Source organism: Nocardia heshunensis (assembly GCF_054782115.1).
In genome coordinates, this window is record NZ_BAAGTC010000008.1 from 57,672 (window position 1) to 285,901 (window position 228,230).

Annotated in this window: 206 protein-coding genes and 4 tRNA genes (2 of these 210 cut by a window edge); 78 read left to right on the plus strand and 132 right to left on the minus strand. The window is 67.8% G+C overall.

The window, feature by feature from the left end; genetic code table 11:
• The 4 genes from ACYVN4_RS26480 to mftF all read right to left on the minus strand — a co-directional run.
• Window positions 1-9,308, minus strand: partial view of a non-ribosomal peptide synthase/polyketide synthase gene (locus ACYVN4_RS26480; protein ID WP_460724723.1) — the 5' portion only. The gene continues 9,592 nt to the left of window position 1, outside the view; only the first 9,308 of its 18,900 coding nucleotides appear in the window; it begins with the start codon at window positions 9,306-9,308; its stop codon lies beyond the left edge, outside the window.
• The gene (locus ACYVN4_RS26485) at window positions 9,308-27,094 is read right to left on the minus strand and encodes a non-ribosomal peptide synthase/polyketide synthase (RefSeq protein WP_460724724.1); all 17,787 of its coding nucleotides are present in this window, start codon (window positions 27,092-27,094) and stop codon (window positions 9,308-9,310) included. Before ACYVN4_RS26485 ends, ACYVN4_RS26480 begins: the two co-directional genes overlap by 1 nt.
• Before the next feature lie 359 nt (window positions 27,095-27,453).
• On the minus strand, window positions 27,454-28,806 hold the full coding sequence (locus tag ACYVN4_RS26490) for a GAF domain-containing protein (RefSeq protein WP_379360160.1): 1,353 nt from the start codon (window positions 28,804-28,806) through the stop codon (window positions 27,454-27,456).
• Between the two features lie 220 nt (window positions 28,807-29,026).
• Complete coding sequence (gene mftF / locus ACYVN4_RS26495) at window positions 29,027-30,427, minus strand: mycofactocin biosynthesis glycosyltransferase MftF (RefSeq protein WP_460724725.1); 1,401 nt, start codon at window positions 30,425-30,427, stop codon at window positions 29,027-29,029.
• Between the two features lie 206 nt (window positions 30,428-30,633).
• On the opposite strand from mftF, the gene mftR2 reads away from it, so the two are divergent.
• Entirely contained in the window at window positions 30,634-31,257 is a 624-nt protein-coding gene (gene mftR2 / locus ACYVN4_RS26500) for a mycofactocin system transcriptional regulator MftR2 (RefSeq protein WP_460724726.1), read from the plus strand.
• A gap of 41 nt (window positions 31,258-31,298) precedes the next feature.
• Window positions 31,299-32,354 (plus strand): 2Fe-2S iron-sulfur cluster-binding protein, encoded by a 1,056-nt coding sequence (locus ACYVN4_RS26505; protein WP_460724727.1) that lies wholly within the window; start codon window positions 31,299-31,301, stop codon window positions 32,352-32,354.
• A 76-nt stretch (window positions 32,355-32,430) separates the two neighbouring features.
• Here the strand turns inward: ACYVN4_RS26505 and ACYVN4_RS26510 are convergent, their stop codons facing one another.
• The 6 genes from ACYVN4_RS26510 to ACYVN4_RS26535 all read right to left on the minus strand — a co-directional run bounded on the left by ACYVN4_RS26510 (window position 32,431) and on the right by ACYVN4_RS26535 (window position 37,807).
• Entirely contained in the window at window positions 32,431-33,027 is a 597-nt protein-coding gene (locus ACYVN4_RS26510) for a transglycosylase SLT domain-containing protein (protein ID WP_460724728.1), read from the minus strand.
• 297 nt (window positions 33,028-33,324) lie between these two features.
• Window positions 33,325-34,083, minus strand: a complete 759-nt coding sequence (locus ACYVN4_RS26515) for a DNA alkylation repair protein (protein ID WP_460724729.1) — start codon at window positions 34,081-34,083, stop codon at window positions 33,325-33,327.
• A 77-nt stretch (window positions 34,084-34,160) separates the two neighbouring features.
• Window positions 34,161-35,234: a hypothetical protein gene (locus ACYVN4_RS26520; protein WP_460724730.1), complete on the minus strand. Its 1,074-nt coding sequence runs from the start codon at window positions 35,232-35,234 to the stop codon at window positions 34,161-34,163.
• Between the two features lie 113 nt (window positions 35,235-35,347).
• Complete coding sequence (locus ACYVN4_RS26525) at window positions 35,348-36,514, minus strand: lipase family protein (protein ID WP_460724731.1); 1,167 nt, start codon at window positions 36,512-36,514, stop codon at window positions 35,348-35,350.
• A 154-nt stretch (window positions 36,515-36,668) separates the two neighbouring features.
• Window positions 36,669-37,313 (minus strand): TetR/AcrR family transcriptional regulator, encoded by a 645-nt coding sequence (locus tag ACYVN4_RS26530; protein ID WP_460724732.1) that lies wholly within the window; start codon window positions 37,311-37,313, stop codon window positions 36,669-36,671.
• Between the two features lie 143 nt (window positions 37,314-37,456).
• Window positions 37,457-37,807: an SPW repeat domain-containing protein gene (locus ACYVN4_RS26535; RefSeq protein ID WP_460724733.1), complete on the minus strand. Its 351-nt coding sequence runs from the start codon at window positions 37,805-37,807 to the stop codon at window positions 37,457-37,459.
• 157 nt (window positions 37,808-37,964) lie between these two features.
• Here ACYVN4_RS26535 and ACYVN4_RS26540 point away from each other — a divergent pair, with 157 nt between their 5' ends.
• Window positions 37,965-39,161: an NAD(P)/FAD-dependent oxidoreductase gene (locus ACYVN4_RS26540; protein WP_460724734.1), complete on the plus strand. Its 1,197-nt coding sequence runs from the start codon at window positions 37,965-37,967 to the stop codon at window positions 39,159-39,161.
• 76 nt (window positions 39,162-39,237) lie between these two features.
• Window positions 39,238-40,023: a glutamate racemase gene (locus tag ACYVN4_RS26545; RefSeq protein WP_460724735.1), complete on the plus strand. Its 786-nt coding sequence runs from the start codon at window positions 39,238-39,240 to the stop codon at window positions 40,021-40,023.
• A gap of 138 nt (window positions 40,024-40,161) precedes the next feature.
• Here the strand turns inward: ACYVN4_RS26545 and tuf are convergent, their stop codons facing one another.
• The 7 genes from tuf to hppD form a co-directional block, all read right to left on the minus strand.
• Window positions 40,162-41,352: an elongation factor Tu gene (tuf, locus tag ACYVN4_RS26550; RefSeq protein WP_460724736.1), complete on the minus strand. Its 1,191-nt coding sequence runs from the start codon at window positions 41,350-41,352 to the stop codon at window positions 40,162-40,164.
• A gap of 118 nt (window positions 41,353-41,470) precedes the next feature.
• The gene (fusA, locus tag ACYVN4_RS26555) at window positions 41,471-43,576 is read right to left on the minus strand and encodes an elongation factor G (protein ID WP_460724737.1); all 2,106 of its coding nucleotides are present in this window, start codon (window positions 43,574-43,576) and stop codon (window positions 41,471-41,473) included.
• A gap of 179 nt (window positions 43,577-43,755) precedes the next feature.
• Complete coding sequence (gene rpsG, locus ACYVN4_RS26560; protein WP_067881759.1) at window positions 43,756-44,226, minus strand: 30S ribosomal protein S7; 471 nt, start codon at window positions 44,224-44,226, stop codon at window positions 43,756-43,758.
• The gene (gene rpsL / locus ACYVN4_RS26565) at window positions 44,226-44,600 is read right to left on the minus strand and encodes a 30S ribosomal protein S12 (RefSeq protein ID WP_014353064.1); all 375 of its coding nucleotides are present in this window, start codon (window positions 44,598-44,600) and stop codon (window positions 44,226-44,228) included. Before rpsL ends, rpsG begins: the two co-directional genes overlap by 1 nt.
• 279 nt (window positions 44,601-44,879) lie before the next feature.
• Complete coding sequence (locus tag ACYVN4_RS26570) at window positions 44,880-45,440, minus strand: DUF3558 domain-containing protein (RefSeq protein WP_460724738.1); 561 nt, start codon at window positions 45,438-45,440, stop codon at window positions 44,880-44,882.
• Window positions 45,441-45,451: 11 nt separating this feature from the next.
• The gene (locus ACYVN4_RS26575; RefSeq protein ID WP_460724739.1) at window positions 45,452-45,982 is read right to left on the minus strand and encodes a DUF3558 domain-containing protein; all 531 of its coding nucleotides are present in this window, start codon (window positions 45,980-45,982) and stop codon (window positions 45,452-45,454) included.
• A gap of 36 nt (window positions 45,983-46,018) precedes the next feature.
• Window positions 46,019-47,224, minus strand: coding sequence for a 4-hydroxyphenylpyruvate dioxygenase (hppD, locus tag ACYVN4_RS26580; protein ID WP_460724740.1), 1,206 nt, complete (start codon window positions 47,222-47,224; stop codon window positions 46,019-46,021).
• 161 nt (window positions 47,225-47,385) lie between these two features.
• Here hppD and ACYVN4_RS26585 point away from each other — a divergent pair, with 161 nt between their 5' ends.
• On the plus strand, window positions 47,386-47,907 hold the full coding sequence (locus ACYVN4_RS26585; protein WP_460724741.1) for an Lrp/AsnC family transcriptional regulator: 522 nt from the start codon (window positions 47,386-47,388) through the stop codon (window positions 47,905-47,907).
• A gap of 15 nt (window positions 47,908-47,922) precedes the next feature.
• Here the strand turns inward: ACYVN4_RS26585 and ACYVN4_RS26590 are convergent, their stop codons facing one another.
• From ACYVN4_RS26590 to ACYVN4_RS26630, 9 genes are all read right to left on the minus strand, one after another.
• Window positions 47,923-48,567 (minus strand): GntR family transcriptional regulator, encoded by a 645-nt coding sequence (locus ACYVN4_RS26590; protein ID WP_460724742.1) that lies wholly within the window; start codon window positions 48,565-48,567, stop codon window positions 47,923-47,925.
• A 28-nt stretch (window positions 48,568-48,595) separates the two neighbouring features.
• Window positions 48,596-49,582 carry an isopenicillin N synthase family dioxygenase gene (locus ACYVN4_RS26595; RefSeq protein ID WP_460724743.1) on the minus strand — a complete coding sequence of 329 codons (987 nt, stop codon included), beginning with the start codon at window positions 49,580-49,582 and terminating at the stop codon, window positions 48,596-48,598.
• Entirely contained in the window at window positions 49,579-50,736 is a 1,158-nt protein-coding gene (locus ACYVN4_RS26600) for a nitrate ABC transporter substrate-binding protein (protein WP_460724744.1), read from the minus strand. Before ACYVN4_RS26600 ends, ACYVN4_RS26595 begins: the two co-directional genes overlap by 4 nt.
• Window positions 50,737-50,789: 53 nt before the next feature.
• A complete protein-coding gene (locus tag ACYVN4_RS26605) occupies window positions 50,790-51,572 on the minus strand; it encodes an ABC transporter permease (RefSeq protein WP_460724745.1) in 783 nt (260 codons plus the stop codon).
• Window positions 51,572-52,342, minus strand: a complete 771-nt coding sequence (locus ACYVN4_RS26610; RefSeq protein ID WP_460724967.1) for an ABC transporter ATP-binding protein — start codon at window positions 52,340-52,342, stop codon at window positions 51,572-51,574. Before ACYVN4_RS26610 ends, ACYVN4_RS26605 begins: the two co-directional genes overlap by 1 nt.
• A gap of 143 nt (window positions 52,343-52,485) precedes the next feature.
• Window positions 52,486-53,820, minus strand: coding sequence for an amidohydrolase family protein (locus tag ACYVN4_RS26615; protein WP_460724746.1), 1,335 nt, complete (start codon window positions 53,818-53,820; stop codon window positions 52,486-52,488).
• A 118-nt stretch (window positions 53,821-53,938) separates the two neighbouring features.
• Entirely contained in the window at window positions 53,939-55,060 is a 1,122-nt protein-coding gene (locus ACYVN4_RS26620; protein ID WP_460724747.1) for a winged helix DNA-binding domain-containing protein, read from the minus strand.
• A gap of 39 nt (window positions 55,061-55,099) precedes the next feature.
• A complete protein-coding gene (locus tag ACYVN4_RS26625) occupies window positions 55,100-56,074 on the minus strand; it encodes an NADPH:quinone oxidoreductase family protein (protein WP_460724748.1) in 975 nt (324 codons plus the stop codon).
• Between the two features lie 110 nt (window positions 56,075-56,184).
• The gene (locus ACYVN4_RS26630; RefSeq protein ID WP_460724749.1) at window positions 56,185-57,984 is read right to left on the minus strand and encodes a serine/threonine-protein kinase; all 1,800 of its coding nucleotides are present in this window, start codon (window positions 57,982-57,984) and stop codon (window positions 56,185-56,187) included.
• Window positions 57,985-58,299: 315 nt separating this feature from the next.
• Here ACYVN4_RS26630 and ACYVN4_RS26635 point away from each other — a divergent pair, with 315 nt between their 5' ends.
• The gene (locus ACYVN4_RS26635; RefSeq protein ID WP_460724750.1) at window positions 58,300-59,073 is read left to right on the plus strand and encodes an acyl-[acyl-carrier-protein] thioesterase; all 774 of its coding nucleotides are present in this window, start codon (window positions 58,300-58,302) and stop codon (window positions 59,071-59,073) included.
• An 83-nt stretch (window positions 59,074-59,156) separates the two neighbouring features.
• Window positions 59,157-59,933 (plus strand): hypothetical protein, encoded by a 777-nt coding sequence (locus tag ACYVN4_RS26640; RefSeq protein WP_460724751.1) that lies wholly within the window; start codon window positions 59,157-59,159, stop codon window positions 59,931-59,933.
• Between the two features lie 63 nt (window positions 59,934-59,996).
• Here the strand turns inward: ACYVN4_RS26640 and ACYVN4_RS26645 are convergent, their stop codons facing one another.
• A complete protein-coding gene (locus ACYVN4_RS26645) occupies window positions 59,997-61,664 on the minus strand; it encodes an FAD-dependent oxidoreductase (protein WP_460724752.1) in 1,668 nt (555 codons plus the stop codon).
• A gap of 227 nt (window positions 61,665-61,891) precedes the next feature.
• Between ACYVN4_RS26645 and ACYVN4_RS26650 the strand changes: the two genes are divergently transcribed.
• Window positions 61,892-62,383 (plus strand): SixA phosphatase family protein, encoded by a 492-nt coding sequence (locus ACYVN4_RS26650; RefSeq protein WP_460724753.1) that lies wholly within the window; start codon window positions 61,892-61,894, stop codon window positions 62,381-62,383.
• Between the two features lie 27 nt (window positions 62,384-62,410).
• On the opposite strand, the gene ACYVN4_RS26655 is transcribed toward ACYVN4_RS26650, so the two are convergent.
• Window positions 62,411-62,614 carry a hypothetical protein gene (locus ACYVN4_RS26655; protein WP_460724754.1) on the minus strand — a complete coding sequence of 68 codons (204 nt, stop codon included), beginning with the start codon at window positions 62,612-62,614 and terminating at the stop codon, window positions 62,411-62,413.
• A gap of 128 nt (window positions 62,615-62,742) precedes the next feature.
• Between ACYVN4_RS26655 and ACYVN4_RS26660 the strand changes: the two genes are divergently transcribed.
• Both ACYVN4_RS26660 and ACYVN4_RS26665 read left to right on the plus strand, forming a co-directional pair.
• Window positions 62,743-63,195, plus strand: a complete 453-nt coding sequence (locus ACYVN4_RS26660) for a MerR family transcriptional regulator (protein WP_460724755.1) — start codon at window positions 62,743-62,745, stop codon at window positions 63,193-63,195.
• Between the two features lie 3 nt (window positions 63,196-63,198).
• Complete coding sequence (locus tag ACYVN4_RS26665; RefSeq protein ID WP_460724756.1) at window positions 63,199-64,200, plus strand: aldo/keto reductase; 1,002 nt, start codon at window positions 63,199-63,201, stop codon at window positions 64,198-64,200.
• A 19-nt stretch (window positions 64,201-64,219) separates the two neighbouring features.
• Here ACYVN4_RS26665 and ACYVN4_RS26670 read toward each other — a convergent pair whose 3' ends face one another.
• A complete protein-coding gene (locus ACYVN4_RS26670; protein ID WP_460724757.1) occupies window positions 64,220-64,846 on the minus strand; it encodes a GTP cyclohydrolase II in 627 nt (208 codons plus the stop codon).
• A 30-nt stretch (window positions 64,847-64,876) separates the two neighbouring features.
• Entirely contained in the window at window positions 64,877-65,308 is a 432-nt protein-coding gene (locus ACYVN4_RS26675) for a MerR family transcriptional regulator (RefSeq protein WP_460724758.1), read from the minus strand.
• Window positions 65,309-65,368: 60 nt separating this feature from the next.
• Here ACYVN4_RS26675 and ACYVN4_RS26680 point away from each other — a divergent pair, with 60 nt between their 5' ends.
• From ACYVN4_RS26680 to ACYVN4_RS26695, 4 genes are read left to right on the plus strand one after another with little or no spacing between them, the layout of a single operon-like run.
• A complete protein-coding gene (locus ACYVN4_RS26680; RefSeq protein WP_460724759.1) occupies window positions 65,369-66,124 on the plus strand; it encodes an alpha/beta fold hydrolase in 756 nt (251 codons plus the stop codon).
• A 59-nt stretch (window positions 66,125-66,183) separates the two neighbouring features.
• Window positions 66,184-66,663: a carboxymuconolactone decarboxylase family protein gene (locus tag ACYVN4_RS26685; RefSeq protein ID WP_460724760.1), complete on the plus strand. Its 480-nt coding sequence runs from the start codon at window positions 66,184-66,186 to the stop codon at window positions 66,661-66,663.
• A 3-nt stretch (window positions 66,664-66,666) separates the two neighbouring features.
• The gene (locus ACYVN4_RS26690) at window positions 66,667-66,981 is read left to right on the plus strand and encodes a GNAT family N-acetyltransferase (protein WP_157393575.1); all 315 of its coding nucleotides are present in this window, start codon (window positions 66,667-66,669) and stop codon (window positions 66,979-66,981) included.
• A 16-nt stretch (window positions 66,982-66,997) separates the two neighbouring features.
• The gene (locus ACYVN4_RS26695) at window positions 66,998-67,984 is read left to right on the plus strand and encodes a pirin family protein (protein ID WP_460724761.1); all 987 of its coding nucleotides are present in this window, start codon (window positions 66,998-67,000) and stop codon (window positions 67,982-67,984) included.
• Here ACYVN4_RS26695 and ACYVN4_RS26700 read toward each other — a convergent pair whose 3' ends face one another.
• Window positions 67,985-68,824, minus strand: a complete 840-nt coding sequence (locus ACYVN4_RS26700; RefSeq protein WP_460724762.1) for a helix-turn-helix transcriptional regulator — start codon at window positions 68,822-68,824, stop codon at window positions 67,985-67,987. It lies immediately after the preceding gene.
• A 166-nt stretch (window positions 68,825-68,990) separates the two neighbouring features.
• Here ACYVN4_RS26700 and ACYVN4_RS26705 point away from each other — a divergent pair, with 166 nt between their 5' ends.
• Window positions 68,991-69,998 carry an aldo/keto reductase gene (locus tag ACYVN4_RS26705; RefSeq protein WP_460724763.1) on the plus strand — a complete coding sequence of 336 codons (1,008 nt, stop codon included), beginning with the start codon at window positions 68,991-68,993 and terminating at the stop codon, window positions 69,996-69,998.
• A 3-nt stretch (window positions 69,999-70,001) separates the two neighbouring features.
• Here ACYVN4_RS26705 and ACYVN4_RS26710 read toward each other — a convergent pair whose 3' ends face one another.
• The 3 genes from ACYVN4_RS26710 to ACYVN4_RS26720 form a co-directional block, all read right to left on the minus strand.
• Complete coding sequence (locus tag ACYVN4_RS26710) at window positions 70,002-70,472, minus strand: PaaI family thioesterase (protein WP_460724764.1); 471 nt, start codon at window positions 70,470-70,472, stop codon at window positions 70,002-70,004.
• A gap of 106 nt (window positions 70,473-70,578) precedes the next feature.
• The gene (gene mqo, locus ACYVN4_RS26715) at window positions 70,579-72,270 is read right to left on the minus strand and encodes a malate dehydrogenase (quinone) (protein WP_460724765.1); all 1,692 of its coding nucleotides are present in this window, start codon (window positions 72,268-72,270) and stop codon (window positions 70,579-70,581) included.
• On the minus strand, window positions 72,230-72,766 hold the full coding sequence (locus tag ACYVN4_RS26720) for a CGNR zinc finger domain-containing protein (RefSeq protein ID WP_460724766.1): 537 nt from the start codon (window positions 72,764-72,766) through the stop codon (window positions 72,230-72,232). Before ACYVN4_RS26720 ends, mqo begins: the two co-directional genes overlap by 41 nt.
• Window positions 72,767-72,805: 39 nt before the next feature.
• Here ACYVN4_RS26720 and ACYVN4_RS26725 point away from each other — a divergent pair, with 39 nt between their 5' ends.
• A complete protein-coding gene (locus tag ACYVN4_RS26725; protein WP_460724767.1) occupies window positions 72,806-73,759 on the plus strand; it encodes an EamA family transporter in 954 nt (317 codons plus the stop codon).
• 77 nt (window positions 73,760-73,836) lie between these two features.
• Window positions 73,837-74,553 (plus strand): hypothetical protein, encoded by a 717-nt coding sequence (locus tag ACYVN4_RS26730; protein WP_460724768.1) that lies wholly within the window; start codon window positions 73,837-73,839, stop codon window positions 74,551-74,553.
• 17 nt (window positions 74,554-74,570) lie between these two features.
• Here ACYVN4_RS26730 and ACYVN4_RS26735 read toward each other — a convergent pair whose 3' ends face one another.
• The 19 genes from ACYVN4_RS26735 to ACYVN4_RS26825 form a co-directional block, all read right to left on the minus strand.
• Window positions 74,571-75,026 carry a hypothetical protein gene (locus ACYVN4_RS26735; RefSeq protein ID WP_460724769.1) on the minus strand — a complete coding sequence of 152 codons (456 nt, stop codon included), beginning with the start codon at window positions 75,024-75,026 and terminating at the stop codon, window positions 74,571-74,573.
• 137 nt (window positions 75,027-75,163) lie between these two features.
• Entirely contained in the window at window positions 75,164-79,117 is a 3,954-nt protein-coding gene (locus tag ACYVN4_RS26740) for a DNA-directed RNA polymerase subunit beta' (RefSeq protein ID WP_460724770.1), read from the minus strand.
• A 95-nt stretch (window positions 79,118-79,212) separates the two neighbouring features.
• Window positions 79,213-82,701 carry a DNA-directed RNA polymerase subunit beta gene (gene rpoB / locus ACYVN4_RS26745; protein WP_460724771.1) on the minus strand — a complete coding sequence of 1,163 codons (3,489 nt, stop codon included), beginning with the start codon at window positions 82,699-82,701 and terminating at the stop codon, window positions 79,213-79,215.
• Window positions 82,702-83,255: 554 nt separating this feature from the next.
• Window positions 83,256-84,002 carry a hypothetical protein gene (locus tag ACYVN4_RS26750; RefSeq protein ID WP_460724772.1) on the minus strand — a complete coding sequence of 249 codons (747 nt, stop codon included), beginning with the start codon at window positions 84,000-84,002 and terminating at the stop codon, window positions 83,256-83,258.
• 12 nt (window positions 84,003-84,014) lie between these two features.
• Entirely contained in the window at window positions 84,015-84,818 is an 804-nt protein-coding gene (locus ACYVN4_RS26755) for a hypothetical protein (RefSeq protein WP_460724773.1), read from the minus strand.
• 61 nt (window positions 84,819-84,879) lie between these two features.
• Complete coding sequence (locus ACYVN4_RS26760) at window positions 84,880-86,124, minus strand: MCE family protein (protein WP_460724774.1); 1,245 nt, start codon at window positions 86,122-86,124, stop codon at window positions 84,880-84,882.
• On the minus strand, window positions 86,121-87,362 hold the full coding sequence (locus ACYVN4_RS26765) for an MCE family protein (RefSeq protein WP_460724775.1): 1,242 nt from the start codon (window positions 87,360-87,362) through the stop codon (window positions 86,121-86,123). Before ACYVN4_RS26765 ends, ACYVN4_RS26760 begins: the two co-directional genes overlap by 4 nt.
• Entirely contained in the window at window positions 87,359-88,630 is a 1,272-nt protein-coding gene (locus tag ACYVN4_RS26770; RefSeq protein ID WP_460724776.1) for an MCE family protein, read from the minus strand. Before ACYVN4_RS26770 ends, ACYVN4_RS26765 begins: the two co-directional genes overlap by 4 nt.
• 3 nt (window positions 88,631-88,633) lie before the next feature.
• Window positions 88,634-89,641 carry an MCE family protein gene (locus tag ACYVN4_RS26775; RefSeq protein ID WP_460724777.1) on the minus strand — a complete coding sequence of 336 codons (1,008 nt, stop codon included), beginning with the start codon at window positions 89,639-89,641 and terminating at the stop codon, window positions 88,634-88,636.
• On the minus strand, window positions 89,641-90,717 hold the full coding sequence (locus ACYVN4_RS26780; RefSeq protein ID WP_460724968.1) for an MCE family protein: 1,077 nt from the start codon (window positions 90,715-90,717) through the stop codon (window positions 89,641-89,643). The genes ACYVN4_RS26775 and ACYVN4_RS26780 overlap by 1 nt, the downstream gene beginning before the upstream one ends.
• Before the next feature lie 8 nt (window positions 90,718-90,725).
• Window positions 90,726-92,078 carry an MCE family protein gene (locus tag ACYVN4_RS26785; protein ID WP_460724778.1) on the minus strand — a complete coding sequence of 451 codons (1,353 nt, stop codon included), beginning with the start codon at window positions 92,076-92,078 and terminating at the stop codon, window positions 90,726-90,728.
• The gene (locus ACYVN4_RS26790) at window positions 92,075-92,941 is read right to left on the minus strand and encodes an MlaE family ABC transporter permease (protein ID WP_460724779.1); all 867 of its coding nucleotides are present in this window, start codon (window positions 92,939-92,941) and stop codon (window positions 92,075-92,077) included. The genes ACYVN4_RS26785 and ACYVN4_RS26790 overlap by 4 nt, the downstream gene beginning before the upstream one ends.
• Window positions 92,942-92,944: 3 nt before the next feature.
• Window positions 92,945-93,739, minus strand: coding sequence for an MlaE family ABC transporter permease (locus ACYVN4_RS26795; protein ID WP_379360272.1), 795 nt, complete (start codon window positions 93,737-93,739; stop codon window positions 92,945-92,947).
• Between the two features lie 10 nt (window positions 93,740-93,749).
• Entirely contained in the window at window positions 93,750-94,811 is a 1,062-nt protein-coding gene (locus tag ACYVN4_RS26800) for an ABC transporter ATP-binding protein (protein WP_460724780.1), read from the minus strand.
• Between the two features lie 277 nt (window positions 94,812-95,088).
• Window positions 95,089-95,466 (minus strand): 50S ribosomal protein L7/L12, encoded by a 378-nt coding sequence (gene rplL / locus ACYVN4_RS26805; protein WP_460724781.1) that lies wholly within the window; start codon window positions 95,464-95,466, stop codon window positions 95,089-95,091.
• 63 nt (window positions 95,467-95,529) lie between these two features.
• Complete coding sequence (rplJ, locus tag ACYVN4_RS26810) at window positions 95,530-96,093, minus strand: 50S ribosomal protein L10 (protein ID WP_460724782.1); 564 nt, start codon at window positions 96,091-96,093, stop codon at window positions 95,530-95,532.
• Between the two features lie 302 nt (window positions 96,094-96,395).
• Complete coding sequence (locus ACYVN4_RS26815) at window positions 96,396-97,148, minus strand: chymotrypsin family serine protease (RefSeq protein WP_460724783.1); 753 nt, start codon at window positions 97,146-97,148, stop codon at window positions 96,396-96,398.
• A complete protein-coding gene (locus tag ACYVN4_RS26820) occupies window positions 97,145-101,095 on the minus strand; it encodes an nSTAND1 domain-containing NTPase (RefSeq protein WP_460724784.1) in 3,951 nt (1,316 codons plus the stop codon). The genes ACYVN4_RS26815 and ACYVN4_RS26820 overlap by 4 nt, the downstream gene beginning before the upstream one ends.
• A gap of 51 nt (window positions 101,096-101,146) precedes the next feature.
• A complete protein-coding gene (locus tag ACYVN4_RS26825; protein WP_460724785.1) occupies window positions 101,147-101,842 on the minus strand; it encodes a chymotrypsin family serine protease in 696 nt (231 codons plus the stop codon).
• 241 nt (window positions 101,843-102,083) lie between these two features.
• Here ACYVN4_RS26825 and ACYVN4_RS26830 point away from each other — a divergent pair, with 241 nt between their 5' ends.
• Window positions 102,084-102,344, plus strand: a complete 261-nt coding sequence (locus tag ACYVN4_RS26830) for a hypothetical protein (protein WP_460724786.1) — start codon at window positions 102,084-102,086, stop codon at window positions 102,342-102,344.
• A gap of 92 nt (window positions 102,345-102,436) precedes the next feature.
• Window positions 102,437-102,694 (plus strand): hypothetical protein, encoded by a 258-nt coding sequence (locus ACYVN4_RS26835; protein WP_460724787.1) that lies wholly within the window; start codon window positions 102,437-102,439, stop codon window positions 102,692-102,694.
• Window positions 102,695-102,919: 225 nt separating this feature from the next.
• Here ACYVN4_RS26835 and rplA read toward each other — a convergent pair whose 3' ends face one another.
• From rplA to ACYVN4_RS26885, 10 genes are all read right to left on the minus strand, one after another.
• On the minus strand, window positions 102,920-103,630 hold the full coding sequence (gene rplA / locus ACYVN4_RS26840; protein ID WP_460724788.1) for a 50S ribosomal protein L1: 711 nt from the start codon (window positions 103,628-103,630) through the stop codon (window positions 102,920-102,922).
• 95 nt (window positions 103,631-103,725) lie between these two features.
• A complete protein-coding gene (rplK, locus tag ACYVN4_RS26845) occupies window positions 103,726-104,160 on the minus strand; it encodes a 50S ribosomal protein L11 (RefSeq protein WP_213559194.1) in 435 nt (144 codons plus the stop codon).
• 165 nt (window positions 104,161-104,325) lie between these two features.
• Window positions 104,326-105,129: a transcription termination/antitermination protein NusG gene (gene nusG / locus ACYVN4_RS26850; protein ID WP_460724969.1), complete on the minus strand. Its 804-nt coding sequence runs from the start codon at window positions 105,127-105,129 to the stop codon at window positions 104,326-104,328.
• A gap of 136 nt (window positions 105,130-105,265) precedes the next feature.
• A complete protein-coding gene (gene secE, locus ACYVN4_RS26855) occupies window positions 105,266-105,649 on the minus strand; it encodes a preprotein translocase subunit SecE (protein ID WP_460724789.1) in 384 nt (127 codons plus the stop codon).
• A 30-nt stretch (window positions 105,650-105,679) separates the two neighbouring features.
• Window positions 105,680-105,752, minus strand: a tRNA-Trp gene (locus ACYVN4_RS26860).
• Window positions 105,753-105,934: 182 nt separating this feature from the next.
• Window positions 105,935-106,981, minus strand: coding sequence for a fused (3R)-hydroxyacyl-ACP dehydratase subunits HadA/HadB (locus ACYVN4_RS26865; RefSeq protein ID WP_460724970.1), 1,047 nt, complete (start codon window positions 106,979-106,981; stop codon window positions 105,935-105,937).
• Window positions 106,982-107,177: 196 nt separating this feature from the next.
• Complete coding sequence (rpmG, locus tag ACYVN4_RS26870; protein WP_029925945.1) at window positions 107,178-107,348, minus strand: 50S ribosomal protein L33; 171 nt, start codon at window positions 107,346-107,348, stop codon at window positions 107,178-107,180.
• A gap of 43 nt (window positions 107,349-107,391) precedes the next feature.
• Window positions 107,392-107,464, minus strand: a tRNA-Met gene (locus ACYVN4_RS26875).
• Between the two features lie 80 nt (window positions 107,465-107,544).
• Window positions 107,545-107,617: transfer RNA gene (locus ACYVN4_RS26880), tRNA-Thr, on the minus strand.
• Window positions 107,618-107,843: 226 nt separating this feature from the next.
• Window positions 107,844-107,926 (minus strand) — tRNA-Tyr (locus ACYVN4_RS26885).
• 140 nt (window positions 107,927-108,066) lie between these two features.
• Here ACYVN4_RS26885 and ACYVN4_RS26890 point away from each other — a divergent pair.
• Entirely contained in the window at window positions 108,067-108,558 is a 492-nt protein-coding gene (locus ACYVN4_RS26890; RefSeq protein ID WP_460724790.1) for a YajQ family cyclic di-GMP-binding protein, read from the plus strand.
• A gap of 41 nt (window positions 108,559-108,599) precedes the next feature.
• On the opposite strand, the gene htpX is transcribed toward ACYVN4_RS26890, so the two are convergent.
• Window positions 108,600-109,484 carry a zinc metalloprotease HtpX gene (gene htpX, locus ACYVN4_RS26895; RefSeq protein ID WP_460724791.1) on the minus strand — a complete coding sequence of 295 codons (885 nt, stop codon included), beginning with the start codon at window positions 109,482-109,484 and terminating at the stop codon, window positions 108,600-108,602.
• A gap of 128 nt (window positions 109,485-109,612) precedes the next feature.
• Window positions 109,613-110,635 carry a polyprenyl synthetase family protein gene (locus tag ACYVN4_RS26900; protein ID WP_460724792.1) on the minus strand — a complete coding sequence of 341 codons (1,023 nt, stop codon included), beginning with the start codon at window positions 110,633-110,635 and terminating at the stop codon, window positions 109,613-109,615.
• A gap of 189 nt (window positions 110,636-110,824) precedes the next feature.
• Between ACYVN4_RS26900 and ACYVN4_RS26905 the strand changes: the two genes are divergently transcribed.
• Both ACYVN4_RS26905 and ACYVN4_RS26910 read left to right on the plus strand, forming a co-directional pair.
• Complete coding sequence (locus ACYVN4_RS26905; protein WP_460724793.1) at window positions 110,825-112,099, plus strand: geranylgeranyl reductase family protein; 1,275 nt, start codon at window positions 110,825-110,827, stop codon at window positions 112,097-112,099.
• Complete coding sequence (locus ACYVN4_RS26910) at window positions 112,096-112,515, plus strand: helix-turn-helix transcriptional regulator (protein ID WP_460724794.1); 420 nt, start codon at window positions 112,096-112,098, stop codon at window positions 112,513-112,515. The genes ACYVN4_RS26905 and ACYVN4_RS26910 overlap by 4 nt, the downstream gene beginning before the upstream one ends.
• A gap of 3 nt (window positions 112,516-112,518) precedes the next feature.
• Here the strand turns inward: ACYVN4_RS26910 and ACYVN4_RS26915 are convergent, their stop codons facing one another.
• On the minus strand, window positions 112,519-114,168 hold the full coding sequence (locus ACYVN4_RS26915; protein ID WP_460724795.1) for a purine-cytosine permease family protein: 1,650 nt from the start codon (window positions 114,166-114,168) through the stop codon (window positions 112,519-112,521).
• A gap of 205 nt (window positions 114,169-114,373) precedes the next feature.
• Here ACYVN4_RS26915 and ACYVN4_RS26920 point away from each other — a divergent pair, with 205 nt between their 5' ends.
• Window positions 114,374-114,817, plus strand: a complete 444-nt coding sequence (locus ACYVN4_RS26920; RefSeq protein WP_460724971.1) for a VOC family protein — start codon at window positions 114,374-114,376, stop codon at window positions 114,815-114,817.
• Window positions 114,818-114,875: 58 nt separating this feature from the next.
• On the opposite strand, the gene ACYVN4_RS26925 is transcribed toward ACYVN4_RS26920, so the two are convergent.
• The gene (locus tag ACYVN4_RS26925; RefSeq protein ID WP_460724796.1) at window positions 114,876-115,379 is read right to left on the minus strand and encodes a DUF2505 domain-containing protein; all 504 of its coding nucleotides are present in this window, start codon (window positions 115,377-115,379) and stop codon (window positions 114,876-114,878) included.
• A gap of 90 nt (window positions 115,380-115,469) precedes the next feature.
• On the opposite strand from ACYVN4_RS26925, the gene ACYVN4_RS26930 reads away from it, so the two are divergent.
• From ACYVN4_RS26930 to ACYVN4_RS26945, 4 genes are all read left to right on the plus strand, one after another.
• Complete coding sequence (locus ACYVN4_RS26930) at window positions 115,470-115,937, plus strand: DUF3592 domain-containing protein (RefSeq protein WP_460724797.1); 468 nt, start codon at window positions 115,470-115,472, stop codon at window positions 115,935-115,937.
• A 9-nt stretch (window positions 115,938-115,946) separates the two neighbouring features.
• Window positions 115,947-116,660: a demethylmenaquinone methyltransferase gene (locus ACYVN4_RS26935; protein ID WP_460724798.1), complete on the plus strand. Its 714-nt coding sequence runs from the start codon at window positions 115,947-115,949 to the stop codon at window positions 116,658-116,660.
• A 143-nt stretch (window positions 116,661-116,803) separates the two neighbouring features.
• Complete coding sequence (locus tag ACYVN4_RS26940) at window positions 116,804-121,165, plus strand: molybdopterin-dependent oxidoreductase (protein ID WP_460724799.1); 4,362 nt, start codon at window positions 116,804-116,806, stop codon at window positions 121,163-121,165.
• Between the two features lie 40 nt (window positions 121,166-121,205).
• Window positions 121,206-122,294, plus strand: a complete 1,089-nt coding sequence (locus tag ACYVN4_RS26945; protein WP_460724800.1) for an alpha/beta hydrolase — start codon at window positions 121,206-121,208, stop codon at window positions 122,292-122,294.
• Window positions 122,295-122,298: 4 nt separating this feature from the next.
• On the opposite strand, the gene ACYVN4_RS26950 is transcribed toward ACYVN4_RS26945, so the two are convergent.
• Window positions 122,299-123,333 carry an aldo/keto reductase gene (locus ACYVN4_RS26950; RefSeq protein WP_460724801.1) on the minus strand — a complete coding sequence of 345 codons (1,035 nt, stop codon included), beginning with the start codon at window positions 123,331-123,333 and terminating at the stop codon, window positions 122,299-122,301.
• A gap of 82 nt (window positions 123,334-123,415) precedes the next feature.
• Here ACYVN4_RS26950 and ACYVN4_RS26955 point away from each other — a divergent pair, with 82 nt between their 5' ends.
• The gene (locus tag ACYVN4_RS26955) at window positions 123,416-124,060 is read left to right on the plus strand and encodes a TetR/AcrR family transcriptional regulator (RefSeq protein WP_460724802.1); all 645 of its coding nucleotides are present in this window, start codon (window positions 123,416-123,418) and stop codon (window positions 124,058-124,060) included.
• 156 nt (window positions 124,061-124,216) lie between these two features.
• Here the strand turns inward: ACYVN4_RS26955 and ACYVN4_RS26960 are convergent, their stop codons facing one another.
• Window positions 124,217-124,792 (minus strand): TIGR03086 family metal-binding protein, encoded by a 576-nt coding sequence (locus ACYVN4_RS26960; protein ID WP_460724803.1) that lies wholly within the window; start codon window positions 124,790-124,792, stop codon window positions 124,217-124,219.
• 200 nt (window positions 124,793-124,992) lie between these two features.
• Here ACYVN4_RS26960 and ACYVN4_RS26965 point away from each other — a divergent pair, with 200 nt between their 5' ends.
• Window positions 124,993-125,211 (plus strand): hypothetical protein, encoded by a 219-nt coding sequence (locus tag ACYVN4_RS26965; RefSeq protein WP_460724804.1) that lies wholly within the window; start codon window positions 124,993-124,995, stop codon window positions 125,209-125,211.
• A 98-nt stretch (window positions 125,212-125,309) separates the two neighbouring features.
• Window positions 125,310-125,513: a hypothetical protein gene (locus ACYVN4_RS26970; RefSeq protein WP_460724805.1), complete on the plus strand. Its 204-nt coding sequence runs from the start codon at window positions 125,310-125,312 to the stop codon at window positions 125,511-125,513.
• Here the strand turns inward: ACYVN4_RS26970 and menD are convergent.
• The gene (menD, locus tag ACYVN4_RS26975; RefSeq protein ID WP_460724806.1) at window positions 125,510-127,144 is read right to left on the minus strand and encodes a 2-succinyl-5-enolpyruvyl-6-hydroxy-3-cyclohexene-1-carboxylic-acid synthase; all 1,635 of its coding nucleotides are present in this window, start codon (window positions 127,142-127,144) and stop codon (window positions 125,510-125,512) included. The two genes, ACYVN4_RS26970 and menD, sit on opposite strands and share 4 nt — an antisense overlap.
• An 88-nt stretch (window positions 127,145-127,232) precedes the next feature.
• Here menD and ACYVN4_RS26980 point away from each other — a divergent pair, with 88 nt between their 5' ends.
• On the plus strand, window positions 127,233-128,060 hold the full coding sequence (locus ACYVN4_RS26980; RefSeq protein ID WP_460724807.1) for a siderophore-interacting protein: 828 nt from the start codon (window positions 127,233-127,235) through the stop codon (window positions 128,058-128,060).
• A gap of 144 nt (window positions 128,061-128,204) precedes the next feature.
• Here the strand turns inward: ACYVN4_RS26980 and ACYVN4_RS26985 are convergent, their stop codons facing one another.
• Window positions 128,205-128,651 carry a DUF6918 family protein gene (locus ACYVN4_RS26985; protein ID WP_460724808.1) on the minus strand — a complete coding sequence of 149 codons (447 nt, stop codon included), beginning with the start codon at window positions 128,649-128,651 and terminating at the stop codon, window positions 128,205-128,207.
• A gap of 352 nt (window positions 128,652-129,003) precedes the next feature.
• Between ACYVN4_RS26985 and ACYVN4_RS26990 the strand changes: the two genes are divergently transcribed.
• The 11 genes from ACYVN4_RS26990 to ACYVN4_RS27040 all read left to right on the plus strand — a co-directional run bounded on the left by ACYVN4_RS26990 (window position 129,004) and on the right by ACYVN4_RS27040 (window position 137,841).
• Window positions 129,004-129,897: a 1,4-dihydroxy-2-naphthoyl-CoA synthase gene (locus ACYVN4_RS26990; RefSeq protein ID WP_460724809.1), complete on the plus strand. Its 894-nt coding sequence runs from the start codon at window positions 129,004-129,006 to the stop codon at window positions 129,895-129,897.
• Window positions 129,898-130,005: 108 nt separating this feature from the next.
• On the plus strand, window positions 130,006-130,395 hold the full coding sequence (locus ACYVN4_RS26995) for a VOC family protein (RefSeq protein WP_460724810.1): 390 nt from the start codon (window positions 130,006-130,008) through the stop codon (window positions 130,393-130,395).
• Window positions 130,396-130,515: 120 nt separating this feature from the next.
• Window positions 130,516-131,709 carry an inorganic phosphate transporter gene (locus ACYVN4_RS27000; protein ID WP_460724811.1) on the plus strand — a complete coding sequence of 398 codons (1,194 nt, stop codon included), beginning with the start codon at window positions 130,516-130,518 and terminating at the stop codon, window positions 131,707-131,709.
• A gap of 9 nt (window positions 131,710-131,718) precedes the next feature.
• Entirely contained in the window at window positions 131,719-131,988 is a 270-nt protein-coding gene (locus ACYVN4_RS27005; protein WP_460724812.1) for a hypothetical protein, read from the plus strand.
• Window positions 131,989-132,013: 25 nt separating this feature from the next.
• Window positions 132,014-132,358 carry a DUF3349 domain-containing protein gene (locus ACYVN4_RS27010; RefSeq protein WP_460724813.1) on the plus strand — a complete coding sequence of 115 codons (345 nt, stop codon included), beginning with the start codon at window positions 132,014-132,016 and terminating at the stop codon, window positions 132,356-132,358.
• A gap of 109 nt (window positions 132,359-132,467) precedes the next feature.
• Complete coding sequence (menE, locus tag ACYVN4_RS27015) at window positions 132,468-133,604, plus strand: o-succinylbenzoate--CoA ligase (RefSeq protein ID WP_460724972.1); 1,137 nt, start codon at window positions 132,468-132,470, stop codon at window positions 133,602-133,604.
• Window positions 133,605-133,786: 182 nt separating this feature from the next.
• Entirely contained in the window at window positions 133,787-134,797 is a 1,011-nt protein-coding gene (locus tag ACYVN4_RS27020; RefSeq protein ID WP_460724814.1) for an ATP-binding cassette domain-containing protein, read from the plus strand.
• On the plus strand, window positions 134,794-135,633 hold the full coding sequence (locus ACYVN4_RS27025; RefSeq protein WP_460724815.1) for an ABC transporter permease: 840 nt from the start codon (window positions 134,794-134,796) through the stop codon (window positions 135,631-135,633). Before ACYVN4_RS27020 ends, ACYVN4_RS27025 begins: the two co-directional genes overlap by 4 nt.
• 161 nt (window positions 135,634-135,794) lie before the next feature.
• Complete coding sequence (locus ACYVN4_RS27030; RefSeq protein ID WP_460724816.1) at window positions 135,795-136,139, plus strand: hypothetical protein; 345 nt, start codon at window positions 135,795-135,797, stop codon at window positions 136,137-136,139.
• A 62-nt stretch (window positions 136,140-136,201) separates the two neighbouring features.
• Window positions 136,202-136,936, plus strand: a complete 735-nt coding sequence (locus tag ACYVN4_RS27035; RefSeq protein ID WP_460724817.1) for a DsbA family protein — start codon at window positions 136,202-136,204, stop codon at window positions 136,934-136,936.
• A complete protein-coding gene (locus ACYVN4_RS27040; RefSeq protein ID WP_460724818.1) occupies window positions 136,933-137,841 on the plus strand; it encodes a cytochrome c biogenesis CcdA family protein in 909 nt (302 codons plus the stop codon). Before ACYVN4_RS27035 ends, ACYVN4_RS27040 begins: the two co-directional genes overlap by 4 nt.
• Here the strand turns inward: ACYVN4_RS27040 and ACYVN4_RS27045 are convergent.
• Window positions 137,764-141,450, minus strand: coding sequence for an AfsR/SARP family transcriptional regulator (locus tag ACYVN4_RS27045; RefSeq protein ID WP_460724819.1), 3,687 nt, complete (start codon window positions 141,448-141,450; stop codon window positions 137,764-137,766). The two genes, ACYVN4_RS27040 and ACYVN4_RS27045, sit on opposite strands and share 78 nt — an antisense overlap.
• A gap of 192 nt (window positions 141,451-141,642) precedes the next feature.
• Here ACYVN4_RS27045 and ACYVN4_RS27050 point away from each other — a divergent pair, with 192 nt between their 5' ends.
• Together ACYVN4_RS27050 and ACYVN4_RS27055 are read left to right on the plus strand one after the other, a co-directional pair.
• Window positions 141,643-142,098: an SRPBCC family protein gene (locus ACYVN4_RS27050; protein ID WP_460724820.1), complete on the plus strand. Its 456-nt coding sequence runs from the start codon at window positions 141,643-141,645 to the stop codon at window positions 142,096-142,098.
• Between the two features lie 59 nt (window positions 142,099-142,157).
• The gene (locus ACYVN4_RS27055) at window positions 142,158-143,033 is read left to right on the plus strand and encodes a 1,4-dihydroxy-2-naphthoate polyprenyltransferase (RefSeq protein WP_460724821.1); all 876 of its coding nucleotides are present in this window, start codon (window positions 142,158-142,160) and stop codon (window positions 143,031-143,033) included.
• On the opposite strand, the gene ACYVN4_RS27060 is transcribed toward ACYVN4_RS27055, so the two are convergent.
• The 4 genes from ACYVN4_RS27060 to ACYVN4_RS27075 form a co-directional block, all read right to left on the minus strand.
• A complete protein-coding gene (locus ACYVN4_RS27060) occupies window positions 143,030-143,410 on the minus strand; it encodes a phage holin family protein (protein ID WP_460724822.1) in 381 nt (126 codons plus the stop codon). The genes ACYVN4_RS27055 and ACYVN4_RS27060 overlap by 4 nt on opposite strands.
• Before the next feature lie 46 nt (window positions 143,411-143,456).
• Entirely contained in the window at window positions 143,457-144,047 is a 591-nt protein-coding gene (locus tag ACYVN4_RS27065) for a Clp protease N-terminal domain-containing protein (protein ID WP_460724823.1), read from the minus strand.
• On the minus strand, window positions 144,047-144,268 hold the full coding sequence (locus tag ACYVN4_RS27070; protein ID WP_040813561.1) for a hypothetical protein: 222 nt from the start codon (window positions 144,266-144,268) through the stop codon (window positions 144,047-144,049). The genes ACYVN4_RS27065 and ACYVN4_RS27070 overlap by 1 nt, the downstream gene beginning before the upstream one ends.
• Window positions 144,269-144,332: 64 nt before the next feature.
• Window positions 144,333-144,617, minus strand: coding sequence for a hypothetical protein (locus tag ACYVN4_RS27075; RefSeq protein WP_460724824.1), 285 nt, complete (start codon window positions 144,615-144,617; stop codon window positions 144,333-144,335).
• Between the two features lie 141 nt (window positions 144,618-144,758).
• Between ACYVN4_RS27075 and ACYVN4_RS27080 the strand changes: the two genes are divergently transcribed.
• Window positions 144,759-145,643: a helix-turn-helix domain-containing protein gene (locus ACYVN4_RS27080; RefSeq protein ID WP_460724825.1), complete on the plus strand. Its 885-nt coding sequence runs from the start codon at window positions 144,759-144,761 to the stop codon at window positions 145,641-145,643.
• A gap of 37 nt (window positions 145,644-145,680) precedes the next feature.
• Here ACYVN4_RS27080 and cds1 read toward each other — a convergent pair whose 3' ends face one another.
• Entirely contained in the window at window positions 145,681-146,766 is a 1,086-nt protein-coding gene (gene cds1 / locus ACYVN4_RS27085) for an L-cysteine desulfhydrase Cds1 (RefSeq protein WP_460724826.1), read from the minus strand.
• Window positions 146,763-147,074, minus strand: coding sequence for a DUF4229 domain-containing protein (locus ACYVN4_RS27090; RefSeq protein ID WP_460724827.1), 312 nt, complete (start codon window positions 147,072-147,074; stop codon window positions 146,763-146,765). Before ACYVN4_RS27090 ends, cds1 begins: the two co-directional genes overlap by 4 nt.
• A 220-nt stretch (window positions 147,075-147,294) precedes the next feature.
• On the opposite strand from ACYVN4_RS27090, the gene ACYVN4_RS27095 reads away from it, so the two are divergent.
• Together ACYVN4_RS27095 and ACYVN4_RS27100 are read left to right on the plus strand one after the other, a co-directional pair.
• On the plus strand, window positions 147,295-147,525 hold the full coding sequence (locus ACYVN4_RS27095; protein WP_379360364.1) for a BldC family transcriptional regulator: 231 nt from the start codon (window positions 147,295-147,297) through the stop codon (window positions 147,523-147,525).
• Between the two features lie 82 nt (window positions 147,526-147,607).
• On the plus strand, window positions 147,608-147,796 hold the full coding sequence (locus tag ACYVN4_RS27100; RefSeq protein ID WP_460724828.1) for a hypothetical protein: 189 nt from the start codon (window positions 147,608-147,610) through the stop codon (window positions 147,794-147,796).
• A gap of 104 nt (window positions 147,797-147,900) precedes the next feature.
• Here the strand turns inward: ACYVN4_RS27100 and ACYVN4_RS27105 are convergent, their stop codons facing one another.
• Window positions 147,901-148,302: a Dabb family protein gene (locus ACYVN4_RS27105; protein WP_460724829.1), complete on the minus strand. Its 402-nt coding sequence runs from the start codon at window positions 148,300-148,302 to the stop codon at window positions 147,901-147,903.
• A gap of 111 nt (window positions 148,303-148,413) precedes the next feature.
• On the opposite strand from ACYVN4_RS27105, the gene ACYVN4_RS27110 reads away from it, so the two are divergent.
• Complete coding sequence (locus ACYVN4_RS27110; RefSeq protein ID WP_460724830.1) at window positions 148,414-149,040, plus strand: TetR/AcrR family transcriptional regulator; 627 nt, start codon at window positions 148,414-148,416, stop codon at window positions 149,038-149,040.
• A gap of 71 nt (window positions 149,041-149,111) precedes the next feature.
• Window positions 149,112-149,444 (plus strand): hypothetical protein, encoded by a 333-nt coding sequence (locus ACYVN4_RS27115; RefSeq protein ID WP_460724831.1) that lies wholly within the window; start codon window positions 149,112-149,114, stop codon window positions 149,442-149,444.
• On the opposite strand, the gene ACYVN4_RS27120 is transcribed toward ACYVN4_RS27115, so the two are convergent.
• Complete coding sequence (locus tag ACYVN4_RS27120) at window positions 149,441-150,004, minus strand: TetR/AcrR family transcriptional regulator (RefSeq protein ID WP_460724832.1); 564 nt, start codon at window positions 150,002-150,004, stop codon at window positions 149,441-149,443. The two genes, ACYVN4_RS27115 and ACYVN4_RS27120, sit on opposite strands and share 4 nt — an antisense overlap.
• Before the next feature lie 82 nt (window positions 150,005-150,086).
• Here ACYVN4_RS27120 and ACYVN4_RS27125 point away from each other — a divergent pair, with 82 nt between their 5' ends.
• Window positions 150,087-150,521: a hypothetical protein gene (locus ACYVN4_RS27125; protein ID WP_460724833.1), complete on the plus strand. Its 435-nt coding sequence runs from the start codon at window positions 150,087-150,089 to the stop codon at window positions 150,519-150,521.
• 66 nt (window positions 150,522-150,587) lie between these two features.
• On the opposite strand, the gene ACYVN4_RS27130 is transcribed toward ACYVN4_RS27125, so the two are convergent.
• Window positions 150,588-151,778, minus strand: a complete 1,191-nt coding sequence (locus tag ACYVN4_RS27130; RefSeq protein WP_460724834.1) for a Rieske 2Fe-2S domain-containing protein — start codon at window positions 151,776-151,778, stop codon at window positions 150,588-150,590.
• A 360-nt stretch (window positions 151,779-152,138) separates the two neighbouring features.
• On the opposite strand from ACYVN4_RS27130, the gene ACYVN4_RS27135 reads away from it, so the two are divergent.
• Window positions 152,139-152,621 carry a hypothetical protein gene (locus ACYVN4_RS27135; RefSeq protein WP_460724835.1) on the plus strand — a complete coding sequence of 161 codons (483 nt, stop codon included), beginning with the start codon at window positions 152,139-152,141 and terminating at the stop codon, window positions 152,619-152,621.
• Window positions 152,622-152,666: 45 nt separating this feature from the next.
• Here the strand turns inward: ACYVN4_RS27135 and ccsB are convergent, their stop codons facing one another.
• The 6 genes from ccsB to hemL form a co-directional block, all read right to left on the minus strand.
• Window positions 152,667-153,653, minus strand: coding sequence for a c-type cytochrome biogenesis protein CcsB (ccsB, locus tag ACYVN4_RS27140; protein WP_460724836.1), 987 nt, complete (start codon window positions 153,651-153,653; stop codon window positions 152,667-152,669).
• The gene (gene resB / locus ACYVN4_RS27145) at window positions 153,653-155,272 is read right to left on the minus strand and encodes a cytochrome c biogenesis protein ResB (protein WP_460724837.1); all 1,620 of its coding nucleotides are present in this window, start codon (window positions 155,270-155,272) and stop codon (window positions 153,653-153,655) included. The genes ccsB and resB overlap by 1 nt, the downstream gene beginning before the upstream one ends.
• Window positions 155,272-156,096, minus strand: a complete 825-nt coding sequence (locus ACYVN4_RS27150) for a cytochrome c biogenesis CcdA family protein (RefSeq protein ID WP_460724973.1) — start codon at window positions 156,094-156,096, stop codon at window positions 155,272-155,274. The genes resB and ACYVN4_RS27150 overlap by 1 nt, the downstream gene beginning before the upstream one ends.
• Window positions 156,097-156,101: 5 nt before the next feature.
• Window positions 156,102-156,740: a TlpA disulfide reductase family protein gene (locus ACYVN4_RS27155; RefSeq protein ID WP_460724838.1), complete on the minus strand. Its 639-nt coding sequence runs from the start codon at window positions 156,738-156,740 to the stop codon at window positions 156,102-156,104.
• Complete coding sequence (locus ACYVN4_RS27160) at window positions 156,737-157,336, minus strand: histidine phosphatase family protein (protein ID WP_460724974.1); 600 nt, start codon at window positions 157,334-157,336, stop codon at window positions 156,737-156,739. Before ACYVN4_RS27160 ends, ACYVN4_RS27155 begins: the two co-directional genes overlap by 4 nt.
• 800 nt (window positions 157,337-158,136) lie before the next feature.
• Window positions 158,137-159,474, minus strand: a complete 1,338-nt coding sequence (hemL, locus tag ACYVN4_RS27165; protein WP_460724839.1) for a glutamate-1-semialdehyde 2,1-aminomutase — start codon at window positions 159,472-159,474, stop codon at window positions 158,137-158,139.
• A gap of 249 nt (window positions 159,475-159,723) precedes the next feature.
• On the opposite strand from hemL, the gene ACYVN4_RS27170 reads away from it, so the two are divergent.
• The gene (locus ACYVN4_RS27170) at window positions 159,724-160,110 is read left to right on the plus strand and encodes a hypothetical protein (RefSeq protein WP_460724840.1); all 387 of its coding nucleotides are present in this window, start codon (window positions 159,724-159,726) and stop codon (window positions 160,108-160,110) included.
• 67 nt (window positions 160,111-160,177) lie between these two features.
• On the opposite strand, the gene ACYVN4_RS27175 is transcribed toward ACYVN4_RS27170, so the two are convergent.
• The 5 genes from ACYVN4_RS27175 to hemB form a co-directional block, all read right to left on the minus strand.
• Window positions 160,178-160,399, minus strand: coding sequence for a hypothetical protein (locus ACYVN4_RS27175; RefSeq protein WP_460724841.1), 222 nt, complete (start codon window positions 160,397-160,399; stop codon window positions 160,178-160,180).
• A gap of 124 nt (window positions 160,400-160,523) precedes the next feature.
• Window positions 160,524-160,760, minus strand: coding sequence for a hypothetical protein (locus ACYVN4_RS27180; protein WP_460724842.1), 237 nt, complete (start codon window positions 160,758-160,760; stop codon window positions 160,524-160,526).
• The gene (locus ACYVN4_RS27185) at window positions 160,760-161,275 is read right to left on the minus strand and encodes a hypothetical protein (protein WP_460724843.1); all 516 of its coding nucleotides are present in this window, start codon (window positions 161,273-161,275) and stop codon (window positions 160,760-160,762) included. The genes ACYVN4_RS27180 and ACYVN4_RS27185 overlap by 1 nt, the downstream gene beginning before the upstream one ends.
• A 278-nt stretch (window positions 161,276-161,553) precedes the next feature.
• Window positions 161,554-162,066, minus strand: coding sequence for a hypothetical protein (locus ACYVN4_RS27190; protein ID WP_460724844.1), 513 nt, complete (start codon window positions 162,064-162,066; stop codon window positions 161,554-161,556).
• 22 nt (window positions 162,067-162,088) lie between these two features.
• Window positions 162,089-163,066, minus strand: coding sequence for a porphobilinogen synthase (gene hemB / locus ACYVN4_RS27195; RefSeq protein WP_460724845.1), 978 nt, complete (start codon window positions 163,064-163,066; stop codon window positions 162,089-162,091).
• A gap of 122 nt (window positions 163,067-163,188) precedes the next feature.
• On the opposite strand from hemB, the gene ACYVN4_RS27200 reads away from it, so the two are divergent.
• Window positions 163,189-163,572: a hypothetical protein gene (locus tag ACYVN4_RS27200; RefSeq protein WP_460724846.1), complete on the plus strand. Its 384-nt coding sequence runs from the start codon at window positions 163,189-163,191 to the stop codon at window positions 163,570-163,572.
• A 232-nt stretch (window positions 163,573-163,804) separates the two neighbouring features.
• Here ACYVN4_RS27200 and ACYVN4_RS27205 read toward each other — a convergent pair whose 3' ends face one another.
• The 5 genes from ACYVN4_RS27205 to ACYVN4_RS27225 form a co-directional block, all read right to left on the minus strand.
• Entirely contained in the window at window positions 163,805-165,367 is a 1,563-nt protein-coding gene (locus ACYVN4_RS27205) for a bifunctional uroporphyrinogen-III C-methyltransferase/uroporphyrinogen-III synthase (protein WP_460724847.1), read from the minus strand.
• Window positions 165,364-166,392 (minus strand): hydroxymethylbilane synthase, encoded by a 1,029-nt coding sequence (hemC, locus tag ACYVN4_RS27210; RefSeq protein ID WP_460724975.1) that lies wholly within the window; start codon window positions 166,390-166,392, stop codon window positions 165,364-165,366. The genes ACYVN4_RS27205 and hemC overlap by 4 nt, the downstream gene beginning before the upstream one ends.
• A gap of 8 nt (window positions 166,393-166,400) precedes the next feature.
• Window positions 166,401-167,801, minus strand: a complete 1,401-nt coding sequence (locus tag ACYVN4_RS27215) for a glutamyl-tRNA reductase (RefSeq protein WP_460724848.1) — start codon at window positions 167,799-167,801, stop codon at window positions 166,401-166,403.
• Window positions 167,798-168,616 (minus strand): redox-sensing transcriptional repressor Rex, encoded by an 819-nt coding sequence (locus ACYVN4_RS27220; protein WP_460724849.1) that lies wholly within the window; start codon window positions 168,614-168,616, stop codon window positions 167,798-167,800. The genes ACYVN4_RS27215 and ACYVN4_RS27220 overlap by 4 nt, the downstream gene beginning before the upstream one ends.
• A 329-nt stretch (window positions 168,617-168,945) precedes the next feature.
• Window positions 168,946-169,206: a glutaredoxin family protein gene (locus ACYVN4_RS27225; protein ID WP_460724850.1), complete on the minus strand. Its 261-nt coding sequence runs from the start codon at window positions 169,204-169,206 to the stop codon at window positions 168,946-168,948.
• 101 nt (window positions 169,207-169,307) lie between these two features.
• Between ACYVN4_RS27225 and ACYVN4_RS27230 the strand changes: the two genes are divergently transcribed.
• Window positions 169,308-170,342, plus strand: coding sequence for an HAD family hydrolase (locus ACYVN4_RS27230; RefSeq protein WP_460724851.1), 1,035 nt, complete (start codon window positions 169,308-169,310; stop codon window positions 170,340-170,342).
• Between the two features lie 68 nt (window positions 170,343-170,410).
• Here the strand turns inward: ACYVN4_RS27230 and ACYVN4_RS27235 are convergent, their stop codons facing one another.
• The 9 genes from ACYVN4_RS27235 to ACYVN4_RS27275 all read right to left on the minus strand — a co-directional run bounded on the left by ACYVN4_RS27235 (window position 170,411) and on the right by ACYVN4_RS27275 (window position 179,192).
• Entirely contained in the window at window positions 170,411-171,433 is a 1,023-nt protein-coding gene (locus ACYVN4_RS27235) for a lysophospholipid acyltransferase family protein (protein WP_460724852.1), read from the minus strand.
• Complete coding sequence (locus tag ACYVN4_RS27240) at window positions 171,430-172,461, minus strand: NAD-dependent epimerase/dehydratase family protein (protein ID WP_460724853.1); 1,032 nt, start codon at window positions 172,459-172,461, stop codon at window positions 171,430-171,432. The genes ACYVN4_RS27235 and ACYVN4_RS27240 overlap by 4 nt, the downstream gene beginning before the upstream one ends.
• A 227-nt stretch (window positions 172,462-172,688) precedes the next feature.
• A complete protein-coding gene (locus ACYVN4_RS27245) occupies window positions 172,689-172,790 on the minus strand; it encodes a 30S ribosomal protein bS22 (RefSeq protein WP_003402602.1) in 102 nt (33 codons plus the stop codon).
• Between the two features lie 197 nt (window positions 172,791-172,987).
• Window positions 172,988-173,230 carry a helix-turn-helix domain-containing protein gene (locus ACYVN4_RS27250; RefSeq protein ID WP_040813644.1) on the minus strand — a complete coding sequence of 81 codons (243 nt, stop codon included), beginning with the start codon at window positions 173,228-173,230 and terminating at the stop codon, window positions 172,988-172,990.
• Between the two features lie 213 nt (window positions 173,231-173,443).
• Complete coding sequence (gene proC / locus ACYVN4_RS27255) at window positions 173,444-174,262, minus strand: pyrroline-5-carboxylate reductase (protein WP_460724854.1); 819 nt, start codon at window positions 174,260-174,262, stop codon at window positions 173,444-173,446.
• A gap of 172 nt (window positions 174,263-174,434) precedes the next feature.
• Window positions 174,435-175,331 (minus strand): thioesterase family protein, encoded by an 897-nt coding sequence (locus ACYVN4_RS27260; RefSeq protein WP_460724855.1) that lies wholly within the window; start codon window positions 175,329-175,331, stop codon window positions 174,435-174,437.
• 78 nt (window positions 175,332-175,409) lie between these two features.
• A complete protein-coding gene (locus tag ACYVN4_RS27265; protein WP_460724856.1) occupies window positions 175,410-176,339 on the minus strand; it encodes a sugar phosphate isomerase/epimerase family protein in 930 nt (309 codons plus the stop codon).
• 13 nt (window positions 176,340-176,352) lie between these two features.
• Window positions 176,353-178,203, minus strand: a complete 1,851-nt coding sequence (locus tag ACYVN4_RS27270; RefSeq protein ID WP_460724857.1) for a hypothetical protein — start codon at window positions 178,201-178,203, stop codon at window positions 176,353-176,355.
• The gene (locus ACYVN4_RS27275) at window positions 178,200-179,192 is read right to left on the minus strand and encodes a Ppx/GppA family phosphatase (RefSeq protein ID WP_452401072.1); all 993 of its coding nucleotides are present in this window, start codon (window positions 179,190-179,192) and stop codon (window positions 178,200-178,202) included. Before ACYVN4_RS27275 ends, ACYVN4_RS27270 begins: the two co-directional genes overlap by 4 nt.
• 65 nt (window positions 179,193-179,257) lie before the next feature.
• On the opposite strand from ACYVN4_RS27275, the gene ACYVN4_RS27280 reads away from it, so the two are divergent.
• From ACYVN4_RS27280 to ACYVN4_RS27300, 5 genes are all read left to right on the plus strand, one after another.
• Window positions 179,258-180,166, plus strand: a complete 909-nt coding sequence (locus tag ACYVN4_RS27280; protein ID WP_460724858.1) for a hypothetical protein — start codon at window positions 179,258-179,260, stop codon at window positions 180,164-180,166.
• A gap of 100 nt (window positions 180,167-180,266) precedes the next feature.
• Complete coding sequence (locus ACYVN4_RS27285; protein ID WP_460724859.1) at window positions 180,267-180,950, plus strand: hypothetical protein; 684 nt, start codon at window positions 180,267-180,269, stop codon at window positions 180,948-180,950.
• Window positions 180,951-181,007: 57 nt separating this feature from the next.
• Window positions 181,008-181,568, plus strand: coding sequence for a hypothetical protein (locus tag ACYVN4_RS27290; protein ID WP_460724860.1), 561 nt, complete (start codon window positions 181,008-181,010; stop codon window positions 181,566-181,568).
• A 26-nt stretch (window positions 181,569-181,594) separates the two neighbouring features.
• Complete coding sequence (locus tag ACYVN4_RS27295; protein ID WP_460724861.1) at window positions 181,595-182,050, plus strand: hypothetical protein; 456 nt, start codon at window positions 181,595-181,597, stop codon at window positions 182,048-182,050.
• Window positions 182,051-182,235: 185 nt separating this feature from the next.
• Window positions 182,236-182,592 (plus strand): hypothetical protein, encoded by a 357-nt coding sequence (locus tag ACYVN4_RS27300; RefSeq protein WP_460724862.1) that lies wholly within the window; start codon window positions 182,236-182,238, stop codon window positions 182,590-182,592.
• A gap of 130 nt (window positions 182,593-182,722) precedes the next feature.
• Here ACYVN4_RS27300 and ACYVN4_RS27305 read toward each other — a convergent pair whose 3' ends face one another.
• From ACYVN4_RS27305 to ACYVN4_RS27315, 3 genes are all read right to left on the minus strand, one after another.
• Window positions 182,723-183,412 carry a response regulator gene (locus ACYVN4_RS27305; protein ID WP_379360433.1) on the minus strand — a complete coding sequence of 230 codons (690 nt, stop codon included), beginning with the start codon at window positions 183,410-183,412 and terminating at the stop codon, window positions 182,723-182,725.
• Window positions 183,409-184,659 carry a sensor histidine kinase gene (locus ACYVN4_RS27310; RefSeq protein ID WP_460724863.1) on the minus strand — a complete coding sequence of 417 codons (1,251 nt, stop codon included), beginning with the start codon at window positions 184,657-184,659 and terminating at the stop codon, window positions 183,409-183,411. Before ACYVN4_RS27310 ends, ACYVN4_RS27305 begins: the two co-directional genes overlap by 4 nt.
• 164 nt (window positions 184,660-184,823) lie before the next feature.
• A complete protein-coding gene (locus tag ACYVN4_RS27315) occupies window positions 184,824-185,210 on the minus strand; it encodes a winged helix-turn-helix transcriptional regulator (RefSeq protein ID WP_460724864.1) in 387 nt (128 codons plus the stop codon).
• A gap of 88 nt (window positions 185,211-185,298) precedes the next feature.
• On the opposite strand from ACYVN4_RS27315, the gene ACYVN4_RS27320 reads away from it, so the two are divergent.
• From ACYVN4_RS27320 to ACYVN4_RS27330, 3 genes are all read left to right on the plus strand, one after another.
• Window positions 185,299-185,946: an NADPH-dependent F420 reductase gene (locus ACYVN4_RS27320; RefSeq protein ID WP_460724865.1), complete on the plus strand. Its 648-nt coding sequence runs from the start codon at window positions 185,299-185,301 to the stop codon at window positions 185,944-185,946.
• A 40-nt stretch (window positions 185,947-185,986) separates the two neighbouring features.
• Window positions 185,987-186,550, plus strand: a complete 564-nt coding sequence (locus ACYVN4_RS27325; RefSeq protein WP_460724866.1) for a TetR/AcrR family transcriptional regulator — start codon at window positions 185,987-185,989, stop codon at window positions 186,548-186,550.
• A gap of 81 nt (window positions 186,551-186,631) precedes the next feature.
• Complete coding sequence (locus tag ACYVN4_RS27330; protein WP_460724867.1) at window positions 186,632-187,669, plus strand: medium chain dehydrogenase/reductase family protein; 1,038 nt, start codon at window positions 186,632-186,634, stop codon at window positions 187,667-187,669.
• A 93-nt stretch (window positions 187,670-187,762) separates the two neighbouring features.
• Here the strand turns inward: ACYVN4_RS27330 and ACYVN4_RS27335 are convergent, their stop codons facing one another.
• The 6 genes from ACYVN4_RS27335 to ACYVN4_RS27360 all read right to left on the minus strand — a co-directional run bounded on the left by ACYVN4_RS27335 (window position 187,763) and on the right by ACYVN4_RS27360 (window position 194,659).
• The gene (locus tag ACYVN4_RS27335; protein WP_460724868.1) at window positions 187,763-189,811 is read right to left on the minus strand and encodes a CocE/NonD family hydrolase; all 2,049 of its coding nucleotides are present in this window, start codon (window positions 189,809-189,811) and stop codon (window positions 187,763-187,765) included.
• A 264-nt stretch (window positions 189,812-190,075) separates the two neighbouring features.
• Window positions 190,076-190,813, minus strand: coding sequence for a phosphoglyceromutase (locus tag ACYVN4_RS27340; RefSeq protein WP_460724869.1), 738 nt, complete (start codon window positions 190,811-190,813; stop codon window positions 190,076-190,078).
• A 77-nt stretch (window positions 190,814-190,890) separates the two neighbouring features.
• The gene (locus ACYVN4_RS27345; RefSeq protein WP_460724870.1) at window positions 190,891-191,778 is read right to left on the minus strand and encodes an ROK family protein; all 888 of its coding nucleotides are present in this window, start codon (window positions 191,776-191,778) and stop codon (window positions 190,891-190,893) included.
• A 21-nt stretch (window positions 191,779-191,799) separates the two neighbouring features.
• Window positions 191,800-192,369 (minus strand): type III secretion system chaperone family protein, encoded by a 570-nt coding sequence (locus ACYVN4_RS27350; RefSeq protein ID WP_460724871.1) that lies wholly within the window; start codon window positions 192,367-192,369, stop codon window positions 191,800-191,802.
• Window positions 192,366-193,748 (minus strand): D-inositol-3-phosphate glycosyltransferase, encoded by a 1,383-nt coding sequence (gene mshA, locus ACYVN4_RS27355; RefSeq protein WP_460724872.1) that lies wholly within the window; start codon window positions 193,746-193,748, stop codon window positions 192,366-192,368. Before mshA ends, ACYVN4_RS27350 begins: the two co-directional genes overlap by 4 nt.
• An 86-nt stretch (window positions 193,749-193,834) precedes the next feature.
• A complete protein-coding gene (locus tag ACYVN4_RS27360; RefSeq protein WP_460724873.1) occupies window positions 193,835-194,659 on the minus strand; it encodes an alpha/beta fold hydrolase in 825 nt (274 codons plus the stop codon).
• Between the two features lie 59 nt (window positions 194,660-194,718).
• Here ACYVN4_RS27360 and ACYVN4_RS27365 point away from each other — a divergent pair, with 59 nt between their 5' ends.
• The 5 genes from ACYVN4_RS27365 to ACYVN4_RS27385 all read left to right on the plus strand — a co-directional run bounded on the left by ACYVN4_RS27365 (window position 194,719) and on the right by ACYVN4_RS27385 (window position 199,871).
• Entirely contained in the window at window positions 194,719-195,453 is a 735-nt protein-coding gene (locus ACYVN4_RS27365) for an SDR family NAD(P)-dependent oxidoreductase (RefSeq protein WP_452396892.1), read from the plus strand.
• Between the two features lie 112 nt (window positions 195,454-195,565).
• Window positions 195,566-196,600, plus strand: coding sequence for a 3-oxoacyl-ACP synthase III family protein (locus ACYVN4_RS27370; protein WP_460724874.1), 1,035 nt, complete (start codon window positions 195,566-195,568; stop codon window positions 196,598-196,600).
• Window positions 196,601-196,605: 5 nt separating this feature from the next.
• A complete protein-coding gene (locus ACYVN4_RS27375; RefSeq protein WP_460724875.1) occupies window positions 196,606-197,514 on the plus strand; it encodes a hypothetical protein in 909 nt (302 codons plus the stop codon).
• A 30-nt stretch (window positions 197,515-197,544) separates the two neighbouring features.
• Complete coding sequence (locus ACYVN4_RS27380) at window positions 197,545-198,297, plus strand: glycosyltransferase family 2 protein (protein ID WP_460724876.1); 753 nt, start codon at window positions 197,545-197,547, stop codon at window positions 198,295-198,297.
• Entirely contained in the window at window positions 198,294-199,871 is a 1,578-nt protein-coding gene (locus tag ACYVN4_RS27385; RefSeq protein WP_460724877.1) for a class I adenylate-forming enzyme family protein, read from the plus strand. The genes ACYVN4_RS27380 and ACYVN4_RS27385 overlap by 4 nt, the downstream gene beginning before the upstream one ends.
• Here the strand turns inward: ACYVN4_RS27385 and ACYVN4_RS27390 are convergent.
• On the minus strand, window positions 199,845-201,188 hold the full coding sequence (locus ACYVN4_RS27390; RefSeq protein ID WP_460724878.1) for a phthiocerol/phthiodiolone dimycocerosyl transferase family protein: 1,344 nt from the start codon (window positions 201,186-201,188) through the stop codon (window positions 199,845-199,847). The genes ACYVN4_RS27385 and ACYVN4_RS27390 overlap by 27 nt on opposite strands.
• Before the next feature lie 209 nt (window positions 201,189-201,397).
• On the opposite strand from ACYVN4_RS27390, the gene thrS reads away from it, so the two are divergent.
• Window positions 201,398-202,615: a threonine--tRNA ligase gene (gene thrS, locus ACYVN4_RS27395; protein WP_460724879.1), complete on the plus strand. Its 1,218-nt coding sequence runs from the start codon at window positions 201,398-201,400 to the stop codon at window positions 202,613-202,615.
• A 3-nt stretch (window positions 202,616-202,618) separates the two neighbouring features.
• Here thrS and ACYVN4_RS27400 read toward each other — a convergent pair whose 3' ends face one another.
• The 4 genes from ACYVN4_RS27400 to ACYVN4_RS27415 form a co-directional block, all read right to left on the minus strand.
• Window positions 202,619-203,332: a DUF6882 domain-containing protein gene (locus ACYVN4_RS27400; protein WP_460724880.1), complete on the minus strand. Its 714-nt coding sequence runs from the start codon at window positions 203,330-203,332 to the stop codon at window positions 202,619-202,621.
• A gap of 14 nt (window positions 203,333-203,346) precedes the next feature.
• On the minus strand, window positions 203,347-204,945 hold the full coding sequence (locus tag ACYVN4_RS27405; protein WP_460724976.1) for a TROVE domain-containing protein: 1,599 nt from the start codon (window positions 204,943-204,945) through the stop codon (window positions 203,347-203,349).
• Window positions 204,946-205,343: 398 nt separating this feature from the next.
• Entirely contained in the window at window positions 205,344-206,588 is a 1,245-nt protein-coding gene (locus ACYVN4_RS27410) for a L,D-transpeptidase (RefSeq protein ID WP_460724881.1), read from the minus strand.
• A gap of 64 nt (window positions 206,589-206,652) precedes the next feature.
• Window positions 206,653-207,744 carry a UDP-N-acetylmuramate dehydrogenase gene (locus tag ACYVN4_RS27415; protein WP_460724977.1) on the minus strand — a complete coding sequence of 364 codons (1,092 nt, stop codon included), beginning with the start codon at window positions 207,742-207,744 and terminating at the stop codon, window positions 206,653-206,655.
• Between the two features lie 44 nt (window positions 207,745-207,788).
• Between ACYVN4_RS27415 and ACYVN4_RS27420 the strand changes: the two genes are divergently transcribed.
• Genes ACYVN4_RS27420 through ACYVN4_RS27430 form a run of 3 tightly spaced genes read left to right on the plus strand, consistent with a single transcriptional unit; the run spans window position 207,789 to window position 209,591 of the window.
• Window positions 207,789-208,274 (plus strand): DUF2505 domain-containing protein, encoded by a 486-nt coding sequence (locus ACYVN4_RS27420; protein ID WP_460724882.1) that lies wholly within the window; start codon window positions 207,789-207,791, stop codon window positions 208,272-208,274.
• A gap of 31 nt (window positions 208,275-208,305) precedes the next feature.
• The gene (locus tag ACYVN4_RS27425) at window positions 208,306-208,821 is read left to right on the plus strand and encodes a DUF2505 domain-containing protein (protein ID WP_460724883.1); all 516 of its coding nucleotides are present in this window, start codon (window positions 208,306-208,308) and stop codon (window positions 208,819-208,821) included.
• Window positions 208,791-209,591 carry a class I SAM-dependent methyltransferase gene (locus ACYVN4_RS27430; RefSeq protein ID WP_460724978.1) on the plus strand — a complete coding sequence of 267 codons (801 nt, stop codon included), beginning with the start codon at window positions 208,791-208,793 and terminating at the stop codon, window positions 209,589-209,591. The genes ACYVN4_RS27425 and ACYVN4_RS27430 overlap by 31 nt, the downstream gene beginning before the upstream one ends.
• A gap of 107 nt (window positions 209,592-209,698) precedes the next feature.
• Here the strand turns inward: ACYVN4_RS27430 and ACYVN4_RS27435 are convergent, their stop codons facing one another.
• The gene (locus tag ACYVN4_RS27435; protein WP_460724884.1) at window positions 209,699-211,189 is read right to left on the minus strand and encodes a hypothetical protein; all 1,491 of its coding nucleotides are present in this window, start codon (window positions 211,187-211,189) and stop codon (window positions 209,699-209,701) included.
• Window positions 211,190-211,285: 96 nt separating this feature from the next.
• On the minus strand, window positions 211,286-211,891 hold the full coding sequence (locus ACYVN4_RS27440) for a hypothetical protein (protein ID WP_460724885.1): 606 nt from the start codon (window positions 211,889-211,891) through the stop codon (window positions 211,286-211,288).
• 111 nt (window positions 211,892-212,002) lie between these two features.
• Between ACYVN4_RS27440 and ACYVN4_RS27445 the strand changes: the two genes are divergently transcribed.
• Window positions 212,003-213,202, plus strand: coding sequence for an LmeA family phospholipid-binding protein (locus ACYVN4_RS27445; protein ID WP_460724886.1), 1,200 nt, complete (start codon window positions 212,003-212,005; stop codon window positions 213,200-213,202).
• Here ACYVN4_RS27445 and deoC read toward each other — a convergent pair.
• Window positions 213,199-213,861, minus strand: a complete 663-nt coding sequence (gene deoC, locus ACYVN4_RS27450) for a deoxyribose-phosphate aldolase (RefSeq protein ID WP_460724887.1) — start codon at window positions 213,859-213,861, stop codon at window positions 213,199-213,201. The genes ACYVN4_RS27445 and deoC overlap by 4 nt on opposite strands.
• A gap of 72 nt (window positions 213,862-213,933) precedes the next feature.
• Between deoC and ACYVN4_RS27455 the strand changes: the two genes are divergently transcribed.
• Window positions 213,934-214,482 carry a GNAT family N-acetyltransferase gene (locus ACYVN4_RS27455; protein ID WP_460724888.1) on the plus strand — a complete coding sequence of 183 codons (549 nt, stop codon included), beginning with the start codon at window positions 213,934-213,936 and terminating at the stop codon, window positions 214,480-214,482.
• Window positions 214,483-214,539: 57 nt separating this feature from the next.
• Window positions 214,540-215,421 carry a formyltetrahydrofolate deformylase gene (purU, locus tag ACYVN4_RS27460; protein ID WP_379360489.1) on the plus strand — a complete coding sequence of 294 codons (882 nt, stop codon included), beginning with the start codon at window positions 214,540-214,542 and terminating at the stop codon, window positions 215,419-215,421.
• Window positions 215,422-215,484: 63 nt separating this feature from the next.
• Here the strand turns inward: purU and ACYVN4_RS27465 are convergent, their stop codons facing one another.
• The 6 genes from ACYVN4_RS27465 to ACYVN4_RS27490 form a co-directional block, all read right to left on the minus strand.
• Entirely contained in the window at window positions 215,485-216,489 is a 1,005-nt protein-coding gene (locus ACYVN4_RS27465; protein WP_460724889.1) for an alpha/beta fold hydrolase, read from the minus strand.
• A gap of 147 nt (window positions 216,490-216,636) precedes the next feature.
• Complete coding sequence (locus ACYVN4_RS27470) at window positions 216,637-217,659, minus strand: alpha/beta fold hydrolase (RefSeq protein ID WP_460724890.1); 1,023 nt, start codon at window positions 217,657-217,659, stop codon at window positions 216,637-216,639.
• A 135-nt stretch (window positions 217,660-217,794) separates the two neighbouring features.
• Window positions 217,795-218,079, minus strand: a complete 285-nt coding sequence (locus ACYVN4_RS27475) for a DUF2516 family protein (protein WP_460724891.1) — start codon at window positions 218,077-218,079, stop codon at window positions 217,795-217,797.
• Window positions 218,080-218,252: 173 nt separating this feature from the next.
• Entirely contained in the window at window positions 218,253-218,957 is a 705-nt protein-coding gene (locus tag ACYVN4_RS27480; protein WP_460724892.1) for a heparin-binding hemagglutinin, read from the minus strand.
• Window positions 218,954-219,502, minus strand: coding sequence for a helix-turn-helix domain-containing protein (locus ACYVN4_RS27485; protein ID WP_460724893.1), 549 nt, complete (start codon window positions 219,500-219,502; stop codon window positions 218,954-218,956). The genes ACYVN4_RS27480 and ACYVN4_RS27485 overlap by 4 nt, the downstream gene beginning before the upstream one ends.
• A 136-nt stretch (window positions 219,503-219,638) precedes the next feature.
• Entirely contained in the window at window positions 219,639-220,856 is a 1,218-nt protein-coding gene (locus ACYVN4_RS27490) for a DUF445 domain-containing protein (RefSeq protein WP_460724979.1), read from the minus strand.
• Window positions 220,857-221,147: 291 nt separating this feature from the next.
• Between ACYVN4_RS27490 and ACYVN4_RS27495 the strand changes: the two genes are divergently transcribed.
• From ACYVN4_RS27495 to ACYVN4_RS27505, 3 genes are all read left to right on the plus strand, one after another.
• Window positions 221,148-221,846, plus strand: coding sequence for a TetR/AcrR family transcriptional regulator (locus ACYVN4_RS27495; protein ID WP_460724980.1), 699 nt, complete (start codon window positions 221,148-221,150; stop codon window positions 221,844-221,846).
• Between the two features lie 159 nt (window positions 221,847-222,005).
• On the plus strand, window positions 222,006-223,439 hold the full coding sequence (locus ACYVN4_RS27500) for an ABC1 kinase family protein (RefSeq protein ID WP_460724894.1): 1,434 nt from the start codon (window positions 222,006-222,008) through the stop codon (window positions 223,437-223,439).
• A gap of 22 nt (window positions 223,440-223,461) precedes the next feature.
• Window positions 223,462-224,703 (plus strand): saccharopine dehydrogenase family protein, encoded by a 1,242-nt coding sequence (locus tag ACYVN4_RS27505; RefSeq protein WP_460724895.1) that lies wholly within the window; start codon window positions 223,462-223,464, stop codon window positions 224,701-224,703.
• A gap of 33 nt (window positions 224,704-224,736) precedes the next feature.
• Here ACYVN4_RS27505 and ACYVN4_RS27510 read toward each other — a convergent pair whose 3' ends face one another.
• Together ACYVN4_RS27510 and ACYVN4_RS27515 are read right to left on the minus strand one after the other, a co-directional pair.
• Complete coding sequence (locus ACYVN4_RS27510; RefSeq protein ID WP_460724896.1) at window positions 224,737-226,248, minus strand: NHL repeat-containing protein; 1,512 nt, start codon at window positions 226,246-226,248, stop codon at window positions 224,737-224,739.
• Between the two features lie 111 nt (window positions 226,249-226,359).
• Complete coding sequence (locus tag ACYVN4_RS27515) at window positions 226,360-227,316, minus strand: hypothetical protein (RefSeq protein ID WP_460724897.1); 957 nt, start codon at window positions 227,314-227,316, stop codon at window positions 226,360-226,362.
• Window positions 227,317-227,395: 79 nt separating this feature from the next.
• Here ACYVN4_RS27515 and ACYVN4_RS27520 point away from each other — a divergent pair, with 79 nt between their 5' ends.
• Entirely contained in the window at window positions 227,396-228,031 is a 636-nt protein-coding gene (locus ACYVN4_RS27520) for a TetR/AcrR family transcriptional regulator (protein WP_460724898.1), read from the plus strand.
• 1 nt (window position 228,032) lies between these two features.
• On the opposite strand, the gene ACYVN4_RS27525 is transcribed toward ACYVN4_RS27520, so the two are convergent.
• Window positions 228,033-228,230, minus strand: the 3' end of a protein-coding gene (locus ACYVN4_RS27525) for a TetR/AcrR family transcriptional regulator (RefSeq protein WP_460724899.1). 351 nt of this gene lie beyond the right edge of the window; 198 of the gene's 549 nt are visible here — the last part of the coding sequence; its start codon lies off the right edge, out of view; it ends in the stop codon at window positions 228,033-228,035.

Below are 228,230 nucleotides of genomic sequence, written 5' to 3' on the forward strand. Positions count from 1 at the left end.
TCGAGGATGGCCGCGTGCAATTCGGCGTCGAAGCGGCCGGTGAAGCCCGCACCGCGACCGGTGGCGACGGCGGGACGCGGGCGGTCCGACGGGAGCGCGAGGACGTCCGGGACGCCGTGCAGTCGGCGGGTCCAGTGCGCCAGTTGCCGGGCCAGCACCGAGTTCGCGTCGTCGGCGCTGCCGAGCGCATCACGCTGCCACAGCGCGTAGTCGGCGTACTGCACCGGCAGCGGTGCCAGGTTCGGCACCTCCCGGGCGCACCGGGCCACGTACGCGGTGGCGATATCGCGGGTCAGCGGTCCGAAGGACCAGCCGTCGGCGGCGATGTGGTGCACCACCATGACCAGCAGGTGCGTGCCCGGCTCGTCGGTGAGCTCGAGCAGCCGGATGCGGAAGGGCACCTCGGCGGTGACGTCGAAGGCGGTGCGCGCCACCGACTCCACCAGGCCGGGCAGCTGATCGGCGGTGACCGGCTCGGGCACCAGGTCGATGAGGCGGGTGCCCGCGGGCAGGATGAGCTGGCTGGCCTCGCCGTCGTGCTCGGGGTAGAGGGTGCGCAGGGTTTCGTGCCGGTCGACCACGTCGGCAACGGCCGCGCGCAGCGCATCCAGGTTCAGGGTCCCGGTCAGGCGCAGCGCGAACGGGATGGTGTAGCCGTCGCGAATATCGAAGCGGTTGAGGAACCACATGCGCTGCTGGGCGATGGAGAGCGGGATCCGGTCGCCGCGCTCGCGCACCGTGATCGGCGGCAGCTCGACGACGGATTCGGCGTCGGCGGCCGAGATGCGGGCGGCCAGCCCGGCGACGGTGGCGTCTTCGAAGATGGCGCGCAACGGGATCCGTACGCCCGCGGCCTTGCCCAGGCGGGCGACCAGCTGGGTGGCGATGAGCGAGTTGCCGCCGAGGGCGAAGAAATCGTCGTCGGCGCTGGCGCGTTCGACGCCGAGCAGGGACGCGAAGACCTCGGCGACGATGCGCTCTTCGGGGCCGGTCGGGGCGCGGAACGCGGTGACGGCCTGCGCGGGTGCGGGCAGGGCGGCGCGGTCGAGCTTGCCGGAGGCATTGAGCGGCAGGGCGTCCAGGGGGACGTAGACGGCGGGGACCATGTAGGACGGAAGCCGCTGGGCCAGAGATGTTTTCAGCACGCTGCCCGAAAACTCGGTCCCCGGCGCGGTCACGACATAGGCGACCAGAGCCGGGTCCGTGCCGCGCACCGTGACGACCGCCTGCGCGACCTCGGCGAGTTCGCTCAGAGCGGTTTCGATCTCGCCCAGCTCGATGCGCAGGCCGCGCAGCTTGACCTGGAAGTCGGTGCGGCCCAGGTACTCCAGCTCGCCGTCGCCGGTCCACTTGACCAGGTCACCGGTGCGGTACATGCGCTCGGCACGCCCGAAGGGGTTGGCCACGAAGCGATCCGCGGTGATGTCGGGGCGGGCCACGTAGCCGGTGGCGAGCTGGGTACCGGCCAGGTACAGCTCACCGGCGACGCCGACGGGCACCGGGCGCAGGCGCGAATCCAGCACGTAGACCTGGGTATTGAAGACGGGGCGGCCGATCGGCACGGTGTCGAGGTCGGTGTCGGTGACCTCGTGATAGGTGACATCCACGGCGGCCTCGGTGGGACCGTAGAGGTTGTGCAGTTCGGTACCGGCCAACTCACGTAGTCGGTGCGCTGGTCGTGGCGATAGCGCCTCGCCGGAGGCGAAGACCATGCGCAGGCTGGTGCAGCGTGCGGCGGCCTCCTCGGCAACGAACACCGACAGCATCGACGGCACGAAGTGGGTGACCGTGACGCCCTCGCGGGCAATGAGTTCCGCGAGCTGGGCCGGATCGCGGTGCGCGTCCGGCCGGGCGATCACCAGGCGAGCGCCGATCTGCAAGGGCCAGAAGAACTCCCACACCGACACGTCGAAGGTGGCGGGGGTCTTCTGGAGCACGACATCGGCCGCGGTCAGGCCGTATTCGGCCTGCATCCAGCGCAGGCGGTTGACGATGGCCGAGTGCGGCACCGCCACGCCCTTGGGGCGGCCGGTCGAACCGGAAGTGAAGATGACGTAGGCGTTGTTCGACTCTCGCAGCGGGACAGTGCGATCCGCGTCGGTCAGCGGCTCGTCCGAGTAGCCGACCAGGTCCAGCAGATCGATGCGCACCTGCGCGGTGTCCATCAGCAGGTCTTCACCGGAGGTCAGCACGGTGACCGGGTCGGCGGTCTCGAGGATGTACTCGATGCGGTCGGCCGGGTGATCGGGGTCCAGCGGCACGTAGGCGGCACCGGCGGTGGCGACGGCGTACATGCCGACGACCAGATCCACGGAACGCCGCATACCCAGGGCCACCAGGGAATCCGGGCCGACACCCTCGGCGATCAGCCAGCGGGCCAGGCGGCGCACGCGGGACGCGAGGTCGGCATAGGACAGAGCTGTCCCCTCGAAGCCGATTGCCGTCGCGTCGGGGGTCCGCGCCACCTGGGCGTCGAAGAGCGAGACCAGGGTGGCGTCGGCGTCGATCGGCGAGTAGCCGGTGCCGTTCCAGTCGTGCAGGATTCGGGTGCGCTCGGCGGGGGCGAGCAGGTCGATATCACCGACGCTGACGGTGGCGTCGGTGGCCACCGCGGTCAGGATCCGGCCGAGGCGCTCGGTTAGCGCGGTCGCGGTGGCGGCGTCGAAGAGTTCGGTGGCGTAGCGCAGATTGCCGGTCAATCCGGCCTCCCCCAGCTCGCCGACCACCAGATGCAGATCGAATTTGACCGTCGGGTCATCGATCTCGACCGCGGAGACGGTCAGCTCGGGCAGCGCGAAGGTGCCGGATTCGCTCATCCGGGCGGCGTCGGTGAAGGTCAGCATGACCTGGGCCAGCGGCGGTGCGCCGGTGGCGCGATCCACGGCCAGGGCGTCGACGATGCGCTCGAAGGGCAACTCGGCATTGGCGAAGGCGGCCAGGTCGGCGGTGCGCACGCGGGCGAGCAGGTCCGCGAAGGACAGGTCGTCCTCGACGCGGGTGCGCAGCACCAGGGTATTGACGAACATGCCGATGAGGGCGTCGAGTTCGCGTTCGCCGCGGCCGCCGATCGGGGAGGCGACGGCCACGTCGGTGGTGGCGGCGCTGCGGGCCAGCAGGGCGGCGAAGGCGGCGTGCACGACCATGAAGAGGGTGACGCCGTGGGCGCGGGCGAGCTCGCGCAGGCCGTCGGCGACGGCCGGGTCCACCGAGAACGGAATAGACGCACCGACATTGGTGGCGACGGCGGGGCGGGGGCGGTCGGCGGGCAGGGCGAGCTGCGGGGGCAGACCGGTCAGGGTCTCGCGCCAGAACTCGAGCTGCTGGTGGGCGACGGTGCCGGATTCGGCGGCGTCGCCGAGGAGTTCGTGCTGCCAGAGGCTGTAGTCGGCGTACTGCACGGCCAGGGGTTCCCAGCCGGGGTCGACGCCGGCGATGCGGGCGGTGTAGGCGCGCATGAGGTCGGTGATGAGCGGGGCCAGCGACAGGGCGTCGGCGGCGATGTGGTGCACGACCACGGCCAGCACGTACTCGGGCTCGTCGGCGTCCTCGGTCAGGAAAAGGCCGATGCGCGAAGGCAGTTCGCGGGTCACGTCGAAACCGGCGGCGGCGAAGGCGGCGATGGTGCCGGGCATATCGGCGGCGGCGACCGGGATCGGGGTCAGGCTCAGGCCGACCTCCGTGATGTCCAGGATCTCCTGGTACGGGCCGGAATCCGAGTCCGGGTACACGGTGCGCAGCGATTCGTGGCGGGCCAGCACATCCATGGCCGCCTGCTCCAGGTCGGCGATGCGCAGGTTGCCGGCCAGACGCAGCACGATCGGCAGGTTGTAGACGCTGTGCTCGCCGTCCTCGGATTCGATCCGGTTGAGGAACCACAGGCGCTGCTGGGCGGGCGAGAGCGGGATGCGTTCGGGGCGTGGGCGGGCAGCCAGCAGGGGCCGGGCGGCATCGGGATTCGCGACGACCAGGAGGGCGGCGAGACCCTCGACGGTGGAGGCTTCGAATAGCAGGCGCACGGGGACCCGCGCGCCGAGTTCGGCGCCGATGCGGGAGGTGACGCGGGCGGCGTCGAGCGAGCTGCCGCCGAGGGCGAAGAAGTCGTCGTCGAGCCCGACGCGCTCGGCACCGAGCACCTCGGCGAAGACCGCCGCGACCAGCCGCTGGGCGGGATCGACCGGCTCGCGGAAGCTCTTGGCGCGCAGTTCCGGAACGGGCAGCGCCTTGCGGTCGAGCTTGCCGCTGGAGTTGAGCGGCAGCTCGGTCAACGCCATCAGGGCGGTCGGGACCATGTAGGACGGCAGGACGCGGGTCAGGCCCTCGCGCAGGGATTCCGGATCGAGTTCGATACCCGGAGCCGGGACCACGTAGCCGGCCAGATAGTCGCCGGAGTCGCCGGTGACCAACCGGACCGCGGCCTGCGCGACCTCCGGGGTCAGCAACAGCGCGCTCTCGATCTCGGCCAATTCGATGCGCTGGCCGCGGAACTTGATCTGGAAGTCCAGGCGCTCCAGGTAGACCAGCTCGCCGTCCTCGGTCCACTTGACCAGGTCGCCGGTGCGGTACATGCGCTCGCCGGCACGCCCGAACGGGTTGGCCACGAAGCGATCCGAGGTGAGGTCGACGCGGCCGTGGTAGCCGCGGGCCAGCTGCACACCGGCCAGGTACAGCTCGCCGGGGACGCCGATGGCGACCGGCCGCAGCCGTGAATCCAGCACGAAGACTTGCGAATTCCACTCCGGCTCACCGATCGGCACGGCGAGCGTGTCGGAGCGGTGGGCCTCACGGAAGGTGATCGACACCGCCGCCTCGGTGGGGCCGTACAGGTTGTGCACCCCGGCGTCGCTGACCGCCCAGAAGGCGGCGACCGTCTCCGGCGGCAGCGCCTCGCCGATGACGAAAACCTCACGCAGCGAATCGAGTTCGCCCGACTCGGCGTGTGCGGCGAAGACCGCGAGCATGGACGGGACGAAGTCGGTGAGCGTAACCCCGTGCCGAGCAATGGTTTCGGCGATGTAGCGGGGATCGCGGTGCCCGTCGGGGGTGGCGACCACCAGGGTCGCGCCCGCGCGCAGCGGCAGGAAGTAGCCCCACAGCGAGACGTCGAAGGTGGTGGCGGTCTTCTGCAGGTAGATGTCCTGGTTGCGGACACCGTATTCGGCCTGCATCCAGGCCAGCTGGTTGGCGATGGCGCGGTGGGTGACCGCGACGCCCTTGGGCTTGCCGGTGGAGCCGGAGGTGAACAGCACGTAGGCGGGGTGGTCGGGGTGCAGCGGGGCGCGGCGCTCGCGCTCGGAGATCTTGCCGCCCGCGTACGGGGACAGCTCCAGCTCGTCGAGGTAATAGGTGGCGACGTCGATGGTCTCGGGCGTCGCGAAAGCGTCGCGGCGCGTGGTGAGCACGGCGTGCGGGGCGGCGGTGGCGAGAATGTGGCCGACGCGCTCGGCCGGGTGGGCCGGGTCGACCGGCACGTACGCGCCGCCCGCGCGCAGCACGGCGTACATGGCGACCACCAGCTCGACCGAGCGGGCCATGGCCAGCACGACCAGCGATTCCGGGCCGACGCCCGTGGTGATCAGGTAGCGGGCCAGCCGGTTGGCGCGCTCGGAGAATTCGGCGTAGGTGAGCTCGGTGTCGCCGAAGACCAGGGCGCGGGCATTCGGGGTGCGGGCCGCCTGGGCGTCGAAACCCTGGTGCAGGAACAGATCCGGGACGCGGGAGCCGGTGGCGTTCCAGCTCGACAGGACGTAGTCGCGTTCCCCGGCGTCCAGCAGTTCGATGTCGCCGACCGGGATCTCGACGTCGGCGACCGCGGCGGAGAGCAGGCGGGTGAACTTGGCCGCGAACTCACGCACGGTGTGGTCGTCGAAAAGGTCTGCGGCGTAGGTGTATTCGACCCGGTACAGGTCGCCGTCGCCGACGACGGTCAGCTGCAGGTCGAACTTGGCGATGCCCGGATCGAAATCCAACTGCTCGGCCGACAGTCCAGGCAGCGCGGCATTGATATCGCCCAGGTTCTGCATGAACAGCGCCACCTGGAACAGCGGGTGGCGGTTGCGGGCGCGGGCCGGGTTGAGCACCTCGACCAGGCGCTCGAAGGGGACGTCGCGGTGGGCGAAGGCGCGCAGATCACGGTCGCGCACATGGCCGATCAGCGCGCCGAAGGAATCCGCGCCCCGCACCTCGGTGCGCAGCACCAGGGTGTTGACGAACATGCCGACCAGATCGTCGAGCGCCTGGTCGCCGCGCCCGGCGACGGGGGTGCCGATGGCGATGTCGGTGGTGTTGGACAGCCGGGCCAGCACGGCGGCCAGCGCGGCGTGCAACACCATGAACGGGGTGGCGCGGTGGGCGGCGGCCACCTTGTCGACGGCGGCACGCAGGTCGGCGTCGAGGACGGTCTCGAAGGTCGCACCCCGGAAGCTGGAGGCGGCCGGGCGCGGACGATCGGCGGGCAGGTCCAGCTGGGCCGGCAGGTCCGCGAGTTCGTGTGCCCAGAAGGCGATCTGGCGGGCCGACACCGATTCCGGGTCGGCCTCGTCGCCCATCCAGGCGCGCTGCCACAGCGCGTAGTCGGCGTACTGGACCGCGAGCGGCTCGTACTGCGGGCGCTGGCCGGACTGCCGGGCCAGGTACGCCATCACCAGGTCGCGCACCAGCGGGCCGATGGACGCGCCGTCGGCGGCGATGTGGTGGGCGACCACGACCAGGGTGTGGTCGCCCGGGCCGGAGCGCAGCAGCCGGGCCCGCAGCGGGACCTCGGCGGTGACGTCGAATCCCTGTGCGGCCAAGGCGAGTACGGTCCCCGCGAGCTGGCTCTCCGGCACCTCGCGCGGGGTCAGATCGACCGCGGCGGCGGGCAGCACCACCTGGGCCGGGCCCGCCTCGGCGGCCGGGTAGTAGGTGCGCAGCGACTCGTGGCGCTCGATCACGTCGGCGAAGGCGGCGGCCAGCGCGTCGGTGTCGAGGTCGCCGCGCAGCCGCAGCGCGAAGGGCATGTTGTCCACGGCCGACGGGTCGAATTCGTCGGTGGCCGGGTCGTATTCGCTGCGCGCGTAGTGGTTGAGGAACCACATGCGCTGCTGGGCGGGCGAGAGCGGAATGTGGTCCGGCCGCGGCCCGGCGGTCAGCGGCGGCCGCACCATGCCGGTCGCGTTGTCGCCCAGCGCCGCCAGCGCGGCCACGGTGGGCCGCTCGAAGAAGTCGCGCACATCCACGGCGATGCCGAGCGTCTCGCGGATGCGGGCGATGGCGCGGGTGGCGATGAGCGAATTGCCGCCGATGCCGAAGAAGTCGTCGTCCGCGCCGACCACGCTCAGGTCGAGCAGCTCGGCGAAGATGGCGGCGACCGCCTCCTCGGCGGGCGTCTCGGGGGCGCGGTAGGCGGTGGCGGCGTCGGTGAACACCGGCTCGGGCAGGGCGCGGCGGTCCACCTTGCCGTTCACATTGAGCGGCAGCTCGCTCATCGGCACCAGCAGCGACGGCACCATGTACTCGGGGATGTGCGTGCGAGCGGTCGAAAGGATTGTGGTGCTGTCGATCTCGTGGCCGTCGGCGGCGACCACGTAGCCGACCAGCGCCTGCTCGCCATTGGGCCGGGTGTGCATGAGCACCGCCGCCTGCGCGACCGCGCGGTCACGCCGCAGCGCCGACTCCACCTCGCCGAGCTCGATGCGCAGGCCGCGCATCTTGACCTGGAAGTCGCTGCGGCCCACGTATTCCAGCTCGTCGGGTCCGCCGTCGGGGTTCGCGACCCAGCGCACCAGGTCGCCGGTGCGGTACATGCGGTCACCGGACGGGCCTTCGGGATTGGCCACGAAGCGTTCCGCGGTCAGTCCCGCGCGGCCGAAGTAGCCGCGGGCCAGCTGCGGGCCCGCGACGTACAGCTCGCCGACCACGCCGACCGGCACCGGGCGCAGATCCTCGTCCAGGACAAGGAGTTCGACATCGTCGCCGGGGCTGCCGATCGGAATGCTGTCGACATCCGCGGCGGTGACCTCGTGGGAGGTGGCCAGCACGGTGGACTCGGTGGGGCCGTACACGTCGAACAAGGTCGCGCCGCTGACGCTGCGGAAGTCAGCGGCGATTCCGACGGGGACGGTCTCGCCACCGGTGAGCAGGTAGCGCAGGGAGTCGGGCATGTCCTCGCCGGTGCGCAACAGCTCACCCACCAGGGCCGCCAGCATCGACGTCACGAAGAAGGCCGCGGTGACCTCGGAGTCGCGAATGGTCCGCACCAGATAGGCGGGATCCAGGTGGCCGTCCGGCGCGGTGATCACCAATCGGGCCCCGGTCTGCAAGGGCCAGAAGATCTCCCACACCGAGGCGTCGAAGGTGGTCGAGGTCTTGAACAGGACCGCGTCCTGCTCGTTGAGCCGGAACTGCCGCTGCTGCCAGCGCAGGAACGTGATGACCGCGCGGTGCGGGATCGCGACACCCTTGGGGCGGCCGGTGGAACCGGAGGTGAAGATGACGTAGGCGAGGTTGTCCGGACCGGGCTGCACCAGCTCCGGGTCCTCGGCCGGGGACAGCGGCTGCGGGTTGTCGAGACCGTATTCGCGTGCGGTGCGCTCGAATTCGTCGATGCGCAGCACCGGGACCTCGGTGTCGAGGGCCATCTGATCGGCGGTGGTGGTGAGCACCACGGCGGGCTGGGCCACCTCGAGCACATAGGCGATGCGCTCGGCCGGGTGATCCGGGTCGATCGGCACGTACGCGCCGCCGGCCTCGAGAATGGCGAACATGCCGACCAGCAGCTCGAAGGAGCGCCGCGCCGCCAGGCCCACCAGCACGTCGGGGCCGACGCCCAGCCCGCGCAGATGGCGAGCCAAAACCGTGACGCGCCCGGCGAATTCGGCGTAGGTGAGGGTCGCGCCCTCGAATTCCATGGCCACCGCGTCGGGCGTGCGCGCGACCTGGGCCCGGAACTGGGTGGCCAAGGTCTCGACCGGGGCCAGTTTCGGGTCGAGCACTTCGGAGGCCGCCAGCACCGCGTCGTCGACGAGCGCCTCCAAAGTGGCGGTGAGACCGCCTTCCTCGCCGTTCATCAGGCCGGGCAGCTGTCCGGAGACCACGACCTGCATGAGGGCTTCGGGCTCGAGCGCGCCACCCATGGCCTCGCCGAGCATGGCGGTCTCGGTCGCCAGCGCGCCGTAGGAGACGGTGTCTCCCGCGTAGCGCAGGGCGATGCGGTCGGGTTCCAAATCGGCCACAACGGCGATCAGGCAAGGTAGGTCGCCCACGCCGTAGGCGCGGCGCAATGCCGTGACCCGGCCGGTTCGGCTGGTGGCGATCGACTCTGCGTAGTGCATCAGAGGCTTCCTTCCGACGTGCTTTCCGAGCGAAGGATCAGGGCCTGCGCGTCCGCGCTGAGCGTGCTCAGGGCCTGTTTGAGTCCGGTCGCGCCGAGGGCGGCCAGAATGCCGGGCACCAGTCCGGCGAGGGCCACGTTCACGAGCGCTTCCGGCTTGGCGGCGGCGCCCATGGCACGGGCGGTGGCGGTGATCTTCTCGGCGAGATCCCGGTAGGTGACGGTGTGGACACCGTGGGTGAGGGCGAGGCCCTCGGGGGCGAGCGCCGCGGCGGCGGCGATCAGGGTGGGCAGATCCGATGCGGCGGCCGCGGGCTGCGCCGCTGCCGGTCGGCGGCCGCGCTCGGCCTCGGTGCGAATGTCGATGGCGCGCACCGTGGCCGACGGATCGGCGAGCACGGTGTCGAACACCAGCAGCAGGCGCTGGGCCAGCAGGCGCACCGACTCCGCACCGAAAATGTCGGTGGCGTAATCGAATCGCATGTCCAGGCCGATCACGCGGCCCGCGGGATCGTGGCGTTCGACGCCGGTGAGCTGCAGGTCGAACTTGGCCTCGGACAGCTCCGGCTCGAGCGCCTCGACCGTGAGACCCGGCAGCGCCACGGAGGTCTGGGCCAGGTTCTGGAAGGCGAAGGCCACCTGGAACAGCGGGTTGACCGCCGCCGAGCGCGCCCGGCCGGTGGCGGCCAGGACGGCTTCCACCACACGCTCGAAGGGAGCGTCGGCGTGGGCGAAGGCCGCCAGATCGCGGTCGCGGACCTGGCGCAGCAGTTCGGTGAAGGCGAGCTTGCCGTCCACCTCGGCGCGCAGCACCACGGTGTTGACGAACATGCCGATCAGATCGTCCAGGGCGCGTTCGCCACGGCCGGCGAGGGGGACGCCGATGGTGATGTCGCGCTGGCCGGACAGTTTGGCCAGCAGCACCGCGAAGGCGGCGTGCACGACACCGAAGAGGGTGGCATTGTGCTCGCGAGCCAGGGCCGAGAGGCGCTCGACGGTTTCGGCGGGCACCTCGAATTCGACCTTGGCACCGAGCATTTCGCGGCGGGCCGGGCGGGGACGGTCGGTGGGCAGGGCCAGCTGCTCGGGAGCGGAGGACAGTTCCTTCACCCAGAAGGCCAGTTGCCGCGACAGCAGGCTGTCGGGATCGGCATCCGAACCCAGCGCGGCCCGCTGCCAGGCGGCGTAGTCGCCGTACTGGATCTCGAGGGGCGTCCACGCGGGTGCGATGGCTGCCAGGCGAGAGGTGTAGGCCAGCACCAGGTCCCGGGTCATGGGCTGCATGGAGAAGCCGTCGGCGCTGATGTGGTGCAGGACGACCAGCAGCACGTGATCGGCGGGGGCGATTTCGAACAGGGCGACGCGGACCGGCGGGGCGAGCGTGACATCGAAACCGGCGGTGGCGGTTTCGAGCAGACGGGCCGGGAGCTCCTGCTCCGATACCGGGATCGCGGTGAGCTCGCCGTCGAGGTCGCCGAGGTCCAGCACGATCTGGACGGGTTCGCCGTCGATCTCCGGGTAGCGGGTACGCAGGATCTCGTGGCGGGCCAGCACATCTCGCAGTGCCGCGGTGAGCGCGGCCCTGTCCAGGTCGCCGGTGAGCCGGATGGCGGCGGGCACGTTGTAGGCGCCGGATTCCGGGTGCAGGCGGTTGAGCACCCACATGCGCTGCTGGGCCAGCGACAGCGGGGCCGGGCCCGCGCCGGTGCGCCGGGTCAGGGCGGGCAGCAGCTCGCCGCGGTCGGCGGTGGCGATCCAGGCCGCCAGGCCGCCCACGGTCGGGGTCTCGAACAGGGCCGAAACCGGCACTCGCACACCGAGATCCGAGCCCAGCCGGGCGGTCAGGCGGGTCGCCATGAGCGAATTGCCGCCCAGGGCGAAGAAATCGGTGTCCAAGCCGATGGCGGTGTCGGTGCCGATGACCTCGGCGAAACCGGCAGCGACGGAGCGTTCGAGGGCCGTCACCGGCTCGCGGTAGGCGGCCACCGTGAACTCCGGCTCGGGCAGCCGGGCCCGGTCCACCTTGCCATTGGCGTTGAGCGGCAGGGCCTCCAGCACCATGAGAGCGGCGGGCACCATGTACTTCGGCAGCTCCGCGACCAGCGCGGCCCGCAGCTCGGCCGAGACCTCGGCGCGGTCGTCCGCGGCAATGCCGGGGACGGCGACGTAGGCCACCAGGCGGGCACCCGCGTCGGGCGTGCTGTGCGCGACGGCCACCGCCGCCTGCACGCCGGGCCGGCGACGCAGGGCCGTCTCCACCTCGCCGAGCTCGATGCGGAAGCCGCCGATCTTGACCTGGAAGTCGGCGCGGTCGAGGTACTCGAGGGTGCCGTCGGCGCGCCAGCGCACGATATCGCCGGTGCGGTACATGCGGCCCCCGGCAATGGGATCCGCGACGAAACGGTCCGCGGTCAGGGCCGGGCGGCCGTGGTAGCCGCGGGCCAGCTGGGCACCGGACAGGTACAGCTCGCCGGGCACGCCGATCGGGACCGGGGAGAGGCGGGCGTCGAGCACGTAGACGCGGCTGTTCCAGACCGGCGCGCCGATCGGGACGCTCTGCCGGTGGCGTTCGCGGACCTCGTGGGCGGTGATGGAGACGGCCGCCTCGGTGGGGCCGTACAGGTTGAAAAGCCGTGCGCCATCGGTGTTCTGGTCCAGGAACTCCGTGGCCGTCGCGGCGGGCAGTGCCTCGCCGATGGCCAGCACCGCGCGCACCGAGGCGGGCAGCGGACCGGTGGCCAGCAGCATGCCCAGCAGCGAGGGCACCGGGTGCACGACGGTGACGGCGTGCGTGTCGATCAGGGCGCGCAGGCGGTCGGGATCGCGTTCGTCGCCGGGGGCCGAGACCACCAGGCTGCCGCCGGTGGTCAGCGCCGACCAGAACTCCCACACCGACAGGTCGAAGGTGGCGGGCGTCTTGAGCAGCGCACGGTCGGCGGCGGTGAGCTCGAAAGTGTCACGCAGCCAGCACAACTGGTTGACGATCGCCGCGTGCGGCACCGCCACGCCCTTGGGCAGGCCGGTGGAGCCGGAGGTGAAGATGACGTAGGCGGGGTGCTGCGGGTGCAGCGGGCGCACACGGTGGGCGTCGGCGATGGGGGCCGCGGACATGGTCTCGTCCAGGCCGTCCACCTCGAGCACCGGGACACCGGTGGCAAAGCCGATGCCGTCCGCTGACGTCGTGAGAACCACTGCCGGAGCGGCGGTCTCGACGATGTAGGCGATGCGGTCGGCCGGGTGGTCGGGGTCGATCGGCACGTACGCGCCGCCCGCCTTGACCACCGCGTACATGGCGATCACCAGGTCGATGCCGCGCCGCATGGCCAGCACCACGGCGGTCTCGGGTCCGACTCCGAGGCCGATGAGGGTGCGGGCCATGCGGTTCACCCGGGCGTCGAATTCCGCGTAGGTGAGCGTGGTTTCGCCGTCCAGCAGGGCGACGGCGTCCGGTGCGGCCGACACCTGGTCGTCCACCAGATCGGCGAGGGTGGCGGGCGCGACCGGATGCGCGGTGGCGTTCCAGTCGTGCAGCATGCGCTGACGCAGGCCCGCACCCAGCAGATCGATATCGCCGATCGGCAGTTCCGGTTGTGCGGCAACCGATTCCAGCAGCCGGGCCAGGGCGGCGACGAAGCGCTGCGCGGTGGCGTCGGTGAACAGGTCGGTGGCGTAGCCCAGGGTCAGGGCCAGCCCGGCGGGTGCGCCCGACTCGGCGTACTCGTCCACCGCGAACAGGTGCAGGTCGAATTGTGCGACGTGGGTGTCGAATTCGATCTCCGACACGGTCAGGCCGGGCAGCTCCAGGGTGGCGCGCTCCAGGTTCTGGAACGACAGGCCCACCTGCATGAGCGGGTGCCGGGCGGTGGAACGCTCCGGGTTGAGCACCTCCACCAGCCGCTCGAAGGGCACGTCGGCGTGTGAGAAGGCCGCGATGTCCTCGGTCCGGACCCGGGCCAGCAGGTCGGTGAAGGACTCGGCGGCGTCGGTGCGGGTGCGCAGCACCAGGGTGTTGACGAACATGCCGATCACGTCGTCGAGGGCGCGGTCGCCGCGCCCGGCGATCGGGGTGCCGACGGCGATGTCGTCGGCGCCCGACAACCGCGCCAGCAGGGCGGTGTAGGCGGCGTGCACGACCATGAACAGGGTCGCGCCGTGTGCGCGGCCCAGCTCGGTCAGGCGGGCGTGCAGACCGGCGTCCAGCGGCAGCCGGATGTAGTTGCCGTGCAGGCTCTGCCGGGCCGGACGCGGGTGGTCGGTGGGCAGGTCGAGCTGGTCGGGCAGCCCGGCCAGGGCGGCGCGCCAGTAGCCGAGCTGGGTGGCGGCCACCGAGTCGGCGTCATCCTCCGAGCCGAGCAGGGCGTGCTGCCACAGGGCGTAGTCGGCGTACTGCACCGCGAGCGGCTGCCACATCGGCGCGGTCTCGGCCAGGCGGGCGTGGTAGGCCAGCATGAGGTCGCGCACCAGCGGGACGATCGAGGAGCCGTCGGCCGAAATATGGTGCAGCACACCGGCGAGCACGTAGTCGGCCTCGGCCACCCGCAGCAGCTCCACCCGGATCGGCACCTCGGTGGTGACGTCGAAGGTGGTGGTGAGGATCTCGCGGACCCGGTCGGACAGCTCGGCCTCGGTGACGGCGGTGACCGGCAGACCCGAGAAGGCTTGCGCGGCAGGCAGAATCACCTGGGCCGCGCCCTCGGGGGTCTCCGGGTAGACGGTGCGCAGCGTCTCGTGGCGTTCCAGCACGTCCGCGAAGGCGGCGGCCAGGGCCTCGATATCCAGCTCGCCCGTCAGCCGCAGTGCGATCGGCACGTTGTAGGCGGTGGAGGCGCGGTCGAAGCGGTTGATGAACCACATGCGCTGCTGCGCCGGGGACAGCGGCAGCCGCTCCGGACGCTGCGCCGCGACCAGGGCGGGACGCTGGGATTCACCGGTGCCCTCGGTGATCCGGGCGGCCAGCGCCGCCACGGTCGGGGCCTCGAACAGCACGCGCACGCCGACGGTGGTCTCGAAGACCGCGCCCAGGCGGGCAACGGCCTTGGTGGCCACCAGGGAGCTGCCGCCCAGGGCGAAGAAATCGTCGTCCGCGCCGACCTTGTCGAGGCCGAGCAGTTCGGCGAAGACGCCCGCGACCAGTTCCTCGGCCACGGTGGCCGGGCGGCGGTAGGCGCTGCCCTCGAAGACCGGGGCGGGCAGGGCCTTGTAGTCCAGCTTGCCGTTCACGGTCATCGGCATGGCGTCGAGCACCGTGAAGGCGGCCGGGATCATGTAGGCGGCGAGGCGGCCGGTAATAGCGGCGCGCACCGAATCCACGTCCAGGGCTTCGGTTTCGGCGACCAGGTAGGCGACCAGCTGATCGGCGTGCACCACCGCGACGGCCTGGCGGACCGCCGGATGCTCGGCCAGCACGGCCTCGATCTCGCCGAGTTCGATGCGGTAGCCGCGCAGCTTGACCTGGGAGTCGTTGCGGCCCAGGTAATCCACATTGCCGTCGGTGGTCCAGCGCACCAGATCGCCGGTGCGGTACATGCGCTCGCCCGGAGCCCACGGGCAGGCCACGAAACGGGCGCAGGTGAGGTCGGCGCGGCCGCGGTAGCCGCGGGCCAGCTGCCCGCCCGCCACGTACAGCTCGCCGATCGCGCCCACCGGCACCGGCCGCAGCCGGTCGTCGAGCACCCATTCGCGCAGGCCGTCGAGGGGCTTGCCGATGGTGACCTGATCCGAAACCGACAGCGGCGCGGTGGCATTCACCACGACGGTCGCCTCGGTGGGGCCGTAGGCGTCGACCAGGATGCGACCGGCCTCCGCCCAGCGGCGCACCAGCTCGGCCGGGACGGCCTCGCCGCCGGTGGCGGCCGAGATCACGTCCGGCACGTCGACGGGGTCGATGGTGCCGAGCGCCGACGGGGTCATGACCAGATGCGTAACCCGGTGCGTCCGAATCAGTTCCGCGAGCTCGGGACCGACGGCGGACTCCGGCGGAGCCACCACCAGGGTGGCGGCGGTGTCGAGCGCCAGCACCAGTTCACCCACCGAGATGTCGAACGAGGGCGAGGAGACGTGCAGAACACGCGCGGTCTGCGCGCTGCGGTAGCGCTTGGTCTGCGCACCGGCCAGGCCCGGCAGGCCCAGGTGCGTGACCAGCACGCCCTTGGGGACACCGGTGGAGCCGGAGGTGTAGATGGCGTAGGCCAGGTGGGTGGCGTACAGCGGCCGGACCCGGTCGGCGTCGCCGATCGGCTGGTCGCTGAATTCGGCGGCGGCGCTGCGGAAGTCGAGGTCGTCGAGGTTCAGCCACTCGATCGAATCCGGCAGGCCGTCACGGGCGGAGGTGAGCGTCAGGCCCAGGGCGGCACCGGAATCGGTGACCATGTAGGCGATCCGATCGGCCGGATGCGCCGGGTCGACCGGCACCCACGCCGCGCCCGCCTTGGTGATCGACCAGACCGCCAGCACCGAGTTCAGCGAACGCGGCATGGCGACCGCGACCAGGTCCTCGGGACCGAGGCCACGCGCGATCAGCAAGCGCGCCAGGCGGTTCGACACCGCGTCGAGCTCGCGGTAGGTGAGCTCCCGGTCCCCGTCGACGAGGGCGACGTGATCCGGTTGCGCAGCAACAGCCGCCGCCATCATGTCCGGCAGGCTGCGACCGGTCTCGATCTCGCCGCCGGAACGGGTGGTCAGGTCCAGGTATTCGGCCGCCGACAGCAGCGGGACGGCCTGCACCTCGATGGCCGGGTCGGCCACCACGGCCGCCAGCACCCGGTCGAACCGCTCGGCCAGCACCGCGATGCTCGCGGCGTCGAAAAGGTCGGTGGCATAGGTGATGTCGACGGTCAGTCCGGCCGCCGCGCCGTCGGCGTCGAACGCCTCGGCAATGGTGAACTGCAGGTCGAACTTGGCGACCGCGATATCGAGGGGCTCCGGCGCGACCCGCAGGCCCGGCAGCTCCAGGGCGGGCAGCTCGTAGTTCTGGAACGACAGCGCCACCTGGTACATCGGGTGGCGGTTCTGGGCGCGGGCCGGGGCCAGCACCTCGACCAGCCGCTCGAAGGGGACGTCCGGATGCGAGAGGGCCTCGATGTCGTCCTCGCGCACCGTCTTCAGAACGGTGTCGAACCCGGCGCGGGGATCGACCTGGGTGCGCAGCACCAGGGTGTTGACGAACATGCCGACCAGGCCGTCGAGGGCCTGCTCGCCACGTCCGGCGACCGGGGAGCCGACGGCGATATCGGTGCTGCCCGACAGTCGCGACAGCAGGACGGCCAGGGCGGCGTGCACGGTGCTGAACAGGGTGGCGTCGTGGGCGCGGGCCAGTTCACGCAGTCCGGCGTGCACTTGCGCGTCCACCACGGCCCGGAATTCGGCTCCGCGCTGCGAGGAGACGGCCGGACGCGGGCGGTCGGCGGGGAGGTCGAGCTGCTCGGGCAGCCCGGCCAGGCGCTGCGTCCAGAACTCCAGCTGGCGGTGGCCGATCGAGTCCGGGTCGGTGTCGTCGCCGTGGCGCTGCGCCTGCCACAGGGTGTAGTCGGCGTACTGCACGGCCAGCGGCTGCCACGCAGGCTCGGTGCCGTTGCGACGGGCCTGGTAGGCGAGCATGAAATCGGTGGCCAGCGGGCCCAGCGAGACGCCGTCGGCGCTGATGTGGTGGACCACCAGGGCCATCACGTGCTCGGTGTCGGAAACGCTGAAAAGCGAGACCCGCAGCGGGGTTTCGACGGTCAGGTCGAAGCCGCGGGAGATCAGGTCGATGACCCGGCCGGGGATCTCGTCGGCGGCGACGCGGGCGAGGACCAGCTCGGTGTCGGCGGTCGGCAGGATCCGCTGCTCGGGGCCCTGCGGGCCGTCGGGGTAGACGGTGCGCAGGGTTTCGTGACGCTGGACCACATCTCGCAACGCGGCGGTCAGGGCCGCCGCGTCCAACTCCCCTGCCACGCGCAGCACCAGCGGGATATTGTCCGCCGCGCTGCCGGGGCCGTCGCCGTGGAAGCGATTGAGGAACCAGATGCGCTGCTGCGCGGCCGAGAGCGGGATGCGCTCGGGGCGCGGCCCGGCGGCCAGCGGGGCGACATCGCTACCGGTGCGGGTCTCCGCCAGGGCCGCCAGCGCGGCAACCGTGGGGGCATCGAACAATTCGCGCACCGACAGCTCGGCGTTCAGCGCGCCGCCGACGCGGGCCACGACCCGGGCGGCCAGCAGCGAGCTGCCGCCGAGCGAGAAGAAGTCGTCGTTCGCGCCGACCTGCTCGACGCCGAGCAGTTCCGCGAAGACCTCGGCCACGACCTGCTCGGCGGCGGTCTCCGGCGCGCGGTAGACGGCCGTCTCGAAGACCGGGGCGGGCAGGGCCGCGCGGTCGAGCTTGCCGGAGGCGTTGACCGGGAAGGCATCCAGCACCACGAAGGCGGCGGGGACCATGTAGCCCGGCAGGGCGCTGCCCAGCGCGACCTTGATCGCGTCCGTATCGATGACGGTGCCCGCCTCGCGCACCAGGTATCCGGCCAGCTGGTCGCCTGCGTGCGCGTCCGAGCGCACCACCACGACCGCCTGCTCGACGCCCGGCTGCGCCAGCAGCGCGGCCTCGATCTCGCCCAGCTCGATGCGCAGACCACGCAGCTTCACCTGGAAGTCGGTGCGGCCCAGGTAGTTCAGTTCGCCGTCGGCGGTCCAGGTGACCAGGTCGCCGGTGCGGTACATGCGCTCGCCCGCGGTGAACGGGTTGGCCACGAAGCGATCCGCGGACAGGTCCGGGCGGCCCAGGTAGCCGCGGGCCAGCTGATCGCCCGCCAGGTAGAGCTCACCCGCCACACCCGGCGCCACCGGGTGCAGACGGGCATCCAGCACATAGGTTTCGGTGTTCCAGACCGGGCGGCCCATGGGCACGAACGCGGTATCGGCGTCGGTGACCTCGTGATAGGTGACCTCGACGGCCGCCTCGGTGGGGCCGTACAGGTTGTGCAGCCGGGCCCCGGTCAGCTCGCGTAGCTTGCGCGCGGTGCCGACGGGCAGGCCCTCGCCGGAGGCGAAGACCTGGCGCAGGCCGGTGCAGTTCGCGGCGGCGGGCTCGGTCACGAAGACCGCCATCATGGATGGCACGAAGTGCGCGTGGGTGATGCCCGCGCGAATGATCAACTCGGCCAGGTACTTCGGGTCGCGGTGCCCGTCCGGGGCGGCCACCACCAGGCGCGCGCCGATCTGCAAGGGCCAGAACAGCTCCCACACCGACACGTCGAAGGTGAACGGGGTCTTCTGCAGCACCACGTCGGCGGGGGTCAGGCCGTAGCGGGCCTGACCCCACACCAGGCGGTTCACCACGGCACCGTGCGAGACCGCCACGCCTTTGGGGCGGCCGGTGGAGCCGGAGGTGAAGATCACATAGCAGGCGTTCGAAACCCGCAGCGGCGCACGACGATCCGCGTCCGACAGCGGTCCGGCGGCGTAGCCGTCCAGGTCGAGGGTGTCGATGTGCAGGACCGGGATGTCGCGGGCGGTGGTGAAACCGTCGCGGGCGGTGGTGAGGATGGCCACCGGGCCGGAGGCGTCGAGCACATAGTCGGCGCGCTGCGCGGGCTGATCCGGATCCACCGGCACATACGCGCCACCGGCGGCGAGGATCGCGTACATGCCCACCAGCAGGTCGGTGGAGCGCCGGATCGCCAGGGCCACACGGGATTCCGGGCCGACACCGGACTCGACCAGCTTGCGGGCCAGGCGGTGCACCCGGTCGGCGAACTCACCGTAGGACAGGGTGGTGCCCTCGAATTCGATCGCGGGCGCGTCGGGGCAGGTCAGCGCCTTCTCGTCGAACAGCGAGACCAGGGTGCCGGGCGCGACCGGGTGCCCGGTGGCGTTCCAGTCGGTCAGCACCCGGGCGCGTTCCGTGTCGGTCAACAGGTCGATATCGCCGACCGGGCGGTCCGGGGCAGCGATGACGGCATCCAGCACCCGGTCCAGCCGCTGCGCGAAGGCCGCGATGGTGGACTCGTCGAAAAGATCGGTGGCGTAGGTGAATACGGCATCGAGCGCGCCATGACCCTCGGTCAGCGACAGCTGCAGGTCGAACTTGGCGATGCCGGGATCCAGCTCGATCCGCGACGCGGTGAGGCCGTCCAGCTCGAGGCTGGCCTGGGTGGTGTTCTGCAGGTCCAGGGCCACCTGGAACAGCGGGTGGCGGGCCTGCGAGCGCAGCGGGCTGAGCACCTCGACCAGGCGCTCGAACGGTACGTCGGCGTGCGCGAAGGCGCGCAGATCGACCTCGCGAACCTGGGCCAGCAGCTCCCGGAAGGAGCGCTGCGGGGCGACCTCGGTGCGCAGCACCAGGGTGTTGACGAACATGCCGACCAGCTCGTCCAGGACCTGCTCACCGCGGCCCGCAACCACGGAACCGATCGAGATGTCGTCGGTGCCGGACAGTTTCGCGAGCAGGGTGGCGAAGGCCGCGTGCAGCGCCATGAACAGGGTGGCGCGATCGCCCTCGGCGAGCTCCCGCAGCGCCGCGTGGCGGTCCGCGGAGATCGCGAAGCGGTACTGCGCGCCCCGGCGGGTTGCGACGGCCGGACGCGGGCGGTCGGCGGGGAGCTCCACAGTCTCGGGCTGGCCGGACAGTTCGGCGCGCCAGAAGCGAATCTGGGTGGCCAGCAGCGATTCCGGGTCGTGCTCGGCACCGAGGAGTTCGCGCTGCCACAGGGCATAGTCCGCGTATTGCACGGGCAGCGGGGTCCAGGTCGGCAGCTCGCCGCCGCGCCGGGATACGTAGGCCAGCATCAGATCCCGGGTGAGCGGGGCGATGGACCAGCCGTCGGCGGCGATGTGGTGCACGGCCAGCACCAGCACGTGGGTTTCGGGTTCGACGCGCAGCAGGGTGAGCCGGGCGGGGACGGTCTCGTCCACCACGAACGGCAACACCGCGAGTTCGAAGATGCGGGTGGCCAGGTCGGCGGCGGCAACATCCTCGGAAACCAGTGCAACACCGGAGGATTCGGCATCCAGCACCAGCTGGCGGCCGACGCCGTCCACGGCCGGGTAGACCGTGCGCAGGGTCTCGTGGCGAGCCACCACATCGGTGACCGCGGCGGCCAGCGCCGCCGCGTCCAGCGGGCCGTCCAGGCGGATGGCGGCGACCAGGTTGTCGGCGATGGAAGTGCTGTCGAAGCGGTTGAGGAACCACATGCGCTGCTGGGCGTAGGACAGCGGCAGCACGTCGGGGCGCTGCCCGGCGACCAGCGGGATCCGGCTGCCGGATCCGGCCAGCTCACCCAGGCGCACCGCCAGTTCCGCGACACCGGCGGCCTCGAACAGCAGGCGCACGGGCACCTGGGTGTCCAGGGCCGCGCCCAGCCGGGCCACCACCTGGGTGGCGATCAGCGAGTTGCCGCCCAGTTCGAAGAAGTCGTCGTCCGCGCCGACCGGCGCGGCGTCGGTGGCCAGGCCCAGCACCTCGGCGAAGACCTCGGCCACCAGCAGTTCGATCGGCGTTGCGGGAGCGCGGAATTCGCGGGCGGCGAAGACCGGGGCGGGCAGCGCGCGGTAGTCGAGCTTGCCGTTGACGGTCATCGGCAGGGCGTCCAGCACCAGGAAGGCGGCCGGAATCATGTAGGCCGCCAGGCGTCCCGCGAGCGCGGTCTTCACCTCGGCCAGGTCGAGCTCACCCGCGGCGGGCACCAGGTAGGCGACCAACTGGTCACCGCGGGCCGCGTCGGAGTGCAGGGTCACCACGGCCCGGCGCACACCCGGCAGGACGGCCAGCGCGGCCTCGATCTCACCGAGTTCGATGCGGAAGCCGCGCAGCTTCACCTGGGTGTCATTGCGGCCCAGGTACTCCACGTCGCCGTCGGCGGTCCAGCGCACCAGGTCGCCGGTGCGGTACATGCGTTCACCGGGCGCCCACGGGCAGGCCACGAAACGGGCCGCGGTGAGGGCGGAGCGGTCGCGGTAGCCACGGGTGACCGGCCGGCCCGCCACGTACAGTTCGCCGACCGCGCCGACCGGCACGGGGCGTAGGCGGGCATCCAGGATCCACTCCCGCGCGCCCGGCACCAGACGGCCGATGGTGACCGGTCGGTCCGCATCCAGTGCGCCGGTGATGTTCACGACCACGGTGGCCTCGGTGGGCCCGTAGGCATTGACGAATTCGCGTCCGGCCTCGGACCAGCGGCGCACCAGTTCGGGCGAGAACGCCTCGCCGCCGACCGCGATGTGGGCCAGGCTCGGCACGTCCGCCGGATCGATGGTGCTGATGCCCGACGGCGTCATGAAGACGTGGGTAACCCGCTGGGTGCGAATGACTTCGGCGAGCTCCGCGCCGATGTGCGCACCGGTGGGCGCGACCACCAGGGTGGCGGCGCTGCGCAGGGCCAGCAGCAGCTCGCCCACCGAGACGTCGAAGGAGGAACTGGTGACGTGCAGGACGCGAGCGTCGGGGCTACCGGAGAAGCGCTCGTACTGCGCCTCCGACAGACCGGCCAGTCCGGTGTGGGTGACCACCACGCCCTTCGGCAGACCGGTCGAGCCGGAGGTGTAGATGGAGTACACGGCATTGCTCGCGCGCAGCGGGCGCACCCGGTCCGCGTCGGTGATCGGGCCGGACTCGAAATCCGCGTACTGCTCGGTGAATCCGGCCGCGTCGAACTCCAGCCAGGGCAGCGTGCCGGGCAGCGCGGCGCGGACGGCGGACACGGTCAGGCCGAGCACCGCGCCCGCGTCGCGCACGATGTAGGCGATCCGCTCGGCCGGGAAGGCCGGGTCCACCGGCACCCAGCCGGCGCCGGTCTTGGCGATGGCCCAGACGGCCACCAGGTACTCGATCGAGCGCGGCAGGCTGACGGCGACCAGATCCTCGGGGCCGAGGCCGCGCGCGATCAGCAAGCGCGCCAGTCGATTCGACGTGGCGTCCAGTTCGTTGTAGGTGTACGCGATCTCACCCTCGACCAGCGCGAGCCGGGCCGGGGCGGCCGCCACGGCCGCCGCCATCAACTCGGGCAGCAGGCGGACGGTGTCCACGGAGCCGCCGGAACGGGTTGTGAGATCGGTGTATTCGGCCTCGGACAGCAGCGGCAGCGCGTCCACGAGCACGGCCGGGTCGGTGGTGACAACCTCGAGCAGGCGCACGAAACGACGTGCGAAGACCTCGATGGTGGCGGAATCGAACAGATCCGACGCGAATTCGAACTCCGCGTGGATCCCCGCCGGTGCCGGACCTTCCCCGGGACCGGCACCGGCGAAGCTTTCGGTGACCGCGACCGAGAGGTCGAATTTGGTCACTCCGGTATCCAGCGTACCTGCCGTGGCAAGCAATCCGGGCAGTTCGAGGCTGATGTCCCCCGTGGCGGTGAACGACAGCAGCACCTGGAACAGCGGATGGCGGGCGGCCGAGCGGGGCGGATTGAGGACCTCGACGAGCTGCTCGAACGGCACGTCGGCGTGCGCGAACGCGGCCAGATCGGTCTCGCGGACCCGGCGGGCGAGCTCGCCGAAACGCAGCCCGCCGTCGATCTCGGTGCGCAGCGGCAGCGTATTGACGAACATGCCGATCAGCTCGTCGAGTTCGCGCGCGCCGCGGCCGCCGACGGGCGTGCCGATCACGATGTCGGACTGGCCCGACAGGCGCGAGAGCAGCACCGCCAGCGCGGTGTGGATGAGCATGAAGGTCGAAATACCCTCGGCCCGAGCAGTTTCCGAAATGCGCGTGTGCAACTCGGCGGGGAGTTGCACCGCCAGCTTCTCACCGCGGCCGGACGCGATGGCCGGGCGCGGGCGGTCGGCGGGCAGTTCCAGCAGATCCGGTGCGCCCGCCAGGGTCGTGCGCCAGAACTCCAGCTGCCGCGACAGCAGCGAGTCGGCGTCGTCGGCCGCGCCGAGGCGATCACGCTGCCACAGCGTGTAATCCGCGTACTGCACGGCCAGCGGCGGCCAGGCCGGGGCCTGGTCGGCGGTGCGGGCCAGGTAGGCGGCGATCAGGTCGCGCGCCAGGATCGGGAGCGAGAGCCCGTCGGCGGCGATGTGGTGCAGCACGATGGCGATGGCGTAGTCGGGGACATCCAGATCGGCCGCGTCCACGGTGACCGGACCGCCCAGTCCGCAATCGGTGGCGACGGCGCCGGTGACGGTGAACATCCGTGCACGGAACGGGATCTCGTGCTCCAGATCGAAACCGGTGGCCGCGAAGGCGCGCAACCGGGCGTCCAGTTCTTCGGCGTCGACCGTCTCCCGCGCCACCGGCACCTCGGCGACATCCGCCGCCAGCACCTGCTGGGAGGCGAAACCGGTTGCGGTGGACGGGAAGACGGTGCGCAGCACCTCGTGGCGCTCCAGCACGTCGGCCAGTGCGGCGGCCATGGCCGCCTCGTCGGCCTCGCCGCGCAGCCGCACCACGAACGGCATGTTGTAGCTCGCGCTCGCGGTGTCGAAGCGGTTGAGGAACCAGATGCGCTGCTGCGCCGGGGACAACGGCAGCGGCTCCGGACGCTCCCGGCGCACCAGCGCCGGGCCCGACTCCGCATCCTCGTCCAGGAACTGGGCGTCGATGACCGCGGCCAGCTCGGAGACACTGGTGGCGCCGAACATCTCGCGCACGGTCAAGCGGCAACCCAGCTCGGCGTTCAGCCGGGCGGCCACCTGGGTGGCGACCAGGCTGTTGCCGCCCAGGGCGAAGAAATCGTCGGCGCGGCCGACCTCGGTCGCGTCCAGCACCTCGGCGAACACCCGGGCCACCGACCGCTCGGTCACGGTCGCGGGGGCCTCGTAGCGGACCGTCACCCGCTCCGGCTCGGGCAGCGCGGCCCGGTCCAGCTTGCCGGAGGCATTGACCGGCAGGGCATCCAGCACCACGTACGCGCTCGGCAGCATGTAGGACGGCAGCGAGCGTCCGGCCGCGGCCTTGAGCCGGGTCACGTCCAGATCGGCGGGCGCGACCACATAGGCCACCAGCTGGTCCTCGCGCACGATGACCACCGCGCGGGTGACGCCGTCGACATCGGCCAGCACGGTCTCGATCTCGCCGAGTTCGATGCGCAGACCGCGCACCTTCACCTGGAAATCGGTGCGGCCCAGGTACTCCAGCTCGCCGTTGTCGGTCCACTGCACCAGATCGCCGGTGCGGTACATGAGTTCGCCACCGGCGGCGAAGGGGTCGGCCACGAAACGCTCGGCCGTGAGGCCCGGACGCGTCACGTAGCCCCGGGCGAGCTGAACCCCCGACAGATACAGCTCACCCGGGGTTCCCACGGGGACCGGCCGCAGACGCGCGTCGAGCACGTACAGCCGGGTGTTGAACACCGGTGCGCCGATCGGCACGGAAACGGTGTCCGCGGTCGTCACCTCGTGATAGGTGACCTCGACCGCAGCTTCGGTAGGACCGTAGAGATTGTGCAGCGCCACGCCGGTCAGCGCGCGCAGCCGCTGGGCGGCCGAACCCGGCAGCGCCTCGCCGGAGGTGAACACCAGCCGCAGGCGCGCCTCCGCGCCGAGCTCGGGCTCGCGCTCCAGCTCGGTGAGGTACGCCTCCAACATCGACGGCACGAAATGCGCTGTGGTGACGCCGTATTCGGCGATCACGGAGCGCAGGTAGGCGGGGTCGCGGTGGCCGTCGGGCTGCGCCAGCACCAGGGTCGCGCCGATCTGCAACGGGAAGAACAACTCCGGCACCGACACGTCGAAGGTGACCGGGGTCTTCTGCAGCAGCACGTCGGCCGCCGACAGATCGTAGGTCTCGCGCATCCACACCAGGCGGTTCACGACGGCGGCGTGCGACACCATCACGCCCTTGGGGCGGCCGGTGGAACCCGAGGTGAACAGGGCATACGCGGTGTTCGCGGGCCGCAGCGGCGCGATGCGCTCGGCATCGGCGACCGCGGTGGCGGCGTACCCGGACAGGAAGTCGCCCAGGGTGTCGAGATCCAGTGTGGGGACATCGGTTTCGGGCCGATCGCCCGAGGTGGCCAGCACCAGCGCGGGCGAGGCCGTCTTGAGGATGTGCGCGGTGCGCTCGGCCGGGTGGTCCGGATCCAGCGGCACATACGCGCCACCGGCGGCCTGCACGGCGTACACCGCGACCATCAACTCCGGGGACCGCCGCAGATGCAGCGCCACCAGCGACTCCGGGCCTACCCCGAGGGAAATCAGATGGCGGGCAAGGCGATTCACCCGCTCGGCGAAGGCCGCGTAGGTGAGATCACGCTCGGGCTCCCCGGCAAATCGGATGGCCGTCGCGCCCGGCGTGCGCGCCGCCTGCGCCTCGAACATCGACACCAGCGTGGCCGCCGGATCCACTGGGAACACGGTGTCGTTCCACAGCCGCAGCACCACATCGCGTTCCAGCTCGGTGCAGACGTCCACGTCCGCGAGCCGGTCGTCGCCGTCCAGGCCGACCAGGCGCTCCAGGAAGTTCACGAAACGCCGGTAGTGCCGGATGTTCTCGGTATTGCTGTACAGGTTCGGGTTGACCTCGAGCTCGAGGTGAATGCGCTCGTTCTCCCCGTAGAAGAGATTGAGGCTCATGTCCTCGATCGGGCTGGTGGACAACAGGTGCAGGCGCGCCTTGATGTCCCCGAACTCCAGCTGCGGGTGGAACAGCATGATGTTGACCATCGGGCCGAACAGCGCGCGCGAGGACGCGCCGCCCTGCAGTTCGGCATCGCGGTGGATGTCCTCGTGGCGGTAGCGCTGATGGCGCAGCGCGCCCGAGATCTCCAGCCGCGCCGAGGTCAGCAGCTCACCCCAGGTGGTGTTGTCGCGCACCGGAAGTCGCATCGGCACGATATTGGAGAGCATGCCCGTGGAGCGGCGCATGACCGCGGTGGTGCGGGCCGTCACCGGCAGGCTCAGCACCGCCTCGTCCTTGCCGGTGAGGCGGGCCATGTAGGCGGCGAACGCCGCCACGATCACTCCGGGCAGCCCCGAATCATGCTGCGCACCAACCGCTTCGATACGACGGCGCAGCTCGTCGGCGAGCGGCGCGCCGTAGCGCATATTGCCCGCGCGCGGCGGCGCGGAACGACCCTTCAGCGTGGTGGCGCCCTCGAGCCCGGCGGTGCGCTGGGCCCAGTGCGCACGATCGGCCGCGAAGCGGGTGCTCTCGCGGTAGGCGAACTCGGATTCCACCAGCTCCTTGAGCGTGCCGACCCGCACCGTCTCCGGTTCGAGGCCGCGCTGCAGGGCGGTGTAGCGCTTGGCCGACCACTGCATGGTGTTCATGGCGGCATAGCCGTCGCCGACGATGTGGTGGCCGATCACGAACCAGAACCAGCGCCGCTCGGCAACACGAATCAGGGTGGGGGCGAAGAGCAGATCGATGTCGGTGAGCACGTTCGCCGGGCGGATCACCTGCGCGTTCATCCAGTCATGCGCCGCCGCAACGGGATCCGGCTCGGAGCGCAGATCCATGAGCTTGGTGTTGTGCCCCGCGGTGGGGTCGATGTACTGGAAGGGCTGCCCGTCGATCTCGGTGAAGCGCAGCTGGGAGGAGCGCCACATCGGGACGCCGTCCTCGGAGACCTGCAATAGCAGATCGACATCGAAATCACCTTGGATGTCGACGTATTGGGCCATGGTGAGCGGGACGTCGGGAGTCAGCAGCTGCGCGTACCAGACGCCGAGCTGTGCGGGGCCGAGCGGGAACGGCGCTGAGATATCCGACGGCGGAACTTCACTCGGTCCGAGACCACTCGAGTCCGTACCCTGCACCAGAGCCTCCCTTGTCATGGCGAAATGCGGTGTCGACCAACGTTTTCGGGCATCACGAAATAGACCTGCATGCGCCCGGCTGACGAGGGCGCACAAGGCCGCGAAAGATCGCACCGCCCTGGGTGATTCGACGAATGCGCGGGGGTATCACTGGCATGACCCAGCCGCGCTGATCCAACTAGTGCTCGAAGCGGCCGGGCCTACTGGCTCACCGGCCGGGATGCGATTGCCTCCGGGTCATCGCATCCGGATTGTCCTGCTGCCGATCTCCTCCAACTGTCACCTGCATCACATGGGATGCCGTTCATGCATGCGAACACTAGGCGTTTACACAATAAAAAGGAACTTTTTCCCGAAAAAAAGTTGGACAAGCGTCTAGTTGACCGGCGGGCTCACGCTAACGGGGCCCTGAATGTGGGTACGACCACATGACAGACCGAAGGTGTGACTGAGCACACTTTCGGATGTGGAGACTATGAGTCGAAACGTTGCAACTGCGTTGCATCGGCGCCCAGGCGCCGATCCAGCACGCGAATCTTGGCCTCGATCTGCGCATACAGCGGAGACTCACGATCAACGGTGGCGCGGTAGGCAGCCCAGGCGGCCGCATCGTCACGGCCCTCGGCACCGGAAGTCCACCGACTCATGACCGAAGCGTCGCCGGAACGTAATACGGCGGTGCGCAGGCGCACTCGCAATTCATCGCGAATGTCTATAACTCCCGGCGCGTTCGAACGCGGCAGCACAGGGCCCGCGTAAAGGCGCACCGCGGTATCCACGTCCCCGGAATCCAGGGCAGCGCGCAGCGCCTCCACATCCGTGGCGATCGGGACCCGCAAACGATAGGGGCGCGAACCGAACACATTCGACCCGACCACCGAGCGCAGCCGCGACATGGCGGCACGAATCGTGGCGTTGTCCAGATCGGCGTCATCGAGCAGCAGGGCGAGGTGATCGGCCGAGAGGCCCTCGGTGTGCTCGGCCAGCAAGAGCAGGATCTCGGCATGGCGCTGCGAGAGCGGAACTCGCTCACCCGCCACCGTCAGCTGCGGCTGGCCCAGGCCCAGGACCTCGAGGCCGAGCCGCTCCGGCTGCGGCGCATCCGCGGCCGCGCGGCGATCGTTGCCCGAACGCACCGCGGCCAGAAGGAGATCCATCTCCGCGGCCGTCGCCGCCGCCTTGACCAGCGCGAGGATCTCCGGACGCGCGACCCGCACGCCGCCCGCGATCATCAGCACGCCCACCAGGCGGCCGTCCGGATCGTGCACCGGCGCAGCGGCTCCCGTGATCTGGTGCATGCGGTGCAGGAAATGCTCGGGACCGTGGATCCAGGCCGCGCGGCCGGTGCGCACCACCAGGCCCACCGCATTGGTGCCGACCCGGCGTTCGCTGAGGTCATTGCCCTCGCGCAGGCCCGCGTCCGCGGCGGCGTGCACGCGATCGGCATTGCCGTGCACCGACAGCACGCGGCCGAACTGGTCGGCCACGACCACGATCAGGCCGGTGCTGGTGGCATCGCGCAGTAATAGCTTGTCCACCAACGGCATGACAGCCGCGATCGGATGCGCGTCGCGATAACGCTCGAGGTCGGTGCCACGCAGGCCACGACCATCGCCGTCATCCATAGGATCCACACCGCCGCGCAGGCTGCGCAGCCAGGATTCCAGTACCATCGGCCGCAGCAAACCTGGCAGCTGCCCCAGCTGATCGCCGCCCACACTGAGGTATCCATGTGCCTGGGCGGCATACGTTTCGAGCGCCCCGAGCTGACTCCCCGGTTCGACGCCATGGTGGGACTGCCCTCCACCTGCGAGATTGCTGACCATTTGCCTTTCTTTCCGCCCCAAAGAGTACCGGCGTACCTGAGACCTCAAGGCGGAAGCCGGACGTTTGTCCGGCAGGTCACACACCGACAACGACCACCGGAAATGTGAGCTACGCAGCATTTTGTTAAATGGAACGTGTTCAGTTGCTGGTCGACGTGCGGTCGGTGCCCGTCGAATCCCTTGTGGCGACTACGATTTCACGTGAACGGCGTTCACCGAACTAGTTCGGCGGGAGCGTCGGCTTGAGCGCCGCCGCGCTGCGAATGCGCGCCGCGCCCCACCACAGGCCCGCGCCGTAGGCCACATCGTCGAGGCGTTTGCACAATACATAACGTGCCGGATCCAGACTGCCCGGCTCACGATGAGTGAACCAGTCGGCCAAACCCTCCGCCATCGCCAGGGTGATCGCAATGTGCCGGACCCGCCGCGAGCACAGCATGCCCAACAGGGTCACCGGCCAATAGTGCCGGCACATGGCCGAAGCCAGCCGCCAGACACCACCGGTGAAACCGCGCGTCATATAGATGGCGGCCACCCGGGTCGGATTGTCGAGCCCGGCGAAGACCCGGCGTAATCGGATCAGGGTGGCGGCCAAGGTCATCACGCCACCGAAGACGCCCCACCCCGACAGCGTGCTCAGCAGCAGGGCCGAGACGGCCGTCCAGATCGGCATCGACAGCGGCGAGGCCAGGCCCGGATGCCGCTGCGCCAGGGGCGCCACGCCGGTCCCATGGGTGACCTTGTGCACGAACCAATTTCGCAGCGACACCGGATTGCTGTGCGCGACCCGGGCGGCGGGCTCGTAGCGCAGCCGCCAGCCCGCCCGATCCAGCCGCCAGCACAGATCGACATCCCCGCCCGCGGCCATGGATTCGTCGAAACCACCCTCGGCCAGCAGGGCCAGGCGACGCACCAGCACCGCCGAACTCGGCACGTACGGCACCGGGCCGTGCGCATGCACGGCAGACTCCCGACGGCCGCGATGCACCGAACCACGGGTGTGCTCGTAGCGGGCCAGCAGCGTGGAATCCGGGTCCATGGCCAGGATGCGCGGGGCCACCAGCGCCACCTTCGGATCGCTGAAATGACCCAGCATGACCTCCAGCCAGCCGGTCCGGGGCACCACGTCGGGGTCCAGGAAGGCCACGAATTCGGTTGCCGCGGCCTTCAATCCGAAATTGCGGGCGGCGGCCGTGCCGTGCTGCCGATCGCGGCGCAGCACGGTGATGCGGCAGCGGTTGCCGCGTTGCTCCGGAATCCGCACCGGCCGATCCGACCCGTCGTCCACCACGATCACGGTGTGCCCGCGCAGCGCCGAGAGCAGCCGCGACAGCTCCGGCGTGTGATTGTGCACCGGCACGATCACGGTGACGTCCTCCAGCGACGGCAGCAACCGCGGGCGCGGATTGGCCACCCCGGAATCGAGCAGACGTCTGGCAACCCGAGCCGACGCAGGGTCGGTCACCTCGAGGTAGCCGTCACCGATCAAGGCCGCAGCTTCCGGCGCGAGCCGTAGCAACCTCGTCGGCGTGCCGCCGACCAGGAGCCGTCCACCGGAATAAGTGCGCACCTTGGGATCGATTCGCACCCCGAAACCATCGGGAAGGCGATCATGGCGCATTCCCGAATGCTAAGTCAGGCAACCGGTAGCAATGATGATTGCCACGCGGGGCAGATGATCGGATTCGATCTCGCGCACACATCGGGACCGTAGCTCGACTGGTCTTGTCGCGTGCGCTCTAGACTGCCGGGAGGAAAATCGGCAGTTGAACTGGTAGGGGACGGAAATCCGTGCCCGGTGGTCGAGGCGGTATGGGAGTCGGGCGCATGCAGACAGGCGGGGGCGGTAACACCCTCTCGGAATCCGAGATCGTCGAGGCCGCGCTGCGGGTGGTCCGGCAGGACGGTGTGGAGAAGCTGTCCATGCGACGTCTCTCCCGCGAACTCGGAGTTTCGCCGATGGCTCCCTATTACTACGTCGCCGACAAGCGCGAGCTACTCGATCTGGTCGCCACCGCGGCCCTGACCGGGGTGCGCAAGCCGCCTCCCGAATTCGGTACGTGGCAAATGCGATTGCGCGATCTGATCGACCAGATCGACGAGAAATTGCGCAAGCACCCCGGTCTGGGCGATGTTCTCATCGAGCAGATGCTGGGCAAACAGCTCGATCTCATCGCGGCCGTGATGGAAATCCTCTTCGACGCCGGATTCGACGAGCGCAATGTGCTCTCCTCCTACGCCACCATCCACACCTATCTGTTCGGGCGTTCCAAGGTGAACCCGCGCGATCGCAACGCGCTGTTGGATGAGCGGGTACTGCCCGAAGCCGTGGAGCGCGCCACCAAACACCTGGCGGATCTGCGCGGCCGGTACTCCTACGACTTCTCGATGGACGTGCTGATCGCGGGGCTGGAAGCTCAGCTTGTCCGGCAGCGAGACAGCCACGTATAGTGAAACTAGAACACGTTCTAGTTTCGGTTCGAGAGGACACTATGACCACCGTCGACGTTCCACAGAGCTCGCGATCGGCCGTGCTGCGGGTCTCCGCGGTCATCAACGAGACGGCCGACTCCTGCTCACTGGTCTTCGACGTGCCCGAGGACCAGCGTGAGCGCTTCGACTACCAGCCGGGCCAGTTCCTGACCCTGCGCATCCCCAGCGACCTCACCGGCTCCGTCGCCCGCTGCTACTCGCTGGCCAGCTCGCCGCACACCGACGACAAGCCGAAGGTGACCATCAAGCGCACCGTCGACGGCTACGCCTCGAACTGGGTGTGCGACAACGTGAAAGCCGGTGACAGCCTCGAGGTGCTGCCGCCCTCGGGCGTGTTCACGCCCAAGAACCTCGACGAGGACCTGCTGCTGTTCGCGGCCGGCAGCGGCATCACCCCCGTGATGTCCATCCTCAAGTCGGCGCTCGCACGCGGCAACGGACGCATTGTGGTGGTGTACGCCAACCGCGACCACGAGGCCGTCATCTTCGCCCGCGAACTGCGCGAACTCGCCGACAAGCACCCGCAGCGACTGGCCGTCATCCACTGGCTCGAACACCTGCAGGGGCTGCCCACCACCGAGGCGCTGGCCACGCTGGTCTCGCCCTACACCGCCTACGAGGCGTTCATGTGCGGCCCCAAGCCGTTCATGGACCGCGTCCACGACGCGCTGGGCCAACTCGGCATGCCGCGCAACCGGACTCACGCCGAGGTCTTCAACTCACTGTCGGGCGACCCGTTCGCCGAGGTCGCGCCCACCGAGATCACCGCGGAGGAAGCGGCCGACGCCGCCAGCGTCGAGGTCGAATTGGACGGCGAGACGCACGAATTGACCTGGCCGCGCAGCCAGACGCTGGTCGACATCATGCTCTCCAAGGGCATCGACGTGCCCTACTCCTGCCTCGAAGGCGAGTGCGGGTCGTGCGCCTGCACCGTGCTCGAGGGCGAGGTCGAGATGGAGAACGCCGAGATCCTCGATCCCGAGGACATCGCCAACGGGTACATCCTGGGCTGCCAGGCGCGGCCGGTGACGGATCGCCTGAAGATCCAGTTCTGAGCTGAAAAAGATTCGGCCGCCGCGTGATTCACGCGGCGGCCTTACTCTTTTCCGGCCCAATACGCCTCGAAAGACCTCAGTACGCCGAGAAGACGTTGTCGATCGAGCCGTAGCGGTGCGACGCGTAGTTGCAGGCCGCCGCGATGTTCGCGACCGGGTCGTAGATATCCCACGAGGTGCCGTCGACGTGGTACGCCTGGAAGGTCGGGTCGATGACCTGCAGCAGGCCCTTCGACGGGATGCCCGCGGCGGCGTTCGAGTCGTAGAGGTTGATGGCCTGCGGGTTACCGCCGGACTCGCGCTGGATATTGCGGAAGATGCCGTCGTAGCTGCCCGGGATGCCGTGCTGGTTCATCACGTACAGGGCGTTGTTGATCCAGCCGTTGAGGTCATTGGCGAAGACCGGGGGCAGCAGCTGGTTGAACGGCGCGGGCAGGCCCTCGACGAACGAACGGACCTGGTCCTGCTGGGGCGCGGGCAGACCGTCATTGGCCTGCACGGCCTGCTGCTGGAGCTGCTGGGCGGTGCCCTGGAACTCCGGCGGGACGCCGTTGATGACGTCGGCGGAGGCTGTGCCGGTACCGGCGACCAGGGCCGCGGCGGCCAGGGCGACGGCGGCGATGCCGGTGGCAGCCTTGGTGGGGACGAGCTTGGAGAACATATTTTCAGTCATGGCGTATCGCGGGGGCAGAGCTCACCACGGCGAGCATCCGGGAGGAAGCCGCCGACGCGCTGCGTGGATCGGGATGTGCATTGTGGGGGAACGGGATTCGGGAGACTTCCCAGTTATCACCGTTCGTTCACGCTCTCGCCGACTGCGGCGGTCTCCGCGTAAGGGGTGCCCTGCCCGTTTCGAGCAGGTATCGGCCGTCGCCGACTGATCACAGACTGGTCTCGCAAAGTGAACGTAAACTTAACGCCAGATGAACAATCAGGACAAACCTACAGAGCGGTCCGTCACAGCAATCCGTCAGCGCTGGGCGCGGTAGTGTGCGCGCCGGTCAGCGGTCAGATGTTCGGTCGCGTAACTCAACGCGGTGCGGCCCATATCCGCGGCGTGCGCATCCAGAAATCCGGTGAGAATCGCCGCGTCGACCCGTTTACCGATCTCGCGCAGCATCCAGCCAACCGCCTTCTGAATCAGATCGCGGCGATCGGCGAGCAGTAGCTCACACAGTTCCAGCGTCGTCGAGGTATCGCCCTGCTTGATGAAGGCGAAAGTGGTGAGCAGCGCCACCCGGCGCTCCCACAGCGAATCCGCCGCCGCGAATTCGAACAGCCGATCGCGCGGCCGATCCAGGAACCACGGACCGAACACGAACTCCGCCGACGCATCCACCAGATCCCAGTTGTTCACCCGCCCCCGCAACACCGCGGCCGAATACAACTCGACGATCTCGCGCTGCCGCGCTACATCACCCCCGCGCTTTCGCGTCGCCCGCGCCATCTCCCCATTCAGAATCACCAACCCGGCCAGCCGATGCTCGTGCACCGGCGAGTCGAGCAGCAGATCGATCTCCGAAAGCGGCATCCCGGCAAACCGTTTCACCGCCTTCCGGGTCTGCGGAACCCGGATGCCGATGAATTCGTCGCCCTCCCCGTACTCCCCCGGGCCGGTCTTGAAAAACCGTTGCAGATGCACCGCATCCGCCGGATCGGCGAGCGCCGCCAATTCCGCCCGCACCGCCGCTGCGGTCAGCTCATTCGCAGTCGCACCCGTGCCGCTCATCGCGCCTCCCGCATCGGTGGGCCCAGTCCGGATCGAATCCTAAAGCGGCAACCGGGCCACGCCCCCGAAGCCGTCCGCTAAAAGCGCGCGGAGGCGGGTCTGCTTTCAGCCGCGGCTTGTAACAGCACCTCGCCGAAATTTCGCATATGGTCCGCCCCTCCGTACCAGGCCGTCACTATCTCGACGGCGGCCGCCCGGGTGCGGTGAGCCGCGGCGGCCAAATCCGCGACGTTGTCCGCGCCGGACTCGGCGGCCTGGGCGGCCACCTCCAGATCGTGGCTGGCGGTCAGCAGACGCATGATGTGGTGCAGGTCGATACTGGCGTCGCCGGTGCGGAATTCGGCGGCCTTGGACGCGGCCAGGGCGGGCGCGGGCGACGCTGCTACCACCGGAATCGGCTCCACCGCAACCGGTTCCGGTTCCGGGGCCGCGCGGCGGCGGGACGGAATCGGCTGGCGTTCGGCCGGGCGCGGGGTTTCCTGCACGCTCTCGCGCAGCGAGGCGGCGACCGCCTCGAGGCTCTCCAGGCGGGCCGGGGCCTCCTGCGGAGCGGGCTCGGGGTCCGGGGCATGACGGCGGCCGGTGGTCGGGGCCTCCACCGCCGGGCTCGCGGCGTAGATATCCTCTTCGACTTCGATGCGGCCACCGAAGGGCGAACCGTTGACCGGGCGCACGGCCGGAATCTCGGTCTCCAGCGGTGTGGCGGCGTAGGAGTCGCTGTCGGTGAACGACCCGTTGTTGGGTCTGGTGCGGGCGTAGAGCGACGCGTTCGGGTCGGCGTACTCCGCGGCCGGCGCGGTGAACGAATCCCGGTCGGTGGTGATGCGGGCCGCGAACGGGTCACCGTCGGCGGAGAGCCGGGCCGCCACCGCCTCCGGATCCGCGCTGCGCTGCGGCAGATCGGGCGCCAGCCGCCGCGGCAGACCCTCCGGTTCCGGTGTGGCGCGCAGGGTTACGGGCGCGCTGGACCACTGGTTCGCCTGCGCCTCCTGGCCGTTGCGGCCCAGGCTGCCGTAGCCGCCGGTGTCGATGCCGGTGAGCACCGGGTTCGGCGAGGTGCCCGGCGACGGCGAGTCCGGGTGGGTGAGTCGGTACCCCGGCTGGCGCGCGGAGCGCGAATCTCCCGAACCGGCAGTGAAATCGGCATCCATGGCCGACATTCTTACCGGCCCGCGCGACCGGGTGCGAGTCGGGCCACATACCGGGTGCGTACCGCTGTGCACGAAACCGGCTCACGACCAACGGTATTGGGGTATTGACGGGATCAGCAATTGGAGGGCGCGGGTTCACCCCGCAACCGGGCATCGACCCAGGCGAGCGCGTCCGGTAGACCCAATACCGCCGCGGACAAATGCTCCGGCGACGGATTCATGTCCATATCCAGGCGCACCCCGGCCGCACAATACCGGCGATCGGTATTCACGATGGCGTCCACCGGAATCAGCGGATCGCTCGGCGAATGCCACTCGAAGACAGGGATGTTCGGCACCCCGTCGTAGAGCTCCAGACTGTTCTCGTCCAGCACCGACATCACCGCCGGATCATCGATCATCGAAGTGCTGGCGGCGAATTCGCTCGCACTGTGACCAGCGCCGATCGCCATGATCTCGTTGGTGCAGCCATTGGCCATGGCATCGCGCGCGGCCAAGCCCGCCGCGTTCATCTGCGTGCTGATCGGCAGCCGGTCCGGATACTCGCGCTCCAGGCCGATGGCCGCCGCCATGGCGAGCCCGAACGCCGGATGCGGTTGCAGGCCCAGCGCGTTCACCATCTTGCGCAGATTCATCGGCACCCCGCCGGTGGCCGCGCCCGCGATCGACAACTCCGGTGCATAGCGGGGCGCGAGCGCAGCAGCCCAGGCCGTCGCCATGCCGCCACCGGAGTAGCCCGCCATCGCCACCTGGCTGTTCCCCAAGCCCAATTCGGGCAGGCGCTTCACCGCGCGAATGCCGTCCAAAGTGATCTGACCACCCAATTTGGCTGCGCCATAGGCGAAATTGGGGCCCAGGTGATCCGGCAACGCCACCGACCAACCCCGCCGCAACGCCACATTCAACGCGACCGCCTCGCGCACTTGCAGATTCGGGTCGTTCGTATAGAGCACCCGCGACACCGCGCACTGCGCGCCGAGACCGTTGATGATGTGCTGGTAGGACAGCAGTGGACCGTCCGGCGCATGCTCACGCGGGGTCAGCACCGTGGTGACCGCGGCGATCGGTGCGCCCTCCGAGCTCGTGGAACGGAATTTCACCAGCGTGACCGCGGTGTCCGGGAACATCAGCAGCGGCGGCATGGGCCGGGTCGCGAGCACGTCACCGGGCGCGTGATCACCGAGATCGGCGGTCTGTGCGTAGAAGGGGTCCGGATCGGGCACCGGATAGATCGGATCCGCCCGGGCCACGGCGGTACCGCCGAGAGCCAGACCCGCCATGACAATTCCGAACGCACGTAGCAACCACTCGGCCTTCACCAGGTTCCTCCACGAACTTCGCAGTGAGAATCACACGCTTGCCCCACAACGAGTGTCGTTCGGAAGCTCGGAAGAAGAAACAGCGACACGCCAGCAAACAACTCGGCGGTGGCGCTCAGCCCATATGGCTCATGCCCGCCGCGACCACCTGCGCCACATTCATGATCTCGTCGGTCGTCGGCAGCGGCACCCCGTCCAGGGCGTGCAAGCGATCCGTACTCGCGATCGCCAGCATCGCCGACACCCAGGCCGCCGCACAGGCCCGCAGCGTCCCCGGCTGCACCGGGCCCGGCGCACTCGCGGCCAGAATCCGCGCCGTCACCTCGAGCAGCTGATCACGCATGCGGCGCAACTGCTTCCGCACATCCGGATGGGTATCGGCCTCACGCCACATGATCACGCGCAACACCGAGGAGTTGTTGTCGCGCAGATTCAGCGCCGCGTCCATATTGACCAGGCTCTTGGCCGGATCACCCGGCACCACCACCGAATCGATGTCGTCGATCGGCTCGGGCGGGACGCGCTCGGCCATCAGGGCCGACAGAATCGCGTCCTTGGTGGGGAAATAGTAGAAGACCAGGCCCTTGGGCACCCCGGCCGCATCGGCGATGGATGCGGTGGGAGTCGCATCGAATCCATTGGCCGCGAAAAGCCTTTCGGCGGCATCCAGGATGAGCTGGCGAGCGTCCCCGTCGACCTTCTTGCTGCGCCGACGCCCCACCCGGCGAGGTGCGGGTCCCGCATTTGCTGGTGTGGGCACTGCTCGCATTCCTCCTCACGCTTCGAAGCGGAGGCGACCGCCACCGATCGGGCGGACGTAGACGACAAGCATATCCCGCGAACGCGCCGACCTCGATTCATCACCCGAATACCGGGGGAATCGAGGCCGGCGGCTCGAAGCGGTCAGTGCGCCGCCGCACCGAAACGACCCGAAACCTCGGGCATTTCGGCCAATGCGACCACGACCGTCAGCGCACCCACGATCCAGGCAACCCACGAGGCGTTGCTGTAGGAGTGGAAGTTCATCACCCAGGGGGAGATGAACGTCAGGACGCCCAGCACGCCGAGCGCGTACCCGACCCAGCTCGGGGCCCGGTCCGCCATCTGCGACAGGCCCGCGAGTGCGATCAGCACGCCGAGCACCACGAGGGTCCAGAGTGCGTGCGTGCTGTGCGAGACCCAGATCGGGGACAGCGCGGCGACTGCGCCGAGCACGACGGTGACGGCCTGCTCCGCGCGACTCACGGTGAACATGGAATGCCTCCTTTGAAAGGCGAGGGAATATGTTCTGATTCCGTTGTATTCCTGATTGACCGCCCGATCAATCAATGCCCGGCTACGCTTCGGCCGCAGTTCGGGTGTGACCGGCGACACAGCGATCTGAGGGCGGGCGATTCGCTATGGTTGCCACATGTCATCGTCGGTAGAACATGTTCTAGTTGTTGGTGCGGGCCTCGCCGGCCTGCGCACCGCCGAAGAGCTGCGACGTGGGGGTTACACCGGCGAGCTCACCCTGCTCGGCGATGAGAACAAGGCACCCTACGACCGGCCGCCACTGTCCAAGCAGTACATGCGCGGCGAGACCGACGACACCGCGCTGCGGCCTGCGGAGTTCTACCCCGAACACGACATCCGGCTACGCCTCGGCGTCACCGCCACCGGCGTCGACACCGCCGCGCGGCGCGTACACCTCGCCGACGGCACCGACCTCGGCTACGACGCCCTAGTGATTGCCACCGGATTGCGGCCGCGGCGTATCCCGGGTCTGCCGGACGTCTCCGGCGTGCACGTGCTGCGCTCGCACGCCGACGCGGCGGGGCTGCGCGAGCACCTCGGCGGCGCGCGCAAGGCCGTCATCGTCGGCGCGGGGTTCATCGGCTGCGAACTCGCGGCCAGCTTCCGGTCCCGCGAGCTCGACGTGACCATCGTCGAACCGCAGCCCACTCCCCTGTTCGCCGCGCTCGGCGAGCAGGTCGGGGCGCTGGTCACCCGGCTGCACGAGGCCGAGGGCGTGCGGGTGCGCTGCGGCGTCGGCATGGAATCGCTTGTCACCGACGGCGACTCGGTCACCGGCGTGCGACTGTCCGACGGCACGGTGCTCGACGCCGACCTGGTCGTCATCGGCATCGGGTCGGTGCCCGCGGCCGCGTGGCTCGAAGACTCCGGCATTCCGCTCGCCGCACCGGGCGACGGCGGCGGCGTCCTCACCGACGAGACCGGGCAGACCTCGGTGCCGGGCGTCTGGGCGCTCGGCGACGTGGCCGCCTGGCCGCACGCCACCGGCCGCAACAAGCGCGTCGAACACTGGACCAATGCCGGGGAGCAGGCCCAGATCCTGGCCGCCGCGCTGCTGGGCAACGAGCCGGCCACCGAGGTCCAGGTGCCGTACGTGTGGAGCGACCAGTACGACATGAAGATCCAGGTGCTCGGCATACCCGCCCTCGCCGACGAGATCGTCGTCGTCGAGGACAAGGGCCGCAAGTTCCTCGTCCACTACCTGCGCGCGGGCCGACTGGTCGCGGTCGCGGGCGCGAGCATGGTCGGCAAGGTCATGAAGGCCCGCGCCGAACTCGCCGCCAACCTCCAACAGCACGCACCCATCGGCTGACGGTCGAACCCGCCCCCGCCTGCCTTTTCCACCCGCGGTTCGCGATCAGGCAGGGTTCTTCACTACCGTGCTTGGTGTGATCGTCGCGCTCATCGACTCCGGACTGGGGCTGCTGCCCACGGCCGCCTGGTTGCGGAAGCTGCGGCCCGATCTCGATCTGCTGCTGCTCAATGATCCCGACGGCGCGCCCTGGGGTCCGAAACCGGAGCAGTGGGTCGTCGACCGGGTACTGGACACCGCCCGTCTCGCGCTCCGCGAAGGCGCGGAAGTCATTGTGCTGCCCTGCAATACGGCCAGCGTCACCGCCCTCGAGCAGGTCCGGAACGCGGTCGGCGACGCGGTGCCGGTGATCGGCACGGTCCCCGCGATCAAACCCGCCGCGGCCGCTTGCCAGAAGGTTGCGGTCTGGGCCACCGCGGCGACCACCGCCAGCGCCTACCAGGCCGACCTGATCGCCCGCTTCGGCGGCGAAGCCGACATCACCGGCGTCGCCTGCCACGGCCTGGCCGACGCCATCGACCGCGGCGACCTCCCCGTCATCGCCGACGCCATCGCCGACGCCGCCGCCCGCACCCCCGCCGACACCGAAGGCATCGTGCTCGGCTGCACCCACTACCCCCTCGTCCTGGACGACATCCTCACCGCCCTCCCCGCCGGCGTCCGAGTCTTCGACAGCGCCGAAGCCGTCGCAGGCCAAACCCTCCGCCGCCTGGACGCCCTCGGCCGACCCACCGCGGGCACCGGCACGGTGCGAGTCATTGCCAGCGGTCGTCCCGGCGAATTGCCGCGCGCCGCAGCAGCTTTCGAATCCGGACGCCTCCTCGGCGCGATTCCCGCGACCACCACGTCTCAGCTCCGCTAGCGCGCTCCGCGCACAGATACGAAATATGGCCGCTCCCAACGGGAGCGGCCATATTCTTGCGAAAAGGCAAACGGCGCCGCCCCTTTCGGAGCGACGCCGTCTGACAGCGATTCAGCGAATCACCAGTGAGTCAGAGAATCACTTGATGATCTTGGTGACGCGACCGGCACCGACGGTGCGGCCACCCTCACGGATCGCGAAACGCAGGCCCTCGTCCATGGCGACCGGCTGGATGAGCTTGACGCTCATCTCGGTGTTGTCGCCGGGCATGACCATCTCGGTGCCCTCGGGGAGGGTCACGACGCCGGTCACGTCCGTGGTACGGAAGTAGAACTGCGGGCGGTAGTTGTTGAAGAACGGGGTGTGGCGGCCGCCCTCGTCCTTCGACAGGATGTACGCCTGGCCCTCGAACTCGGTGTGCGGGGTCGTGGTGCCCGGCTTGATGACAACCTGGCCACGCTCGACATCTTCGCGCTTGATGCCACGGACCAGCAGACCGACGTTGTCGCCCGCCTGGCCGTTGTCCAGCAGCTTGCGGAACATTTCGATGCCGGTGATGGTGGTCTTGGTGGTCTTCTCGCGGATGCCGACGATCTCGACTTCCTCGTTCACGTTGACGATGCCACGCTCGATACGACCGGTGACGACGGTGCCACGACCGGTGATCGTGAAGACGTCCTCGATCGGCATCAGGAACGGCTTGTCGGTCTCACGGACCGGGTCCGGGATCGACTCGTCGACGGCGTTCATCAGCTCGATGATCGACTCGGTCCACTTCGGGTCGCCCTCGAGCGCCTTCAGACCGGAGACCCGCACGACCGGCGCGTCCTCGTCGAACTCCTGCGAAGCCAGCAGCTCGCGGACCTCCATCTCGACGAGCTCGAGGATTTCCTCGTCGTCGACCATGTCGGACTTGTTCAGCGCGACAAGGATGTAGGGCACGCCGACCTGGCGGGCGAGCAGCACGTGCTCACGGGTCTGCGGCATCGGGCCGTCGGTGGCGGCCACGACCAGGATCGCGCCGTCCATCTGGGCGGCACCGGTGATCATGTTCTTGATGTAGTCCGCGTGGCCCGGGGCGTCGACGTGCGCGTAGTGGCGCTTCTCCGTCTGGTACTCGACGTGGGAGATGTTGATCGTGATACCACGAGCCTTCTCCTCCGGCGCCTTGTCGATCTGGTCGAACGCGAAGGCCGCGTTCAGGTTCGGGTACTTGTCAGCCAGCACCTTGGTGATCGCGGCAGTCAGCGTGGTCTTGCCGTGGTCAACGTGACCGATGGTGCCGATGTTGACGTGGGGCTTCGTCCGCTCGAACTTCGCCTTCGCCACTGTGGTCCTCCTGGACTAGTTTGTGCGTGCTTTTTTTGCAGCAGTGCGGTTTGTATTACAGGTGGGTCGTTCGACGACCATGCGGGACGGATTCTCGCAAACCCGTCCCGGCAGCGAATTACTCGCCGGTCGCCTTGGCGATGATCTCCTTCGACACGTTGGCCGGAACCTCCGCGTACGAATTGAACACCATCGAGAAGTTCGCTCGGCCCTGGGTCTTCGACCGCAGGTCACCGATGTAGCCGAACATCTCCGAGAGCGGAACCAGCGCCTTGACGACACGGGCACCACTGCGTTCCTCCATGGCCTGGATCTGGCCACGGCGGGAGTTCAGGTCGCCGATCACTTCGCCCATGTAATCCTCGGGCGTGGTGACCTCGACAGCCATGAGCGGCTCGAGGATCACCGGACCGGCCTTGCGAGCCGCTTCCTTGAGGGCCATCGCACCCGCGATCTTGAACGCCATTTCCGAGGAGTCGACCTCGTGGTAGGCGCCGTCGAGCAGGGCGGCGGACACGTTCACCAGCGGGAAGCCCGCCAGCACGCCGTACTGCATGGCGTCCTGGATACCGGCGTCGACCGAGGGGATGTACTCACGAGGAACGCGGCCACCGGTGACCTTGTTCTGGAACTCGTAGGTAGCGCCGTCCTCGGCATCGACCAGCGGAGCCAGCGCGATGATCACGCGGGCGAACTGGCCCGAGCCACCGGTCTGCTTCTTGTGGGTGTACTCGTGCTTCTCGACCGGCTTGGTGATGGTCTCACGGTAGGCCACCTGCGGCTTACCGATGTTGGCCTCGACCTTGAACTCGCGCTTCATGCGGTCGACGTAGATGTCGAGCTGGAGCTCGCCCATGCCGCCGATGACGGTCTGGCCGGTCTCCTGGTCCAGCTTCACGTTGAAGGTGGGGTCCTCTTCCGCGAACTTCTGGATCGCGGAGCCCAGCTTCTCCTGGTCGGCCTTCGTCTTCGGCTCGATGGCCACCTCGATGACCGGATCCGGGAAGGTCATGGACTCCAGCACGATCTGGTTCTGCGGATCGCACAGGGTGTCACCCGTGGTGGTGTCCTTCAGACCGATGACCGCGTAGATGTGGCCGGCCACGGCCTCGGGAACCGGGTTCTCCTTGTTGGAGTGCATCTGGAACAGCTTGCCCAGACGCTCCTTCTTGCCCTTGGTCGCGTTGATGACCTGGGCGCCGGAGTCGACCTTGCCGGAGTACACACGGACGTAGGTCAGCTTGCCGAAGAACGGGTGGGTCGCGATCTTGAACGCCAGCGCCGCGAAAGGCTCGTCCGCGGACGGCTTGCGGGTCAGGATCTCGTCTTCCTTGCCGGGCACGTGGCCCTGCACCGACTCCACGTTCAGCGGGGACGGCAGGTAGTCGACGACGGCGTCGAGCATGGGCTGAACGCCCTTGTTCTTGAACGCCGAACCGCACAGCACCGGGTAGAGCTCGGAGTTGACGGTCATCTTGCGGATGGCGCCCTTGATCTCCTCGACCGAGAGCTCCTCGCCACCGAAGAACTTCTCCAGCAGCGACTCGTCGGACTCGGCGACGGTCTCGAGCAGTTCCTGGCGGTACATCTCGGCCTGATCCTTGAGATCGGCCGGGATCTCGACGACCTCGTACTGCTCGCCGAGCTTGGTCTCGCCCTTCCAGACCTTGGCGTTCATCTCGACCAGGTCGACGATGCCCTCGAAGGTGTCCTCGGCGCCGATCGGCAGCTGGATGACCAGCGGCTTCGCGCCCAGACGGTCCTTGATGGTCTGAACGGTGAAGTAGAAGTCAGCGCCCAGCTTGTCCATCTTGTTGACGAAGCAGATACGCGGCACGTCGTACTTGTCGGCCTGACGCCACACCTGCTCGGACTGCGGCTCGACGCCTTCCTTACCGTCGAACACCGCGACGGCGCCATCGAGCACGCGCAGCGAACGCTCCACCTCGACGGTGAAGTCGACGTGGCCGGGGGTGTCGATGATGTTGATCTGGTTGTCGTTCCAGTAACAGGTCGTCGCGGCGGACGTGATGGTGATGCCGCGTTCCTGCTCCTGCGCCATCCAGTCCATGGTGGCGGCGCCATCGTGAACTTCACCGATCTTGTACGTGATACCGGTGTAGAACAGGATGCGTTCGGTGGTGGTGGTCTTGCCCGCATCGATGTGGGCCATGATGCCGATGTTGCGGACCTTGTTCAGGTCGGTGAGCACTTCCTGTGCCACGGAAACTTCCCCGCTCGTAGCTAGTTGGGATTCAACGGGATGGGCCTCGGGATTGTCCGAGAGCCCTCGGTGTCAACGTCGGGCGCGACGCGTAAGTGCCTCGCTTGCAGCAGCTCGGCGGTCGCGCCCGACATGTGACTCGTCTCCCGGCACTTCCGAACGGAGGGCCGGGCCACAGGTCACCAGCGGTAGTGCGCGAAGGCCCGGTTCGACTCGGCCATCTTGTGGGTGTCCTCGCGACGCTTCACCGAAGCGCCCAGGCCGTTGCTGGCGTCCAGCAGCTCGTTGGCCAGACGCTCGACCATGGTCTTCTCACGACGAGCGCGGGAGTAGTTGACCAGCCAGCGCAGCGCCAGGGTGTTGGCGCGGCCCGGACGAACCTCGACCGGAACCTGGTAGGTGGCGCCACCGACACGACGGGGCTTGACCTCGAGGGCGGGCTTGACGTTGTCCAGCGCGCGCTTCAGGGTGACGACCGGATCGGTGCCGGTCTTCTCACGAGCCTGCTCGAGGGCACCGTAGACGATGCGCTCGGCGGTGGACTTCTTGCCGTCCAGCAGGATCTTGTTGACCAGCTGCGTCACCACGGGGGAGCCGTAGACCGGGTCGTTGATCAGGGGACGCTTGGGAGCGGGACCCTTACGCGGCATTAGCTCTTCTCCTTCTTGGCGCCGTAGCGGCTGCGGGCCTGCTTGCGGTTCTTGACACCCTGGGTGTCGAGCGAGCCGCGGATGATCTTGTAGCGCACACCCGGGAGGTCCTTCACACGACCGCCGCGCACGAGCACCATCGAGTGCTCCTGCAGGTTGTGACCCTCACCGGGGATGTAAGCCGTGACCTCGACCGCGCTGGTCAGGCGAACACGCGCGACCTTACGCAGCGCGGAGTTCGGCTTCTTCGGGGTCGTGGTGTACACGCGAGTGCACACGCCACGACGCTGCGGGCTCCCCTTGAGGGCCGCAGTCTTGGTCTTGGCGACCTTGTCGCGGCGACCCTTGCGGACCAGCTGGTTGATGGTTGGCATAGACCGGCTTTCCTTATTAGTAACCAGATGTCTGGAACTTCATGTCTTTGTCATTCGAGCTTTCCGCCCAGTTCTCGCGGTATTTCTTCCCCACGAGGTCGGGCGTGTCGAGTGCAGGTCAGAGACCTTTTTCAAGGCATGCCTGAATCAGTCGGCCGCTCTCGCTGGCCTACGTACTGCACATCAACTTGCCCGCATGCTCCGGGCACAGCGGTCAACGATACCCGCGGGCTGCGGCGGGGGCAAAAGAGGGTCCCTCGAGCGCGGCTGGTAGAGGGCTTATCGAGCCAGATTCAACGTCAACTCGACCAGCTTGCGGGCCGCATCACAGGGGTCCGCATGCTGAGATCCGTTGCGGTAGTTGACCCACCAGCCCACGATGCCCGTGTCGGCGGCCGGTGCGCTCACGCCACACGAGTCCGGATCGTTCGGGCGACGGGTTTCCACCGAGCGGCGACCCTGCACGGTTATGTCGTTGCTCACATACTTCAGGCGGTCGTTGTTCGCCTTCTCGTTGTTGAGCGAACCGAGCTCGTACCAATTCAGGGTGACCATGCCGCTGCCCGCGGTGCCGCCGGTGAGATTCCACATGCAGACCGCGCCGTTGAAGGACGGCTCCACATACATGTTGTCGCCGACCGACTTCGCGATGTCGTCCTGGGCAACCACCGTGCACTCGCGGAGCAACTTGTCGAAGTTGGTGTTGATGCGCGAGGTGCCGGTGCCGCTGGTGCCGCCCGCGGGTAGCGCGGTACCGGGCACGGTCTTGCCGCAGCCGGCCAGTCCGGCGGTCAGCGCGACCGCCGCCAGGACGATCGAGGTCTTGGATCGACGCGTCATCCCGGTGCCCCTCATCCGATCCGCTGCACGGTCAGTTCGGCCATCTTGCGGGTGCGGTCGCAGGGGTTGCCGAGGTTGCCGCTGTTGAATACGCCGTAGGAGATGGACCATTCGAAGAAGTCGTCGTCGAGTTGGACCGCGAGGTCGCAGACGGCGTTGCTGGGGTCGAGGGCCTGGAAGCCCTTGTGGCCGCCCACGTCGATGGTGTCCGGGGTGCGGCCGACGCTGGCCACCCAGGCCTTCTCGCGATCGATGGGGCTGCCGCGGTAGGAGGCGAAGGTGACGCTCGAGGAGCTGATGCCGCCCGCCTGCCAGTTGCAGCCGACGGAGTTCTTGAAGACCGTGGTGAGGGTGCCGAGCCCACCCAGGTCGCGCACTTCGTCGTCGGTGAGGTGGCCGCATTCGCCGACGAACGGCCCCAGCGTCGCCACCTTCTGTGGCGGCCGGAAGGCCGGATCGTCGTTCGAAGACTTGCTCCCCCCACACGCTGACAGCAGCATCGCGAGACTCAACCCCGCCACGATCGCCGACGCCATTCGCATGGCGTGAACTCTACTGGTTTCGTGTTGCTTTGCTGTTCAGAGGTTTCCGCGTGCGTCCTGTTCGCGTTCGATGGCTTGGAAGAGGGCCTTGAAGTTGCCCTTGCCGAATCCCAATGAGCCGTGGCGTTCGATGAGTTCGAAGAAGACGGTGGGTCGGTCGGTGATCGGTTTGCAGAAGATCTGGAGCAGGTAGCCGTCCTCGTCGCGGTCGACGAGGATGCCGCGGCGCTGGAGTTCGGTGACGGGGACGCGGACGTGGCCGATGCGGGCGCGCAGTTCGGGGTCCTCGTAGTAACTGTCGGGGGTATCGAGGAATTCGATGCCCTCGCGGCGCAGTACATCGACGGCGGTAAGGATGTCGCCGGTGGCCAGGGCGATGTGCTGGACGCCGGGGCCTTGATAGAACTCGAGGTATTCGTCGATCTGGGAGCGCTTGCGGCTGGGGGCGGGTTCGTTGAGGGGGAACTTCACGCGGTGGTTGCCGTTGGCCACCACCTTGCTCATCAGCGCCGAGTATTCGGTGGCGATGTCGTCGCCGACGAATTCGGCCATGTTCCGGAATCCCATGACGCGCCGGTAGAACTCGACCCATTCGTCCATGCGGCCGAGTTCCACATTGCCGACCACGTGGTCGATGGCCTGGAAGATGCGCTTGGGTTGCCCGGGCCGCGGCGCGTAGGCGGAGCTGCGCTGGATGTACCCGGGGAGATAGGGCCCGTAGTAGCGGGAGCGGTCGACGAGGGTGTGGCGGGTCTCGCCGTAAGTGGCGATGGCGGCGGTGCGGACGGTGCCGTATTCGTCGGTGTCGTCGTGGGGTTCGACCAGGACGGTGGCGCCCTCGGCGCGGGCCCGCGCGATGCAGCGGTCCACGTCCGGGACCTCGAGCGCGATGTCCACTACCCCGTCCCCGTGCCGATCGTGGTGTGCGACAAGCGGACTGGCCGGATCCACCGCACCCTTGACGACGAATCGGGCGCCGCCGCTGCGCAGCACGAACGCCTTGTGGTCACGATTGCCGGTCTCGGGACCCGAGTAGGCCTCCAACCGCATGCCGAAGGCGGACTGCAGGAAGTGCGCGGTCTGGGTGGCGTTGCCGACCGCCCAGACCACCGCGTCCCAGCCCAGCACGGGGAACGGGTCGGCGGCGGCATCGTGGTCCACCAGGCCGACGAGGCGGCGTAACTCGTCCTCGCCGGGCAGGTCGCCGGATCGTGTGCTCTGGTGTCCCGCGTCGATGCTCATGTGCCCAGAGAATCTCAGCCGTCGAGACTAGGCAATATCGTCGAATTCCACTGGACACTCTGGTGAATTGCACCACCATCTGCGCCCGGGTGCTGGACAATTTGAATAGCAGCGAACGCACGAGCGGAGCTTCCGCTCGACTCACCAGCGGAGGTTCCGCGATGTCCCGCACGCCCGCCCGGCTGGATGAGCTGGATCTGGCCATCCTCACCGCCATGCACGAGTACCAGAAGGCGGGCATTCTCGAGCTCTCCCGCCGCACCCGGGTGGCCCGCGCCACCGTGCAATCGCGTATCGCGCGCATGGAGGAGGCGGGGGTGATCTCCTCCTATGATCCGCAGATCGATGTCACCGCAGCGGGTTTCGATGTGCAGGCGTTCGTGACGCTGGAGATCGCGCAGGGTGCGCTGGAGGCGGTGAGCGCGGATCTGGAGGCGATTCCCGGTGTGCTGGAGGCGTATGCGACCACCGGTTCCGGTGATGTGTTGTGCCGCATCGGCGCGGATTCGCATGCCGGGTTGCAGTCGGTGCTGCTGAGCATCGACAAGACGAGCTCGGTGGTGCGCTCGCACAGCGTGGTGGTCTTGTCGACGGTGGTCGCGCATCGCACGCTGCCGCTGCTACGCACGCTCACCCCGGCCGGGTCGAGCAAAGCTCCGGCGTATCGGGCGGCACAGTCCTGAGCTGCCCGGTCCTGATCAGCGGCGGTCCAGGCGGGTGATGAGCCCGCACACGTGCGCTTCGGCGGCCGCGCGGGAGTCGGCGGGATGCCCGGATTCGAGGGCGTCGAGGATGCGGCGGTGCTCGCGCAGCGCGGTGCTGCGGTTGCGTGGGTGGGTCCACAGGTCGCCGCGGTAGAGGTGGGCCTGGGCTTCCAGGCGCGCGAGTTCGCTTGCCAGGGTGGCGTTTCCGGCACGGTCGCGAATGAAGGTATGGAATTCCAGGTCGAGTTCGGTGTCGCGGGCCGGGTCGGTGTTGTCGCGGAGGAAGCGTTCCTGGGTGGCGAGGATGGCGGTGAGCTTGCCGAGATCGGATTCGGTGAGGCGGGTGGCGGCACAGGAGGCGGCGAGGCCGTCGAGGACCGCGCGCACGGCGAGCACCTCGCGGATGCGGTCGTCGTCGACGACGGCTACCCGGGCGCCCGCGTGCGGGACGGTCACCGCGAGACCCTCGGAGATGAGCTGCTGCACGGCTTCTCGCACCGGGCTGCGGCTCACCCCCAGGCGCGCGGAGAGCGCGAGCACGCTCAGCGGCGCGCCCGGCTCGAGTTCCCCGGACAGGACGAGCTGCCGCAGCTGCCGGTGCACGGTCGGGCCGAGTAGCTCACCGTCCGGTTCGGTCATCGCGTTCCTTTCCTTCTAGCAGTGGAACTTACCGTTGCGGCCGGTAGTTGGCTTGCACGCGCTGGGTGAGGAAGTCGGCGGCGGTGACGGGCGGGTAGACGCCGCGCGGGCCCTGAATGATCGCATCGCGGTCGGCCTGGGCGAAGTAGGCGATGCTGTAGCGGTCGCCCTGGTATTCGTCGGGGCCGGGGCCGCGCACGCGGTGGAAGTTGGACGGCAGGTCGTCGTCGCTCCAGCGGGTGAGCATGTCGCCGATATTGCAGGTGATCAGCGCCGAGGACGGGGTGATGGAGGTCCATTGCTGGTCTTCCATCTCCTTGCCGGGGCAGACCTGCAGGCCGCCCTGGCCGTCGCGTTGGAAAAGCAGGGTGAGGCAGTCGAAGTCGGTGTGCGCGCCGGCGCGCCAGCGGCCGGGGACATCGCGCAGTTCCTCGGGGACGGCGAAATAGTGCAGTAGCCGCAGAGTCGACTGGTAGTACGCGGAGGCCGGGTCGTGAGCGGCGGTGAAGTGGTCGCGGGGGAAGCCGAGGCGGTCGGCGAAGCAGGAGAGGACCTGCATGGCCACGGTCCAGCAGCGGTGTTCGAAATCCAGGATGGCGGAGGAGAATTCGGGGAGTTCGGTGTCGCTGGGCCACAGGCCGGACATGTGCGGCCGGGTGATCTGGTAGGACTCCTTCTGATCGGGGACGCCGATCGAGGGGCGCACCTGACTGAGGCTCTCCCAGCCCGCATTATTGGCCTTGACCAGCGGATACTGTCCCTTCACCGGTTCGGGCAGCTCGAAAAAGGCTGCGGTGCGGGCGAACACGTCGTCGATCTGCTCTTGCGGGATGCCGTGGCCGGAAAGCTGGAAGAAGCCGATCTCGGTGGCGGCGGTCCAGAGCTGGTCGGTGATCTCGGTGCGGCGGGCCTCGAAGTCGGTGAGGTCGATGACGCGGATCTCGCGGGTGTCGGTTTCCGCGCCGAGCCCGCCCATGCGCTGTTCGCGGGCGACTTCGGACAGGTCGTAGGTCATGAGATCTCCTTGTCGATGAATTCGGTGGTGACCAGGTCTTTGGCGGCGAGACCGGCGGGGACGGCCGCGCCGCCGCGGCGCAGGATCGGGGTGAAGGCGTCGATGACGCGTTGGACGCGGGCGGTGTCGAAGCTGCCGATGACGCCGTCGGTGTCGGGGCCGATGAGGCCCTGGTCGATGAGGGTGCGGGAACCGAAGGCGGCCAGTTCGGCGCTGTAGGGGGTGAATTTGGGGCTCTTGGCGACGACGTCCACGACGATGTCGTTCACCGGCTTGGGGTCGGTGCGGAATTGCGCTGTGGCCCTTTGGATCATGGGGACCAGTCGTTGCAGGCAGGGTCGCAGTTCGTTCAGCTTGTCGGCGCGGACGGTGACCGTGCGGGCGTAGCCCTCGTAGCCGACATCGCGCAGCAACTGGTAGGCAACAGGTTTGTGCCACGCGCCCACTTCGTGCTCGTAGACGTAGGGCTCGGAGTTGGCGAAGCCCTGCTGCGCGAAGGAGGGGTCGGCGACGAAGCGGGACGGGGAGTTGTCGTAGGAGGCGTCGATCTGCTTGGCGTTGAGCAGACCTCGGTCCACCAGCCAGTCGGGGTAGAGCTGGCCCTGCGAGACCACCACGGGCGCACCGGCTTTGCCGATGTCGGCGATGCCCTTCCAGTCCGGGTGCGTCTTGGGATCCCACATGAGCATCTGCGGGCTGTAGCGCAGCAGCGTGGTGACGGCGACGACCGGCTGTTTCGCCGCGGCGGCAATGGCCTGCTCGGAATGGGTGAGCCCCAGGGTGATCGAGGAATCCACGTACATCTGCGAGGGCACGGTCTGGAAGCCGATGGCCGGGCCGCCCGCGCGGATCTCCAGTTTCACGCCGGTGTCCTTGCCGCCCACCACGAGTGGGCCGGTGACCTTGCTGTTGTCGGCGTCGACGCGGTAGCCGGGGCCGAGCAGGCCGAAGATGGGGCCGGAGTCGGTCTCGGGTTCCCATTGCAGTTGGACGACGACGGTGGCGGGGCAGACGCCCGAGAGTTGCTGTTCGGGTGGGGCGGCGGGCAGGGCGACAGCGGGGGTGTCGGAGGGGCTGTCGGTACAGGCCGCGGCGGTGGCCACGGTCAGCGCTGCCAGGGTGGCGGCACCGAGCCGACGAAGGGATCTGGGCATGACTTCTCCACGAATAGTGCTGAGGGAGTGCGGGTTACCGCAGGGCGTGAGGTTTACCGGCCGGAGGCGTGCCAGCGGCCGACCGTGAGCCGCTGGGCCACGGTGAAAAGTGCGAAGACGGTGACGCCGAACAGGGCGGCGAGGACCAGCGCGGCCAGCAGATCCTCCGATTGCAGGCGGGCGCGATAGGTGTCGAGCAGGGTGCCGATGCCGGGCTGCCCTTTGGCGAAGAACATGTCCCCGATGACCGCGCCGGTCACGGACAATCCGGCGGCCGTGCGCAGACTCGCCATGATGGACGGCAGCGCGGCGGGCAGTTCCAGGGAGATCAAGCGGCGCAACCGATTCGCCCGGCCCAGCGTGAACAGTTCCCGCAGGTTGCCGTCCACCGATTGAATGCCGAACAGGGTCATGGCGATGATCGGATGCACCGCGATCAGCACGCACACGATGGTCCGCGCCGTCGGCCCGTACCCGAACCACAACCCGATCAGCGGCACCACCGCCAGCACCGGAATCGCCTGCAGCACCACGGCATACGGATAGACGATCCGCTCCACCACTTTCGCCTGAGCCATCAGGACCCCGACCGCGACGCCGATCACGGCGGCCAGCGCCAACCCGGTGACCGCGATCCGCGCGGTGACGCTCAATGCCCGCAGCATCGTCTCCAATTTGGCTGGGTTCGAGAGGGATTCGGCGAGCACCCGATGCGGTGGCGGTAGCAGGAACCGGCGCTCCGGAGACAGCAGCACCAGCGACACCAGATACCAGGCACCGAGGGCCAGCCCGACGGATAGCACGGGGACCAGGGCTTTGCGCGGGAACGCGGCCATCAGGAGGCTTCTTTCAGGGATGCGGAGACGTGGGCCGCGAGGGTGGTGAAGGCCGGGTCGTAGCGCAGGTCGCGGCTGCGCGGGTACGGGAGGTCGATGTCGATGACGTCGTGGATGCGGCCGGGGCGGGCGGACATGACCACGACGCGGGAAGCCAGGAACACGGCTTCGGAGACCGAATGGGTGATGAACAGGGCAGTGAAGGCGTTGTCGCGGTAGAGGCGGAGGAGTTCTTCCTGCATGGTCAGGCGGGTGATCTCGTCTAGTGCGCCGAAGGGTTCGTCGAGCAGCATGAGTTCGGGTTCGAGGGTCAGCGCGCGGGCCAGGGAGACGCGCATGCGCATGCCGCCGGAGAGCTGTCCGGGGAGTTTGGTCGCGAAATCGGCCAGGCCGACGGCGGTCAGGGCGCGGGTGGCGCGGGCGCGGCGGGTGGCACGGTCGACGCCGCGCAGTTCGGCGGACAACTCCACATTGCGCTGTACCTTGCGCCAGGGCAGCAGGGTGGCGTCCTGGAAGATGAACCCGACCGAATCGGTGTGCACTGCAACGCTTCCCGAGGTCGATCGGTCCAGTCCGGCGGCGAGGCGCAGCAGCGTGGACTTCCCGCAGCCGGAAGGCCCGACCACGGCGACGAATTCACCGCGGCGGACCTCCAGATCGATGGCGTCGAGTGCGACCACGTCCCCGGACCCGTTGTCCGCGAACCGCTTTCCGGCCGCCGAGAACGAGATCTCGGGAGCCCGATCGGGGTCGACCGCCGGGCCGGACAGGAGGGCCGTGGTGCTGTGTGCCGTGTCCTGGATAGCCACCACACTCACCTTCTCTCATTATGTTGCGTGCAACGTCTGCGTCCTTTCAGTGTTGTCGGTATCAATTACATGCAATCGTGCGCTTGTTTCGGCTCGATTAACTGTTATCGCATGCCATTCAGGCGCCGCACGAGGTCGCGCTCGTCGATGCGGGTGCTGCGGCCGTCGCGGATCACCGCCTCGCCGTCGACCCATACGGTGTCCACCACCCGGGGTGACGCCGTGGTCAGCAGGGTCGCGCCCGGGTCGTGGACGGGCAGGCAGGCGAAGTCGCGGTCGAAGCGGATCAGGGTGAGGTCGGCGCGGTCGCCGACCGCGATACCCGCGGGTCCGGCCGGTGCGCCCAGCGCGGTGGCCGCGCCGCGGGTGGCCAGGTGCAGCATGTCCGCGAAGGGCAGCAGGTCGGCGCGGCGGTGGTGGGCGCGTTGCAGATACGCGCCCATGCGCAGGGCCAGCAGCATGTCCTGGGTGTCGTTGCTGGCCGCGCCGTCGACGCCGAGCCCGACACCGATTCCGGCCGTGAGCATTTCGGGGATCGGGGCGACGCCGCTGCCCAGGCGCATATTGCTGAGCGGGTTGTAGGAGACGCAGACGCCGCGGGCGGCGAGGATTTCACGGTCGTGGGCGTTCACACGGACGCAGTGCACGGCCAGGGTGCGCGGGCCGAGCAGGCCACCGGCGTCGAGGTAGTCGACGGCCGAGCGGGCTGCATGCAATCGGCACATGTCCTCGTCGGTGTCGGTCTCGAGCAGGTGGATGGAGATGGTTTTGCCGGTGGCGTCGGCGAATTCGCGGACGGCGGCCATGCCATCGGGAGTGAGGCAGCGGGGATTGGGGACCGCGAGCGCGGTGGTGATTCGCGAATCCGCCAGGCGGGCATCGAGTTCGGCGAGGTGGGCGAGGACGTCCGGAAGCGGTTGCACCAGCCGGGGATCCATCCCCCACTTACGGGTGGGGTCGGCCCGATCGGCGATGCCGCGCCCGAACACCACCCGGATGCCCAGCTCGCCCAGCGCCCGCAGGGCGGCGTCGTGCACGGCCTCCGACGGGTTCGGCCACATGTGTTCCACGACGGTGGTGACGCCGCTCCGCAGCACTTCCAGCCCACCGGCGAGCGCGGCCAGATAGGTCTGCTCGGGGGTGGCGGCGACGGTGAATTCGCCGACGCAGTGCAGCCATTCGAGCAGCGGCAGCCCCTCCCCCGCGCCGCGGAGAACGGACTGCTGCAGGTGGGTGTGGGTGTTGACGAAGCCGGGGATCAAATGGCCACCGGCGGTACCGGGCAGATCGAGACCGGCACCCGCGCCGGGGCCGATGGCGGTGATCACGCCGTCGGTGACCACCACGTCTCGGCTCGCGAGCCAGCGGGGTCCGTCGGGGGTGGCGGTGTAGGCGGTGACGTCGCGAATGACGACAGAATCGGGCACAGTGCGCACCATGCGGCATTCCTTCCGGAAATGCGGCTGGTTCGCCCGCTGTGTCCCAGCGGTACCCGTGCGCCCGTTTCAGCCATGAGCGCCGTGCCGGGAAGCCTAGCCGGGCAAGATTTCCCGCCGGTTAATCCTTGCCGGGTCGCAGATCCGCGCCGGGGGCGAGGAGTTCGACGCTGGGGGTGCGATCGGGTTCGAGGAAGTCCAGCAGGGCGGCGGCCTCGGATTCGACGGCGGCGCGAGCGGCGGCCGACCACGCGGTGTGCGGCAGGATCCGCAGCCGGGCGGTGTCGCCCTTGGTGAAGACCTTGTAAACGCCGGTCAGATAGCCGTCGACGAGCACCGGGGAGACCTGGTTGGCGAAGGCGCGCAGGGGTGGGGCATTGCCGTCGGGGACGATGCGGCTTCGATCCTGGTGGGACAGAATCGCATTGTCGTACCAGCCCAGCAGCCGGACGGGGGCGGGCAGGTCCGGATCGGCGAGGGTGGCGTCGGCGGCGTCGTAGAGGGTGCGGCCGCGCTCGTCGGTGTAGGTGCGGACGCGGTCGCCGAGCTGCTCGACGGCCTTCTTCATGCCGGTGAGCTTGGACCAGGTCTGCATGTCCATGGTGGTGGCGGGACCGAAGGCGCGCAGGTAGCGCAGCAGGAGTTCCGCGAGCGGATAGTCGGGATCCAAGGGTGTGCCGAGCCAGGGTTGGACGCGGGACCAGACCGGGCGGCTGCTGTCGCCCCAGCGACCGCGGGGCGGGGTTTGCAGGACCGGGAGCTGATACAGCCACGCCTGCACGACCGCCCCCGGATCGCGGTCGGGATACAACGCGGCGGCATGTTCACGCAGGGTCGCGGCCGGGGTGGGGTCGGCGCCGAGCACCGATTCCCCCTGTGCGCGAACCTCTTCCGGATCCAGCCCGACCAGCGCACCGAAGTTGAAGCCCTTGCGGAACGGGATCTTCTCCAGCTCCGGCTGGATGTGCGGGGCGATGCGCACCGCATCCGGCGGGGTGACCAGATGAATGGTGCCGCGCATCAAGGTGATTCGCACCAGCGACCGGTCGTCGAGGGCCTTCGACACCGTCTCCGGGTCGAAATCGACCGTGCGACTCCACAGTGCGACGAACGGCGGCAGCATGTCCTGGGCTTGCAGCCCGATCAGGTGGTCACACAGGTCGGGCACACCGAGCGTGGATCGCTCCAGCAGGTGCTGCCGCGCGAGCAGTGTCCGGTTCAGAATCCGGTTGGACAGCTTCACGATTCAGCACCGTACGGGAGCGTCACGGCGGTGTCCCGCTCAACGCAGCGTGACGACGACCTTGCCGGTCGCGGTGCGCTTGTCCAGCGCCGACACGGCCTCGGCGGTGTGCGCGAGGGTGTAGATGATCGGGTCCGGCGGAACGATCTTGCCGTTGGCCAGCAGCGGTTCCACCTCGGCCCACTGTTCCTGCAGGTAGCCCGGGTGGGTCATCACCCATTCGCCCCAGGCCGCGCCGATCACCTCGACGTTCTTGAGCAGCAGCCGGTTCACCTTCACGGTCGGGATATCGCCCGCGGTGAAGCCGACGACCAGCACCCGGCCGCCGGAGGCCAGCGATCGAATGCTGTCGGTGAAGCGGTCGCCGCCGACCGGGTCGAGCACGATGTCGACGCCGCGGCCGCCGGTGAGTTCCTTGACCGCGGCCAGCCAGCCGTCGGTGAGCACCACGTCCGTGGCCCCGTTGGCGCGCGCGACTTCGGCCTTCTCCTCGGTGCTGACCACCGCGATGACCCGGCCCGCGCCCAGCGCCTGCGCCATGCGCAGCGTGGAGGTGCCGATGCCGCCCGCCGCGCCGTGCACCAGCACGGTCTCGCCCTCGGCCAGGCGGCCGCGGTTGCGCAGGCAGAAGTGCACGGTCAAGTCGTTGAACAGCACGCCCGCACCGGATTCCAGCGAGACGTTGTCGGGCAACTTGAACACCATGTCGGCCGGCGTGACCGCGACCTCGGCGGCGGCATTGCCCAGCAGCGTCAGCGCCACCACGCGGTCACCGGGGACCACGTGCGCGCCCTCGGGAGCCTCGCGGACGATGCCCGCGACCTCGCAGCCCACGACATACGGCAACTGCGGCTTCATCTGGTAGAGCCCGCGGGTCATGAGCACGTCGGGGAAGGCGATTCCGGCGGCGTGCACGTCGATGACGACACCGCCCGGATACCCCGCCGGCTCCGGGAAATCGAGAACCTCGATGGCCTCCGGGCCTTCCAGTTTGCTCACCACGGCTGCGCGCATTCTCGATCAACTCCGATCAATCCACTGGCGGATATTGCTGAACGTAGTCGATGCACCCGGGCCCTGCCAACGATCATCCATCGGGCGCGAGGGATTTCCGTGGATCCGGCTCAGCGGTGGGCGTATTCGAGCATGGATTCATTGGCCAAGCTCTGGCCGCCGTTGCTGATGACCAGGGCGTAGGCGGTGATGCTGTACTTGGTGCCGTCGGTCGGGTTGGTGACATTGAAACCGCCGGTGCCGTCGGGGACCGGGTCGTCGAGCTGGATGCCCGCGTTGTCGCTGATGCGCAGGCCCTTGTAGTAGAAGCGGCCCGCGGAAGTGCGGCAGACGACCAGGCGCGACTTCTCGGTGCGGCCGATGGCCATGGCCGGATCGTCGGCATTGCAGCGCGGGCTCTGGGAGGTGAAACCCTGTGCGTCCGTGCCGGATACGGACCCGGTCAGCGGGACCAGGGTGGTGGTCGGCGCGGTGGTGGTGCGGTAGGCGGCGGTCGTCGTCACCGCCGGGCCGGTCGTGGTGACCTGCGCGGAGCTGCCGCCACCGGCGGAGCTCGACGACCCGGACAGGTACTTCCAGCCGAGCACGCCGCCCAACACCAGCACCACGCCGATGAGCGCACCCACCAGCAGCGGCAGGTTGCTGCGCTTCGCGGGCGGCAAAGGCAGTGGCGCGGAAGGGTGTTCGCGGGGCGCGGTCGGATCCGGATAGGCAGGCTGGTAGCCGGGCGGACCAGTCACCGGCTGCCGTCGAACGGTCGGATCGTAGTTACCCGGGCCGGAGTACACGGGCGGGCCGACCACCCGCTCGCCGCTGGAATGCGCGGCGGGCCCGGAAAGTCGTTGCGGGCCTGACGGATCCACCGGACCCGAGGGACGCACCCCGGACTGGTAGCCGACCGGTCCCGACGGATTCGTGCCCCGAACCGGCCCACGGCCCCCGTAGGGCTGCGCCGGACCCGACGGATGATCGAGGTATTGCGGCCCCGAATGGCCGGGCGCGACCGTCCCGCCCGGCGGCACCGCCGGGCTCGGGAGGGTCGGCGGGGCGGGCGGGATGATCCGGACGGGTTCCTGTGCGGCGCGCCGGAGCGCCGCCCGGGCGGCGCGCGCGAGTTGCCCGGCACTGGCATAGCGGCGGGTCGGATCCTTGGCCATGCCGATGGCGACCACCTGGTCCAACCCGACGGGGACGCCCGCGCGGATGCTCGGCTGGGGCGGCGGGGTCAGCATGTGCGCACGGATATTGGCCAGATTCCCCTCCACCAGGAACGGCGGCCTGCCGGTGAGGGATTCGAAGAGCACGCACGCCAGCGCGTAGATATCCGCACCGGCCGAGACGGACGCGTTGTGCTCGAAGCGCTCCGGGGCCATGTAGGCGAAGGAGCCGATGGCATTGCCGGTCTGGGTCAGCTGGGCATCGGATTCGGCGTGCGCGATACCGAAATCGACCAGGTAGGCGAACATTTCGCCGGTGAGCAGAATATTGGCGGGCTTGACGTCACGGTGCACCAGGCCGCTCTCGTGGGCAGCGTCGAGCGCGGCGGCCATCTGTTCCACCACCGACACGGCCTGCTCGGGCGGCAGCGGACCCTCTTCGCGCAGATACGCCTTGAGGTCGCGGCCCTTCACCAGGCGCATGTCGATGAACAGGACGCCGTCCACCTCACCCCAGTCGTGGACCGGAATGACGTGCGGCTCCTGCAATTTGGCGGCGGTGCGGGATTCGCGACGGAAGCGTTCGATGTAGCTCGGTTGGCGGGCGAGATCGGCATCCAGCAGTTTCACGGCGACGACGCGGTCCCGCACGGTGTCGTAGGCCTCGTAGACCTCGCCCATGCCGCCCACCCCGAGCAGCTTGCGCAACTCGTACTGCCCGAACCGCGAACCGGCCCTCTCGCCTGCGGCCACCCGCTAGTCCTCCCTACTGCTGGATGTACACCAGGAAAGGCTACGGCGACTGCGGCGCACTGTCATTACCCGCGCACGACCCCCTAGCGGTGGACTCGCGATTTCGATATCCCGGCCCCCTGGAGCGAAACACTGGCGTTCCCGGAACAGAAGTACAGGTGACTCGACGCGAGTGTGTCCCGCACGACCCGTAGAGTCATGTCACAGACTTCGGTCAGCAAGCACCTCACCGGTGCTTACGGAAAGACATGCGGCACGCCGGGTCCAAACCGGTACCGGGTTGAACCGGAACGGCGTGCAGCGCGAGGAGCACCAGTGTCACTCGATGAGCCACTCGCCCCGCTTCCCGAGGAGGGCATGGGCTTCGCTTCCGCGTGGCCGGTCCGGGCCGGCGATGTGGATCCCTATCACCGGCTGCGATTCGACGCGGCGGCTCGCTACCTCCAGGACATCGCCTGGGAGGAAATGCAATCCGGATTCTTCCACCGCACCGACCCGGCCTGGATCGTGCGCCGCACGGTGGTGGATGTGGTGCGGCCCATCCACTGGCCCGACCGGGTGGAACTGCGGCGCTGGTGTTCGGCCATGTCGACGCGGTGGACCAATATGCGGGTGCGGATCACCAGCGCGGACGGCGGTTTGATCGAGACCGAAGGGTTCTGGATCAATATCAACGAGTTCACCAATATGCCGACCCGCATCAGCGATGAGGGCCTGGCCGAACTCGGCCGCACCACCGACGAGCACCGGCTGCGCTGGCGGCCGTGGCTGACCGATCCGACGCCGCCGGAGTCGGACGTGGATCTGCCGTTCCCGGTGCGCGCCACCGACATCGACCAGTACAACCACGTGAACAACGCGGCGTACTGGCAGGCGCTCGAGCAGTATCTGGTCGACTATCCGAAGCTGGTGGCGGGGCCGCATCGGGCGGTTATCGAGTACATCGCGCCGGTGCTGGCGCGCCAGCACGTCAGTGTGCGCAGCCGGTACGAGCCGGGCGATCGGACGGGGCATCCGTCGCTGCGACTGTGGTTCGTAGTGGGCGGGGTGACCACGACCGCGGTGCGGATCGGGCCACTGCCGGGCTGAAAACGATGCTGCCGGGCTGATCTTTCGCGACATTCCCTGGCAACCAACGCGTTCGCTGATCATTTGCCTGCGAGACTTTCGCCATGCGATTCACTCGTCTCGTCCTCTGCGTGGCCCTACCGGTACTGGCCGTCGGCGTCACCGCGTGCAGCCACTCCAAGGATTCCGCGAAGAACACCACGTCGACCACGGTCGCGGCGAGCAGCACCACCGCACCGGCCACCTCGACCACCCCGCCGCCCGGTCCGAAACCCTTGCCGCCCAACCCGACCCGGCCGCCGGTCCCGACCACCATCGCCCCCGCCGATGTCAATTGCGGACCGGTAACCGGAGCGAATGGCAAGGATGCCGATGTGATCGCCTACGCCAATCAGGCGGGCATCCCGGGCTGCACGGAGGCCATTACCGTCGCCAGCAACTACGTCAATGCCACCCGCTCCGGTGACGCCGTCGTGGTCGACGGCTGGACCTGCGAACCGCAGCCCGACACCGCCATCCCGCACATCTGCTTCAAGGACGGGTTCATCATCGGCCTGCGCGGCGCGGCCGCCCCGAACCTACCCGCGCCGCCGACCACCACTCCCCCGCCGACCACCACCTCGGTCGCGCCCGCGGGCAATGTCAACTGCGGCACCGTGACCGACGCGGGCGGCGGCACGCGCACCGTCCTCGCGGTGGCGACACCGGCGGGCACCGTCGGCTGCACCGAGGCCATCAATGTGGCCACCCAGTACGTGCAGACGATCAGCGACACCGATGTGGCCACCATCAACGGCTGGTCCTGCAACGCCCAGCCCGTCGCCGCCTACCCGTCCATGTGCGCCAAGGACGGCCTGCAGATCGAGCTCGGCTCCCAGTAGGCCGAGACCGGAAACGCAACGCGGCCCCACCCGAATTCGGGTGGGGCCGCATCGTTTCGGGGTTTATCCCTTGGCTGCCTTGAGCAGGTCCTCGACCTTGGTGAACTTCACGCGGGGGCGGCCGCCGGCCTTGCCCGCGTTCTTCTCCGCGGCGTCGATGGCCTTCCAGCCGTCGCGGCCGATCTGATCGGGCTGACGCTCGGACAGCAGCGCTTCCAGGGCGGCCCGGTTGCCCTGCGGGGCAGCGAGCTTGCCGCCGGTGAAGTCCGCGATCAGCTGATCCACGGTCTCCTGCGAATCGACCCGGTTGGAGCCGATCACGCCGCGCGGACCGCGCTTGATCCAGCCGGAGACGTAGACGCCCTGAACCGGGTTGCCGTCGGCCAGGACTCGGCCCTTGTCGTTGGGAATGACACCCTTCGACTCGTCGAACGGGACATCCGCGACCGGCTGACCCTTGTAGCCGATGGACCGCAGCACCAGCGACGCATCCAGCGAGCCGGTGCGGTCGGAGGCGCGGGCCACGGTGCGGCCGTTCTCCTCCACCAGCTCGTTGTGCACGTATTCGATGCCCTCGACCTTGTCCGTGCCGGTGACGGCGGTGGGCGAGGCCAGGTAGCGGAACACGATGCGCTTGTGGTCCGGGTTGCGCTTACCGGCCGCGTATTCCTTGGCCAGGGTGTACTTCAGCGCGAGCGAGGGCTCCACTTCGGGATCGTCCAGCTCGGCCTGCGAGGCCGGATCCAGCACCAGGTCCTCGGGGTCGACGATGATGTCGACGCCCTTGAGGTGGCCCAGCGCCAGGAATTCCGAGGAGGTGTAGGCGGCCTGCAGCGGACCGCGGCGGCCGAGTACGACGACCTCCTTGATGTTGCTGCGGCGCAGCGCATCCAGGGCGTGGTCGGCGATATCGGTCTTGGCCAGCTCGTCCGGGTTCACGGTGAGCACGCGAGCGACATCGAGGGCCACGTTGCCGTTGCCGACGATGACGGCACGCTCGCCCGACAGGTCGAACTCGCGGTCGGCGAAGTCGGGGTGGCCGTTGTACCAGGCCACGAACTCGGTCGCGGAGTGGCTGCCGGGCAGGTCCTCGCCGGGGACGCCGAGGCGGCGGTCGGTGGCCGCGCCCACAGCGTAGATGACCGCGTGGTGGTGGCCGAGGAGTTCTTCGTGCGAGATGTGCTTGCCGACTTCCACATTCAGCCGGTACTGCAAGGCTTCGCGCCGGAACGCGGACTCGAACAGACTCGCCACCGACTTGGTGCCCGGGTGATCCGGGGCGACGCCGGCGCGCACCAGACCGTAGGGGGTGGGCAGCCGGTCGAACAGCTCCACCTCGACGTCCGCGCGGCGCAGCAGCTCCTCGGCGGCGTAGCAGGCGGCGGGACCCGCACCGATGACGGCGACCCGCAGCGTGCCCAGTTCCTTGGGCGCGCGGGAGGGTGCGACCAGCGGCTCGAAGTTGGACTCCAGCGGATGCCGCACGAAGTAGGCGGCATTGATGTCCTTGAACCGTGCCAGCGAGTTGAGCAGGTCGTCCTCGGAGAAGATCGCGTCGACCGGGCAGGCGTCGACGCACGCGCCGCAGTCGATGCAGGTGTCCGGGTCGATGTAGAGCTGCTCGGTCGTGGCGAACTCGCGTTGCTCAGGCGTGGGACGAATGCAATCGACCGGGCACTCGGGTACGCAGCTGGCGTCGTTGCAACAACGCTGCGTGATCACATAGGCCATATCTCGCAGATCCTCGAAACTGTCGCGTGGTGCTACTCGGGCTCGGGCTCGAGCAGAGTCGGTAGAACACGTTCTAATATAGGCGGCATTCCATCGGGTGTCGGCACGGCGATGTGACGCCACCTTCAGTGTGCCTCGAGTGTGAGCACTGTCTCGCTTCGGCACTGGCGTGCACCGCTGTGAGACCGGTCTCGGGGGCTGACTCGAGGACACCTACCGTAATACCTATGGTGCGGACTCTCATCTTGATGCGGCACGGCAAATCCGGTTACCCCGATGGCGTGGCCGATCACGAGCGGCCGCTGGCCCCGCGGGGGCAGCGTGAGGCGGCACTCGCCGGAGACTGGCTGCGCGCTACGCAACCGACCATCGACGCCGTGCTCTGTTCCAGTTCGACCCGGACCCGGGAGACGCTGGCGGCCACCGGCATCACCGCGCCGGTGGCCTACGAGAAGGCGATCTACGACGCATCCCCGCATGCGCTGATCGAATTGGTGCAGCTCACCGATGCCGCCGTGGAGACGCTGCTGCTGATCGGGCACTCACCCGGAATGCCTTGGACGGCATGGGAACTGGCGGCCAATCGGGATTCCGGACCGGCCGCGGAATTGAGCGCGAAATTCCCCACCTCCGCGCTGGCGGTCATCGAATTCGACCGGCCGTGGGCAGCGGCCGACCCGGGCACAGGTGAGCTGGTGCGCTTCCACGTGCCGCGCTGAGATCCGACGGGGGACGTTCGGCCGGAATCAGCCGAGTAGCTTGCCCTTCCACACCACGACGCCGCCGAACACCAGCAGGAGTAGCAGCGCGGGCCAGAACCCCAGCAGCCACCACACCACACCGAGCACCACGACGACGGGCAGCGCGGCGATGGCCGTGATGACGGGCTGATCCTTGGCCGCTTCCAGGGCCGACCGAGCCCTGATCCGATCCATGTCTTTTCCAGGCATGACCCCAGCGTAGGCGCGCGATCGTCCCGCGGCTCGGCTCATCGAATCTCTGCGCACATTAGCCTTGCTTGGAGTGCACTCCAACCCACTAGCGTCGTGAGTGGTTCGGCAAGAGAAGGGTGAGACCGATGAGCGCAGCACCGGTGGCAACGGCAACCACGTCGGAACTCGAGCGGCCGCGGTATTCGATCGGCGAGGTGTCCGATCGTTGCGGTCTGACCCGGGACACGCTGCGCTGGTACGAGCGCATCGGCCTGATGGACTACGTGGGCCGGGACCACAGCGGTCAACGTCGCTTCAGCGATCGGGATCTGACCTGGCTGGCGTTCATCGGAAAACTGCGCAGCACCGGCATGTCGGTCGCCGACATGGTCAAGTACGCCGAACTGGTACGGGCCGGTGAGCACACCTACCCCGAACGCCTCGAGATGTTCCGGCGCACCCGCGCCCAGGTCCTCGAACAGATCGAGGAATTGCAGTCCACCCTGGTCGTTCTCGACCGCAAGATCGCGCTCTACGGGGGCGGGCCCGTCTGCGAGCCCAGCCTCCTCTCGAATTGCACTGCCAGTGAAGGGGATTGATCGATGACCAGCACAGCGGCCCTGCCCACCACCGCCCTCGGCACCATCCGGGTCGGCGCGCAGGGGTACGGGGCCATGGGTATCAGCGAGTTCTACGGCCCGACCGACGCGGCCGAGGCGCGCGCGACGCTGGAGCGGGCGCTGGAACTGGGCGTGACGCTCTTCGACACCGCCGATGTCTACGGCAGCGGCCACAATGAGGAATTCCTCGGCGAGTTCGTGCGGGCGCACCGCGAGAACGTGGTGCTGGCAACGAAATTCGGGATCGTGCGCAAGGCCGACGATCCCGCGTTCCGCGGCATGGACAACTCGCCGGAGTACATCCGAAAGTCGGTGGACGGCAGCCTGAAACGGCTCGGCATCGAGGTCATCGACCTGTACTACATGCACCGCAAGCAGCCGGGCGTGCCGGTCGAGGACACCGTCGGTGCGATGGCGGAACTCGTTGCGGCAGGCAAGGTCCGGCAATTGGGCCTGTCCGAGGTGACCGGCGCGGAACTGCGCGCCGCGCATGCGGTGCATCCGATCGCGGCGGTGCAGTCGGAGTGGTCGCTGTTCTCGCGGGACGTGGAGCGCACCGCGGTGCCCGCGGCCGCCGAACTGGGCGTGACCTTCGTGCCCTATTCGCCGCTGGGTCGCGGCTTCCTGACCGGCGCGCTGCCGGTGGCCGGTGAAGGCGATGTGCGACGCGGCATGCCGCGCTTCAACGGCGAGAACGCCAGGGCGAACGAGGAACTGCTGGCTCCGCTGCGCGCCATCGCCGCGGCGCGCGAGCTGACCCCGGCCCAGGTGGCGCTGGCCTGGGTGCACGCGCAGGCGCGGGTGCACAGCCTGTCGGTGGTGCCGATTCCCGGCACCCGCAGCCAGACCCGGGTCGCCGAGAACGTCGCGGCCGCCACCGTGAAACTGACCGACCTGGAACTCGCGGCGCTGGACGCGATCGCCGACCAGGTGGCCGGAGATCGCTACGCGGACATGAGCTTCGCCTCGGCCGGACGCGAATAACCTTCCGGCCCCACCGGGCTCACCCCACCAAGCGGATGGTGTGCCCGGTGTGGTCGGCCTTGGCGCGCAGGTAGCGCAGGTTGTCGGGGTTGACGTGGACGCCGGTCGGCAGCGTGTCGCGCACGGCCACACCGAGTTCCGTCAACTGCCGCACCTTGTCGGGGTTGTTGGTGAGCAGATCGAGCTCGCCGACCCCGAGCGCGGCCAGCATCTGAGCGGCCGCGGTGTAGTCGCGGGCGTCTTCGTCGAAGCCGAGTTCGGTATTGGCCTGGTAGGTGTCGCGGCCGGCGTCCTGCAGCGCGTAGGCGTCCAGCTTGTTGTAGAGGCCGATGTCGCGGCCTTCCTGGCGCAGGTACAGCAGGATGCCACCGGCGTCGGCGATGCGTTCCACGGCCTCGCGCAGCTGAGGTCCGCAGTCGCAGCGGGCGGAGCCGAAGACGTCGCCGGTGAGGCATTCCGAGTGCAGCCGCACCAGCGGCGTCCCGCCGTCGAGGTCGGGCTCGCCGAGTATCAGGGCCAGGTGCTCACGGCCGTCGGACAGGCCGTCGAAGGTGACCGCCTCGGCGGTGGTCGTGTACCCGTCGGCGAAGGTCAGCGGAATCCGAACGCGGGTGCGGACACTCGCGACGGCGAAAGTGCTGCTCATCAATGCTCCTGAAGCCAGGGACCATTCCGATCAATGCTGAACGGCGGCAGCCTGGAGGTTATTCCTGGGCGAATGACCGGCAGCCGGACGACCGGCCTCGGGATCCGGGTCGAACGGGGCGGACAACACCACATCCTGTTGCCGGGCCAGCAGGTCGCGTTGCCGGGTGAGTTCGGCGATCTGATCCTCGAGCCGGTTCAGGCCGTCGCCCACCACCTTTCGCGAGTGCTCGCAGTGCTGGAAGCCGGAGTCGGTGGCACAGGGCAGCAGTTCGCGGATCTCCCGGGTGGGCAGTCCGGCGTCGAGCAGCTCGCGGATGCGGCCGACCCGGGCCACGGCCGCTGCCGGATAACTGCGATAGCCGTTCGAATCGCGGTGCGGGACAAGCAGTCCCTGCTCCTCGTAGTAGCGCAGCAGCCGCGGCGCGACGCCGGTGGTCCGGGACAGCTCGCCGATCAGCATTGTGACCTCCCACACATCGCGTTGACCTTCACACCCATGTGAATCCCTAACGTCGCCGCCATGACGAACATTTCTCTGCACAAGACCCAGGTCACCGGCTCCGGCCCCGCCATCGTGCTGGTGCACGGCGGGGGCGGCGGCATCGACGCGAACTTCGGCGGGCTGATCCCGCTGCTGGCCGCCGACCATCTGGTCATCGGCTCCGACTTCCCTGCCGACGACACCCCGCTCACCCTCGACGCTCTCGCCGACGCCCTGGTGGCCGAGGCGGTGGCGAACGGCGCGGAAACCTTCAGCCTCGTCGCCTTCTCGCTGGGCACCGCCGTCGCGATCCGCGCCGCCGTCCGGCATCCCGAGCGGGTGCGCGGCCTGGTGCTCACCGGCGGCTTCGCCCGCCTCGACAATCGCGGCCTGATGAATGTCGATCTCTGGCAGCGGGCCCTGGCCGCCGGGGATCGGGAGGCGTTCGCGCGCTACGTCATGCTGGCCGGGTTCAGCAAGGAATTCGTGAATGCGATTCCGGCGGAACAGCTCTCCGAGATCCTGGCGCAGACCGCGGCGAACGTGCCCGGCGGCACCGCGGCGCAGGCCGCCCTGGTCGAGGCCGCCGATGTGCGCGACGATCTGGCGAATGTCGCGGTGCCGACGCTGGTCATCGGTATGACCGGCGATCTGCTGTCCGACCCCGCCAATGCGCGGGAGCAGGCGGCGGGCATTCCCGGCGCGCGGTATCGGGAACTGCCGGGCGGACATGTGGTCATGATCGAGCAGCCCGAGCTCTGGTACGCGGCTGTACTGGAGTTCTTCGCGGACTGAAACGCCAATTTTCAGACCGGAAGGCATGGTTCGCGTTCTCGGCTTACGATGCAGCCACTATGCAGTCTGTAACTCACGACCGGATATGGATCGACAAGCAGACGCCCGAGGCCTTCCGCGCCTACGAGAGCGTCGCGGTCGCGGTCCGGGACGCCGCCACGGCCGCCGGCCTCGACCGCTCGGTCATGGAACTGGTCAACGTCCGCGTTTCCCAGCTGACCGGTTGCCCCTTCTGCCTGGACCTGCACTCTCGCTATGCCCGCGCCGCCGGCATCACCCAGCAGCAACTGGATGTATTGCCGGCCTGGCAGCGCAGCCCCTACCTGTTCACCGATATCGAACAGGCGGCCCTGCAGGTGGCCGAAACAGTGACTTCGTTGCCGGATGAAAACAGCATGCAGCGTGAGTATGCTGCTGCGCGGCAACAATTGTCGGATGACCAGATGTCTGTCCTCATCTGGGCTGCCACCACTATCGGCGCGTTCAATCGCGTGTCGATTATGAGCAAACATCCGGTGCGGGTGCGGAAGGAGAACTGAACAATGAGCGAACAGGCCGTGGCGGCCGCAGTCGTTCGCAACGACGCGCAACACCGGTACGAGGTGTGGTACGGGAATTCGCTCGCCGGGTTCAGCGAGTACCGCGAGCGCGACGACAACGACACCACCTTCATTCACACCGAAGTGGACCAGGAATTCAGCGGAAAGGGCCTGGCGAATCTGCTCGCCCAGGAGGCGATCAAGGATGTGATCGCCCGCGGTCGCGTCATCGTGCCGCGCTGCCCGTTCATCAAGAGCTGGCTCGACAAACACCCGGAATACGACGAGTACGTGGTGGGCAAGGGCATCAAGAGGTGATCGGGAAGGAGCGGAAATGAGTGATCTCGAACCGCAGCCGGAGGCATCGCTGTGCGAATCCTCCGGCCGGCCGGGCCCGCGCACGGAATTCTTTCCCGCGCGGGAGGTCCCGCTGGGCGGCGTGCGCGGAGTGACGGTCTTCCGGACGCTGCCGCAGCGTGACCTGCCCACCGTGGGCGCGTGGTGCTTCCTCGATCACTTCCACCCCGGCTCGGAGATCAACCCCGACGGCCATGACATCGAGCCGCATCCGCACATCGGATTGCAAACGGTGACCTGGCCTTTGGACGGCCGCATCCGGCACCGCGACAGCGTCGGCTCGGATGTGGAGATCGCGCCGGGGCAGTTGAACATCATGACCTCGGGACACGGCATCGCGCATTCGGAATACCGGGTGCCGGGGCATATCTCGGGGAACGGTCTGCAACTGTGGGTCGCGCTGCCGAACGAATCCCGGGATATCGCACCGCATTTCGAACAGCACACCGAGTTGCCCCGGTTCTCGATTCCCTCGGTCGAGGGCATCGTGCTGATCGGGACATTGGGCGGGGTCACCTCACCGGCGACCGCGTACACCCCGATCGTCGGCGCGGATCTGCGCGTGGCGGCCGACGCGGATACCGCGCTGCCGTTGAATCCGGAATTCGAGCACGCGGTCCTGGTGATCGAAGGGGCCGTCACAATCGACGGCTCACTCGTCGAGCCGGGCAGCCTGTGCTATCTGGGCAGTGATCGCGAATCGATTCGGTTGCACGACACCGCGGGTGCGCATCTGCTGCTGCTCGGTGGTGAGCCGTTCGGCGAGGATCTGGTCATGTGGTGGAACTTCGTGGCGCGCAGTCACGAAGAGATCGAACAGGCCCGAAACGATTGGGAGAAGCACGATGTCGGCCGGTTCGCCGATATCGCCGGACATACGCCGGAACAGCGGATTCCGGCACCGCCATTGCCAGGCTTGCATTTGAAGCCGAGGAAACGACGGTGCGGGGTTCCGCACGAATAGTCAGTTGCTGGTCATGGATTGAGTTCCGATGACCCGCAACAGATCCAGCTTCTCCTGCGTATCGGTATTCGGCGCGGGGTAGTAGATCAGTACATGACGGGTGGCGCTGGGCGTGAGCAGCGGTTCGCAGATCAGGTCCAGCACACCGACTTCCGGATGAACCACGCGCTTGGTGTGGCCACGTCCCGAACCGACTTCGTGCTCGTTCCACAACCGCTCGAATTCCGGACTGGCCGCACGCAATCGCGTCACCAGCTCGGTCACATCGGCGTCACCGGCGCGGCGGGCCGCAGTGGCGCGCAGATCACCGACGTGCTTGTGGCTCATCGTCTCCCGATCCTCCACCGGGTAGCTCCCACGGAACTCGGCGTCGGTGAACCAGAGCCACGGAACACACCGGTCCAGACCACGCCGCTGGGAGAAGTCCCCGGACAGCAGGATGTGCATACGGTTCTGCACCAGCACCTCGCCCAGGTCCGAAATGACCACCGCCGGAGTGTCGTCCAGCTTCGAGAGCACATGCAGAATGCCCGGACCCACATGACTGTCCCCACCCCGCGAGGGCGCTTGCTGCCCCGCCAGGTGATACAGATGGTCACGCTCCACATCGGTCAGCCGCAGCGCCCGCGCCAGCGACGCCAGCACCTGCACCGACGGCCGCGGCCCGCGCGCCTGCTCGAGCCGCGCGTAGTAGTCCGTCGACATCCCCGCCAGCATCGCGACCTCATCGCGGCGCAGTCCCGGAGTACGACGCCGCGCCCCCGGCGGCAACCCCACGGTCCCGGGTTGCAGCTGCTCACGGCGGCGGCGCAGGAAATCTGCCAGCTCGTTGCGATCCATCCCCCCACTCTCCCCTGTCCGAGACCTGCTATCCAGGTACCGACGATCCCAGTCATGCGGGTCACCGCGGTATCCACCACGGTCCCCAGGCCGTAGCCAGGGATCGGCGATCCCTGGATGAACGGTCCTCTCCCGCCGATCCCTGGATCCGGGCAGTGTTATCGGCATGACGCAGACACTCAGCACCGTTCAGCTCGGCCAGACCGGGCCTGCCGTTTCCCGCCTTGCCCTCGGGGCCATGGGGATGTCCGGCATGTACGGCACGGCCGACGAGGCCACCTCCATCGCCACCGTGCACGCCGCCCTCGACTCGGGCGCGAACCTCATCGACACCGGCGACTTCTACGGCATGGGGCACAACGAACTGCTCCTGCGGCAGGCGCTCGCCGAGCGTAAGCGCGAGGACTACCTGCTCAGCGTGAAGTACGGTGCGCTGCGCGGTCCCGACAACAGCTTCGGCGGGGTCGACACCCGGCCGGCGGCCACCAAGAACTTCCTCGCCTACTCGCTGCAGCGGCTCGGCGTCGACTACATCGACATCTACCGGCCCGCGCGGCTGGATCCGAACGTCCCGATCGAGGAGACCATCGGCGGGCTCGCGGACATGGTCAAGGCCGGGTACATCCGCCACATCGGGCTCTCGGAGGTCGGCGCGGAGACGCTGCGCCGGGCCGCGGCCGTGCACCCGATCGCCGATCTGCAGATCGAGTACTCGCTGATCTCGCGCGGCATCGAGGCCGAAATTCTGCCCGTGGCACGTGAACTCGGCATCGGCATCACCGCCTACGGGGTGCTCTCGCGCGGCCTGCTCAGCGATTCGATGCGGCCGGGGCAGCAGTTCGCGCCCAGTGACTTCCGGGCGCACAGCCCGCGCTTCCAGGGCGAGAACCTCACCGCCAACCTGCGTTTGGTCGACGCGCTCGCCAAGATCGCGGCCGACCACGACGTGACCGTGGCGCAGCTGGCCATCGCCTGGGCGCTGTCGCGGGGCACCGACATCGTGCCGCTCATCGGGGCGCGCAAGCCGGAGCGCTGGACGGAAGCCGTTGCGGCGGCGGACATCCAGCTCTCCGCCGACGAGCTGGCCACCATCGAGGCGGCCGTGCCCGCCGACCAGGTCGCGGGCGGCCGCTACGCCCCGGCGCAGATGGCCATGCTCGACAGCGAGCGCTGAGCGCTACTTCCGACGCGGGCGGATCACCGCGGTGAAAGCCGCGGTGGCCACGGGCTTGCCGGTGACATCGGCGATCGTCACCGGCACCTCCAGCTCGATCTCCGTGCGGGACGCGATATTCGCGCGGGTCTTCTCGAGCGTCTCCGCGGTCAGCTCGGAGGTGGCGCTGAACGGGCCCAGCTCGCCCTTGGCGCGGGCCAGGTAGTCGATGCGGCCGTTGCGGGCGACGATGAAGGTGTCGCCCAGCAGATCGGTGATGCCGGAGATGGACGCACCCATGGCCGCGGTCTCGGCCAGACCGAACAGCAGCGCGGCGTGCACATCGCCATTGTGGTTGTAGTGCTCGGGCCGACCGGCCATCCGCACCACATTGCGGCCGGGCGCGTATTCCACGCCCTCGATGCCGGTGAACTGGATGAAGCCGAGCTTCTGGAAGCCCGCCATCACCATCTCGCCCATGGTGGCGCTGTCCATCACTTCTCCTGCCGACGCGAAATTGAAACGTGTTCTAATTTCATACCGGGGCGGGAGCGGCTTTGTCCATGAGCGGCTTCGTTCGCGGCAGCTTCCTGCCATCGGGTCAGCCGACCACACGTCCTTGCAGGCCCAGCACCTCGGCCGTGCTCGCCATGGTCTGACGCGCCAGCCGGGCATCCTTGGCCAGACTGTGGCCCAGCGTCGGCATCAGCTCACGCAGGCGCGGCTCCCACAGCGCCGCGTAGCGCGGGAAGCAGCGCTCCAGCACCTCCAGCATGATCACCGGGGCGGTCGAGGCGCCCGGCGTGGCACCCAGTACCGCCGCGATCGAACCATCGTGCGCGGCAACCACTTCGGTACCGAATTCCAGCACGCCACCGCGTTCGGCGTCCGGCTTCACGATCTGGGCACGCTGCCCCGCCGTGATCAAGGACCAGTCCTCGGCGCGGGCCTCCGGCACGAAATTCCGGAGCGCCGCCAGTTTCTTCTTACGCGTCGATGCCACCTGAGAAGCCAGCAGCCACACCAGATCCCGGTTCTGTTTCAGCATCGACAGGAGGGGCCCGACATTGTCCGGCCGCAGCGAAGCCGGGGCATCGAACAGCGAACCACGTTTGAGGAAACGGGGATTCGAGCCCGGGAAGGGGCCGAACAGCAGCGCCTTGGTGTCGTTCACGACCCGGGTGTCCAGATGCGGCATGGAAATCGACGGCGCACCGACCGGACCGCGGCCGTACACCTTGGCCTCGTGCGCGGCCACCACCTCCGGATTATCACAGCGCAGGAACCGGCCGCTCACCGGCAGCAAACCGTAGCCGTGGGCCTCCGGGACGCCCGCCTTCTGCAGCACCTTCAAGGCCCAGCCGCCCGCACCCGCGAACACGAAGCGCGCGTCCACCTTCCGGGTGAGCCGATCATTGTCGGTGCGCCAATCCACCCGCAACTGCCAGGTGCCGTCATTGTTGCGGCGCATGCCGCGCACCTCGCAATTGCGATGGATCTCGACATCACGCCACCGCAGCCAATGGAAAAGCTGGCCGGTGAGCTCCCCGAAATCGATATCGCTGCCGGTGATGTCGCGGGTCGCGGCGATCGGCTCGGCAGCGTCGCGCCCGGCCGTGAGCAGCGGCGCCCACTCGCCGATCACCGCCGGATCGTCACTGAATCGCATATTCGCGAAAAGGTGATGCGCGGACAGGGTTTCGTGCCGGCGGCGCAGGAAGTCCACCTCGTCGCGGCCGCGCGCCAGCGTCATGTGCGGCACCGGATTGATGAAGGTCGACGGATCGCGCAGCACCTTGGATGTCACCAGCGACGCCAGCAACTGGCGGGTCAGCTGGAACTGCTCGTTGAGTTCGAGCGCGGGCTCGATATCGATCGAACCGTCCGGATTCTGCGCGGTGTAATCGAGTTCGCACAGACCCGCATGACCGGTACCCGAATTGTTCCAGGCCGCCGAGGCTTCCGACCCGACCTCAGGCAAACGCTCATAGACCGCGATGGTCCAACTGGGCTCCAGATGCTTGATCAGCATCGCGAGCGTCGCACTCATAATGCCGCCGCCGATCAATACGACATCGTAAGGCCGGAGCGGCAGTTGTGTTCTCATCGTCATTACCTGGAAAACCCCGATTGAACTCGTACAGCGTAGAGGCACGCTAGCACCATCCACCGGCCCGCCAGGGCGGCGCAGCAACCCTATCGCCGAACCCGCGCCCGCGCACCCGGAGCTATCGACCCCTGGCGCGACGCGATCAGCCGACGGCCTTGCGGGCCCGATAGGCCGCCACCGCATTGCGATTGGTACAGGCGGGCGAGCAATAACGGCGCGACCGATTACGGGACAGGTCCAGCACGATGCCCTCGCAGGTGTCGTCGGCGCAGATGGCCAGACGCGACAGCTCGTCGGCGCGGATCAGGTCGATCATGGCCATGGCGGTCTCGACGGCGATGCGCACCTCCAGCGGAGCATCGGGCGGAACGGCGTGAATGTGGTAGTCCAGGTCGTCGTGCCGGACCAGCTGCGGGACCGCGCGATGCTGCGCCAGGATGCCGTTCACCAGGTCGACGGCCGCGTCACGATCGGCGGTGAGCAGGCGCCGCAGGGGGGCGCGCTGGGCGCGGACCGCGGCCAGTTCGGCGGCCGTGTGGACGTGCCTGCCGGTGTAGCCGTGCCGGTCGAAAAAGGCGTCGAGCTGCGCGATCTCGGTGAGCGTGTCCGGTTCCTCGGCCGAGTTCACCAGCTCGACCGCCGCGGCCATGGCCGCCACCGTGTCATCAGCGAAAAGCACGTTGACATATTACACACGCAGCCCTTAGCGTCATTAGTCATGACGACTTTGACTCATGACACGGTGGTGACTTCGCACCGGTTGCGTACTGGCTTGCTCGCCGCCGTGTTGTCGGCGTCGTCCTTCGGTCTGTCCGGACCGCTCGCGCGCGGGCTGATGGACGCGGGCTGGAGCCCGGCCGCGGTCGTCATCGTGCGCGTCCTGCTCGGCGCGGCCGTCCTGCTCCCGGTCGCCCTGGTGCAGCTGCACGGGGACTGGAACCTGCTGCGCCGCAATGCCGGACTACTGCTCGGCTACGGGCTGCTCGCGGTCGCCTCGGCGCAACTCGCGTATTTCAACGCGGTCGCCCACATGGCGGTCGGGGTGGCGCTGCTGATCGAATACACCGCACCCATCGCGGTCATCGTGTGGCTGTGGTTGCGACACAGTCAGAAGCCGGGTCGCGCAACGGTTCTCGGCGCGATCATCGGGATCGCGGGCCTGATCCTGGTACTGAACCTGCGAGACGGGGCACATACCAGCTGGGTCGGCATCGCCTGGGCGATGGGCGCGATGGTCGGCGCGGCAGCGTATTTCATCCTGTCCGCGCACGCCGGGGACGCCGTTCCCGGAACCGTGCTGGCCACCGGCGGGCTGCTGGTCGGCGGTGTCGGCATCCTGGCGGCCGGACTGATCGGCATCGTGCCGTTGCACGCCACCACGAATCCGGTGGCGTTCCAGGGCTTCACCGTTGATTGGTGGGTGCCACTGCTCGCGCTCGGCGTGATCACCGCGGCCATCGCCTACGTCACCGGCATCACCGCCACCCGACTGCTCGGCTCCCGGCTCGCCTCCTTCGCTGCGCTCGGCGAGGTGCTAGCGGCCATCCTGTTCTCCTGGGCGCTCTTGGGACAGACGCCCGCGCCGATTCAATTGCTCGGCGGCGCATTGATTCTCGCCGGCGTGGTGGTTGTGCGACTCGGGGAGCCCGGCGAAGACCTCTCTGCGCCATAACTCTTCACATCTCGAGTTGATAACGGTAGTTTGTCGCAAATGCCGGGGGAACTCGTCCGCGACCGAGAGAAGCCACCATGCGTGTCACCAAATACCTTGCGCCCGCCCTGCTCTGCCTGACCGCCACCGCGGTCTCAGGCACCGCTTTTCCGGGCACGGCCGCCGCCGACCCGGCCCCGGCGCCCGCGCAACCCGCCCTCCAGATCAACGGCACCGACCACAACATCGGCTACAACGTGGCACTCTCCAACGACGAGCGCTCCGCGGTCAGCACGCTGCAGGCGGGCCACTTCCTCGCCACCTGGGACGGCGAGGCGGTCATCGTCACCGACGACAACGGCGTCCTGGTCTCCACCATCCCGCTGAAGTACGACATCGCCGGTAAGACAGCCGAATTCACCCCGGTCATCGACCAGGACAACCACCGCCTCACCCTCACCCCCGTCGCCGAATCCGCGACCCCCCTGCACGATGTCGACGCTCAGCAGCGCCTCTTCGACGTGGTCCAGGCGCACATGCCCGCCGTGGCCACCGGTGCGGCCATCGGAGCCACCATCGGGTTCATCGCGGGCTTCCCGCTCGGCCTGTTCGTCGTCGACTTCATCACCGCCCCGCTGCTCGCCGTGGTCGGCGGGGTCATCGGCGGCGTGGTCGGACTCGCGGTGGACGGTGGCCAGGAAGCCTCCGACGCCACCACCGACTACCTCAACTCACTGGCCCCCGGCACCGGCGACGCCTTCCGGCCCGCCTTCGCGGCGCTGTCCGCCCTCCCCATCCCGATGCCCACGAACTGACAAGCCCGCCAACCGAATCAGTCGAGGAAACTCACCGATTCGATCGGCAACGAGTTGGCCCAGTGGTACCACCAGACGTTCACCTCCTGCGTGAGGCCGAAACGTAGGGTGTGACCGTTCGCTGGGCCATCCACCACCGTCCACAGGCCATTGGGCTGCCCGATCACGCGGCTGACACTGCCGTCGGACCAGGAGAATTGGCCGAGGGTCGGCGAATCGAGTGCATTCCAAGGCAATTCGGCAGTGAAGTGGCCCGCGGTGATGCCAGGCAGCAATGAACTCGAACAGCCCCAGACATCCGCTTCGCGGTGGATACCCTGGCCCGCGCTGCCCGTACCGGGCACCATGGTTCCGGTCAACAGGCCACCGTGGGCGCAGCCGCCCGGACCCGGATCGGCCTGCGCGAGCGGCAGACTCACCGACAACGCCGCCCCGCACAGCAGGGCCACGACCACACCACGACGAGCAGACATGCCGAATCCTCCCGGCCGGGGGCTAGCAAAACCGTCGCAACCAGCATAAACCCGGCTTCGCCGGATCGGTCCCGAAACGAAAACGGCCCCCGCTCCGGGAAGGAGCGGGGGCCGAAATCTCTTGGCTGCCTACAGGCTTAGCGGTAGTCGCTGAAGCCGTAGTCGTCCAGCGGCACCGCGGCACCGGTGGAGGTGCCGAAGCCGTCCGGGCTGTAGTAGCTGTCGTCGTAGGACGGGACAGCGTACGCGGCCTGACGCGCCTCTTCGGTCGGCTGAACCTGGATGTTGCGGTACCGGTTGATGCCGGTACCGGCCGGGATCAGCTTACCGATGATCACGTTCTCCTTCAGGCCGATCAGCTTGTCGGAGCGGCAGTTGATCGCGGCGTCCGTGAGCACGCGGGTGGTCTCCTGGAAGGAGGCCGCCGACAGCCACGAATCGGTCGCGAGCGACGCCTTGGTGATACCCATCAGGACCGGACGGCCGGAGGCCGGCTCGGCGCCCTCGGAGACCACGCGACGATTCGAGTTCTCGAACTCGGCGCGCTCCACCAGGGAGCCGGGCAGGAACTCGGTCGCACCCGAATCGATGATCGTCACGCGACGCAGCATCTGGCGCACGATGACCTCGATGTGCTTGTCGTGGATCGACACACCCTGCGAGCGGTAGACCTCCTGGACCTCGTGGACCAGGTGGATCTGCACCTGACGGGGACCCATCACGCGCAGCACCTCGTGCGGATCCGCGGAGCCCTCCAGCAGCTGCTGGCCGACTTCCACGTGATCGCCGTCGGCGAGCAGACGCTCGGAACCGTCCTCGTGCTTGAACACCCGCAGCCGCTGACGCTTCGACAGCTTGTCGTACAGGACCTCGTCCGACCCGTCGTCCGGGATGATCGTGATCTTGTAGAAGCGGTCGTCGTCCTCGAGCCGCACGCGACCCGACACCTCGGCAATGGGGGCCTTGCCCTTGGGAACACGAGCCTCGAAGAGCTCCTGAACTCGGGGCAGACCACCCGTGATGTCGTCACCCGCGACACCACCCTGGTGGAAGGTACGCATGGTCAGCTGGGTACCGGGCTCACCGATGGACTGCGCGGCGACGATACCGACGGCCTCACCGATGTCCACCAGCTTGCCGGTCGCCATCGAGCGGCCGTAGCAGGTCGCACACACGCCGGTGCCGGTGGTGCAGGTCAGCACGGAGCGGACCTTCACCTCGGTGATACCGGCGTCGAGCAGCGCCTCCAGGGCGGGATCGCCCAGGTCGTGGCCCTTCTCGACAACGACATTGCCCTTGGCGTCGACCGCGTCGGTGGCCAGCGTACGAGCGTAGGTGCTGGTCTCCACGTGGGCGTCCCGGATGAGCGAGCCGTCGGCCTGCTTCTCCGCGATCGGCACCACGATGCCGCGCTCGGTGCCACAGTCGGTCTCGCGCACGATGACGTCCTGCGACACGTCCACCAGACGACGGGTCAGGTAACCCGAGTCGGCGGTACGAAGCGCGGTGTCGGCCAGACCCTTTCGCGCACCGTGGGTGTTGATGAAGTACTCCAGAACCGTCAGACCCTCACGGAAGGAGGACTTGATCGGCTGCGGGATGAACTCACCCTTCGGGTTCGTCACCAGACCCTTCATACCGGCGAGGGTACGAGTCTGGGTGAAGTTACCCGTGGCGCCCGAGTCGACGATCGTGATGATCGGGTTGTCGGCCGGGTAGTGCGCACGCAGCGCCTTACCGACCTCTTCGGTCGCTTCCTGCCAGATCTTGACCAGGGCGTTGTTGCGCTCCTGGTGATCCAAAGCACCACGCTGGTACTTCTTCTCGATCTGATCGGCCTGCGCGTCGTAACGCGCCATGATCTCGGCCTTCTCGGTCGGCACGAGCACGTCCGACATGGCGACCGTGACGCCGGAACGCGTGGCCCAGTAGAAGCCCGAGTCCTTCAGCTTGTCGACGGTCTGCGCGACCACGATCATCGGGTAACGCTCGGCGAGATCGTTGATGATCGCCGCCTGACGCTTCTTCGGCATCGGCTCGTCGATGAACGCGTAGTCCGCCGGGAGCAGATCGTTGAAGATGACGCGGCCCAGCGTGGTCTTGGTGAGCCACGCGTCGCCCCGCTGCCAGCCGTTCGGGAACAGCTCGGTCTCGACATCCCGCGGCGGACGCTGCTCGGTCAGACGGATCTTGATCAGCGTACGCACGGTGAGCTCACCGCGGTCGACGGCCATCTGCGCCTCGGCGGGCGAGGAGTAGACGCCGAACTCGGCCGAATCCTTGGCGGCCGCGCGGTACTCGCCCTTCGCGTTCTCTTCGAGACGCGTCAGGTAGTACAGACCGGTCACCATGTCCAGACGCGGCATGGCGAGCGGACGACCCGAGGCGGGCGACAGGATGTTGTTCGAGGACAGCATCAGGATGCGGGCCTCGGCCTGCGCCTCCGCGGACAGCGGAAGGTGCACGGCCATCTGGTCACCGTCGAAGTCGGCGTTGAACGCCTCACACACGAGCGGGTGCAGCTGGATGGCCTTACCTTCGACCAGCAGCGGCTCGAAGGCCTGGATACCCAGGCGGTGCAGGGTGGGCGCACGGTTCAGCAGCACCGGGTGCTCGGAGATGACCTCTTCGAGGACATCCCACACCTGGGGACGCTGACGCTCGACCATCCGCTTGGCGGACTTGATGTTCTGCGCGTGGTTCAGATCGACCAGACGCTTCATGACGAACGGCTTGAACAGCTCGAGCGCCATCAGCTTCGGCAGACCACACTGGTGCAGCTTCAGCTGCGGACCGACCACGATGACCGAACGGCCCGAGTAGTCGACACGCTTGCCGAGGAGGTTCTGACGGAAACGACCCTGCTTGCCCTTGAGCAGATCGCTCAGGGACTTCAGCGGGCGGTTACCCGGACCGGTGACCGGACGGCCACGACGGCCGTTGTCGAACAGCGCGTCCACCGACTCCTGAAGCATGCGCTTCTCGTTGTTCACGATGATCTCGGGCGCACCCAGATCGATCAGTCGCTTCAAACGGTTGTTGCGGTTGATGACGCGGCGGTACAGGTCGTTCAGGTCGGAGGTCGCGAAGCGGCCACCGTCCAGCTGCACCATCGGGCGCAGCTCCGGCGGGATCACCGGCACGGCGTCGAGGACCATGCCCATCGGCGAGTTGCCGTTGGTCTGGAACGCGGCGACGACCTTCAGACGCTTCAGCGCGCGAAGCTTCTTCTGGCCCTTGCCCGTACGAATGGTCTCGCGCAGGAACTCGGCCTCGGCGTCGATGTCGAAGGTCTCCATGAGCTTCTGGATCGCCTCGGCACCCATGGCGCCCGTGAAGTATTCGCCGTAGCGGTCCTGCAGCTCGCGGTAGATCACCTCGTCGATGATCAGCTGCTTCTTGGCCAGCTTGGTGAAGGTGGTCCAGATCTCGTCGAGACGATCCAGCTCACGCTGGGCGCGGTCGCGCAGCTGACGCATCTCGCGCTCGCCGCCGTCCTTGACCTTGCGGCGGACATCGGACTTGGCACCCTCGGCCTCGAGCTCGGCCAGGTCGGCCTCGAGCTTCTGGGCGCGGGCCTCCAGGTCGGCGTCACGCTGGTCGGCGACGGTCTTCTTCTCGACCTCCATCTCCGCCTCGAGCGTGGACAGCTCGTTGTGGCGCAGCTCGTCATCGACAGCGGTGATGACGTAGGCGGCGAAGTAGATGATCTTCTCGAGATCCTTCGGCGCCAGGTCGAGCAGGTAGCCCAGACGCGACGGGACACCCTTGAAGTACCAGATGTGGGTGACCGGGGCGGCCAGCTCGATGTGGCCCATGCGCTCACGACGCACCTTGGCGCGAGTCACCTCGACGCCACAGCGCTCACAGATGATGCCCTTGAAGCGGACGCGCTTGTACTTGCCGCAGTAGCACTCCCAGTCCCGGGTGGGACCGAAGATCTTCTCGCAGAAGAGGCCGTCCTTCTCCGGCTTCAACGTGCGGTAGTTGATGGTCTCCGGCTTCTTGACCTCGCCAAACGACCAGTTGCGAATGTCTTCGGCGGTCGCCAGGCCGATCCGGAGTTCATCGAAGAAGTTGACGTCTAGCACGTAACTTCCTTTCCCCTGTTCGGGTTGAGTTTGAGCAAAAGTTCGCTAAATCCGTTGCCGCGGGACGCTTTTCAGGGCGTCCCGCGACCGATCGCTCACTGCGCCAGGTCGTCGACCGTCGCAGCCTCGTTGCGGGACAGGTTGATACCCAGGTTCGCCGCGGCGCGCTCCAGGTCCTCGTCGTCACCGTCACGCATTTCGATGGCGGCGCCGTCCGAGGACAGCACCTCCACGTTCAGGCACAGCGACTGGAGTTCCTTGAGCAGAACCTTGAACGACTCCGGGATACCCGGCTCCGGAATGTTCTCGCCCTTGACGATGGCCTCGTACACCTTCACGCGGCCGACCACGTCGTCCGACTTGATGGTGAGGAGTTCCTGCAGGGTGTAGGCCGCGCCGTACGCCTGCATGGCCCAACATTCCATTTCACCGAAGCGCTGACCACCGAACTGCGCCTTACCACCCAGCGGCTGCTGCGTGATCATCGAGTACGGACCGGTCGAACGCGCGTGGATCTTGTCGTCGACCAGGTGGTGCAGCTTCAGGATGTACATGTAGCCGACGGCCACCGGGTACGGGAACGGCTCGCCGGAGCGGCCGTCCAGCAGGATGGCCTTGCCGTTGTCGTCGATCATCTTCTCGCCGTCGCGGTTCGGCAGAGTCGAACCGAGCAGGCCGGTCAGCTCTTCCTCGCGCGCACCGTCGAACACCGGGGTGGCGATGTTCGTGTCGGCCGGCTGTCCGATCATTTCCTCGGGCAGGTTCTTCGCCCAGTCCGGGGTGCCGTCGACCTGCCAACCGGTCTTGGCGATGTAACCCAGATGGGTTTCCAGCACCTGGCCGATGTTCATACGACGCGGCACACCGTGGGTGTTCAGGATGATGTCGACCGGGGTGCCGTCCGGGAGGAACGGCATGTCTTCCTGCGGAAGGATCTTGCCGATGACACCCTTGTTGCCGTGGCGGCCGGCCAGCTTGTCGCCGTCCTGGATCTTGCGCTTCTGCGCAACGTAAACGCGCACCAGCTCATTCACGCCGGGGGGCAGATCGTCGTCGTCGTCACGCGAGAAGACGCGCACGCCGATGACCTTGCCGGACTCACCGTGGGGCACCTTGAGGGAGGTGTCGCGAACCTCGCGAGCCTTCTCACCGAAGATGGCGCGCAGCAGGCGCTCTTCGGGGGTCAGCTCGGTCTCGCCCTTCGGGGTGACCTTGCCGACCAGGATGTCGCCGTCACGGACCTCCGCGCCGATGCGCACGATGCCGCGCTCGTCGAGGTCCGCGAGGACCTCGTCGGAGACGTTCGGGATGTCCCGGGTGATCTCCTCGGCACCGAGCTTGGTGTCGCGAGCGTCGATCTCGTGCTCCTCGATGTGAATCGAGGTGAGCACGTCGTCCTCCACGAGGCGCTGCGACAGGATGATCGCGTCCTCGTAGTTGTGGCCTTCCCACGGCATGATCGCCACGAGCAGGTTCTTGCCCAGGGCCATCTCACCGTTCTCGGTGCAAGGACCGTCGGCGAGCACGTGCCCGGCCTCCACGCGGGTGCCCTCGTCCACGATCGGACGCTGGTTGGCGCAGGTGCCCTGGTTGGAGCGCTCGAACTTGCGCAGGCGGTAGCTGCGGCGGGTGCCGTCGTCGTGCATGACGGTGATGAAGTCGGCCGAAACCTCTTCCACCACACCGGCCTTCTGGTTCACGACCACGTCGCCGGCGTCGACCGCGGCACGCAGCTCCATACCGGTGCCGACCAGCGGCGACTCGGAACGGATCAGCGGCACGGCCTGACGCTGCATGTTCGCGCCCATGAGGGCACGGTTGGCGTCGTCGTGCTCGAGGAACGGAATCATGGCCGTCGCGACCGACACCATCTGGCGCGGCGAGACATCCATGTAGTCGATGTCCTTGGCGGGGACGTATTCCATTTCCTCGTTGCCGTGGCGGGCGAGGACGCGCTCCTCGAGGAACTTGCCGTCCGAGTCCACCGGCGAGTTCGCCTGTGCGCGGATGTGGCGGTCTTCCTCGTCGGCGGTGAGGTACTTGACCTCATCGGTGACGCGGCCGTCGACGACCTTGCGGTACGGGGTCTCGATGAAGCCGAACGGGTTCACCCGGGCGTAGACCGAGAGCGAACCGATCAGGCCGATGTTCGGGCCTTCCGGGGTCTCGATCGGGCACATGCGGCCGTAGTGCGACGGGTGGACGTCACGGACTTCCAGGCCGGCACGCTCACGGGACAGACCACCCGGGCCCAGCGCCGAGAGACGACGCTTGTGGGTCAGACCCGAGAGCGGGTTGTTCTGGTCCATGAACTGCGACAGCTGCGAGGTGCCGAAGAATTCCTTGATCGCCGCCACGACGGGACGGATGTTGATCAGGGTCTGCGGCGTGATGGCCTCGACGTCCTGGGTGGTCATGCGCTCACGCACGACACGTTCCATACGCGAGAGGCCGACGCGGATCTGGTTCTGGATCAGCTCGCCAACCGTCCGCAGACGACGGTTGCCGAAGTGGTCGATGTCATCGACGTCGACCGGGACTTCGGAGCCACCGGGGGCGGTCATCATGCGATCGCCCTGGTGCAGACGGACCAGGTACTCGATCGTCGCGACGATGTCTTCCTTGGTCAGCGTCGAGCCGGTGACCGGCTGGTCCAGGTTCAGGCCCAGCTTCTTGTTGATCTTGTAGCGACCGACGCGCGCCAGGTCGTAGCGCTTCTCCTTGAAGAACAGGTTCTCCAGCAGGGTCTGCGCGGACTCCTTGGTCGGCGGCTCGCCCGGACGCAGCTTGCGGTAGATGTCGAGCAGCGCCTCGTCCTGACCCGGGGTGGAGTCCTTCTCGAGGGTGGACATCATGATCTCGGAGAAACCGAAACGCTCGGTGATCTCCTCGGTGGTCAGACCCAGCGCCTTCAGCAGCACGGTGACCGGCTGGCGACGCTTGCGGTCGATACGCACACCGACGGTGTCGCGCTTGTCGACGTCGAACTCCAGCCACGCGCCGCGCGAGGGGATGACACGCACGGAGTGCAGCGTCTTCTCGGTCGACTTGTCGATGGAGTCGTCGAAGTACACACCCGGCGAACGGACCAGCTGCGACACGACGACGCGCTCGGTGCCGTTGATGATGAACGTGCCCTTGTCGGTCATCATCGGGAAATCACCCATGAAGACCGTCTGAGACTTGATCTCACCGGTGTTGTTGTTGATGAACTCCGCCGTCACGAACAGCGGAGCCGCATACGTCATGTCCTTGTCCTTGCACTCTTCGATGGAGGCCTTGACCTCTTCGAAGCGCGGGTCGGAGAAGGACAGTGACATGGAACCGGAGAAGTCCTCGATCGGCGAAAGCTCCTCGAGCACCTCCTCGAGGCCCCCGACGGGGTTCGTGACGTCGCCGCGCGCGATGGCACGTTCACGCCAGTCTGCTGAACCGACCAGCCAGGCGAACGATTCGGTTTGTAGATCGAGAAGTCCGGGAACCTCGAGGGGTTCGCGAATCTTCGCGAAAGACACCCGCTTCGGGGCTCCGGGGATACCGGCCTTGGTCTGGGTGGAGACTGCCAAGATGCGTCCTTCCAGCACCTCACGCGCGTCGCGTGGTGGTCCGCGACCGTCGCTTGTCTGCTACGAATTCCGCTGGTTACTACCCCGAACGAAACCCGAACAGCAGACAGCGGAAGTAACACCGGAAGGTGGAACTTTCGTGATGCGATCGAGGTATGGACAGGAGGCAGCCAGCGCAACGTCCAAAACTACACCCAAACCTACGGGGGTGTCAAAGTACCACCCGTGGCGATCCGTGGGCGGCAACTTCGCCCCGGTGTGTCTGTGTCGATATCGGGGCGACCCGCGCCCGATAACGGCACTTCCGAGTGACGGTCTCCACATGGATTTCCGGCTGGGCCGCAGAGTCCGCTGGCTGCGTTCGCAAGGCCCTCGCCGGCGTCATGTCCCCTGTGACAGCCGCCGCTGTTGTGAATAGCGTGACGGCTCGGGCGAAAGTCGTCAAGTGGCGGCCCGAGTTGACAAATCGCGAGATCGCCTGTCCCACTACAAGATCACCCGGCGACGTCGCACGATACCGGAAAGACACCGGTGAGCGGCCCGGTCGAGGACCACTTCACCGGTGCCGGGGGCTACTTGTCGGTGATATCCGAGGCCAGCCAGTGGCCGTCGATCTTCTGCATGCGCAGCACGATCGGGCCCGACGCGAGGGGTTCGGGCTTGCCGTCCTTGATGGCCGAAATGTTCAGGTTGACCAGCAGTTCCGCGCGATCGCCGGTGAGCAGGGTCACGCCGATCGGGTCGGTCTTGACCTCGGTGTCGGTCTGGGTCTGCTTGATGGTGTCGACGGTGGTGTCGACGTACTTGGCGAAGTCCTTCTGCATCTTGTCGGTGAGCACCGAGTTGACCGTGGACTTCCACTTGTCGATGTCGGCGGCCTTGTAGCCGTACAGGGTGGCCAGGGCGTGATCGCCCGCGGCCTTCACCTCGTCGGTGGCGCCGTTGTCGACGTAGGCGAGATTCCCGGAGTCCGACTTGGGCTTCTCCACCCAGTGGAACACCGCGCCGGTCACCGCGAAGGCCAGCAGCAGCACCGAGACCGCGCCACAGATCGTGGCGACACCCCAGTTACGCCAAAATCCGCCCTGCCGGGTCGGCTTGGAATACTGTTGCGAGGCAGGGAGTTTGGTCAGGCCCGAGCCGCGCGGCGGGGTGGAACGTGACGCGGATCGGCTGGAACGCTCGGTGGTGGACCGGGCGTTCTTCACTGTCGAAGCGTTCCGCACGTCTGCCGCGGTCGTCCGCGACGCGGTACCGCGAGAGGCGGCCGGGCGGCGCGGGGTGGTGACGCGGTTGACGGGGCGTTTCCGATTGGCCATGGTCACTCCCTCCTAGTTGCCCGGTTTGGGGGTCGGGGTCTGGGTCGAGGTCGGCTGCTGGGCGTCCTGCTGCGGCGCGGCCGTGCCCAGCGGTACCGGTTCGCCCAGGTTCTGGGCCTTCTCGGCCTTCCAGGTGCTGCCCTGCTTGACCATGTCGAGGGTCCACAGCTGGCGGAAGGTGGCGGGCTGGCCGCCGGGCCAGCTGCGGGTGATCTTCAGCACCGCGAAGGCGGAGGCGTGGTCGAGCTCGCTGTTGAGCGAGGTGAGGGTGAGGCCCTCGACGTCGGCCGTGATGCGGGTCTTGGAGTCCTGGGCGGTCTGCTTGAGCTGATCCTGCCCGTCCTCCTGCTGCTTGAGCAGGTCCCCGGTCATAGATGACCGGATATTTGCCAGCGACCCGTCGATATCGTCCGGGTTGATGGACATCAGGTTCATTGCGGCCTGGCGGGCGTCGGTCAGGACGGCGTCGCGGGCGCTCGCCCGGTTGTCGTCCTTGTGGTCGCCGAACCAGAGGAAGCCGACCACGGCCGCCGCGACCACGGAGGCCGCCAGCAGTACGACGGCACCGACCAGCGCGAAACGCTGCATATCGGAAGGCCGCGACGCGGGCTCGGAGTGGACGGGTGCGGGCGCGGAGTCGACGGGCTTGTCCAGTACGACGGTCGGCTCGGCAGCCGATTCGACCGTCTCCGTAGCGGATTCGCTCACCGTGGTGTCGGCGTCAGCCGGACCCGCGTCCGGGGTGGTTTCGGGAACCGACTCGCTCGTCGGCTTCTCGAGGTGCTCCCCCGAATCGCTGTCCTTTTGCTGGCTCACGCCGCCACCATACTTTCCTCTCTTCGCGTCCTAGCTGGGACTGTGTGTCACACGACCGTCGTCAGTGCTTGACCGTCACGCCCATGAGCGTCGACAGCTGGGTCGCGACCGGGTTCAGGTTGAGCTTTTCCGGGTCGTACTTGGGCTTGTCGTCCCACGGCTGCGGGACGCTCGGGTCGGCCAGTTCGGCGCGTGCGCCGCCACGGACGGCGGTCTCGCTGCCCTGCGGGACGGTGCAGGCGGCCTGGGTGTTGAACGGGAAATCGTCGCGGCTGTCGTCGAAGTTGGGGTTCTGGGCCTTCATCTGGTCCAGAATCCGTTGCGTGCCTTCGTATCCGACGGTGCAGGCGGGCGGGTTGTTGGTCTCGAGCACCAGGCCGAAGTGGGTGGTGCCGTCGCCGGGCGCGGTGGAGGAGCCACCGAGCGGCAGCAGCGGCAGCATGGCCAGCACCGGGCCGAGCGCGTAGAACTTGGGCGAGACGGTCAGCAGCAGGGTGCGCAGATTGCCGAGATCCGTGGTGAGGGCCGGGCCGCTCTCCTGCAGCAGGCGCTGGATCGCGGAGCCCGCGTCGGTGCCGGTGCCGATGAGGCGGCGGATGTCCGGATCGTTGGACTTCAGCTGCGCGGTGAGCTTGTCGAGGCCGTCGCTGAACTGCAGGATCGCCGGGGACTGCTCGGCCTGGGTGGCCAGCGCGGTGTGCGCGGAGCGGATCAGCGCCAAGGTCTGCTGCAGGTTGTCGCCACTGGCGGTGGCGGTGAACTTGTTGAGCGAGTCGACCAGGATCTTGAGGTCGTCGCCGCGGCCGTCGAACGCCTTGCCCAGCTCGGTGATGGTGGTGGACAACGCCTTCAGGTCGGTGGTGCTGGCGAAGGTGTCGACGCTGGAGAGCAGTTCCTCGACGTGGATCGGGGTGCTCGCGCCCTTGATGACGGAGCCGTCGTGCAGGTAGGGCGAGGTGTCGCTGGTCGGCATCAGGTCGACGTACTGCTCGCCGATGGCGGAGCGGTCGGCGATGGCGGCCACCGCATTGGCGGGCACCTTGGGCTTGCCGGAGTTCATCTCCAGGGTGATGAGCACGCCGTCGGGGGTGACGTCGAGGTCGCCGACCCGGCCCACGGGGACGCCGCGGTAGGTGACCTCGGCGCCCTTGGACAGGTTGCCGGTCTCCTTGGCCTCGACCTTCACCTTGTAGAGCCCGAAGCCCAGCATGTTGTCCAGGCGAACGTATTTGGCGCCGACGAACACGACGCCGAGCACGGCGATGAGCGCGAAGGCGATCAACTGATTACGTACCAGGCGTGTCATCGCGGACCACCCACTCCCAGCTGCTCGAGGATCGATCCCAGCGGATCGGTCGGTCCGGTCGCCCCGGTCGGCCGCGCCACGGTGGGTGGCAGCGGCAGCAGGGAGATGGTCGGCCAGCCGCCGCGCGGCCCGTTGCCGTTGTAGTACGGGTTGGTCGGATCCACGTTCACCGGGCGGCCGCTGGGCGGCAGGTACTGCGGATCCTGTTTGCCGACACCGAGATTCGACAGCAGGGTGCCGATTTGCAGGTCCACCGAGAGCCAGGTGTTGACCTGGCCGCCGAACGTGGACTTGAGGGCCTCGTCCGGGAACGGGTAGGTCGGCAGCAGCGGGAAGGCGGACACCAGATCGTTGGACGACGCGCCCAGCGCCTGCAGCGTGGGCCGCAGCGAGGACAGGTCGGTGATCAGGTTGTCCTTCGAGTGGTTGAGCACGTCGAATCCGGCCTGCCCCACCCGATCCAGCTGGGTGAGCAGCTGAATGAGTTGCGGCCGTTGCTCATTGAGGATCTTGATACCGGCCGGCAGCTCGTCGAGGACCTTGGAGATCTGCATGGTCTGCTGCGCCACCCGACCGCTGAGCGTGTTGAGGCTGTCGAGCGCGCGGGTGATGTTGTCGACCTGGTCGTCGAGACCCTTGATCAGGGTGTTGGCCTGGTCCAGCAGGTCGCGGACCTTGCCCTCACGACCGCCGAGAGTCTTGTTGAGCTCCACCACGATCGGCTGCAGCTGGGCCACGCCGCCGCCGTTGAGCAGCAGCGACAGTGCGCCGAGCACCTGCTCGACCTCGGTGGCGGTCTGGGTGTTCTCGACCGGGATCTTCGCTCCGTCCTTCAGGGGCGCGGAGTCGGGATCCTTGGCGGGAGCGGCCAGTTCGATGTACTTCTCACCGAGCAGGTTGGTCTGCTTGACCTCGGCGTGCGCGTTGGCGGGCAGCTTCACGTCATCGTTGACCAGCACCTGCACGCTGGCTTCCCAGGCGTTGTCGGGTGCGATGCGGATCTTGTCGACGCGGCCCACAGCCACACCGTCGACCTTCACCGAGGACTGCGGGACCAGGTCCAGCACGTCGGCGAAGCGAATATCCAAGTGCAGCGGGTGTTTGCCCACGTTCGGCCCGCCGGGCAGCGGAATGCTGTTCGCGCCGCAGCCCGCGGCCACCAGGGTGACCGCGCCCAGCGAGGTGGCGACCAGGGCGGCCCGCCTGATCCGGCCTCCGCGAATCCGGTTGGCGCTCATCGCTGCCCACCTTCCTGCTGCGACGGCGGCAGCTGGTCGGACGGATTGCCGGGGACGGAGCCGGGCACGGTGTTGTGCTGCTCGTTCTCGCCGCTCAGAATGCCGAAGGGCAGCACCAGCGACGGCGTCTTCACGCCCGCGGTGATCTGGTCGGTGATCGCCTTGCAGTTGTTCAGGATCGGCCCGAGCTGCCGGGAGATGGCGTCGAACTTGGGGTCGCCGGGACGCAGCTTGCCCAGGTCCAGCATCTTGCACACCACACCGAACGGGTCCTGCATGTCGGTGAAGTTGGTGCGCATATTGAGCGTGCCGGTCTCGGCGTCGTGCACGTTGATCAGGTTGCTCAGCGCGGTCGGGATGAGCGGCAACGCCTTGGCCAGATCGTCGCGCTGATCGGCGAGGGTCTGGGTGAGCTTGGTCAGCGCATCGGCGTTGGACTGCACCAGATCCCGGTTGTTGTCGATGAACCGGGCCACGTCACCGAGCGCGACCGACAGCAGGCTCAGCGCGTCGCCGAGGGTCTGGCGCTCGTCGGACAGGAACCCGGCCAGCGAGGCCAGCTGGGTATTGAAGGTCCGCACCTGGGAGTCGTTGTCGGCCAGCATCTGCACGAAGGTCTGCAGGTTCTTGACCGTGTCGAAGATGTCCGTCCGCGAATCCGAGAGGGCGTGCGCGGCCTTGGACAGCTGGGTGAAGCTGTTTCCCAGCGCCTCACCGTTGCCGGAGAGGTTCTCGGCGCCCGTGCGCACCAATTGGTTCAGCGCGCCTTCGCCATTGGCGCCGGGCTTGTTCGCGCCGTCCGGGCCGAGCGCGTTCGACAGCTCGGTGATGCTCTTGTAGAGCCGGTCCACCTCGACCGGGGTCGCGGTGCGGTCCTTCGGGATGGTGGCGTTGCGCCCCATCTTGGGTCCGCCCTTGTAGGCGGGCGCGAGCTGGATGTACCGGTCCGACACCACCGACGGGGTGATCTGCGCGGCCTTGGCATCGGCCGGGACGTCGTACTTGCGATCCACCTCCATGACCACCTCGACGATGTCGCCCTTGGGCGTCACCTTGGTGACATGGCCGACCGGGACGCCCAGGATGCGGACGTCCGAGCCCTCGTAGATGCCGATGGACTTGTCGAAGGCCGCGGTGATGGTGGTGGTGTTGAGCTTCTGGAAGCCCCACCAGCCCACACCCGCGAGCGCGACGGCCAGCACGGCCACCGCCGCGATGACCTTGCTCTTGGTACTCGAACCGCGCAGGGCGGTCAGCGGATTCGTCACGGACTAACCTCCCAGCTTTCGGATCGGATCCCGGTTACCCGGAACATCCGGCAGGGCGGGCGGAATCAGGTTGGTGATGACCGCGTCGAACCAGCGGCCGGTGCCCAGCACGTTGGAGTAGAGCCCGTAGAAGGGCGCGGCCAGGGCGAGCGTCTTGGAGATGTCGGCCTGATGGTTGTTGAGCAGGTCGATGGTCTTGTTGAGGTTGGTCAGCGCCGGGCCGATCTGTTCCTCGTTGTCCTTGACCAGCGCGGTCAGTTCCGTCGCAACGGTTTTCGCGCCGGTGAGCAGCTGGTGGATGGCCTGCTGACGCACGTTCAGCTCGGCCAGCAACTCGCCGCCGTTGGCGATCAGCCGCTCGAATTCCTGATTGCGGTCTGCGAGCACCTTCGAGGTGGTCTTGGTGGCGGCGAACAGCTGCTTGAGCTGATCGTCGCGCTTGGCCAGCGACTCCGAGAGCCGGGCCACGCCGTCGATGGAGCCGCGCAGTTCCGGCGGCGTCGCCGAGAAGGCGTCCGAGAGCACCCGGAAGCTCTGCGCGAGCTGATCGGTCTTGGTGTCCTCGATGTTCTTGGCGGCATCGCTGAACGCGTCGACCACGTCGTACGGAGACACGGTGCGCGAGAGCGGGATCCGGTCGGACGGGTTGAGGATCTTGGTGCCCTTGGGATCGAGCGCCAGGTACTTCTGCCCGAGCAGGGTCTTGATCTGGATCGAGGCGGTGGTCTCGTTGCCGACCCAGGCGTCCTGGGTGCGGAAGTCGACGAGCACCTTGTCGCCGTCGAGGCGGACGTCGGAGACCGCGCCCACCTTCACGCCGGCGATGCGAACCTCATTGCCCTTCTTCAGCCCTGCGGCCTCGGAGAACTCGGCGGTGTACTTGGTGCCGGCCGACAGCAACGGCAGCTTGTCCAGGCTGAACGCGGACATGGTCACCAGCAGCACCATGAGCAGGCCGAGCCCGCCCATGAATACCGGGCTGCGCTTGCCCAATACGGCGCGATCGTCCATCAGCGGCCTCCCTTCCCATGGCAGCGCGGGGCCGGATTCGTGTAGATCGGCTGATTCACCGTCGGCATGTTCGCCAGTGCGGGCGGCAGATTCAGCTGCGGCGCGTCCTTGGTGCCCGGCCCGGCGACGATGTCGATGCCGCACAGGTAGAACTGGAACCAGGAGCCGTAGGAGGCGGCGCGGCCGAGCTTCTCCATCTTGAGGGGCAGGTTGGTCAGGCCCTCGTCGACCTCGTCCTTGCGGTCGTTGAGCGTGCCGGTCAACTGGTTGAGGCCCGCGATCGCGCCCTGCAGGTTCGGCCGGACCGGGACCAGCAGGTCCCCGGTGGCCGAGGCCAGGTTGCCCAGCGAGGTGATCGCGGACCCGATGGTGCCGCGGTCGGCGTTGAGCCCGGTGACCAGCGCCTCGGTGTTCACGATCAGCTGGTCGAGTTGGTCGCCGCGCGAATTGATGCTGTCCAGCACCGCATTCAGGTTCTTGATCAGCTCACCGATCACCGCGTCCTTGTCGGCCACCTTGTTGGTGAGCGAGGCGGTGGTGGCGACCAGATCCCGGATGGTGCCGGATTCGCCCTGGAAGACCTGGATGATCTCCGAGGACAGCTTGTTCACGTCCTCGGGGGTCAGCGTCTGGAACAGCGGCCGGAAGCCGTTGAACAGCTCGGTCAGATTGACCGCGGGCTTGGTGCGCTCCAACGGAATCGTGGAGCCCTTGTTCATCTTGCGGCCCTGCTGCCCGGTGCCCTGCTCCAGCGCGATGTAGCGCTGGCCCACCAGGTTGCGGTACTTGATGGTCGCGGTGGTGGAGGCGGGCAGCCAATCCCGGTCGCTCAGTTCGAATTCCACATTGGCCAGGCGCTTGTCCACGATGGACACCCCGGTCACCTTGCCCACCCGGACACCGGCGATGCGCACCTCGTCGCCCTTGTTCAGGGAGGTGACGTCGGTGAAACGGGCATTGAACTTGGTACCGCCGCCACCGTAGTTGGCGATGGTCAACGCCAGCACGCCCGTCAGGAAGACCGTGACGAGAATGAAGGCGATCAGTTTGGTCAGCGTCGGCCCGAGGCCGCGCAACAGATCCTTCACTTGACGCTCACCTCACTGCCGCGGAACGCCGGGGCGGCGATCTTGGTCACCCAGGTGGGCACCGCTTCGGGCGAAACCCCGTGGGCCGCACCGTAGATCGTGCCCAGCGTCTGGGCCTCCTGCGGCGAATACGCGATGCTCGGGGCCTGCGGCCCGTACACCTTGTACTGCGGCTCCGACATCTTGCCGATGTTCTGGTCACCCGGATTGCGGCTGGGCGGCTGGTAGGAGCCGTCATTGGCGGATCCGTCGGTGTACTGGCCCGGGTCGGTGCCCGGCGGGTACATCGGGACGCACAGCGGCGGACGCGTATCGAACCAGCGCGGCTCGTCCTGGTTGGGGATGTAGCGGCCGCGCGGATTCACGATCTGCACGGTCACGCGCGAACCCGGCAGGTCGGTGCCCTTGCCGAAGATCTGGTCGATGCGCGGCTTGAGCTCCGCCATACCGGCGAGCGCGCAGGCGTAGCTGGGCGAGTACTTGGCCAGCGCCTCGAGCGCGGGGCGCGAGTCGGCGGCCACGTCGATGATGTTGTCGCGGTTGGCCACCAGGAAGTCCGCGGTGGTCGAGGCGCTCGGCGTCAGCGTGGCCAGCAGGGTGTCGATCTGCGAACGCTTCTGCACGATGGTGGCATTGGTGGTGCGCAGGTTGTCCAGCGCGTTCACCAGCTGCGGCGCGGCATCGGCGTAGGTGGTCGCGACATCCGCCAGGCTCTTGAGATCCTGCTGCAGCGTCGGCATTTCACCGTTGACCTGGGTGATGATGTCGTCGAGCCGATCGACGGTCTTGCCCAGTTCCTCACCCTGACCCTGCAGCGCGTTGGACAGCGCGCCCAGCGTGGAGGACAGGTACTGCGGCGGAATCGCCTGCAGCAGCGGCAGAATGTGGTCCAGCAGCTGGCTCACCTCGACGGCATTGCCGGTGGTGTCCTGCTTGAGGGTGACGCCCGCGGTGAGATGCCCCTGCGGGGCGTCCGGCCACACCAGATCGATGTAGCGCTCACCGAACAGCGTCTTGGGCAGCAATCGCGCGGTCACATTGGCCGGGATCTTGCTCGCCTTGTCCGGATCGATGGCCAGATCCAGGGTGACGTTCTTGCCGTCGTACTTGCTCGACCGCATCTCCCCGACCGTCACACCGCGGACCTTCACATCCGCGTTGCGGGTCAAGGCGTTTCCGACGGTGTCGGTGATCAGGTTGACCCGCACCACATCCGTGAACTGCTTGTTGTAGATGGCGATGGTGGTCCACAGGAACAGCGCCACCACGAGGAAGAACAGCACGCCGAGGGTGCGCTTGCGCAGCTTCTCGGTGGAGCGCCACAACTCGATGTTCTTCGGATTGCTCATCCGGCCACCCGCACCGTCGTGGTCGTGCCCCAGATCGCCAGGGACAGGAAGAAGTCCAGCACGTTGATCAGCACGATCGCGGCACGCACCGCGCGGCCCACGGCCACACCGACACCCGCCGGGCCGCCGCTGGCGTTGTAGCCGTAGTAGCAGTGCACCAGGATGATCACGAACGCGAAGACGAGCACCTTCACGAACGAATAGAGCACGTCTTCCGGTGGCAGGAACAGGCTGAAGTAGTGGTCATAGGAGCCACTGGATTGCCCGTTGAAGTAGATGCTGATCAGCCGCGACGCCACATAGGTGCCGAGCAGGCCGACCACGTACAGCGGAATCACCGCGAGGAAGCCCGCGATGGCGCGCGTGGTCACCAGGAACGGCACCGACGGCACCGCCATCACCTCGAGCGCGTCGATCTCCTCGGAGATGCGCATGGCGCCGAGCTGCGCGGTGAAACCACAGCCGACCGTCGCCGACAGTGCCAGCGCCGCAACCAGGGGCGCGAGCTCGCGGGTGTTGATGTAGCCGGTCAGGAAGCCGGTGAGGACTCCGGAGCCAAGGGCGTCAAGGGCTTTGAAGCCCTGCAGGCCGACGACCACACCGACCGAGGCCGACATGAAGACGATGACGCCGATGGTGCCGCCGATGACGGCGAGCGCACCCGAGCCGAAGGTCACCTCGGCCAGCAGCCGCATGACCTCCTTGCGGAAGTGCACGATGGTCTTCGGGATCGCGCCGATCGCCCTGGAGTAGAACGACATCTGGTCCCCGGCCTTGTCGACCAGGTTGACCGGGGCCTCGAGCACAGGTTTGACCCTGCGCGCCGACCGGGTGAAAACGGTGGAACGCTGCGAAACGACCATGGGTCACGCGCCCTTTGCGGGGACGACCTGAAGATAGATCAGGGTCAGAACCAGATTGAGGAAGAACAGCACGAGGAACGTGATCACCACGGACTGGTTCACCGCGTCACCCACTCCTTTCGGTCCCCCCTTCGGATGCAGGCCCTTGTATGCGGCGATCACGCCCGCCACCACGCCGAAGATCAGCGCCTTGATCTCGCCGATCACCAGGTCGGGGATCTGTGCGAGGGCGGAGAAGGACGCGAGGTACGCGCCCGGGGTGCCGCCCTGCAGCCCGACATTGAAGAAGTAGCCACCGCAGATACCGACCACCGACACCAGCCCGTTGAGCAGGAAGGCGACCAGCATCATGCCGAGCACGCGCGGAACCACCAGGCGCTGAATGGGATCGATGCCCAGCACCTCCATGGCGTCGATCTCCTCGCGGATGGTGCGCGAGCCGAGATCGGCGGCGACGGCCGAACCGGCCGCGCCGGCGATGATCAATGCGGTCACCACCGGTGCGGCTTGCTGCACGGTCGCCAGCACGCTGGTCGCGCCGGTGAAGTTCTCCGCACCCAGCTGCTTGATGAGCGAGCCGGTCTGCAGGGCCACCACGGCACCGAACGGGATTGCCACCAGGGCGGCCGGGAGGATCGAGACACTCGCGATGAACCACGACTGCTCGATGAACTCCCGGACCTGGAAGGGCCGCCGGAACGTCTTGCGAAGCACGTCCAGGAACAGTGCGAAAATGTTGCCGGCCTGGGCAAGTCCCGACTCGACCGGGGTGCGCAGTCGCGTCAGGGTGGGATTCACGCGCCGTATGTTACCCGTTAGTCAGGTTCTGTCGAACCGTGGTGTCATACCCGCCGGTATAGGCGGGCATCACCTGTGTGTCGGAATCATCGCCGTTCTGCGACATGGACTCTCGGATGGCTTCCTGAGCGGCCGGGGGCAGCGTGTGCATGATCTGACGGACCCGCTCGCGACGGCGCTGCACGGCACCGCGGATGGGCATGCCCGGCGTGGCACGCATCTGCGGAATGATGCCCTCGACCTCTTCGGCGCCACCGGCGTGGTGACCACCGTCGAACAGGGCCTGCTCGCGGGCCATCTGGGCTTCGTCCTTCTCCTCGGACATGCCGATGGGGCCCTGCATGCGGCCGTTGAGGAACTGCTTGACCACCGGCTCCTCCGAGGTGAGCAGCACCTCGCGGGGACCGAACATGACCAGGTTGCGGCGGAACAGCATGCCGATGTTGTCCGGCACCGAACGGGCCAGGTTGATGTTGTGCGTGACGATCAGGATCGTCGCGTCGATCTGCGCGTTGATATCGATCAACAGCTGCGAGAGATACGTCGTACGAACGGGATCCAGACCGGAGTCCGGCTCGTCGACCAGGATGATCTGCGGGTCCAGCACCAGGGCGCGGGCCAGGCCGGCGCGCTTGCGCATACCACCGGAGATCTCACCGGGGAGCTTGCCTTCGGCGCCGAGCAGACCGGTCAGCTCGAGCTTCTCCATGACGATCTTCTTGATCTCGGATTCGCTCTTCTTGGTGTGCTCGCGCAACGGGAAGGCGGTGTTGTCGAACAGGTTCATCGACCCGAACAGCGCGCCGTCCTGGAAGAGGACGCCGAACAGCTTGCGGATCTCGTACAGATCCTTGTTCGAACAGGTGGTGATGTCGGTGCCGTCGATGTAGATCGAGCCCTTCTCCGGACGGAGCAGACCGATCAACGACTTCAGGAAGACGGACTTACCGGTACCGGACGGGCCGAGCAGAGCGCTGACTTCCCCCGGAGGCAGCGTCAGAGTGACGTCCTGCCAAATACGCTGAGAACCGAACGACTTCGTGATGCCTTCGGTCCTGACCTCGACGCCCACGCCAACCTCCACTTTCTCCGACGAGCGCCCCACATGTGACCGCGCGCCACAAATATCGCGCGGTGTGGCGCGTCACAGTAGGTTCGGCCACTGTATCGCATATATACCGTCTCGGACACCGGGACCTGACTGGTCGGTAGAAAGTTTTCGACCGCAGTCGTGATCACGGCGAAATCACGAGCGCAGATTACGCGAAAAGGGCGATCCCACAATGGGAATCGCCCTTTTCACAAACTAAGCGTCGCCGGGGTATGCCCCCGGCACAATCGCCGTCTTCTTACTTGACGGAGATCTTGGCGCCGGCCTCTTCGAGCTTGGCCTTGGCGGCCTCGGCGGCCTCCTTGTTGACCTTCTCCAGGATGGCCTTGGGGGCACCCTCGACGAGGTCCTTGGCTTCCTTCAGGCCCAGGCCGGAGACGATCTCACGCACGACCTTGATGACCTGGATCTTCTTGTCGCCGGCACCCTCGAGGATGACGTCGAACTCGTCCTGCTCCTCGGCGGCCTCGACCGGAGCAGCGCCACCGGCGACGGCAACGGCGACCGGAGCGGCAGCGGTGACCTCGAACTTGTCCTCGAACGCCTTCACGAACTCGGACAGCTCCAGCAGGGTCATGCCGGCGAAGGTCTCGAGCAGCTCATCAACGTTAGCCATTGATATTTCCTTTCGGTAGATCCGTCACCGCACGAGGGCGACGAATAGGTTTGGGGTAGTGACTTATTCGGCGTCGGCAGCAGCGTCGGCGACCGGAGCGGCAGCGCCACCCTCGGTCTGCTTCTTCTCCTGCAGAGCGGCGAGCAGGCGAGCGACCTGGTTGCCGGGGGCAGCGAACAGACCCGCGGCCTTCGACAGGTTGCCCTTCATGGCGCCGGCCAGCTTGGCCAGCAGCACCTCGCGGGACTCGAGGTCCGCGATGCGCTCGACCTCGGACACGGACAGCGCGACGCCGTCCATGTAGCCGCCCTTGATGATGAGCGCCTTGTTGTCCTTGGCGAACGCCTTCAGCGCCTTCGCGGCGTCGACCGGCTCACCCTTGATGAAGGTGATGGCGGTCGGACCGACGAACAAGTCATCCAGGCCTTCCACGCCCGCCTCAGCAGCGGCACGCTTGACCAGGGTGTTCTTGGCGACGGAGTAGGTAGCGTTCGCACCGAGGGCACGACGCAGTTCGGTGATCTTGCTGACCGACAGGCCACGGTATTCCGTGACGACGGTCGCGGTCGACTCCTTGAACTGCTCGGTGATCTCCGCGACGGCGGTGATCTTCTCAGCGTTTGCCATACTTCGCCTCCTCTCTGGATGGTCGGAATCTCGTATGAACTACCGAGTTCCGCCACAGGGGCCGGCGACAAAGCTAACGCCCCGGTCGCAAGGCGATCCGGGGCGCAGAAGAAACGATCGCGATCGCTCGCGGGTTTCCCGACCTCGGTTCTTCCCTGCGTGGGTCGCCGGCAATATCGCCGGACCTTCAGCTGCCTGACGGCAGCAACCAACGGTCTTCGGTAGAACGATTTGGGGTTGATCTCCGGCAGTCACTTCGAAAAGCGGGCCGATGACCGTCGTCCAATATAGCGGACGCGCATCTATCCACCAAAATCGAGGTGGAATCCGGCTCCGACCCCGCCGCGGGCGTCCATATCGGCGATGATCGCGGTGATCGAGCTGCTGCCGCCCCACATCCAGGAATTACCGACGAGGGCGTCGCCCGAGACTACCGGGGCTCCGGAGTCGCCGGGGATCTCCGAGACCGTGGTCACCAGGTAGGGGCCCAGGGTGGTGACGGTGTTGCCGCAGGTCCGGCCGCTCGTATAGCCCTGCTTGCAGACGGGCGTCCCCGGCGGAGGCGGCGCGGCGATGCGGCGAATCGTGGTGCCGCCCACCGTGTCAACGGGTTCGACGCGCGACTTGTCGAACACGATGATCCCGTAATCGAGGCCGACCCCGTTCGGCCCGGGGACGATCGGGTTGCCTGCGCCGATGTATTCGACGGTCCCCAGCGCCCGAACATCATGGGCCGCACCCTGATCGGTGACCCCCGTCCAGGAGAACACCTCGTCGCCGACCAGTTGCCGCGCGTCCTCGTACATACAGTGCGCGTTGGTGAGGCCGATCAGATTCCCGAGTGCGTCGTACCCGATCGCCGTGAGCGTGCAGTAGCTGAAGAACCGCAGCGTCCCGGCCGGAGTCTGGAACCACGGCCCCTCCGGCAGGGCGATCCCGGTCCCGCCACCCACCGGCACCCGCCCGGTCGGCTCGTCCGCACGGGCCGTCGCGGCGGCACCCGACAGCATCAGCAGCGCGGCGAAAAGCACTGCCGCGCTTCGATATCGATTCATTGCTTCTCCGAACACGGCGGGTGGTAGGCCAGGCGCGGCAGATGCGCCTGCCAGACCTCGGCGGTGAGCACGCCGCGGGTGGCGGTGCAGATGCGTTGACGCGCGTGGTTCTCGTCCAGGTCCCAGATGCTCATGACATCGCTGCCGACGCCGATCAGCAGATCGGTGGATGGATCGAACCCGAGGCTCCAGTTGGTGTGGCCGGGCATGGTGATGGCCCCGCCGATGGGTGTGGGATGCCGGCGATCGCGCATGTCCCAGAGCCGGACCGTGGAATCCGCGCTGGCGGTTGCCATTACGGTGGCGTCGCGGTTGAAGTCCACGGACTGGATGTTGAAGGCGTGCCCGATGACCGGCTCGGTCGACGGTCGGACGTGCTCCGGATCCGAGATGTCCCAGAACCGCAGCGTATTCGCGGCGAGGGTGACCATGGCGTGCCAGTCGGGGGTGATCGCGAACGACGAGAACGGCCGGTCACGGTCGCCGACCATCCGCGCGATCTCGCGTGGCCCCCCTGCCGCACCGAGATCCCACATCTTGATCGTCGACTCCAGCACCCCGCCCGCGGTGGTCTCGGGCGCCATCGTTACCAGGTGGCGCAGATCGGGTGCCACCACGAACCTCGCCAGACCCAGTGTCCCCGAACCGAAACGCACGACCGGGGTCATCGCGACCGGATGCGCGGGATCGGCCAGATCCCACAGTTGATACGACCAGTACGTATTGAGGGTGAGCAGTACCCGGCGGCCCTGCGCGACCCAGCCACTCATGACGCCCGGCACCTGTCCCAGCGGCCGGATGTGCGCCGGATCGGTGAGATCCAGCAGTTGGACTCCGCCGTCCGGTCCCGCGGACACGACCGTCAGCGTGCCGTCGTCACTGATCGAGGGCGACGGGCTGAAGGCCCGGCCGGGCCCGGGGGCGATATCGGCCAGCAGCCGGACCGATTGCCGATCGTGGATGTCCCACAGTTCGATTCGGCCGTTCACCACGCTCGTCACCATGGTGCCGACATTGCTGGTGGCCCCGGCATTGGCGAACCATCCGGCCCGGCCGCCGATCACCGCGGGCGGCAACGACCACAACCGCAGCACCCCGAGCGCGCCGCCGACGACCACCGAGCGACCGTCGGCCGCGAAGGCCACCGTGTTGGGACTGTCCCGGCACGGCTGACTCTCGCTGGCCATCGGGCAGGGCGGCGACGGCGCCGCCAAGGGCTCGCCCAACCGGGTCGGGCGGGCCCGATCGACAATGGTCCACAGGCCGACACCGTCGCGATCGGCGGCCGCCAGCGTATTGCCGTCGGCATCGAAGGCGAGGGCACGCACATCGGACTTGGCCGCGACGATGAGCGAATTGCCGTGCTGGGTCGGGTGTACCGGGTCGGCGAGATCCCACAACGTCACGGTCGCGTCGTCGGTCCCGGCGGCGAAGTACTGGCTGTCGCCGCCGCCGACGGCCAGGGTGGTCCCGTCCGGATCCAGCGCCATGGCCTGAATCGCGGGGCCCGGCACCGTGATCGGCGCACCCACCGGGGCCGGGTCGCCGGTGAGCGTCCACTCCCGCACGGTGTGCCCGCCCGCGACGGCCAGCCAGGCTCCGTGCGGCTGAAAAGCGACGCCCGACACCACATCCGGGATCTGGATGGATCGGCCCGAACGCACCGGCGCGGCGGGATTCTCGATGTTCCAGAGGGTTACGGTGGTGCCACCCACCGCCGCGAGGAGTCCGTTCGGACCGAAGACGAGTCTGCTGGCATCGGTGGTGAGAGCGGGCAGGGCTGCCGGTCGCGCCGGATCCGCCATTCCCCACAGCCGGATCGCACCGCCGCAGACCACCGCGAGCACCGTGCCGTTCGGGCTGAAAGACGTTGCCGTCGCGGCGGCCCCGCAGTCCAGTGACGAGCCGAGGGCACGGGGATGCGCGATATCGGCGACATCCCAGAGCCGGACCGTGCCGTCGTCGGACGCCGAGGCGAGCAGATGCCCGCCCGGCTGATACGCCAGTTCGTTGATGCCCTTGGTGTGCCCGGCCAGGGGTGTGCCCAGCGGCAGATTCTGGGTGCGCAGCAGCCGCGAGCGGAGGTCCGGATCGCCGGGGCGTAGGCGGTCGGCCACCAGTTCCAGCTGCGCGGACAGCGAGGGGTCGGTCGCGCGGACAGTGTCGGCCTCGCCGAGGATTTCGGCAAGGGTGGCATTGTCGTGTTCCTGTGCCGAGAGCCGGGTCTGCGCGTAGGCGGCGATGCCCAGCACCAGCACGCCGACGCCGAGCAGGGCCAGCGCGGTGCGGGTGACCAGGGCCAGGCGGCGCGAACGTCGTTGCGCGGCATGGGCGGCGGTGAGGAATTCGCCGACCGCGCCGCCGAGCGGACGGCCCGCCGGGGTCGCCGTCTCCAACCGCACGCCGTGATAGAGCAGGGCCGGATCACGCTGGGCGGCAAGCCATTCCGTGGCGTCCACGGACAGTCGCTGGCGGAGGAGATGCTCGACCCGGCCGTCATCGATCCACGCACGCAGGCGCGGCCACGCGTCCAGCACGATCTCGTGGGTGAACCAGACCAGCTCCGGGGCCGTGTCGCCGCCGGTGTCGGCGGTGACCAGCCGGGCGTCGATGAGCCGGGTGAGCACGGTATTCGCGGACTCGGCATCCAGGGCGGCGTCCAGCAGCTCCGTGCGCGAGACCCGACGACGGGTGTCGCGGCTGTCCGCACCGACGGTGACCAGCCGCATCAGCAACTGCCGGGCCTCGTCCTGTTCGGCGGGCGAGAGTCCCTGCCAGGCTTCCTCGGCCGTCGCCGCCACCGACCCGGACACGCCACCGGAGCGGCGGTAACCGGCCACGGTCAGGCGCGCGCCCGCCCGCTGCGCCCAGGTGGCGGCCATGACGTGTGAGAACAGCGGCAGGCCGCCCGGATCGTAGCCGCGCCGATCGTGTTCACCGCCCAGGCCGCACAGCTCGGTGACCACCAGTTCCGCCAGCCCGGGTTCCAGATTCAGCCCGGCCGCGCGGGCCGGGCCGGTGACGGCCTCGGTGAGCTCTTCCAATCGCATCGGACCGAGGGCGTAGCAGCGTTGGTTGAGAGCGTCTTCCAGGGCCGGATAGGCCAGGCACTGCGGGTAGAAGTCCGCGCGCACCGCGAGAACGACGGCGGCGCAGCCGTTTTCCCGGGCCGCGGCGAGTTCGGTGAGACGGCCGAGGAACTCCTCGCGCTCGCGCTCGTCGAGGCAGACGGTGAAGGTTTCCTCGAACTGGTCGACGACCAGCAGGGTGCGCCGCTCCGGCGGGCCGTCGCCGTGGCCGTCTCCGTCGCGGTCGAGGAGTTCGGTGAGGGTCTTCACCGGTCGCGAACCGGGTGTCATGGTGGCGACCGTCCAGTCGCCGTCGGTCGCGAGCACGGGCATAAGACCCGCATGCAGCAGTGAGGATTTCCCCGCACCCGAAGCGCCCATGACGACGATCGGACCGGCGTCCGGGCCGGTCACGGTGGCACGCACCAGCTCTCGCAGTTCCGCGGTGGCCCGGCTCCGGCCGAAGAACCACCCGGAATCCGCGGCGCTGTAGGCGGTCAGTCCCAGGTAGGGGCAGACGGATTCGGCGTCCGGATCCCATTCCTGGGCGGCCTTCCACAGCACCCGCCACGCGGTCAGTGTCATCAGCTCGGACGTGTCGCCCTGTTGCGCGGTGGCCCGTTCGATGAGGGTGAGCAGGACCGGTGCCAGCGAATCGAATTCCGCGGGCACGTTTCTCCCGCGCCGCCAGTCGCTGAGTCGCTGCACGGTGACCGGGCTGCCCCCGGCCGGCGCCACCCGTTTGGTGGCCGCGGCGGCCACGGACTGCAAGGTGGGCTTGCCCGCCGCGTCGAACAGCGCCGTCAACTGCTCGGCGAAGACCCGCCTCGGAGAATTACCCGCCCGCCGCTCCGACGCCGCGCCCACACCACTCGACACGCCGCCAATGATCTCCCGAAATCACCGTCGCACCAACACTTTCGAATGAAATCAAAAATCGAGGTGAAACCCGGATCCGGCCCCGCCGCGCGCGGCCAGATCGTCGAGGATCGCGGTCATCGAGGAACTGCCGCCCCACACCCACTGGTTGCCGATCAACGTGTCGCCGACGACCACCGGCGCGCCGGAGTCGCCGGGGAACTCGGGGACCGTGGTCACCAGGTACGGCCCCATCGAGGTGAGTGTGGTCCCGCAGGTGCGTCCGCTGGTGGTGCCCTGCTTGCACACCGGGGTGCCTTCCGGCGGCGGGTCGGCGATGCTGTGGATGGTGGTATCTCCCACCGTGGCAACGGGATTCACCTTCGACCGGTCGAAGACGATGACCGCATAGTCCAGCCCCACCCCGTGCGGACCCGGCGCGATCGGATTGCCGCCGCTGATGTAGTCGACCGTCCCGATCCGCCCGAGTGACGGGTCGTGCGCGGGCCCGGGGTCGACCGCCGACTGCAGATAGACCGCGTCACCGGCGCCCTGCCGCTGACTGTCGTAGGCGCAGTGCGCGTTCGTCAGTCCGACCAGATTCCCCGCCGCATCCGACCCGATCGCGGTGAGCGTGCAGAAATGCAGCAGCGACAGCGATCCCACCGGCACCCCCCACTGCAGGGCCAACCCGGTGCCGCCGCCCACCGGCACCCGGCGCGGCTCGTCCGCGCGCGCCTGCACCGCGAGGGCTGTCACGGCCACCATCAATGCTCCGAAAAGTATTGCCGCCGAGCGAAATCGAGTCATCACGCCTCCGAGCTGGATGGACGATCCGAACAGACGCCGCCAACACGCCTGATCCCCATCCAAGCGCTAGGTTTTCGCCACTTCGCGACCCCGGCCGATCACCCGGTCGCCCGGCGTGTCGACACGATATTGAAACTCTGGTATTTCAAAAAGCCCGGCGCACAGCTAAATTCGTCGCACCCACACCCGGAGGTTCCCCATGCACCGCCCGCTCGCCAAAGCCCTCGCCACCGCGGCCCTCACCGTCGGGCTCACCAGCCTCGCCCTGGCCCCCGCCCATGCCGACACCGGCACCCAAACCGGTTCCGCCTCCGGATCCGGCAAAATCCTGGCCCTGCCGCTCGCCTTCCTGGCAATGCCGCTCTGCTACAACGACTCCGTCAACCCGAACTACCAGCCGACCCCGCTGTGCAGCTTCCTGATGAGCCTCTACGCCGGCAGCGCGGGCCTGCTCCCCTGATCCCGCGAAACCTGCGCCAAAGAAATATGGGTGTATCAGGGCGGGGATTGCACCGGATACGTTCGACGCGTTCACCGAACCGGAGGTCCCCCATGAGCCGAATGCTCACCAAATCCCTTGCCACCGTGGCAATTTCCGCCGCCCTCGCAGGCATCGCTGCCACCCCCGCCATGGCCGCACCCGCCGCCCCCGCGCAATCCATCGCCGATTCCGGCTCCGCATCGGGCTCCGCCCAACTCCTGAAGGTCCCCCTGTCCTTCATCGCCGTCCTGCTCTGCGGCATGTGGGCCTCCCCCTCACCCAACCCCGTCCCCCTCTGCAACGCCCTGAACTCCGGCTCCGGCAACTGACGGCTGCGCCCCGCCGAACACCGAGGGCCACCGCGATTTCCGGCCCGGCCACATCAAGTCGCGAAGCAGTTTCCGCCCCACCAACACCAAAGCCTGGCGTGGCCCCTCGCCGACTGCATCACCCAAGTCGCGAAGCGAGCCCAACCCCACCAACACCAAAGGCCAGCGCGATTTATCGCGCTGGCCTTTGTATGTTTTTGCGTCGCTACGCTACGCGAAAAGGACTCAGTCCTCTTCGGCGAAGTTGCGGGTGCGGTTCGGGTCCACCGGGATGCCCGGTCCGGTGTTCGTCGAGAACGTCACCTTCTTGACGTAGCGGCCCTTCGCGGTGGAGGGCTTCACACGCAGGATCTCGTCGAGCGCGGCGCCGTAGTTCTCGGCCAGCTTCTTCTCGTCGAAGGAAGCCTTGCCGATCACGAAGTGCAGGTTGGCCTGCTTGTCGACGCGGAAGTTGATCTTGCCGCCCTTGATGTCCTGCACGGCCTTGGTCACGTCGGGGGTGACGGTGCCGGTCTTGGGGTTCGGCATCAGACCACGCGGGCCCAGGACACGCGCGATACGACCGACCTTGGCCATCTGGTCCGGGGTGGCGATCGCGGCGTCGAAGTCCAGCCAGCCGCCCTGGATCCGCTCGATCAGGTCCTCGGCGCCCACGGCGTCGGCACCGGCGGCCTCGGCCTCGGCGGCCTTGTCGCCGACGGCGAACACGATGACGCGGGCGGTCTTACCGGTGCCGTGCGGCAGGTTGACGGTGCCACGGACCATCTGGTCGGCCTTGCGGGGATCAACGCCCAGACGGACGGCGACCTCGACGGTCGCGTCGGTCTTGGTGGTCGCGGTGTCCTTCGCCAGGCGCACGGCGCTCAGCGGGGAGTACAGCGCGGCGCGGTCGACCTTGGCGGCCGCCTCGAGATAAGCCTTGCTTCGTTTTGCCATGATTTGTCTGTCCTTAAGTAGTCAGAAGTGGTTGCGGGACTGGCCGTCCCTCCCACCAGAGCTCGGTATCCCCTTGTCGGAGATACGGAGAGCTCTTACTCCGCGACGGTGATACCCATCGAGCGGGCGGTGCCGGCGATGATCTTCGCCGCGGCGTCGATGTCGTTGGCGTTCAGGTCTTCCTGCTTGGTCTTGGCGATCTCACGGACCTGGTCCATGGTGATCTGCGCGACCTTCAGGCGGTGCGGCTCGGCCGAACCCTTCTGGATTCCGGCGGCCTTCAGCAGCAGACGCGCGGCGGGCGGCGTCTTCAGCTTGAAGTCGAACGAGCGGTCTTCGTAGACCGTGATCTCGACCGGAATGACGTTGCCACGCTGCGACTCGGTCGCCGCGTTGTACGCCTTGCAGAATTCCATGATGTTGACGCCGTGCTGGCCCAGCGCGGGACCGACCGGCGGGGCCGGGTTAGCGGCACCGGCCTGGATCTGGAGCTTGATAAGCCCAGAGACCTTCTTCTTCTTCGGGGGCATCTTTCTTCCTTGGTTAGGTTCCTTGCGGATTACCCGCAAGCCTTTTCCGGGATTGCGTGCCATGGGGAATGTCGAGCATCGGCCCTAGGCACAACCCGGCAAGTCTACGTGCACGCAAAAAAGGCGGTGACACCGGGTGAAACCCGGGCCACCGCCTTCATGCGACTAAATCTTGGCGACCTGCGTGAAGGCCAGCTCGACCGGAGTCTCGCGGCCGAAGATCGAGACCAGCACCTTGAGCTTCTGCTGCTCGGCATTGACCTCGGAAATGCTGGCCGGGAGGGTGGCGAAGGGGCCGTCCATGACGGTGACCGACTCGCCGACCTCGAAGTCGACCTCGATGACCGGCTTCACGATCGAGGAGTCGCCGGAGCCGGAGGCGGCGGCAGCGGTGGCGGCCGGGGCGGCCTTCTTCTGCTGCGCGGCCGGGACCAGGAACTTCACGACCTCGGGGATGGTCAGCGGCGAGGGCCGCGAGGTGGCACCGACGAATCCGGTCACACCGGGGGTGTTGCGCACCGCGCCCCAGGACTCGTCGTTCAGCTCCATGCGGACCAGGATGTAGCCCGGCAGCACCTTGCGATTGACGTTCTTCTTCTGGCCGTTCTTGATCTCGGTGACCTCTTCGGTCGGTACCTCGACCTGGAAGATGTACTCCTCGAGACCGAGGTTCTGTACGCGGGTCTCGAGATTGGTCTTCACCTTGTTCTCGTAGCCGGCGTAGGAGTGCACGACATACCAGTCACCGGGGGCGCGACGCAGCGCGGCCGTCATCTCTGCCACCGGGTCGGCGGGCTCGTCGGTGATCTCGGCGACGGGCTGCGCGGGCTCGTCCTCTTCCGCGTCGGCGGCGAATTCGTCCGCTACGGCGGCGAACTCGTCATCGGCGGTGGTGGCCTCAGCGTCGTCGTCGATGACAACGTCATCCACCGGGAATTCCTCGGTTGTGCCGTTCTCCGGGGTGCTCACTGGGGCACTCGCTTTCTTGGTCGTCACGTAATCCTCTGCGCGCCGGGGCAATACGCCCGGCGGATGGTCCCGCTCCCCCGCCTCTGCACGGGGGCCGGTCACCGGCTGCGACGGTCAGAGGCGGTCATCGTGCCGCCTAGCCGAAGAGCCAGCTGACACCCTTGATGAACGCAACATCCAACCCACCGATGAACGCGATCACGAAGACCACGAACACCAGGACAACGCTCGTATAGGTGACCATCTGCTTGCGGTTGGGCCAGATGACCTTGCGGAGTTCCGCAACAACTTGCTTGAGGAACGTCCACAGGCTCAGGAACGGATTGCCCCTACCGCTGCGCCCGGCTTTTTTGTCCTTGCCGGACTTCTTGGTGGTTGCCTTGGCCGCTTCCGACGGTCGCTCGATCGTCGCGGTCGACGACGCGGCGCGTGAACGCCGGGCGGACCGCTTGCCGCTCGGACGAGCCACCGCGGCGGTGTCATCGCCATCTTCGTGGCGAGTGTCCCGCTCGTCGCTCACGTCGATCCTCTCTAACGTCGGCATCCAGGGCAGGGGCGACAGGACTTGAACCTGCAACCTGCGGTTTTGGAGACCGCTGCTCTGCCAGTTGAGCTACGCCCCTTCGGCTGGACGGGGTTGGTCCAGCCACTGTGTGTCTCATTCAGTTGTACACGGGGATCCACACAACACGCGCGCCGCTCCTCGGAGCAGCGCGCATCGGCTGGTGACCCCAGATTTTCGATACTACGTTACCCCGCGTGGCGATCGCCAATCGGGGTGTCGCAGCGTACCTCGGGTGTGGGCTCAGCCCAGCTGGACGGTTGCGGTGGCGCGGCCGAAGATCTTGCGGCCCTCCGACTTCGCGACGATCGCGATCACCGCGGTGCGGGTCTCGGGGTCGACGGACTTCACCTTGCCGGTGTATTCGATCTCCGCGGGGCGGTCGGCGGGGACGTAGACCGGGCTGGTGAAGCGGACGTTGTACTCCTTGACCGCACCCGGGTCGCCGAGCCACGAGGTGACGAAGCCGCCACCCAGGCCCATGGTCAGCATGCCGTGCGCCACAACGTTTTCCAGGCCGACCAGCTTCACGACATCGTCGCTCCAGTGGATCGGGTTGGCGTCGCCGGAGACGCCGGCGTAGTTCACCAGGTCGCCGCGGGTGAGCTGCACGGTGCGCGAGGGCAGTTCGTCGCCGGCCGCGATGTCCTCGAAGCGGCGGGTCTGCGCGCTGGCCACCACGCGCCCGGTCGGGACGACCGCGACGGCGTGCTCGGGGGCGTCGATCTCGACGGGCTTGTCGGCGTCGGCGGCGTCCGGGCCGACCCCGTGCATGAGCACATTACGCACGGCGTCACCGATATTGGGATCGATGTCACCGCCGCTGCGGCCGATCAGGGTGGTGTAGGTGGTGAGCACCAACTCGTCGTTCTGCGCGACCACGTCGTTGCGGGTGACGATGATGTCGCCGCCGAAGGCCTGTCGGAACGAGTGCAGGTAGACGATGCAGGAGAGCTGGTCGCCGGCCTTGATGGGCCGGTGGAACTCCAGGATCTGATCGGTCTGCATGATCTGGCTCAGGTCGTAGCCGGTGACGATCTGCTCGAAGAGCTTGCGCTGGGCCAGGATTCCGACCAGGGAGATGAAGGTGAGCGGGGCCACCAGGCCGTCGTGGCCGTAGCCGCGGGCGATGTCCTCGTCCCAATGGGCCGGGTGGTAGTCCTGCACGGCGCGGGCGTATTCACGCACCTTCTCGCGGCCGACCTCGTAGTAGTCGTCGACGCGGTAGTGATAACCGACCATCGCGGCAGCGTGCGCGGCGGGGTCGAAGGCCTCGCTCGGATCGAGCATGTCGGCCTCGGTATCGATCTCGGTGTTGAGAGTCACGGCAGGGAGTCCCTATCTGATCCTTCATCAGGATCGGGCGGAGCGCTGAACCACCGCTATATACACCAAGTGCCGGACCGGAGCCAATGTCCCTTTTCAAGAGACTGTCTGACTTGCCGATCCGGCACTTCTTCCACGCGGTAGAGCGCGCGGGGTTAAGTTATCGAGATTCGCGGTGCGCCCGGTGGGTGCCGCAGTTGGGGCAGAACTTCTTCAGCTCCAAGCGGTCCGGGTCGTTGCGCCGGTTCTTCTTGGTGATGTAGTTACGGTGCTTGCACTGCTCGCAGGCCAAGGTGATCTTTGGCCGGATATCAGTGGACTTCGCGGCCACGATTTTCCTTCTTTCCGGTCAGCCTGATTGGAATATCAGTATGTAGCGATGGCCGGACTTGAACCGGCGACACAACGATTATGAGTCGTTTGCTCTACCGACTGAGCTACACCGCCATCTGGTGTCGGTACTTGACGGCGGGGATGTCCCGGTCCTGCAAGGAGAAGCCGAGTCGGTCACCACCGGCAATCCGGCGAGCCCCCTAACGGAATCGAACCGTTGACCTTTTCCTTACCATGGAAACGCTCTGCCGACTGAGCTAAGGGGGCGTGTCTGTCTTGCTCCGGTCTGGGCCGGGGCGCTGACGACTTGAACGAGATTACACACCCCACCCCCACACTTCCAAACCGGCTGGTCAGAGCAGATTTTGGAGCGGATCGAGGACGTGCCGGAGACGCCGGCGCGACGTGCCCGAGGAGCAGGCGCGGCGGCGCGGGCGCGGGCGACCGTGAAAAGCAAAGAACCCCGTGGATTTTCATCCACGGGGTTCTCGGGTGGCAGATGTAGGATTCGAACCTACGTAGGCTTTCGCCGACGGATTTACAGTCCGCTCCCATTGGCCGCTCGGGCAATCTGCCGGGGTGCGCCTTGCGGTGCGGTGACGAGAATACATCCAACCCCCTCCCGCAATGCAAACCGGCTGGATATCGCCACGCCGCAGGGACTAGCGTCGGCGGTCGAAACCCCAACTTTCCGATCTCGGACAAGGAGCACAAGCGTGGCCGATTCGTCGTTCGATGTGGTGAGCAAGATCGATCGCCAGGAGGTGGACAACGCGCTCAACCAGGCCGCCAAGGAGCTGAGCCAGCGCTACGACTTCCGCAACACCGGCGCGAGCATCGAATGGTCCGGCGAGGAGAAGATCGTTCTCACCGCGGATTCCCAGGACCGAGTGAAGGCCGCGCTGGATGTGTTCAAGGAGAAGCTGATTCGCCGCGACATCTCGCTCAAGGCGTTCGACGCCGGCGATCCGCAGGCCTCGGGCAAGGTGTACAAGATCACAGGCGAGCTGGTGCAGGGCATCACCACCGAGAACGCGAAGAAGATCGCCAAGAAGATCCGCGACGAGGGCCCCAAGAGCGTGAAGGCGCAGATTCAGGGCGAGGAGTTGCGGGTCACCTCCAAGAACCGCGACGACCTGCAGGCCGTGATCGCCCTGCTCAAGGGCGGCGACTTCGATATCGCGCTGCAGTTCGTGAACTACCGCTAGGAGCGGAACGAGGGTGGGGGCTACGCCCCCACACCCCCGCCTCAGTAGCGGCGGGGGCCGCCCGCCATCTCCTCCAGGCGGGCGATGCGGTCCTCCATGGGCGGGTGGGTGGAGAACCAGCGGGCCATCTTGTCGCCGGCCCGGAAGGGGTTGGCGATCATCAGGTGGGACTGGGCCGTCAGTTGCGGCTCCGGGGGCAGCGGGGCGGCCTGGATGCCGCGCTCCAGCTTGCGCAGGGCCGAGGCGAGGGCCAGGGGGTCGCCGGTCAGTTCCGCGCCGTCCTGGTCGGCTTGATACTCGCGCGAACGCGAGACGGCCAGTTTGATGAGCGAGGCCGCGATCGGGCCGAGCAGCGAAACCAGCAGAATGCCAATGACATTCGGGCCTTCGCCGTCGCGGTTGCCGCCGCCGAAGATACCGGCGAAGAACGCGAGATTGGCCAGACCGGAGATGACCGCGGCGAGCGCGCCCGCCACCGACGAGATCAGGATGTCGCGGTTGTAGACGTGCGAGAGCTCGTGGCCGAGGACGGCGCGCAGTTCCCGCTCGTCCAGGATCTGCAGGATGCCGGTGGTGCAGCAGACCGCGGCGTTGCGCGGATTGCGGCCCGTGGCAAAGGCATTCGGCGCATTGGTGGGGCTGATGTAGAGCCGCGGCATGGGTTGCCGTGCGGCCGTGGCCAACTCGCGCACGATGCGGTACATGGCCGGGGCTTCCAGCTCGGTCACCGGCTGCGCGTGCATCGCCTTGAGCGCCAGTTTGTCGCTGTTGAAATAGGCGTAGGCGTTCATGCCGACGGCCAGCACGATCGAGAGGATCAGGATCGTCGGGCTCCGGAACATGGCCCCGGCGAACACGATCAACGCCGACATGCCCACCAGGAGCCCGAACGTCTTCAACCCGTTCGCATAACCATGCCCATGCATAAACGGTCTCCTTCTGTGCCCCCTCATCGCTGAGTTACACCAGGTCAACGATAGAGCCGCAGGATGAAGTTCCCAGTTGTTCGACTGATCGGTTTCGGATGGGGTCGCGGCAGCAGGCCGCGACCCGGTCAGCCGACGCGTTCGATGGTGTAGCGGACCAGCTGTTCCAGCGCCTCGTTGGCCGGGCCGCCCGGCAGCGCCGAAAGCTCGGCGTGCGCGATGTCGGCGTAGCCGTGCAGCTTCTCCTTGGCCAGTACCAGGCCGCGCGAACGCGAGAGCAGGTACAGCGCCTCGTCGACCTCGGCATCGGTCTGCAACGGCTGGGCCAGCAGCTTGCGCAGGCGGTCGCCCTCGGAGCCCTCGTCGCGCAGGGCGTAGAGGACCGGCAGGGTGTGCACGCCCTCGCGCAGGTCGGTGCCGGGGGTCTTGCCGGACTGCTCGGACACCGAGGAGATGTCGATGATGTCGTCGGCGATCTGGAACGCGGTGCCCACGGCGTCGCCGAGGCGGGCCAGGCGTTCCACGTGATCGTGGCTCGCGCCGGAGAAGGTGCCGCCGAAACGGCCCGCGGCCGCGATCAGCGAACCGGTCTTCTCCCACACCACGCGCAGGTAGTGTTCGACCGGATCCTGGGACTGCCGCGCGCCGATGGTCTCTCGCATCTGGCCCGTGACCAGCTCCGCGAAGGTCTCGGCGATGATGCGCACGGCATCGGGGCCGAGGGTGGAGACCAGGCGGGAAGCATGGGCGAACAGGTAGTCACCCGCGAGGATCGCGACGCTGTTGCCCCAGCGCGAGTTCACGCTGGGTGCGCCGCGGCGCATGGAGGCCTCGTCCATGACGTCGTCGTGGTAGAGGGTCGCGAGGTGCACGAGTTCCACCACGGTGCCCGCGGTGACCAGGTCCGGACTGGTCGGGTCCGGGCCGAGCTGGCCGGTGAGGATGGTGAACAGCGGACGGAAACGCTTGCCGCCGGCCTTGGCCAGATGCAGCGCGGCCTCCTGCAGGAACTCCTCGCCGTCGGACAGCTCGGTGATCAGCAGATCCTCGACCTCGATCAGACCCTTGCGCACAGTCGCCGCGAGCTCGGGATCGCCCAGATCCACCCCCGCGACCACGGTGCTCTCATCGCTCACAGCTGATGCGCTCATTTCATCTCCCAGTGCCGCGTCCGACCCCACGCCAAAGAACCTAGCGTGTGGACCGATCACCCCCTATGCACACCACCGTAGTGCGACGCACGAAACAATCGCTATGTGAATCGAAACGGCCCAGGCGGAGGCCGGATGGAGTACGGGGCAGATATGCACGCTCGGTGATGTGCTGCAAGTATTGACCGCATGGGTTCACCGGAAGTCGCGCCCGAGCAGGGGAAATCGTCGGACGTATTGCCCTCGCACGTCGATGTGCTTGTCGTCGGTGCGGGTCCCGCCGGGTCCGCGGCGGCCGCGTGGGCGGCTAGAGCCGGACGCGATGTGCTGCTGACCGATTCCGCGGTGTTCCCGCGCGACAAGACCTGCGGCGACGGGCTGACCCCGCGCGCGACCGCCGAACTCGAGCATCTCGGGCTGGGTGACTGGGTGCGGGCGCACACGGTCAATCACGGGCTGCGGATGGCCGGGTTCGGGCGCGAGGCGCTGCTGCCCTGGCCGGACGGGTCCTTCCCGACCTATGGAAGTGCCGTTCCGCGAACCGAACTCGACGACAAGCTGCGCGAGACCGCGGTGAAGTCGGGGGCGCGCATGGTGGACGGGGCCAAGGTGGTGGAGGTGGCCCGCGAGGGCGACCGGGTCACCGGGGTGACCATCAAGACCGACGGCGGGCTGCGCGCGGTGTCGTGCCGGACGCTGATCGTGGCCGACGGGGTGCGCTCGCCGGTGGGAAAGATGCTGGGCCGCACCTGGCATCGGCAGTACGCGTACGGGACGGCGGCGCGGGCCTACATCAAGTCCGAGCGCAGTGACGATCCGTGGATCACCTCGCACCTCGAATTGCGGGATGCCGCGGGGGAATTGATTCCGGGCTACGGCTGGGTGTTCCCGCTCGGCAACGGCGAGGTCAATATCGGGGTCGGCTCGCTGGCGACCGAGAAGCGGCCGTCGCATATCGCGCTGAAACCGCTACTGCAGCACTATGTCTCGCAGCGGCGCGCGGAATGGGGTTTCGAGGGTGAGGCGCGGGCGGTGGCCTCGGCGCTGCTGCCGATGGGCGGCGCGGTGTCGAATCTGGCGGGTCGCAACTGGGCGCTGCTCGGTGACGCGGCGGGGTGCGTGAATCCGCTCAACGGCGAGGGCATCGACTACGGCCTGGAGGGCGGGCACATGCTCGCCGGGATTCTGGATCAGCCCGATCTGACCCACATCTGGCCGGAGATGCTGCGGCAGCGCTACGGCCGCACCTATTCGGTGGCGCGGCGGCTGGCGGGGCTGGCCACGCATCCGCGCACGGTGCCGCTGGGCGGGCCACCGATGATGCGGTCGAAGCTGTTGCAGCGCACGGCCGTGCGGGTGATGGGCAATCTGGTCACCGATGAGGACGTGGACCTGACGGCCCGGCTGTGGCGGGCGTCGGGGCGGGCCTCGCTGCGATTCGACAAGATCCGGCCGTTCTCGTGACGAGTCGGCCGGTTCCCGAGGATCTGCTGCCGCATCTGCGGCGAGCACGGGATCTGGCCGACCGGAACTATGCCGAGCCCTTGGATCTGGATGCGCTGGCGGCGGCCGCCGGAGTGTCGAAGTATCACTTCCTGCGGTGTTTCGCCGCGACCTACGGCAAGACCCCGGCGGTGTATCTGGCCGAGCGCCGCATCGAGCGGGCACAGGATCTGTTGCGCGCCACCAACGTGACGGTGACCGAGACCTGCATGCTGGTCGGCTACAGCAGTCTCGGGTCGTTCAGCAGCAAGTTCACCGAACTGGTGGGGATGTCGCCCTCGGAGTATCAAGCGAAGTTCGCGGCCGAGGGCGCACCCCATATTCCGGGTTGCTACGTCTTCATGCACGGTCTCTCGGATCGGAAACCGCAGGCGTAGCGGTTATTTCGCGGGCAGGACGTGAATGCCCGTCTTGTCGGTCGAGAGGGCCAACGAGCTGATGTACTGGATCTCGCCCTCGGGTCCCGGAACCGCCGAGGCGATCATGTCGGGGCGTTCGAATTCCATGCCGGTGACGGCGCAGGTGAGGGTCTCCCCCGACGGGTTGCCGTGCTCGTCGAACATGTCCAGTTCGATGCCGTCGTGGTCGCGGCGCAGGTAGTACTTGCCCTTGGTGAGGATCGCGGTCAGCGGCGTGGCCAGGAACGAAACCAGCACGGCCACAATGGGCGAGTACGGCTTCAGGGTTTCACCGAAGAGGCCGAAGAAGGTCGCGATGGACAGCGCCGCCGACAATCCGAAGCCGACCAGGCCGACCGGGTTGAAGTCGTAGAGCATGCCGCGGCGGAACTCCGGCTCCTTGGGCGAGAGCTTCAGCACATACTTGTTGATCGCGATATCGGTTGCGACGGTGACGATCCAGGCGATGCCGCAGTTGGCGTAGAAGCCGAGGATGTTGTTGAGGAAGTCGAACATGTTGGCTTCCATCAGGATCAGCGCGATGACCAGGTTCAGGGCCAGGAACACCAGGCGGCCCGGGTAGGTCTTGGTGACGCGGGTGAACGAGTTGGTCCACGCCAGCGAACCCGAATACGCGTTGGTCACATTGATTTTGATCTGGCTGATGACGACCAGCACCACGGCCAGGGTCATGGCCAGCCAGGACGGCATCATGTCGCGGTAGATCTCGAGGAACTGGTGCACCGGCTGGTTGGCGATGTTCTGCGCGCCGGGCAGGCTGGCGATCAGGTAGACCGCGAGGAACAGGCCGACGACCTGCTTGATCGCGCCGAAGAGCACCCAGCCGGGTCCGGCCAGCAGCATCCAGCCCCACCACTTACGGGCGTTCTCGGGGGTGCGGGGCGGCATGAAGCGCAGGTAGTCGATCTGTTCGGCGATCTGGGCGATGAGCGAGAGGCAGACACCGGCGGCGAGCAGCGCACCCGACAGTGAGACGCCCTTGCCGTCCTGGCCGCCGTAGGCCAGGAAGGTACCGACCGAATCCGGGTGGCGCACCAGCAGGAAGCCGAAGGGCAGCACCATCAGGATCAACCACAGCGGGGTGGTCCACACCTGGAGCTTGGCCAGGGTGTTCATGCCGTAGATGACCAGCGGGAAGATCATCAGCGTGGACACCAGGTAGCCGAGCGGAAGTGGTACGTGCAGGCCGAGTTTCAGGCCCTGCGCCATGATCGAGCCCTCGAGCGCGAAGAAGATGAAGGTGAACGAGGCGAACACGATGTTCGTGACCACCGACCCGTAGTACCCGAAGCCGCTGCCGCGGGTGATCAGGTCCAGGTCGATGTTGTAGCGGGCCGCGTAGTAGGCCAGCGGGAAGCCCGTGATCATGATGATGATCGCGAAGATGCCGATGCCCACCAGCGCATTGCCGGTGCCGTTGGCGATGCCGATGTTCGCGCCGATGGAGAAATCGGCCAGGTAGGCGATGCCGCCGAGCGCGGAGACGCCGACCACCGCCGGACTCCATTTGCGGTAGCTGCGGGGCGCGAACCGCAGCGTGTAATCCTCCAGCGTCTCCTTGGACGCTGCGACCGCGTTGGCCGTCGGGGTTTCTACTTGAACCACCGGCACTCCTCGTTCGGGCTCGTCGCGAGCTGTTTTCCGGTTCGAGAGTGGTCAGTGATTGTTGATCTTGGCTTTCCGAACGATGTCGTAGCTGTTACGTCAGCCTCACCGAGGTTCCGAGTGTGTGAACTCAGCAATTTCCGAGTGTGCCGACTCAGCAATTTCGGAGAAGCACGGACGACTCGACGATCCATAGCCTGGGGGCATGACGATCATCTCGAATGTCTCGCTGGTCACCGTGTACGTGACCGACCAGACCGAGTCCAAGCGCTGGTACATCGACAATCTGGGTTTCGTGGAGAACTCCGACATCACCATGGGCGACAACGGCTTCCGCTGGGTGACGGTGGCGCATCCGGAACATCCGGAGCTGGAGGTCACCCTGATGGTGCCCGGTCCCCCGCTCACCGACGATCTGGCCGAGGCGATCCGCCGCTCCATGGCCAATGGCACCCACGGCGCGCTCGGCCTGCGAACCGAGAACTGCCAGAAGGCTTTCGAGGAACTCACCGCGAAGGGCGTCGAGTTCATCCAGCCGCCCGCCGAACGCCCCTACGGCGTGGAGGCCATCATCCGCGACAACTCCGGCAACTGGCTGGTCCTGGTCGAGAACCGCGAATTCGATCCGAGCAAGGGCGACTTCGGGCCGCAGTAGCGCCCCGACACGCCCCCGTGGATGCGGGACCACCCCCGCATCCACGGTTTTACCGGGATCAGGCGTTCTGCGCGGCGAACCAGGATTCGACGGACTTGCGCTCGCTGTTCATGACCTTCTTGAGCAGGTTCTCGACCAGCGGCTCGATGGCCCCGCCCACCAGCGGGACCTTCACGTCGACGGTGCCGGTGACCTCGATCTCGGAACCCTCGGCGGTGGGCCGCAATTCGAATGCGCCCGCCATCTCGGTGGTGATACCGCCGGAGCGGCCGGTGAACTCGCCCTTGGCGACACCGTCGTTCAGCGGGCCCCAGCTGTCGGTGCGCTCGAGCTCGAGCTCGCTCTTGAGGACCTTCTTGACGATGCCTGGAATCTGGTCTTCGGGTGCTTTTTCGGTCATATGGATGCTGATGGTGCCGGGGCCGTCCGGGTGGGTGAGCTCCAGCGTGGCGGTGGTCGCTTCGGCGAAGCGGGACTGCCACATCTCGTCATTGGTGAGTGCCCGGTGAAGATCTTCGACCGGAACGCTGTACTGCACGGTGAAGCTGAATTTTCGGGACATGGCGAAGACCGTAGCTCAGCGATGGAATAGCCTGCTGAAGTGTCGGAAACTAGCCAGTCTCATAGGGCTGAACAGCACAGGGCGGTTCGGTTGCGGCGGGCTCGGATCGGGATCGTGGTCGCGGCGGCGACCATCAGCTTCCTGTCCGTTCTCCTGGTGTTGGCGGCCTGGCGCGACGACCATCTGATCAACTCCGACAAGGGCGTGACCAGCGCGGAAGTGCTCTCGGCGGGCACGCTGCGGTCCGCGGTCATCTTCGTCACCCCGGACGGTGAGACCCACAATCCCAAGACCGGCGTGCTGTACCCGACCAAGCTGACCGTCGGCGAACGCATCAATGTCGAATACCGGCGCAGCGATCCCGATCTCGTACGCGTGGCGGGTCGCGATGCACGTGTCGCCGTCATCCCGGCGGCCTCGGTGATCGTGGTCTGCTGGGCCGTCGCACTGCCCATTCTCTGGCTGCTCGGCTCCTCGCCGAAGCGGTGGCTGGGTGTACTGCGGACGCGGGTACGCGCCGCGCGGGCGCGCTCGTCGCACGAGGATGCCGCCCGTTAGGGTGCGAGGGTGGCGAAAATCAGGCAGCGGGAATCGTTTCGGGCCCAGCTGGACAAGCAGCCGCGCGATGTCGCGTCCATGTTCGATGGCGTCGCGAAGCGGTACGACATCACCAACACCGTGATGACCGGCGGCATCGACCGCTACTGGCGTCGGGTGACCCGAAAAGCGTTGGCGCTGCGGCCCGGTGAACGGGTGCTCGATCTCGCTGCGGGGACCGGCGTTTCGACCGTGGAGATGGCCAAGTCCGGCGCCTGGTGCGTGGCCGCCGATTTCTCCCAGGGCATGCTCGCGGCCGGACGCTGGCGGAATGTGCCGATGGTGGCGGGCGATGCCATGGCGCTGCCGTTCGCCGACGACTCCTTCGACGCGGTCACCATCTCCTACGGGCTGCGCAATGTCGCCGACCCGGATCTGGCACTGCGCGAAATGGCGCGGGTGACCAAGCCCGGCGGCCGCCTGGTGGTGGCCGAGTTCTCCACCCCGACCTTCGCGCCGTTCCGGACGGTCTACATGGAGTACCTGATGAAGGCGCTGCCCCAGGTGGCCAGCGCGGTCAGTTCCAATCCGGACGCCTACGTCTATCTGGCCGAATCGATCCGGGAGTGGCCCAACCAGCCGCAGCTGGCCATGCGGATCGCGGATGCCGGTTGGTCCTCGGTGAAGTGGCGCAATCTCACCGGTGGGATCGTGGCCCTGCATCGCGGCTACAAGCTGGGCTGAACACTCGGTGCCCGGTGTGGGATCGCTCACTACAGGGCTCTGACCTGGCCTCACAGTCGCGAAATCCGACTGTGAGGCCGATTGTCATCTGGAGATAACGTTCGGTAAATCGCCCGCAACCCGGGCTGGCTTAACTCGGAACCATGCCGGATCAGTCGACGCCCCCGACGAGCACCCGGACCGCGTGCTCGTACTGCGGGGTGGGCTGCGGGATCACCGTGGAGACCAAGCCCGATGCGCGCGGGCTGCCGATCATCACCAAGGTCAAGGGCGACAAGCAGCACCCGGTCAATGCGGGGCGGCTGTGCACCAAGGGCGCGACGCACGCCGAACTGATGGCCGCGCCCGGCCGCATGGAGACCGCCTACCGCCGTCCCGAACGCGGGCAGCCGCCGGTGCCGCTGCCGGTCGACGAGGCGATTCACGAAGCCGCCGAACGACTTCGGGTGATCCTCGACACATACGGACCGGACGCCATCGCACTCTACGTGTCCGGGCAGATGTCGATCGAGGCCCAGTACCTGGCCACCAAACTCGCCAAGGGGCACCTGCGCACCGTGCACATGGAGGCCAATTCGCGGCTGTGCATGGCCAGTGCGGCGGGTGGATACAAGCTTTCGCTCGGCGCGGACGGCCCGCCCGGCTCGTATGACGACCTCGATCACGCCGACCTGTTCTTCGTCATCGGCGCGAATATGGCCGACTGCCATCCGATCCTGTTCCTGCGCATGGCCGATCGGCTCAAGGCGGGCGCGAAGCTGATCGTGGTGGACCCGCGGCGCACCGCCACCGCCGAGCGGGCCGACCTGTTCCTGCAGATCCGGCCCGGCACCGATCTGGCCCTGCTCAATGGCCTGCTGCACCTGCTCGTGGAGAACGGCGACATCGACGCCGAATTCATCGCCGAGCACACCGAGGGCTGGGACGGCATGCCGGAATTCCTGGCCGGGTACCAGCCCGCGCTGGTGGCCGAGGTGACCGGGCTGGCCGAGGCCGATATCCGTACGGCCGCCGAATGGATCGGCGCGGCCGGTGAGTGGATGTCGCTGTGGACCATGGGCATCAACCAGTCCACCCACGGCACCTGGTCCACCAATGCCCTGATCAACCTGCACCTGGCCACCGGCACCCTCTGCCGGACCGGCAGCGGGCCGTTCTCGCTGACCGGGCAGCCCAACGCCATGGGCGGGCGCGAAATGGGTTACATGGGACCGGGACTGCCGGGGCAGCGCAGCCTGCTCTCGGCCGCCGACCGGGCCTTCACCGAGGAGCGGTGGGGGCTGGAGCCGGGCACCATTCGCGACGAGGCCGGGCCGGGTTCCATCGAGATGTTCCGCGGGCTGGCCGAGGGCGAGATCAAGGCCGCGTGGATCATCTGCAGCAATCCCGTTGCCTCCATGGCGAATCGGCGCACCGTGATCGCCGGACTGGAGGCCGCGGAGCTGGTGATCGCGCAGGACGTGTACACCGACACCGCCACCAACGCCTACGCCGACCTGCTGCTGCCCGCCACGCTGTGGGCCGAATCCGATGGCGTCCAGGTCAATTCGGAACGCAACCTGACGCTGCTGCGGCGCTCGGTCGATCCGATCGGCGACGCCCGGCCGGACTGGCAGTTGATCGCGCAGCTGGCCACCGCACTCGGCTTCCCGGGCTTCGAGTACGCCTCCAGCGCCGAGATCTTCGACGAGCTGCGGCAATTCAGTAATCCGGCCACCGGTTACGACCTGCGCGGCATCGACTACGCGGGGCTCGCCGACGGGCCCGCGCAGTGGCCGTGCCCGGATCCGGCGCAGCGCCGCAACCCGATTCGCTATCTCAACGACGGTGTCAGCCAGACCCTGTACACCGACGAGCACGGACAGACGCCTCGCCTGGCCTTCGCCACCCCCAGCCGCCGGGCCGTGTTCTTCGCGCGCCCGCACCTGCTGCCCGCGGAGATGCCCGACGACGATCACCCGTTCGTGCTCAATACCGGCCGCCTGCAACACCAGTGGCACACCATGACCAAGACCGGGAAGGTGGCGAAGCTGAACAAGCTCAACGGCAGGCCGTTCCTGGAGGTCCACCCGGACGACGCCGCGAAACTCGAGGTCCGCGAGGGTGATCAGCTCGAGATCGCCTCGCGCCGCGGGCGTGCGGTGCTGCCCGTACAGATCAGCGACCGGGTGCTGCCCGGCACCTGCTTCGCACCCTTCCACTGGAACGACGAGCAGGGCGAATACCTCACCATCAACGCCGTCACCAACGACGCCGTCGACCCGATCTCGCTGCAGCCGGAGTTCAAGGCGTGCGCGGTCCGACTGCGCAAGGTGGCGGTGCCGCGCGGGGCGGATGCCGATCAGGCTCCCGGTAACCCGGATGCCGTGGTCGATGCCGCCGAACCGGCTGCCGTGCACAACGATTCGAACCCGCTGGGCGGTTTCGGAATGCCGCCCGTCCCCGCCGCCGGGCCGCATCCGCTGGCGGTCGTGCTCGGCCTGGAGACCGGGAGCGCGCCGACGCTGAGCGAGATCGAGCGGATCTACCTCGGTGGTTATCTCGCGGCGCTGCAGAGCCTGCCGGTCAGCGGGGTGCCCGTGCTACCCGAGACCGCGCCGATCTCCGAGCGCAGCCGGACCTGGGTCAACGGGCTGCTGGGCGGCATGTATTCGCGTGGGCCGCAATCCGCTTCGCCGGTGCTCGGCGGTGGCGCCGAGGGATTGTCGACGGCGGCTGGTTCGGCAGCGGCGACGCGCACGGTGACCGTGCTGTGGGCCTCGCAGACCGGGACGGCGGAGGATCTCGCCGCGGCGCTCACCACCTACCTGCTCGATTCCGGCATCGAGCCGCGGCTGCTGGATATGGATTCCGCCGAACTGTCGGATCTGACCGGCGATGTCCTGATCATCACCAGCACCTTCGGCGACGGCGGGCCGCCCGACAACGGCGCGGACTTCTGGGAACGACTCAGCGACAGCGCGATCCGGCTGACCGGCGTGCGGTACGCGGTCTTCGCTCTGGGCGACTCCTCCTACGACGACTTCTGCGGCCACGGCCGGAAACTGGACGAACTCTTCGCCGCGCGCGGCGCTGCCCGCCTGCTGCCCCGCGTCGACAGCGAACCCGATCACGAAGAGCTGTCGGCGACCTGGATCGACGAGGTCGCGGCGATCCTCACCGCCCCGGCGCCCGAATCCAGCGGCGGTGACAGCGGATTCGGACCGACCGGCCCGACCGGATTCGGCGCACCGGAAACCGGCGCTTCGAACGCTCCCCGATCCGCGACCACGACCGGCCTCGATCCGGCGCGGCGCTCGCGGCCGACCGGTGGCCCGTCCGACCCCCGTCCGGCCACGGGACTCACCTCCGGCCGCACGCGCACCCTGACGGCCGCGCCGTTCACCCGGAACGCCCCCGTGCTCGCGAAACTGGTTCGCAACGAACTGCTCTCGCGCGTCGGGTCAGGGAAAGAGGTGCGGCAGTTCGGGTTCGACCTGAGCGATCTGGAAGCGACCTACGAGGTCGGGGATTCGCTCGGGATCCGGCCCGCGAATTGCGATGCGCTGGTGGCGGAATGGCTGGCGGCGACCGGGTTGGACGGGCGGCGGATCATCGATGTCGACGATGACGAGATGACGCTGGCGCAGGCGTTGCGCACCCGCTACGACATCACCCGGGTGAGCACGGATCTGCTGTCCTTCGTGGCCGAGCACAATGCCAGTCCGCGCTTGGCGAAGCTGTTGCGCCGCGACAATCGCAATGAATTGGACGGCTACCTGTGGGATCGGCAGGTGGTGGACGTGCTGCGCGATTTCCCGGTGCAGGCCGATCTGGTGGAGTGGCTGGGGACGCTGAAAAAGCTGCAGCCGCGCCAGTATTCGATCTCCTCGAGCCCGCTGGTGGACCCGCACGAGGTGCAGTTGACCGTTGGCGTGGTGCGCTACGGCGATCCGGCGGCCATCGGGTCGCAGGCCCGGCGCGGCGGGGTGTGCTCCACCTTCCTGGCCGATCGCGCCGAGGCCCCGGTACCGATCTTCCTGCAGCGAGCCCCGCATTTCCGGCCGCCGCTGGATCCGACCGCGCCCATGATCATGGTGGGTCCGGGCACCGGCATCGCGCCGTTCCGCGGGTTCCTGCAGGAGCGTCGCGCGCTGGGTTGCACCGGCCGCAACTGGCTGTTCTTCGGCGATCAGCACGCCAAGGACAATTTCTACTACCGCGCCGAGCTGGAGGACATGTTCCGTTCGGGCTTCCTGACCCGGCTGGATCTGGCGTTCTCGCGCGATCAGCGGGAGCGGATCTACGTGCAGCACCGCATGATCGAGCACGGTGCGGAATTGTGGGCGTGGCTGTGCGAGGGCGGGCACTTCTACGTGTGTGGCGATGCCGCGCGCATGGCCAAGGATGTGGACGACACGCTGCTGCGGATTGCCCGGATTCACGGCAAGCTCAGCGAGGACGGCGCGCTGGCGTTCAAGAAGCAACTGGTGGCGGAGAAGCGCTACGTGCGCGACGTCTACTGATTTCGGTCCGGCACATCTGAAATCATGATATTTAAGACCGATGTCGGTCCGGATCAGTCGAATCACCGCACGGCTGGCGGTAGCAGCCCTCACCGCCGCGGCGGCGCTGAGCCTGGGCGGTATTCCCGCCGGGGCCGATGACAGCGTGCCCGCCGTCCCGCCCGCCCCGGCGACCCTGCCCGGCGTCACCCTGCCGGACCTGAAGACCGACGACGGCTCCTACATCAAGAACGTGGCGGCCAAGGACGAGCACACCGTCACCTTCACCATCTTCTCCGCCGCCATGAACCAGGTCTTCCCGGTCGACGTGCTGCGCCCGCAGGACACCTCGCAACCCCGCCCCACCCTCTACCTGCTCAATGGCGCGGGCGGCGGCGTGGACCAGGCCACCTGGCAATTGCGCACCGACGCACTGGATTTCCTGGCCGACAAGAACGTGAACGTGGTGCAGCCCATCGGCGGCGCCTTCACCTGGTACACCGACTGGATCAATCCGGACCCCGCGCTCGGGGTCAACAAATGGTCCACCTACCTCGGCAAGGAACTGCCGCCGCTGATGAATGCCGCGATGGACAGCAATGGCGTCAATGCCATCGCCGGCATCTCCATGGCCGGTCTGCCCGTCCTGAATTCGGTCATCTTCAATCCGGGACTGTTCCGCAGCGCGGCCGTGTACAGCGGGTTCTTCCAGACCACCTCCACGCTGGGCCGCGAATCCATCCGCATGGTCACCGAGCTCTACGGCGGCGGCAAGGTGGAGAACATGTGGGGCCCCGACAACGACCCGCTGTGGGCCGCCAACGACCCCACCCTGAATGCCGAGAAACTGCGCGGCACCAACCTTTTCATCTCCACCGGCAACGGCATTCCCGGCGCGTTCGACGTGCCGGGAGCGCGCGGCCGGATGGAGAAGAATCCCGCCGACACCACCAAAACGGTGGCCCTGGGCTCGTTCATCGAAGCGAACGTGGAACTGTCCACGTCGATTCTGCAAACCCGGCTGCAATCGCTGAACATTCCGGCGACCTTCGAATTCCGTACCACCGGAACCCATATCTGGGGTTATTGGCAGGACGATCTGAAAGCGTCGTGGCCGGTGCTCGCCCAGGGTCTCTACTCGGCCCCGTGAACCCTTACACGGCAGGCAGATTGACGCGGGCGAAGTCCGCGAGCCGGTAGTACGGGTAGTAGGGATACGGCGGCGTGACCGCGCTCGCCTTGTCCAGGCGGGCGAGCTGCTCGGCATCGAGACTCCAGCCGACCGCGCCCAGGTTCTGCCGCAGCTGTTCCTCATTGCGCGCGCCGACGATGACGGTCGCCACGGTCGGCCGCTGCAGCAGCCAGTTCAGGGCGAGCTGCGGGACGGTCCGGCCGGTCTCGGCGGCGAGCTCGTCCAGCACGTCGACGATGTCGTAGAGCCGCTCGTCGTCGACGGGCGGCCCGGCCTCGGCCGTGGTGTGCAGACGGCTACCCTCCGGAAGCGGTTGGCCGCGACGGATCTTCCCGGTCAGTCGACCCCAGCCGAGCGGACTCCAGACCACGGCACCGACGCCCTGATCCAGGCCCAACGGCATGAGTTCCCACTCGTAATCGCGGCCGACCAGCGAGTAGTAGACCTGGTGTGCGACGTAGCGCGGGAAGCCGTGCTTGTCGGCTGCGGCAAGGGATTTCATGAGCTGCCAGCCCGCGAAATTGGACGCGCCGACGTAGCGGATCTTGCCGGAGCGCACCAGCTGATCCAGGGCCGAGAGCACCTCTTCGACCGGGGTTCCGGCATCGAAGGCATGCAGCTGGAACAGGTCGATGTGGTCGGTACCGAGTCGCCGTAGCGAACCCTCGACCGCCGAAATCAGCCGGGCGCGACCGGATCCCGCGTCGGCGGGGCCGGGGCCGGTGGGCAGACCGGCTTTGGTCGAGAGCAGCAGCTGATCGCGGCGGCCCCGAATCGCCTCCCCCAGCACCTCTTCCGACGCGCCGTCCGAGTAGACGTCGGCGGTATCGAACAGGGTGACGCCCGCCTCCAGGCTGATGTCCACCAGCCTGCGTGCCTGCCGGGCATCGGTGTCGCCCCAGGCGGAGAAGAGTTCGCCACGACCACCGAAGGTGCCCGCGCCGAAGCTCAGGGCCGGAACCAGCAGACCGGAAGCACCAAGCCGACGGTATTCCATGATCACTCCTAACGGAACTGCAGTTTCATTAACAATTCGGACGCTACACTCATCCGGTCGCAAATGGAACTGGAGAACCGTTATGAGCCTCGACGATGCGATCGACGCCACGACCCCGGGCTCGCTCCGCCCGGGCGGTCGCACCGCCCGCGTCCGCGAATCCGTCCTGCGTGCGGCCGGTGACCTGCTGGTCGAGCGCGGCTTCGCCACCCTCGACCTGGGCGAGGTGGCGGCGCGCGCCGAGGTCGGCAAGACCACCGTCTACCGCCGCTGGCGCAACCCCGCCGGACTCGTCGCCGATCTGCTGGCCGAGATGGCCGAAACCTCACTCCCCCACAGCGATACCGGCACCCTGCGCGGCGACCTGCTCGAAAACGCCCGCCTGGTCGGCACAACCCTCACCGACCCCCGCCAAGGCCGCCTCTTCCGGGCCGTCATCGCCGCCGCCACCAGCGACGACACCGCCGCCGCGGCCCTGCGCACCTTCTACGACACCCGCCTGCGCGAATGGTCACCCTGCGTCGAAGCGGCCATCACCCGCGGCGAGATCCCACCCGAAACCGACCCGCGCGCAGTCCTTTCCGCCGTCTCCGCCCCGCTCTACTACCGCCTGCTGGCCAGCGGCGACCCGGTCGACGAGGCCGCGATCACCACCGCCGCGGCAGCCGCAGCGCTGGCGGCCGAGCAGGGTGTATTCGCCTCCGCCGCAACGAAGTCCACGAGCTGACCCCCTCGTCATTCCGGCGTGCTTTTGGCCGGAATCCAAACCGACCGCGTTGGATCCCAGCCAAAAGCACGCTGGGATGACGGGGCGGGGACGGGGCACGCGGCGGCCCGCAGGCGCGACCCCTCGCCACGCCTGCGGGCCGCCGTTTTTCGTCCGTCAGTCCGCCACCCAGGCCGGGTCGCGACCCGTCAGGCCGATGACCCGATCCAGCAGTGGCGCTTCGGCCGGGATGTCGACGACCGGGCCGAAGAGGCCGGGGATGCCCTCCCGCGGCGTCTCGCGCAGGAAGCCGTGCAGCACAGCCAGATCCGACTCGGCCGGGGTGTAGGTCACGCCGATGGCGCGGGCCAGGTCCCAGCCGTGGACAACCAGTTCGTCGAGGGCGAAGATCGCCATCTGCGGGGCGGGCCCGACCGCGCCGCCGACCTCGGTCTCACCCGCCCAGGCGTCGGGTTCACGCCAGGCGGCGGTCAGGGCCTTCAGGTGCGCCGGAATGCGATCGCGCCAATCGTCGGCGAGCGGCGCTCCGGGCGCGGGCGGCTGGGAGCGGCCGATCATCTCCTTGGTCGCGCCCTGCCGGAAGGCCTCGGTGAAGCCCTGGATGTGGGCGAGCATGTCGCGCACGCTGATCCCCGAGGGCGTGCGGCGGTCGAAATCGGTGTCGGCGACGGCGGCGACGACCGCCTCCACCGCGCTGGCGGCGGCTTCCAGATCGAAGGCCGGTGCGGTCATGGGTCCTCCCGGAGCAGTGCGAACGACATGCCGAACCACCGGTGCGGCCCGGTCACGGGTTAGGACGAAGCCCGGCACCGAAATTCATCGCCGGGTCCGCGAGATGTGCTTGCAACCTCGGGTCGCAACCCGTTCGTTAGGTGCGATCAGCGGCGAAAGTCGCTGGTGGGGAGGAGAATTGATAGATGAAGGGTGATCGTGTGGAGATCGTCGTCGATACCGGCGACGGGTCTCGGAATTACGAAATTATCGCGACCAGAGCCGGCCGGCGGATCGAGACGCGCATTGCGCGCGGCATCGTGGAAGTCAGCGAGGTGACCCGGACCGGGAGTTCGGTGCGCACCGCGCGCTTCATGGCGGGCCGGGTGCTGGCGCTGGTCGAGCATCCCGCCGACGACGGCCCGCTGCCGGGCGAGTGAGGGGGCGGTTGCCGACCGGGCCCGATCGAGCGCATTCTCGACAGTGCCCGACTGCAACTGAGTGGCCCGACTGCACGCCCGGCAGACAGGAGCAACCGATGATCGATCGCATCGACGCAGTGCCCGAGGCCGACTACGCGGAACAGAGCATCCTCGCGTACCCGGCCGCGGAGGCGGACTCCGAAACCCCGGATTCCGAGATCAATCCGCTCCCCGCCGACGACAACGGCTGGACCGCCTCCGAAGGCGATCTGGTGGAACAGTCCATCGCCGTCCCGATGGACGACGACTACCCGGACTAGGTGCAGACGCCCGCCCGCACGGTGGCGTGCAGTTCCCGCAGGCTCGAGCGCTCGGTCGCGACCTCGAGCACCCGCATGCCGTGGGCGTTTCCTGCCAGTTCGACCGCGAGTTCCGCCGTGTCGACCTGGCGATGCGGAATCCGGTAGGCGGCACACAGCGCGGCCAGGTCCATGCCGTGTGGGGTCCCGAAGACCCGCTCGAACACGCCCGCGTACTGCGGATCGCCCTGCTCAAGCAGTTCGAAGATGCCGCCGCCATCGTCGTTGGCGACCACGATGGTGAGGTCCTCCGGGCGCGGTTCGCCGGGCCCGATCAGCAGCCCGGACGCGTCGTGCAGGAAGGTCAGGTCGCCCATCAGGGCCAGCGTGCGACCCGAATGGGTGAGGGCCGCACCGACTGCCGCGGAGACCGTGCCGTCGATGCCCGCGACGCCCCGGTTCGAGAGCACCCGCACGCCGGGGTGCGGCCGCGACACCAGTGCCGCGTCGCGCACCGGATTGGACGCACCGAGCAGGAGTTGATCGCCTTCGCGCAGGGCGTTCATGACCACCGCCGCCACATGCAAACCGGTCGGCTTCGGGTGCCCGGCCAGCTCGGCCCGCACCACCGACACGGCCTTCTCGTTCAGCTCCCGGCACTGCTCGAGCCACTCCGGCCGCGGCGTGCCGTGGGTGACCGCGCGGGTACCCGTGCCCACCACATTGCCGGAGACATCGGGCCAGCGCGGACCCGTGGTCAGCGCGAACACGGTGACCTCCGGATCGGCCAGCACCTTCGACACCTGCCGGTGCAGGGTGGGCCGCCCGGTGATGATGGCCTGCTTGGGCTTCAGCAGCGACAACGCCAGCGGATGCAGCGCGGGACCGTGCATGGGCGCGGTGGGTTCGGCGACCGTGGGCAGGGCCGCGAGCTCGGGGCGATGGCCCGCGCCGTGCCCGGAGATGACCACGGTGTCCGGGGTCAGATCGATATCGAGCGGCACATCGAGAGTGGCGTATTGCGTTGCCGTCCAGGGCCGTTCGCCGTCCCGCCCGGCGGGAATCGCGGCGCCGGCGGCCAGGTCCGGGACCAGCGGTTCGCGCAGCGGGATATCGAAGTGCACGGGCCCGGCATTGCCGGAGCGGGTGCCGCGGGCGGCCGCCAGCACCCGGCACACGGCCGAACGCCAGACGCTGTTCTGCGACGGGTAGAGATCCTCGCCGGTTTCCACCTCGGCGAGTCCGAGACTGATGGCGGCACGCACCTGGCTACCGAAGAGCCCGAACTGTTCGACCGTCTGGTTCGCGCCGGTGCCGAGCATCTCGTAGGGCCGGTTGGCGCTCAGCACGATCAGCGGGATGCGCGCGTAGTTGGCCTCGAGCACGGCCGGGCCCAGATTCGCCACGGCGGTGCCGGAGGTCATGACGACGGGCACGGGCCGCCCGGCGGCCACGGCCAGGCCGATGGCCAGGAATCCGGCGCTGCGCTCGTCGATGCGCATGTGCAGCCGGATGCGCCCGGCCTGATCCGCGGCCTGTAATGCGAAGGCCAGCGGTGCGTTTCGCGATCCGGGGCACAGGACGACGTCCCGCACTCCGCCGCGGGCGAGCTCGTCGACGACGACGTGCGCCTGTGCAGTCGAAGGATTCACGCCCCAAGCCTCCCAGACAGCGATCATTCGCGCTGCGTCGCCCCGCTCACACCTATTCGGGAAAGTTAGGCTTTGCTAACCTAAGCCAATGGCGAAGCGCAGCAAGTATGTCAAGCCCGAACACCGCGAAATACTCACCGCGGAAGTCCTGGCCAGCAAACGGATCAGCCCCAATTTCGTCCGCGTCACCCTGGGCGGGCCGGGCCTGGCCGGATTCACCGCCATGGGATTCGACCAGTGGTTCCGGCTGTTCATGCCCGGTCGCGACGGCAGCCTGAAACTGCCCACCTCCGCGAGCAACCTGGGCTGGTACGCGCAGTACCTGATGATGGGCAAGGAGCATCGGCCGCTGGCGCGCAACTACACGGTGCGCGACTACCGGGCCGCCGGTTTCGGGGAGTTCGGCAGCACTGCGGAGATCGACATCGACTTCGTCTCGCACGGCGACGACAGCCCGGCCTCGTCCTGGGCGAACAATGCGACTCCGGGCGGCAAGGTCGGGCTGCTGGACGAGGGCATCATGTATCAGGCCCCGGAGCACAGTGATTGGACGCTGCTGGTGGGCGACGAGAGCGCCCTGCCTGCCATCGGCGGCGTGCTGCGGTCACTGCCGCGCGGCACGAAGGGCGCGGCGTATATCGAGATTCCGCACGCCGAGGATGCCCAGGAACTGGGCGAACCCGCAGGCGTGCAGGTGAACTGGCTGGTTCGCGAGGATGCCCACGCCGAGGTGGGCGCGCTGGCCGCGACGGCCGTGCAAGCGGCGGAGCTGCCGGGTCGGGGCGTCTACGCCATGGTCGCGGGCGAGCAGAAGCTGGCCGCGGGCGTGCGGCGGCACCTGGCGCAGGAGCGCGAGATCCCCAAGGCGGACATCACTTTCACCGGCTACTGGCGAGTCGGCAAGTCCCAGGGCTGAATTCGGGACGCCGGTACCGATGTGGTGGGCGAGTGCCCGGGAACCACCTCCACGGGCATTCGCAGCCTCCGCCGAATCGCGCTTCCGGCGGCCGATCAGTGACTGTTCGCGGCCCCTCGCCGGGCCGCGAACCGGTCGGTCTAATTAACCAGCGTGCTTCTGGACCAGGTCACCCAGACGCGGAAGAGCCTCGGCGACATGCTTCTTCGCCGACGACCGCATGGAGTTGTAGACCTTGGTCAGCGCCGGACGCGAGGAGGCCTCGGCCCGCGCGTCGGTCACCGACAGCAGCGCATCGGCGACCTCGTCCTGCTTGGACACCAGCAGATCGGCGAACGAACCCGCGCCATTGCTCTGGTATTCCGCCCAGTACGGCTCCAGCTGCTCGACGAACTTGGGCGCGAACGACTCCAGCGCGTCACCCACGATCGAGGGGCTGACCTTCTTGATCGCGGCGTAGCCGCCCTTGACGACGAGGCCCGACGCGCCGCCCTTGTCCGACACCTCCTCATCCAGAACCTTCACGGCGTCGCCGATGAAGGCCGAACGCTTGGCGTCATCGAGCAGGGATTCAGACAGTGCTGCAACCACTTTCAGGTTCCTCCGGATAGTTTTTCGATGAACGAGCGCACGCAACTATACGCATCGACTTCCCCGCACACCGATGCCTACGTGCTGTTACTGCCGTGGCAGCAACAGCACTGTAAGCCCTCCGCAATCAGTTGGCAGCGTTTCACTTTCGGCAACCCGTGGGTAGGAGTCCACGAACGACGAGTAGCAAGCGATCGTTCGAACCTTCCGGCAACCCCATCCGCTAACGATCAGCGCCCTTGTCCGATGGCCGAAACCCGCTGCAGCAAACTCGACGTGACGCACAAAACACCGCGCCGAACTGCGGTGGGCCTTCACCGCGACGGAAAGCGGAACAGTATGTTCTAAAGCCGTGACCTTCAATGCGACGCTGTGGCGGCCCGTTCCGGGATTCGAGAACCTCACCGACATCACGTACCACCGGCACATCGAGCAGGGCACGGTACGGATCGCCTTCGATCGCCCCGAAGTACGCAATGCCTTCCGGCCGCACACCGTCGACGAGCTCTACCGCGCCCTCGACCACGCCCGCATGACCCCCGATGTCGGCGCGGTCCTGCTCACCGGGAACGGACCCAGCCCCAAGGACGGCGGCTGGGCCTTCTGCTCCGGCGGCGACCAGCGCATCCGCGGCCGCAACGGCTACCAGTACGCCTCCGGTGAGACCGCCGACACCGTGGACGTGGCGCGCGCGGGCCGGCTGCACATCCTCGAGGTGCAGCGCCTCATCAGATTCATGCCCAAGGTGGTCATCGCGCTGGTGAACGGCTGGGCCGCGGGCGGCGGACACAGCCTGCACGTCACCTGCGACCTCACTCTGGCCTCGCGCGAGCACGCGCGGTTCAAGCAGACCGACGCCGATGTGGGCAGCTTCGACGCCGGGTACGGCAGCGCCTACCTGGCGAAGATGGTGGGACAGAAGTTCGCTCGCGAGATCTTCTTCCTGGGGCGGCCCTACACCGCCGAGGAGATGCATCAGATGGGTGCGGTCAACGCGGTCGTGGATCACGAGCGGCTCGAGGATGTGGCGCTGGAGTGGAGTGCCGAGATCCTCGGCAAGTCGCCGCAGGCCATCCGGATGCTGAAGTACGCCTTCAACCTCCAGGACGATGGACTGGTCGGTCAGCAGCTCTTCGCGGGCGAGGCCACGCGCCTGGCCTACATGACCGACGAGGCCGTCGAGGGCCGCGACGCCTTTCTCGAGAAGCGCGAGCCGGACTGGAAGCCGTACCCCTACTACTTCTGAACTCTCCAGACTCTCAGGGGCTTCGCCCCCGAACCCCCAGGGGCATTTTTGGAGGCTCCGCCCCCAAACCCCCGCACGCGGCAAACAGCAAGCTGTCATGCTGCACTCATGGAGATACTGAGCAGTCGGATCATCCTGCGGCCGGGTGACTACGAGCGGACGCTGGGGTTTTATCGTGACGCGCTCGGCCTCGCCATTGCCCGCGAGTATCCGGGCGGGACGGTCTTTTTCGCGGGGCAGAACCTGATCGAGGTGGCCGGGCACGGGCGCGGGGCGGATGCGCCCGCCGGGTTCGCCGGGGCCATCTGGTTGCAGGTACGTGATTGTGGCGACACTGCTGCGGAACTCGCGCTGCGCGGCGTCGCGATCGACCGCGCGCCCGAGCGCGAACCGTGGGGACTCATCGAAATGTGGGTCCGCGATCCCGACGGGGTGCCCCTGGTCTTCGTCGAGATTCCGGCGAATCACCCGATCCGGCGCGACATTCGGGGCGACTGAAGCGGCCGCGCCCAGACCGTGCCGCGAGCCCGGCAGCCTCCTTAGCACGAAGGTAACTGTGAAATGCGTCGGGGGGCACCGGTTAACGGAGCGTAAAGGGTATAGCGCAGACTGATCGGTGTGTCTGCCGAACTGCTCGTTCTGCTGATCGTTGTTTGCACAGCCTTGGCATTCGACTTCACCAACGGATTCCACGACACCGCGAACGCGATGGCCACCTCCATTGCGACCGGTGCGCTCAAGCCCCGTACCGCCGTACTCCTGTCCGGCGCGCTGAATCTCATCGGCGCGTTCCTCAGCGTCGCCGTCGCCGCGACGGTCGCGAAGGGCATCGTGGACCTCTCGGAGGTGAGCGGGCGGGCATTGCTCGACATCGTCTTCGCCGGTCTCGTCGGCGGCATTCTGTGGAATCTGTTCACCTGGTTGTTGGGTTTGCCGTCGAGTTCCTCGCACGCCCTCTTCGGCGGGATCATCGGTTCCACCATCGCCGCGCTCGGCTGGCACGGCGTGATCTGGGCCCGCGGCAGCGACGGCGTGCTCGCCAAGATCATCATTCCGGCCGTGCTCTCCCCGGTCGTGGCCGCGCTGGTGGCCGCCACCGCCTCCTGGGTGGTGTATCGGATCACGCAGCGCAGCAACGAGAAGACGGTGTCGAAAGGCTTCCGCTGGGGGCAGATCGGCACCGCCTCCCTGGTCTCGCTGGCGCACGGCACCAATGACGCGCAGAAGACCATGGGCATCATCTTCCTGGCGCTGATCGCGCACGGCACCGCCAAGCCCACCGATCAGATCCCGCTCTGGGTCATCGTCGCCTGCGCCGTCGCCATGGCGGCGGGCACCTGCGTGGGCGGCTGGCGCATCATCCGCACCCTGGGCAAGGGCCTGGTCGACATCGTGCCGCCGCAGGGCTTCGCCGCCGAATCCACCAGTGCGGCGATCATTCTGACCTCGGCCCACTTCGGCCTGCCGATGTCCACCACCCAGGTGGTCACCGGATCCATCCTCGGCTCGGGCATCGGACGGCCGGGCGCGGAGGTGCGTTGGGGCGTGCTGGGCCGGATGGCCACCGCCTGGGTGCTGACGCTGCCGCTGGCCGCGATCGTGGGCGGACTGTGCTGGGCGCTGCTGCACGGCATCGGTGGCACCACCGGTGTGCTGGTGGTGTTCGCGCTGCTGATCGTCATGGCGGCGCTGATCTGGATGCGCTCCAAGCGCGCAGTGGTGAACTCGCACAACGTCACCGCCGACTGGGACGACACGCCCGCCCCGGCTGCCAAGACCAACACCGCGGACGACACCGTCGGAATCGGCTAGGAGGACCGGATGCACAACTTCCTGCACAACCTCACCGATCTGTGGCGAGTGACGCTGGCCGCCTTGATCTTCGGAGCCGGACTGCCCACGGTGTTCGCGGCCGGTATCCGCTTCCGCGCCCAGGTGGACGACGGCGCGACCGGCTCCGCCCGGACCGTGGCCCTGGCCGTGTCGATGCTCTGCTTCGGGGTGGTCATGATCGCGGTGGTCCTCGGTGTGCTCTACATCGCAAAGGACTTCCTGGCCACCCGACTCGGTATTCACCTGCTCGGCGCGTGACGCCGCCTCGTCGAAAGGCACGCTCGTGAGTACTCCCGAACCGAACCCGGCCCCGAATCCGCCGCCGCGCACCAACGTTCTGCAGAAGGTGCTGGCGTGGTTGCGGGCCGGATACCCGCAGGGCATACCGCAATCGGACTATGTGGCGCTGCTGGCGGTGCTGCATCGGCGGCTCACCGACTACGAGGTACACCTGGTCGTGGAAGAACTGATCCGCGACCGCGTGGCCACCTCGGACATCGAGCGCGCCGACATCGAGGCGGCGATTGCCCGAGTTGCCAAGGAGCAGCCCGGCGAGGACGATATCGCTCGGGTGGCCTCCAGGCTCGCAGCCGGTGGATGGCCGCTGGCGACACCGACGTCCGACTGACCGCACGAGACCCTGCAGCATCGACACCCGGGCGCCGACCCCTCCGCGCGCCGCCACCCCACGGAATGACACGATCGCGAACGTGAGCAATACCCTCCGAATTCTTCCCATGCCCACCGGCGCAGCGGTGAGCGAAGTATTGCCGCATCTCCGAGAAGCCTTGGAGGGCAACGGCCCCGCCTGGCTCCCGGTGCCCACCGCCGACCGCCGCGAGGCCCAGCGCCTGAGCGGCAGCCTGCGGCCCGGCGAGGAGATCGACGAAGAGGTGGCCCTGGTGGTCACCACCTCCGGCACCACGGGAAACCCCAAGGGCGCCATGCTCACCGCAGCCAATCTGCGGTCCAGCGGCGATGCCACCCATGAGCGGCTGGGCGGGCCCGGCCAGTGGTTGCTGGCCTTGCCGACCCATCACATCGCGGGCATCCAGGTGCTGCTGCGCAGCATTCTGGCGGGAACCGAACCGACCATGCTGGATGTCTCTGGCGGCTTCCTGCCCGAGGCGCTGGTCGGCGCGATCGCGAGCATGCGCGGCCCCCGCCGCTACACCTCGCTGGTCCCCACCCAGCTGATCAAGGCGCTCGACGAGCCCGCCGCCACCGCGGCCCTCGCCTCGCTGGACGGCATCCTGGTCGGCGGGGCGGCGACCCCGAAGCCGGTACTGGAACGAGCCCGCGCGGCGGGCCTCACGATCTTCCGCACCTACGGCATGAGCGAAACCTGCGGTGGCTGCGTGTACGAGGGAGTACCGCTGACGGGCACCAAGGTACGCATCGAGGACGGCCGGGTGCTGCTCGGCGGCGACACGGTCGCCAAGGGCTACCGCAATATCCCCGACCATCCGGCCTTCGCCGAACCCGGCTGGTTCCGCACCGAGGACGCGGGCCACTTCGAGAACGGCGTGCTGGCCATCACCGGCCGTCTGGACGAGGCGATCATGACCGGCGGCCTGCTGGTCATCCCGCAGGTGGTCGAGGCCGTCCTGATCACGCATCCGGCCATCTCCGAATGCGTCGTCCTGGGCCTGCCCGACGAACGCCTCGGCCAGCGCGTGGCCACCGCCATCGTCCTGGCCCCGGGCGCGACCGCCCCGGTCCTCGACGAACTCCGCGAACACGTGGTCGCCGAGCTCGACGCCATCGCCGCCCCCCGCGAACTGGCCGTCCTGGAAGAACTCCCGCTCCGCGGCCCAGGCAAACCGGACCGCGCGAAACTCCGCGAACTACTGCTGGCCGCCTCCCCGAACTGATCTCCTCGTCATTCCGGCGTGCTTTTGGCCGGAATCCAACGCCTCGTTGTGTGGATCCCGGCCAAGAACACGCCGGGATGACGAGCAAGGGCCTCTTGCGCCGGCCCGACGCAAGAGGCCCTTGCGTAGCCGCGCAATACCGGTGCAAGGGGGGTGCAAGACCCGCCTCCCATGGTTATCGCATGACTTCTTACACACCTGCTGAGACTCTCGCCATCGAGGCGGACGGCTTGGTCAAGGTCTTCGGGGAGCAGCGGGCCGTTGACGGCGTAAGTCTCGCGGTGCCGCGGGGGGCTGTCTACGGCGTGCTCGGACCCAACGGGGCCGGCAAGACCACGACCATCCGCATGCTCGCGACCCTGCTGCGCCCCGACGGCGGCAGCGCCCGGATCTTCGGCCGCGATGTGATGGCCGAGCCGACCGCCGTGCGCTCGCTGATCGGTGTCACCGGCCAGTACGCCTCCGTCGACGAAAAGCTCTCGGCCACCGAGAATCTCGTCATCTTCTCGCGGCTGCTGGGCCTGTCCCGCAGCGATTCGCGCCACAAGGCCGCCGAGCTGCTCGAGGAATTCGGCCTCACCGAGGCCGCCGACAAGCCCCTGGAGAACTTCTCCGGCGGCATGCGTCGCCGCCTGGATCTGGCCGCCAGCCTGATCTCGCGTCCTCCGCTGCTGTTCCTGGACGAGCCGACCACCGGCCTGGACCCGCGCACCCGCGCCCAGATGTGGGACACCATCCGCCGCCTGGTGCGGGAGGGCTCGACGGTGCTGCTCACCACGCAGTACCTGGACGAGGCCGATCAGCTGGCCGACCGGATCGCGGTCATCGACCGCGGCAAGGTGATCGCCGACGGCACCTCCGACGAGCTCAAGTCCTCGGTCGGCCTGTCCGCCCTACAGCTGACGCTGACCGACCGCGACCGCATCGAGGAGGCCCGAATCCTGCTGGGCGAGTTCCTTTCCCATGCGGCCGGGCACCCGGTCGAGGCCACCGTCTCCCCCGAGGCGGGCCGCATCACCGCGCCCCTGCCCGACCCCTCCATCACCACCGACATCCTGATCCGGTTGCGCGAGCACGACATCCGGATCGAAGAGATCAATGTCGCCAAGCCGAGCCTGGACGAAGTGTTCTTCGCACTCACCGGCCACGCCGCCGAGGACGACAACGACGAGACCGAACGGAGCGCGGCATGACCACGACTCTCACCGCACCTGCGGGGCGGCACGCGGCCGAGGCCGCACCCATTCCCCAAGTCAGCAATCACATTCCGTTCAAGCAGACCGTGGCGAACTCGTTCACCATGGCCTACCGCGGAATCCTCAAGATCAAGCACAATCCCGAGCAACTCTTCGACGTCACCGTCCAGCCGATCCTGTTCACCGCGCTGTTCGCGGGCATCTTCGGTGGGGCCATCGCACACAGCGTGTCCGGCTACCTGCCGATCCTGATCCCGGGCCTGCTGGTGCAGACGGTGGTGCTGACCTCCGTGGTCACCGGCACCCAGATGCGCGAGGATATGGACAAGGGCGTCTTCGATCGCTTCAAATCCCTTCCCATCGCCCGCATTTCGGCCCTGGCGGGCGCACTGCTGGCGGATATGGTGCGCTACGGCCTGGCGACCGTGCTCACCATCACCATGGGCATGATCCTCGGCTACCGTCCGCACGGCGGGTTCGTGGCCGTGGTGGTCGCCGGTCTGCTGGTGGTGTTCTGCTCCTTCGCGGTCAGCTGGATCTGGGCGCTGGTCGGCATCACCGGTAAGAGCGCGGCCGCGGTACAGGGCATCTCGATGATGATCATGTTCCCGCTGACCTTCATGTCCGGCGCGTTCGCCCCGGTCTCGACGATGCCGGGCTGGCTGCAGGGCATCAACAAGGTCAACCCGATCTACTACATGGTCAATGCCGCCCGTGAACTGATGAACGACAACGTCTACAGCCACAACCTGGTGTATTCGCTCATCGGCTCGGCGCTGGTGATCGTGATCTTCGCCCCGCTGGCGGTGAAGGCGTACATGCGGCGCGCCTGACGCGCTGTTACTCGCCCCGCGGTTGGAACGCCCGTCCATCGAGAAATTCGATGGACGGGCGTTCTGTTATGGTCGGTCCGGTGCATCCGTCCCCCGCCTCCACAGACCGAATCTCCATTCGGTCGAATTGGTGTGCATGGTTGACGGGTGTCGTGATTGTCATGGGGCTCATCGCCGCCGTCGCGGGATGGGGCTCGTCACAGCGCGATTCACTGGTCGTGGCGGACGGGCCGGTGGCGGCCGCCACACAGCCGCAGGTCACGCAGGATTCCGGGCATTCGGTGCTGGACACCGCCCCGGTCTGCCGCAAGCAGGAGCATCCCGCCTCCGCCCCCACCGGCACGCTGGCGTCACCGCCGCGGGTCCTCGGCGATCAACTCGCCGCGGATTGCACCGCCCTGCAACCGGAATTCCCTCATTCCCAGCAGTTTTCGATCGGAAAACAACCGCGAGCGCCCACTCTTCCGGTGGCGGCTCCGCATCTGACGACCGTGCTGATCATTTAGAGCTTGCTCGATGATCCAGCACCTTTTCGTCATTCTCGATGCAGCCGTTGAGGAGTACTCGCATGTCCCGAAAACTGAAGAATCCCAAGGCTAGAAAGTCGTTCGCCGGTCTCGCCATCGTGGCGGCCGTCTGCCTGCTCGCCATTGCCGCCTTCCAAATGCTGGGCGACGACAAGAAATCCGATAAGCCGGCCACTGCGGCCGAGCTCAATCCGGCCTATGCGCAATTGGCGAAGATGGCCCGCCGCGACGCGCACGATCCGATGGCCATGGGCCGGGCCGACGCGCCGGTGGTGATGGTCGAATATTCCGACTTCCAGTGCCCGTACTGCAAGGTGTTCGCCACCAAGATCGAGCCGCAGCTCATTGCCGACTACGTCGACAAGGGCGTCATGCGCATCGAGTGGCGCAGCATGGCCATCTTCGGGCCGGAGTCCGAGGACGCGTCGCGTGCCGCCTGGGCGGCCGGGCAGCAGGGCAAGTTCTGGGAGTACCACAAGGCGCTGTTCGACCATGCGCCCGCGAAGAAGAACACCGGCGCGTTCACCCGGGACAAACTCGCCGACCTGGCCACCACCGCGGGCGTTCCCGACCTCGACAAGTTCCGCGCCGACCTGGACTCCCCCGCCGCCAGCGCGGCCGTGCAGGGTGATGTGAACGAGGGCATCAATATCGGCGTGAACTCGACCCCGGCCTTCCTGATCAATGGCCGCCCGATCCTGGGCGCGCAGCCCGTCGAGCAGTTCCGCGCCACCGTCGACGCCGCCGCCAAAGTTGCCGAGCAGGCCACCGAATGACCGGCGGCATCAGTTTTTTCGCCGCGTTCCTGGGCGGCCTGCTGGCCTTGCTGAGTCCGTGCAGCGCCCTGCTGCTGCCGAGCTTCTTCGCCTACTCCTTCGAGAACCAGGGCAAGCTGCTCGCCCGCACCGGCGTCTTCTACCTGGGCCTGTGCACCACGCTGGTGCCGCTCGGCGCGGCGGGGTCGATGGCCGGGCGGCTGCTGGTCGGGCATCGCGAGGTACTGATCGCGATCGGCGGCTGGACCATCATCGTGCTCGGTGTCGTCCAAATCCTCGGCCGCGGTTTCGCTTTCGGCTTCGCCCAGCGTGCCGCGGCCAAACAGAGCCGCCCCGAGCAGACCGGCGCGGTGTACCTGCTCGGCCTGGTCTACGGCCTCGCGGGCTTCTGCGCGGGCCCGATCCTGGGCTCGATTCTCGCGGTGGCCGCCCTCGGCGGCTCACCGGTCCACGGCGGCCTGCTGCTGGCGGTCTACGCCCTCGGCCTGGCCGCCCCGCTGTTCGTGCTGGCGTCACTCTGGGACCGCTTCGAACTGGGCAAGCGAAAGTGGCTGCGCGGCCGCACCTTCCGGCTCGGCCGCCTCGAACTCCACACCACCTCGGTGCTCTCGGGCCTGTTCTTCATCGTCCTCGGCGCCCTGTTCCTGGCCTTCGACGGCACCGCCGCCCTACCCGGAATCCTCAGCGCCGACACCGAATTCGCGTTGGAGAACCGGGTCAAACAGCTCGGCGACCTGGTCTCGAACTCGACGGTGCTGCTGGTGTTCGCTGCTGTCGCGCTGGGTGTGCTGGCCTGGCGGCTGCTGGGTGGCGATCGCGACGACAGCTCAGAGGGTTCCGCTGATCGCGGCGAGATGTCCCAGGACCCGGTTGGCGGCCTTACGACGTCCCAGGCCCGCGATTGACTTCGAGGCGGCGCTGATCCGGTCCTCCCCGAGCATGGCGCGGTGCAGGTCCAGATGTCGCCGCCACTGCATCGACGGGTAGTCCTGGCGTCCGAACACCTTGGGCGTCAGGAGGATCAACTCCACCCCGAGCTCGACGTGTTGCCCGGTCGCCAGCAGATAGGTGCCGACCGCGCAGCTCATCGACCCGATCTGCGGCAGATCCCAGTACTGGCCACCCATCACCTGGACGGCGGCGTCGACGAGTTCGGCGGCCGTGCCGCGCATCAACTCGGCGTCGCCGTAGAGGATGTGGGCGTCGATGACGGCGGCCACATAGATGAACGTCGCCGGCCCCGGCATGCCCAGATTGTGCGGCCAGGCCATCAGCGCGGGTACCTGCCGGAAACGACGCAGGCCGGTCTCGATATCGCCCTCGGCGAGTTCGATTTCTGCCAGCGCGGCGGCCACCGCGGCGAGCCGGTGATTGGGTTTGGTGACCACCGCGTCGACCGGCAGTTCACCCACCACGTCGAGAGTGGGCTCGAGCGCTCGGCGCGCCTCGGCGGGCTGACCGGTCGCGGCCAGCGTGATCGCCAGCAGGGCACGGATTTCCACGGCCTCGTCCCGGGCCCGCAGTTTCTCGAGCAGTTCGACGGCCTGCCGGTAGTAGCCGACCGCCCGGTCGTAGTGCGCGGTCTGGCCGTGCATGCTGCCGAGATGCTGCGTCGTCATGGCGATGCCCCAGGTGTCTTCGACACCGGTGAGGGCCATGGCGGTCTCCGCGTCCTTGATCGACCGGTACACCATGCCGTCGTTCTCGCACAGGTTGGCGCGCAACAGCAGCGCCGCGAGCTGAATCTGCTCGTCCGGCGACCGGACACCCGCACTCAGCTGCCGCGCCAGCTGCCAGGTATCGCGGGGCCCGGTGGCCAGTCCACCGAGATAGCGCGTGACCGGGCTCATCGGCGCGCCCGAGGCCAGCAGGCGGCGGATGGTGGTCCGCACCCGGGCTGCATCGCGAAAATCGGTGCCGCCGAACATCAGATGCATGCCGAGCATCAGCTGGCCGTAGACATAGAGGTCGGTGGCGGCCGAGACGGCCGGGTAGGCGACCGGCGGCAGCGCGATGATGCGCGGCGACCAACTGATCAGTTCGGCGTGCGCGCCCCGCAACATCCACAGTCCGGCCAGGATCGGGAACACGGTGTGTACCGTCTCGCGGTCGCGCCGCTCCAGCGCGTAGCGCAGCACGGCCACCAGATTGTCCGCGTCCGCACCCAGTGCCAGAATCGCGGGCAACTGTTCGTCGGTGTGATAGCGGCGCGCGGTATCCACCGCGAACTCCCTGGCCCACTCCGACATTCGGCCCATCACCAGATCGGTCTCACCGGTGAAGGCCAGCTGCTCCTCACCGAATTCGCGGACCGTCTCGAGCATCCGGTAGCGGGTGCCACCCGCCTCGTCCTCCAGCACCGCCAGCAGCGACTGGCTCACCAGACCATCCAAAGCCATTGCGGGATCGTCGATCTCGGGACCGGACAGCAGGCATTCGGCCGCCTCCAGGGTGAATCCGGCGGGGAATCGACACAAACGGCGCAACGCCACCCGCTGCGGCTCGTCGAGCAGGTTCCAGCTCCACTCGATCACCGCATGCAGGGTCCGATGCCGTTGCGGCGAACTGCGATCCCCGCTGCGCAGCAGCGCGAACCGATGGTCGAGCCGGGAGTCGATCTCCTCCACGCTCATGGTGCGCACCCGTGCGGCCGCGAGCTCGATGGCCAGCGGCAACCCGTCGAGGGTGCGGCACAGTCTGGCCACCACCTCGGCATCCAGCCGCACCGACGGCCGCACCGCGCGGGCGCGCGCCTCGAACAGATCGGTCGCGGGCGACCCGGCGGCGTCGATCGTCAACGGCGGCAAGGGATAAACGGCCTCGGCCGTGATCTCCAACGGCGCGCGGCTGGTGGCGAGCACGGTCAACTGATCGCTGGCCCCCACCAGATCGGCCACCACCTCGGCGACCGGCTCGATCAGGTGCTCGCAATTGTCGAGGATCAGCAAGGTCGGCCGCGCACCCAGGATTTCGCGCAGTTTCTGGCGAATATCGCGACTCTGCTTCTGCGCCAGCAGGCGGGTCTCCCACACCACATCGGCCACCCCGAGCGTGGCCGCGATGGCCGCCTCGATCTCGAACCGGGTGTCGGTCGATCCCTCGGAATCCGCACGCAGCGACGCCAATTCGACCAGCGTTACCGCCGTCTCGTGCGCCATCCGCGCACCCAGCTCATTGGCGATGCGGGTCTTGCCGGTGCCGCCCGGCCCGAGCACGGTGACCACCCGCGAGAACCGCAGAATCTGTTCCAGCGCAGCCAGATCCGCCTCCCGACCCAGCAGCGGATTCGGCGCGGCCCGCAGGCCGATGGCGGGCTCCCCCGCCGGTTCGCGCGCCTGCGCCGTCGCCGCCCGACTCGACAGCGCGCGGCCCTCGCCGGACTCGAAGCCACGCCGAGTACCCGACGAATCCCAGTGCGGTCGAGCGACTTCCGCCCCGACTCCCGAGTTGCCGGGGGTCACCGAATTGCCCGTGTTCAGCGTGCGGCCCTCGGCCGACCCCGGGATTCCCGCGTGCGCCGCGCCGCCGCGACCGCGGGCGTCGGATCCCGCCGCGCCGATATCGGATACCGCGGCCAATTCGCGCACCGCGTCGGCGGTCCCACGTCCGGTCGAGGATCCCCGCTCGAGGGCGGCCGGATCATCGTGCGCGGCCACACCGTCCACTGCGTAGCCATGACCGCTCGAACCCGCACCGCGCACCCGACTCGGTTGTCCGGGCAGCGGTTCGCCGCGCAGGATCGCGGTGTTCAAGGCGACCAGGGCGGGTCCCGGGTCCGCGCCGAGTTGATCGACCAGGCGGGTGCGCAGCGTGGCGAAGACGTCGAGGGCCTCGTTGGTGCGGCCCGCGGCGGCGAGCAGGCGCATGAGGGTGCCGTGGGCCGGTTCATCGAAAGGGTCGGCGGCGCAGGCACGTTCGGCCAGTTCGATGGCGCCGAGCAAGTCGCCGATGGCCTCGCGCGCGGCCAATTCGAGCACGTCCAAGGCGCGGAGACGAGTGGCGGCGAGGGTGGCGAGTTCCTCGGCGACGGGGCCCGGCGGGAGATCGGCGGCGGGTTCGCCGCGCCAGAGGGTACGGGCGGCGGCCAGCAGGTCCAGGCAGGTGCGGTGATCGCCGACCGTATGGGCTTGGCGGGCTTGCTTTTCCAGCTGCTGGGCCAGGGTCAGGTCGACCTGTTCGGGGGCGAGGACCAGCCGGTATCCGGCCGGGCCGATTTCCAGCGCGCCCTCGGGCAGCGCGGAGCGTAGTCGCGAGACCTGCGTGTGCAGCGCGTTCATCGGTGCGCGGGGCGGCGCGTCACCCCAGACCTCGTCGATCAGCGCCTGCGCGCCGCGGCTGCGGCCGGGGTGCGTGGCCAGGGCCGCGACCAGCAGGCGGGCCCGGGCTCCGGGTACGGCGGCGAGCGCACCGTCGCGGCGCAGTGCGATCTCGCCCAGCAGGGCCACCAGGGTCGAGTCGACCACGTCCGCCACCCGCGCGCTTCCCGTGCTCGAACTGCCGTTATCCGAAATCATCCCTTGCCAATCCTAGGTGAGCCATCGGGCCGATGCCGGATGTGTCCGATGGCGAGCTGCGCCCCGTTCACATTCTCGGTGGGGTGAGCTCCGCGGCTGGCCGGACCTCGGTTTACCCGATCGACCCGACTCGTTTCAACAGGTTTTGCGCAGGGTCGGCCGTCGCGGCTCCGCAACGCCTAGGCTCATGCCATGGCCGAATTCGACATTCACCGGGAAACGGTCATCAAGGCCGATCCCACCCAGCTCCAGGCACTCATCGACGATTTCCACCAGTGGCGCAAGTGGTCGCCCTGGGAGGACACCGACCCGGCCATGGAACGCGTCTACAGCGGCGCGGACCGCGGCATCGGGGCCCGCTATTTCTGGAACGGCAATCGCAAGGCCGGCCGCGGAGATATGGAGATCACCTCCGCCACCACCGATCAGATTGGCATCAAGCTCAACTTCGAGAAGCCGTTCAAGGCATCCAACCAGGTCACCTTCGAGTTCCGTCCGGCCGGCGACACCACCGCGGTGACCTGGCGCATGACCGGGCAGCAGAACGGCATCATGGCGATCGTCGGCAAGCTGATGCCGATGGACCGCCTGGTGGGCAAGGACTTCGAGAAGGGGCTGGCCCAGCTCAAGGCCGCCGCCGAGGCCTGAATCGGCACGAATGGACTCGGGGAGGCGCGGCCGCCGACCCTCGCATTAGGCTGCGGTGCATGGCTACAGCAGCGCAGTGGATCGAGGGCGCGCGGCCGCGTACCCTTCCGAACGCCATCGCCCCGGTCCTGGCGGGCACGGGGGCGGCCGCCTCGATCAGCGGGTTCGTGTGGTGGAAAGCGATACTGTGCCTGCTGCTTTCGGTGGCCCTGATCATCGGCGTGAACTACGCCAACGACTACTCCGACGGCATTCGCGGCACCGATGACGAGCGGGTCGGCCCGCTGCGCCTGGTCGGTTCGAAACTGGCCGCGCCCACCGCCGTCCGCAATGCCGCCGTCGCCTGCCTGTCGCTGGGCGCGGTGATCGGCCTGATCCTGGTGGCCACCAGCGCCTGGTGGCTGATCCTGGTGGGCGCCGCCTGCCTGGCCGGGGCCTGGTTCTACACCGGCGGCCGGAACCCGTACGGCTACAGCGGTTTCGGCGAGATCGCGGTGTTCGTGTTCTTCGGCCTGGTGGCGGTGCTGGGCACCGAGTTCGTGCAGGCCGGGCGGGTGGAGTGGGCCGGACTGGCGTGCGCGGTGGCGGTGGGTTCGTTCTCCAGCGCCGTGCTGGTCACCAATAATCTGCGCGACATTCCGACCGACACCGAATCCGGCAAGCTCACCCTGGCCGTGCGGCTGGGCGACACCCGCACCCGCACACTGCATCTGGTGCTGTTGGCGGTGCCGTTCCTGGCGAGCCTGGCGCTGGTGGCGCGGACGCCGTGGGCGCTGGCCGGGCTGATCGCGCTGCCGCTGGCGTGGAAGGCCAACGAGCCGGTGCGGTCCGGCAAGAACGGGCCGGGACTGATTCCCGCCCTTGCCGGTACCGGTCTGGCCATGCTGGTGTGGTCGATCCTGACCGCCGTCGCGCTGGCGATCTCGGGGCTCTAGTCCTCGTCGGGGACGAGAATGCCGAGCACCCAGTTGACCAGCGAGATGATCACGCCGCCGAGTACCGCGGCCCAGAAGCCGTCCACCCGCAGCCCGTAGTCCGTGGTGCCGGTGATCTTCGCGGTCAGCCACAGCATGAGCGCGTTGATCACCAGCAGGAACAGGCCCAGCGACACCACGATGAAGGGGAACGAGAGCAGTTTCACGATCGGTTTCACCAGCGTGTTCACCAGGGCGAACACGACGGTGATGGCGGCGATCACCAGAATCTTGCTCTGCGTGGTGTCTTCGGGGGTTTTGATCTCGATGCCGGTCACCCAGGCGGCAGCCAGCCAAATGGCCACGCCGTTGATCAGCAGACGTATCAGGAGCGTCATGCCCCGATCGTAGGGCGAGATCATCCCGGAGGCCGGACATCCCCGGTCAGGCCGCCCGGTCGAGGTGGCCGGATACGGCGTCGCGCAGGGCCGCCACCGCCTCGTCGTCCCCGAGCAGGCGGCGCGTGACGGCATTGGGCGCGCGCAGCACGGCCAGCATCATGTGCCCGGCCACGATGCGGTCGTCCTTGCGCGCCAGCGCCTCGCGCAGCGACAGTTCGATCACCTTCTTGGATTCCTTGGCGAACGGAATGTGGCCGCGCGGACCGCCTTCCGAACCCCAGTACTTGCCCCAGCGAGACTTCTCCTCGGGCACGGCCGCCTGGTCGAGGGCGTTCTCGCCGAAGGTGGCCTCCAGGCTTTCGCGCACGGCGTCGAGGTCGATGCCGATGGAGCGCAATGCTTCCGCGTCCTCCGCGCCGAGCGGTTCGCTACTGCGCTTGCGGGCCACCGCCTCTCGCACGCTCTCGGCGGTGAGCCCGTGTGCGGCAAGCACTTCCCGCAGTGCCTCGTCGGGGCTGACGAGCAGGCCCAGCAGCACGTGCTCGACCTCGATGCTCGACGAGCACAGGTCGCGTGCTTCTTCCTGGGCCATCACGACCGCGAATTTGGCGGCCTTGTCGAATCGTTCGAACATCAGCGGATACCGCCCTTCCGGTTGTACTTCTGGTGGACCGCCTGCCGGCTGACCTCGAGCGCGTCCGCGATGGCCTGCCAGGACCAGCCCTGCTTGCGGGCATTGCCGACCTGGATGGCCTCGAGCCGCTCGAGCAACCGACGCAGTGCCAGCACCGCGCGGAGCCCGACCTGGGGGTCGGGGCTGCCGGCGGCGGCCGCCAGAGTCGTTGCTTCACTCATGAGTGTCAATTTACGTTGACACTCACGGCGCGTCAACGAAAATTGACACCAACCGGAAAGATGTTCAGCCCCAGGGGATCAAGGGAGCGAACTCACGCACAGAGTCCGTCCAGTCCCACACCGTGTCGGGATCGACGGGGATGCCGTCCTGCAGGCACAGCCGCCAGCCGCGCGGATCCTTCTCCCAGAGATCACCGTCCCGATCCCGGTACAACCCGAAGGCTATCGGCTCCCAGGCATTACCCCCATCGGCCGACTCCGGCCGCACGGCCGTGCCGGGCACCGCCGAGAGCACCCAGGGCCCGACTGTGACATTGATATCCAGAACCGGCCGCGGTTGCTGCCCCAATTCGACTCCTGATTTGTTGTTGTTTCAAACTATTGGAGCAGAGCGGTGTACCGTCCAGTCCCCCACCCGGAGACCGCGGGGGTATCCGTCGGCAACCGAGCGTGTACCTGACGGCGATACAAGTAAGGTCAGCCTAAGTAAATGGATGGAGTACCCACGTTCGGCGAGTACATTCGCCAGCGCCGCACCACCGCGAATCTCACGCGCCCGCAGCTGGCCTGGTTGGCCAACCTCTCGGTGCCCTACCTGACCAAGATCGAAGGCGGCGCCAACCCATCACGCCGGGTCATCGAATCCCTCGGCACCGCACTGAAACTGCCGCCCGCCGAATTCGAGTACGCGCTGGTGCTGGCCGAAGGGCCACTGCCCCGCATCGAGGCCGACCACCCCACCCCCGCCGACCAGGAGTACCTGGACCTACTCAACCCCGCGATCGGCGCCTACATCACCGGACTTTACGACATCGTCGCGATCAATACCGCGCACCGCGAACTGTTCCTCGAGCTCGAGCCGGGGATCAACTACCTGGAATGGCTGATCTTCAATCCGGTCGCGCGCACGGTGATGGTGAACTGGGACGCCGAGACGCGCGCGGCCGCCAGCCGCTTCCGGATGCAACTGGCCCGCAGCGGCGAGGACGAGCGCGGCGCCGAGATCCTAGGCAAGTGCCTGACCAATTCGGACTTCGCGCTGATGTGGCGATCCGACGCGGTCGCCGCCGAGCGCAGCCATCTCGTCAAGCTGGTCCGCGATCCGCGGACGCTGGCCATCACCGAGTTGCGGATCAATCTCTGGCGGACGCAATCGACGCTGCAGTCGTGGTTGTTGGTACTGGGCACGACGGTCGATCGGCCGACCGCGGTGACCCGTCCGGTGGTGCGTCGGCGCCCCGAAACGTCAAGGCCTGTTAACACCAATAGGGACCCAAAAAACCGACCGGTAAGACCGGAAGAAGCTGCGCCAGCTAACGATCCAACCCCTACAAAACCGCTACAGCAAATTGATAGCAATCTTCGGGATGGTTGATCATCGGTAATCGGCGGACTGCCGTGCCGTGCGAAAACTAACCCGACCAAGTACCGGTGGCGATGAATTCGGCCAGCACCGTGGCCGGTTCGGTCAAGCTCAGCCCCTGGTCGGCAACCCATTCGTCATTGAAATAGGTTCCGGCATAACGGTCTCCACCGTCACACAGTAGCGTCACCACACTGCCGGTACGGTTCTCCGCGATCATGTCGGCAATCAGGGCAAACGCCCCCCACAGGTTGGTACCCGTGGAACCGCCCACCCGCCGGCCCCGCACCGTCCCCGCGTGCCGCGCGGTCGCCACCGACGCCGCGTCGGGCACCTCGATCATGCAGTCCACGACACTCGGCACGAACGAGGGCTCCACCCGCGGTCGCCCGATTCCCTCGATCCGCGAGGGCATTCCGGTCTGATACGCCAGGTCGTCGACCTCGTAGCCGCCATAGAAGGCCGAGTTCTCCGGATCCACCACGGCCAGCCGGGTCGCATGCCGCTTGTAGCGCAGATACCGGCCGATGGTCGCGCTGGTACCGCCGGTGCCCGCGCCCACCACCACCCACTCCGGGATCGGATGGTTCTCCAAAGACAGCTGCTGGAAGATGGATTCGGCGATGTTGTTGTTGCCGCGCCAGTCGGTGGCGCGCTCGGCATTGGTGAACTGGTCCATGTAATGGCCGCCGGACTCGGCCGCCAGACGCGCTGCCTCGGTATAGATGTCGGGGGCCCGATCCACCAGATGGCAACGGCCGCCCTGCGCCTCGATGAGCGCCAGCTTCTCCGGCGAGGTCTTGGCCGGGACCACGGCCACGAAATCCAGTCCGAGCATGCGGGCGAAATACGCCTCGCTGATGGCGGTCGATCCCGAGGAAGCCTCCACCACGGTGGTGCCTTCCGTGACCCAACCGTTGCAGATGGCGTACAGGAACAGTGATCTCGCCAGCCGGTGTTTGAGACTGCCTGTCGGGTGGGTGGATTCATCCTTCAGATAAAGCTGAATGCCCCACTCGTCGGGCAGCGGGTAGCGCAGCAAATGCGTGTCCGCACTGCGCTGGGTGTCGGCATCGATGAGCCGCACCGCATTGTCGACCCAATCGCGAGGTGCGCTGCGATCGCAGCGTTTCACTGCTCGTCCTTGCCCTGCAGCCGCGACATCAGCTGCTCACGCTCCTTGCGGCGCTTGGCATCCACGGCGGTGATGTCCCGATTGACCTGCTGGCGCAGCTTCTTGAACAGCAGCAGCGACAGCGGCATGGCGATGAGCAGCGCGAACAGCATGGCGACCAGCAGCGGAACGGTGACGTGCACGAGCGCGCCCACGCCGAGGATGACCACGGTGATGACGGCGACCAGTCCGAGCCTGGCCACCGTGTAGAGGGCGAAACTGCGGGCCAGACGGCGGCCCGCGCTTTCGGTCGGGGTTGCGTCACTCACGCAGCCCAGCGTAGGTGACCGGGTCGGAGCCGCTGCCGCAGGCCCGAATGTCGCTGGAGATTCGCTGGCCCCCGGCCAAACGTGACCGTAAACACATAACGGATATCCGTTTTGTCTATTACTTCCTCTTTACCAAAGCGAGACCGTTCGAACACCCGGGGGTCGCAGTGCAACGATGTCGCTACTGATGAGGGATCTGTCGAAACGGAAAGGTTTGCGAATGACTGCGTTCACCGCGGCGAGCCGCGTAATGGGTTCCGTCAACGGCCAGGACACACTGCTCACGCCAGGCCAAGTCGCTGCCCTGTTCCACGTCGATCCGAAGACCGTGACCCGCTGGGCTCACGCCGGACGACTGGGCTCCCTGCGGACTCCGGGCGGCCACCGCCGGTTCCGCGAATCCGAAGTCATGCAACTCCTGCGGTCCCTCACCACCGAGGCCCGCGTGTAACACCCATTTTCACGGATTACCACCCGCTTCACGTGCCTCGGGTACGCACTCGGATTACCCTCGATGTCAGGAGGTGAGCGACGTGACGTACCTGTTGGCACTCATCGCGGTAGTCGCCATCGCGATGCTGTGCTGGAAAGCTTTCGGACCCCAGCGATCGGCCGGCACCGGCCCAGCACCCGCTCGGCACCACCGCATCATCGGTCCAGAAGACGATCCGGATTTCCTCGCCAAGCTCTCCCGGGAGCATCGAGATGGCGATTCCACCTGAATTACCGAAGCTCGCCAACGAGTTAGCCATATAGCCGAATGTGACCGTCCCCCGTGGAACCCGCGCCAGCGCAGCCCACGGGGGACGCGTCGTTTTCCGGTGCTTCAGGCGAAGGTCAACTCGGGGATGGTGGCCATCAACTCCTCCCACTCCGGGTACAGCTCGACCTTGCGCCGATGCAGCGCTTCGATCTTGGCGGCCAGCTCCGGGTCCGGATCATCCGAAAGGTCCGGCCCGATCACCAGTTTCGCGAAATGCGGCGCGATCTCCGGGTCCCCGGCCAGATGCACCGGGTCGTGCAGATAGCGCTCCAACGCCGCGAGATCCTCGATGCCCACACAGAAGGCATGCGTCACCCCCTCGGCGGGATCGCCGAGGTGCTGCCCGACGGTCGAGAAACTGACCGAATCGACCGAGGCGGTGCGCCGCATGGCCGCGAGCACTTCGGCGCGCTGCGCCTCGGACGTCTCGTCTCGGAAGCGGAATCGCAGGATGTGCACGATCATGACTACTCCTTGAATTGAACTTGCTGGTTCAGAAATAGTTACCAGCCGGTCCAAGTAGAGCTTATTGAACCCACGAGTTCAATAGTTCGAACGCGGACGTACGATGGCGAGGTGACCACAGCGAAGGCGAGCCGCGGCCGAATCGACAAGCGGCAGGCCATCCTCGACGCGGCCCTGACCGTCTTCGCCCGGCGCGGCTACGCCCAGGCGTGCGTCCAGGAGATCGCAGACGCCGCGTCCGTCGCGAAACCGACGGTCTACAACCACCTCACCGACAAGGAAACCCTTTTCCGAGAGGCGATTTCGGCCGCCGCGGAGGTGATCGGGAACCAGGCCCTGACTGCGCTCGAGCCGCTGCGCGAGCCGGGCACGGACCTCACCGCCGCCGTCACCCACACCGCCGAGCTACTGCTGCGCGCCTGCTCCGACGAGCGCGCGCTGGCCCTGCACCGGCTCACCTACGCGCAAGCTGCCGACTTCCCCGACCTGGTCGACATCGTGCTGCGGCACACCACCCTGCGACTGCGGGAAACCCTCGCCGACCGGCTGGCCCGGCTGACCCTGGCCGGCCGGCTGCGACACAGCGACCCGGCCGTCGCCGCCGAACAATTCCTCGCACTGCTCAGCGGACCGCTGGAAATCCGCTCCCACCAGGGCAATCGAGCGGTCCCGGGGCCGGAACTGCTGGCCCTGGCCCAGGCCGCGACCGACACCTTCCTGCGTGCCTACCGCGAGTGAGCGCCGGGCGCGCCGCGGGGCCATACTGAGCAGGTCCTGTTCCTCAGCGGTCGCAGGCCGGAGGTGCCTCGATGGAGCATCAACAGAATCTGTCCCAGGACGCGCGCCGCAAGGTCGGCGATGAGCGAGCCGCCATCCGGCGAGCCGAGCGGCGGGATCACCTCGCGGAGATGAATCTGATCCGCCAGGAATCGGGCGGGGATTACGAACCGCCGACCCGCGAGGACGCGGCGGAGACCACCGAGCGGGAACGGGCGATCACCCCGCGCGTCGAGCGGCACGAGGCGAGATCGGCGGCCCACACCGAAATGCGTTTGGCCAACGGTGATTTCGGAGGTCCAGGCCAAGTGCTCGGGGACGATACCCCGGTGGTCGAGGACGGGGTACTGGAGGACGGGGTCTAGGGCGCGAAGCGGTAGCGCACCAGATCGGTTGCGGCGCGCGACATTCGGTCGAAGGGTTCGATGCCGCCCTCGGCCCGGCACAGCACGTGCGCGCCCTGCAGCAGGGTGAGCAGCGTGGTGGCCAGGTCGGCGGCGACCGCGGGCTCGACACCGGCGGCCGTCAGGCGTTCGGTAAGAGTCGTTGTCCAGGAATCGAATGCGGTGGCGGCGACGGTGCGCAGATCGCCGCTGTCGGGGTCGACCGTGACGGCGGCGACGGCGCAGCCCGCACCCTCGGCCGACGCCTCGACGACCGGACGGACCAGGGCGAGGAACGCCTCGACCAGGCTCAGCGGATCGGCGGCCGGGAGCGCGGCCAGATGCTCGCGGACCTGGTCGCCGTTGCGGGCCGCGGCGGTGGCCACCAATTCGGTCTTGCCGCCGGGAAAGTGGTGGTAGATCGCGCCGCGTGCGGCGCCGCTGGCGTCCAGGACGGCGGTGAAGGACATGCCCGCGACACCCTTCTTCTGCAGGGCGTCGATGGCCGCGTCGATCATGCGGTCGCGGGTGGTGGCCGCCATGGTTTCTCTCCCAACCGTTGACTAGTACGGCCATCCTAGTACACACTCGATTCGCTAGTACGTACGTACTAGCCCGTCGAGAATGGAGTACTCCGTGCCCATCACCGTCACCGCACCCCGCGGCATCCTCACCGACCGCGGCGAACACGAGATCCTGCCCGCCCTCACCGCCGCCCTGGCCGCGGTCAGCGGCGGCACCGGCAATGACTTCTTCACCGGAATCATCGGTGGCACAGTGCATTTGCTGCCGCCGGGCGACGTCTACGCCGGGGGTGAGAACCGGCCGATCGTCATGGTCGAGCTCAAACTGCCGAATATCGGACTGCCCGATCCGGCCGCACGCGCGGCCTTCATCACCGCGGCCACCGACATCGTCGCGGGCCTCACCGCCGAAACCCATCGGCGCGAGGACATTTGGGTCAATATCCTCAATGCGCCCGACGGGGCGTGGGGCATCGGTGGCCGCGCCTACACCGGCGAGGCGCTGATCGCGGCGGTCACCGCCGCGGCCCACTGACCCAGCGGCCCAACGCATTCGGGGCGAGACGAGAAGTCCTCGCCTCGCCCCGAAACACGGTGACCGTCAGTTCTGCAGCGCGTCCTCTTCCGCCTTGCGCCTGAGGTTTTCGGCGACCTCTGCCTCCCAAGCCTGATTGGCCTTGGTGGTGTCGACCTCGAATTCGAAGCGCTGCACCGACTTCGGGTCGATATCGGCCACGTCCACGTAGAACTGGTCATACCAGCGACGCAGCTGGTAGACCGGGCCATCCTCCTCGGTCAGCAGCGGATTCTCGATCTTGGACTTGTGCTTCCAGATCTCGACATCCTGCAGGAAGCCCTCGCCGATGCCCTTGGTCATCTTCTTGGCGATCCGGTCGGCCTGCTCGTCGTTCACACCGGTCGGCTTGCGCACCGACATGCCGTACTGCAGCACGAACGCGTCCTGCGAGATCGGGTAGTGGCAGTTGATCAGCACCGTCTCGAGCTCGAACCCGCTGTAGTTGTTGACCAGCGGATTCACCATGTAGGACGGCCCGAAATAGGAGGCCACCGACTTGAGCGTGGAATCGCCTCCGTACTGGGTGGCCATGCCCTTGTCCGGCCGGGCCGTGGAATCCAGGTACTGCGTCGCGACGTGCCCCTCGAAAACGTTCTTGAAGAACGTCGGATACGCGAAGTGAATGTAGAAGAAGTGGGCCATGTCCACGACGTTGTCGATGATCTCGCGGCAGTTGGACCCCTCGATCACCATGGACTCCCAGGTCCACTCGGTCCACCCGTCCGACAGCCCCTCGGTCCCGTTGCCGTCGGCATCGGTGTACGGCCCCTCGATATAAGGAATCGTCACCTCGTCGGTCGGCGCACTGCCCTCATGGTCATGCCACACGAACAGTTGCCCGTTGCGCTCCAACGTGGCCCACGACCGCGTCCGCGCCAACGGCGGCACCCGCTTCGCATACGGAATCCCCGTGCACTTCCCGTTCCCACCCCACCGCCAGTCATGGAACGGACAAGCAATCGAATCCCCCTTCACCTCCCCCATACTCAGATCGCCCCCGAGATGCCGGCAGTAGGAGTCGAGCACATGCAGCTCCCCCTGACTGTCAGCGAAAATAACCAACTTCGTCCCGAACGCCGAAACCTGATGCGGCTTCCCATCCCGAAGATCCTTGGCCAGCCCCACACAGTGCCACCCCCGAGCAAACCGAGTAGGCGCAGTCCCCACATCGATCTCCCGGACCTTACCGACCCGACCCTGCGGCGCCACTGCCATGATGAGCCTCCAGCTCGCAAACTAGAACACGTTCTAATCACTGTCGCTTAACACGGTACATCCCATCCCTACGCTCCGGTAGATCCCCCCGAAAAACACGAAAACCCCGGCACCACAGTGCCGGGGTCCCCGCGGGCCCGTTCTCACCGAAAGGCGCCTGGCCCGCATACGAGCCGCTGGGCCATGCACTGATCATCACCTGACCAGGCGCGGTCGGCGTCCAGGACGCGACAACATCCTTGGCGGCAAGCAAGGGGACTGAAACAGGCTATCTCAACTGACTGACATGCGTTTCAGACTCCTGTTAGCCTGCGTCAGCTCCCCGATACGGGGACTGTTCGACACTTGGGAGGGATTCTCTTGAACGCAACACGGGTCAAGCGTGGGTTGGCTACCGGCTTCTCGGGGCTCATCACGTCGGCGGCCGTCGCCGCGGTGATTGCCGCTCCAGCACTCACAGCGCCGTCCGCGGCGGCCGACATGACCAGCAACAACGCCACCCTCGCCGGGAGCAATTTCACAGTCGGCCAAAGCTATACGTACACCTCGACGATCCCGGTCCTGACGAACGCGACCTTTGTTCTGATCGACCAGGACGTCACCGGTAATACACTGAACAGCACGACGAAGACGCCGGTATCGAACTGGTCGGGCTCCACCGCGTGGACACCGAAAACCGCCGGTACTCACCAGATCTGGCTCGAGGAAGACCTCAACGGCAACTCGCAATACATCTCGGCCATCATCACCAACATTGCCGTCGTCGCCGCCCCCGCGTCGACCGGAAGCGCCTCCTCCATCCCGATCATCGGAGGCCTGCTGAGCAGCCTCTCGGCCAAATAGGCCGCTCAGCAACGAGGTTCGGCCCGCTGTGGGCCGAACCTCGGGTCAGTTCAGGCCTGCGTAGGAGTGCAGGCCGCTGACGACGATGTTGATGATGAAGAGGTTGAAGAGCATTGCGACGAAGCCGGCGATGTTGATCCAGGCGGCCTTGGTGTCTCGCCAGCCGGAGGTGGCTCGGGCGTGGAGGTAGGCCGCGTAGAGGACCCAGGCGATGAAGGAGCAGGTTTCCTTCGGGTCCCAGCCCCAGAAGCGGCCCCAGGCGGCTTCGGCCCAGATGGCGCCGAGGATGACGCCGATGCCGAAGATGGGGAAGCCGATGATGGTGGTGCGGTAGGCGAGGCGGTCGAGGAGTTGAGCGTCAGGGAGGCGGCGGGCGAGCTGGCCGAAGATGTTGTCGGCTTCCGCGCCTGCGGGCTGCCAGAGGCGGAACAGGAACAGCAGGCTGGCTACGCCGGAGACCAGGAAGACGCCGGAGCCGATGGAGACGACGGTGACGTGGACCGGGAGCCAGTAGGACTTGAGGGCCGGAACCACGGGGGCGGCGTCTACGTGGAGTTTGGTGCCTGCCAGGAACAGCAGGATCAGCACGGGGACGAGCAGGAACGACCACATGGCTCGGTAGCGCTGATCGCGCAGCAGGATCAGCCCCAAGCCCACGGCGGCGGCCGTGGCCATCGAGATGAACTCGAACATGTTGCCGAGCGGGAAGCGGTGGGTGGCGAAGCCGCGCAAGACGATCGAGGCCGCGTGCACGCCGAAGCCGACGAACAGGACCGCGAAGGCCATGTTGCCCAGGCGCTCCGGGAACGGGCGCTGCTCGCCGCGCGGCGTCACCTTGCCGGGGACGTTGGCGGGCGGCTCGTCGACGGGGTCGGATCCGCCACCGACGGTGACCAATTGGCGGGCGACGACCGGCACCGTGCGGGTGAGGGCGAACTGCCAGACCAGCATGATCCAGACCAGCGCGTAGATCACGATGGCCGACTTGAACGCGAGATCGCTGTAGGAGGCGATGTTCTCGTCGATCGGCATTACTTGTCTCCCGTCAGCAGCCGCTCACGCAGGCGGTCGAATTCGCCGCCCCACCCGGCCTGGTCGGTGCGGGCCAATCCGCCCATTTCTACTACAGTATGTCGTACACCATCGGTTTCGGGCGACGGGTACACGCGCAACCAGATGCGGCGGCGCTTCACCAGCAGCGACACCAGCAGGCCCGCCATCATGGTCAGCGCCGACACCAGCACCCACTGCTGCGCCGGATCGTGCGAAACCTGCAGGTTCACAAACTCTTCCGCGCCGTCGAAGGTCACCTTGGTGCCGTCGGACAGGGTCGAGGTCTCCCCCGGCTTCAGGTTCACCCGCTGCTCCTTGACCAGGCGACCCTGCTTGATCATCTCCGGATCCAGCGAGAACAGCGACTGCGCGCGCCCGGTGTCCAGACCGGTATCGCCCTGATAGATGTCGACCGCCACGGCCGGATCCCGCATCGCCGGATACATGGAGGTCAGCAGCGAACCGTGCATCAGCGCGGTCGGCGCGAACAGACCCTGGATGGCGACCTGATGCTTACGCCGCTCATCCTCGTTCGGGTACATACCGCCCGGCGGATCGATGCGCAGCACACCCGAGGACAGGAAGGTGGTGGCGTCGTCCGGCTTCCACTGAATGGCCTCGGTGCGCGTCTGCCCGTTCGGGAAGGTCACCGTGAACTTGGGCGCAAAACCGTGGCCCTGCAGGTACACCCGGTCACCGGCGACACGCAGCGGATGGTTCACCGAAATGCTGGTGTCACGCCAGGTACCGGAGTCCAGATCCTTGCCGGTCTGGTACTGGATGTTCGAGGTGAACATGGCCGCCTGACCATTGGACAGGTAATCGGCCTTGAAGTCCTTGACCCGCACGCACAACGGGGTCAGCCCGGTGCCGTCGTTGACATTGCCCGCGCGGAACGAGTCGAACACCGCGGGCGAGGTGGTGCAGAAACCCGGGCCGTCATTGGCGAGCACCACGACATTGCCCTCGTAACCGAAGAGCTTGCCCAGCGCCACCGACGCCAGCAGACACACCAGCGCCAGATGGAAGACCAGATTGCCGAGCTCGCGGGTGTAGCCCTTCTCCGCCGAAAGGGTCACTTCCCCTTCACGACTGCCCGGCTGCACGACCGTGCGCCAGCCGCGCATCTGTGACAGCGCCCGATCGATCACCTCGTCCGGGCTCGCGGCGTCGGCGCCCGACCAGTGGTGCGGCAGCCGCGACAGGTTGCGCGGCGCCTTGACCGGCGGCGTCCGCAACGCCCGGTAATGATCCAGGCAGCGCGGCATGATGCAGCCCACCAGCGAAACGAACAGCAGCACATAGACGGCCGTGAACCAGAAACTGGAGAACACGTCGAACAGTTGCAGCCGGTCCATCCACGGGCCCAGGGTCGAGCGATTGCGGATGTAGTCGTCGACCTTGCCCGCATTCAGGCTGCGCTGCGGCAGTAGCGCGCCCGGGATCGCGGCCAGGGCCAGCAGGAACAGCAGCATCAACGCGGTGCGCATGCTGGTCAGTCCGCGCCAGCCGTTGCGCAGCAGGGCGAGCACGCGGTGCGGCGGTGATTGCCGCGGCGGATGGGTGGGGGCGCTGGGGGTTTCGATGGTGGCAGTCATCAGATCGGCAGGGTCACATTCGAGACGAAGGCGTCGCGGACCCAGGAAACGAACTGGTCCCACGCCCCGGTCACCAGGGCGATACCGACGGCCACCAAGAGCAGACCGCCAATCACCTGAATGGTGCGGGAATTACGGCGCAGCCAGCCGACGCCGCGCAATGCGGTCGCCGAACCGAAGGCCAGGATCACGAACGGCAGCCCCAGACCCAGGCAGTAGGCCACGATCAGGGCGACGCCGCGGGCGGCGGTGGTGCCGTCGGTGCCCGCCGACACGGCCATCACACCCGACAGGGTCGGGCCCAGGCACGGCGTCCAGCCGAGCGCGAAAACCGCGCCCAGCAACGGGGCTCCGATCAGACCGCTCAGTCGGCGCGGCTCCATGCGGGTGTCGCGCTGCAGGGCGGGGATGAGGCCGATGAACGCCAGGCCCATCACGATGGTCACCACGCCGCCGATGCGTTGCAGCAGATCACGATTCACGTTCAGGGCCTGGATCGCACCGAACACGGTGGCCGAGGCCAGCACGAACACCACGGTGAAACCGGCCACGAACAGGCCCGCCGCACCCGCCACCCGCAGGCGCGCGGAATTGCGGTTGGCCACGGCGGTTTTGGCGCTCTTGGCCGATTCCACCGTCACCGGCGGGGCCTCCGCGCCGACCACACCCGCCAGATACGACAGGTAGCCGGGCACCAGCGGCACCACGCACGGCGAGGCGAACGACACCAGACCGGCCAGCAGGCAGGCGCCCAGGGCCAGCAGCAGCGGGCCGGTCGCGGCGGTCTGCTGGAACGAATCACCCACGCTGGCAAGCACGGTCACCTGGTTCACGACTGCTCCTGCGCCAGCTTGTCGACCACCGGCTGCAGATCCTGCGCCAGCAGCGCACGCAGGAAGACGGCCGCCACCCGATGCTGCTTGTCCAGCACGATGGTGGTGGGGATGACGCTGGTCGGGAACTTGCCGCCGAGCGCGAGCAGGCTGCGCATGGACGGGTCGTAGATCGAGGGGTAACCGACCTTGTTGTCGGTCACGAAATCCTGGGCCTTGTCCTTCTGATTGTCGCGGACATTGATGCCCAGGAAGGCGACGCCCTTGTCCTTGCTCGCGTCGTAAACCTGTTCCAGCGCGGGAGCTTCCGCGCGGCACGGGCCACACCACTGGCCCCAGATATTGATGACGACGACCTTGCCCGGGAAATCCTCGACCGAGGTGGTCTTGCCATCGTGCATCAGATCCGGGCCCGACAGCTTGCCGATGGTGCCGCGCGAGGACGGCGGATCGTAGAAGATCTCGGTCTTACCGCCCGGCGAGACGAAGTCGAAGGTGCCGCCCTGCGCCACCGCATCCTTGCCCGCCGTCGTGCATCCGGCAAGCACGGCGGCCACGCACAGGCCCGCGAGCAACGCCGCCGCACGCCGCAGGGGGCGCGCGACGTGCGGGTGGGACGCGATGGCGGGTCTCATGCTCCGGTCACCGCGGGATCCGACGCACCGGCCGGCTCCGAGTACACGATGTCGATCAACGTATCGCCCTGGTAGACAAGCGAAGTCAGGGACGCCAGCGAGCACTGCCGATTGCGCGGATCGTGCCACAGCCGCTGCCCCTGCAGGAAACGACGCAGCGTCCACACCGGCAGCTGATGCGACACCAGCACGGCCTCGCGACCGGCGGCCTCCACCCGCGCCTTGTTCACCGCGGCCAACATGCGGTGCGCGATCTGCAGATACGGCTCACCCCACGACGGGGTGAACGGGTCGCGCAGCTTCAACCAGTGCCGGGGCTTACGCAGCGCCTTCGGCGAAACCCGCAGGCCCTCGAAGGTATTGCCCGCCTCGATCAGATTCTCGTCGGTCCGAATGCTCAGCCCGTGCCCGAGCGCGATCGGCTCCGCGGTCTCCTGCGCACGCTGCAACGGCGAGGCCACCACCAGCGCGATGTCGTGGTCGGCCAGCGACCGCGCCACCGTCTGCGCCTGCGCCCGCCCCGTCACCGACAACCCGAAACCGGACAGGCGGCCGTACAGAATCCCCTTGGGATTGTGGACTTCACCGTGCCGCATGACATGCACGATCGTCTCGGCATCCGAGACCACATCCCCGGGCAGAATCAACCCGCTGGCGGCGACGATGGGCTCATCCGCCGCCACGGCTTCCTCGACCTCGACCACCGCGACTTCGTCGGTCCGAACCTCGTCAGCAGCCACGTCAGCCGCGGGTTCGGTGGAACCCTCATCGGCGGGATCGATCTCGACCACTACTTCGGCCACGAACGCGGCGGACTCGACGAACTCCGACACCCGCGCGGCATGCTCGGAATCGCCTTCACCAGCGACGAATTCATCGGCGGCTGTGGCGACGGCCGCGAACACCTCGGCCGCGGAGCCCACAACCACACCATCGTTCCCGTGCCCGGCCACCTCGGCCGCGAACTGCCCCGGCACCGCGCCGATCACGCCGGATTCGCCGGATTCACTTGCCGGAGCGGCAGATTCGGCCGACACCTCGGCGGCGGACCCGACCACGGCGTCGATGGTGACCGCCGCGGGATACTCGTCCGCGGCTACGACGGCCTTTTCGGCAGTCGGCGCGGCGAATTCCTCGGCGGCCGACACAGCCGCCTCGAAGACCTGCTCGACGGCATCGGCGGGGACGTCAGCCTCCAACACCTCGCCGGAATTGTCGGATTCCGGTGTGGCGGTGGTGGATTCGGCGGTCGGGGAGACGGCGATGTGTTCGCCGGTGACGGCCAGGTCGTGTTCGGCCTGGCGGATGGAGTCCAGCAGGCGGTTGGCCTCGGCGGCGGAGAGGGGGGCCTCGTGGGGGGCGGGTGCGGGTAGGCCGGAGTCGGGGTGGGCGGAGCTCACGCGGCGGATCCTTCGGGGGTGGCGGCCGCCGCGGCGCGCGCGGCGGCGGGGAGGGCGGCGGCGATGCGATCGAACGCGTCCTCGTCGAGGGCGGCGGAGACGAACCAGGCTTCGAAGGCGCTCGGCGGCGCATACACACCGGCATCCAGCAGCGCGTGGAAGAAGGCTGGGAAACGCCAGGTTTCGGCCGCCTTGGCGGCGGCATAGTCCGTGACCGGGTTCTCGGCGAAGAACACGCTCACCATATTGCCCGCGAATTGCACCCGGTGCCGCACGCCTTCGGCGCTCAACGCGTCCGTCAGCAGACCGCCGAGCCGTTCGGCGTTCTTGTTCAGCGTCGCGTAGACCTGCTCGTCGGCGGTGCGCAGAGTGGCCAGGCCCGCGGCCACCGCGACCGGGTTCCCCGACAGCGTGCCCGCCTGATAGACCGGGCCCAGCGGGGCCAGGTGATTCATGATCTCGGCACGCCCGCCGAACGCGGCGGCCGGTAGGCCACCGCTCATCACCTTGCCGAAGGTGTAGAGGTCACCGGCCACCCCGTCGATGCCGAACCAGCCCGAGTGGCTCACCCGGAATCCGGTCATGACCTCGTCCATGATGAGCAGCGCGCCGTGCTCGGTGGTGAGCTTGCGCAGCCCCGCGTTGAAGCCGGGGACCGGCGCGACCGCGCCCATATTGCCCGCCGCGGCCTCGGTGATGACACAGGCGATCTGGCCCGGATTCGCCGCGAACGCGGCGGCCAAGGCCTCGAGATCGTTGTAGGGCAGCACGATGGTGTCGGCCGCCTGCGCGCCGGTGACACCCGGCGAGGTCGGCAGACCGAGGGTGGCGACACCCGAACCGGCGTCGGCCAGCAACGCGTCCACGTGCCCGTGGTAGCAGCCGCTGAACTTCACGATCTTGCTGCGCCCGGTGAAGCCGCGCGCCAGTCGGACCGCGCTCATGGTGGCCTCGGTGCCGGAGTTCACCAGCCGCACCCGGTCGACCGGTGCGACCCGGCCCGCGATGGCCTCGGCGAGTTCGATTTCCGCCTCGGTCGGCGCGCCGAAGGACAGCCCGCCGACGGCGGCCCGCTGCACGGCTTCGACCACGGCCGGGTGGGCGTGGCCGAGAATCATCGGGCCCCAGGAACACACCAGGTCCACGTACTCGTTGCCGTCGGCATCGGTCAGCGTGCAGCCGCGCGCGGACGCGATGAATCGCGGCGTCCCGCCCACGGAGTTGAACGCCCGCACCGGCGAATTCACGCCGCCCGGAATGACCGCCGCGGCGCGTTCGAAAAGTTGAGCTGAGACCGGGACCGACACCTGGCTCACACGCGGAGAAGAACTCACGGCACCCAGTCTCTCAGCCGCCCCCGGCTCCGTCGACGACAGGGTGTAGTCGAGTGGCCTCTCCCACAGCCGAACCCGCCATACTCGCACCTCGAGGTGAACTCCGCATCCCGGAGGCAACCCCGTCATCCCCCTGGACGCGCCGAGCGCAACACGCCGGAGTGAGTTTCGGACAACGTTATTCGCTACTGGATTGCCGATGCGTAATGTCTCGACGCAGGTGGCGGCTTCAGCGAGAGGGCGAGACGGATGAGAGTCGTTCTGTTCGGGGTTGGAATCGCAGCGGTCGCGGCCGGAATCGTGGCCGCGGGAGGTACGGCGTCCGCCGGGGTTCCGGTGGCGCAGATCGATCAGGGCCGAGTCGGTGTGGCGTTGTCGCACGACGAGACCGTCGCCATCGCGGATGGCCCATTACCCGCGGTGATCAGCATGTTCGTGCCTTTGAGCCGGATGGGCGCCGGACTGCAGCCCGACACCACGATCCACAAGGACGACAAGGGCGGCGTGCATGCCTCACTGCGTCAGGTGATCATGGAGGCGGGCGATCACCCGGACGGCAACGTGGTGGTCTTCTTCAACGCTCCGGGGTCGCGCGGCGGACGGGTGCTGGATATTTACCAGAACTGGGGTCAGTGACCAACGGCCGGGAGTGACGGCGGCACGGTCTGCGGTCGCGCCGCCACCAGCCCTGTGACACGGTCCGCTACGAGAGCGGAATCCCCAGGCAGAAGGCCGCCCATCCGGTGGACAGCAGGCAATCCAGTTGTGGCGGTAGTAGGTCCTGCCAGGACGTCGATGCGGGTTGCGACCGGAAATCCGGGACGGCATCCGCCGAAGCTACGGCCGGAGCCGCGGCCACAGCGCCGACAACCCCGGTCACCAGCACCGCGGCGGCGGTGCGTTTCACGAGATCTGTGCGCTTCATGCCCATCATGTTCCGCGCTTACCCCGGCCCCACCAAGACAAAACCCGACTTCGCACCCCCGGCAACGGTGTGTCGCGGCGAAACAGGCGGCGTGCCCGGCGAATAGCGCGCGGTCGACGAAAAGTCAGCGCGCCCGGCGGAACGCCCGCGCCAGCACATCGATCAGCAGCAACCCGGCGCCGATCGCCGCGACCGCGCCGACGGCCAGCCACGGCCCCGCGTATCGCGTGGCGTTGTACTGCGGGACATCACCCTGCGGCTGGAACACGGTGGTCTGAATGCCATTGCGCCAGCACCACACCGCCGCCACCACCAGCAGCGGTACGAGCACGAATTCGGCGAACACGGTCAGCCACCGCATCACTGCGCCTCCTTCTTCTCCTCGACCGTTCCACCGTTCGACCGCTCCAGCGCGGCCGCCAACTCGGCCCGCAAGGTGACGTGGTCGCGCGCCCAGGCCTGCACCAGCCGACCGTCGGTGAGCTTCAACCCGATTCCCTTGCGCCGCCGCGGCACTCCGCTCAATTCACCCAGTGCCCGCGCCGACTGCCAGTCCTCATAATCCCAGGACTCCTCGTCATCCTCCGGCAGTACCTCGGCAATGTCGCGCAGCGGCACCGTCTCGGTGCCCTCGCGCAGACTGTCCGCGGTCAGCTCGACGCTGATGTGTCGCTTGCCGGCCACCACCTGCAACCAGACGAATCCGGCCAAAAGCAGCCCGCAGAAGAGCAACCCGAACCAGTGAATGGCGCCGCCGCGCATCACCTCGACCAGCAGAATGATCGCGCACAGCGCGGGCCCGTAGGCGATGGTCCGAAAGCGCGCGCCGGGTTCGGAGAACAGCACGGCCCCGAGGGCGTCGATGGACTCACTCATGGGTCGAGCGTAAAGACTGCGGGATCGATCAGCGGGCCAGGCCCGGAATCAACAGCACGGCGAGGGTGAGCAGTCCGAAGAGGAACAGCAGACTCAGCACCAACACATCGCGCCGCAGGCTGTGCGGCTGCTGGATCACCACTCGCATCGTTGCCTCCGCCTTCCCGGAGCCCGATGCGCCATAACACAACGTATGGCGGACGGCTGCCGGTTCCCGAAATTCCGTGTGACTGCCCTCACCTTACCCGTTAGTACGCCCGTAACAAACTCGGGAGTACCTACTGGGGTGGGGGACGGAAGAAAGCCTCGGATTCGGCACGGTAGCAAAGGAATACGGCTCCGCCGGCCAGTACCGCCTGCACGATTCCGGCGCCGCCCGCGACCAGTCCGGCCACCCCGCCCTTGCCACCGAATCCGAACAGCGTGCTCACCGCGCCGATCACCAGGAAGATCCCGAATCCGGCGAGAAGCGCACGCGCCCAGTTCTTTCCACGGCTCAGCTGATACACCACCGCCACCCCGATGCCGGTGAGCACCAGCCAGAACAGCGCCACCAGCACGAACACGATCGTCGTCATGGCCTGCACCTGCGACAGCGTCACGGTCGGCTGTTGCGCCTTCACCAGGTCGAACATCTGCTGCGCCAGTTCCTGCCGCTGCCCGAACTGTGCGATCAGGGTGGCGATCAACTGCACCACCCCAACCCCGAGGGCCGCATACCAGAGTTGACCGGCGGTGCGCACGTCTTCCGGAGCCGGGCGCGAAATGCCCGGCGGGACCATCGGATTCACGTCTACAGCTACTCGATCCGGCTCACGCCAGCCAGTGCGCGGCTTCGGTGGCCCAGTAGGTGAGCACCATGTCCGCGCCCGCCCGGCGGATGCCCAGCAGCGATTCCAGGATCGCGCCCTTGCGATCGATCCAGCCGTTCTGCGCGGCCGCGGTGATCATCGCGTACTCGCCGGAGATCTGATAGGCCGCCACCGGCACGGTGGAGCGGTCGGCGACCTCGCGCAGGATATCCAGATACGACATGGCGGGCTTGACCATGACGATGTCCGCGCCCTCCATGAGATCCAGTTCCAGCTCGCGAATCGCCTCGCGGCGGTTGGCCGGATCCTGTTGGTAGGTGCGGCGATCGCCCTGCAGCGAGGAACCGACGGCCTCCCGGAACGGGCCGTAGAAGGCCGAGGCGTACTTGGCCGCGTAGGCGAGGATGCCGGTGTCGGCGTACCCGGCGGCGTCCAAGCCGTCGCGGATCGCGCCCACCTGACCGTCCATCATGCCGCTGGTGCCGAGCAGATCGGCCCCGGTTTCCGCCTGCGCCAGCGCCATTTCCACATAGCGGGTCAGGGTGGCGTCATTGTCGACCGCGCCGTTCGCGTCGAGCACGCCGCAATGCCCGTGATCGGTGAACTCGTCGAGGCAGGTGTCGGCCATCACGACCGTCGACCCGCCGACCTCGTGCACCAGCGCCCGCAGCCCGCGATTCAGAATCCCGTCGGGATCGCTGGCCCCGCTGCCGATCGCGTCCTTGTCCTCCGCCTTCGGCACCCCGAACAGCATGAGCCCGCCGACGCCCGCCGTCACCGCCTCCACGGCGGCCTTGCGCAGCGAATCCATGGTGTGCTGGTAAACGCCTGGCATGGAAGAGATTTCGCGTGCCTCGTCGAGTCCGTCCGCGACGAACATGGGCAGAATCAGATGCCGCGGCTCCAGGCTGGTCTCGGCGACGAGCCGACGCATGGCGGGAGTGCGGCGCAACCGCCGAGGGCGGTCCATTCCGGTCATACCCGCATGATATGCCCGCCCCGCGCACCGGGTGCGCGCGCCCGGTCGGGCCGGTCGAGCGTGACCTTGAAAGTCATTGTGAGCAGCGGTTTTTGTCGGCGGTCCCGGGTAGAATCGAAGATGTGTTCGATGAGATCGCGCCGTTCGAACAGGCGGCGCGGGCTCGGATCGCGACGGGAGGAATGGTCGTGCTCGCAGCTGTTACCAGCATGTCCGACAAGAGGAACCAGGGCGGAGTGCCGAAGAAGGGGGAGACGATCGATCATCCGTGGATGCCGCTGGCCAAGCAGCCGCTGCCCGCGGGCCGTCCGCGCTCGTGGTACATCTCGCACAATCGCCGCCTGAAGGCGATGCGCCTGGCCATCGCGCTGTTGGACTCCGGAGCTTTCAGCCCGGACCAGGCCACCAACGAGAAGATCCGCGAGACAGCCGAAGTGGTGGGCGTGCATTGGCCCTCGGACGCCACCTGCCGCATGGTGCGGCGGCTGATGGCGGCCCAGCGCTGAACAAGGAGGGAGGCCCTCCGACGACCGCACAAGAGGACGTCGGAGAGCCTCCACCGCGGGCATCGGTCTGCGGAGATCGAATCCCGAACTCAGCCTAGGCATTCCGGCTCGATCCGGAACGCCGGAACTTCCAGGGGCATCCCCGGGAACGGCACCGGGCCCCGCATCGCCGTGATGCGGGGCCCGGTGCGGCCGTTGTCTCGAGCCTGAGCCCGTGGTGCCGAGCCGAGGCTCAGCGGCTGCGGCGGCTCTTCTTGCGGGGCGGGGGCAGCAGGCCCTCGGCGCGGAGGTGGGCGGCGTGCTCGGCGAGGGCCTCGACGAGGGGGCCGACCTGGGCGATTTCGGGCTGTACGTCTACGCGCAGGCCGAATTCGATGGCCGTCTCGGCGGTCTTCGGGCCGATGCACGCCACGATGGTGCGGGCGTGCGGCTTGCCCGCGATGCCGACCAGGTTGCGGACCGTGGAGGACGAGGTGAACAGGACCGCGTCGAAACCGCCGGTCTTGATCATCTCGCGGGTCTCCGCGGGCGGCGGGGAAGCACGGACGGTGCGGTACGCGGTGACGTCGTCGATCTCCCAGCCGCGGTCGCGCAGACCCTCGGCGAGGGTCTCGGTGGCGATGTCCGCGCGCGGCAGCAGCACCCGGTTGACCGGGTCGAAAACGTCGTCGTAGGGCGGGAAGTCGGCCAGCAGGCCCTCGGAGGACTGCTCACCCGACGGCACCAGCTCGGGGTTGATGCCGAAGGAGCGCACCTTCTCCGCGGTGGCCTCGCCGACGCAGGCGATCTTCACGCCGCTGAAAGCACGGGCGTCCAGGCCGAATTCGCCGAACTTCTCCCACACCGCGCGCACCGCGTTGGTGGAGGTGAACACCACCCACTGGTAGCGGCCGTCGACCAGACCCTTGACCGCACGCTCCATCTGCGCGGGGCTGCGCGGCGGCTCGACCGCGATGGTCGGGACCTCCATGGGGATGGCACCGTGGTTGACGAGCTTCTCGCTCATCTCACCGGCCTGCTCCTTCGTGCGCGGCACCAGTACGGTCCAGCCGTAGAGGGCCCGCGACTCCCACCAGGAAGTCTTGGCGCGCCGCTCCACTTCCTTACCGACCGTGACCACCAGCGGCCCGACCAGTTCGGAAGCGGCGTTGTTCAGCGTCGCCAGCGTGGCATCGATGGTGCGCTGCTGCCGGGTGGTGCCGCGCACGGTCACCGCGACCGGCGTCTGCGGCGCCATACCGTGTTCCACCAGCGCGGAAGCGGTCTCGGCCAGATGCCCGGAGGTGGCGTGCAGCACCAGCGGACCCGGCGCGGCCGCCACGGCCGCCCAGTCCACCTCGCCGCGCACATCCACCTCGGAGTGGCTCGAGCCCAATTCGATACCCGCGTAGGCGGGCACGGTGCTGCCGGCCGAAAGGCCCGGCAGCACCTCGAAGTTCAGGTGCGAGCGGGTGACGGCGTTGATCTCCTGGATGACCGAATCGGTGGTCATCGGGTCGCCGGACACCAGACGCACCACGTCGGATCCATTGCGCGCCTCGGTGATCAGGGTCTTCGCCACCTCGGCGGCGTCGCCCAGCGCGGGGCGCACGTCGACGGGACGGGTACCGTCCGGATCCTCCTCGACCGCGCTGCCGATCAGGGCGAGCACGCCCTTGTCGACATCGGGATCGGTGAACGCCAGCGTCGCCCGGCCGATCACCTCCCGAGCACGCACGGTGAGCAGCGCCGGATCGCCGGGCCCGGACCCCACGAAAAGGATCCGACCGGGATTCTTCTTCGTCACTCGGCTCATCCTTGGTTCTCCATTGGGCTGGGATTGCGGTCGTCGTCGGTCTCAGCGGATTCCTCTGTCACGCTGAGCAGTTCGCGCGCCCCCAGCTCCAAGAGCTCACGCGCCAGTGCGCGACCCAGTTTCTCGGCATCCGCCACTGGGCCGACCACTGAAGCCCGGATCACATCCGAGCCATCGATCGCCGCCGCGCAGGCGCGCAGCGACAGTTCCTCCACCACCCGGCCGTCATCGTCGAGCGATTCGACGACCTCGGCCAGCGCACCGATCGGTGCGGTGCAGCCGGCCTCCAGTTCGGCCAGCAGGCTCCGCTCCGCGGTGATCGCGGCACGGGTACCGGCGTCATCGAGAGCCGACAGGATGGTCACGAGTTCGGTGTCCTCGCTGCGGCATTCGACCGCCAGCGCGCCCTGCGCGGGAGCGGGCAGCATCTGCACCGGTTCGAGGGATTCGGTGACGGCGTCCAGGCGGTCGATGCGGGCCAGTCCGGCCCGCGCCACCACGACGGCATCCAGGTCACCGTTGACGACCTTGGAAATGCGGGTGTCGAGATTGCCACGCAGCGGCACGATCTCGATGCCGAGACCCAGCGCCTTCAACTGCGCGCCCCGGCGCGGAGCGGAAGTACCGACCTTCGCACCCACCGGCAGCTCGCCCAGCACCAGACCGTCGCGGGCGACGAGCGCGTCACGCGGATCCTGGCGGGGCGGAATCGCCGCGATATTGAACAGCGGGTCCTGCGCGGTCGGCAGATCCTTGTACGAGTGCACCGCGATATCGACGGCGCCCGCGGCCAATTCCTCGCGCAGCGCGGCGGTGAACACACCGACACCGATCTTCGACACCGGATCGGTGGCGTTCTGGTCACCGGCGGTCTTCACGATCACCAGCTCGGCCTGCTGACCGTTGGCGATCAGGGCGTCGCGCACATGACCGGCCTGGGTGAGGGCCAGCAGGCTGCCGCGGGTTCCGATGCGCCAGGGCGCGTCCACTGTTCCGCGGACTGTTGTGTCGTTCTCGTGCACCATCGCTCCGGTCATGCGGTCAGCCCCTGTTCCTCACCCGGGTGGGCGGCGGTGAAATCGTCCGCCAGTTCGCCCTGCAGGGCGGAGATCTCCATCGGCGCGGCAACCGCTTGTGCCGCACCGGGTTTGAGTTCGAAAAGCTCGCGCAGCGCCTCGGCGTAGCTGTCGCCGCCCGGCGTGGACGCCAGCTGCTTGACCCGCACGGTCGGCGCGTGCAGCAGCTTGTCGACCACCCGTCGCACGGTACGGGCCACTTCCTCGCGTTCGGTGGATTCCAGTCCCGGTAGTCGGGAATCCAGGCGTAGCAGTTCGGCCTCGACCACGTCGGCGGCCATCTGCCGCAGCGCGGCGACGGTCGGGGTGACCTCGGCCATGCGCTGTCCGGCAAGGTATTTGGACAGTTCGTCGGCAACGATGGTGCGCGCGGCGGCGGTGTCGTCGGCGGCCGCGCCGGCCGACGGATCGCGCTGCAGCGTCTCCATGTCGATCACGGTGACGCCGGGCAGCCCGGCCACCGCGTGGTCCACGTCGCGGGGCAGGCCCAGGTCGCAGATCACCAGTTCACGCGTCGCGGAGGCGGTTCCGGCCTTGGCCGACAGCGCGTGATGCACGTCCGCGAGGGTCACCACGGTGCCGACCGCGCCGGTACAGGTGACCACCACATCCGCGGCGGCCATCGCCTCGTTCAGGCGGTCGAACTCCATCGCCTCGGCCGCCACACCGTGCATGGCGGTCGCCGTATTGGCCAGGCGCTGCGCCTTTTCCAGCGTCCTGTTCACCACCAGGATCTTGGCGGCCCCGCCGCGCGCGAGTTGCGCCACCGAGAGCCCGCCCATCGCGCCCGCACCCAGTACCAGCGCGGTGCGTCCGGCCAGCGGACCCTGCACCGCGCGTGCGCGATCCAGCGCCACCGACACCACCGACGCACCCGCGCGGTCGATCCCGGTCTCCGAATGCACTCGCTTACCGACTCGCAGCGCGTGCTGGGCCAGCTCGTGCAGGGTGCGCCCGGACGCCTGCTGCGCGTCGGACGCGGAGTAGGCGGCCCGGATCTGGCTGAGGATCTGCTGCTCGCCGATCACCATCGAATCCAGGCCGGAGGCCACCGCGAACAGGTGCTCGGCCGCGGCCTCCGCGTACCGCACGTACGCATGCTTGGTGAGCTCCGGCAGCGGCAGACCCGAATGCTTGGTGAGCAATTCGCCGATCTCACCCAGCGCCGGGTGGAAGGCGTCGACGACCGCGTAGACCTCGATGCGGTTGCAGGTGGAGACGATCATCGCCTCCGACACGTGGCTCGAGGCCAGCATCTTGTCGGTCAGCTTCGGCCGGTCGGTCTCGGTGATGGCGATCTTCTCGAGCACCGAAACCGGTGCACTGCGATGCGAGATCCCGACGAGAAGCACACTCATGGCTGGACCACCGCTCCCTTGCTGGTTGTGTCCGCGGTCTGAATCGTCGCCACCCGTCGAATCGGGGTGGACATCACGGCATCTGCGGCGGCCACGCTCGCGGCGCCCGACGCGGCCGCGCTCATCGCTTCCTCGGCGGCCGATTCCGCATTGCGGGCCCGCTCGAACGACAGCAGCTGCATCTCCACCGCGAGATCCACCCGCCGTACTTCCACGCTCGGCGGCGCGTCCAGCGCCAGCGCCGAGAAACTCAGAATGCACTGCACACCGGCGGCCACCAGCAGATCGCAGACGCCCTGCGCGGCGGTGTCCGGCACGGTGACGACGGCGATGGTGGGCTCCAGAGTGGCCACGGCATCGGCCAATTCGGCCACGTCGCGAACGACCAGTCCGCACACCACCGTGCCGATCACCGCGGGATCGTTGTCGAAGAGCCCGACCATGGCGAAACCGCGGCGGCGGAAACCGCCGTAACCGACCAGCGCCCGGCCCAGATGACCCGCTCCGACCAGCACCACCCGGTGTCCCTCGGACAGGCCGAGCACATCCTCGATGCGGTCGCGCAGCTTGATCACGTCATAGCCGACACCCCGAACGCCATTGGGCCCGAGGAAAGAAAGATCCTTGCGCAACTTCGCCGAACCGACACCCGCCGCGACAGCCAGTTCCTCACTCGATACGATGGCTACACCGTCGTCGGCGAGTACGGCGAGCACGCGAAGGTACGTAGCCAGCCGGGCCACCGTGGCCTGCGGGATGTCCTTCTGCAGAGCCTTGGAGACGCCAGTCGACGGCGTCTCGTGCTGCTCTGTCACGTCGCTTGCGCTCCTCGTCCGGCCGGGGGTGAGTGTCCGGGTTCTTTTGTCGACCCGACGCCGGGAGACCATCGCGGTCCTTGCAGGCGAGGTCGAGTCAGGTTCAGGGGGTCGCTTCCGCTGAACGCGGGTTGCGTGCCACCACCGTAACCGCTTGTGAAGCCCTGCACAAAGTCGGTGAATTCAGTCACTTTGCGATGGGCTCCGGCCCCGCGTTCATTCAACCCTCATCGGCGCGAACCCGCCACGCAACACACCGGAGGGGGCGGGGAAGGGGGTTCGGGTTGCAGAACCCCACGACCCGTATTCGCGCAGACCCCTATCGGACCCTATTTCGCGAGGTCGGCGCGTAGACGAGGTTCGTCGACATCGAAATAGCTGTGCTCACGACCGTCCAGCAGCACCACGGGCAGCCGGTCCCCATATTCGGCGCGCAGGCCCGGATCGGTCGCGGCGACCGCGTCGACGTCCACGGTCGCAACCTCGATGCCGAACTCCGCGCAGATCGGACGCAATTGTTCGAGTGCCGTACCGCACAGTCCACAACCACTTCGGGTCAACAGAGTCACTGCATGTGGCGAATCGCTCATAGCCACCATCTAACAACTTCCCGATATGTCGATCAGCGTCTACGTTGCGGTCACCCCCGGGCGTTACTGTTGACTTGTCGCATTAACAGGCGGAGGTACTGGTGCCGGAACGTTCGAAAGAGCCGGGGGCGGGATTCATCGCGGGACGCTTCGGCGAGTTCGCGCCGCGCTGGGGTCAGGGCCTGGCCGACCTGCAGGATCAGTTCAATCGCATCACCCGCAGCCCCTTCGGTCCGAGCGAGGAAGAGGTGCGCGCCAACCTGGCCGGTGAGGCCAGCGCCGACGCCGCCCTCGCCCTGCACGACGCCGAACTGGCCCTGCGGGACGACAGCGACACGCCGACCCACGCGATCGCCCGCGACCTCACCGCCGCGGCCTTCTTCGATGTCGACAACACCATGGTGCAGGGCGCGTCGATCGTGCATTTCGCCCGTGGCCTGGCGACCCGCAAATACTTCAAGACCTCCGACCTGGTCGATATGGCCTGGAAGCAGGTCAAATTCCGGGTGACCGGCAAGGAGAGCCACTCGGATATGGCGTCGGGCAAGGAGAAGGCGCTGTCGTTCATCGCCGGCCGCCCGACCGCCGAACTCGCCGCGCTCGGCGAGGAGATCTACGACGAGATCATCGCCGACAAGATCTGGCCCGGCACCCGCGCGCTGGCGCAGATGCATCTGGACGCGGGCCAGCAGGTGTGGCTGGTGACCGCGACCCCGGTCGAGCTGGCGCAGGTGATCGCCAAACGGCTCGGGCTGACCGGTGCGCTGGGCACGGTCGCAGAGAGCGAGGACGGCATCTTCACCGGCCGTCTGGTCGGTGACATCCTGCACGGGCTGGGCAAGGCGCACGCCGTGCGCACGCTGGCCATTCGCGAGGGCCTGAACCTCAAGCGCTGCACCGCTTATTCGGACAGTCACAACGACGTGCCCATGCTCTCGCTGGTCGGCACCGCGGTGGCCATCAACCCGGACGCGGATCTGCGCGAGGTCGCCAAGAACCGCGGCTGGGAGATCCGTGACTTCCGCACCGGCCGCAAGGCCGCGAAAGTCGGTGTGCCGACGGCACTCGCGCTCGGCGCGGCCGGAGGCGCGGCGGCGGCGGTGCTGTCCCGCAAACGCGAAGCCAAGGCGAGTTAGAACACGGTCGAAAAACGAAGTGGCCCGGTCCAATTGGACCGGGCCATTCGTATGTCAGTTCGAATAATCTAGCCGGTGAACGGATTCCGGCGCTTGATCAGATTCTTGTACAGCGTCCCTTGAATCGTTTCGCGCACCTGGTCGGTCACCTCGAACATGGTCATCGGATCATCCGCGTCCGCGGGTTCGTATCCGGCGGTCGAAATCGGTTCGCCGAATTCGATGTACCACTTCGACGGGAACGGAATCGCGCCCAACGGTCCCAGATGCGGGAACAGCGGCGTCACCGGGAAATACGGGATGCCGAGCAGTCGCGCCAGCGGCTTGAGATCGGCGAGCTTCGGATAGATCTCCTCCGAACCCACGATCGAGCACGGAATGATCGGCACGCCCGTGCGCACCGCCGCCGACACGAAACCGCCACGGCCGAAACGCTGCAACTTGTACCGGTCCGAATACGGCTTGCCGATGCCCTTGAAGCCCTCCGGGAACACGCCCGCGACTTCGCCCGCGCGCAACAGCCTTTCGGCGTCGGCGGGGCAGGCCAGGGTGTGCCCGGCCTTGCGGGCCAGTCCGCCGATGATCGGCGTCTCGAAGATCAGGTCGGCGGCCATGATGCGCAGCGCGCGCTGCTTGGGGTGCCGGTCGTGCACGGCCAGCTGCAGCATCAGCCCGTCCAGCGGCACCGTGCCCGCGTGATTGGCGACGATCAACGCGCCGCCCACCTCGGGAATGTTCTCGATGCCCGCCACCTCGACCCGGAACCACAGCTCCGACAGCGGCCGCAGCATCGGCAGGATCACCGACTCGAGCAGGTGCTCGTCCAGGCCGAACTCGTCCACCAGGTAGTCGCCGGTGAGACGGCGGCGCGCGAAGTCTGCGGTGTAGCGAACCCCGTCGGCGACCGTCCCCCGAATCATGTCCCCCAGCGACTTGGGCTGACGCGCTTCGACTTCGGCGAGCCGATCGGTCAGCGAGGTCACCGGGGTCAGTGCGGCCGGTTCCCCCGCCGGCCACACCCGAGACGGGCGATTGTGCCGCGCCTCGAAGTCCACGTCGTGAAGTCGAATCACCTTCGCTACATCACTCATTGGTGTGCTCCCGTCCCGGCCCCGAGCAGGCCGAGAAGTTTGTTCTCTGCGGCGTCGATCCACGTGGGATCGATCACGGGCCGCAACGCTGCGCCCCCTATGAAGTCGTCGAATGCCTGCACCGTGGTCCAGCGCGGTTGGAATCCGAGTTCGGTGCGCATCCGGGTGGTGTCCAGACCGCAGCCGAAATGGAAGTAGTCGATCTGCTCCGCGGTGAACTCCCGCATCACCGGGCCCATCACGGTGCGCCCGACACTGCGGAAAACCGCGTAGGGAACCGGTAATTCGATCCGCCCGGCCCGGCGGATGGCCTGCGACAACGCCATGGCGCCGTCCCCGGCCACATTGAAGGTGCCACCCGGGGCCGTCATGGCCCCGTGTACGAGAGCGGCGATGCCGTCCTCCTCGTGCAGCAGTTGCATGCGCGGATCGCGCCCGAGGATGGTGGGCGTGATCGGCGAACGGAAATACTGCACACCGCGTTTCGCCAACTGCGGACCCACGATGGGCGGAAAACGCAGAATGGCGGCCGAAATGTCGGGACGCCTGCGGGCCAGCCCGCGGACGAATCCCTCCACCTCGATCATGTCCCGCGCGAACCAGCCGCGCGGCGGGGTGCGCGCACCCATTTCCTCGGTGAATTTCACCGGATCCTTGGCACTGCACCCGTAGACGGCGGACGAGGAACGCACCACCACCCGCCGCACGCTGGAAGCCTTGCGGCACACCGCGAACAGCTGCATGGCCCCCAGCACGTTCATGTCCTTCATGGCGGCGCGACCGCCACCGGACGGCGGACGCGACAGCGCCGCGGGATGCACCACCGTGTCCACCTGATTACCGTCGATCACCTTGCGGATCAACGGATTTCGAATATCGGCGCGCACGAATTCGGCGCGGCCCATGCGGCGCAGCAACTCCCGGCTGGGCTGTTTGGCATCCACGGCGATGATGCGCTCGATGGCAGGGTCGGCCGCGAGCCGGGCCACCACATTGCCGCCGAAGAACCGGCTCGCACCGGTCACCATGACTACCTTGGGCGCTTGCCCGTCTCGGGTCCCTGCCGCACCGGATCCCACTCGCAGCCCCCAAGCTCTTGAAATGTCACCGCACGTATTCCCGCGCTCCAAGGGTAACCGGCGGGTAGGTGCCATCCGAAGGGTATTAACCAGGATCTAACGATGACTTCAATCACCCGTGAAAAACGAAAGCCCGCCACCGACGGTGACGGGCTTCCAGCTACGACGCAGCGGGCTTACTTGCCGAGTTTGCGACGCTGAACACGCGTGCGGCGAAGCAACTTGCGGTGCTTCTTCTTCGACATGCGCTTGCGGCGCTTCTTGATCACAGAACCCATAGGGTTGTTCCTCGCGTTCTACTCGGGTCATCCCCGCTTTCGCGGGGTGCACACTGTCTGACCCTGCACAGTCCCTACCCGATACGGGCCGAGATGGACCCGGCGGCACCACCGGCACGTACAGGATGCCGGTCCATGCTACCGGGCCACTCTCCGGCGAACGAAACGGGTGGGGGCTCTCGGACTACCCCGTCGTTCTACCCCGCGTCGAAGTAGGACGTCTCCAGATAGTCGTGCACCGCCTTCGCGTGCACCCGGAAGGAACGCCCCACCCGCACCGCGGGCAGCTCTCCCGAATGCACCAACCGGTACACCGTCATTTTGGATACCCGCATCAGATTCGCGACCTCGGCCACGGTGAGGAACTGAGTTCCACCACCGATAACCGAACTGGCGTTGATTGGGCTGTTTCCGGACCTCGCTTGACTGTTTCCAGACATCATCGCGTCACTGACCTCCGGCACGTCCGCGCCGCCGGCTTCCCCACCGGCGGAACAGACACGCACGTGCTCCTTGAAGCTTAGCGGGACCAGTGGGATTGCTGCGACGGGTGTGAGAAATCAGCCTTTGCTGTGGCGAGTCGGCCTCCGGCAGCAAACTAGCAACCGAGCAGTATTGGAATGCGGGGAACGCACACACCCGCACCGTCAACGTTAGTCCGCGGCCGCGCCGAGTTCCATGGAACGGCGTTTTGCGGCGTGCAACGCATCGTGGAAAGCCGAACGCACCGCGCCGCGCTCCAACTCCCGCAGACCCGCCGCGGTGGTGCCCGCGGGCGAGGTGACGGCCGCACGCAATTCCGGAGCAGACTGACCCGACTCGTCCAGCAGCGCGGCCGAACCCAGCATGGTCTGCACCACCAGCTTGGTCGCCACATCGCGGGTCAGACCCAGGCCCACCGAGGCATCGACCATGGCCTCGACGATCAGGAAGAAGTACGCCGGGCCCGAACCCGACACCGCGGTCACGGCGTCCATCTGCGACTCGGCCACGGTCACCACCTTGCCGACCGACTCCAGCATCTCGGTGACCAGCGTCAGCTGCTCCTTGCGGGCGTAGCGACCCGCCGCGATGGCGCTCATACCCTGGCCGACCAGCATCGGAGTGTTCGACATGACCCGGACGACCGGGAAACCGGCGGGCAGCTTGGACTCCATGCGCGCGGTCGGGACACCGGCCGCCAGCGACACCAGCACCTGATCGTGCTCGTCCCCGAGCTCCGCCTTGCCGAGCTCGCCGACCACGCCGTCCACATCGTTCGGCTTGACCGCGATCACGATGACATCGGCGGACTTGGCGGCCTCGGCGATGCTGTCGGTAGCCCGGATACCGAACCGGTCGGCCAGCAACTCCGCCCGCGCCGCCACCGGCTCGACAACCACCAGATCCTTGTTGGCCCGCCCGGATTCGAGCAGACCCGCAATCAGCGCCTCACCGATCCGGCCGCCGCCGATAACCGCAATCCTCGTCATGCGTTTCAGGCTAATCCGCCTCCCCGAGCCTTCAGCGGGCGGCTAAGAGCCGTTGGCGTCGGGAACCCGTTCCGGCGGCTGGGAGCCGAACCGATTCTGGACGTACCCGGTGAGTTACCCCGACCGACGCGGAGATCAGCTGCCGCCTTGGCACACGGCGACCAAGGGCGAGCTAGCGAGGTTGTGGGATGAGCGCGAGCTGACGGGACTGGGCGACGATGGCGCCGGTCGAGTCGATGACGAGTTGGTCCTCGTCGAACATGCGGTTGCCGACTTCGCGGCTGTGGGCGATGACGCGGAGCCAGCCGGGGGCGGGGCGGCGGCGGAGGTAGGTGGTCATCTGGACGGTGGGGGCCCAGCCGAAGTGGCCGAGGTTCATCGGGACCGGGGGGCTCATGTCGGCGGACATCAGGGCGAAGAAGGCGGCGACGTCGGGGTCGGCCTCGTCGCCGGCGAAGGGGCGGATCCAGAGGCGCAGGCGGGGTTCGGATTTTTCGCCGGTCAGGAAGCGCGCCCAGGTCGGGTCGATGGCGACCGAGGAGCCCTGGGCCACATGGACGAGCTTGCCCATGGGATTGCGCTCGTCGTAGGCGAGGGCGTCGGCGGCGGGTTCGACGGGCATGTCACCGGCGTGGTCGGCCGCGTACTGCGGATCCGAGTCGTCAAGATGGCTGAACGTGAAGGCGGTGTGCACCAGGGTGCGGCCGTTCTGCACCAGATCGGCGTCGAGCAGGCAGATCTGGCGGCCCAGCTTGCGGGTGCGGACCTCGTAGGTGACCTCGCCCGGGTCGGGGGCGCCGAGGAAGTCGGTGCTGGCGGAGATGGGGAACATGGCGGCACGTTCGGGGGCGGTGCGGCGCAGCCATTCGGTGGCGGCGGCCGCGCTGCCCGCGACGATGGTGCCGCCGTGCACCTTGTTACCGATGGTCCAGGTGGGCTCGATCAGGCCCGAATAGCGGCCGAGTTCCGGAGTCGCCGAATCGAGTTCGGTCATGCGGCAGACGCGACTGAATGGCGCGTTCGCGAGTTCGCTCGCGTAATCCGATTCGACGGTCAACTCCGTTGTCATCCACTGTCCTTCCACCGTGTGGTTTGTACAGCGTAAACGGACCGTACTGTCATTCCGGACCAGCGGTGGGATGAATCACTATCCGCGATGTGCGGCGGTCGGCTCCGGCGTCGGGGCGGGAGTGAAACCGTTGAGGTGGGTGCGCGCGAAGGTCAGCGCGCGACCCAGCATGGCGGCGCGATCCATGGTGGTGCGGGCCATCTGGGTGTTCACCTCGATCACCGCCTGACCGTCGAATCCGTTGTGCACCAACATTTCACAGAGCTCGGCCACCGGCTGGGTGCCTTCGCCGGGGATCAGGTGCTCGTCGGTGGCGGCGCCGCGGCCGTCGGCCAGATGCAGGTGGGTGAGCCCGGCTCCCATGCGGCCCGCCAGCAGTAGCGGGTCCACGCCGGCGGTGGCGGTGTGCGAAGTGTCCAGAGTGTAGTGCCGGAAACCGACATCGGTCGGGTCGTAGGACGGGCTGAAGGTGGTGATCGACGGGCCGGGGCCGCCGCGACGCTCCAGGCGCTGAATCGAGCTGCCGCGGAACAGGGTGTCGGCGCGCATCGGGAACATGTTCTCCACCGCCACCGCGACCGGGCTCGAATTCTCCAGTTCCGCAACCTGCTTCGCGAAGCCGTCGGCGTAGCGCCGCTGCCAGCGGAAGGGCGGATGCACGACCACGGTGGCCGCGCCGAGCGCCTCGGCGGTGTGGACGCTGCGGGTCAGCTTCGCGATCGGGTCCGACCCCCAGACCCGTTGCGAGATCAGCAGACACGGCGCGTGCACGGCCAGCACGGGAGTGTCGTATTTGTGCGCGAAATGCTGCACGGTGGCGATGGACTGACTGGCCGGTTCGGCCCAGACCATGAGTTCCACACCGTCATAACCGAGTTCGGCCGCGTACCGGAACGCCGCCTCGGTGTTCTCCGGATACACCGACGCGGTCGAGAGCCCGACCCGGACGTCCCTGCCCCCCGCCCCGTTCTCGGTGCCTGCCCCCTGCGCCTGCCCGAAATTCCCCACTGCTGCTCCCTGCTCAGTTCGTACTGAGTAGAAAGGCTAGCGGTCCGAGCGTCACGAAGACGCCTACGACGACGGCAATCACAGTGGAGAAAATGTCATCGGTGCGCCGCAGCACGCGCACGAGCGCCACCAGGCCCAGGATCACGATCATCGCCAAGGCCAGGGCGACCCACGGGAGCATTTCCCACATGCGCTCGAAGCCCTTGAACAGCAACATGCCCGCGACCGCCGCGCCCACGCTCTGGCCCGCGATCACCAGCCACTGGCGGCGGTGCTCGTCCTCGTCGGAACGACCCTTGGCCCGCGAGCGCGCCGGCGCCGACGCCCGAGGGGACTTGCGGCCGAGCGCACCCGCCTTGCGGGTGAGCGCCGAGAACCGGGCGCCCATCGAGGGCGCGGGCTCGTCGTCGTAGTCGTCGTCGAGCGGCTCGTAGAAGTCGGTGAGATGGTCGTCGGGCTCCGGCTCGGGCGCCACCGGCGCGCGGCCGCGGCCGATGCCGCCGCGCCGTTTGCCACCGTGGCCGCCCGCGCGCGAATTCCGTTCGACGCGTTCGTCTTCCCGGTTCTGCGCGTCGCGCATCAAATCCCCGGCAACCGATTCGCCGGAGAGCAGCTGCTGATCGGAGTCCGCCAGCGACGACCATGCGGCGGTCGGCACCGCGGCCTGATCGGGAACCGGCTCGGCGTCGCGTCCCGGCCGTCGTCGCGCGGACCACGCCGGAAGACCGTCGGCCGCACCGTGATCGACGCCGCCGCGCCGCTCGGCGGGCGGCGCCAGCGGCGGCGCCTGCTGGGCCTCGGCATGTCGGCGAGCCGACCGCGACATCGGCGGGGCGGCGGGAGCGGCCTGCTGCGGGTCGAAGGCCGGACGGCCGTTGCGCGGCAGCGGTTCGGGTCCGGGCGGCGGCGACCAGGGCTGGGCGGCCGGATTGAACGGCTGGGCGGCCGGATTGAACTGGGTGCGCGCGGCGTCCTCGAAGGGCTGGCGGGGCGCGGGGTTGAAGGCCGTGGGATTGAACTGGGTGCGCGCCGGCTCGTCGAGCGGCGGTCGCGGATCCAGTGGGCGGGGTGCGGCGTCCCGGCCGGCGCGCGCGGTGATGTCGCGCATGGCATCCGAGGCGGCGTCGCGGGTGGCGCCGTTACCGCCGGGGAAACCGTTGTTGCCGTTGTTGCCGCGGAAGGGGTGCACCTCGTCGGTGGTGTCGTCTTCCGGGTCGTAGCGACGGCGACGACCGCCCTCGCGCGGCGCGGGAGTCTCGGTGCCGTTCAGGCGATCCAGCGAGGTCTCGGCATCGAGGGGATCCGGCTTGCGGCGGCGACCCCCGCCGGTGGAACGACCGTCCGGCTGTAGCGGGTTCTCGGTCGGCGGCCAGTCCAGGCCGGCGGACCAGTTCTGACCGGACGGCTCGGGTAGGGACGGCGGCTGCGGGGCCGGGGCCAGCGGGTCGTAGTACGAGATCGGGCCGGACAGCGGTGAATACGCGGGGTCCGGATCGGGTACCGCGGCGTACGACGAATAGTCCGGCTGCGCTGGGGATCCGGGAGCCGAAAAGTCTGAGTAATCCGAAAAGTTCGAGTAATCAGAATAATTCGAGAAGTTCGAAAAGTTTGAATAGTCCGAATCGTTCGGAGCTGGTTCGGGTGCGGACGCGGCCGCATCTCCATAATCCGAAACCGCTTCATCCGGCGCGGCATGTGAGGACGATCCCGCCTTCACCACCGGAATATCACCGGTCAGTTCCGCGACGGAAATGCCACGGCCACTTCGACGTCTGCGTCCCCCACCACCGGCGGGGGCACCACTCTGCTGCCCGTTCCGCGCCAGTAGCTCGGCGACGGACAGCTGACTTGCATCCTCGGTCATCGAGACACCGTTTCGATCGGGCCCGACAGGCCGCTGTCGGGGCCGCCGGCTATCGGTTCGCTATCAAGGTCGGTATCCAGTTTGCGCAAGATCAATCCCTCTCGCAGTGCCCAGGGACATATTTCGAGCGTATCCAGGGACAGTGCCCGCATACTCGCCTCCGCGACCAGCGCACCGGCCACGAGTTGTTGTGACCGATCAGAACTTACGCCTTCCAATTCTGCCCGGTCCGCCGCTGTCATTCTCGATATGAACGCAATCAGCTGCCGCAGGCCGGAACTGGTGAGGGTACGCCGAACTCGCGGTCCCGCAACAGAGGGGGCGGCTCCGGTCAGCCTCGCCAGCGAGCGGAAGGTCTTGGAGGTGCCCACCGCCAGATCCGGGCGGCCCATCTCCAGCAGCTGCTTGCTCGGCAGCACCAGCTCGGCGTCGAGCCAGTCGCGCAGCACCGCGACGCGGCGTTTGCCCGGCGGATCGTGCCGCAGCCAATCGCGCGTCAGGCGGCCGGCGCCCAGTTGCAGCGACAGCGCCACATCCGGGACCTCGTCCGCGCCGTTGCTCATCTCGAGCGAGCCGCCGCCGATATCCAGATTGAGAATCCGCCCGGCGCTCCAGCCGTACCAGCGGCGCACCGCAAGGAAGGTGTGTCGAGCCTCGTCGACACCGGAGAGCACCTTCAGATTGACGCCGGTCTCGCGACGCACCCGGGCCAGGACCTCTTCGGAATTGGTCGCCTCGCGGACCGCGGAGGTGGCGAAGGCCATCAGCTCCACACAGCCGGAAGTCTTTGCGATGCTTGCGAATTCGGCTACCGTGGCGGTCAGCCGGGCCGCGCCCGCGGCCGTGATCCGGCCTTCGTCGTCCATGCTCTCCGATAGCCGCAAGGCCGACTTCGTCGAGCTCATAGGCATCGGGTGTCCACCACGATGCGCGTCCACCACGAGCAGGTGGACGGTATTGCTTCCCACATCGAGTACACCGAGCCGCACAAGAACACGGTACTGGGTGCGTCACGACTTCTGGCCAGGCGACTGAGCTGTTAGCGTTCCGCGTTGTGACGACAGGGGCATCGGCGAGCGGACCGACCGGGCTGCGACCAGCGGCGAAGATCGACCCGACGCCCGAAGTGGAACTCGACTTCCCACGGGAATGGATCGAGTTCGTTGATCCAGCAAATGACGAGCACCTGATCGCGGCCGATATGACCTGGCTGCTGTCGCGCTGGACCTGCGTCTTCGGCACTCCCGCCTGTCAGGGCATCATCGACGGCCGCGAGAACGACGGCTGCTGCTCGCACGGCGCCTTCCTCTCCGACGAGGAGGACGGCAAGAAGCTGCACGAGGCTGTGAAAATGCTCACACCCGAGGACTGGCAGCTGATGCCCGAGGCCACCGACGACAAGGGCCGGGTCCGCAAGAAGCTGTATCTGGAAGAGGACGACCTCGACGACGAACCGGCGTTGCGCACCCGGCGTTTCGACGGTGCGTGCATCTTCCTCAACCGCCCGGGTTTCGCCGAGGGCATCGGCTGCGCGCTGCACACCATGGCGTTGCGCAAGGGTCTGGAGCCGCTCACGGTCAAGCCGGAAGTTTGCTGGCAGCTGCCGATTCGGCGCACCCAGGAGTGGGTGGAACGACCGGACGGGGTGGAGATCCTGCGCACCGCGATCGGCGAGTACGACCGCCGCGGTTGGGGTCCGGGCGGACTGGATCTGAACTGGTACTGCACGGGTTCGCCGGACGCACACGTCGGCACCCGGCCGGTGTGGGAGGCGTACGCGCCGGAGCTGATCGAGCTGATCGGCAAGCCCGCGTACGACGAGCTGGCGGCGCACTGCAAGCGGCGGCAGGGCCTGGGCATCGTGGCGGTTCACCCGGCCACGGTCATCGCCCAGGAGAAGGCCGCGAGCGAGGCCGCGCAGGCCGGCGGCGGCAAAACTGGACCCAAGACCAAGAAGAGTTAGCTGACCGTTCGGTAACTTTCTGAAAACTGAGATTTTCAGAACTGGTGTCACTTACTGTGCGATTGACCCAACCCCTCATGGGTCCAGCACAGGAGAACACATGAGCAAGACTTCGCCCGCACGACGACATCTCGGCATCGGCGTGGCCGGTGTCGCCGTCGCGGCCGGGGCCGTCGCGGTTCTGGTGGGTACCCCCGCACCGGCCGCCAATGCCACCGTCGACTCGATCAGCGTCTCGGGCACGGATCACGTCGTCGGCCAGACCTACACCCTCAGCGCCAACCTCAGTGGCGCCTCGATCGGCCTGCTCGTCTACTGGACCGACAACGGCCACAACCTCACCGACGTCGGGAAGATCCCGTGGCCGGTCGGTCATGCGAGCCTCGACTGGACGCCGACCACCCCCGGCCAGCACATCATCGCGCTCTCCCAGGGCAGCAGCAACAAGACGGTGATCGTCAACGTGACCGACGGGTCGACCCCGACGACCACCACCACGGTCCCGCCGACCACGACCACGGTCCCGCCGACCACGACCACGGTCCCGCCGACGACCACCACGGTGCCCCCGACCACCACGACGGTCCCGCCCACGACCACCACCGTGCCGCCGACCACGACAACCGAGCCGCCGGTCACCACGACAGCGCCGCCGACGACCACGACGGTGCCGCCGACCACCACCACCGAGCCGCCCGTCACCACGACGGCTCCGCCGACCACCAGCACCCAGCCCAGCGGTGGCGGCACCGGCAGCGCCAACGGCCTGCCCTTCGGTCTCTGACCCGATTTCCCAGTTCCCCCTCGGGCCCGCAGCCCGAGACGCCTCACAGGAGTACCCATGCGCAGCAACCTCTCCGGCCGCGTGATCGGGGCCGGACTGGCCGCGGTGGCCGCCGCCGGCACCGCCGCAATCACGATGACGACCGCACCCGCGAACGCCACCGTCGACGCCCTGAGCAGTTCCAGCACCACGCCCGTCGTCGGCGGCACTTACACCCTCAGTGCCGACCTCTCCGGGACCGACAGCAGCCTGCCGGTCGTCTGGGCCGACAACGGCGTCAACCTCAACACCCCGGCCGAGACGGCCCCCTTCCCGGCCGGGCACAGCAGCGTCACCTGGAAGCCCACCGCCGCGGGCCCGCACGTCATCACGCTCACCCAGGGCAGCAGCACGAAGCCGCTGATCCTGACCGTGGCGGACACCTCGGTCCCGACTCCCACCTACACGCCGCCGACGCCCGCCAACCCGGTCCCGACCACCACCACACCGGCCACCACCACCCAGCCGAACAGCGGTGGCACGGGTAGCGGCGGTTCGGGCAGCGGCACGGGCAGCGCGACCGGCAGCGCGGGCTCGCTGATCAGCGGTCTGCTGCACGGACTCCTCGGCAGCAGCTAGCCGGTCCGGGATTCGGGAGAAAAACCATGCGCAACACACCATCCGGGGTCGGCGCACGCCGCGCCGCCGTGGGGATCACGGGTTTCGCCGCGCTCGCGGCGGCCGCGGTGCTCGCCGCCCCCGCGTCGCTGGCGGCGGTCGACACCGTCAGCGTCGATCAGGGCACCCTGGTGGTCGATACGACCTACACCGTCTCGGCCACGCTCAGCGGCGCGTCGATCGGCCTGCTGGTGACCTTCACCGACAACGGGCACGACATCGGCGCGCCCAAGGTCCCGTGGCCGGTCGGCCACGCCTCGATCGCCTGGAAGCCCAACACCAGCGGCAAGCACACCCTCACCGCGTCGCAGGGGCCCAACAGCCAGTCGATCGTGGTGCAGGTGGCGGATGCACCGCTGGGCTCGGGCTCGTCGAGTTCCGGGAGCGGCTTCGGCCCGGCCGGGCCGCTGGGCAGCGGGAGCAGCGGCACCACGGGGAATTAGCGGCGGTGGTCGGGGTGTCCGGCAGGTGAACAATCGGTGCCGGTGACCGACCATCGAATCAGGCTGCGTGGAAGTATATTTCGATTCCCCGTCAGCCCGGTGACCTCGGAGTGTGAATAGCCGGAAGTATGCGTGACATCGTCCGGCTATTGCCAATTCACCGGAACGTGTTAGACATCCTGCCCATGATCAAGAAATCCCTCGCCGTCGCGGCCCTGGCCGCCGGTGCCGTTATCTCCATTGCGCCGCAAGCGTTCGCCGATACTCCCGATCCGTCCGCTTTCTCCGATCGCACCGCCGATTTCGTGCCCTACAACGATCCGGCCGCGCTGGGCGCCAAGGACGCGGGCAAGATGCTCATCGTCAGCCCGTACGGCACCAGCCACACCATCGCCTGCAAGGGCAACGGCGCGGACGTGCCGTGGTACGGCTGCATGCAGCAGGACAACCCGGGCCTGGGCTGGATCATCCTGCAGCAGCAGGAGCTTCCGGGCCTCGGCACCGCGTGGGTCGACACCATGCAGTCCGACCCGAACGCGTAGTCCCAGCCCGAACTCGGCGGGGGCAGTACGGACCTGGGCGGGGGATGCACGAATCTCTGTCGGGGAGAAGGCATGAAACCCGCCCGCTTCGGAAAACCGAAGCGGGCGGGTTCTTTTCGTATTCGGAGAGCTACGCCTCGAGTTTGTAGCCCAGGCCACGCACGGTGACCAGGTGCTCGGGCTTGGCCGGGTCCGACTCGATCTTGGAGCGCAGGCGCTTGACGTGCACGTCGAGGGTCTTGGTGTCACCGACGTAGTCGGCACCCCAGACCCGGTCGATGAGCTGTCCACGGGTCAGCACGCGACCCGAGTTGCGCAGCAGGTACTCGAGCAGGTCGAACTCCTTGAGCGGCAGGGTCACCCCCTTGCCGTTGACCTGCACGGTGTGGCGGTCCACATCCATGCGCACCGGGCCGGCCTCGAGGACGCTGGTCTCGCTGCCGTTGTCGGGCTCCTCGCCCGCGCCGCGGCGCAGCACCGCGCGGATGCGAGCGATCAGCTCGCGCGAGGAGTAGGGCTTGGTGACGTAGTCGTCGGCGCCCAGTTCCAGGCCGACCACCTTGTCGATCTCGCTGTCCCGCGCGGTCACCATGATGACCGGGACGCTGCCGCGAGCACGCAGTTGCTTGCACACGTCGGTGCCGCTCATGCCGGGGAGCATGAGATCGAGCAGGACGATGTCCGCACCGGACCGGTCGAATTCGGACAGCGCGGACGGGCCGTCGCCCACCACGGTGACCTCGAACCCCTCCTTGCGCAGCAGGAACGCGAGCGGATCGGCCAGCGACTCCTCGTCCTCGACGATCAGCACACTCGTCATCGGGTTGCCTCCACACCGTTGGTTCTGGCCCGCCCGAGGGGACGCTGGCCGTTTTCTTTCTTGGCCACCGGAACACCGGCGGCAAGCTTCTTGTCGACCTGCCCGTTGGAATCGGCAGGGTGGGCCGGGATACGCAGGGTGAACGTCGATCCGGTGCCCAGTTTGCTCCACAGGGTGATCTCACCGTTGTGGTTGGCGGCCACATGCTTGACGATAGCCAGCCCGAGGCCGGTACCGCCGGTGGCACGCGAGCGCGCCTTGTCGGCCCGGAAGAAACGCTCGAAAACGCGCTCCTGGTCCTCCTTGGAAATGCCGATGCCGCGATCGGTGACCGCGATATTGACATAGCCGCCGCGCAGCGCCCGGCTCACCGAGACGTGCGAGCCGCGCGGGGAGTAGGCGATGGCGTTCTCGACCAGGTTGGACAGCGCGGTCACCAGCAGCGTCTGATCGCCGAGGATCTCGAGGCCGCTGGTGGCATCGGTGGAGACGGTGATGCCCGCGGCCTCGGCGACATTGCGGGAGCGCTCGAGGGCCTGGGTGACGACGGTGTCGACATCGACGGCTTCCAGCTCCGGCAGTCGTTCCGCGCCCTGCAGGCGGGACAGCGCGATCAGCTCGGTGACCATCTTGCCCATGCGGCGGGATTCGCCGTGCAGGCGTTCGCCGAAGTGCCGCACCGAATCCGGATCGTCGGCGGATTCCAGCAACGCCTCGGCCAACAGGCTCATGGCGCTGACCGGGGTCTTGAGCTCGTGGCTCACATTGGCGACGAAGTCGCGGCGGGTGGCCTCCATGCGGGCCTGCTCGGAATCGTCGTCCGCGAACAGGACCACGAAGTTCGGATTCTCCTGCGACAGCGACCGAGCAACTCCTCGGACAGCGAGGCGGGCGCGGCCGGGCATGGGGATCTTGGCGGTGAGCTCGAACTCCACGTCCTGGCCGGTGGACAGCACCTGTTCGACCGCGGCCCAGGCGCGTTCGTCGAGCAGGCGGTCGTGCACGACGCCCAGTTCCTCGGCGCGTGGGTTGACCAGCACCACGTCCCGGTACTGGTCGACCACGGCGATGCCGGATTCGGAGGCCAGCACGATCAGGTCCAGGACCTGCGACATGGTCAGCCCGGTGTCGGTGGCGGCCCGCAACCGCTCCTGGCGAGCATTCACATACGGAATGAGCAGTCCGCCGACGGCCAGTCCAACTACGGCCGCCAGGACTGCCAAAAGCACGGCCTGTGGAACGCTCACAACTGAATCGTACGGTCGCCTAAGCAGGGTCAAACCCGGGGTGCTGGAAGTTTCACGCAGGTCATAGGCACTTCCGCCCGTGTTAGCCCGGCGTTCACGCAATGTTCGGTCAGCGTATCCGTGCTGGTGAGCGGCCTGGCGGCAACCGCTTTCGGGGCGACCGATCAGTCCTCCGGATCGCCGTAGAGCGCGGTGCGCACGGAGTCGCCGTGGCGGTCCGCCCACTCCCCCAGCGCGAAGATCGGGATCAGCAGATCGCGCCCGGCGGGAGTCAGCGAATACTCAACGCGCGGTGGGGCTTCGGCGTAGCGGCGACGTTCCAGCAACCCCATCGAGATCATGCGATTCAGGGTCTGGGTGAGCATCTTCTGGCTGATGCCGCCGATGGACCGGCGCAGCTGCACGGGGCGCATGGGGCCCTCGCGAAGTGTGTAAACGATCACAGTCAGCCACGAATTGCCGAAAACGTCCACGGCGAGTCGCGCCGGGCAGTCGGATTCGAGGCCGCCGTACTCGGCGAACTCCACCGGTTCGCTGATCTCCGCCGTCATGAATACAGCCTGCCACCGGCATTGGACACCCGCGGGTGCGTATCGGGATTCCTAGCGTCGAATTCACCAGCGAGACCAAGGAGTTCACATGCGGATCGGAATCATCGGGGCCGGGCAGATGGCCCGGGCACTGGGCGGCGGGTGGGCCGCGGCCGGGCACGACATCGCGATCGGGGCGCGCACCCCGGACCGCGCGCAGGAGGCGGCGACGGCCATCGGGCACGGGGCGCGAGCGGCGACCATCGGGGACGCGGTGGCATTCGGGGAGGTGACACTGCTCGCGGTGCCGGTCGATGCAATCACCGAGGTGCTCGGCGTGGGCGACTTCACGGGTCGCACCCTGATCGACTGCACCAATGCCTTCGCCCCGGACACCGGCGGCTTCGGCCTGTCCGAACCGGCCGTTGCGGAACGCATCGCGGCGGGCGCGCCCGGAGCGCGGGTGGTGAAGGCGTTCAATCTGCTCGCGGCCGAGGTGTGGGCGGGTCCGCATCGCGAGTTCGAGGGCCGGCCACTGACCGTCCCGCTCTGTGGCGACGACGCCGACGCGATCGCGACGGTGGTCGCGCTCGCCGGGGATCTGAAGCTGCACGCCGTCCACGCGGGCGGCCTGGGCCGGGCCCGATATCTGGAAGCCACCTCGGCTTTCGTTGTCGGCCTGTGGTTCTCGGGCCAGGATGCCCGAGCCATGTTCCCGCCGGTGGAGGCTGCTTTCGCGGTGCCCGACGAGGAGTAGGGGTTGCCAGGCAATCGAGAGTGAGTGTACAGTCACTCACATGAGCAGACGCGGGATCGCCCTCTCCACCTCGGACGTTCGCCGGGAAGCCGTGCTGGATGCGGCCATCACCGAGTTCGCCAAGACCGGATTCCACGGGACCCCGATCAATACCGTCGCCGCGACGGCCGGGATCTCGCCCGCGTACGTGTTCAAGCTGTTCCCCAGCAAGGTGGAGTTGTTCGTCGCCGCGCTGGACCGGTGTTTCGAGCGCGTCGAGGGGGCATTGTCCGCCGGGGCCGCTCGGGTACCGGGCGGCGATCCGGAGCAGATCCTGCACGAAATGGGCGGGGCCTACGCCGAATTGATCGTGGACAAGTCCCTGCTCATGCTGCAGGTGCACGCGCTGTCGGCGGCCGATGTACCGGATATCGCCGAGGCCGTGCGCCGCGGCCTGCAGCGGGTCACCGAGTTCGCCGAGTCTCGATCCAAGGGCAGCGGTGAACAGGTGCAGCACTTCATGGCCTACGGCCAGCTGTGCCACCTGATCACCACCCTCGGATTGGACGCGAGCGACGGCCCCTGGGCCGCCACCCTCACCGCCGGAATCCGCCACTTCAACTGAGCTTGCCGCGCCCTGACATCAGGGCGCTTTCTTTGGACCATCGAGTGATTGACCAGTCACTCATCCTGAAGGGAAAGACCGATGTCGAACATCACCGCCACCGAGGTCGTACTGCCGGGCCGCGTCGAGCCGGAGGGCCTGATCGTCACCGACCGTGAACTGCCGCCGCCGGGAGCGGGCGAGGCGCTGCTGCAAATGGAGGCGACGGGTGTGTCCTTCGCCGAACAGCAGATGCGGCGCGGCAAGTACTACGACCAGCCCGCGTTCCCGTTCGTGCCCGGCTACGACGTGGTCGGCACCGTGCTGGCGGTCGGGGCCGGGGTCGATCCGGCGCTGGTCGGCCGCCGGGTCGCGGCGCTGACCAAGATCGGCGGCTGGAGCAGCCACCTCACCGTGCCGGCGGGCGATCTGGTGCCGGTGCCGGACGGGCTGGCGGCGGACGCGGCCGAGACCTTCGTGGTCAATGGCATCACCGCCTGGCAGATGCTGTACCGCAGCGCGAAAGTCCGTGCCGGGCAGACCATTCTGGTGCACGGCGCGAACGGTGGCGTCGGCTCGACGCTGGTGCAACTGGCGAAGGCGGCCGGGATCCGGGTGATCGGGACAGCGTCGGCGCGCAATGCGGACGCGGTGGCGGCACTCGGCGCGGAGCCGGTCGACTATCGCGGGGATGTCGTCGCGCAAGTGCGGGCACTCGCGCCGGGCGGGGTGGACGCCGTCTTCGATCACGTGGGCGGGCCCGGAATCGTGGACTCGTTCGGGCTGCTGGCTCCCGGCGGCACGCTCGTTTCGTACGGCAGCGCGGCCACCAAGAACGAGGAGGGCGATTCCCGGCTGCCGGTGTTGAAGCTGTTCGCGCGGCTGCTGTGGTGGAATGCGCTGCCCAACAAGCGGAATGCGTCATTCTTCAACATCTGGGCCGGACGGCGGCGGCTCGCGCGGTTCCGGTCGCGGATCGCCGCGGATCTGGGCTCGGTGTTCGAGCTGGCCGAGCGGGGTGCGCTGCAGCCGCAGATCGCGGCCCGAATCCCGTTGCGGGAGGCCGCCCGTGCACTCACCCTCGCCGAATCCGGCACTGTTACCGGCAAAGTCATCCTGGTCGGCGATGCCGAAGCGTGAAAGATGCTGGCACAAAATACGGTGTCCAATAACAAAACCCCGGGTGTGCACGCCGTTGTGCACACCCGGGGCTTCAATCCCGGAGGGACGGATTCACCAGCCGGTGTTACCGCGGACCGGGATGTTCACGAAGCTCGGTCGATCCGGATCGAGCTGCAGGTGTTCAGGCTTCAGGCCCGTGTCGATGAGCATCGGCAGGATGGGCAGGCCCTTGGGGAAGTTGCCCGCGAAGACATCCACGCGCAGCCGGTGGCCGGGCTGCAGCACGGCCTGGGTGCCGCCGAGGGCGATATCCAGGGTGGTGGCCTCACCGGGCACGGTCTCCTGGCGCTTGTCCAGGGAGGTGAAGGCGCGCGGGTCGGTGTAGTCGCCGTTGGCGGAGCGGGTGCTGCGGTCCTCGTCGACCTGACGCAGCGAGGCCATCAGCGAGCCGGAGCTGAGCACGGTGGAGGTGCCGTCGGGGGCGACGTCGTTGACGGTGACGGTCCAGTAGCCGTCGGCCGCGTCCTGAACGGTGTTGAGCCGCACCGCGATCGGGCCCGAGATGGTGCTGGCCTCGGCGACCGGCGCACTCGTGAAGGTGAGCGCGTTGGTCTCGGCGATGCGCGAGTCCTTGGCGCAGGCGTCGACCAGGTTCAGGATGCCCGCGGTGGCCTGGGCGGCGTCGTTGGAGCAGATGGTGGTCAGGCCGGGTGCGACGGAGAGCCGGTCGGTGTCGCCGTTGGCGTCCCCGGTCAGCGAGCCGTCGTAGACGCTGCCCGCGGTGCCGGAGCGCTGCGAGGACAGGTACATGCGGCGGTAGTCCGCGGCCTCGGAAGCCGGTGCGGTGGGCCCGAATCCGCCCTGGGTGTTCCACCCGCCGCCCTGCGTCTTGAGGGTGACCGGACCGTACTGGTCGATGCCGTTGTCAATGCCCTTGAGCCACTTGTCGAACCAGGCGCGCTGCAGCACGTCCAGGCGCGGCGGTGCGCCGACCCGGTTCACGTCGGCACCGGAGGTGACGTGGTAGGTGTTGCCCATGAGCAGCTGCTTCTGGCCGGGCGGCAGCGGAATCTGGTTGTAGATCTTGGATTCCGAGTAGGTGAACAGGTCGTGCCAGCCGCCGGTGACGAAGGTCGGGACCTGGATCTGGCTCGGATCGCCCAGCCATTCGGAGCGTTCCTGGGTCATGCCGTTGAGCATGTCCTTGACGCGCGGGTCGAGGCTGTCCATGTTGGTGCTGGTGTAGGCCGACATGAGCACGTCGAGGTAGCCGAAGGGATCGTTGGCGCGATCCTGCAGCCACTTGAAGTCGAAGGTGCCCGCGGCGATGGACGCCAGGTCCGGCACCCATTTGAGGCCGTTGATCGCACCCAGCCACAGCGGGATGAAGTTGAAGCCGAAGCCGCCGCCGGGCGCGAGCACGTCGTCGATGAGGTCGCTGCCGGGCACGATGGGGAAGATGGCCTTGAGCGCGGGCGGCTGCTTCTCGGCGGCCTGCACCTGGTTGATGGCCGAGTAGGACAGGCCGTTCATGCCGATGCGGCCGTTGCTGAAGCCCTGCTTGGAAGCCCAGTCGATGACCTCGACGGTGTCCTGCTGCTCGCGGCCGCGCAGCATGTCCCATTCGCCCTGCGAGAAGCCGGTGCCACGCACGTCCACGACGACCTGCGTGTAGCCGGACTTGATGAGCTGGCGGTCGACGGAGAAGTTGCGGAGTTCGCCGTTGCCCGCCGCGTTCAGCAGCTCGCCGAAGCCGGTGAGCGGGGTGCCGTCGAGGCGGATATTGCGGAAGACATTGAGCAGCGCATCGGACAGGCCCGGGATGGAGAAGGCGCTGTCGGCGACGTTCGACACCAGCTTGGTGTAGGGCGTCAGGTTGACGATGGTCGGCGTCGGGGTGTCGATGCGGTGGCCCGCGGCGTCGGCCGGGTGGTAGACGTTCGCCTTCAGGACGGTGCCGTCACTCATGGTGATCGGGACGTCCCAGTCGATGGAGACGTTCGGATACTGCTGCGCCCCATCCTCGGTGGCGGTCCAGGCGGCTCCGGCGGAACCGCCGTCCGGGCCGGTGGGCGCGTCGGCATCAGCGGTGATGCCGGTCATCGGAAGGAGCAGAGCGGCCGCGGTGGCTAACACCGTGGCCTGTAGCGCGTGCCTCATCGAACGTGATCTACCTCTCGCAAATGGTCGAACGTTCAGCAGCATATCTACTCGAAAGTAAGTTGCAAACCCTAGGTAACAGTTACCCATTTAAACGGGCAACAACTCGGCAAATTCGATTGCGGCAGTTCGAAATACCCTACGGTCACGTAGTGAGATGCATATCACAGTCGAATGCGAACAAAATGATGCCCCGCCCAATCTCCTTGGGCGGGGCATCAATTCGAGGGTTTCAGGGCGAAGCCCTGAGTACCGCGAGAGTTGTTATTTCCCGCCCTGGTTCGCGACCGCGGCGGCACCGGCGGCGGCGGCCTCCGGGTCGAGGTAGACGCCCGGGCCGAGGGGGCGCAGGTTGTCGTCCAGCTCGTACTTGAGCGGGATGCCGGTGGGGATGTTCAGCTCGGCGATCTCCTCGTCGGAGATGTTCTCCAGGTGCTTCACCAGGGCGCGCAGCGAATTGCCGTGCGCGGCAACGAGAACGGTCTTACCGGCGCGAACATCGGTGGCAATGGTGTCTTCCCAGTACGGGACCATGCGGGCGACGACGTCCTTGAGGCACTCCGTCGCGGGGACCTCGATGCCCGCGTAGCGCGGGTCGCCGTCCTGCGAGTACTCGGTGCCGGACTCGATCGGCGGCGGCGGAGTGTCGTAGCTGCGACGCCACAGCATGAACTGGTCGTTGCCGTACTGCTCCTTGGTCTCCGCCTTGTTCTTGCCCTGCAGCGCACCGTAGTGGCGCTCGTTCAGACGCCAGTCGCGGACCACCGGAATCCAGTGCCGGTCACAGGCGTCGAGGGCATTGTTGGCGGTGCTGATGGCACGGCGCAGCAGGGAGGTGTAGACGATATCCGGGAGAATCCCGTGCTCGGCCAGCAATTCGCCGGCACGCTTGCCTTCCGCGACACCCTTGTCGGTCAGACGAACGTCGACCCAGCCGGTGAACAGATTGAGTGCATTCCATTCGCTCTCGCCGTGGCGCAGCAGCACGAGGGTGTACGTCATGAATGCATCCTCCCACGCGGCGATCTGTGTGCATCCCCGGCCCTCACGCTGGGGTTATGCCCGCCCGCGCGCCGGAACTAGACGCGCCCGAGTGCGAGGATCGCAGCACCCTGCAGGGTGGCCTGATCGGTCAGCTCGGACGGCACCACCCGCAGTTCACGCAGGAATTTCAACCGGGCGTGCGCGGTGGCCGCAGCCCGCAGCGGCTGCCACAGCAACTCGCCGGATTGCGCGAAGCCGCCCCCGATTGCCACCAGATCCGTGTCGAGCAGGGCGGCGGCAGAGGCGACGGCCGTCCCGATCGCGGTACCCGCCCGCTCGAGCGCGGCCACTGCGATCGGCTCGCCCGCGTGCGCGGCGGCGGAGAGTTCCACTCCGGTCGTGCCGGTCCAGCCCTGCCGTCGGGCCCAGCGGACCGAGGATTTGCCGCTGGCCACGGCCTCGACACAGCCGAAACCGCCGCAGGCGCAGGGTTCTTCCTGACCGGGCACCACGATATGGCCGACATGCCCGCCATTCCCGGTGCGGCCCATGACAACCCGGCCGTCGGAGATGATGCCGCCCCCGATTCCGGAGGACACCGTCAGAGCCAGCACATTGTCGACACCGCGCGCGGCTCCCAGCCGCTGCTCTGCGAGTACCAGGCACACACCGTCGATGGCGAAACGAATCTCCGCCTCGGGAAACAGTTTCCGCACCGAATCCACGATCGGGAACCCGTCGACCCATTCCGGAATATTGAGCGGCCCGCACACCCCGGTGGTCACATCCACGGGCCCGGCCGACCCGATACCGACCGCGCTGATCCGGGTATCCCCGGCAACCTCCATCAACAAGGCCCGGCAGGCATCCCACACCCCGGATTCCGGCACCGCGACCCGCTTCGATTCCCCCACCGCCCCGGCCGGATCGACCATGGCCGCCGCGAATTTCGTAGCCCCGATATCCAGTGCGAGCGCAGTCATGGTGGGCATTGTGCCAGCCGTTTACTCTTTGTCGGCCGCGTCCACGAGATGTTCGAAGGCGCGCAGGTTCTTCAGCGATTCACCCCGCGAGACGCGCCATTTCCATTCCTTGCGAATGGATTCGGCGAAGCCGAGTTCGAGCAGGGTGTTGAAGTCGGCGTCGACGGCCTCGAGGATCTGGCCGAACCAGCGGTCGAGTTCGTCGGCGGTGACGCGTTCGTTGGCCATGCGGCCGACCACGTAGATGTCGCCGACGCGGTCGATGGTGTAGGCCACGCCGTAGAGGCGACGGTTGCGGCGCAGCAGGAAGCGGTAGACGCCTTCGAAGTTCTCGTCGGGCTTGCGGCAGACGAAGGACTCCATGCGCACGCCGTGCTTGCCGACGGTGACGCCGATGACGGTCTTGAGCTTGCGCTCACCCGGAAGCACGACCACGAACAGGTCGGGGGCGTCGCGGGTGTACTCGATCTCGCGGTCGCGCAGGGTTTCATCGATGAGTTGGGCGGTGGCGCGGGCGGTTTCGTCGTTCAGGCCGCCGCTGCTGGCGTGCGGTCGCGGCGTCCAATCATCCGCGCGCTCGACCTCGCTCATCTCCGTAGTGCTCCCGTCCGACGCCGCCACAACGCCAGCGATCTGGCGTGATTGCTGTCGGTGTGCAGGTTACTCGGGAGCGGCCGCACGACCCGCGCCTGGGCGAGGGCGGCGGAGTAGCTGTCGAGCAGGGCGTCGGCGGTGTGCGCCCAGGAGAAGTTGGCGGCGTGGCCGACTGCGGCGTGGCCCATGGCCTCGAGGCGGCCGGGATCGTCGAGCAGCGAGTGCAGGGCGGCGGCCCAGGTGCCGGTTTCGTGTCCCGGGACCAGCAGGCCGGTGACGCCGTCGTGGACGGCGGTGCTCAGGCCGCCGACGTCGGCGGCGATCACGGGGGTGCCGCTGGCCTGCGCCTCGATGGCGACCAGGCCGAAGGATTCGTTGTAGCTGGGCACGGCGACCAGATCGGCGGCCCGGTAGACCTCGACCAGCCGGTGTGCGGGCTGCGGGGGCAGGAAGGTGACGCGGGCCGAAATGCCCAGGGCCGCAGCCAGTTCGATCAGCGCCTCGGGCTTCTTGAGGCCGCTGCCGGAGGGGCCACCGACGATCACGATGCGCAGCGGGCGCTCAGGTGCGGTGGGCCGGGCGGCCTCCTCGGCCAGCACCTGGGCGGCCGCGCGGACCAGCACGTCGGGGGCCTTGAGCGGCTGGATGCGCCCGATGAAGGCGACGATGCGCTCGTGCGCGGGCAGGCCGAGTTCGATGCGGGCGGCGAGCTTGTCGCCGGGCCGGTAGCGATTCAGGTCAGCGCCGGGCAGGGCGACATCGATGTGGGCCGGGTCCGCGCCGTACAGCTCGACGAGCTGCCGGGCTTCCTCGGCGGTATTGGCGACCAGGCGATCGGCCTCGGCGACGATCTGCTTCTCACCGATTTCGCGGACCGCGGGCTCGGGGCAGTCGCCCTCGGCGAGGTAGGCGTTCTTGACCGCGGCCAGCGTGTGCGCGGTGTGGATCATGGGAACCCGCCAGCGGTCCCGAGCCAGCCAGCCGACCTGACCCGAGAGCCAGTAGTGCGAGTGGATGAGGTCGTAGTGACCGGGCAGGTTGTGAGCCTCGGTGCGCAGCACCTCGGCGGCGAAGGGACACAGCTGCGTGGGGAGATCGTGTTTGTCGAGGCCCTCGAAAGGGCCCGCGACCACATTGCGAACCAGAACGCCGGGTGCGGCCTCGACGACGGGCTCGTCGGCAGAGGAGGTCGCCCGGGTGAAGATCTCGACCTGGGTACCGCGACGGGCCAACTCGATGGCCGTCTGCAACACGTAGACGTTCATGCCGCCCGCGTCGCCGGTTCCCGGCTGGGCCAGTGGTGAGGTATGCACCGACAGCACGGCAATCCGATCAGGCCGTACGTCAGGTCGTTGACTCACCACTCCAGTGTGCACAGGGGTAGTAACACCCCATGCACGGGTTACCTTCCCAAGTGACCTGCTTCACAAGGATTTTCGTCAGCGTGAATGCAATTCTGCTATCACCGCAGGTCGCTCGCGAAAGTAGTGATTTCGGACACGAACCGCTCGGGATCTTCGATGAAGAGGCCGTGCAGCGAACCCTCCCAGTACGAGGTCCGCACGGTGGGGACGTTGTCGGCGATGTAGCGGCCGTTTTCGATGGGCACGACCGGGTCGGCGGTGCCGTGCAGGACCAGGACCGGCACGTTCAGGCCGCGCAGGGTCTCGGTGTTGTCGACTGTGCGATAGAACAAGGCCTTCCGCACGCGGGGCAGGGTGGCGATGCTGCCGCCGAAGAGCCGCTGGGCGTCGACGCCCTTGTCGCGGCCGGGTCCGGTATTGGCATTGCCGAAGGCACCGAAACCGCGAATCGCATGGCCCGCGCTCTCGTCGAAGACGTCGGGGATGGCCTTGCCCATGCCCGGTCCCGTGCCCGCGCCTTCCACGCCGCGACCGATATTGGCCTGTGAACCGGTATAGACGACACCCGCGACGGCCGAGGTTCCGTAGGCGGTGAGGTAGTCCGAGAGCACGATTCCGCCGTAGGACCAGCCGAGCAGGATCGCGCCGGAGGTGATGTTCTCGGCCGCGAGGACCGCGGCGATGTCACCGGCCCAGTTCTTCGGGTCGTCGTATCCGGCCTCGGGGGCATCGGAGTAGCCGTGGCCGCGCAGGTCGACCGCGATCACCCGGAAGTGTTCGGCGAGCAGGTCGGCGGCACGTCCCCAGTTGCGCAGGTTCCCGGCCCAGCCGTGCAGCAGGACCAGCGGCCGAGATCCTTCCGGACCGGTCACCCGGTAGACGATGGTCGTGCCGTCCACGCTCACTACATCCCGAATAGCCATGACAGTGAGGCTAACCACCCGCGACGCGCCGCCGACACGCCCTGCCTAAGCTCAGAGACATGAGCACTCGTACCGCTGTGGTGACCGGAGCCAGTTCGGGTATCGGCGAGGCAACTGCCCGCGAACTCGCCAAGCAGGGGTACCACGTGTACGTCGGTGCCCGTCGCCTCGATCGGCTCGAGCAGTTGGCCGCGGAGATCGGCGGGACCGCGCTGGCGCTGGATGTGACCGACGAGGAATCGGTGCGCGCCTTCACCGAGGCGGTCGAGAGCTGCGATGTGCTGGTGAACAATGCCGGCGGCGCGAAGGGCCTGGCCCCGGTGCTGGACGCGGATCTCGACGACTGGCGCTGGATGTGGGAGACCAATGTGCTGGGCACGCTGCGCCTGACGAAGGCGTTGCTGCCCAAGCTGATCGCCTCCGGTGACGGCCTGATCGTCACCATCACCTCGGTCGCGGCAATGACCGTGTACGACAACGGTTCCGGCTACACGTCAGCGAAGCACGCGCAAGCGGTGCTGCATCGGACGCTGCGCGGCGAGCTGCTCGGGCAGCCGGTCCGCCTGACCGAGATCGCGCCGGGCGCGGTGGAAACCGAGTTCTCGCTGGTGCGTTTCGGCGGCGACGAGGAGCGCGCGGCGAATGTGTACAAGGGCATCGATCCGCTGGTGGCACAGGACATTGCGGAGATCATCGGTTTCGTGGCCTCGCGCCCGCCGCACGTCAATCTGGACACCATCGTGGTGAAGCCGCGCGATCAGGCCGAGTCGGGCCGGTTCGCGCGTCGCAGCTGATGCGTTGTGCCGCACTGTAGTTCAGCTCACATGATCTGAATCATAGATTTTTCAAAACTGAAATACGCACGCTGCTAGCGTCCCCGGCAACCGAGGGCTGCTGGGAGTGCGCATGGTGAGAACACGCATCGAGGCGGTGGGGTCGTATCTGCCCGCCGCCGAGATATCGACCGCGGAGTTGCTGGCCGAACTGGCCGTCGACGCGCCACTGGATCTGGAACGCATCAGCGGCGTGCGCCATCGCCGCCGCTGTGCGCAGGACGAGGACTCGTTCAGCATCGCGATGGCGGCCGCCCGTAGCGCCCTGGACAATTCGGGCTATGACGCCGCCGATCTGGATGCCGTCATCTCGTGTTCCATCACGCGCATTCGCGACGGGGAATTCTGTGTGGAACCCTCCTTCGCCCTCATGCTGCGCAATGAACTCGGCGCGAGCGGGGCGATCCACTTCGACGTCTCCAATGCCTGCGCCGGCATGATGAGCGGAGTTCTGGTGCTGGACCGCATGATTCGTGCGGGTCTCGTGCAACGCGGGCTGGTGGTGTCCGGGGAGTACATCACGCCCATCTCCGATACCGCGGTGCGGGAAATGTCGGAGAAATACGATCCGCAGTTCGCCTCCCTGACCGTCGGCGACGGCGCGGCCGCCGTCGTTCTCGATGGTCAGGGCACCGACGCGGACTGCATCGACTACATCGAACTCAATACCAGCGCCGCATTCGCGCACCTGTGCCTGGGCATGCCCAGCGACCGCAGTTCCGGCATCGCGCTGTACACCGATAATCGGGCCATGCACAACGAGTCCCGCTATCTGCTCTGGACCACCCGGCAGCGGGAATTCCTGGCGGAGCGGGGCAGCAATTTTGCCGCGGAGGGCTACGACCACGTGATCCATCATCAATTCAGCGCCCCCGCAGTGGAATTCGTAGCGAAGATCGCCGAACGCGAATTCGATGCTCCGATCCCGCCCGCGTTGATGGTGCTGGATCGCTACGGCAACACCGCTTCCACCTCGCATTTCGTGGTTTTGCACGACGCGCTCAAACAACAGCGGATAGCGTCCGGGGAGAAAGTACTGATGGTGCCCGCGGCCTCCGGTGTGGTGGCGGGGTTTCTGTCGGTGACGCTCGGCGATCTTCGGGTGTGATCAGCATGGGAATCGTAATTTCTTCCGTAGCCACCGAAATCGGCGGCGGCAGCTCCATCGAACAGGCCGCGGCGGCCGCGCGCCGCGCCATCGCGGAGGCCGGTTGCACCCCCGAGCAGATCGACGCGCTGATCAATACCGGCGTCTATCGCGACTCGAACATGGTGGAACCGGCCATGTCCGCGCTGATCCAGCAGCAGGCGGGTATCAGGCTGGAGTATCACAGCGGCGATGTGCCGTGTCTGTCGTTCGATCTGATGAACGGGGCGTGCGGCATTCTCAATGCCATTCAGGTCAGTCAGGCGCTGCTGGAGGCGCCGACCGTGCACCGGGTGCTGCTGGTCGCCGGGGACGCGCATCCCTCGAAATCGCCGGTGCCGCAGCCGGGTTTCCCGATCAAGCCGGTGGGTGCGGCCATGCTGTTGGAGAAGGTGTCGGGCACAGCGGGTTTCGGGGCGTTGCACATCTCGGCCACGGATGCCCGGCCGATGGCGGAGGGCTATCTGCGCCTTGCGGAAATGGGCACGACCGGTCGGTCTTCGATTCGGGTGCAGCGCTCCGGCACCGTCGAAGAGTTGCTGCACCACGCGATTTCGGCGGCCAGCGAAGCCCTCGAGGTGGCCGATGTCCCCCTCGACCGCATCGTGCTGGTGTGCGGACGGCCCACCCCCGACTTCCCCACCCTGCTGGCCCGGCGCCTGGGTATCGCACCCGAGGCGATCAGCACCGATGACACCGAACCGGTGGACGACAGCGGCTCCGCGCGCCTGGACGCGCACACGTCGGCACTGCCGGTCGCCTACCTGGCAGCCCGCGACGCAGGCAAGCTCGCGCACGCCGACGTAGCCTTGTTCGTGGCCGCCGGGGCGGGCCCCTCGGCCGCCGCCATCGCGTACCGCTTGCCGAAACCGTAGGCCGGGGTGGGAAATCCACGAGGAGGGGCGATGAACGAACTCTGGGTGATCGTGCCCGCCTACAACGAGGAACACGGCATCACCGCCACGTTGACCGCCCTGGCCGGGCAGCAGGACCGCGACTTCACGCTGCTGGTGGTGGACAACAACTCCACCGACGCCACCGCCAAGGTGGTGCGTGAATTCGCCGACGCCCGGCCGGATATGCGCGTCGAGGTGATCGGTGAGCCGTGCAAGGGCACCGGCGCGGCCGCCGACACCGGCATGCGACACGCCATCGCGGCCGGTGCGATCCGCTTGGCCCGCACCGATGCCGACTGCCTGCCCGCGCCCGACTGGACCGCGCGGGTGCGCGCCGGGTTCGACGACGGACTGCGATTGATCAGCGGACAGCTCATCCCGCGCACCGACGAAGGGGTGCGACCGCGAGACCGCATCATCATCCGGGTCGCGCTCGAGGTGGCGTCGTTCTTCGGGAAGTTCCGGCCCGGCAACAAGGATCCGCGCTATCTCGGCCCGTACGTCATGACGCCCGGCTGCAATATGGCCATCACCGCCGAACTGTACGAAGCCGCGGGCGGATTCCCGCGCACGGCCATCGAGGACCTGCACGAGGATCGGGCCCTGGTGAACGCGGTGCGCATGCTCACCACCGACTACGGGCTGCGCCGCGACGTGCGGGTGTACGGCTCCAACCGGCGCGTGCGAGCCTGGGGTGTGCGCAAGACCCTCGCCTGGTACGCCGACCACCGGTACAAACCGGAGTTGGTGGACATCCGTTGACCGCCGGTGGCAGATCCGAGAACAGTTCGCCCGGTGAGGATTTCACCGCCCTCCTACGGGAACAGGTACTCCGCACCCCGGACGGGCCCGCACTGGGCATGATCGGCGAACCGCCACTGAGCTTCGCGGAGCTCGACGCCCGCATCCGGCTGGTGGTGAAACGCCTGCACAGCAGGGGATTCCAACCCGGCGACCGGATGCTGTTCTCCATTCGGCCCTGCGTCGACGCGGTGGTGCTGGTGCTGGGGACCGTCGCGGCGGGCGGCACCATCGTGTTCGTGGATCCGGGTGTCGGTCCCGAATTGTTCGCGCGGCGACTGGAATTGGTGCAACCGCGCTGGGCGGCGACCGAATCGCTGCTGTATCTGCTGAGCGGGCCGCTGCGCCGCTACGGGCGACGGCTGGGGCTCTCGCTACCGGAGTTCGGAAAACTGCCGGTGCGCCACATTCACAGTGGGCCACGGCTACCCGGCACGCCGCGCGGCTCGATCCCGCTGCGGCAGCTGATCGGCTCCGAACCCGGCTGGTCCGGGCAGGCGAACAGTTCGACCGTCGATGCCCCGGTGGAGGATCCCGAGGCCGAGGCGCTCATCGTCTTCACCTCCGGCACCACCGCCGACCCGAAAGCCGTGGTGCACACCCGGGGTTCGCTGGGCGCGGGCCTGGCCGCCCTGGCCGGGCACACCACCCTCATGCCGGGCTCGCACCTGCACACCGAGCAACTGATGATGGGGCTGCCCGCCGTGCTCGAGGGGGCGCGCTGGTCCATGCCGCGCTATCCGCGCTTCGGCACCCACATCGATCCGCTCGGATTCGCCCGCACCCTCGACACGGCCACGCATGCCTTCTTCACCCCCGCCGATCTCGCGGTGGTGCTCGACGCCATCGAGACCGGACAGCTGACCGCGCCGAAGGGGGTCGAGGAGATTTCGCTGGGTGGCGCACCGGTCACCACCGCGCTGCTGCGGCGGGCGCGCGCCGCGCTGCCCGACACCGAATTCCTCGCCATCTACGGGATGACCGAAATCCTGCCGGTGGCAGTCGTTTCCGGCACCGAGAAGCTGGAGTTCGCGGGGCCCGGCGATCTGCTCGGATACCCGGCCGAGGGTGTCGACGCGCGGCTGGCCGACGACGGGGAACTCATTCTCTCCGGACCCAACCTGTGCCGCGGCTACCTCGGCGAAGCGCCGCTGAAGGAGGTCGCCACCGGCGATCTCGCCCGCTTCGAGGGCGGGGAGCTGGTGCTCATGGGTCGCAAGAAGGACATGATGATCCGCGGCAAGACCAATATCTATCCGGGACTGTACGAACCGGCCATCACCGCGATCGAGGGGGTGCGGCAGGCGATCATGGTCGGCATTCCCGATGAGATCGGGGATGAGCGGATCGTGCTGGCGGTGGTGGCGGATCCGGGTACGGATGATCTCGCGGGGCGGCTGGAGAGTGAATTGCCCTCGCTCATCGATACTTCCGCGCTGCCGGACGAGATCGTGCTGGTCGGGGAGATCCCGGTGAGCGGTCGCACCAGTAAGCCCGATCGGGCCGCGCTACGTGTCCTGCTGCGGGACCGCTGAGGGTTGCGGTCGCTCCCTTAGTTCGGTGAGGACCGCATCGGCGAATTCGTCCGTCTGCCGTGCGGACAGCATGTCCTCGACGTAGCAGAAGGTGATGTGCATTTCGTCGTGGGCGGTGGCGACGGCGACGGTCAGCACGCTCACGCACGAATTCGAGGCCGCCACCAGCAGGCCGGACAATCGCAATCCGGCTGTTTCGCTGGGGAATTCGACGCGGCCCAGATTGGTGACCGATACATTCCAGGGCGCGCGTCGATCCAGCGCGCTCGCGATCCGAGCCCCGGCGCGCGCCGAGCGCGGCGTCGCGAATCGCATGCCCGCGACCGTCGACAAATGTCTGCGCTGCCGGATACCCATGTCCAATTGGCGTTTCAGCCCGCGGGCCGCGTCCCACAGCGAGACGCCCGGTCCGAATGGCGCGTAACCGATCAGGACGGGGGCGTAGACGCCCAGCTCGTCCGGGTCCGGCCGAGGATGCAATTCCGCGCGGAAATCCACCGGGGAACCGATTCCGGCGATGCCCTCCACCACGGCGCCGGAGGCCCGGCCGATCGCGCTCCCCACCGCCGCGGCGAGCACACCGTGCACGGTGACGTCGGCCCGGCGGCAATCAGAAACCAAGTCCGCCAGGGCTTCTCGCTCCAGCACCCGATGCACGATCCGGGTCCGTCGCTGCGGTAGTGCCACCGTCGCCGAGGTCAATCGGATCGGCCCCGCCAGGCGCCCACCGACCACGTCGAACAGATTGGTGGCCACATAGCGCCAGAATCCGCGGGCCGCGCGCGGAATCAGGTCGTCGGCCGGTGGTATCGAATTCCGTTCGGGCACCGGGGTATCGCTGTTCGCGCCCGCATATCCGACCAGCTTGCGCAGCAGCGCCACCAGAGAACGGCCGTCGCCGATGATGTGCGACACCGTCAGTACGAGGTCGTGGAATTCGTGCACGGTGCCCGCGGCCGACACGATATCGACCATTCTGACCAGGCCCTTGCCTAGGTCGATCGGCGTCCGCAATTCGGTGTCGATTTCCCGAACCCATGCCTCGTCGTCCGCACCGACCACCCGGCGCAGGGGAATCGAGGCCGCGTCCAGCAGCGTCAGTTCCGGATTCCGCCCCGCGTCGTCGACTATCCCCATGCGCAGCAGTGGATATTCCGCAAGCAGTGCGACGGCCGCCGCCTCCAGGCGAGCCATCGACACCCGGCCGTGCACGCGCACCCGGGCGACGCAATTGGCCGGGGAGAGCCGGTCGATGATCCAGAACCAGCGCTCCGACGGGCTCAATTTCCGCCCGAATCCGGTTGCTGCCCTAGCCATCCGCTGACGATAACCCGGTCTCGCGAATATCGCCTTGCCAAGCCTGGCGGCCCCGGCGTACGGTCCTGGGCCATGCAGCGCGCACAGTCGACTACGACGCCGGACCACGTCCCGGCGCGCTGATCCCTGTTTCGATCGCAAAGGCCCCGGGCGAATGCCCGGGGCTTTTCCGTGTGGTCATTCGCCCTCGTCCGCGAAGGAGAATCCCCATGCACGACCATCGCAAGCTCGGCCGGGAACTCGGCCTGTTCGATACCGACCCGTTGATCGGCGCGGGGTTGCCGTACTGGCTGCCCGACGGCGCGATCGTGCGGCACAGCCTCGAGGAGTACATCCGTACCGTCGAACGGCGCGCGGGCTATCGGCACGTCTATTCCCCCGTGCTCGGAAAACGGGAGCTCTACGAGATATCCGGCCACTGGTCGCATTACAGCGACGACATGTATCCGCCGATGGATCTCGGCGGTGAGCAGGTGGTGTTGCGGCCCAGCCTGTGCCCGCATCACGCGGTGATCTACCGGTCCCGGTCGCACAGTTATCGGGAACTGCCGCTGCGACTGGCCGAACTGGGCGGCATGTACCGCTCCGAATTGTCTGGTGTGCTGGGCGGTTTGACCCGGGTGCGCTGTATTCAGCTCAATGACGCGCACATCTTCTGCGCCCTGGACCAGGTCGCCGACGAGGCCGCCGCTGCCCTGGAGCTGATCGCGGCCGCGTATCGGGCGATGGGGATCAGCGCGTCGCGCTACCGGCTGTCACTGCCCGGTCCCGGCGGGAAATACGTTGCCGCGCCGGAGAAATGGGAGCGCTCGATCAAGGTGCTGACCGAGGTGCTGGATCGCTCCGGTCTGCCCTATGAATCGGCGGCGGGAGAAGCCGCCTTCTACGGGCCGAAGATCGACGTCCAGGTGATCGACCACGCGGGCCGGGAAGCCACCCTGTCCACCGTTCAGATCGACTTCCATCAGCCCGAGCAGTTCGACCTGCACTACATCGGGGCCGACGGGGCGAAGCATCGCCCGGTCATGGTGCACCGCAGCATTATCGGCAGTGTCGAACGTGCGGTCGCGCAATTGATCGAGGTGCACGGCGGCGCGTTCCCCGCCTGGCTGGCACCGGTGCAGGTGGTGGTGCTGCCGGTCTCGGAGGCCGAGGATGCGGCGGCCGCCGCGCTGGCCGAGGAATGCCTGAACGCCGGGCTCCGCGCCACCGCGATCAGCGCGGAGGCGGGCAGCCTGGGTGCGCGCATTCGGGAAAACCGTTTGGTCCCCTACCAGTTCGTGCTCGGCCCCGCCGAGACCGCGGACGGCGCGGTGGCCGTGCGGCTGCGGGACGGGCGGCGGTTGCCCGCGCAACCCGCCCCGGACGCCGTGGGTCGGGTTCGCGCGCTGGTCGATGCGCACGAGACCCGCTTGTGGTCGGAGTGAGCGTCAGCTCGGCACTCCGCCGTTGAAGTTCGAGACCCGGCCGAGCTCGTCGAAATCGACGCTGCCGTGCACGGTGGGACCCTCGAAGCGCAGCGCGCTGCCATCCGGCGCGAAGCTGACGGTGAGACCGCGCCGGGTCAAGTAACTGTGCACCGCGCGACGGTGATCGGTCAGGTGGATCTCCGACACGCCCTGGGTCAGCACCCGCATCAGGCGCGGCAGCGACGGCTGCGGCAGCTGGAGTTCGGGATGCTCGACCAGGAAGGCCGCGAAGGTGCCGTTACCGGTATTGCCCTGATACGACGTCCAGTGGCCGGAGATCGGCTTGGCCAGCTCCATCATGGTCCAGGACACCTGGTGCGGTTCCACCTCGGAGCCGAACGCGGCGAACGGCACCTCGGGGGAAGCCAATTCGGGGATACCGTGCTGAGCCCCGAACTCCTGCATCGATTTCGCGACCGCGACCACATCGGCCGGGTACCCGGTCGGGTTCGCCCAGGACCACAGCCAGGACTGCGGGCCCGGCGCGGAACTCCCCAGCAGGTGCATTCCGGTGCACACGAGAGTGCGTTCGGCACACCGGAATTCGAAGCGGCGCTCGACGAGATTCACATTCCACGAATGCTCGCCGAGCACCTCCGAGAGATGCATCTGGTGCTCGAACGACAAGAGAGCCGCGTCGTCGAGCACATTGGCCAAAGTCAGGTTTGCGGACACGCCCCCGACTGTAGTCACAGACCGCGCGCGAAGTCCGCCAGCAAAGTCGGTACCGCCGAATCGAATCCGGCAATATCGAGCTCGCCCGCATCGTCCGGATCGGCGATGGTGAAGTTGGTGGCGGTCATCCCGATCACCACCAACTTCGCCTCCGGATTGATCTTGCGGCGGTACTGGGCCAGCGCCTGGTGCGGCTGGATCTGGCCCGCCCACGTCTCGTTGTCTGTTACGACCACGAACACGTCGACCTGCAGCTTGCGCTCCAGCGCGTACAGCATCGGCAGCGCGCAATCCGTACCACCGAACGGCAGTTTGCTGACCGCGCGGATGGCATCGTCCAGTCGCTGACGCGGGCTGATCGACAGCGGCGTGAGGGCGGCATCCCGCCAACCGCCGCCTTCGAGCGACGTGAATCCCACGATCTCGCACTCGGATTCGATCGACGCGGTGACCAGGGCCAGCGCTGCGGACGCCTCGCGAGCGGACAACGGCAGCCCGGAGATCTGCGCCGTCATCGATCCGGAGACGTCCAGCGCGAGCAGGTGCCGCCTACCGGTCGGCTCGACCGCCTCGAATGCCGCGTAGAACGCAGCGTCCAGAGCGTCGACGATCGGACGCGAAGGCTCCCAGGTGCTTTCACCACGCGCAGACTTGCCCGACGCGTAGGTGCGCTGCGCGACAAGCACATTCATCGGGTGCACCCGTGCTTTGCGCAGCCGATCACGATCGGCCAGCTGCTCGGCGACGGCCTTGGTTCGCGCGCCCAGCGGGGACAGCAGTCCCAGCCGGGTCAGCCGCGGCAGCTGACGCATCAGCGCGGTCTGCGGCATCCCGTTGTCCAGCAACGCTTCCCACACGAGCGGGTCGTTGATCCCCTCGTCCGGCAGCATCTCCCAGGACAGCCGGTACTCCCGCACCAGCTCCGGGAGCTGCGCGACCGGCGCGGACTGCGCACGGGTGAACCCCTCGACCAGCCGCAGGCCGTCCAGCGCCGTCTCGCGCCCGCAGATCCAGTCGAACAGGCGACGACGCTCGTCCTGCGCGGTCTCCGGGTGCGACAGACGCAGCACATCCCGATGAGTCCAACCGTCACGCTGACGGTATTTCACGCTCTGATAGGCCAGGTCATCGACGGACTTGTCCAGGTACCAGTTCGCCACCCCGCGACGCAGACCACGACCCCAGCCACGGAACTGCTCGATGTAGCGCGCGAACAGGAACAGGTGCGTCCCGGTGCGCGCCACCAGCGGCAGCGCCTCGAGCGCGGTCCGGCGGCCGTCGACATCACCGAGCGACGCGGCCGCGGCGAGCGCGAAGAGCGCCGGATTCTGCTTGGGCGCACGCCCCGCCGTGGACACGGCGACGATCTCGGCCACCAGGTCCGCGGTGCGATTCTCCGCGAAATCCATTACTACAGCGGCGTTTTCCTTCGTCAGGTCATGTGCGTTCGTGTAGTAGGTTCCCGACTCGGTGCCGAGGGTAAGGAACCGGCGCAGCCGCACTTCCGGCGTCACTTCGAAAGTGAAGCCCCCAGCGCTGTTTCGGACCTGCCGCGCATCAGCCCGTTCGGTCTGCCTGGTGGCGCGGAGGTTGATTTTCGCGAACACATCCATGCTCACCACCTCTTCCTCGTTCGACCCCGAATCCTTTCGGGGCGTGGAGAAGACGGGCATGTGTGTGCCTACCGGGAACCGGACACCGGATGACTCCGGGGCCGGGTAAGGATTTGAACCTTTGAATGCCGTTAACCGATCGGCTCCGGCCCGTCTTCTCGTCACGCGAACACGGGTGAGCGGGCGTGTTGGCACGACCGGGGTTTTGCCAGATGCTCTTCCGGTTGAGCTACGGAGACAATGCCTCCGACGGGAATCGAACCCGCAACCCTCTGATCCGATAACCGACCGCTTCCGGCCCGCTCACTTCGCTGTTCGCTGTACTCGGAGGACTGTACTGAGGCGCAACGGGACCCGGCCACCGAATTAATTCGGTGGCCGGGAACGGACGGGAATTGTCAGCGGCCGCCGACCGGCTGGGGGGCGAGAGGGGTCGCGGAGATCTGGTTCTTGGGTTCGCCTTCCAAGGCGGAGAGGCTCTTCCAGGTGTCCCAGTCGATGGTCCAGTCGTAGATGTCGCCGTCGGCGGCGGAGAGCTGGATGCGGGTGCCGGTGACCTCGACCGGATCGCCGTAGAGGGCGGTCGGGAAGTAGGACTGGGCATCCGCGGTGCTGAGGTTGATGCAGCCGTTGGTGACGTTCGAATTACCCTGCGCGCCCGCGGATTGCGGGTTGGCGTGGATGAATTCGCCGTTGTTGGAGATGCGGACGGCCCAACGCTCGCGCGCGTTCGTGTAGAACGGCGGGTTGGACATGACGAAGTCCTCGTACTTCTCGGTCACCACGTGGATGCCCGAGCGGGTCACATTGCGGTCCTCGTTGCCCTCGCCGTAGCTGCACGCGAAGTCGAACAGGGTCGCGCCGTCGCGGATCACCTGCACACGATGCGAGGGCGCGTAACCGCGCACGATCTGCGAGCGGCCGATCTTGAAGTCGGAGGTGAGGTCGGAGTCGCCGAACAGGCCGCTACCCAGGTCGAGGCCGTAGAGCTTGGCCGCGACGTGCACGGTGGTGGCGGGCTGCCAGTACTCGCGCGGCCGCCAGTGCACCCGGGAACCGCCGTTGTCGTCCTGCAGCCAGGCCCAGGAGCCCTCGGTCGCCGGGGTCGCGGTCACGGTCAGCGCCTTCTCGACCGCGGCCTTGTTCTCGACATGTCCCTTGAACTGCAACATGATCGAGGCCGCGATGCCGACCTCCTGGCCGTCACCGATATTGATGGTGGCCGGGGCGGTCGACTTGGGGCTGACGGTGCTGAACTTGCCGTCGATGGCGACCGGCTTGTTGTCGGTGCCGATCGCGGTGCCCGACCAGGTGTAGGTGACTCCGTAGCCGAGCACTTCATTAACGGTGAACTTGCTGCGAGCGGCATCGAAGGTGCCGGTTACCTGCTTGCCATTGGCGTTCGTCAGCGCTAGCTGGTCGATGCGGCCGCCGGTCACCGACACGGTCACGGCCGCGGTCGGGTTGACGTTCGCGGCGTTGTTGGCGGGTTCCAGCGTGACCTTGGCAGCCGGGGCGGCGGGCTGTTCGGGGCCGCCGCCACCACCCTTACCGGACGACGAGCACGCCGCCACGACACCTGCAGTCGACGCCGCCAGCGCCGCCCAGAGGGCAGCGCGACGGGACAGTCCTCGATTGCTCACTTGCTCGACCCTACCCCCGCAAACCGTGTATCCCGGACGCTGAATTCGTGGCAAATGCCACTCGCTACAGGCTCACACCCACGTTAACGGGTTCGGGTTCCAGGACGATGCCGAAGCGCTCAGCAACCCCGTCGCGAACCGTACGGGCGAGGGTGACCAGATCGGTCGCGGTGGCCGCGCCCCGATTGGTCAGTGCCAGCGTGTGTTTGGTCGACAAACGTGCTGGGGACCCGTCGCCCGGAAAGCCTTTGGCGAAGCCGGCGCGCTCGATGAGCCAGCCCGCGGAGAACTTTACCCCGCCGTCGGCCGGGAACGTGGGGACGGCCACGTCCGCACCCACATGTGATGCGATCGCCGCGCGCACCGCCGCCACCCGCCCGTCCGGAATGACCGGATTGGTGAAGAACGAACCGGCACTCCAGGTGTCATGATCCTCCGGATCCAGCACCATGCCCTTGGAGGCCCGCAAACGCAGCACCTCCGCGCGCACCGCGGCCGCCGGACACGACTCCCCCTCAACAACCCCGAGCGCGTTCGCCAGTTCGCGGTAGCGCAGCGGGGCGCTGGAACCATCGGCGCGCAGGGCGAATTCGACCGCCAACACCACCGCGGCCGCGCTGTGCTTGAGAACCGAAGTGCGATAACCGAATCCGAGCTCCCCGGGCTCGACCCAGCGGATCTCGCCGGTCGCACGGTCCAGCAACCGCACCCGGCGCAGCAAACCCGCCACCTCGACGCCGTACGCGCCGACATTCTGCACCGGCGTCGCGCCCGCGGAACCGGGGATGCCGGAGAGACATTCGAGGCCGCCGAAACCGGCCTCGACCGTGGCGGCGACCACCGCGTCCCAGTTCGCGCCCGCCTCGGCGATCACCGCGTCGCCGGAGATCTCCACCCCGGCGTTGGCGATCCGCACCACCACGCCGTCGAAGCCGTCGTCACCGATGAGCAGGTTCGAGCCGCCCGCGATGAGCAGCACCGGGATTCCGGCCGCGTCCAGTTCCCGCACGGTCGCCACCAGCGCGTCGGTGCTCGCGCACTCGGCCACGGTGGCCGGGCCGCCGACCCGCAGGGTCGTCAGCTCAGCCAGCGGCACGTCGGCGCGCAGGCTCGCACCGGTCGCCGTCAGCCGGTCGGCCAGGTCGTCGAAGGACACCACCCGAGAAGTACGCACAGGCACAGACGGTAGCCTGTCCGACCATGGCGACACCTCTGGCCTTCACCGCGCACTCGACCCACTCCATGGCCGCCGTGCGCGCGGCGTTCGCCGACGAGCAGTACTGGAAGGACCGCATCGAGTCGGTCGGCGGGCCGAACGCCCGCATCGAGAACCTGGTCATCAATGGTGATCAGGTGCGCGTCGAGATGGTGCAGACCATTCCGGCCGAGGAACTGCCCCCGCAGATCACCGCGATCAAGCCGAACGGTCTGGTCATTCCGCGCACCGAGTCCTGGCACGGCAGCGGCGGCACCGTCGAGGCCCAGGTCGAGGGGGCGCCCGCGACCGTGAACGGCACGCTGACCGTGACCGACGACGGCACCGGCTCCACCTTCGTGGTGGACGCGTCCATCGACGTGAAGATCCCGCTCTTCGGCAAGAAGATCGAGGCCGCGATCCAGGAGCACCTCACCGCGCTGCTCGAGCGCGAGGCCGAGTTCACCGACAATTGGCTGAGTTCGCACTGACGAGGGTCGCCCGGCAGTAACCTGAGCGATCGTGGCCCGCCGACTCGACTACTCCGCGCGTTATCCGCTGCACACCACGCAAGAGGTGTACGCGGCGATGATGAACCGTGAGCACTGGGATGCCCGCATCGAGGAATTGCGCAAGCACTCCCCGAACGACATCGTCAGCCTCGACTCCGGCGACGACGGCATCACCGTCGAACTGCGGCATGTGCTCCCCCGCGACCAGCTGCCCGATATGGCCCAGCTGGTCGTGCACAAGGACATGGTGATCACCCGCCGCGAGACCTACGGGCCCTACGGGCCCGAGACGACCGGTGAGTACACCGCCGAAATCCCTGGTAGCCCAGGCACTCTCGGCGGCACCATGCGTTTGTTCCCCACCGACACCGGCTGCACGCTGCGCACCTCCTCGCATGCGCAGGTGCACGTGCCGTTCTTCGGGCGCAAGCTCGAACAGCTCATGCTGGTGAACCTGGTGGACCTGTTCCGCGCCGAGGCCGAGGTGACGAAGAACTGGCTGGATCAGCAACACCCCGTCGGGTAAACAAACCGATCGGGACGATTACCCGAGGCACCACCGGCATCAACAGACTGCGCCGCAGCGACCGGTGGCTCGTCCACGAACCCTTGATTACCAAGCGTTTGCTGGACGCCACCGATCCGCTCGTCGTCGACCTCGGCTACGGGGCGCTGCCGGTCACCACGCTGGAAATGGCAGCCCGGCTGCGCACCGTCCGACCCGATCTGCGCGTGGTCGGCCTCGAAATCGATCCCGAGCGCGTGGTGCCCGGGCGCGACAACGTGGTCTTCGCCCGCGGCGGCTTCGAACTCGCGGGCCTGCGCCCCACCCTGGTCCGCGCCTTCAACGTGCTGCGCCAGTATCCGGAATCCGCCGTCCCCGAAGCCTGGTCGACCATCCAGTCCGGCCTCGCCCCCGACGGCCTCCTCCTCGACGGCACCTGCGACGAACTCGGCCGCCGCTGCGCCTGGGTCCTGCTCGACCGCACCCGCCCGCTGTCGCTCACCCTGGCCTGGGACCCCTTCACCGTCGAGGTCCCCTCCGACATCGCCGAACGCCTCCCCAAGGCCCTCATCCACCGCAACATCCCCGGCGAACCCATCCACACCCTGCTGACGGCCGCCGACCGCGCCTGGGCCGTCGCCGCCCCCCTGGCCCCCTACGGCCCGCGCGTCCGCTGGCGACACGCCGCGAACCTGCTACGCGAACAAGGATTTCCACTCCGCCCGGACCGCCGCCGCCTGCGCGACAACGTGCTGACGGTCCCGTGGTCCGCGGTCGCGCCCCTGCCGTAGGCGGCGCACCAACCCCGTCATCCCAGCGTGCTTTTGGCTGGGATCCACACCCGCAGCGTTGGATTCCGGCCAAAAGCACGCCGGAATGACGGGGTGAGCTGCGCGGATCATTGGAGCTTGTGGAGCACCTCGCGCACGGTGCCGGAGACGGCGGCGGGGGCCAGCAGGGAACGCGGGGCGAAGGGCTGACGCCACAGGCCGCCGTGGGCAGCGCCGGTAGCGAAGAGCGCTTCCGGATTGGCCGTCGAAAGTTCTTCCGGGGCATAGAGATCGGCGACGAGTTTGGCCGCCAGCAGGGTGCGGGCCGTCGCCGGATCGAAGACTTCGATGCCGAAGTGGGAGGCGGCGCGGTAGGCCGTGGTGCGCCAGCCGTTGTCGCGGGCGAGGCTGCGGGTCCAGGCGGGTGGGGCAACCGTGAAGGAGACGGGGTGGCCGGCGGCGCGGGCGAGTACGGCGCGCCAGCGCGGGAGGCGTTGGGCCAGGGCGTAATCCGGTCCGGCGAGGGCGGGGAGGTTGTCGAACAGGCCCCAGGCGCCGCCCTCGGTGTCGAAGATCGGGCGGGCGTAGTTGAGGCGGTAGAGCGAGTTCGGGGCCACGCGGTGCAGCAGATCCTGGGCGCTGCCGCGGAAACCGCGGCGCACCAGGCGATCCCGGGCCGCCGCCACCACGGACGCAGGGACGGCGTAGGTGTCGGTCGGGGAACCCAGCAGCGCGAGAGCGGCATCCGGGTGGTGGCGCAGCAGGGTTTCGGCGAGCACGTCGGAGGCGGCGGCCAGGCGCACCCCGGCGGCTCCGGGCAGTTCCGCGTAGCGGCCCAGCACCGGGCGGCCCGCGCTGTGGGCGGTGATCCAACGGGCCAGCGCCGGAAAGCTTCTGGCGATATCCACGCCGGGCTCGGAGTCCGTGACGGGAAAGCGCATGACACCGGCCCCGGCCTTCGCGGCCGCCCGCAACCGCTCCCAACGCGCCTTGCCGGGCCGATCCACCGCGAGCACGTCCGCACCCCACGACAGCAGCGGCCGCAACGGGCCGAGTTCCGCGCCCGCACCGGTCACGGTCATCTGGAAACCGGGCAGTCGCAACCATTCCGGATGCTCGATGACCCGCTCGAGCGCGGCCACGAAATCCGCCTCCAGAATGCCGCGCTGCTGCCATTCGGCCAGCTGCTCCCGCAGCGATTCGCCCGACAACAGCAATCCGCGATAGGGCACCTCGAGCCGCGTCACCGCCGCGGCCTCGCCCGCCACCTCGGCGGTGTCCAGCACGGCCGCATCGGCTTCCGCGTCGACATCGACGGTGTCCAGGGTCGCGACCGTGCGCCCGACCGCGAAACGCAGCATGTGCCGCACCGAGTCCAGGCCCGCCGCGGCCATGCCGAGCGAGACCTCCGGCGCGCTGATCGCCAGCGCCGTCATGCCGCGGAAGACCCGGTGGTAGCCGTGCCGCCAATCCCGGCAGGTCTCCACCGACTGCGCCAGATCGGCGTCATAGGGCCGGATCGCGTCGGCGACCACCGCGGCGGAGAACATGTCCGCGATCAGTTCGGGCGGCCCCGGCGGAAAAACCAGATCCCACACACCCGCACCGACCTTGCCCATGAACAGTCACCCTGCCACGAATCCGGTTCGCGCAAAACTCGAAGGATGCGCCGTGCGGGCTCCGCCAACGGGTCCCGCAGGCTGCTAACGCGGGTCCTACCGGGTGCGGGTCAGCGCGCGATGCAGGCGGGCCGCCGTCGGTGGATCCAGAGCGGCACTGGCGGAACGGATTTCGGCGCGAGCACAGCGGTGGATGGCGACCGCGTCGGCCACCACCTCGTCCAGGGCGGCCTGCCCGATGCCCGCCTCCGCCAGATCCAACACGGTCCGCAGCGGCGTCGTCACCAGGAACGCCCCCGCCGATTCCACATCCTTACGGGCGAAACTGCGCCGCAACACCACCAGCCGCGGCGACAGCGGGAACCGCCCGACCCGGGCCGAGAGGTGCACGAACCGGGGCCGCAATCGGCCGAGCCCGTGCAATTCGGCGGCGCTGTGATGTGAGACCGCGGCTGCCCCGTCGAACCAGGCCGACCACATGGCGTATTCGTCCAGCGGCCCGTCCGGCCAGTCGGCCAAGCGCAGCAACCCGACGCCGGAACGCAGAATGCTGCCGTCGCGCAACCCGTCCCGGATCTGGAGTTCGCAGCCGCTGCGCAGCACCTGATGGGTGGTGAAGTACCCCGCGTGCCGCCCGGCCAGGTCTCGCAACGCCCGCCATCCGTCTTCCGGATCGGGCTCCGGTGCCGCGTTGCCAGCCATGACATTCAGGATAAGCGCACCCCTGTGTGTTACGTCACAATCCGCGCGTGTGAGCCGACACCTCACGGGAAGCTCAGAGCTCACACAGAAAGCTCGGGAAGAATCGCCCCCATGAGTTCGGAACCCACCTCGGACGACGCGACCAAGCGGGACACCACTGCGAAGCCTGAAGGCTCGGCCGCGCAGTCCTCCGACGCGACCGTACAGGCCGATCCCACCGCGCAGCCGGTCGATCTCGGCAAGCCGGACAGCACGCCCACCGAAGTCCTAGCCGCACAGCACGACTCGGCCACCGAGGTGTTGAACGGGCAGGGTGGCGCCCAGCAGACCGCGGCCACCGAATGGTGGACCGATCCCGCCGCCCAGCAGGTCGAAGCGCCCACCGAGGTGCTGCACCCGGGTGAAGCGGCCTACGCGGTCGGTGCGAACACCGGGCCCGGCCAGCCGGGCACCGGATCGACCGCGACCACGGTGCTGCCCGCCGGGTACGCCACCGACGCCTCGGGCGGCATCCCGGCACCGCAGGGCTTCCAGCCCCCGCCCGGCACTCCCCCGCCCCCGATGAATGTCGGTGGCGGCGAGGGCGGTTCGCCACGCAAGCCGCGGAATCGCAAGAAGACCCTGATCATCGTGGGCCTGGTGGTGGCGCTGCTGGTGGCGGGCGGCCTGGCCGGTGGCGAGGCGTACGCCCGCAACCGGGCCGAGAAGTGCATCAGCAACCAGTTCCAGGCCAGCATGGGCTCCAAGATCGATGTCTCGTTCGGCTGGAAGCCGTTGCTGCTCACCGCCTTCGACCACAAGGTCTCCCGGGTGAACGTCGACAGCGACGACGTGAAATTCGGCCCGGCGCAGGGCATGGTGGTGCACTCGGTCTTCGACGACGTCGAATACAGCAGCGACGGCAAGGAACTGACGATCGGCAGCTCGAATGCCGACGTCACCTGGAGCACCGACGGCATCACCAAGACCCTCGGCGGCCTGGTGTCGGCGACCGCCGCGGACGCCAACTCCGGCACGCTGAGCTTCTCGGTGCTGGGCGGTCTGGCCCAGCTGCAGGTCAAGCCGAAGATCGTCGGCGACAAGATCGAGGTCGACACCGTGCAGGCGTCACTGCTCGGCTTCGGGCTGCCCACCGATCTGGTCTCCGGCATCGTGCAGGCCCTGACCGAGAGCCTGCAGACCTACCCGATGGGCCTGCAGCCCACCAAGGTGGAGGTCACCAACGCCGGCCTGCACATCACCCTGCAGGGCGGCCACACCCAGGTGACCGCCGATCAGAGTCAGGGGCAGCAGCAGACCGTCAGCTGCTAGTCGTCGGAAAACCCTTCCAGCACTTCACGAGACCGCGACAGTCCCAGTCGGGTGGCGCCGGCGGCGATCATGTCCGCCGCCTGCGCCGAGGTGCGAATGCCGCCGCTGGCCTTCACTCCGAGCCGCCCGCCCACGGTCTCGGCCATGAGGGCCACCGCGTGCGCGCTCGCCCCGCCCGCCGGATGGAAACCGGTGGAGGTCTTCACGAAATCCGCGCCCGCCTTCTCCGCGGCCCGGCACACCTCGACGATGGCGGTGTCGTCCAGGGCGGCGGATTCGATGATGACCTTGAGCAGTGCCCGGTCCCCGACGGCTTCGCGCACGGTGACGATGTCGGCCAGCACCGCGTTGTAGTCCCCCGCCTTCGCCGCGCCCACGTCGATCACCATGTCGACCTCGGCCGCGCCCTGATCCACCGCCAGCCGCGCCTCCGCCCCCTTCACCAGTGAATGATGTTTGCCGGACGGGAAACCCGCGACCGTGGCCACCACCAGGCCGGGTGCACGCACCGGCAGCATGGACGGCGACACGCAGATAGCGAACACGCCCAACGCGCGCGCTTCGTCGATCAGCGCGGTCACGTCGGCGGGCGTGGCTTCGGGGGCCAGCAGGGTGTGATCGATCATCGCCGCCACGTCACGACGGGAAATCAGTGCCATGAGCACCGAGTTTGGCACATGCGGAGCGAATTTCGTTGCGGGCCGCCGCCGCTGTCACGCATGCTTGTAGGCGTGCTGATCCGTCGTGAACGTACCGGCGATGCCGCCGCGATCGACGCGGTGCACCGCAGCGCCTTCGAAGGCTCCGCGGCTGCCGACGGCGATATCCCCTCTTCACCAGCGGTCGGCGACCCCGTAGAAGTCGAACTCGTGCACCGGTTGCGCGACGACGGCTCCGCCTGGATCCCGACCCTGTCGCTGGTGGCGGAATTCCAGGATCAGGTGATCGGCCACGCCTGCCTCACCCGCGCGGGCATCGGCCCGTTCCCGGTGCTGGCGTTGGGCCCGATCGGGGTCCGCGGCGACCAGCAGGGCAAGGGCATCGGCTCGGCGCTCATGCATGCCGCCCTGGGCGCGGCCGACGCCCTCGACGAACCGATCGTCGGGCTGCTGGGCAGCCTCGAGTACTACCCCCGGTTCGGGTTCGTGCCGGGTGCGCGGCTGGGCATCGTGCCCGATGTCGCGGATTGGACCTCGCACTTCCAGGTCCGGCCGCTGACCGCCTACGAGCTCGAGATCAAGGGCGAATTCCGCTACGCCGACGCCTTCTACAACCTGTAAAAGGTCGCTGATTCACCCGTTTGCTGCCTGCCCGGGGGTTGCTGGGAGAATATCCGGATGAGTTCTACCCCGGATGACCGTCGCTTCGTGCTCACCCTCGGCTGTCCCGACCGTCCCGGCATCATTGCCCGCATCACCTCGTTCATCGCCGATTTCGGCGGGTCGATCGTGGAGGCGGGGTATCACTCCGATCTGGAGACCGGATGGTTCTTCACCCGGCAGGCCATCAAGGCCGCGACCGTGCCGTTCGATCTGACCGAACTGCGGGATCGGTTCACCGCCGTAGCCGCCGACCTGGGACCGGAAACCGACTGGCAGGTGCACGACACCGGTGAGCGCCGACGCGCGGTGCTGCTCGTCTCCAAGGATGGCCACTGCCTGCACGACCTGCTCGGCCGCGCGAACAGCGGTGAACTGCCCGCGACCATCGAGGCCGTCATCGGCAACCACCCGGACCTGGCCGAGATGACCGAGGCGCACGGCGTGAAGTTCCATTACGTGCCCTTCCCGAAGGACCCGGCCGAACGCGGTCCGGCCTTCGAGCAGGTCCGGGAACTGGTCGACGTGCACGACCCGCACGCCGTGGTGCTGGCCCGCTTCATGCAGGTGCTGCCCGCCGAACTGTGCGAGCACTGGGCGGGCAAGGCCATCAATATCCACCACAGCTTCCTGCCGTCCTTCGTCGGCGCGCGGCCGTACCACCAGGCGTTCGCGCGCGGCGTGAAGCTGATCGGCGCGACCTGCCACTACGTCACCGCCGAGCTGGACGCGGGCCCGATCCTCGAGCAGGACGTGACCCGCATCGACCACTCCGACACCGTGCACGACATGGTCCGGCAGGGCCGCGACATCGAGCGCGTGGTGCTGGCCCGCGGACTGCGCTGGCATCTGGAGGGCCGGGTGCTGGTGCACGGGCGCCGCACCGTCGTCTTCGAATAGGTCACGGAAAGCCAACGCCCGCCCCCATTTTCACGGGGGCGGGCGTTTGTCGTTCGGGGCGGATCAGACCGCGGCGGCGACCGTCGAACGACGCGAACGCCGGATCAGCCGGTGCAGTTCGACATTGAATGCCTTCTCGGCCTCGATGTTCACCAGGTGCCCGGTGGGCAGCACGGCGTAGCGGTCGAGATGGCCTGCGGCCGCGAGGGTGTCGGCGATCTCGCGCGAGTGCACCTCCGGCAGCAGCCGGTCCTGGGAACCCGCGATGACCGTGGTCGGCACCGTGAGATTCGCTGCGGCGCCGTGCAGATCGAGCTCCAACAGCCCCCGAGCCACGGCCGCGCGCACCGACGGACGGCAGGACCGGACGATCGAGGTGCCGAAGAGGATCTGGTCGCGGGTCGCCGAGCGGGTCATCAGCCGGTGCTTGGCGATCAGGTGGACCGCCGGGCCGCCGGGCAGCGGGACCGGGGTGCCGAACAGTGCCAGCGCCAGCCAGTCCGGGCCGGGGATGACATCGTTGAGCAGCGGAATCACGGTGGCGCGGTTGGGAATCTGGCGTGCGGCCGTGGTGGCCAGTAGCGCCGCGGCGGCGCGGTGCCGGACCTGATGCGGGTAGCGGTCGGCCCAGGCCTGAATGGTCATGCCGCCCATGCTGTGTCCGACCAGCACCGCGCGCTGCCCGGGACGCAGCACCGCGTCGAGCAGGTCGGAGAAGTCGTCGGCGAGCTGATCGGCGCTGAAAGCGCGGGTGCCCGTCTCGCTTTCGCCGTGGCCGCGCTGATCGAAGGCGATCACGCGGTACTCGCCGGCGAAGGCGTTGATCTGCGGGGCCCAGTATTCGATGGCGCAGGACCAGCCGTGCGCCAGCACGATCACGTCGCCGTCGGCGGGGCCGTAGGCGTGCACGCGCAGCCGGACACCGTCGCGGGTCGTCACGGGGATGACCTCGGCGGGGGCGGGGGTATTCAGGGAGGGGGTCCGGTAGTGGCGCGATCGCAGTCCGGAACGGAAGGGAGCGGTCAGCGCGTCTGCGCCGACACCGGCTTCCGGCAGTTTCACCAGCATGAGCACTCCTTTGTGTTCCAAACCACAGTAGCGCGCTAACCCGGGTGCTTGCTAGTGCAAGCACTCATATATCTTCTTGCTATACAACAAGGTTCGCGGTGATACGCGTCCCGCAGTAGGTCCCCAAGGGGTGGGCGGACCCACCCCTCAGGCACCCACCACCCGCGCCGGAATCCCGAACGCGGACTTGGCAACCCGGTCGAGTTCGCCGTTGAACTCCCGGTACGCCTCCACATTTCCGAGATGCCCGGTCGGCAGTACCCGGTAAACCTCGAGACTGCCCGCCTCGGTGAGCATTTCGACGATCCGCTCCGCGTGCACGGGCGGCGTCATGTCATCGGCCGAACCCGCGAGGATGGTGGTCGGCACGGTCAGGTTGGCGGCGCCGCGCCCGACATCCAGGTAGGACAGCAGGGTGCCGAACCGGCCGCGCACCCGCGCCGGGCACGAACGGACGATGTTCTGGGCGTAGTCCGCGACCTCGCCGACCGTGGCCAGGCTCATGATCTGCCGCCGGAACACCCACTTGATCGGCGCGAACGGCGGGAAGACGATGGGCGCGCTCAAGCCCAGCAGGCCGGCCACGAACGGCAACTTGACGAGTCCGCGATTGAAGAACGGGACCACCGTGGTCTCGGCGATGAGATCGCCGGCGGCGGTATTGGTGAGCAGCACCGCGGCCAGCTGCCGCCGCACCCGCTGCGGGTAGCGGCCCGCCCAGGCCTGAACGGTCATGCCGCCCAGGCTGTGTCCCACCAGGACCGCCCGCTGGCCTGGCTTCAGCACGGCGTCCAGGACGTCGGCGAGATCGTCGGCGAGCTGATCGGTGGTGAGCGGGGCGGTGCCGAGTTCGCTCTCGCCGTGGCCGCGCACGTCGTAGGCGATGACGCGGTACTCGCCGGCGAAGGCGTTGATCTGGGGGTTCCAGTATTCGAGGCAGCAGGTCCAGCCGTGCACCAGCACGATCACATTGCCGTCGGCGGGACCGTAGGCATGCACCCGCAGCCGAGCTCCGTCGGTGGCGGTGACCGGTACGACCTCGTAGGGACCGGCCGGCGGATTCAGATCCGCATTGGCGTAGGTCTGGGTGCGCAGGTCGGCCCGGTGCTCGCGCACCAGGTCACGGACCTTTCGGCCGAGGTCCGCAGGATGAGGCAGCGTTGCCCGCATAGGACACTCCTTTGTGTTACTGATCGATACAGTAACCCGCATCACCCGGTGCTAGCTAGTGCAAGCACCCCGGAAAATGAAAAACGGCCGCCACCCGGATGGTCCGGGCGGCGGCCGCAGGAATCGAGAGGCCGGTTACCAGCGCGGCCCGCGCTGGATCTCGTCGACCTTGGGGCGCACGTCGGCGAGGTAGACGCCGGTCGCGATGACCGCGGCGATGCCGAGGATGCCGAGCAGCGAGATGGGCAGCAGCAACACGCCGAGCGCGGCCAGCAGGATGGCGATCCACACCGGCTTGGTCAGCTTGTCCACGGCCGTGAAGGCGTCCGGGCGCTGGCGAATCGCGTGCACGAGCGCGAACACGGTCATGCCGATCGCACCTAGCTTCAACGCCCACAGAATCAAAGCGGGAATTCCCATCACCCCATCCATCATACGGAGCGCGGCCCTGGCCACCGGAGCTTCGCGCCGCGACACGGGTTTTCGAACGCAACGTTTACAGACGCGCCCCCGCGAGCCCGGCACCCCGAAACGGCAGTAGCCCTCGCACACCTGAGTGTGCGAGGGCTACAAGCTTTTTCGGCTGTCGCGAATTACTTCTTCGCGGGCGCGGCCTTCTTGGCCGGAGCCTTCTTGGCCGGAGCCTTCTTGGCGGGCGCCTTGGCGACCGGAGCCTCGTCCTCGACCGGAGCGGTCTCGGTGGTCACGTCCACGACCTCGGCGTCGACGGCCTCGTCGGCCGGCGCCTCTTCGCCGTCCTTGGCCAGACCGAGGTACGGGCCGACCTGCTCGTACGCCTTCTCGAAGGCCGCCTCGGCCTGCGCCCGCGCCTTGTCGAAGGCATCCTGGGCGCTGGTGACCGCATCCTGGTTCAGGAAGGCGTCGCCGCGGCTGATCAGCGACTCGACATACTCGCTGTGGCGCACCTTCTCGACGGTCTCCTCGCCGCGGGCGGCCAGGTCGGCGTAGAACTCCAGCAGCTGGTGGTAGTAGGTGTCGACCAGCTTGCGCAGCTCTTCGGGGGTGGCCTTCTCGCGCAGCTCGGCCAGGTCCTCGGGCAGCTCGGACGGCAGCGCCTGCACGCGCTGACGCAGCGTCTCGGCCTGCTCCTGCAGGTCGGCCGGGAGGTTGGCGAAGCGCTCGCGGGCTTCTTCGATGCGGCCCTGCACGTCGGCGGAGGTGGCGCGCTCGCGGATCTGCGAGACGACGTCCAGCACGGTGGCGTAGAGGACATCGCCGGCGCCGACGGTCGCGTAGATCGGCTTGGTCACGGTGGCGGTGAGCTTGGGCTCGGTCATGGTTCGTTCTCCTGGCGTGGCGGAACTTCGGTTGTACGGTTCGGAACCTCGTTGTCCCTGTTTCCCCCGGGAACGCCCCCCATCAGGTTCGTTGCGTCCCCTCTGTCCTCGTCCACCGGATTCGAGGTCTCGGCCTCGCGGCGGAACGATTCATAGATGTCCAGGAGGACCTGTTTCTGACGTTCGGTCAGATAGACGTCGGCCAGCAGGGCATCCCGGACAGGGCCGTGCGGCCTCTGCTCGAGGTACCCGGCCCGCATGTACAAGACCTCCGAGGAGACCCGCAGACCCTTCGCGATCTGTGCGAGCACCTCGGCGGACGGATTACGCAGCCCGCGCTCGATCTGACTCAAGTACGGATTGCTCACCCCCGCCAGCTGTGCGAGCTGTCGCAAGGAGACCTGGGCGGCCTCGCGTTGCGACCGGATGAAGCCCCCGATGTCGTGCGCCGCGTTGGCTACGCGGCCCGCCCGTTCGGCAGCGGCTGCGGACGTCTCCGCTTCGTCGCCGTCGATCGGTTCGGGAACCTCGGGATCGTGCTTCATCACTCACCTTCCGGCGGTTGTACGGACAATTCTAGGACGGGGTGCTAACTCTTGCAAGCGCTCTGCTAGCGCAGCTCATCACATGCCACCCGGCAAACAACCGGCGTTTCGCTCGCCATGTCATTTGGTCAAATGTTCAGCCATTGAACAGCAAATGCGAAACGGCATAGATGACCAAACCCGCCAGCGATCCGATCACCGTGCCGTTGATCCGGATGAATTGCAGATCCTTGCCCGCGGCCAATTCGATCTTGCGACTGGCCTCCTCCGCATCCCAGCGGGCCACGGTATCGCTGACCAGGGACGCGAACTCGGCGCCGTAATTGGTCACCAGGTACCGGACGCCACGCTCGAGCCACCCGTCCACCTTGTCACGCATCGCCGGATCCGCCGAGAGCCGCTCGCCCAACTGCTGCACGTTGTCGGACACCTTGCGCCGCAGGGTGGAATTCGGATCGTCCGCCGATTCCAGGATCACGCGCTTGGCGGCCCGCCAGGTGGCCTGCGCCATCCCGGTGACCTCGCGCCGGCCCATGAGCTCGGTCTTGATCTTTTCCGCCTTCTCGATCATGGCGTCGTCGAATTGCAGATCGTGGGCGAAATCCTCGAGGAACTTGTTGGCCGCCAGCCGCACCTCGTGATCGGGCTGGGTGCGCACCTTCCAGGTGAATTCCACCAGCTCCCGATAAATGCGCTCGGCCAGCAGCGAATTCACGAATTTCGGGGCCCAGGACGGCGAGTCGCGGTTCACGATCCGGTCCAGCGTCTCCTGCGAGTCCAGCGCCCACTGGTGCGCGCGCTCGGCCAGCAGGTCCAGCAGCGGGGCCTGCCGGTTGTCGGCGATCAGCTCGTTGAGCACCTTGCCCAGCGGCGGACCCCACAGCGGTTCGGCGATCCGTTTGACGATGGTGCTGTCGATGATCTGCTCGACGTCCTCGTCGCGCAGCACACCGATCACCGCGCGCAGAATCGTCGCGCTCTCATCGGAAATGCGTTCCGCGTGCTCCGGTTCGGCCAGCCAGCGCCCCAGCCGCAGTGAAATCTGCGCGGAATTCACCTTGGCGGCGACCACATCCGGGGACAGGAAGTTCTCCCGGACGAATTCGCCCAGGCCCGCGCCGACCTGGTCCTTCTTCTTGCGGATGATCGCGGTGTGCGGGATCGGCAGGCCGAGTGGATGCCGGAACAGTGCGGTCACGGCGAACCAGTCGGCCAACGCGCCGACCATGCCCGCCTCGGAGGCCGCCTTCACGTAGCCGACCCACGCGCCTACGTCACCGCGTGAGCCGAGCCAGGCGCAGACGATGTAGATGACGGTGGCCGTGGCGAGAAAGCCGGTGGCGATGGCCTTCATGCGCCACAGTTCCCGCTTCTTGCCCTCTTCGTCGAGGAAGTCGGCGAAAGCGCCGCCTGGCGGTGTGGTCTTCGTGGGCCCGGGCTCGGTGGTTTCGAGTACCCCGGCGCTGCCGGTGGATTGCTCCATATCTTCCATTCTGGCGCGTGGTGTGACGAACTCCCCGCCACCGGGCCCGTCCCGATCGGCGACGTTCCACAGCATGGGAGGCTTAAGCTGAATATGCCCAGGCCCAGAACGCGAACAAGGAGCCAACGCAGCGTGACCACCAAAGGCACCGTGAGTGCCGCCATGGAGGCGGGCGCCCCGCGCGGTGGTCGTGTCGACGGCCGCAAACGACGCTGGCAGCAGCACAAGATCGATCGGCGCGAGGAGTTGGTGGACGGCACGCTGGCGGCCATCCGCAAGCGCGGCGGTGACGCCGGGATGGATGAGATCGCCGCGGAGATCGGCGTCTCCAAAACCGTGCTGTACCGGTACTTCTCGGATAAGCAGGACCTGACCCGCGCCACCATGGAGCGGTTCATCGAGACCACGCTGATGCCGCGCATCTACGAGGCCATCAGCGACGACCTCGACGAATACCAGTTGGTTCGCAACACGCTGGCGGCCTATGTGCACACGGTGGATTCCGATACCGACGTCTACCGGTTCATCATGGGCAACGGCTCGGCCACCGATACCTCCACCCTCGCCGACTTCGAGAAGCTGTTCGCGCAGGTGGTTTCGGCGGTCATCATCGACAAGTCCTTCGACCGCAATGTGCAGACCGAGGGGTCGATGCTGTGGTCGTACGTGCTGGTCGGCGGCGTGCAGCTGGCCACGGACTGGTGGATCTCCAACCGCACCATGTCCAGCGAGGAGATGCTGGACTACCTCACGATGATGGCCTGGAGCGCCATCGAGGGCATGGTCCGCGCTGGTGGTGACCGGCATTACTTCAACTCGCGTCCCCACGAACTACCAAACCCCGAAAATCACGCCGGATAGCCCGCGAACAATGCTCCGAGAACAATAACCTCGGCATGTGCTAGCTGACGGCTAGCACCAATGTTCGCAGTGTGGTTAGGCTGACAGCGGCGGACCGCCCTTGGGGATCTCCGCCGTGTCGACACCAACGGGGGTGTTGGCTCCCATGGAGGGTCACTGATGGCGAAAGAGCTGCCTACATCCCGACTCGCGCGAGGGACGAAGCTGGGTATTGCCGTCGCGGGTAATGCCTTGCGCGCTCAGAAGACTCGACGCTCGATGCGCGGCCGTTCGGAGGCGGTGCGGGCGCGGATGGCCGAGGAATCCATGATCCGGGCCACCGAGCAGATGGTCATGGTGCTGGGCACCATGAAGGGCGTGGCCATGAAGCTCGGGCAGATGCTGTCCGTGCTGGATCTGGATCTGGTGCCGCCGGAACATCGGGAACGCTTCCAACGCCGGCTGGCGGTGCTGCGCGACAGCGCGCCCTCGGTCTCGTTCGAGGTGATGAAGGCCGTCATCGAAGAGGATTTCGGCAAGACCCTGGAAGATGTTTTCGCCGAGTTCAATCCGGAGCCGGTGGCGGCGGCCTCGATCGGGCAGGTCTACAAGGGGACCCTGCACGACGGCCGCGAGGTCGCGGTGAAGGTGCAGTACCCCGGCATCGACGCGGCGGTGCGCGCGGATCTGAAGAACCTGGCCATGTTCCGGCGCATTCTGCAGTCGGCCATGCCGTGGGTGACCCCGGCGGTGCTCGACGAGTTGCGGCTGAATCTGGAGAGCGAACTCGACTATGTCGCGGAAGCCAACACCCAGAAGCAGATCTCGGAGCTGTTCACCGGGCACCCGTTCATCGTGGTGCCGACCACGTATCCGGAGCTGTCGACGACTCGGGTGCTGGTGAGCGAGTATTTCCCGGGTCGCGGGTTCGAGGAGATCCGGGAAATGCCGGCGGCCGAGCGGAATCGGATCGGCGAGATCATCTACCGCTTCTATGTGGGCTCGCTGTTCACCTTCAACGAGTTCTGCGGTGACCCGCATCCGGGCAATCTGCTGCTGGGGGCCGACGGGCGGGTGGCGTTCCTGGACTTCGGGCTCTACAACCGGATGGATCCCGAGCACGTGCAGTTCGAGGCCGTCTGTATTCGGGCGGCCGCCGAGGAGCGGGCAGAGGAACTGCGGGACCTGATGATCCAGCGCGGCGTCATCGAATCGCCGGACGAGATCACCCCCGAGGAGTGCCTGGAGTACGTGCTCGCGGCGTGCGAGTGGGCGCTGGTCGATGAGGATCTGACCATCACGCCCGAATTGGCTTCGGGCGCTTTCGTGTTGGCGGTGGATCCGCGGGCGAGCGACTTCGAGGGGATGAAGCAGCAGAATCTGCCGCCGGAGCATCTGTTCTCGCGGCGCGCCGACTTCCTGACCTTCGGCATGCTGGGGCAGCTGGAAGCAACCGGGAACTGGCATCGCATCGCGCGGGAATGGCTGTACGGGGATGATCCGGTGACCGAACTCGGTCGCGCACATCACGAATGGCTGGCGAGCCGCCCGACTCCCACGCCCACCACCGGGGGACCGACCAAGAAGACTCGCAAGCGCGCCGCCAAGGCGTAAACCTCACCCGATGGGAAAAGCAATGACCAACAGGGAATTCGACATCGTCCTATTCGGGGCGACCGGCTTCGTGGGCAAGCTGACGGCGGAGTATCTGCTCGAGTCCGCGCCCGCGGATGCGCGGATCGCGCTGGCGGGCCGGTCGCCGGAGAAGCTGGCCGCGGTGCGCGCCGAGCTGGGGGCCGGGGCCGCGGAATGGCCGCTGGTGCAGGCGGATTCCACCGATCAGGCCAGTCTGGACGCACTGGCGGCGCGGACCAAGGTGGTCGTCACCACGGTCGGCCCGTACCTGCGCTACGGCTTCCCGCTGGTGCAGGCGTGCGCCGAGAACGGCACCCACTACGCCGATCTCACCGGTGAGCCGCTGTTCATCCGCGACTGCATCGACCGGTTCAGCGAGAAGGCCGCCGAGACCGGCGCGAAGATCGTGAATTCCTGTGGCTACGACTCGATTCCGTCGGATCTGAGCGTGTATCAGCTGTACAAGCGCAGCGTCGCGGACAATACCGGCGAGCTCACCGATGTCACACTGGTGGCCAGCCTCAAGGGCGGGGCCAGCGGCGGCACCATCGATTCCGGGCGCGCCATGATGGAGGCCATTGCCGAGGATCCGGCCAAGGGTTCGATCATGGCGCACCCGTACTCGCTGAGCCCGGACAAGGCGATGGAACCGAATGTCGGCCGCCAGAGCGATCAGGCGCTGTCGCGGGCCTCGGCCATCGATCCGAGCCTGAACGGCTGGGTGGCGACGTTCATCATGGGCGCGCACAACACCAAGATCGTGCGGCGTTCCAATGGCCTGCTGGGCTGGCCGTACGGCAAGAACTTCCGCTACCGCGAGGTGATGAGCGCGGGCTCCTCTCCGACCGCGCCGCTGATCGCGGCGGGTATCGCGGGCGGCATCGTGGCCACCATGGCGGCGGGTGCGGTGCTGTCGCGAGTGGCGGTGGGCCGCAGGCTGATCGACCGGATCGTGCCCAAGCCGGGCACCGGACCCAGCGAGCAGTCGCGCAAGAGCGGCTGGTTCACGATGCGGACGTTCGCGCACACCACCTCGGGCGCGAAGTACGTGTGCACGTTCGCGGGCAAGGGTGACCCGGGGTATCAGGCCACCTCGGTGATGCTCGGCCAGTCGGGTTTGTGCCTGGCGTTCGACACGCTGCCCGAGTTGGCGGGCATCCTCACCCCGGCCTCCGCCATGGGCGACGCGCTGACCGAACGGCTGCGGGCGGCGGACATCACCATCGAGGTGAAGCCCGCCTGACGCGCGCGGGCGGATCGGTCGTTCCGCAGGGAATCAGTTGTCCCGCAGGGAGATCAATCCGCCCAGCACGCCCAGATAGGCCGTACCGTCCGGGCCGAGCGCGATACCCGCGTAGTTGTTGTTGTACAGCGGCCCGGATCCGGACTTGCGTTGCCACACCAGGTTTCCGGTGCGGAAGTCCAAGGCGGTCCAGTACCACGGGTCGGTGGGCTCACTGCCCTTCGCGTAGGTGTAGACGAGGCCGGTGGCCAGCGAGAGCTTGGCCACCACCGTCGGCGCGGCCACGGTGTCGTTGGTCCAGACCTGGTGGCAGCCATTGCCGTCCGGGTCGATGTCGATGCGGGCGAAGCCGGGGGTGGTGGTCTTGCCGCCCAGGGTGGCGTCCGGGCCGGAGTAGCCGTAGTTGTTCTCGACGATCATCGAATTACCCGCGCCGATGAGCGAATTCTCCGTATTGCCCGCGCCTTTCGGGAAGACCGGCACACTGCATACTTCGCGTTGCGCGGCATCGCGCGCGGTGCGGTAGACGACGACGTTCATCGGGTCGGCATTGTCGGTGATGGCGACGTAGCCGCCGGGCAGCACGGTCGGGGTGGTGCCGGTGCCGTCGTCGACCTGGCCGGGCTTGTGCTCGCCGCTATTGGCATAGGTAACGCGCCAGGTGATGTCGGGGGATCCGCCGGGACCGGCGTCGAAGCGCAGCATTTCGCGGTTGGTGGCGATGTAGACGTCGCCGTCGACGCCCACGGCGAAGGAGTTCTCGATCTCGCCGTCCGTCCCGTTGCCGAGCCGGATCACCTGGGCCGCACCGGTTTCCGGGTCGAGCGTGCCGACCACGCCGTCGATCTTGGTGACGAACCAGAGCCTGCCGGTGGAGTCGGGCAGCACCGAGTTGAGCGTCTCGCCCGGGCGCAGGTAGCCGCCGAGGTCGTAGTCACGGTCGAGCGTGAACCCGTCCGCCGCGGCGGTTTCCGAGTACACGCGCACGTGGCCGTCGTTGGTGCCGACCACGGCGCGATCCTGGTTGTCGAGGTAGAAGTACGCGCCGCCACCGAAACTGGTGAAGGCGCCGGGCTTCAGGAACTCGCCCGCGCCCCGGCCGGGCAGCGGGGTCGAGGCCAGCACCCGCATGGACGCCGGATCGATGAGCAGCAGGCCGGGATTCAGGCCGGGGCAGGTGGTGACGATCCGACCCGCGTGATCGAAGGCGATCGACCCGCATTCGTCGCCCACCAGCAGCGAATCGACCTTGGTGCCCACACCCAGCGGGCCGGGACGGGTGTAGGTGTCCGACATCCAGCCGTCGCCGTGGATGCCCGAGTCACCGTTGGGGGCCAGGCCCGGATGTTGCGGCACCGGAGGAACACCGGTCACCGGCTGGGCCGCCGCGGGCGTGCCGATGAAGTCCGGGGCGAGGCTGGGCTCGGCGGGAATCGGAGTGGCGGCGGCCGGGCCGCCGCCCACGGCGATCGCACCGGCCAGCAGGCCCGCGCCCGCCAGCCGGGACAGTCCGCGGCGCGAACCGAATATGGTCGCCGAGCCCATGGGGAAACCTCCGATATCCACTGTTGATGCAGCAGCGGTGCAAGTTGTAGTAGCCGCGTCGGATGCTGTCACAACCGGCAACCGCCCGCATCCCTCGCGCGGGGGATCGGACTATGCGGGCGTGCTGCGGGTGTCGATCAGTTCGCGATAGCGGTCGAAGGCCGGTTTGGGGGTGTAGTCCGAGCGCAGCAGGCCGAATTCCAGATTCATATCGCCCTGGTCGCTGTAGGAGTCGCGCAGCGAGAAGTGTTCGTAGGTGGTGATATTCAGATCTTCCGACAGGCCGTCGACGATCCGCACGACGGTCTCGAGCACCTCGACCTGGCGCTCCGGGGAACGATTCGGGCCGGTGGCCCAGCCGTTTTCGGTGATGTGGATGGGTGTGGTGGCGGGAATGCCTGCGGCGGCGAGGCTTTCGTGACGGAAGGCGGTGATCACTCCGGTGATGGCGGCCTCCAGCCGCTCGGGCGGGATCGGGCGAAAGACATCGGGGAACAGGTCGAGACCGACATAGCCGAGTGCCTCGGTGAATTCGCTGCCGCCGCGGCGTCCCAGGTCGGTCCAGAACTCCTGTGCCGGATCAAGGATCACCGAGGAGTTGCAACCGATCGGGATGTCGAGACCAAGCCTGTCCAGCTCCGCGCGGGCGGCTTGCACGCCTTCGATGATGGCCCGCCGGACGGCCGGGTAGCCGCCATCTCCCCCGGGACCGTCGTGGTTGGCCTCCTCCGCAATCTGCAATGAAGCGAGAACCGACCCGTGATCCCGAATCTGCCTGCGCAGGAATTCCAGCCAGCCGGTGAGGTCCTCGCCCGGCTCGTGAAAGCAGACCACCAGATCGAGTGCGCGGTGCGCGGTCGCGTACTGCCACGGCCGGGGCGGGGCCTCCTGGTGGCCGCCGCGGGCATCGCTGTAGAGGGTGTAGCCGCGCACCACGAACGGGTGGTCGCCGTGCAGGTTGCCGAGGGCTTCGGTGATGTGTTCGGCGTTCTCCGGCGGGCCGGGCGTGACATTGCCGTACTGATCGGCGCCGAGGCCGCCCGCGTAGATCCCGAATCTGAGCGTCATGGCCCGACCGTACCTTGAGTTTTGGTGTCACACCAATTTTAGTGTCACACCTATACTGCTTCCGACGAAGGGAGTAGCAGTGGCATTGCGCGAGGAGAAGAAGCTCGCCACCCGGACCGCACTGGCCGACGCGGCCATGGCGCTGTTCGTGGCGAAGGGCTTCGACAAGGTGACCGTGGCCGAGGTGGCGCGGGCCGCGAACGTGTCGGTCAATACCGCGTTCAATTACTTCCCGACCAAGGAGGACCTGTTCTTCGACCGGCAGGACGAGGTCGTCGGACGGCTCGCCGCGGCGGTGCGCGCCCGTGAACCCGGCGAATCGGCGGCCGCGGCAGTACGCCGCGCCTTTCTCGACAAGCTGGGTCACGCCGATCCCACCCTCGGTCTCTCCCCCGCCGCGATCACCTTCTGGAAGCTCATCGACGACAGCCCCGCCCTGCAGGCCCGGGTGCACCGGCTCAACGAGCGGTCCGAAGCCGCACTGGCACAGGCACTCTCGGAGACGACGGGTGCGGCGCCGGCGGACAGCACCCCGCGGCTGGTCGCCGCCGCGCTGGCCGGGTTGAACCGTGCCCTGCACGCCGAGATCCGCCGGGGAATCCTCGCGGGCGAGGATCCGGAAACGGTGCGCGCCAGAGTCATCGAGGCCGCCACCAACGGATTCGATACGGCCCTGGCCGGACTCGCCGACTACGCCACCCGGCCGCGGGACTGATTCAGGCCGGGGAGCGTTCGATCAGGGCGGTGAGCGCGGCACGCAGGTCCGGGCGCATGGCGGCGACATACATTTCGGCCAGCGCGATGTCGGCCGCCATGGCGATGGTCAGGTGCGCCACGGCCGCCGCGTCGGCCCAGCCCAGCTCGGTCAGGTCCGGGGCGATCAGCGTCACGAAGGACAGGCTGCGGGCATTCAC

Bases quoted from the DNA above. Each gene is read 5' to 3' on its own strand.
- ACYVN4_RS26830 (WP_460724786.1), top strand. From the start codon at position 102,084: ATGCACCGCCCGCTCGCCAAAGCCCTCGCCACCGCGGCCCTCACCGTC.
- ACYVN4_RS26525 (WP_460724731.1), bottom strand. From the start codon at position 36,514: ATGGCGGGTCTGGCTCTCGGCGGTACCGCCGTGGCCCGGGCGGATCCG.
- ACYVN4_RS26490 (WP_379360160.1), bottom strand. From the start codon at position 28,806: ATGGTCAGCAATCTCGCAGGTGGAGGGCAGTCCCACCATGGCGTCGAA.
- ACYVN4_RS27215 (WP_460724848.1), bottom strand. From the start codon at position 167,801: ATGAGTGTGCTTCTCGTCGGGATCTCGCATCGCAGTGCACCGGTTTCG.
- mftR2 (WP_460724726.1), top strand. From the start codon at position 30,634: ATGCAGACAGGCGGGGGCGGTAACACCCTCTCGGAATCCGAGATCGTC.
- ACYVN4_RS26660 (WP_460724755.1), top strand. From the start codon at position 62,743: ATGAGCGCAGCACCGGTGGCAACGGCAACCACGTCGGAACTCGAGCGG.
- ACYVN4_RS27315 (WP_460724864.1), bottom strand. From the start codon at position 185,210: ATGACGGCGGAGATCAGCGAACCGGTGGAGTTCGCCGAGTACGGCGGC.
- ACYVN4_RS27040 (WP_460724818.1), top strand. From the start codon at position 136,933: ATGACCGGCGGCATCAGTTTTTTCGCCGCGTTCCTGGGCGGCCTGCTG.
- ACYVN4_RS27365 (WP_452396892.1), top strand. From the start codon at position 194,719: ATGAGCACTCGTACCGCTGTGGTGACCGGAGCCAGTTCGGGTATCGGC.
- ACYVN4_RS27390 (WP_460724878.1), bottom strand. From the start codon at position 201,188: ATGGCTAGGGCAGCAACCGGATTCGGGCGGAAATTGAGCCCGTCGGAG.
- ACYVN4_RS26685 (WP_460724760.1), top strand. From the start codon at position 66,184: ATGCAGTCTGTAACTCACGACCGGATATGGATCGACAAGCAGACGCCC.
- ACYVN4_RS27250 (WP_040813644.1), bottom strand. From the start codon at position 173,230: ATGTCTGGAAACAGTCAAGCGAGGTCCGGAAACAGCCCAATCAACGCC.
- hemB (WP_460724845.1), bottom strand. From the start codon at position 163,066: ATGACCGGAATGGACCGCCCTCGGCGGTTGCGCCGCACTCCCGCCATG.
- ccsB (WP_460724836.1), bottom strand. From the start codon at position 153,653: ATGCCGATCGACGAGAACATCGCCTCCTACAGCGATCTCGCGTTCAAG.
- ACYVN4_RS26655 (WP_460724754.1), bottom strand. From the start codon at position 62,614: ATGCCTGGAAAAGACATGGATCGGATCAGGGCTCGGTCGGCCCTGGAA.
- ACYVN4_RS27335 (WP_460724868.1), bottom strand. From the start codon at position 189,811: ATGAGGCACGCGCTACAGGCCACGGTGTTAGCCACCGCGGCCGCTCTG.
- ACYVN4_RS26725 (WP_460724767.1), top strand. From the start codon at position 72,806: ATGACGACTTTGACTCATGACACGGTGGTGACTTCGCACCGGTTGCGT.
- ACYVN4_RS27345 (WP_460724870.1), bottom strand. From the start codon at position 191,778: ATGACTGCGCTCGCACTGGATATCGGGGCTACGAAATTCGCGGCGGCC.
- ACYVN4_RS27260 (WP_460724855.1), bottom strand. From the start codon at position 175,331: ATGACAACGGAGTTGACCGTCGAATCGGATTACGCGAGCGAACTCGCG.
- ACYVN4_RS27465 (WP_460724889.1), bottom strand. From the start codon at position 216,489: ATGCTGGTGAAACTGCCGGAAGCCGGTGTCGGCGCAGACGCGCTGACC.
- ACYVN4_RS26505 (WP_460724727.1), top strand. From the start codon at position 31,299: ATGACCACCGTCGACGTTCCACAGAGCTCGCGATCGGCCGTGCTGCGG.
- ACYVN4_RS27060 (WP_460724822.1), bottom strand. From the start codon at position 143,410: ATGACGCTCCTGATACGTCTGCTGATCAACGGCGTGGCCATTTGGCTG.
- ACYVN4_RS27175 (WP_460724841.1), bottom strand. From the start codon at position 160,399: ATGAAGCGCACAGATCTCGTGAAACGCACCGCCGCCGCGGTGCTGGTG.
- ACYVN4_RS26955 (WP_460724802.1), top strand. From the start codon at position 123,416: ATGAGCCTCGACGATGCGATCGACGCCACGACCCCGGGCTCGCTCCGC.
- ACYVN4_RS27340 (WP_460724869.1), bottom strand. From the start codon at position 190,813: ATGACGTACACCCTCGTGCTGCTGCGCCACGGCGAGAGCGAATGGAAT.
- hppD (WP_460724740.1), bottom strand. From the start codon at position 47,224: ATGAGCATCGACGCGGGACACCAGAGCACACGATCCGGCGACCTGCCC.
- ACYVN4_RS26940 (WP_460724799.1), top strand. From the start codon at position 116,804: ATGCCGGATCAGTCGACGCCCCCGACGAGCACCCGGACCGCGTGCTCG.
- ACYVN4_RS27240 (WP_460724853.1), bottom strand. From the start codon at position 172,461: ATGGTGACCGGTGCGAGCCGGTTCTTCGGCGGCAATGTGGTGGCCCGG.
- ACYVN4_RS26865 (WP_460724970.1), bottom strand. From the start codon at position 106,981: ATGCTCGATCCGAGCGAGGCCTTCGACCCCGCCGCGCACGCTGCCGCG.
- proC (WP_460724854.1), bottom strand. From the start codon at position 174,262: ATGACGAGGATTGCGGTTATCGGCGGCGGCCGGATCGGTGAGGCGCTG.
- rpsL (WP_014353064.1), bottom strand. From the start codon at position 44,600: ATGCCAACCATCAACCAGCTGGTCCGCAAGGGTCGCCGCGACAAGGTC.
- ACYVN4_RS26815 (WP_460724783.1), bottom strand. From the start codon at position 97,148: ATGAATCGATATCGAAGCGCGGCAGTGCTTTTCGCCGCGCTGCTGATG.
- ACYVN4_RS27115 (WP_460724831.1), top strand. From the start codon at position 149,112: ATGGAGCATCAACAGAATCTGTCCCAGGACGCGCGCCGCAAGGTCGGC.
- ACYVN4_RS27245 (WP_003402602.1), bottom strand. From the start codon at position 172,790: ATGGGTTCTGTGATCAAGAAGCGCCGCAAGCGCATGTCGAAGAAGAAG.
- ACYVN4_RS27305 (WP_379360433.1), bottom strand. From the start codon at position 183,412: ATGACGAGTGTGCTGATCGTCGAGGACGAGGAGTCGCTGGCCGATCCG.
- ACYVN4_RS27205 (WP_460724847.1), bottom strand. From the start codon at position 165,367: ATGAGCCGAGTGACGAAGAAGAATCCCGGTCGGATCCTTTTCGTGGGG.
- ACYVN4_RS27050 (WP_460724820.1), top strand. From the start codon at position 141,643: ATGGCCGAATTCGACATTCACCGGGAAACGGTCATCAAGGCCGATCCC.
- ACYVN4_RS27170 (WP_460724840.1), top strand. From the start codon at position 159,724: ATGAGAGTCGTTCTGTTCGGGGTTGGAATCGCAGCGGTCGCGGCCGGA.
- ACYVN4_RS27285 (WP_460724859.1), top strand. From the start codon at position 180,267: ATGAGCAAGACTTCGCCCGCACGACGACATCTCGGCATCGGCGTGGCC.
- ACYVN4_RS27515 (WP_460724897.1), bottom strand. From the start codon at position 227,316: ATGACGCTCAGATTCGGGATCTACGCGGGCGGCCTCGGCGCCGATCAG.
- ACYVN4_RS26900 (WP_460724792.1), bottom strand. From the start codon at position 110,635: ATGAGCGCATCAGCTGTGAGCGATGAGAGCACCGTGGTCGCGGGGGTG.
- ACYVN4_RS26670 (WP_460724757.1), bottom strand. From the start codon at position 64,846: ATGAGCAGCACTTTCGCCGTCGCGAGTGTCCGCACCCGCGTTCGGATT.
- ACYVN4_RS27380 (WP_460724876.1), top strand. From the start codon at position 197,545: ATGAACGAACTCTGGGTGATCGTGCCCGCCTACAACGAGGAACACGGC.
- ACYVN4_RS27500 (WP_460724894.1), top strand. From the start codon at position 222,006: ATGGCGAAAGAGCTGCCTACATCCCGACTCGCGCGAGGGACGAAGCTG.
- rplJ (WP_460724782.1), bottom strand. From the start codon at position 96,093: ATGGCAAACGCTGAGAAGATCACCGCCGTCGCGGAGATCACCGAGCAG.
- ACYVN4_RS26700 (WP_460724762.1), bottom strand. From the start codon at position 68,824: ATGGATCGCAACGAGCTGGCAGATTTCCTGCGCCGCCGCCGTGAGCAG.
- ACYVN4_RS26650 (WP_460724753.1), top strand. From the start codon at position 61,892: ATGGTGCGGACTCTCATCTTGATGCGGCACGGCAAATCCGGTTACCCC.
- ACYVN4_RS26535 (WP_460724733.1), bottom strand. From the start codon at position 37,807: ATGTTCACCGTGAGTCGCGCGGAGCAGGCCGTCACCGTCGTGCTCGGC.
- ACYVN4_RS27120 (WP_460724832.1), bottom strand. From the start codon at position 150,004: ATGGCGGCCACCACCCGCGACCGCATGATCGACGCGGCCATCGACGCC.
- ACYVN4_RS26950 (WP_460724801.1), bottom strand. From the start codon at position 123,333: ATGGAATACCGTCGGCTTGGTGCTTCCGGTCTGCTGGTTCCGGCCCTG.
- ACYVN4_RS27105 (WP_460724829.1), bottom strand. From the start codon at position 148,302: ATGATCGTGCACATCCTGCGATTCCGCTTCCGAGACGAGACGTCCGAG.
- ACYVN4_RS27130 (WP_460724834.1), bottom strand. From the start codon at position 151,778: ATGGCAGTGGCGCCGCAGGGTCGGGTCGGTAAGGTCCGGGAGATCGAT.
- ACYVN4_RS27125 (WP_460724833.1), top strand. From the start codon at position 150,087: ATGGAGTACTCCGTGCCCATCACCGTCACCGCACCCCGCGGCATCCTC.
- ACYVN4_RS26575 (WP_460724739.1), bottom strand. From the start codon at position 45,982: ATGCGAATGGCGTCGGCGATCGTGGCGGGGTTGAGTCTCGCGATGCTG.
- ACYVN4_RS26510 (WP_460724728.1), bottom strand. From the start codon at position 33,027: ATGACTGAAAATATGTTCTCCAAGCTCGTCCCCACCAAGGCTGCCACC.
- ACYVN4_RS27375 (WP_460724875.1), top strand. From the start codon at position 196,606: ATGGGAATCGTAATTTCTTCCGTAGCCACCGAAATCGGCGGCGGCAGC.
- ACYVN4_RS26945 (WP_460724800.1), top strand. From the start codon at position 121,206: ATGTCGGTCCGGATCAGTCGAATCACCGCACGGCTGGCGGTAGCAGCC.
- thrS (WP_460724879.1), top strand. From the start codon at position 201,398: ATGCACGACCATCGCAAGCTCGGCCGGGAACTCGGCCTGTTCGATACC.
- ACYVN4_RS26585 (WP_460724741.1), top strand. From the start codon at position 47,386: ATGTCCCGCACGCCCGCCCGGCTGGATGAGCTGGATCTGGCCATCCTC.
- ACYVN4_RS26520 (WP_460724730.1), bottom strand. From the start codon at position 35,234: ATGGATGCCGATTTCACTGCCGGTTCGGGAGATTCGCGCTCCGCGCGC.
- ACYVN4_RS26730 (WP_460724768.1), top strand. From the start codon at position 73,837: ATGCGTGTCACCAAATACCTTGCGCCCGCCCTGCTCTGCCTGACCGCC.
- rplA (WP_460724788.1), bottom strand. From the start codon at position 103,630: ATGGCAAAACGAAGCAAGGCTTATCTCGAGGCGGCCGCCAAGGTCGAC.
- ACYVN4_RS26760 (WP_460724774.1), bottom strand. From the start codon at position 86,124: ATGACACGCCTGGTACGTAATCAGTTGATCGCCTTCGCGCTCATCGCC.
- ACYVN4_RS27035 (WP_460724817.1), top strand. From the start codon at position 136,202: ATGTCCCGAAAACTGAAGAATCCCAAGGCTAGAAAGTCGTTCGCCGGT.
- ACYVN4_RS26615 (WP_460724746.1), bottom strand. From the start codon at position 53,820: ATGGTGCGCACTGTGCCCGATTCTGTCGTCATTCGCGACGTCACCGCC.
- ACYVN4_RS26775 (WP_460724777.1), bottom strand. From the start codon at position 89,641: ATGGACGATCGCGCCGTATTGGGCAAGCGCAGCCCGGTATTCATGGGC.
- ACYVN4_RS27180 (WP_460724842.1), bottom strand. From the start codon at position 160,760: ATGCGGTGGCTGACCGTGTTCGCCGAATTCGTGCTCGTACCGCTGCTG.
- ACYVN4_RS26970 (WP_460724805.1), top strand. From the start codon at position 125,310: ATGATCGATCGCATCGACGCAGTGCCCGAGGCCGACTACGCGGAACAG.
- ACYVN4_RS27030 (WP_460724816.1), top strand. From the start codon at position 135,795: ATGGGGCTCATCGCCGCCGTCGCGGGATGGGGCTCGTCACAGCGCGAT.
- ACYVN4_RS27360 (WP_460724873.1), bottom strand. From the start codon at position 194,659: ATGGCTATTCGGGATGTAGTGAGCGTGGACGGCACGACCATCGTCTAC.
- menE (WP_460724972.1), top strand. From the start codon at position 132,468: ATGCCCACCGGCGCAGCGGTGAGCGAAGTATTGCCGCATCTCCGAGAA.
- ACYVN4_RS27005 (WP_460724812.1), top strand. From the start codon at position 131,719: ATGCACAACTTCCTGCACAACCTCACCGATCTGTGGCGAGTGACGCTG.
- ACYVN4_RS27435 (WP_460724884.1), bottom strand. From the start codon at position 211,189: ATGGGCAAGGTCGGTGCGGGTGTGTGGGATCTGGTTTTTCCGCCGGGG.
- ACYVN4_RS27475 (WP_460724891.1), bottom strand. From the start codon at position 218,079: ATGGGAATTCCCGCTTTGATTCTGTGGGCGTTGAAGCTAGGTGCGATC.
- resB (WP_460724837.1), bottom strand. From the start codon at position 155,272: ATGACTGCCACCATCGAAACCCCCAGCGCCCCCACCCATCCGCCGCGG.
- ACYVN4_RS27445 (WP_460724886.1), top strand. From the start codon at position 212,003: ATGAGTTCGGAACCCACCTCGGACGACGCGACCAAGCGGGACACCACT.
- ACYVN4_RS26595 (WP_460724743.1), bottom strand. From the start codon at position 49,582: ATGACCTACGACCTGTCCGAAGTCGCCCGCGAACAGCGCATGGGCGGG.
- ACYVN4_RS27350 (WP_460724871.1), bottom strand. From the start codon at position 192,369: ATGAGCGAGGTCGAGCGCGCGGATGATTGGACGCCGCGACCGCACGCC.
- ACYVN4_RS27495 (WP_460724980.1), top strand. From the start codon at position 221,148: ATGGAGGCGGGCGCCCCGCGCGGTGGTCGTGTCGACGGCCGCAAACGA.
- htpX (WP_460724791.1), bottom strand. From the start codon at position 109,484: ATGCATGGGCATGGTTATGCGAACGGGTTGAAGACGTTCGGGCTCCTG.
- ACYVN4_RS26960 (WP_460724803.1), bottom strand. From the start codon at position 124,792: ATGACCGCACCGGCCTTCGATCTGGAAGCCGCCGCCAGCGCGGTGGAG.
- ACYVN4_RS27490 (WP_460724979.1), bottom strand. From the start codon at position 220,856: ATGAAGGCCATCGCCACCGGCTTTCTCGCCACGGCCACCGTCATCTAC.
- ACYVN4_RS26640 (WP_460724751.1), top strand. From the start codon at position 59,157: ATGCGATTCACTCGTCTCGTCCTCTGCGTGGCCCTACCGGTACTGGCC.
- ACYVN4_RS26835 (WP_460724787.1), top strand. From the start codon at position 102,437: ATGAGCCGAATGCTCACCAAATCCCTTGCCACCGTGGCAATTTCCGCC.
- ACYVN4_RS27070 (WP_040813561.1), bottom strand. From the start codon at position 144,268: ATGAGTGAAGCAACGACTCTGGCGGCCGCCGCCGGCAGCCCCGACCCC.
- ACYVN4_RS27225 (WP_460724850.1), bottom strand. From the start codon at position 169,206: ATGAGCGATTCGCCACATGCAGTGACTCTGTTGACCCGAAGTGGTTGT.
- ACYVN4_RS27155 (WP_460724838.1), bottom strand. From the start codon at position 156,740: ATGAGACCCGCCATCGCGTCCCACCCGCACGTCGCGCGCCCCCTGCGG.
- hemC (WP_460724975.1), bottom strand. From the start codon at position 166,392: ATGGTGCACGAGAACGACACAACAGTCCGCGGAACAGTGGACGCGCCC.
- ACYVN4_RS26665 (WP_460724756.1), top strand. From the start codon at position 63,199: ATGACCAGCACAGCGGCCCTGCCCACCACCGCCCTCGGCACCATCCGG.
- ACYVN4_RS27045 (WP_460724819.1), bottom strand. From the start codon at position 141,450: ATGATTTCGGATAACGGCAGTTCGAGCACGGGAAGCGCGCGGGTGGCG.
- ACYVN4_RS26785 (WP_460724778.1), bottom strand. From the start codon at position 92,078: ATGAGCAATCCGAAGAACATCGAGTTGTGGCGCTCCACCGAGAAGCTG.
- ACYVN4_RS27420 (WP_460724882.1), top strand. From the start codon at position 207,789: ATGGCGACACCTCTGGCCTTCACCGCGCACTCGACCCACTCCATGGCC.
- ACYVN4_RS27080 (WP_460724825.1), top strand. From the start codon at position 144,759: ATGGATGGAGTACCCACGTTCGGCGAGTACATTCGCCAGCGCCGCACC.
- ACYVN4_RS26980 (WP_460724807.1), top strand. From the start codon at position 127,233: ATGGCGAAGCGCAGCAAGTATGTCAAGCCCGAACACCGCGAAATACTC.
- ACYVN4_RS26600 (WP_460724744.1), bottom strand. From the start codon at position 50,736: ATGCCCAGATCCCTTCGTCGGCTCGGTGCCGCCACCCTGGCAGCGCTG.
- ACYVN4_RS27185 (WP_460724843.1), bottom strand. From the start codon at position 161,275: ATGAGTGAGTCCATCGACGCCCTCGGGGCCGTGCTGTTCTCCGAACCC.
- ACYVN4_RS26675 (WP_460724758.1), bottom strand. From the start codon at position 65,308: ATGCTGATCGGCGAGCTGTCCCGGACCACCGGCGTCGCGCCGCGGCTG.
- ACYVN4_RS26540 (WP_460724734.1), top strand. From the start codon at position 37,965: ATGTCATCGTCGGTAGAACATGTTCTAGTTGTTGGTGCGGGCCTCGCC.
- mftF (WP_460724725.1), bottom strand. From the start codon at position 30,427: ATGCGCCATGATCGCCTTCCCGATGGTTTCGGGGTGCGAATCGATCCC.
- rplL (WP_460724781.1), bottom strand. From the start codon at position 95,466: ATGGCTAACGTTGATGAGCTGCTCGAGACCTTCGCCGGCATGACCCTG.
- ACYVN4_RS27065 (WP_460724823.1), bottom strand. From the start codon at position 144,047: ATGTTCGAACGATTCGACAAGGCCGCCAAATTCGCGGTCGTGATGGCC.
- ACYVN4_RS27160 (WP_460724974.1), bottom strand. From the start codon at position 157,336: ATGCGGCACGGTGAAGTCCACAATCCCAAGGGGATTCTGTACGGCCGC.
- ACYVN4_RS27055 (WP_460724821.1), top strand. From the start codon at position 142,158: ATGGCTACAGCAGCGCAGTGGATCGAGGGCGCGCGGCCGCGTACCCTT.
- ACYVN4_RS26995 (WP_460724810.1), top strand. From the start codon at position 130,006: ATGGAGATACTGAGCAGTCGGATCATCCTGCGGCCGGGTGACTACGAG.
- mqo (WP_460724765.1), bottom strand. From the start codon at position 72,270: ATGCGGTGGCGGCCTATCGGGCCCGCAAGGCCGTCGGCTGATCGCGTC.
- ACYVN4_RS26625 (WP_460724748.1), bottom strand. From the start codon at position 56,074: ATGCGCGCAGCCGTGGTGAGCAAACTGGAAGGCCCGGAGGCCATCGAG.
- ACYVN4_RS27510 (WP_460724896.1), bottom strand. From the start codon at position 226,248: ATGGGCTCGGCGACCATATTCGGTTCGCGCCGCGGACTGTCCCGGCTG.
- ACYVN4_RS27235 (WP_460724852.1), bottom strand. From the start codon at position 171,433: ATGAGTGATGTAGCGAAGGTGATTCGACTTCACGACGTGGACTTCGAG.
- ACYVN4_RS27025 (WP_460724815.1), top strand. From the start codon at position 134,794: ATGACCACGACTCTCACCGCACCTGCGGGGCGGCACGCGGCCGAGGCC.
- deoC (WP_460724887.1), bottom strand. From the start codon at position 213,861: ATGGCACTGATTTCCCGTCGTGACGTGGCGGCGATGATCGATCACACC.
- ACYVN4_RS27505 (WP_460724895.1), top strand. From the start codon at position 223,462: ATGACCAACAGGGAATTCGACATCGTCCTATTCGGGGCGACCGGCTTC.
- ACYVN4_RS27095 (WP_379360364.1), top strand. From the start codon at position 147,295: ATGACTGCGTTCACCGCGGCGAGCCGCGTAATGGGTTCCGTCAACGGC.
- ACYVN4_RS26735 (WP_460724769.1), bottom strand. From the start codon at position 75,026: ATGTCTGCTCGTCGTGGTGTGGTCGTGGCCCTGCTGTGCGGGGCGGCG.
- ACYVN4_RS26605 (WP_460724745.1), bottom strand. From the start codon at position 51,572: ATGGCCGCGTTCCCGCGCAAAGCCCTGGTCCCCGTGCTATCCGTCGGG.
- ACYVN4_RS27295 (WP_460724861.1), top strand. From the start codon at position 181,595: ATGCGCAACACACCATCCGGGGTCGGCGCACGCCGCGCCGCCGTGGGG.
- ACYVN4_RS26750 (WP_460724772.1), bottom strand. From the start codon at position 84,002: ATGGCCAATCGGAAACGCCCCGTCAACCGCGTCACCACCCCGCGCCGC.
- ACYVN4_RS26925 (WP_460724796.1), bottom strand. From the start codon at position 115,379: ATGTCCCGAAAATTCAGCTTCACCGTGCAGTACAGCGTTCCGGTCGAA.
- ACYVN4_RS26690 (WP_157393575.1), top strand. From the start codon at position 66,667: ATGAGCGAACAGGCCGTGGCGGCCGCAGTCGTTCGCAACGACGCGCAA.
- ACYVN4_RS27440 (WP_460724885.1), bottom strand. From the start codon at position 211,891: ATGGCTGGCAACGCGGCACCGGAGCCCGATCCGGAAGACGGATGGCGG.
- ACYVN4_RS26645 (WP_460724752.1), bottom strand. From the start codon at position 61,664: ATGGCCTATGTGATCACGCAGCGTTGTTGCAACGACGCCAGCTGCGTA.
- ACYVN4_RS26710 (WP_460724764.1), bottom strand. From the start codon at position 70,472: ATGGACAGCGCCACCATGGGCGAGATGGTGATGGCGGGCTTCCAGAAG.
- ACYVN4_RS26570 (WP_460724738.1), bottom strand. From the start codon at position 45,440: ATGACGCGTCGATCCAAGACCTCGATCGTCCTGGCGGCGGTCGCGCTG.
- ACYVN4_RS26590 (WP_460724742.1), bottom strand. From the start codon at position 48,567: ATGACCGAACCGGACGGTGAGCTACTCGGCCCGACCGTGCACCGGCAG.
- ACYVN4_RS26705 (WP_460724763.1), top strand. From the start codon at position 68,991: ATGACGCAGACACTCAGCACCGTTCAGCTCGGCCAGACCGGGCCTGCC.
- ACYVN4_RS26680 (WP_460724759.1), top strand. From the start codon at position 65,369: ATGACGAACATTTCTCTGCACAAGACCCAGGTCACCGGCTCCGGCCCC.
- ACYVN4_RS27325 (WP_460724866.1), top strand. From the start codon at position 185,987: ATGAGCAGACGCGGGATCGCCCTCTCCACCTCGGACGTTCGCCGGGAA.
- ACYVN4_RS26695 (WP_460724761.1), top strand. From the start codon at position 66,998: ATGAGTGATCTCGAACCGCAGCCGGAGGCATCGCTGTGCGAATCCTCC.
- ACYVN4_RS27270 (WP_460724857.1), bottom strand. From the start codon at position 178,203: ATGACCGAGGATGCAAGTCAGCTGTCCGTCGCCGAGCTACTGGCGCGG.
- ACYVN4_RS27020 (WP_460724814.1), top strand. From the start codon at position 133,787: ATGACTTCTTACACACCTGCTGAGACTCTCGCCATCGAGGCGGACGGC.
- ACYVN4_RS27370 (WP_460724874.1), top strand. From the start codon at position 195,566: ATGGTGAGAACACGCATCGAGGCGGTGGGGTCGTATCTGCCCGCCGCC.
- ACYVN4_RS26825 (WP_460724785.1), bottom strand. From the start codon at position 101,842: ATGGTGGCCGTGACAGCCCTCGCGGTGCAGGCGCGCGCGGACGAGCCG.
- ACYVN4_RS27485 (WP_460724893.1), bottom strand. From the start codon at position 219,502: ATGAAGCACGATCCCGAGGTTCCCGAACCGATCGACGGCGACGAAGCG.
- rplK (WP_213559194.1), bottom strand. From the start codon at position 104,160: ATGCCCCCGAAGAAGAAGAAGGTCTCTGGGCTTATCAAGCTCCAGATC.
- ACYVN4_RS27320 (WP_460724865.1), top strand. From the start codon at position 185,299: ATGCGGATCGGAATCATCGGGGCCGGGCAGATGGCCCGGGCACTGGGC.
- ACYVN4_RS26515 (WP_460724729.1), bottom strand. From the start codon at position 34,083: ATGAGCGGCACGGGTGCGACTGCGAATGAGCTGACCGCAGCGGCGGTG.
- ACYVN4_RS27470 (WP_460724890.1), bottom strand. From the start codon at position 217,659: ATGCGGGCAACGCTGCCTCATCCTGCGGACCTCGGCCGAAAGGTCCGT.
- rpsG (WP_067881759.1), bottom strand. From the start codon at position 44,226: ATGCCGCGTAAGGGTCCCGCTCCCAAGCGTCCCCTGATCAACGACCCG.
- ACYVN4_RS26765 (WP_460724775.1), bottom strand. From the start codon at position 87,362: ATGAGCGCCAACCGGATTCGCGGAGGCCGGATCAGGCGGGCCGCCCTG.
- ACYVN4_RS27290 (WP_460724860.1), top strand. From the start codon at position 181,008: ATGCGCAGCAACCTCTCCGGCCGCGTGATCGGGGCCGGACTGGCCGCG.
- ACYVN4_RS27480 (WP_460724892.1), bottom strand. From the start codon at position 218,957: ATGACCGAGCCCAAGCTCACCGCCACCGTGACCAAGCCGATCTACGCG.
- ACYVN4_RS27330 (WP_460724867.1), top strand. From the start codon at position 186,632: ATGTCGAACATCACCGCCACCGAGGTCGTACTGCCGGGCCGCGTCGAG.
- ACYVN4_RS26905 (WP_460724793.1), top strand. From the start codon at position 110,825: ATGGGTTCACCGGAAGTCGCGCCCGAGCAGGGGAAATCGTCGGACGTA.
- ACYVN4_RS27405 (WP_460724976.1), bottom strand. From the start codon at position 204,945: ATGGATGTGTTCGCGAAAATCAACCTCCGCGCCACCAGGCAGACCGAA.
- purU (WP_379360489.1), top strand. From the start codon at position 214,540: ATGAGTTCTACCCCGGATGACCGTCGCTTCGTGCTCACCCTCGGCTGT.
- ACYVN4_RS26790 (WP_460724779.1), bottom strand. From the start codon at position 92,941: ATGGTCGTTTCGCAGCGTTCCACCGTTTTCACCCGGTCGGCGCGCAGG.
- ACYVN4_RS27300 (WP_460724862.1), top strand. From the start codon at position 182,236: ATGATCAAGAAATCCCTCGCCGTCGCGGCCCTGGCCGCCGGTGCCGTT.